The sequence below is a fragment of the Paraburkholderia sp. A3BS-1L genome, from assembly GCF_051125215.1.
Classification (GTDB): Bacteria; Pseudomonadota; Gammaproteobacteria; order Burkholderiales; family Burkholderiaceae; genus Paraburkholderia.
The window spans coordinates 286,808-514,208 of sequence record NZ_CP120442.1 but is presented as its reverse complement, the minus strand read 5'-3'; the positions used below and the strand labels follow the sequence as shown (position 1 = coordinate 514,208).

The window sequence follows — 227,401 nt, the reverse complement described above, 5'->3', positions numbered from 1 at the left end:
CCGCCGACGAGCACAACATCGCCATGGTGATGACGGGCATCCGCCACTTCCGTCACTAATCGCCCCGGCGCGCGAGACGCGCCGATACTGCGAGAAGCCCGCCGGACCTCGCGTCCCGCGGGTTTTTCTTTACGCCGCGCCCGGCGTTCCCGCGTGCCGCCAAGGCTCGCGGCCGCTGTGCCGTTCGTTGTACCATCGCAGGCACATCCTCGACACACAGCGCTTTCCCCCGCATTTCATGAGAATTCTCGGCATCGACCCCGGCTTGCGCGTGACCGGCTTCGGCGTGATCGAGCGTCACGGTCACCAGCTCACGTATGTCGCAAGCGGCGTCATCCGCACCGCCGATGCCGATCTGCCCACGCGCCTCGGCACCATCTTCGAAGGCGTCTGCACGCTGATCCGCCAGCACGCGCCCGACCAGGCCGCCATCGAAAAGGTCTTCGTCAACGTCAATCCGCAGTCGACGCTGCTGCTCGGCCAAGCGCGCGGCGCGGCCATCTGCGGGCTCGTCTCGGGTGGCGTGCCGGTGGCCGAATACACCGCGCTGCAACTGAAGCAGGCCGTCGTGGGCTATGGCCGTGCGACCAAGGAGCAGATGCAGCAGATGGTCGTGCGCCTGCTCGCGCTCACGGGCACGCCCGGCACCGATGCCGCCGACGCGCTCGGTATGGCGATCTGCCACGCACATAGCGGCGACACGCTCGCGGCGCTCGGCGGCATCGCGCCCACGCTCGCGAAGAAGGGCGTGCGCGTGCGGCGCGGACGGTTGATCGGCTAAACAACGCCCCTGGCCATCAGGCCAACGTTCAGAGGAAGCGCGCCGCGCAGCAGCGCGCTCCGCTACACTCTGCCCTTTCCCACATCACTGAACTTGCCATGATCGGTCGCATTGCCGGCGTATTGCTGGAAAAGAACCCGCCGCACCTGCTCATCGACTGCAACGGCATCGGCTACGAAGTCGACGTGCCGATGAGCACGTTCTACAACCTGCCCGGCACCGGCGAAAAAGTCGTACTGCTCACGCAGATGATCGTGCGCGAGGACGCGCACCTGCTTTACGGCTTCGGCACCGCGCAGGAGCGCGCGACGTTTCGCGAACTGCTCAAGATCACCGGCATCGGCGCGCGCATGGCGCTGGCCGTACTCTCGGGCATGAGCGTGCACGATCTCTCGCAGGCCGTGACGCTGCAGGACTCGGCGCGCCTCACGCGCGTGCCCGGCATCGGCAAGAAAACCGCCGAGCGCCTGCTGCTCGAACTCAAGGGCAAGCTCGGCGCGGATCTGGGCGCGATGGCCGCGGCGGCGTCGCCCTCGGACCACGCGAACGACATCCTCAACGCGCTGCTCGCGCTCGGCTATTCGGAGAAAGAAGCGCTCGCCGCCATCAAGAGCGTGCCGGCCGGCACGGGCGTCTCCGAAGGCATCAAGCTCGCGCTGAAGGTGCTCTCGAAGGCGTGAGGGCCGCGTGATGCCGCGTGATGCCGCGTGATGCCGCGTGATGCCGCGTGATGCCGCGTGATGGCTGCGTGATGATGCTGCCTTGTGGCGGCGCGCGGTGCGTGCGATACGCGTGGTACAGCGCGGTACAATCGCTGCATGATCGAAACCGACAAACTCGCCGCTAGCGGTGGCGCCAGCCCCAGCCGCGTGATCGCCGCCACGCCGGCCTCGTCCAACGAGGAGGCGTTCGAGCGCGCGCTGCGCCCGCGCCAGCTCGACGAATACGTTGGCCAGGAAAAGGTGCGCGGCCAGCTCGAAATCTTCATCGAGGCCGCCAAACGCCGCTCGGAACCGCTCGACCACGTGCTGCTGTTCGGGCCGCCGGGCCTCGGCAAGACCACGCTCGCGCACATCATCGCGCGCGAAATGGGTGTCAATCTGCGGCAGACCTCGGGCCCCGTGCTCGAACGCGCGGGCGACCTCGCGGCGCTGCTCACCAACCTCGAAGCCCACGACGTGCTGTTCATCGACGAAATCCACCGGCTCTCGCCGGTCGTCGAGGAAATTCTGTATCCGGCGCTCGAGGACTATCAGATCGACATCATGATCGGCGAAGGGCCGGCCGCGCGCAGCGTGAAGCTCGACCTTCAGCCCTTCACGCTGGTGGGCGCAACCACGCGCGCGGGCATGCTCACGAACCCGCTGCGCGACCGCTTCGGCATCGTCTCGCGACTCGAGTTCTACAACGCAAGCGAGCTTTCGCGCATCGTGCAGCGCTCGTCGGCGCTGCTCGGCGCGCATATTCATCCTGACGGCGCGCTTGAAATCGCGCGCCGCTCGCGCGGCACGCCGCGTATCGCCAACCGCCTGCTGCGCCGCGTGCGCGATTACGCCGAAGTGAAGGCCGACGGCACGATCACCGCGCAGGTGGCCGACGCCGCGCTCAAGATGCTCGACGTCGATCCCGTGGGCTTCGACCTGATGGACCGCAAGCTGCTCGAAGCGATCCTGCACAAGTTCGACGGCGGCCCGGTGGGCGTGGACAATCTGGCGGCCGCCATTGGCGAAGAGCGCGACACGATCGAGGACGTGCTGGAACCGTACCTGATCCAGCAAGGCTTCCTGCAGCGCACGCCGCGCGGACGTGTGGCCACCCAGCTCACCTACCGGCACTTCGGCCTCGTCGTGCCCGACGACGCATCGACGGGCGGCGACTGGAGCCCGGACGCGTCGTAAGGCGCGGCAAGGCGCACAGCGCGAACGAGAGCACGATGTCCGATCACGCCGGCCGTCCCCCCAACGCTCCCGAACCGACTGGCCTCGTCGGCCAGATCGCGCGGCGCCTGCGCATGACGCTCGCCGAAAACGTCACGCATCTCACCACGGGCAGCGGCCCGAAGCTCGACTACTCGTCGCCGCCCGGCGACCCGGGTCTGTTCGGCCCGAACGCCATCTGCTGGAAAGTGCATGCCGACTTCGCCGCGATGATGGCGGGCGGCATCAGCGCCCTGCTGCTGCAAGCGCTGCACCCGCTCGCTCTCGCGGGCGTGTGGGACCACTCGACGTTTCGCAGCGACATTCTCGGCCGGCTGCGCCGCACCGCGACCTTTATCGCCGGCACCACCTACGGCAGCCGCGCCGATGCGCTCGCGCTCATCGAGCGCGTGAAGACCATTCACCTCGCGGTGACGGGCACCGCACCCGATGGCCGCGCGTATCGCGCAAGCGACCCCGCGCTGCTCACGTGGGTGCATGTGGCCGAGGTATCGAGCTTTCTGGCCGCCTATTTGCGCTACGTGAATCCCGCGCTGCCTGGCGAGGCGCAGGATCAGTACTACTCGGAAGTCGCGCTCATCGCACAGTTGCTGGGCGCAACCGAAGTGCCGCGCTCGCGCGCCGAAGTCGCGGCCTATCTGCAAGCGATGCAGCCCGAGCTCGTCGCCAGCGAGCGCACGCGCGAAGTCGTGCGCGTGCTGATGGAAGTGCCGGTGCCGCGCCCGGCGATGCGCCCCGCAGGCGCGTTGCTACGTAATGCGGGCATCGACCTCCTGCCGCCGTTCGCCCAGCAGATGCTCGGCTTCGACCGCTTCGCGCTCGCCCGCCGCGCGATGGTGCAGCCGCGCATGCGCGCGGTCGCGCCCGTGCTGCGCTGGGCGCTCGTCAATGGCGTCTCGAAACGCGCGCGCCGGCGCGCAGCCGCGCCACCAGCGCCCTGAATCCCTCCTCGTTCTGCTCGCCATGAAAAAACGGCCAGGCTGCTTGCGCAGGCTGGCCGCTTCATCGGAAACCTCATCCGGTCGAGGACCGGACGTTGCTTACATCTTCACCACGTCGAGCAGCGACTTCTTGCCCGCCTTGTAGTTGTAGAGCGAAATCACGCCGTGCTTGAGGTCGCCCTTCGAATCGAACACTGTCTCGCCGATCACACCCTTGTAGTCGGTGCCCGGGATCTGCGCGAGGACCTTCGCCGGATCGGTCGAGTTCGCGCGCTTCATTGCGTCGACGACGATGTACACCGCGTCGTAGGTGAACGGCGCATCGTATTCGACCGCGTGGCCAAAGCGCTTCTGGTATTTCGCCGAGAACGCCGCGCCGCCTTCCATGCGCTCGAGCGCCATGCCCGCTTGCGAACAGACGATGTTGTCGGAAGCCGAGCCCGCGAGTTGCGCGAGGCTTTCCGTGCACACGCCGTCGCCGGCCAGCACCTTCGCGCGCAGGCCAAGCTGGCGCGCCTGCTTGGCGAACGGGCCGCCGGTGGCGTCCATGCCGCCGTACATGATCGCGTCGGGATTCTCACCCTTGATCTTGGTGAGAATCGCGCGGAAATCGACGGCCTTGTCGTTGGTCGCATCGTGCGAGACGACCTTCATGCCGAGCGACTTCGCGGTCTTCTCGAACTCGTTCGCGAGGCCCTGGCCGTAGGCGGTCGAATCGTCGACCACGGCCACCGTCTTCACGTTCAGGCTTTTCGCGGCGTAGTTGGCCAGCGCGGGACCTTGCTGCGCGTCGGTCGCAACCACGCGATAGGTGGTCTTGAAGCCCTGCTGCGTGTAGGTCGGGTTCGTCGACGAGGGCGAGATCTGCACGATGCCCGCGTCGCTATAGATCTTCGCGGCGGGAATCGACGCGCCCGAATTCAGGTGGCCGATCACAGCCACGACCTTGTCGTCGACGAGCTTCTGCGCGACCTGGGTCGCCTGGCGCGGGTCGGCGCCGTCGTCCTGGCCGTCGAGCGCGAGCGTGACCTTCTGGCCGCCGATCGTGAGGCCCTTGGCGTTGATCTCTTCGATGGCGAGACGCGCGCCGTTTTCGTTGTCCTTGCCGAGGTGCGCCGAGCCGCCCGTGAGTGGGCCGACATGACCGATCTTGACGACCTGGTCAGCGGAAGCGTTGGCCGACGCAGTGGCCAAACTCGCCGCGAACGCCACGACAGCGGCGCTCACCGGCAACAGCTTGTGAAGCTTGAACGTCATTAAGAATCTCCTGCGGTTGTTCTTGAAACTGCGCTTCGTTTTTTCGTCTGCAACCCTGGCCTTGCCAACACCGCATGCACGGGGTGCGCGCATCCCTCTTCAACGCACGGCAAAGCGCAATGGTCTGGCAAATGGTATCAGGCGCTCCCGCTTTGCGGTTGGCCTTTGGAAAGTAATTGAAAGCAACAGGTAAGAGACTTGACGTCCGCAGCGGGCGCTGCACGCGCGAAATGCGCCGGTCGAGCGACGACCGGCGCGGCGAACCTCTTGGGGCTCAGCGGTTCGCTCAGGAGGAACGCTTGAAGCTGTCGTCGTCGCTTGGGCTCGGCAGATGCGTGACGTCGCCCCACGCGAGCACGCGCGCTTGCGTCGCCGCGCCGTCGCGCTCGAAATCGACGACGTTCACGCTCGTGTTCAAGAGCGGCCACGCGCGCGGCGCGTCGAGCGCGAGACCGTTCGCGAAACGATAGATGCAATCGAGCACGCCGCCATGCGCGACGCAGGCGATGCGCCCCCCGGGGTGCTTCGCGAGGATCGGCTCGAGCGCGTGCAGCACGCGGTGGTAGAACACGCGTTGCGACTCGCCCTCGGGCGGCGAGAAACCGGGGTCGCGGGTTTGCCAGTGTGCGTATTCGTCGGGAAAGCGCTCGGCGATCTGGTCGCCGTCGTGGCCCTGGAACGCGCCGTAGTTGCGCTCGCGCAGGCCTTCGGTGAGCTGGAGCGTCAGTCCGAGCGCATCGGCGACCGGCTGGGCCGTTTGTTGCGCGCGCATCAGGTCGCTCGACCAGATCGCGGCGAGGCGCACGCCCGCGCGCGCCTCGTTCGCACAACGCGCGGCGAGCAATTGGGCCTGCTCGATGCCGCTCTCGGCGAGCGGGATATCGATGTGCCCCTGAATGCGCTTGATGCGGTTCCAGGCCGTTTCGCCGTGGCGGATAAAGAGGATCTGCGTGGTCATGATGAATTGCGCACTTTCAATTGCGCGCGTTAATTGCGCACTTGCAGCCAGAACGTAACGGGCCCGTCATTGACGAGCGAAACCTGCATGTCGGCGCCGAACTCGCCGGTCTCGACCGTGGGGTGCTTTGTGCGCGCGGCGGCAACGAAGTAGTCGAATAGACGCCGCCCCTCGTCGGGCGGCGCGGCGGGCGTGAAGCTCGGGCGCAGGCCGCTGTTGGTATCGGCGGCAAGGGTGAACTGCGAGACCAGCAGGAGGCCGCCCGCCGCACCGTTGCCGTCGATGTTCTGCACCGGCAGATTCATCTTGCCCGCGGCGTCGCTGAACACGCGGTAGCCCAGCAGTTTCGCGAGCAGCTTGTCGGCGTTTGCTTCAGTGTCGCCGCGCTCCGCGCAAACCAGCGCGAGCAGGCCCTGGCCGATCGCGCCGGTCACGCGCTCCGCAGGGCCATCGGCGACGCGGACTTCGGCGCGGCGCACGCGTTGAATCAGCGCAATCATCGCGTGCGCTCCACGTCCAGAACGCGAATCGTCATCACGCGGTCAGCGTCACGCGCGCGAAGCGGCGCTTGCCCACCTGCACGACGAACTCGCCCGCGTCGACCTTCAGGCCCTTGTCGGACACGGTGGCGCCATCGATCTTCACGCCGCCCTGCTCGATGTTGCGCAGCGCCTCGCTCGTGGACGGCGCGAGCCCCGCCTGCTTGAGCAGCTGGCCAATGGCGAGCGGCGCGCCCGCGAGCGTGACCGACGGGATATCGTCGGGAACGCCGCCCTTCGCGCGGTGGTTGAAGTCTTCGAGCGCGCGCTCAGCGTCGGCCTGCGAGTGAAAGCGCGCAACGATTTCCTGCGCGAGCAGCACCTTGAAGTCGCGCGGGTTGCGGCCCGCTTCGATCTCGCGCTTGAAGCCTTCGATTTCGTCCATCGGACGGAACGAGAGCAGCGTGAAGTAACGCCACATCAGCGTGTCCGAGATGCTCATGAGCTTGCCGAACATGTCGTTGGGCTTCTCGCTGATGCCGACGTAGTTGTTCTTCGACTTCGACATCTTCTCGACGCCGTCGAGGCCTTCGAGCAGCGGCATCGTCAAGATGCACTGCTGCTCCTGACCGTACTGCTTCTGCAATTCGCGGCCGACGAGCAGGTTGAACTTCTGGTCCGTGCCGCCGAGCTCCAGATCCGCATTGAGCGCGACCGAGTCGTAGCCCTGCATCAGCGGATAGAGGAATTCGTGGATCGAGATGGGCACGCCGCTCTGGAAGCGCTTGGTGAAGTCCTCGCGCTCGAGAATGCGTGCGACCGTGTAGCGCGACGCGAGCTTGATCATGCCGTCGGCGCCGAGCGGCATCGACCATTCGCTGTTGTAGCGGATCTCGGTTTTTTCGCGGTCGAGCACGAGCGCGGCCTGCTCGAAGTACGTTTTCGCGTTCGACTGGATCTGCTCGCGCGTGAGCGGCGGACGCGTGGCGTTGCGCCCCGACGGGTCGCCGATCAGCGAGGTGAAGTCGCCGATCAGGAAGATCACGGTGTGGCCGAGATCCTGAAGCTGGCGCATCTTGTTGAGCACGACCGTGTGACCGATGTGGATGTCGGGCGCAGTCGGATCGAGACCGAGCTTGATGCGCAGCGGCTTGCCCGTGGCGGCACTGCGGGCGAGCTTCTGCTGGAATTCTTCTTCGATCAGCAGTTCGTCGACGCCGCGTTTGGTGACGGCGAGCGCGTGACGGACTTCGTCAGTGACCGGAAAGGCGTCTTTGGCGCCGCTGTTAGGAGTGGACTCGGTGCTCATGCTTCGATCGTTTCGTTGGGTTTAGACCGGGATTTTACGTGATTCGCGCGACAAGGCGACTTACGCTCAATAGCCATTGCCGCGATAATCACCGTCAGAATCCCTTCCCGCACTCACGAAAGGAGCATCAACGTGGCGCCCGCACGCAAAGACAGCGCATACCCGGCCGACGGCGTGTATTTCGGCCTGATGTCCGGTACCAGCATGGACGGCGTGGACGGCATCGCCGTGCGATTCGAACACGGCAAGCGGCCCGTGGTGCTCGCGGAGGCCTTCGTGGGCTTCGCGCAGGGCCTGCGCGACGCGCTCTTTTCGCTGCAGCAGCCCGGTGAGAACGAGATCGTGCGTGCCTCGCTCGCGGGCAATGCGCTCGCGGCCCGCTATGCGGTCTGCTGCCACGAGCTGCTGCGCTCGGGCAATCTCTCCTCGGACGAGGTGCGCGCCATCGGCGCCCACGGCCAGACCGTCCGCCATCGGCCCGAGAAGGGCTTTACGGTGCAGATCCAGAATCCCGCGCTGCTCGCGGAGCTCGCGCACATCGACGTGATCGCCGACTTCCGCAGCCGCGACGTCGCCTCGGGCGGTCAGGGCGCGCCGCTCGTGCCGGCGTTTCACGCGACGCTGTTCGGCTCGCTCGACGAAACGCGCGTCGTCTGCAATCTCGGCGGCATCAGCAACATCACGGTGCTCTCGTCGACGGGCGCGGTGCGCGGCTTTGACTGCGGGCCGGCCAACGCCCTGCTCGACCTGTGGGCCGAGCGGCATCTGGGCAAGCCCTACGACGACAACGGCCGGTTCGCGGCGAGCGGCGCGCTGCATCAGCCGCTGCTGAACGTGCTGCTCGACGAGCCGTTCTTCGAGCAGCCACCGCCCAAGAGCACGGGGCGCGATCTTTTCAACGCGCAATGGCTCGATCAAAAACTGAAGGGCTTCGAATCGCTCGCGCCGGCCGACGTGCAGGCTTCCCTCGTCGCGCTCACGGCGGTGAGCGTCGCGCGCGAAATCGAGCGTCATGCGGGGGATTGCCGGGCCGTTTACGTGTGCGGCGGCGGCGCGCGCAACAAGGCGTTGATGAGCGCACTGCAAAAGGCGCTGGAAACCAGCGGCGTGGCCGGCGTGCCGGTCGCAACAACCGGGGCGCTAGGCGTGCCGCCGCAGCAGGTCGAGCCGCTCGCCTTTGCGTGGCTCGCGATGCGCTGCGTCGCACGCGAGCCGGGCAACCTGCCGGCCGTGACGGGCGCGGCGGGCGAACGCGTGCTGGGTGCGATTTATCCGAAATAGAAAGCCCGCGCGATGAATTCGCGAGCGCAGAAACGAAAAACGGGGCTTGATGCCCCGTTTTTTACTGCCGGACGTGTGCGCTCAAACCGAGAACGACGAGCCGCAACCGCAGGTGGTCGTGGCGTTCGGGTTCTTGATGACGAACTGAGCGCCGTTCAGATCGTCCTTATAGTCGATCTCGGCGCCGATGAGGTACTGATAGCTCATCGAATCGATCAGCAACTGGACGCCGTTCTTGTTCATCACGGTATCGTCTTCGTTGACGGCCTCGTCGAACGTGAATCCGTACTGGAAGCCCGAACAGCCGCCGCCCTGCACGAACACACGCAGCTTCAGCTCCGGATTGCCTTCCTCGTCGATCAGTTGCTTGACCTTGTCAGCCGCTGCGTCGGTAAAGACGAAGGGACCGGGCATTTCAGTCACGGGGGTCTCGGTGACAGCGTTCATTCGAACTCTCCAAAAAAGCTTCTAGTCGCTATTGTAGGGCTCTTCCGCAGTTCGTGCTGAAACCCACGAAATCAAGGGGTTTTCGCCACTTGTTTGCGGCCGGGCATAAATGGATGCCCATCAAACGAAAAAGCCGTCCGGCGCATGAGCGCGGACGGCTTTTGCAGCAGCGCTGCGCCCGGTGAAGAGCGCCGCGCCGAAGCGCAAATTAACGCTTCGAGAACTGCTTGCGGCGACGTGCCTTGTGGAAACCGACCTTCTTACGTTCCACTTCACGTGCATCGCGGGTCACGAAGCCAGCTTGCGACAGTGCCGGCTTGAGCGTTGCGTCGTAGTCCATCAGCGCGCGCGTGATGCCGTGGCGAACTGCGCCGGCCTGGCCGGTTTCGCCGCCGCCGTTCACGTTCACCTTGATGTCGAACGTCGTGGCGTGGTTCGTGAGTTCCAGCGGCTGACGCACGATCATGAGCGACGTTTCGCGCGAGAAGTAGTCGGCGATGGGCTTGCCATTGACGATGATGTCGCCCTTGCCCGACTTGATGAAGACACGAGCGACGGCGCTCTTGCGGCGGCCCGTACCGTAATTCCAGTTACCGATCATGTGGGCTCCCCTTAGATCTCGAGCGCCTTCGGCTGTTGTGCCGAGTGCGGGTGCGTTGCGTCTGCGTAGACCTTCAGCTTCTTGATCATCGCGTAGCCGAGCGGGCCCTTGGGCAGCATGCCCTTCACGGCCTTCTCGAGCGCACGGCCCGGGAAGCGCTCTTGCATTTTGCCGAACGTCGTTTCGTAGATACCGCCCGGGTAGCCCGAGTGACGGTAGTACTTCTTGTCGGTGGTCTTGTTGCCCGTGACCTTCAGCTTGCCGGCGTTGATGATGATGATGAAATCACCCGTGTCGACGTGCGGGGTGAACTCAGGCTTGTGCTTGCCGCGAAGACGGCGTGCCACTTCGCTGGCGACACGGCCGAGAACCTTATCCGTCGCGTCAATCACGTACCATTCGCGCTGCACTTCATGTGCCTTGGCGGAAAAAGTCTTCATGATCGATCCAAAAAATATGCTGTGCCCTGTTTTTTGGTCCTGCTTGTATGGTGACGCTCGTTGACGTCGGCGCAGGCTCTCCCTGGTTCGGGTTTCCCCGTCTCCGCTCGGACATGGATGCGGAGAACCTACGATTATAAAGGGAAAATTGGCGCGTCGTCAAAGTTTACGCGCGCCGGCGCAGGGGCGGCGCCAAAAACAGCGGACGAAAAAAAGCCCAAGCGCGTTTGCCTGGGCTTAATCCACCTTTTGGAGGAGGGTGGAGGAGACATGCTGAGGTGTCGTGAAACACGACAACCAATGAGACGAATTATACGGATCGACCTTGTGCGACGCAAGGAAATTTGCATCGTGAAAATAAAACCCATAATATGAAATTCAAATGCGGTGCACAGAACCATATTTTTTGCATACAAATCAATGCCTTGCAAATATCCATAGGCTAAACAGCATGCATCGGCTAGAGCAAACCCCCTAATTGCACGAGGGAAATCCGATTGCCCCTGAGATTTTGCGCCGCAACATTCAAGCAAGGTGAATGGCTCGCATGCGTCACGTGCCCCCCCCCCGGACATACCAGTAGGACCGGGCTACAATGCCGGCTGAATCGAGAAAATTGCGCAGGGGCAAACGCATGGAATGCAAAGTAAGCTGGATGGGTCAGGATGGGATGGCGTTCGCAGCCGAAACGGGTAGCGGCCACCTCGTCAACATGGACGGCGCGCCGGAAGGCGGCGGCCACAATCTCGCGCCGCGCCCGATGGAAATGGTGCTGCTCGGCACGGGCGGCTGCACGGCCTACGACGTGGTCCTGATTCTGAAGAAGAGCCGCCAGGAAGTTACCGGCTGCAACGTGACGCTGAAGGCCGAACGCGCGAGCGAAGATCCCAAGGTCTTCACGAAGATCCATTTCCACTTCACCGTGACCGGCAAGAATCTGAACCCGGCCACCGTCGAGCGCGCGATCAATCTCTCGCACGACAAGTACTGCTCGGCCTCGATCATGATCGGCAAGACGGCCGACATCACGCACTCGTTCGAGATCGTCGCAGTCTAGGATCTGCGGCGAAAATCGGCGGCAAAAGAAAAAGCCGGCGCGGTTCTTCAATGAACCGCGCCGGCTTTTTGCATGAATGAGGCGGCAAAGCAGGCCGATAAGCCGGATTCTGTGCACGCGCCGCGCCCGAAGGCACGCCGCGCGTGGCAGCCATTCCTCTAGGCGCGCCATTGCTGACGCGCTCAAGCTTCCTACCCGCAGACGAGACGGGGGCCCCGTCCTGCATCTCGAAGATGCGCGCCTGCCTACTTGGAATTGCTCCGGGTGGAGGTTACCGTGCCGTCTACGTCGCCGCAGACGCGGTGCGCTCTTACCGCACCGTTTCACCCTTACCTGATCCCGACCGAAATCGGGCCATCGGCGGTCTGTTCTCTGTTGCCCTGTTCCGCGTGTCGCCACGGATGGCCGTTAGCCATCACCCTGCCCTGTGGAGTCCGGACTTTCCTCGCCCCCTCGGCGTGAACCTCGGGGCCGCGACTGCCTGGCCTGCTTTGCGAGGCGCGATATTAGCACGGGTGAGTCCGTCGCGCGCAGTGCCTGCCGAATGCGCCGGGCACCTCACGCGACGCACTTAGCGTGCGCGCCGGCCCGGGCGAAATACGGCGGTGTCGTTGTAGAACGACGGGTCTTCGTTCGGCGCCCACCAGCCCGGAATGCCCAGCACTGGCAGCGGCGAGAAGCTGCGCCCGTTCAGATGCCCGTCGGCGGCGAGCGTCGCGCTCACCGTTTCGTCCAGATACGTGTTTCGCTGCGCGCGCGGCCACGCAAAGTACGCCGGCGGAACGTCGATTACCCACGCGTGCGCCGTGCACGCAGCATAGGGCACGATCAGCTTCTCCAGCAACGCATGGCCGAATACGTGGACCTCGCAGCGCGCCAGCGGGTGTGCCACGGTGGCCGTTGCCCCCGTCGTCATCGGCGCGGTATCCCATGCAGAGAGTCCCTCGACGAACAACGCGCGCCAGTCGAAGCCGCGCAACGCCTGTGTGAGCGCAGGATCGGCGCTCGCGAACAGCACTGCGTTCTCGTCGAATAACGTCAGCGCGTCGCGCACGCCGCCGCGCGTGGGCCCCACGCCGAGCACGTCGATCGCCGCCGCCTGGCGCGCGTTGAGCGCCGCCTTGATGCGCGGGAACGCAAACCAGGCCAGCGCGTTAAAGAAGTCGTGGAGATTGTGGCGCGTGGGCACGCACCCCGTCGCGGCAATGTGGGCCTCGTAGGCGGCGCCTTCGGGCAGATCGTCCTGCGCGATGAATGCGAGCCGCTGGCCGCGGCCCGTGAGCTGTTGCGCGGCGCACGCATCGGCGTTCAGCTCGTCGAGATAGTGCGCATAGCCCGCCAGCGCGGCTTGCTGCCAGCGCCGGCCGCGCGCCTCGTGCTGGGCGAACCAGGGGCGCGCCCAGTCGATGTCGGCGAAACTGCCTTCTGGCAAAGTCCGGCGCGCCGCGCCGGACTTTGGCGCTCCGGGCGTCGCTGCGCCGGGCATCGCTACGTTCAAATCAGCTTCCAGCCGATCGTCTCGCCGCCACGCAGCGGCACGACGGGCGCGTCGCCAACGCTGATTTCCGCCGGCAGCGTCCATGGCTCGCGGCGCAGCGTGACGGTTTCCGCACTGCGCGGCAGCCCGTAAAAATCGGCGCCGAAAAAGCTCGCAAAGCCCTCGAGCTTGTCGAGCGCGCCGGCGTTGTCGAACGCCTCGGCATAGAGTTCGAGCGCGTGCAGCGCCGTATAGCAGCCCGCGCAGCCGCATGCGTGCTCCTTCAGGCCCTTCGGGTGCGGCGCACTATCGGTGCCGAGGAAAAAGCGCGCGTCGCCCGAGGTAGCCGCCTCGACGAGCGCCACGCGATGCGTCTCGCGCTTGAGCACCGGCAGGCAGAAGTAATGCGGACGAATGCCGCCCTGGAACAGCGCGTTGCGGTTGTACAGCAGGTGGTGCGCCGTGATCGTCGCGCCCAGCAGACCGGGCGCCGCGTGGTCCGCGCGAATGTAATCGACGGCGTCCTTGGTCGTGATGTGTTCGAAGACCACCTTCAGGGCCGGAAAATCGCGGCGCAGCGGCGTCATCACGCGGTCGATGAAAATCTTCTCGCGGTCGAACAGGTCGATGTCGGCGCTCGTCACTTCGCCGTGCACCAGCAGCGGCATGCCTGCTTCCTGCATCGCCTCGAGGGTCCGTGCGCATTTGCGGATATCGGTCACGCCCGCGTCCGAATTGGTCGTCGCGCCCGCCGGGTAAAGCTTCACGCCATGCACGAAGCCGCTCGCCTTTGCGAGGCGGATTTCCTCGGGCGGCGTGTTGTCGGTGAGATAGAGCGTCATTAGCGGCTCGAACTTCGCGCCCGCGGGCAACGCTGCGAGAATGCGCTCGCGGTAGGCCGCGGCCTGCGCGGTCGTCGTGACCGGAGGCTTCAGGTTCGGCATGATGATCGCGCGGCCGAACTGGCGCGCCGTATGCGGCAGCACCGCTGCAAGCATCGCGCCGTCGCGCACGTGCAGGTGCCAGTCGTCAGGGCGGGCGAGCGTGAGAGTCGTGGGTGTGGAAGCGTTCATGGCTAGTGTGAGGCGCGGTGCGCCACGGATGATCGGACTGCGAAATCAGGGTGCAAAGCACGGGGCTGCAAGGCGTTGGACGCCAGGCGCGGCGTCGCGCGCGCACGACAGTCCGCGCGGCAACCCGCACGCGGCCATCATGCGCCAATACCGCGCCGGTGCGCTTACGCGAGCGCCGGGAATGCGTCCGACAAATTTCGTACTGGCGCGCCGCGGCCCGGTGATATGCTTGGAAAATCGTCATTGTACCGGGTCGCCTTTCACGGGGAGCACGCCAGAGCTCCCGCACCCCGTACCTGCGTTACGTACGCACCATAAGCATCATGTGCCAACTTCTCGGAATGAACTGCGCCGCGCCAACGGACGTCACGTTCTCCTTCACAGGATTCGCGGCGCGCGGCGGCGCCACCGACCACCATGCCGACGGCTGGGGCATCGCATTCTTCGAGGACAAGGCCTGCCGCCTGTTCATCGACCACGAGGCGTCGGCGCGCTCGCCCATCGCCGAAATGGTCAAGCGCTACCCGATCAAGTCGCGCAACACCATCGCCCACATCCGCAAGGCCACCCAGGGGCATACGTCGCTCGAGAACAGCCATCCGTTCCAGCGCGAGCTCTGGGGCCGCCACTGGATCTTCGCGCACAACGGCGACCTGCAGGACTTCAATCCGGTCATGACGGACGTCTATCAGCCGGTCGGCACCACCGATAGCGAACTGGCTTTCTGCACGCTGTTGCAAGGCCTGCGCAAGGCTCATCCGGGGACCCAGCCGCCGCTCGACGAACTGTTCGCGACGCTGGAATCGCTCACGCGCGAAATTACCCAGTTCGGCGTGTTCAACTTCCTGCTGTCGAACGGCCAGGCGCTGTTCGCCCATTGCTCCACGCATCTGTACTACCTCGTGCGCAGTTGGCCGTTTTCCACTGCGCATCTGGTCGATGCCGATGTCTCGATCGACTTCGCAAAATACACCACGCCCGAAGACCGCGTGTCGGTGATCGCCACCGCGCCGCTCACCGACAACGAGGTCTGGACGCGCTTCGCCCCCGGCGATCTGCTGATGTTCCAGCATGGCGACGTCGTCGCGCGCAGGAGCGTGCCGGTGCCGCAAAAGGTGCTCGACAAGCTCAAGAATCCGTCGACGGACGCCTCGGCGAGCGCATCGCGCGTGGCCGCCCAGCCGGGTGCGGTGGACCCGCAAGTCGCCGCCGCCTTGCAGACCTGGGGCGAATGACGCGGCGCTCATGCCCGAACGAAAAAACCGCGCGGTGAAGGCCTGCGCGGTTTTTTTATGCCTCGCGGCGCGAAACGCTCAGTGCAGGATCTTCGCGAGAAAGTCCTTCGCGCGGTCCGACTTCGGATTCGCGAAGAAGTCTTCCTTGCGGTCGTCCTCCACGATGAGCCCCTTGTCCATGAAGATCACGCGGTGCGCGACCTTCTTGGCGAAGCCCATTTCGTGCGTCACGCACATCATGGTCATGCCTTCCTGCGCGAGCTCCACCATCACGTCGAGCACCTCGTTGATCATCTCGGGGTCGAGCGCCGAGGTAGGCTCATCGAACAGCATCGCGATGGGATCCATCGACAGCGCGCGCGCAATCGCCACGCGCTGCTGCTGACCGCCCGAGAGCTGGCCCGGGAATTTGTCCGCATGCGCGCGCAGGCCCACGCGGTCGAGCAGCTTCAGGCCCTTCGTGGTGGCCTCGTCCTTGCCGCGACCAAGCACCTTGATCTGCGCGAGTGTGAGGTTCTCGGTGATCGACAGGTGCGGGAACAGCTCGAAGTGCTGGAACACCATGCCCACTTTCGCGCGCAGCTTCGAGAGATTGGTGCGCTTGTCGCCCACCGACTGGCCGTTCACGAGGATCTCGCCCTGCTGGAACGGCTCGAGTCCGTTGACGGTCTTGATGAGCGTGGATTTGCCCGAGCCCGACGGCCCGCACACCACCACCACCTCGCCCTTCTTCACTTCCGTCGTGCAGTCGGTCAGCACCTGGAACGGGCCGTACCACTTCGAAACGTTCTTAATTGAAATCATCTTGCGACCTTTTTCTGAAGACTTTTCACAAGGGTCGACGCGATCACGCAGATCACGAAATAGCATGCGCCCGCGAACAGTACCATCTCGACCATCGTTCCGTCACGGTCGCCGATATTGGTGGCGGTGCGGAAGAAGTCAGCGAGGCTGATCACGTAGACGAGCGAGGTATCCTGAAACAGCACGATGGCCTGCGTGAGCAACAGCGGCACCATCGCCCGGAACGCCTGCGGCAGCACCACGTAGCGCATTGCCTGGCCGTAGCGCATGCCGAGCGCGAACGAGGCATTCACCTGCCCGCGCGGCACCGCCTGAATGCCGGCGCGGATGATCTCCGAATAATACGCGGCCTCGAACAGCGAGAACGCGACCATTGCGGAAGCCAGCCGAATGTCGATATCGGGCGAGAGGCCGAGCACATTCTGCAGGAACTGCGGCACGATCAGGAAGAACCACAGCAGGACCATCACGAGCGGAATCGAGCGGAACACCGTGACATAGCCCTGAGCGAACCAGGCGAGCAGCTTCACGCCCGAGAGGCGCATGAGCGCGATCAGCGTGCCCCACAGAATCCCCACGACGATCGCGCAGACCGTGATCTTGAAGGTGACGATGGCGCCGGTCCACAACGTCGGCAGCGCGCCCGGAATACCGCTCCAGTCGAAATGATGCATCACTTGCCTCCGATATAGCCGGGCAGCCTGGACTTCGCCTCGACCCAGCGCATCAACGCCATGACGATCAGGTTGATCAGCACGTAGGCGAGCGTGACCGAGATGAACGACTCATAGCTTTGCGCGGTGTAGTCGACGAGCTGGCGCGCCTGCGCGGAAAGATCGAGCAGGCCGATTGTCGACGCCACCGCCGAGTTCTTGAAGATGTTGAGAAACTCGGAGGTGAGCGGCGGCACGATGATGCGGTAAGCCACCGGCAGCAGGACGTAACGATACGTCTGCCACTGCGTGAAGCCCATCGCGAGACCGGCGGCGCGCTGGCCGCGCGGCAACGCGTTGATGCCCGAGCGCACCTGCTCGCACACGCGCGCCGCCGTGAAGAGCCCGAGACAGATCACCGACGACGTAAAGAACTGCACGCCGGGCGGCAGTTGCTTGAACGCGTTGCCAAGCGACGGCGGCACGATTTCCGGCAGCACGAAGTACCAGATGAAGAACTGCGCGATAAGCGGGATGTTGCGGAAGATCGCGACATAGACGGTGCCCGCGGCGGCCGCGTAGTTGTTCGGCACCGTGCGCAGCACGCCGAACAACGAGCCGACGATGAGCGCGATCACCCACGCGCAGAGCGACACCGACACCGTCACCCAGAGGCCCGAGATGATCCAGCCGAGATAGGTGGTAGGTTCGCCCGTCGAGACCGGGCTGAGCAATATGCCCCAGTTCCAGTGGTAGGACATGAAGAGCCTCCAACAAAAAGAACGGAAGAAGCGCGGCTTCTTCCGTTCTGTTTTACACGCCGATCAGGCTTCTCGCCCAGATCAGTCGATTGCCTTGTCGTTCGGGCTCTTGAAGAGCGCCTTCATGTCGTCGCTTTCCGGGAAGTTCAGGTTGAGGCCCTTCGGCGGAATCGGCGATTCGAACCACTTCTTGTAGATCGCATCGGCTTGTCCCGAGGTCTCGACCTTCGCGATGGCGTCGTCGGCGACCTTCTTGAACTCGGGGTCGTTCTTGCGCATCATGCAGCCGTAGGCCTCATGCGATTGCGGCGTGCCGACGATCACGAAATCGCCAGGATTGTTCGACTTCGCGCGCTCGCCCGCGAGCAGTGCGTCGTCCATCATGAATGCGGCTGCGCGGCCCGTGGAGAGCGTCATGAACGACTCGCCATGGTCCTTCGCGCTGATGATGTTCATGCCCAGGCTCTTGTCCTGGTTCATCTTGCGCAGGAGGCGCTCGGACGTCGTGCCTGCCGTCGTCACGACGGTCTTGCCCTTGAGGTCGGCGAAGTCCTTGATGCCCGAATCCTTCTTCGTCATGAGACGCGTGCCGATCACGAAGATCGTGTTCGTGAAGGCGGCTTGCTGCTGGCGTTCGGCGTTATTGGTCGTGGAGCCGCACTCGATGTCGATCGTGCCGTTCTGCACGAGCGGAATGCGGTTCTGCGAGGTGATCGGCACCATCTTGACCTTGAGGTTCGGCATATTCAGCTTCTGCTTCACCGCCTCGACGATCTTCATCGCGAAGTCTTGCGAGTAGCCGACCACGTTCTGCTTGTCGTCATAGTACGAAAACGGAATCGACGATTCACGGTGACCCAGCGAGATGACGCCCGTGTCCTTGATTTTCTTGAGCGTGCCCGAGTCCTGCGCATGTGCGCTCACGGCAACGAAACCGAGGGTGGCGAGAACGAGCGCAGCCTTTTTGATTTTCATCCTTGATCTCCTTGGCAAGAATCGCCGCCAGTGTAGCAAAGTAATTTTATTGAAAGAATTAAGGTGGACCCTGGCGCTGGCATGAATGTTTTATACACCGCCAATGCAAAAGCAGGCGGCCCTTTTTGAGGGCCGCCTGCCTTCTTTCAGCAACGATTCAAAACGTAATTTTTACCGCCGCCGGATGCTTTGCGCTTCGGGGGTGCGCTCCGAAGTTGCGCTTCGATCAGGGGTACAGGCCGCGCATTTCGCGCGCCATCAAGATGCGCTTACATGCAACGATGAACGCCGCCGTACGCATCGACACGCCCTGCTCGCTCGCCACCTGCCAGACCGCCGTGAATGCTTCGCGCATCACGCGCTCGAGACGCTCGTTGATCTCGGACTCGGTCCAGAAGAAGCTCGAGAAGTCCTGCACCCATTCGAAGTACGAAACGGTCACGCCACCCGCGTTCGCCACGACGTCCGGAATGATGAGGACGCCCTTGTCGTGCAGGATGTCGTCGGCGGCCGTCGTGGTCGGGCCGTTCGCGCCTTCCACGATGATCTTCGTGCGGATCTTGCCCGCGTTGTGCTCGGTGATCTGGTTTTCCAGCGCGGCCGGAATCAGGATATCGGTTTCGATGGTCCAGAATTCTTCGTTGCTGAGCATGTCCGCGCCCGGGAAACCTGCCACGCCACCGTTCTTGCCCACGTGCTCGAGCAGCGCCGCTGCGTCCATGCCGGTCGACTTGTAGAGCGAGCCGGTGTGATCCTGCACGGCCACGATCTTCGCACCCGCTTCCTGGAACAGACGTGCGGCGATGCCGCCCACGTTGCCGAAGCCCTGCACGGCGATGCGTGCGCCTTCGATCGACAGACCCTTGCGGCGCGCCGCTTCGCAGCCCACGACGAACACGCCGCGGCCGGTTGCCTCGCGCCGGCCCAACGAGCCGCCGAGCGAGATGGGCTTGCCCGTCACGACGCCCGTGGCCGTCTGGCCCTGGTTCATCGAGTAGGTGTCCATCATCCACGCCATGATCTGCTCGTTCGTGTTCACGTCCGGCGCAGGAATGTCAGTGTTCGGTCCGATGATGATGCCGATCTCGCTGGTGTAGCGGCGCGTCACGCGCTCGAGCTCGCCACGCGAGAGCGTGCGCGGATCGACGCGGATACCGCCCTTCGCGCCGCCGTATGGCACGTTCACTGCAGCGTTCTTCACCGACATCCACGCGGACAGCGCCATCACTTCGGAGAGCGTAACGTCCTGGTGGTAACGCACGCCGCCCTTGCCGGGACCGCGTGAAACGTTGTGCTGCACGCGATAGCCTTCGAAATGCGCAACGGTGCCGTTATCGAGTTCGATCGGGCAGTCCACGATCAGGATGCGCTTCGGACGCTTGAGCGTTTCGAGCCAGCGCGACAGCGAGCCGAGATACGGCGCCACGCGGTCGACCTGACGAAGATAGTTGCCCCACGGACCAAGATCGTCCGCGTGAAGGTAAGAAGGAACCGACGACACTGCAGACTGCGATTGGGAAGACATGAACGCTCCGGCGATCGATGAAGTGGAGCCATTGTCAGAAAACGCCCACACGAAATCCAATGCCGTTTGATCATCCCGTTATGCATTTCGTGCATAACGTTTTCAAAATCGAAAAAACGTGTCGCGCCCGGTTGGTGCTCAGTTGCGCGCAACCTCGTCGCTCACGACGTTCCACAATGCGCGCACGAGCGCCTCGCGCGCGTCCTCGCCCTGAGAGGCGAGCTTGTCGCGGTAGAGCCGAATCTCCATGTCGATCGTGAACTGGCCCTCAGGCACGCCGCGCGTGCCGCGATCGAGCCGGATCAGCTTGCCCTGCGCGACGGCGTCCTCCACCGCGCTATGCGGCAGGAACGCGATGCCGTGGCCCGCGAGCGCCATGGCCTTGAGGCCTTCGGCCATGTCGGTTTCATAGACGCGGTCCAGATACAGCCGCGCCGGCGCATTGGAGACGATCACCTCGGTCATGCGGCCCAGATAGGCGTTCGGCGTGTAGGAGAGATACGGCGTGGGCGCATCGGCCGTGCCGGGCAGCGTATAGCGCGCGCGGCCCGCGCGCTGCGGCGCCGAGTACGGGCTGATGGGTTCGATGCCGAGCGTGAGCGTGTCGTAGCGCGCGGGGTCGAGCGTCACCGGGTGGCTCGGATGGTGATAGCCCATCACGAGATCGCAGCCGCCCTCCACGAGCGAGAGCACCGCGTCGTGCACGTTCAGCGCGCGCAGGCGCGTGTGGATCCGGCCGAGCTTCGCTTCGATACGTTGGAGCCAGCGCGGGAAATACGTGAGCGAGAGCGTATGCGGCACCGCGAATTCGATCGTCGCGGCGGGCGTGGCGGTATGGCCGCGCAGCACGGTGCGCGCTTCGTGAAACTGCGAAAGCATCGCGAGCGCCTGCTCGTAGAACACCTGGCCCGCGGAAGTCAGCCGTGTGGGATAGACCGAACGATCGATAAGTTCGGTGCCCAGCCACGCTTCGAGCGCCTGGATGCGGCGCGAGAATGCCGGCTGCGTGACGTGTCGCAGCTCGGCCGAGCGGCTGAAACTATGCGTCTCCGCCAGTGAAACGAAGTCTTCGAGCCATTTGAGTTCCATGCGAAGCCAGAGTGCGGATGAGAAGTCCGCATTCTAGGCCCGCTCGCGCCTGCATGGGATGCTTTCAGCCCGGTACGGCTCGGCTCGAGCGGTCGTGAGCGCCGCCTTCAGTTCGGTCACCACGCTGTCCCAATCGCCGAGCGTGGTTTGCCGGAACAGCCGCGCCGATGGATACCAGACCGAATCGGTGCGCTCCATGCCCCAACGCCAGTCGGGCTGTGCGGCAAGCAGCACCCACACCGGCTTGCCGAGCGCGCCCGCGAGATGCGCAACCGAGGTATCGACGGTAATCACGAGATCGAGGCTTTCGATGAGCGCGGCGGTGCTCGCAAAATCGTGGAGATCGTCGCCGAGCGCGTGCAGCGGCCAGCGCCCCGCGACCTCGGCGAGCTGCGCGGCACCGGGCCCCTTCTGGATCGCCAACCACGCGTTGCCCTCGAGCGCGGCGAGCGGCAGCAAGGACGTGAGCGGCACCGAGCGGAACGTGTCGAACAGGTGAAGCGGATTGCCGGCCCAAACCAGCCCGATGCAGCGCGGCGCGCCGCCCGCGAGGGCCTCTACGCGCGCGCGCCAGGCGGTGGCCTGCGCGGCATCGGCGTGCATGTAGGGCACCGGCGCATGGATCGGCCGGCCAGGAAACTTCAGCGGCAAGCTCATCACATCGCACCAGTAGTCGTAGCGCATACGGATCGCTTCGTCGGCCGGCGCGGCGTCGAGCACATTCGCCACGCCCGGCACGGTCGCGGCGAGCGCGGCCAGTTCCGGCGCGACCCACGCGTCGACCTGCGCGCCCATCTCCGCGAGCAGACCCGCGTAGCGCACGAACTGGATCTGGTCGCCCACGCCCTGTTCGCGCGCGATCAGGAAACGCTTGCCCGCGAGCGGCTCGCCCTGCCATTTGGCGCACGGCAGCTTGCGGTAATTGGCCTTGCCGGTCGTCGTGGTCTTGCGGTGCTCGAAAAGCGGCCAGCCCCCGGCATATTCGCCGCGGCGCAGCATCAGCATGCCGAGCTGGAACTGCGGCTCCGGCAAGCCCGGGCACATTTCGAGCGCGCGGCGATAGTTCACCTCGGCCTCGTCGTAACGTGCGAGCGCCGTGAGCGCGAACGCGAGATTGTTCACGGCGCCCGCTGCGTCGGGCTTGAGCGCCATGGCGCGCCGATAGTGAGGAATCGCTTCCGCATAACGATGCATTGCGTCGTAGACGTAACCCAACTCGAAATGCGCATTGGCGTTCTCCGGCTCGAGCACGGCCATCCGCTCGAAGCAGGCGGCGGCCTGTGCGTGTTCCCTGGCCAGGCGCAGGAGCTTGCCGAGATGCGTAAGCGTTTTCGTGTCGTCTGGATCGAGTGCGCGCGCATCCTGATATTGCGCGACCGCCTCCGGCGCGCGGCCGGCCTTTTCGAGCGCGCGGCCCAGATTTAACGCGAAATGCACCGAGTGCGGGTCGAGCAAGCGAGCCCGCCGATAGTGCTGCTCCGCGCAGGCGAGATCGCCAAGTTCCATCAGCGCATTGCCAAGATTGTTGTGCGCATTCGCAAACTCGGGCGCGATCTCGATGGCCTTGCGTTGCAGCACGGCAGCGGCCGCGTGATCGCCCAGCCGCGCCGCGACCACGCCACGATTGCCCAGCAATTCGGCGTCGCCGGGCGCCTGCGCAAGCGCGCGATCCATCAGTTGCGCGGCGCGTTCGGGGTCGCCGTGATTGAGTGCCACCACGCCGAAGTAATGCAGCGCGGCGGGATGATCAGGCTGCAGGTCGAGAATGCGCGCGTAGAACGCCTGCGCGTCGCCCAGCCGGCCGGCGCGGTGATGCGCAAGGCCGGCTTCGAGCAGCGCGGCAATCTCATGGCGGGGCGCGGGAGAGATATCGTGATTCATGCGAGGTGCAAAAACAAAGAGCGACTGAAGCCGCAAACCGCGCCACTCTATATCCGTCTCGTATATCACCATCGTCCCGTACGGCATCCGATGGCACCCCGGTGCGTCACGCTTGGGGGGAATCGCTCCGGCCCCTGTCAGCGTGGTGATAAAATATGCGGCTCCCCCCGGTTCCTTTCTGACCGTAACGCCATACGTTACGTCCCCATCATGTCCGATACTCGTCCCGATACCCTCTTCGCGCTCAACGCGCTCTCCCCGCTCGACGGCCGCTACGCCTCGAAAACCGAAGCCCTGCGCGACTGGTTGTCGGAAGCCGCGTTCATGCGCAACCGCGTGACCGTCGAAATCCACTGGCTCATCGCGCTCTCGCAGGCCGGTTTCGCGGAAGTGCCGCGCTTTTCGGCAGCCTCCGAGCAATTCCTGCTCAAGCTCGCCGAAAACTTCACGGCGCACGACGCCGCGCGCATCAAGGACATTGAGCGCGTGACGAACCACGACGTGAAGGCCGTCGAGTACTGGCTCAAGGAATCGGTGAAGGGCCAGCCGGAACTAGAGCGCGCGAGCGAGTTCATCCACTTCGCCTGCACCTCGGAAGACATCAACAACACCTCGCACGGCCTGATGCTCGCGGGCGCTCGCGAGCACGTGATCCTGCCGGCGCTGCGCTCGGTGCATCAGCGCCTCATCGCGCTCGCGCACGCGCAGGCCGACCAGCCGATGCTCTCGCGCACGCACGGCCAGCCCGCCAGCCCGACCACGCTCGGCAAGGAAGTCGCCAACGTCGCGGCGCGTCTTGCGCGTGCGATCCAGCGCATCGAGAAGGTCGAACTGCTCGGCAAGATGAACGGCGCGGTGGGCAACTTCAACGCGCATCTCTCGGCGTATCCGGAATTCGACTGGGAAGCGTTCTCGAAGGACGTCGTCGAAAAGCGCCTGAAGCTCACCTTCAACCCGTACACGATCCAGATCGAGCCCCACGATTACATGGCCGAACTGTTCGACGCCATCGCGCGCGCCAACACGATCCTGCTCGACCTCGACCGCGACGTGTGGGGCTACATCTCGGTCGGCTACTTCAAGCAGAAGACCAAGGCCGGCGAAATCGGCTCGTCGACGATGCCGCACAAGGTCAACCCGATCGACTTCGAGAACTCGGAAGGCAACCTCGGCCTCGCCAACGCCACGCTGCGCCACCTCGCGGACAAACTCCCGGTCTCGCGCTGGCAGCGCGACCTCACCGACTCGACGGTGCTGCGCAACATCGGCGTCGCGTTCGGCTACTCGCTGCTCGCGTACGACTCGCTGATCCGCGGTCTGGACAAGCTCGAAGTGAACCCGCTGCGCCTGAACGAAGATCTCGACGCCACGTGGGAAGTGCTGGCCGAGCCGGTGCAGACGGTCATGCGCCGCTACGGCATCGAAAACCCGTATGAGCAGTTGAAGGAGCTCACGCGCGGCAAGGGCATCACGCGCGAAGCGCTGCAGACCTTCGTGAGCGGTCTTGCGATTCCGGAAGACGCGAAGCAGCGTCTGATGGCGATGACGCCAGCTTCGTACGTCGGCAAGGCGGCGGAACTGGCCAAGCGTATTTCGTAAGCCAACTACCCGCCGTCTCAACAAAAAGGCGCTTCGTTCATTGCGAACGAAGCGCCTTTTTTACATCCACCCAAAGCGCAGCGATCAACTCGCGCGGCGCGTCTCCAGCTGCCTGGTCACCTCATCGACGATCTGTTCGGGCGTGTGCTCGATGCTCACCTCGATCGCCTCGTCCGGTCCCGGCGCTTCGAGCGTGTCGAGCTGGCTTTGCAGCAAGGACGGATCGAAGAAGTGGCCCGTGCGCGACGCGAGGCGCTCGTGCAGCACCTCGAAGCTGCCCTTCAGATAAACGAAGAATACATCGCGGTCGCTGCCGCGCAGGATGTCGCGATACGACCGCTTGAGCGACGAGCATGTGAACACTGCCGTCTCCTGCGCGCGCTGCTTTTCCTCGATGGCTGCGCGGATCGTGCGCAGCCACGGCCAGCGGTCGTCGTCGGTGAGCGGGATGCCGTCGTGCATCTTCTTCTTGTTGGCTTCGCTATGGAAAGCGTCGCCGTCGGTGAAGCTGCAGTGCAGGCGCTCGGCCAGCAACTCGCCGATGCGGGTCTTGCCCGCGCCCGACACGCCCATCGCGATCAGAATCATTGCTGCGCCCTCTTTTTTTTACACCACGCTCGCCAGCACAAAGGTCAGCCCGAGACCCATCAGCGAAATAATAGTCTCGCACAGCGACCAGGTCTTGAACGTCTGGCCGACCGTCATGCCGAAGTATTCCTTGATCAGCCAGAAGCCGCCGTCGTTGACGTGCGAAAAGATCAGCGAGCCCGAGCCCGTCGCGAGCACCAGCAGTTCGGGGCTCACAGCCGCGCCGCTCGCGGCCGCAACCGGCGCGACGATGCCGCAGGCCGTCGTCATGGCAACGGTAGCCGAGCCGGTCGCGAGACGGATCAGCGCCGCGACGAACCAGCCGAACAACAGCGGCGAAAGATGCGCCGACTGCGCCACCGCGACGATCTCCTTCGAGATGCCGCCGTCCATCAGCACGCGGCCGAAGCCGCCGCCCGCGCCCACGATGAGCGTGATGCCCGCGATCGGTGCGAGGCAGTCGCCGCAGAACTTCTGGATCTGCGCGCGGTTGAAGCCGCGTTGCGCGCCGAAGGTCCAGAAGCTGACCAGCACCGCAATCAGCAGCGCGACGTCCGAAGTACCGACAAAGTGCAGCAGACTGTTCGGCAGGGTCTTGGGCGTGAACACGAGGTCGGCCCAGCTGCCGATCAGCATCAGGATCACCGGCAGCAGAATCGTGAAGAGCGTGATGCCGAAGCTGGGCAGCTCGTGATCGGCCTTGATCTTCATTTCACCGATGAACTGGTCCGCGAGCGGATTGTTCTCGGGCAGCTTGACCGTGCGGTGAATGAGCAGCGCGAACAGCGGACCGGCGACGAGCGCGGTCGGAATCCCGACGATCAGGCCGTACGCGATGGTCTTGCCGATGTCGGCATGATACGCCTGCACCGCGAGCAGCGCGGCCGGGTGCGGCGGAATCAGGCCGTGCACGACCGACAGGCCCGCGACCATCGGCAAGCCGACGAGCAGCAGCGATTTGCCCGTGCGTTTGGCGACGTTGAACGCGATCGGAATCAGCAGCACGAAGCCGACTTCGAAGAACACCGGCAAGCCCACGATGATGGCGACGAACATCATCGCCCAGTGGATGTTCTTCTCGCCGAACCAGCGGATCAGCGTCGTGGCGACGCGCTCGGCGCCGCCCGATTCGGCCATCATCTTGCCGAGCATGGTGCCGAGGCCCACCACGATGGCAATGTGGCCGAGCGTATTGCCGTTGCCGGTTTCGAACGATTTGACGATCGTATCCATCGGCATGCCGGCAGCAAGGCCAAGCAGCAACGAAACGATGATCAGGACAAGGAACGGATAAACCTTCCAGCGCGTGATCATGAAGATCAGCGCAGCGATCGCGACGACCGCGTAAATCAGCAGCGTACTGCCGTGGGCCACTCCCATGAGGCTCTTCTCCTGTTAGTTGTCTTTGTTCTTCCGCAGCGGCGCGAGCACGTCACCAGGCTGCACGGAAGGGCTCGGCTGTCGAGGGGCCGAGGTTGTAGAGGTTATAGCGGCTTTCTGAGCCGCGTGCGTGAAAAACGGGCGCAAGACAGTCGAGCCGCGCAGGCCATGCGCCCCGAAGGGCGCTGCCTGCGCGGCTCGCGGATGCAACAGAACCGGGGCGCGAACGTCCGGAATACCGCCCGCCACATGCAACGTCAGCGCACCGGGCGCGACAGCTCGCTCGCGGCGCGCGCAAGGCGCGTCACTTCAGCCCAGTCCTGGGCGGCGAGCGCCGCCTTCGGCGTGAGCCACGAGCCCCCCACGCAGACCACATTGGGCAGCGCGAGGAAGTTGATCGCCGATTCGGCGGTGATGCCGCCCGTGGGGCAGATCTTGAGCGTCGGGAACGGGCCATGGAAGGCCTGCAGCATGTTGAGGCCGCCCGCAGGCACCGCCGGGAAAAACTTGACGATCTCGTAGCCGAGCTCCATCGCCACGATGATGTCCGTCGGCGTCATGACGCCGGGCAGCAGCGGCAGCCCCGCATCGAGCGATGCCTGATGAATCTCGCGCGTGAGGCCCGGCGAGACGCCGAACTGCGCGCCGGCCTTTTTTGCTAGCGCGCAATGCTCGGGCTTCGTGATCGTGCCCACGCCTACGACGATGTCCGGCGCGATCTGCGCAGCACGCTCGATTGCCTGGAGACCGGCCGCCGTGCGCAGCGTGATCTCCAGCACCTTCACGCCGCCCACATGCAGCGCGCGCGAAACGTGCTCGCCCTGCTCGGGCGTGTCGAATGCCAGCACCGGGATCACCGGGCCGAGGCGGACAATGTCGGCCACCGTGCTTGTTGCCATGATCAGGCTCCTTGATGATGAATTCAGTTTGTCGTGCTGTTCGCGCCGCTCAGTGCGTCGCCTAGTGCGTCGCGCGTGCTGCAGCGGTGGCAGCAGCCGGCGTGGCCGGCGCTTCACCGACGAGCGATCCGAACACCGACGCGCCCAGCTCCGCGGGCGCGGCAGCAGCGCGGAACACGCCGAACAGTTCGCGGCCAAAGCCCACTTCGTTGCTTTCCTGGTGCGCGGGCTGCGCGACGGGACGCGCGTTCCACTCGGCCTCGTCCACCTCCACGTCCAGCACGCCCGCGACCGCGTCGATCACGACGATGTCCCCATTGCGCACCTTGCCGATCGGCCCATGCAGCAGCGTTTCGGGCGAAATGTGGATCACGGCCGGCACCTTGCCTGACGCGCCCGACATGCGCCCATCGGTCACGAGCGCGACGTGGAAGCCCTTGTCCTGCAGCACGCCGAGCAGCGGCGTGAGGCGGTGCAACTCCGGCATGCCGTTGGCGCGCGCGCCCTGGAAGCGCACGACGGCCACGAAATCGCGCTCGAGTTCGCCGCGATCGAACGCTTCCTGCACGGCCTCCTGCGATTCGAACACGATGGCCGGCGCACGCACGAGGCGATGGTCGGGCGCCACCGCCGAAATCTTGATGACGCCGCGGCCGATGCGGCCTTGCATCAGGCGTAGGCCGCCGTCTGGCTGGAACGGCTCGGGAAGCGGACGCAGCACGGCCGTATCGGCGCTCTTCTCGACCGCCGGCACCCACGTGAGCTTGCCGTCGAGCAGCTTCGGCTCTTCGGTGTAGTGGCGCAGGCCCTCGCCCGCCACCGTCTTCACGTCTTCATGCAGCAGGCCGCCGTCGAGCAGCTCGCGCACGAGAAAGGCGATGCCGCCCGCCGCATGGAAATGATTCACATCGGCCTTGCCGTTCGGATAGACGCGCGCGAGCAGCGGCACCGCAGCCGAAAGCTCGTCGAAGTCGTTCCAGTCGATGATGATGCCCGCCGCGCGCGCCATCGCCACGAGGTGCAGCGTATGGTTGGTCGAGCCGCCCGTCGCCATCAGCGCGACGATGCCGTTGATCACCGCCTTCTCATCGATCACGTGGCCGATCGGCGTGTAATTACCGCGCTCGACGGTGAGCTCGAGCACGCGGCGCGCAGCCGCTGCCGTAAGTTCGTCACGCAGCGGCGTGTGCGGATGGATGAACGCCGAACCCGGCAGATGCAGGCCCATGACCTCCATCAGCATCTGATTGCTGTTGGCCGTGCCGTAGAACGTGCAGGTGCCGTGGCCGTGGTATGCCGCGGCCTCGGATTCGAGCAGCGCCTCGCGGTCGCACTGGCCCGTCGCGAACTTCTGGCGCACCTTCGCTTTGTCGTCGTTCGAGATGCCGCTCGTCATCGGGCCGGCAGGCACGAAAATCGTGGGCAGATGACCGAATTGCAGCGCGCCGATCAAGAGGCCCGGCACGATCTTGTCGCACACGCCAAGGCACAGCGCCGCGTCGAACATGTTGTGCGTGAGCGCCACGGCCGTGCTCATCGCAATCACTTCGCGCGAGAATAGCGACAGCTCCATGCCGGCATTGCCTTGCGTGACGCCGTCGCACATCGCGGGCACGCCGCCCGCGAACTGCGCGACGCCGCCCACTTCGCGAGCGGCCATCTTGATGATGTCGGGGAAATCTTTGTAGGGGGCGTGCGCCGAAAGCATCTCGTTATAAGACGAGACGATGCCGATGTTAGGCTCGCGGATCGCCTTGATGGCGATCTTGTCGCGCCCTTCGAGACCGGCGAAACCGTGCGCGAGATTCGCGCACGACAGCGCGCCGCGCGCCGGGAAATGACCCTGCGCCGCTGCAATGCGCGCGAGATAGGCCTCGCGTGTCGGCTTGCTGCGCTCGATCACGCGCCGCGTGACCTTCATCAACTGCGAATGCGGGGAAACCATCGAATCTCCTTCCATTTTTATCTCGCGGGACGCTCGGGGACACATCGCGCGATCCGGTCAGCGATGCGGCGATGTTAGTAGAAAAACTACAAGCCCGCAATCCCAGTTTTGCCTGGGAAACTGAATCATGCAAACCCTGAACATCCGATATTTGCGGGAATATGCCTTACTCCGGTTAAACCCCGCTTGCATCTTCCCAACGATTCTTGTAGTTTTTGTACAAACCAATCGCCCCGCTATTGTCAGCGGATCTTTCAGCATAGTGCGAGTTTCCCGATGCTGCTGTCCCAAGTGAAGGCCATCCACGAACAGTTGCGCCCGTCCGAGCGCAAGCTCGCCGATTACATCGTCGAAGCACCGCGAGAACTGCTTGACCTTTCCATGACCGAGGTCGCGCAACGTGCGGGCGTGAGCCAGCCGACCATCGCGCGCTTTTGCCACGCACTCGGGTTCTCGGGATTCCGGGAGTTCAAGATTCGCCTCGCGCAAGCCGTGGCCGCCGATCTGCCCACGGAAATGCCTGCGGTTTACCGCGACGTGAGCCCGGACGAGCCCGTGTCCGGTGTCGCGGCCAAAGTGCTCGACCGGACGATCGGCGCACTCGTGCAAGTGCGCAACAACCTCTCCACGGACGCGCTCGGCGCCGCTATCGACCTGCTCGCCAAGGCATCGCGCATCGAGTTCTATGGCGCGGGGGGGTCCGGCATCGCGGCGCAGGACATGCAGCACAAGTTCTTTCGACTCGGCATGCCGAGCGTCGCCTATTCCGATCCGCACACATTCCTGATGTCGGCGGCGCTGCTCGGGCCGGGCGACGTGGTCGTCGCCATCTCGAACACCGGACGCACGCGCGACGTGGTGGATGCGGCGCAAACAGCGCTCGACCGCGGCGCGAAGGTGATCGCGATTACGCACGGCACCTCGCCGCTTGCGCGCCTCGCGAGCGTGGGCCTGCACGCGAATGTCGACGAAGACACCGACGTCTTCTCGCCGATGACCTCGCGCACCTCGCACCTCGCGATAGGCGACATTCTTGCGGTGGGTGTGGCGCTGCAGCGAGGCCCGGCACTAGCCGAAAAGCTCGCCAACGCGAAGGACATCATCGCGCGGCGCCGGCTGGACGCGAACAGCTAAACACATCGCGCGAGCGGATGCGCCGAAAATCGTGCCCCCAATAGAAAAAGCGGGCTCACGAAGGAGTCCGCTTTTTTTTTCGGCCGAAACTACGGGCCTGGCAATAGCGGTGTCCTTGCTCACCAGAAGCGGATGTCCCGCTCCCGGATTGCCATCAGACACTTACCACTGGTACGACATACCCGTGCCGTAGGTAGCCCCGCCACTTGCTGCGTAGCCACCGCCCAGCTTCACCTTGATGTTCTAGGTGATGCGGGCCGTTGCCCCGATTGCAGCCGCCTGGTAGCCCTGGAAGTTGGCCGTACCGACACCGAGCGCAATGGTCTTGCCCTGGTCGACGTCCGGGATCATAGTCAGCGCGGTTGCTGCTGCGACGCCACCGTAGGCATTACGCGCCACGGAACTCAAGCCGCTCTGGAGCGAATTCATGCTGCTCTGGAACTGCCCCATGTTGACCGCGTCGGTCGGGTTGACGCCCGCTGCGACATTGGTGATCCGGCGCTCGTTACCCGCCGAACCAACGGACACCATGTTCGCCTCGTCCGCCACCGAGTTCGCACCCAGCGCGACCGAGTTGTCCGCCTTAGCCGCGGCCTTCTCGCCCATTGCAGTCGAGTTCGCGCCCGTTGCCGTTGCGCCGCCGCCCGCCGCGATCGAGTTGGAGCCCGTGGCCGAATCCGGGTCGCTCGTCGAGTTGGTCGACATGTATTCAGGACCGGTGATGTTGATGTTCTGAATGGCCTGGTTCAGGTTCGAGACTTCCACGTTCGTCGCGTACAACTGCGCACCCGTGACAGCGCCCGCAGCGACGTTGTGCGGCTTGACCGGTCGGTGCAGTCGCGCCAATGCCGCCGAACGTTACCGAACCCTTCGTCGCGTCGTCGTAAGCAACCAACGAATTCGTCACGTTTCCCGAGCTGTCCACGATCGCGCCCATCGCTTGAAGCTGCGCGACGTTCACTGGGTCGTTGGCCGTTACGCCGTTCGCCACGTTATGGATGGCAACCGGTGTGTTCGAACCGGCGCCGCCCAGCGTGATCGAGGACTTCGACGTGTCGTCGTAGGCCACGAGCGCATTCGTCACGTTGCCGGAGGTGTCGACAGTCATGCCCATCGCTTCGAGCTGAGCAAGGTTCACGGCGTCACTGGCTTCCGAGGCGTTTGCGACGTTCGTTAGCTTCACAGGACCGCTCGTGGCGTGTTGATGTCCGCGCAGAACTGCCCCACTAGTCGATTGCGTCATTGAATTAGCACCCCGTGTGTGTTCAGATACAGGTCATGGGAAAAATGAATCTGACAGATATCGAACGGGAGCAACTGCAGTCGGCCGCGCGTAGCCGAACCGTGCGGGCGGCGGACGTGCGACGTGCGAAGTTGATCTTGATGCTCGAGGACGGCGAGTCGCGCGACAGCATCATGCGCACACTCGGTTGTGACTCTCGCTTCATCGCGCGCTGGTCGGCGCGATTCCTCAGTGAGCGGCTGGCCGGCATGTATGCCCGGCACCCCGGGCGAGCGCCCAGGGTGCCACCCGCGAGACTGGAAGCGCGGGTGCTCAATCGCACCCTCAGGCACAAACCCCCGGACGGCTCGACAAACTGGAGCAGCTACAAGCTCGCGGCAGAACTCGGCGACGTGTCGGTCTCGAGCGTGCAGCGCATCTGGCGCAAGCACGGTATCAAGCCGCAGCAGCTCGAGCGGCACATGGTCTCCAACGACCCGGACTTAGAGGCCAAGGCGGCCGACGTGATTGGGCTGTACCTGAACCCGCCGGCACACGCAGCGGTGTTCTGCGTGGACGAGAAGACGGCGATCCAGGCGCTCGACCGCAAGGACCGAATGCTGCCGCTGTCGCCGGGGCGCGCTGAGAGCCACGGCTTCGAGTACAAGCGCAACGGCACGCTCAGTCTGTTCGCGGCATTCAACACTGCCACCGGCGAGGTGTTGGGCAAAACGGCGGCACGCCACACCAGCGAACAGTTCGTGGCCTTCCTGACCGACGTCGTTGCCAGCCAGCCCAAACGCCGCGAAATCCATGTCATCTGCGACAACGTCAGCAGCCATAAGACGCAGCGGGTCGCCGAGTTCCTCGATGCCCATCGCAACGTGCGCCTGCACTTCACGCCGACCTACTCGTCGTGGCTCAACCAGGTGGAGAACTGGTTCTCGCGCATCCAGCGCGATGTGATCGCGCGCGGCATCTTCAGTTCAGTGAAGGATCTGGATCGCAAACTGATGCATTACATTCGCGAGCACAACAAGAACCCGAAGCCAATCAAGTGGAAATATGCCGAACCTTCGCGTCGGATCCGAGCGGTGCCAATTCAATGACGCAGCGGACTAGAGCCGCAAATTTTCATCGAATTTTGACCCACGTGATTGAATGCCCTGCTCAATCTTTGAGCAGGGCATTCAAAGGTGATCACGGTGTGCATATTAACCAAGATCAGGCGGATATATTTCCGCGAGAAGGTCCCGCTGCGCGAGATTGCGAGGCGTACGGGCCTGTCCCGAAACACGGTGCGCAGCTGGTTGCGGCAGACCGATGCCATCGAGCCGAAGTATCCAAAGCGCGTCAGTCCGAGCGTAGTCGACGAATGGGCCGCACAGCTGACAGGCTGGCGCGTCGTCGGCGCGCGCATGCGCCGCAAGGAGTCGGGCACCATCTGATAGCGCCCGTCAGGGGTGGGGAAGATGGAAGGAGAGAAGCGCGAATCAGAACGGCTTGATGACGACCAGCGCCACCGCCGCCAACATGCCGAGCACCGGTAGCTCGTTGAACATGCGATACCACTTGTCGGAGCGTCGGTTCTCGCCGCGCTCGAAGGTCTTGAGCAAGCGCCCGCAATACGCGTGATAAACGATGAGCAGCACCACCACGCCCACTTTCGCGTGGATCCACCACTGACCGCGGCCGATCCCCACTACGAGCCACAGCCATAGCCCGCACAACAGCGCGGGCACGGCGATCATCGTCATGAAGCGGTAGAGTTTGCGCGCCATGATCAGCAGGCGCCGGACGGCTGCGGGTTCGGTTTCCATCGCGAGATTCACGAAGATGCGCGGCAGGTAGAACAGGCCAGCGAACCACGAGGCAATCAGAACGATGTGAAACGTCTTGACCCAGAGCATCGGCGATCCTTGTTGTTATTGGCGTATCGAATTAAGGGCGGCGCGCCTCGCATTGCACGCGCCGTGTCGACTTATTGCCGCCCCTCGCCGTGGCCCAGCACGACGTACTTGAGCGAGGTCAGCCCTTCGAGGCCGACCGGGCCGCGCGCATGCAGCTTGTCGTTGGAGATGCCGATCTCCGCGCCAAGGCCGAACTCGAAGCCATCGGCGAAACGCGTCGAGGCGTTCACCATCACGCTCGCCGAATCCACTTCGCGCAGGAAGCGCATCGCGCGGTCGTGATCTTCGGTGACGATAGCGTCGGTGTGATGCGAGCCGTAGTGGTTGATGTGCTCGACGGCCTGATCGAGGTTGTCGACGATCTTGACCGCCAGCACCGGCGCGAGATACTCGGTGCGCCAGTCTTCCTCGGTGGCGTCCACGAGCGGGCCGATGTCCGCGTCCGCGAAAATCGCGCGCGCGGCGGCATCCACGCGCAGTTCCACGTCCTTGTCGCGATAGAGACGGCCAAGCGGCGGCAGCACCTCGTGCGCGATGCCGCGCGCGACCAGCAGCGTCTCCATCGTGTTGCAGGTGCCGTAGCGGTGCGTCTTGGCGTTGTCGCAGACGGTGAGCGCCTTCGCGAGATCGGCGCGATCGTCCACATAGACGTGGCAGATGCCGTCGAGGTGCTTGATCATCGGCACGCGCGCTTCGGCCATCAAACGCTCGATCAGGCTCTTGCCGCCGCGCGGCACGATCACGTCAACGAACTCCGTCATAGTGATGAGCTTGCCGACCGCCGCGCGATCGGCGGTTTCCACCACCTGCACCGCGTCCTGCGGCAGGCCGGCCGCCGCCAACCCTTCGCCGATCAGCTTCGCGAGCGCCGTATTGCACTCGAGCGCCTCGGAGCCGCCGCGCAGAATGGTCGCGTTGCCCGACTTCAGGCACAGTGCTGCGGCGTCGATGGTCACGTTCGGGCGCGATTCGTAGATGATGCCGATCACGCCCAGCGGCACGCGCATCTGGCCGACCTGAATGCCGCTCGGACGGAACTTGAGGTTGCTGATCTCGCCGATCGGGTCGGGCAGCGCCACCACCTGGCGCAGGCCTTCCACCATAGTCTTGAGCGCCTTGTCGGAGAGCGTGAGGCGATCGATGAACGCCGCATCGTGGCCCTTTTCCTTCGCGCGCGCGAGGTCGCGGGCGTTGGCGTCCTTTAGTTGCTGCGCCTCGCGCTCGATCGCCTGCGCAACGGCTTCCAGCGCAGCGTTCTTTGCGGCCGTCGAGGCCCGGGCCATCGCGCGCGAAGCATTGCGGGCGCGGCGGCCGAGGTCGGTCATGTACTGTTCGATATCCATGGTTTCTGTCGTGATGCGGCGCAACCGGTCGATGCTGTATGAGGCTGCGTGGTTCAGGTTAGGTCGATTTTAAGGCCAGCCGGCCGGCTTTGCTGAGCATGCGCCGGCATGGGGTAAGGCTGGCGCGGCGCACCAGCGGGCTGGAACAGGCGGCGCGACGCGCCCGCTTGCGATGCCGATAGCAGGTGCCGGAACGGACGTCCGGCCAGCACAACTAGCCTGGCCTGCGCCCCGGCCCTGCGGTGCGCGGTCGGGAGGCGGCTGCGGCGGCCGCTGCCGCTGCGGCTGGGCTCGCCGCCGGGCCGCCTAGTTGCGCGCGCCCCGAAGCCCCGGCGCCGCGCGCGGACGGCCCCGAACGCGCCGGCGCGCCGGTGCCGCGTGGCGCGGCGACTGTCATCGCCAGTTCGAACAGGCCGTCCCAGGCATCGGGCGGCAACGCGTCGCGCCAGTCGGCGCGCGAATGCCCGGAAAGCCCCTTGACCTGCCGGTCGAGCCGCGCCGCGAGCGCGAGGCCGCGTTCGAGCGTCGCCTCGGTCAGCCTCGAGAGCGCGGGTCCGATGAGCCGCTCGCGCGGCCCCCAGACACGGTTCTCGCGCAACAGCATCGCGAGCGGCTTGCCCGCTGCCACACCGCGCTTGATGCGCAAGAGCGTGCGGACTTCTTCGACGACGGCCCACAGCACCAGCACCGAAGCCTCGCCTTCGCCCTGCAGGCCATCGAGCATGCGCGCGAGGCGCCCGACGTCGCCGGTGAGCATCGCTTCGTTGAGCTTGAAAACGTCGTAGCGCGCCACGTTGAGCACGGCGTCGTGAATCTGCTCAAAGCTCAGTACGCCCTCGGGGTACAGCAGCCCGAGCTTCTGGATTTCCTGATGCGCCGCAAGCAGGTTACCTTCCACGCGCTCAGCAACGAATTGCAGCGCACGCCGTCCGTCCTCGCCAGGCGCCACGCGTTGTCCCTGAAGCGCGAGACGCTGACCGATCCAGTTCGGCAGCGCCGCGCGCTCGACCGGATCGATCTTGATTGCCACGCCGCTGTCCGCCAACGCCGTAAACCACGCGGACTTTTGCGTGGCGGCGTCGAGGCGCGGCAGGGTGATGAGCGTCAGCACGTCGGGGTTCGCCGCCGCTTTTGCCGATGCGGCGAGTGTCTTGAGCGCATCCGCGCCTTCCTTGCCAGGCTTGCCCGAAGGGATGCGCAACTCCACCAGTTGGCGGTCGCCGAAAAGCGACATCGACTGGCTTGCGCCAAGCAGCGCACTCCAGTCGAATCCACGCTCGACCGTGAACACCGAACGGTCGGTAAAGCCCGCGGCGCGTGCATTCGCACGGATGCGGTCGCACGCTTCCTGGGCGAGCAGATGCTCGTCGCCAAAGACGATGTACAGACCCGCCATCCCTTTGGCGAGGTGCGGCTCGAGTGCGTCCAGTCGCAGTTGCATGAGGTGCGCTTCAGGAGAAGGACGAGACGCGCATCACAGCGGCGGCGGCGGCAGCGGCGCGCGGGGCGCGACGCCCGGCACGACCTGGGCCGGCGTGGGGTGCAGGGTCTTCAGAACCGCAAGACGGCGCGTGAGCTGGTCGACGGCGTCATTCTGCATGTCGGCGTAGAGCAACTCAGATTCGGAGGACTTCGCAGTCGAGTACTGGTCGCTATAGGTCATCGCGCGATTGAGCGCGATCGTGCTCGGCTGAATCAGCGGGGAGCCGTCCGGCGCCGTGAGCGTGTAGTTCAACGAATAGTTGACCTGATATTCCTCGACCACGCCGAGCGAATTCAGCGTAAGCGTGCTGAAGCTGCGCGATTCGGTCACGCGCAGCACGGCGTCGGCATTGGCCGTCGAGTCGACCACCACCGAATCGCTGCCGCCTTCGACCATGCGCGTGAGGCGCGCCGTCACGGGCGCCGACGCGCCAACGACGGCGAGGCGCTTGAACGCGTAATTCTGCTCGCCACGCAGCTGGAACCCGCACGCCGAAAGCATCAGCGCGCTGCCCGCCAGTAACAGGAACGATCTGCGAATCACCTGGACTCCCTGGTTCAGAACGGCGGTGGCGCTGTTGATCGCGCGCCGCCGCCAGCACGTCATGTCAGACCACGACGTTCACGAGACGGCCCGGCACGACGATGATCTTCTTCGGCGCGCGCCCTTCGGCGAACTTCGCGAACATCTCGTGTGCAAGCGCGGCCGCTTCGATTGCGTCCTTCGGCGCATCCTTGGCCACGGTGACGGCGCCGCGCACCTTGCCGTTCACCTGCAGCACGAGCTCGATCTCGGCCTGCTCCAGCGCCTTTTCGTCGACCTTCGGCCACGGCGCATCGAGCAGCGTGCCGTATTCGTCGGCATAGCCGAGCGCCTTCCAGAGCTCGAACGTGAGGTGCGGCACGACCGGATACAGCACGCGCAGCAGCACGCCGAAGGTCTCGCGCTGCACGCCCGCGCCCGCCCCCTTCGCGCTTTCGATCGCGTTGAGCATCTTCATCGCCGCCGACACGACCGTGTTGTACTGCAGACGCTGATAGTCGAAGTCGGCCTGCTTGAGCACGCCATACACTTCGCGGCGCACCGTCTTCTCGACATCGCTGAGCGCCGCTGCGTCGAACAGCGCGCGCGACTTGATCGCCGCGGCGTTCGCATAGCCGAACGTCCAGACGCGGCGCAGGAAGCGGCTCGCACCCTCCACGCCCGCGCCCGACCATTCGAGCTGCTGCTCGGGCGGAGCGGCGAACATCGTGAACAGACGCGCCGTGTCCGCGCCGTACTGGTCGATCAGCACTTGCGGGTCGACGCCGTTGTTCTTCGACTTCGACATCTTCTCGACGCCGCCCAGCACTACGCTCTGGCCATCACTGTTGAGCGTCGCGCCAACCGGGCGGCCCTTGTCGTCGTGCGTGACGGTGACGTCGGCCGGGTTGTACCAGGTCTTCTTGCCCGACGCATCTTCGCGGTAGAACGTCTCGTTGAGCACCATGCCCTGGGTGAGCAGGTTCTTCGCGGGTTCGCCGAACTTCACGAGGCCGAGGTCGCGCGAGACCTTTGCCCAGAAGCGCGAATACAAGAGGTGCAGGATCGCGTGCTCGATGCCGCCGATGTATTGGTCCATCGGCATCCAGTAGTCGGTACGCTCGTCGACCATGGCCTTCGCGTCGGGTGCCGCATAGCGGTAGAAGTACCACGACGAATCGACGAACGTGTCCATGGTGTCGGTTTCGCGCTTCGCATCGGCGCCGCACGTCGGACACTTGCAGTTCAGGAATGCTTCGGACTTCGCGAGCGGGTTGCCCGTGCCGTCCGGCACGAGGTCTTCGGGCAGCACGACTGGCAGATCCTGCTCGGGCACCGGCACGTCGCCGCAGCTCGGGCAATGGATGATGGGGATCGGCGTGCCCCAGTAGCGCTGGCGCGAAATTCCCCAGTCGCGCAGACGCCACGTGACCTGCTTGTCGCCGTAGCCGTGCGCCTTGAGGTCGGCTGCGACGGCGTCCACGGCCTGCTGATAGTTCAGGCCATCGAACTTGCCGCTGTTGATGCAGACCGCGCGCTCCTTGTCGCCGTACCACTCCTGCCAGCCGTCGAGCGAGTAGGTCTCGCCTTCCGCCGCGATCACCTGCTTGATCGGCAAGTCGTACTTCTTCGCAAACGCAAAATCGCGCTCGTCGTGGCCCGGCACGCCCATCACCGCGCCTTCGCCATAGCTCATCAGCACATAGTTGCCGATCCACACCGGCACTTGCTCGTTCGTGATCGGGTGGGTGACCGTGAAGCCCGTGTCGACGCCCTTCTTCTCCATCGTCGCCATATCGGCTTCGGCCACGCCGCCGCGCTTGCATTCGTCGATGAACGGCAGCAGCTCCGGCTTTTCCTGCGCGAGGCGCGTGGCAAGCGGGTGCTCGGCCGCGATCGCGCAGAAGGTCACGCCCATGATGGTGTCGGCGCGCGTGGTGAATACGCGCAGCAGCTTCTTCTCGCCGTCGAGCTCGTACGGGAAGCCGAAGTTCACGCCGAAGCTCTTGCCGATCCAGTTCTGCTGCATGATCTTGACGCGCTCGGGCCAGCCGAGGCCGTCGAGATCGCCCAGCAGCTCATCGGCGTATTGCGTGATGCGCAGGTAGTACATCGGGATTTCGCGCTTTTCCACGAGCGCGCCCGAGCGCCAGCCGCGCCCGTCGATCACCTGCTCGTTGGCGAGCACGGTCTGATCGACCGGGTCCCAGTTCACCGTGCCGGTCTTCTTGTAGGCGATGCCCTTCTCCAGCATCTTCAGGAAGAACCACTGGTTCCACTTGTAGTAGTCGGGCTTGCAGGTAGCGATTTCGCGCGACCAGTCGATCGCGAGGCCCATCGACTGCATCTGGCCCTTCATGTACTCGATATTGTCGTAGGTCCACTTCGCCGGCGGCACGCCGTTGGCCATCGCGGCGTTTTCGGCGGGCATGCCGAACGCGTCCCAGCCCATCGGCATCAGAGTGTTGTAGCCGTTCATGCGCAGATAGCGGTACATCACGTCGTTGATCGTGTAGTTCCGCACGTGACCCATGTGCAGCTTGCCCGACGGATACGGCAGCATCGAGACGCAATAGAACTTGGGCTTGTCGGTCGTTTCGGCCGTCCGGTAAGCGTCGCTGACGCGCCATTCGCCTTGCGCGGCGGATTCGACGTCGGAGGGAACGTATTTTTCGAGCATGGTGTGGATGGGGAACGCGGATTCGGGCGGATTCAGCCGGGCCGGTCGTGCGCAGCCAGGACACAAGCCCGGGCGGGGCGCTCGCTGGCTGCGGCAGGTTCAGCAGCCCCGCTTTTTTCAGGGAAACGATGATTATACCGTCGAGTTGGCCGCGCTTTCCGCTGCCGCTTCGCATGGCGGGATTCCGGGCCGGCCGGCCCGGCTGGCGAGGACTCGGTGCTGGCCGCTCAGTGCTGACCGGACGGCGGCTCGGTCACGAAGCCGATGCGCGCGAGCCCGGCCTGCTGCGCGGCGCCCATGACCTGGGCGATCACTTCATAACGCGTTTCGCGCGCGGCGCGCAAATGCAGTTCGGGCTGCTGCGCCTCGGGCGCCTTGCCCGCGGCGGTGAAGCGCGTGCGCAGCTCGTCGAGCGAAATGCGCTGCGCATTCCAGTAGAGCTTGCCCGTTGCGTCGATGGAGAGCGTGACGGTCTGCGGCGTCTGCTGCACGGGCGCAGCCGCGACTTGCGGCAGATCGAGCCGGATGGCGTGGGTGAAGAGCGGCGCCGTAATGATGAAGATGACGAGCAGCACGAGCATGACGTCGATGAGCGGTGTCATGTTGATATCGGCCATCGGCGCCGAGTCGCGCTTATTCTCGAGTCCGCCAAATGCCATGTGCGTCGTTCCTCGCGGGTTGCCGGCCGGGCAGTCCAGCCGATGAGCGGATCAGAACGATCCGGCGCGCACGTCTTCGCGCGGCACGCCTTGCGCGCCTTCGCGGCGCGGCGCGGCACCCTCGGGCGCGCAGGCCCAGGCATGCAGATCGTGCGCGAACCCGTCGAGATCGTCGCCGAGCTGGCGCGCGAGGCGGCCCAGCACGTTATAGGCGAGCACCGCGGGAATCGCCACCACAAGGCCGAACGCCGTCATGATGAGCGCCTCGCCCACGGGCCCGGCCACGTTTTCGATCATCGCCTGGCCGCTCGTCGCAATGCTGCCGAGCGCGTGATAGATGCCCCAGACCGTGCCGAGCAAGCCGACGAAAGGCGCCGTGCTGCCCACCGAGGCCAGCAGCACTTGCCCGAACTCGAGCCGCCGCTGCGACGCCTGGAGCGCGCCGCGCAGCACCCGCAGCACGCGTTCGCCGCGATCCACGCGCGCGAGCAGCGCACCGGTCGTGTCGGCCTCGGCGCAGGCGAGCGCCGCCTCGGCAAGCGGCAGGAACACGCGCTCGCGGTCGAGCGCGCGCATTGCGCTCACACCGTCAGCAAGCGAATGCGCCTGCCAGAACCGCGCGACCGCGCGAGGCCCCTGACGCTTCGCGCGCACCAGCACCCAGCTCTTCACCAGCAGAAAGCACCAGCTCGCAATCGACATGGCCAGCAGCACCCACGCCACGGCGTGCGTAACCGCGTCGCTCGTCTGCAGATAGTGGATGACCCCAGTACTCGCTGCCATTGAATCTCGCCTGCCTCCGTGTCACTTGCCTGCTGTTGCCGGCCCCGCGCGGCGCGCACGCGGCGCCACACGCGCCAATGTCGCTCAGCGCAAGCCGAGCACGTCCTGCATATCGTACAGGCCCGTGGGCTTGTCCTGCAGAAAGCGCGCGGCGCGCAAGCTGCCTTGCGCGTAAGACTGGCGGTTCGACGACTTGTGCGTGATCTCGATGCGCTCGCCGATGCCCGCAAACAGCACGGTATGGTCGCCCACGATGTCACCGCCGCGAATCGCCGAAAAGCCGATCGTCGAAGGATCGCGCTCGCCGGTCACGCCATGACGGCCGTACACTGCGCAGTCGTCGAGATCGCGCCCGAGCGCACGCGCCACGGCTTCGCCCATCGCAAGCGCGGTGCCCGAGGGCGCATCGACCTTATGGCGATGGTGCGCCTCGATGATCTCGATGTCGTAACCGGTCTCGAAAAAGCGCGCCGCGTATTCGAGCAGCTTGAGCGTGACGTTCACGCCCACGCTCATGTTGGCCGCGAACACGATGCCGATCTTCTGCGCGGCGGCGCCGAGCTGGGCCTTTTGCTGCGCGTCAAAACCCGTCGTGCCGATCACCATTTTCACGCCGTGGCGCTGCGCGGCCTCCAGATGGACGAGCGTGCCTTCGGGGCGTGTGAAGTCGATCAGGCAGTCGCTTTGCGCAAAGACCTGCTCGATGTCGTCGGTGATGTGCACGCCGGTTTCCTTGCCGAGGAACGCGCCCGCGTCCTTGCCGATGGCGGCCGAGCCCTTGTGTTCGAGCGCGCCCGAAAGCGTGATTTCGGGGGTATTCAGGACCGTTTCGATGAGCATGTGGCCCATGCGGCCCGATGCTCCGGCGATTGCGATTTTCATGGCTCTTCCTGCGAACGTGAAACCGGCAGCCCCGCCAGCGCAAACCCGTCGATGACCGTGCAGCGATCAAGCAGACGCACCGCCGAGGCGGAGGCATTGCCAAAAAGCACGGCGGCCCGAAGCCGCCGATGGAATGCCTGGCGCGTGGCCAGGCCCTTGTATTACCCGAGTCACCCGAGCCGAATCGCTGCGGATCGACCCGAGTCGGCCCGCAGCGACATCAGCCGCCCGATCCCGACGTCGAATTCGCGGGCGGCGCGGTGAGCGGGGCGTTCTGCGACGGCGGCAGCGGATTCGACTCGGTATCGCCGGTGCCCTGTGCGCCCGGGACCGGGCCCACGGGATTCGTCGGCGGCACGCCCTGGATCTGCGGCATCGGCTTGCGCTGCAACTGAATCTGCGACGGCATCGTGCCCACGCCCTGCGGCAGCGCGGACGAAGTCGGCGTGCCCGCACGCACCGACGGCGTCAGGCTCGAAGGCATCTGCACCGCTTCCGTAGCGCGATTCGCGGCTGCGGCGGCCTGTGCGTTCGCGTCGAGCGGCAATTGCGAGGTCGCGGTGCCGAGTTCCGAGGACGGCGTGCGCGCCGTGTCGCCGACAGTCGGGCCCGTGGCGCTAGAGGCCGAGGCCTGCGCGGCCGCAGGCGCCGATGCACCCGAAGCCGGCGCAGCCGCGACGGCCTTGACCTTCTTGCCCGATTTGTCGCCGTCGATTTCGGCCAGCAATTCGAGATTCGACGGCAGATCTTCGCCGCCCGACCAGCTCGCCACGCGGTCGCCCTCGAACATCACGACGAAGTCGCGCTGCTGGACCACGGCGGTCGAGCCCCGCTTGAAGTAGAAGACGTAGTCCCAGCGATTCGAATGGAACATGTCGGTCAGGAGCGGCGTACCGAGCAATTGCTTGACTTCAGCGCGCGACATGCCCGCATGCATCTGCGCGGCGGCTTCCTTCGAGACGAAGTTGCCCTGCACGATGGTGATGCGATACGGCGTGATGCTTTGGGCAAAACGCTGGGTCACGCTGTCATAAGTACTGCAACCGGCGAGCGTTGCGAACGCGGCCGCAGCCAGCAGGGTGCACGCCACGCGGCGGCCGCTCAGGCGGCGGCCCATCGTTGTGAATTCTGGAATCATTTCCCTCACCGTGCGGGCTTGTCGCGAAGCCGCGCGTATCCTGTAGACGTTCGTTTGAGTTCCGCCAAAAATGCCCGGGACGGCAAAAACCCGTTAACATAAGAACCCAGCATTGTACTCCAGGGACTTATCGTCATGACCAATCCAACCGATCTCAAGAACATCGGCCTCAAGGCGACACTGCCTCGCCTGAAGATCCTGGAGATTTTTCAGCATAGCGCCGTGCGTCACCTCACCGCCGAAGACGTGTACCGCAACCTGCTGAACGAAGAGCTCGACATCGGCCTTGCCACGGTTTACCGGGTGCTCACGCAATTCGAGCAGGCGGGCCTGCTGACCCGCAGCAACTTCGAATCGGGCAAGGCCGTCTTCGAACTCAACGAAGGCAGCCACCACGACCATCTCGTATGCCTCGATTGTGGCCTCGTCGAGGAATTCTTCGACCCCGAAATCGAAAAGCGCCAGCAATCAATTGCTAACGAACGTGGCTTCAAGCTGCAGGAGCATGCACTCGCGCTGTACGGCGCGTGCACGAAGGAAAATTGCCCGCACCGCAAGCACTGAGCGGGCCGCGCGCGGTCGCGGGGCGGGGAACCCGACCCGCACGCATCAACAAAAACACCACAGCAAGACCTGCTGTGGTGTTTTTGTTTGGCGCGGAGATTTTGAGAAGCGTTGAGGCTGGTGCGATTTAGCGCGTGCGCCGCGGGACCCAGCCTTGTCCCGAGGGCGCATTGCCGCTGCGCCGGAACTCAGGCAAGCGCGGCAGCCTCGGTCGCATGCTCGAGCCGCCAGACCCCATCCAGCGCCACCTCATCGCAATTCGGCTGCTGGCCGCCACGGTCGACTACGAGAAAATCGCTCACGCGGTCGAACGCGAGCAGCGGGTGGTGCCAGACGCCTTTCGCATAATTGACGCCCTGCCCGCCCTCGACCCAGAACGCGCGCAGTTGCGTCGGATCGAGTTCGCCCGCCGGCGCGACGACCACGGCGTAGCGCACCTCGCCGAGCGGCACGAACGCCTGGCTGCCCAGCGGATGCCGCTCCATCATCGAGATCTCGACCGGCCAGGCGCGCGGCTGGGCGCGAAATACGCTGACGATGGGCCGGCCGCCGGCCTCGCATGTATCGATCGACGCCAGATCGTGAAAGCGTTCGGTGGTGCCGCCGTTGATCGGGAAATGACGCGCGCCGTCGAGTGCGATCACGTCGCCGAATGGCGCGAAAGCCTCGCGCGTCAAAGGTTCCAGCAGCAGGGTTTTCATGCGTGCTCCTTATTCAAAAGCCAGTGCGCGGCTTCAAAGCGCGTGGGCAGGCTTGCCGCCGAGCGCCGAAGCGTCCTCGGCAGCATCGTCCTCGCCCGCCGGCACGTACAGGTAGCCCGGCTCGAGGTCGAGCACGCGCTTCGCACGCGCCTTGTCGATGTCACGCTCCCACACCGCGACCACCACCGTGGCAACGCAGTTGCCGATCAGGTTCGTGAGCGCGCGGGCGATGCCGACAAACCAGTCCACCGGCAGAATCAGCACGAGGCCGAGCACGGGAATCGCGGGAATCGCGGACAGCGTGGCGGCGAGAATCACGATTGCCGAGCCCGGAATGCCGTGCGCGCCCTTGGACGTGATGAGCGACACGAGCACCACCACGATCAGGTCGTGCACCGAAAGCGGCGTATTGGTGGCCTGCGCGATGAAGATCACCGCGAGCGTGAGATAGATCGAGAAGCCGTCGAGATTGAACGAATAGCCGGTCGGAATCACGAGGCCGACGGTGGAATCCTTCACGCCCATCCATTCGAGCTTGCGCATGATCTGCGGCAGCACGGCGTCAGACGATGCAGTGCCGAGCACGATCGACAGTTCTTCACGCAGATAGCGGATCAGCTTGAATACGTTGAAGCCCGCGAGGCGCATCACAATGCCGAGCACGACTGCGACGAACACGATGCAGCTCGCGTAGAACACGACCACGAGAAAGCCGAGTTGCTTGAGTGAAGCCACGCCGTAAGTGCCGGTCGTGAACGCGATCGCGCCGAGCACGCCGAGCGGTGCGAGCTTGATGATGAAGCCCATCACGCGGAAGAACACCTGCGAGAGCTCGTCGATGAGCACGTTCACGCGCTGGGCCTTCGGGCCGAGCAGCGAGAGCGCACTGCCGAACAGCACCGAAAACACGAGGATCTGCAGGATATCGCCCTTCGCGAATGCATCGAACGCCGTGTCGGGAATGATCTTCAGCAGAAAGCCCGCCGTGTCCTTCAGGCTCTTGGCATGCTCGGTGTAGGTCGCGAGCGAGGCCGCGTCGAGCGAATGCAGGTCCACGTTCATGCCGGCGCCCGGACGCGTGGCGTACGCGAGCACAGCGCCGATCAGGAGCGCGATGGTCGTCATGATCTCGAAGTAGACCACCGACTTCAGACCGACCCGCCCCACTTTCTTCAGATCGCCCGCGTGCGCCATGCCGCTCACCACCACGCAGAACACGATGGGGCCGATCACCATCTTGATGAGCTTGAGAAAGCCGTCGCCGAGCGGCCGCAGGGATTGGGCGAAATGGGGAAATACCGCGCCGACGACGATGCCCAGCACAAGGGCAATCACTACGCGGCCAAACAGCGAATTGAGGAACTTCGTCACGACTTTCTCCTTCGAGCAGGGGGGAGCGGGCAACTGTTCTTACTGGTCTGACCAGTACTGTTATGGCAAATAGTAGAAAGCCGATATACTGGAGTCAAGAATGCGCTGCGCGGTGTTTACCCTTGTGTCGCCTGCCCAGCCCGCTGCTCAAGACTACAATACCGGTCAGACCACGCGAGGGTTCCGAGCCGTCCGATGAAGAACGTTCCGCACACCGTCACCGATGCCGCCATTGCCACGATCCGCACCCGGATCGAAGCTGGCCTGTACCCGGTCGGCAGCCTGCTGCCCGCCCAGCGGCAACTCTCCGAGGAGCTGGCGATCAGCCGCGCGTCGCTGCGCGAGGCGCTCTCCACGCTCGAAGCGCTCGGCATGCTGTCGATCCGCGCGGGCAAGGGCGTCTACGTCACGAGCGCGCAGGCCACGAGTGCTCACCCGTGGCGTTTTTCCGACCAGTCGTCGCTGCCCGACACCTACCAGATGCGCTACGCGCTCGAAGGCTTCGCCGCGCGCATGGCGGCGCTCGCGATCAGCGACATCGATATCGCCTGGCTGGAGCACAACACCGACACCCTCCACGAAGCACTCGCCTGCGACGAACTCGACGAAGCCGCGCAACTGGACTTCGAATTCCATATGCGCATCGTGAATCTCGCGGGCAATGCGGCAATCGAATCGATCCTGCGCAACAGCGCCGACATCATGAAAGAGAGCCAGCGCATGCCGTTCTACCGGCGCGAGCTCGTGCTCTCCACGCATCGGGAACACAGCCTGATCGTGGCGGCGCTCAAGGCGCGTGACGGTGCCGCGGCGGGTGCGGCCATCGAGGCTCACATCGCCAATGCCGCCCAGCGTGCGGGCGTCTATTTCCCGAGGCCGCCCGCACCCGCTGCTGTTCCCGCTCCTTTTCCCACTCCTGCGCCCGCCATCGACGCTGAAAAATAAGGGCGAAAAAAAACCGCCCAGTCGATGGGCGGTTTTTTCGTCGCGCGCACCGGACCGCGAGGCCCGGTGGCACGGCAATACAAGCAGACTTACTTCGCGTTCGCGAGCGCAACCGCCGTGTCCAGCATGCGGTTCGAGAAGCCCCACTCGTTGTCGTACCAGCTCGACACCTTCACGAGACGGCCCGAGACCTTCGTCAGCGTGGCGTCGAACGTCGACGATGCCGGGTTGTGGTTGAAGTCGATCGAAACCAGCGGTGCGTCGTTGTAGCCGAGGATGCCCTTGAGCGCGCCTTCCGAAGCTTCCTTCATGATCGCGTTGACTTCTTCAACCGTCGTGTCGCGCTTGGCGATGAACGACAGATCGACGACCGACACGTTGATGGTCGGGACGCGGATCGCGTAGCCGTCCAGCTTGCCGTTCAGTTCCGGCAGCACGAGGCCGACTGCCGCAGCCGCGCCCGTCTTCGTCGGGATCTGGCTTTGCGTGGCCGAACGCGCGCGGCGCAGGTCTTCGTGGTACACGTCGGTCAGGACCTGGTCGTTCGTGTACGCGTGGATCGTCGTCATCAGGCCGGTTTCGAGGCCGATCTTGTCGTTCAGCGGCTTGACGAGCGGCGCCAGGCAGTTGGTCGTGCAAGATGCGTTCGAGATGACCGTGTGCTCGGCCTTCAGCACGTTGTGGTTCACGCCGTAGACGATCGTTGCGTCGACGTCCTTGCCGCCCGGCGCCGAGATGATCACCTTCTTCGCGCCGCCCTTCAGGTGGGCGCTGGCCTTTTCCTTGGTCGTGAAAAAGCCCGTGCATTCCATCACGACGTCGACACCCAGCTCGCCCCACGGCAGCTCGGCCGGGTTGCGGTTGGCCAGCACGCGGATCTTGTCGCCGTTCACGACGAGGTAGTCGCCGTCCACCGAAACTTCACCCGGGAACTTGCCGTGCGCGGTGTCGTATTGCGTCAGATGCGCGTTGGTCTTCGCATCACCGAGGTCGTTGATCGCAACGATCTGGATGTCGTGCTTCTTGCCGTTCTCGTAGAACGCGCGAAGCGTGTTACGGCCAATGCGGCCGTAGCCGTTGATAGCGACGCGGATCGTCATGGTTCATCTCCTGATGAGTAAAAATTCTGGTGCTGCTGCTGCAGGCGCTATGGCGCGTACAGCAAAAGGCCCGCGCAAGGCGGGCCGTATAGCAATACTTAGTTGTCCAGCGCAGCCTTGGCCGTCGCGACAACGTGTTCGACCGTGAAGCCGAAGTGCTTGAACAGCACGCCTGCCGGAGCCGATTCGCCGAACGTGTCGATGCCGACCACGCCGCCTTCGAGGCCCACGTACTTGCGCCAGAAGTCGGTCACGCCGGCTTCGATCGCGACGCGGCGCACGCCCTTGGGCAGCACGCGCTCCTTGTATTCGGCGTCTTGCTTGTCGAACACGTTGGTGGACGGCATGGACACCACGCGTGCGCCAATGCCTTCGCGCTGCAGCGCTTCGACGGCCTTCATCGCCAGTTCGACTTCCGAGCCCGTCGCGATCAGGATGATCTTGCGGCTCGGAATATCGTCGTTCCAGTCCTTGAGCACGTAGCCGCCCTTCGCGATGTTGGCGATCTGCGCATCGGTGCGCTCGTTGAACGCGAGGTTCTGGCGGCTGAACACGAGGCTCGACGGGCCATGGTGGGCAATCGACTCGGTCCAGGCCACCGCGGTTTCGACGGTGTCGGCCGGACGCCAGAGCGTCATGTTCGGGATCAGGCGCAGGCTCGCGACCTGCTCGATCGACTGGTGCGTCGGGCCGTCTTCGCCAAGGCCGATCGAGTCGTGCGTGAACACGAAGATCGACGGGCACTTCATCAGCGCGGCCACGCGCAGCGCGTTGCGGCTGTAATCCGAGAACGTCAGGAAGGTGCCGCCGAACGGCTTGTAGCCGCCGTGCAGCGTGAGGCCGTTGAGCGCCGCGCTCATGCCGAACTCGCGCACGCCGTAGTTGATGTGGTTGCCCCACTGAATGCCAGTCTCGCCCGCCTTCGGCGCGCGCACGGGCTTCGAGGCCTTCCAGTTGGTGAGGTTCGAGCCGGTCAGGTCAGCCGAGCCGCCGAGCAGTTCCGGCAGCACCGCGGCAAGCCCTTCGATGGCTTGCTGCGAGGCCTTGCGCGTAGCGACGGTTTCCTTGCGCGAATCCGCGCCGGCGATGATCTGGGCAGCCTTCTGCGCCCAGTCGGCGGGCAGCTTGCCGGCCATGCGGCGCGTGAACTCCGCGGCTTCGGCCGGGTACTTCGACTGGTACGCGGCGAACGAATCGTTCCACGCGGCTTCGAACTTCGCGCCGGCAGCCTTGGCGTCCCAGTCTGCGTAGACTTCCTGCGGCAGCGTGAACGGCTCCCACTTCCAGCCCGCGGCTTCGCGCCACTTTGCGATTTCTTCGCCGCCGAGCGCCGCGCCGTGCACGTCGTGGCCGCCCTGCTTGGTGGGCGCGCCCTTGCCGATGATGGTCTTGCAGCAGATCAGCGTGGGCTTGTCCGAGGCCTTCGCCTTCTGGATGGCTGCGTCGACGGCGTCCACGTCGTGGCCGTCCACGTGCGGGATCACGTTCCAGCCGTAGGCTTCGAAGCGCTCGGGCGTGTTGTCGTGGAACCAGTTGACCACGTCGCCGTCGATCGAGATGCCGTTGTCGTCGTAGAGCGCGATCAGCTTGTTCAGCTTGAGCGTGCCGGCGAGCGAGCAGGCTTCGTGCGAGATGCCTTCCATCAGGCAACCGTCGCCGAGGAACACGTAGGTGTGGTGATCGACGATCTTCGCGTCCGCCTTGTTGAATTCGGCAGCGAGCAGCGCTTCAGCCAGCGCCATGCCGACCGCGTTCGCAATACCCTGGCCAAGCGGGCCCGTAGTGGTCTCGACGCCCGGCGTGATGCCGAATTCCGGGTGGCCCGGCGTCTTCGAGTGCAGTTGACGGAAGTTCTTCAGTTCCGCCATCGGCAGGTCGTAGCCGGTCAGGTGCAGCAGCGAGTACAGCAGCATCGAGCCGTGGCCGTTCGACAGCACGAAACGGTCGCGGTCGCTCCAGTGCGGGTTGGCCGGGTTGTGGCGCAGATGACGCGACCACAGCGCGACAGCGATCTCCGCCATGCCCATGGGCATGCCGGGGTGACCGGAGTTCGCTTGCTGAACGGCGTCCATGGACAACGCGCGAATCGCATTGGCCATCAATTGAGTGGTAGCGGGGGAGGACGAGGTCGTCATGTCGAGTCCGGGGAACGAGGGCAAAAACGGCTTGGGCGGCTGCATTCAGCAGCGTTCGCGCGGCAGCGCACGGTTCCGGAAGCTCGGCAGAAATGTTCGCTGCGGCGCGCGATGCGGCGCCAGTAAGACGCAAACGGCCAGAGCAAATGGACAGGGCTGCAAAGGGCGATATTCTAACAGATCGTGCGGATTTTCCCTGGCTGCAGGACCCGGCGATGTACGCCACTGCCCCGAAATCGGCGGCAGACCCGCCCCGGTTACCTTTCATCGCACCTGATGCGCGCCGCGAGACCGCGGTCGCCCTGCCGGCTGCCCGTATAATGTGGCTACTGCCCTGATTTACGCCCCAATCAGGCCCGATTTATATTCATTTGTAACGTGACGCCGACATTGCGCTCGCCGGTTTTGTGCGCACGCTGCATGGGCTGGGCCGAATGCACTACCAGCCCCCGTTTCACCGACGCTCCCGTCGCTCGATACCACCTTGACCTTGCCGCGCCTCCTTCGCCCCTCCCCGATACGCCGTAAGGTTTTCCCGACACGCACACACGCGCCCGCCAACGTCCGGGGCGTGGTTGTAAGCCGCACGCCCGCGCGCAGCGCGCCTGACGGCGCTCCGGTTCTCCCGCGACAAACTAGGCCAATTCCTGCAGATTTAGGATGCGCAACGTTGGAGAATCGCAGCGTTCATCACATTTTCGCGTGCCATCCGACCCAGACAGCCTCCAACAACCCGCTCGTCCCTCAACCCGAATCTGGAGATATCCGATGACCCCACCCCGCCCCGCAGGCGTGCCGTGGCTGACGCCGTATCTGACGGTGCGCGACGCGCGCGACGCAATCGAATTTTTTCGGGCGGCGTTCGGTTTTGCGGTGCGCGATTGCGTGGAAGACGACGGTGCGGTCATGCATGTGGAAATGACGTATCACGATCAGCTGATCGTGATGTTCGCGCCGGAGGGTGCCTTCGGTTCGACGGCGCGCACGCCGAAGAGCGCGAACGCGGTCGCCCCCCAATCCTTTTACCTTTACGTCGACAATGTCGACGCGGTGTATGCGCGAGCGCTGGACGCTGGCGCGAAATCGTTGAGCGAGCCGCAGGACCAATTCTGGGGTGACCGTTTTGCTCAGGTCGAAGACCTCGACGGCTACCGCTGGGCGCTTGCTCGCCATCTGTCATGAAGCAATGAGAACTTGTCTTATGCCCCGTTTTTTCGTCGGAAACTCCCTGCAGTCCGGCGACGTCTTCACTCTCCCGGATGAAGTGACGCGACACGTTCAGGTGCTGCGGCTGCAGCCCGGCGACACGATCGTGCTGTTCAACGGCGTGGGAGGTGAATACAGTGCCGAAATCATCTCCATGGAGCGCCGCGACACACAAGTGCGCGTAGGCCCGTTCCGCGACGTCGAGACCGAGCCGCCGTACCGGCTCACGCTCGCGCAAGGCATTGCCGGCAGCGACAAGATGGACTGGCTGATCGAAAAGGCTGTCGAGCTGGGCGCGACGAACTTCGTGCCGCTCACCACCTCGCGCAGCGTCGTGCGCCTCGTGGGCGAACGCGCAGTGCGCCGCCAGGTTCACTGGCAGCGCATCGTCCAGGCGTCGTGCGAGCAATGCGGACGCAACCGCATGCCCGAAGTCGCCGCCACCCGCGAAATCGGCACCTGGCTCGGCTCATTGCCCAAAACGCCCGCCGAAGGCGAGTTGCGCGTGCTGCTTTCGCCGCGCGCGAACGTCTCGTTCGCCACCCTGCCCAACACCCCGCCGCAAGGCGAGATCACGGTGCTGGTCGGCCCCGAAGGCGGGTTCTCATCGCCCGAAGAAGCGGCGGCGCTCGATCACGGCTTTATCGCCGTGGGGCTCGGGCCCCGCATCCTGCGCACCGAGACGGCAGGCATCGCCGTGCTCGCGGCGCTGGCCGCGCGCTGGGGTGGCTGGTAAAAATGACAAGGCCCGCTGCATGGGATCATGCGGCGGGCCTGCGTATTTTTGTCGCGAGAATGCGACGATATTCAGATAGCAGACGAATTGGCCAGCAGCGCCGTCAAAACGCCACGCATCGCTCAGGCGAACGAATAAAAGACGCGGAACGGCACCTTGCGCTCGCCCCAGTACTCCGAAGCTTCGCGGAACACGTCGAGCAGCGTCTCGCGCCCGTCTTTGTCGAACTTCTGCGCGATCGGCAGGCCATCGAGCACGATCACAAAACCGGGTTGCTCACCAGCTTTTTGCACCAGATCGGTCAGGCAGTCGTACAAGCCATCGTAGTTCTTCCCGAAATGCTTCGGAAACAGAAACGATGTAGCAATGGTTTCGAGCACTTCCTGCTTGGTCTGCGCACTGGCGCAATACGCATAGAGGAAATGCTGTTGCAGCCGCTGCGCCTCGTCGGCGAGATCCTGCACGCGGAACGCACGGATCGACTGGACGATATTTGGCCGCACGGTCGCAAACAGGTCCATGGCCTCCTCGTTCGATGAATTTGCCTCACCCCTGCGCGCGGCTTCGCGCTGCTGGTCGTCGTGATGCATCTGCATAACGCGCTGGAACAGGTTGCCCTCGCCGGACGCGAACAGATCGCTCGCGACCCGCGGGTCGTGCGCGTAAGTGTTATCGCTCATGCCGCTTTTCCCGGTGTCATTCAACAATTCGCTTAAAACTGGCGTAGTGGTCGTCGGTGTAGTAGCAGTTGTCCGTGCGCCTGAGCGGACCGCCGCAGACAATGCGCCGCGCGCCGCGGTTGTGTGCTCGGGGCGTCGGGACAGTGTATTCGTGGTAATAACCGCGCCGATGCTTCGGCAACTGCTGCTCGTAATTGCCGAACACGATGCCATCCTTCTCAAACGGATAAGGCCCGCCTTCGGCAACCAGACCGAGTGTATTGACCGCTTCGCGCGGCAATTCGCCCACGCTCACGGTGCCTGACGACACCCCCGATGCTCCGGCATCGTCCGGCGCCTGAGCGCGCGCCACGGCGCCTTGCGAGCACACCAGCGCCGCCGCCAGAAACGCTGCCGACGCAACGGATGCCAACCGCTGAATACCGCGCGAACGACGCCCGAAACTCCCGTCAAAACAATGACTTACATGTACCGACTCGGCCAATGCAGCAGTGTTTTCGAGCGTTGAAACAGCAGGCAGTCCTATACGTACCATCTTTGGATTCCTGCCTCTCGGATCACGCGTTCGACGACCATTAAAGATGTAAGGGTATCGCTAATGGACCCTGGAAGCAATCTCGCACCGGCGACGACAAACAGGGCTTGACCGCGCACAAGCGGCCAGCTGGTAAATTTTACAATTACGGAGAGGGTCCCGGCACGCGGCCGGACATCGGCCTAAAGGGCGCCGGAATACCGGCGGCGAGCAGCGCCGCCGGTGTAAAACCCAAAGCCGCGGAGATACGGCTTGACGAAAACCCGACGCGGAAAACTTAACGCGTGGCGTTCACATCGGCGACCAGCAGCGCGGTCATGTTGACGATCCGGCGCACGGTGGCCGAAGCAGTCAGGACGTGCACCGGCTTGGCCGCGCCGAGCAGCATCGGGCCAATGGCGATGTTGTTGCCCGCCGCCGTCTTCAGCAGGTTGTACGAAATGTTCGCCGCATCGATGTTCGGCATGATGAGCAGGTTCGCGTCGCCCTCGAGCGTCGAATCCGGCAGGATCTCGCGGCGCAAGTTCGCGTCGAGCGCGACGTCGCCATGCATCTCGCCGTCCACCTGGAGGTCCGGCGCGCGCTCCTTGAGAATCTCCAGCAGATCGCGCATCTTCTGCGCCGACGGCGCGAGGCTCGAGCCGAAGTTCGAATGCGAGCACAGCGCGACCTTCGGCTCGATGCCGAAGCGGCGCACTTCCTCCGCCGCCATGATGGTGATTTCGGCAAGCTGCTCGGGCGTCGGGTCGACGTTCACGTGCGTGTCGACGATGAAAATCTGCCGGTTCGGCAGCACCAGCGCGTTCATCGCCGCGTAGACGTTGCAGCCCTCCTTCTTCCCGATCACTTGATCGATGAAGTGCAAATGGCGGTGCGTCGTGCTGACCGTGCCGCAGAGCATGCCGTCAGCCTCGCCCTTTTCCACCAGCATCGAGCCGATCAGCGTGGTGCGGCGGCGCATTTCGAGCTTCGCCATTTGCTGCGTGATGCCCTTGCGCGCCATGAGCTTCGCGTAGCTCTGCCAGAAGTCGCGATAGCGCGCGTCGTGGTCGGTGTTGACGACCGTGTAGTCGTGCCCCGCGACCAGACGCAGCCCGTAGCGCGCGATGCGCTCCTCGATCACTGCCGGACGGCCGATCAGGATGGGCGTCGCGAGTTTCTCGTCGACCACGATCTGCACCGCGCGCAGGATGCGCTCCTCTTCGCCTTCGGCGAACACGATGCGCTTCTTCCCCGGCTCGGCGGCGCGCGCGAGCTGGAAGATCGGCTTCATGGTCGTGCCGCTGTGATAGACGAACTGCTGCAGGTGCTGCATGTAGGCATCCATGTCCTCGATCGGACGGGTCGCCACGCCCGAATCCATCGCGGCCTTGGCGACGGCCGGCGCGATCTTCACGATCAGGCGCGGATCGAACGGCTTCGGAATCAGATATTCGGGTCCGAATTGCAGGTCCTGGATGCCGTAAGCCGTGGCCACGACATCGCTCTGCTCCTGGCGCGCCAGTTCCGCGATCGCATTCACGGCGGCGATTTCCATCTCGCGCGTGATGGTGGTCGCGCCCACGTCGAGCGCGCCGCGGAAAATGAACGGGAAGCACAGGACGTTGTTCACCTGGTTCGGGTAATCCGTGCGGCCCGTGGCCAGCACCGCGTCCGGGCGCACCTCGAGCGCGAGCTCCGGCAGGATTTCCGGCGTGGGGTTGGCGAGCGCGAGAATGAGCGGCTTCTCGGCCATCTGCTTGACCATGTCCTGCTTGAGCACGCCGCCCGCGGACAGGCCGAGGAAAATGTCGGCCCCTTCGATTACTTCGGCGAGCGTGCGCGCGCTGGTTTCGCGTGCGAAGCGCTCCTTGTCCGGATCCATCAGCTCGGTGCGGCCCTTGTAGACCACGCCCGCGAGATCGGTCACGTAGATGTTTTCGAGCGGCAAGCCGAGGTCGACGAGCAGGTCGAGACACGCCAGCGCCGCCGCGCCCGCGCCCGAGGCCACGAGCTTCACCTGCTTGATGTCCTTGCCCACGACCTTCAGGCCGTTGGTGAACGCAGCCGCCACCACGATGGCCGTGCCGTGCTGGTCGTCGTGGAAGACCGGAATCTTCATGCGCTTGCGCGCTTCACGTTCGACGATGAAGCACTCCGGCGCCTTGATGTCTTCCAGATTGATGCCGCCGAAGGTGGGCTCGAGCGCGGCGATCACGTCCACGAGCTTGTGCGGGTCCGTCTCGTTCAGCTCGATGTCGAACACGTCGATGCCGGCGAACTTCTTGAACAGCACCGCCTTGCCTTCCATGACCGGCTTCGAGGCGAGCGGCCCGATATTGCCGAGGCCGAGCACGGCCGTGCCGTTCGACACGACGCCCACGAGGTTGCTGCGCGCCGTGAAGCGCGCGGCGTTCAGCGGATTCTCGACGATCGCCTCGCACGCGAACGCAACACCCGGCGAGTACGCGAGCGAGAGGTCGCGCTGGTTGATCATTTGCTTGGTCGGCGCAATCGCGATCTTTCCCGGCGCAGGAAATTCGTGATAGTCGAGGGCGGCTTCGCGAAGCTTGTTCGTGGCGGAATTCGACATGGCGGGCAGGCCTTGAGTGCGGACTAGAATGGCAAAATCTGGATCGATCGCATTGTAGCGCCAATCCCTGAAGGCATTCCTTACAGTTCGGGCGCGCCTGCTGCGACTGCAATGAGGGGAACGCCCCTGCCGGCGCGGCTCGCGCCGGACCACCCAAGTCATTCGTCATAGACCATTCGTCATGCTTTCCGAGTTTTCCCTGATCGACCGTTATTTCGCGCGACGCGCACGCACGAACACGCGCCGCGCCGCGCTCGGCATCGGCGACGACTGCGCGCTGATCGCGCCCGCCGCCGGCGAGATGCTGGCCGTCTCCACGGACATGCTCGTGGAAGGCCGTCACTTTCTTCCCGATGTCGACCCTCGCGCGCTCGGCCACAAGGCGCTCGCCGTGAATCTCTCCGATCTCGCCGCGATGGGCGCCGCGCCGCTCGGCTTCACGCTCGCGTTCGCGCTGCCCAAGCCGCGCGAGGACTGGCTCGAAGCGTTCAGCCACGGGCTTTTCGAGCTGGCCGACCGCTACGGCTGCGAATTGATCGGCGGCGACACCACTGCGGGGCCGCTCAATCTATGCATCACGGTGTTCGGCTCGGTGCGTCCGAACGATGCCCTGCGGCGCGACGCGGCCCGGCCCGGCGACGACATCTGGGTGTCGGGCACGCCGGGCGACGCCCGCGCGGGTCTCGGCATGCTGCGTGAAGAGTGGCCGCAAACGCCGATCGATCGCGCCGATGCCGCGCATTTTCGCCATGCGCTCGAATATCCCGAGCCGCGCGTCGCGCTCGGCCTCGCGCTCGCGGGCGTTGCGCGCGCGGCGCTCGACATCTCCGACGGCCTCGCGGGCGACCTGCGGCACATCCTCGAGCGCTCGCGCGTGAATGCCGAGATCGACGTGGACGCGCTGCCGCTCTCGGCCGCGCTCGCGCGCCTGCCGCGCGCGCTGCAACTGCAATGCGCGCTGGCCGGCGGCGACGACTACGAACTCTGCTTCACGGCAGCGCAAGCCCAGCGCGAGGCCGTCGAGGCAGCGGCGCAACAGGCCGGCGAACGCGTGACGCGCATCGGTACAATCACTTCATCCGAGACGGCTGGATCGCCCCTCGCGCCCGCGATCACGTGGCGCGACGCCTCGGGTGCGCCGCTCAACCTGACGTTGCAAGGCTTCGACCACTTTCATGCAGACTGACCCTACGCCCTCGCCCGTCGATAAACTCGCGACGGCCGGCCCGCCCGCCCCTGCCGGCGCGAGCGCCGCGGCCGCGAGCGCGGAATCCCGCCGCGCCGACGCGCGCTTCATGCTCACGCATCCGCTGCATCTGATCTCGCTCGGCTTCGGCGCCGGACTCTCGCGGCTCGCGCCAGGCGCGGCCGGCACCCTCTTCGCGTGGGCCGCCTTCGAAGTGCTCAACCGCTACTTCACGGTGCTCGACTGGGGCCTGTTGATCGTCGTGGGCTTCCTCGGCGGCATCGGCATCACCGGGTTCACCGCGAAAATGCTGCGCAGCGAAGATCCGCCCGCCATCGTCTGGGGTGAAATCGTCGCGTTCTGGCTCGTGCTGCTGATGATCACGCCCATCGACTTCATGGGCAAATTCTGGGCGTTCGTCGTGTTTCGTTTCTTCGACATGGTGAAGCCGCCGCCCATCCGCTATTTCGAGCGGCGCTTCACGGGCGGCTTCGGCATCATGCTCGACGACCTCATTGCCGCATTCTTCACGCTGCTCGTGACCGCGCTCTGGCGCATGTCGGTCTGAGGCCGCGCACGCCGCCGCCCCCCCGAAGCCACACTCGAAAAAACACAAACCGGCACACCGCTACGGACATTTCCCCATGCCTACCGACTCCGTCGTTCACCAACTCGCCATTCGCGCCGGCAACAAGCTGCGCGACGCACGGCTCATGCTCGCCACGGCCGAATCCTGCACCGGCGGCATGGTCGCCACGGCCATCACCGATATTTCCGGCAGCAGCGGCTGGTTCGAGCGCGGCTTCGTCACGTACTCGAATCAGGCAAAGACGGAGATGATCGGCGTGCCCGCCGAGCTCATCGAAAAACACGGCGCCGTGAGCGAACCGGTCGCGCGCGCGATGGCCGAAGGCGCGCTGCGCAACAGCCGGGCACAAGTTTCGCTCGCCATCACGGGCATTGCCGGGCCGGGCGGCGGCACGCCGGAAAAGCCGGTCGGCATGGTGTCGTTCGGCTGGAGCAACCGGCTGCACACGAGCGTCGCAACGCTGGTCTTCAAGGGCGACCGCGAGCAGATCCGCGTGCAGGCCGCCACCCACGCACTGCGCGGGCTGCTTGCGCTGATCGACGAGAAGGAGCGCTAGAAGCGTCTGGCCGGGTCGAACGCTGGACGCCCGCGGATAACCGCCCCGACGGGAACCCAACCGCTTCATGCAATCGACAAGGAGCCCAGCACCCATGACTACCGTCAAGTCAACCGAACTGGCCAGCGCCGGCAATCCCGTCGACGAACTGACCCGCCGCTTCGGGCTCGAACCCCATCCTGAAGGCGGCTACTACAGCGAAACCTACCGTTCGGACAAGTTGATCCGCCGCGAAGGCGCACCGGCCAGCGAAGGCCCGCGCACGGCCTCGACCGCGATCTACTTCCTCCTCGCGAACGGCGCTTACTCGACCTGGCACCGGATCCGCTCCGACGAGCTCTGGCATTTCTACGCGGGCTCGCCCATCGAGATTCACTCGATCGACCAGCGCGGCGTGCTATCCACACGCAAGCTCGGCCACGCGCTCGACCATCCGGGCACGGTTTTTCAGGCCGTGGTGCCGGCGGGACACTGGTTCGCGGCGCGTTGCTGCGACCCGTCCACGTATGCGCTCGTGGGCTGCACGGTGGCGCCGGGGTTCGAGTTCAGCGAGTTCGAGATTGCGGATGTGAATGCGCTCGTCGACAAATATCCGCTGCATCGCACGATCATCGAGCTATTCAGAAAGCCGGCGGCGGTGACAGCAGCTTCAAAGGATTGAGCCGCGCACAAAAAAAGAAGCGGCGCTCCCATGGATGCGCCGCAAAAGCCCTGCCAAATGTGCAGACGGTGACCTAAACCATCCGCGACACGCTCCCTACAGCGTGTTCCGTTGCACCGCCGCCTGACTGGCGACGATCGCCATTCGTCGACCGGGAACGAGATGTTTGCCCGACGGAGGAAATCTCTCTTCCTACATCTCGCCCCGTGTTGACTCAGATATTACTGAGGGAATGCTGGGCTTTTAATAAGAATGCTCTTAAAAATTTTAAAGAGACAAGGACACTTCTTGATATCCGGAAGCCCGAATACAGACTTCAGCGTACAGCACCGATGCGGACCGGCTCCATGCGCCGGTCCGCGTCCGCATCAGCGATACGCATTGATCTTGTCGCGCGTATCCTGCGCGGCCTTTGCAGCCGCAAGCGCATAATCCTCGCCCTTGCTCGCGTAGATGATCGCGCGCGACGAGTTGATGAGCATGCCCGTGCCATTGGCACTGCGGCCCGCCTTCACCGTGGCTTCGACGTCGCCGCCTTGCGCGCCGATGCCGGGAATCAGCAGCGGCATGTCACCGACGAGCGCGCGCACCGTCTCGATTTCCTTCGGGAACGTCGCGCCCACCACGAGGCCGAGCTCGCCGCTCGCGTTCCACTTTTGCGCCGCGAGCGAGGCCACGATCTGGTAGAGCGGCTTGCCATCGACGGTGAGGAATTGCAGATCGGAGCCGCCGGGGTTCGAGGTGCGGCACAGCACGATCACGCCCTTGCCCTCATGCGCCAGCCACGGCTCGATCGAGTCGAAGCCCATATAGGGATTGACCGTCACCGCATCGGCCTTGAAGCGCTCGAACGCCTCGCGCGCGTACTGCTCGGCGGTGCTGCCGATGTCGCCGCGCTTGGCGTCGAGGATCACGGGCAGGCCCGGATGCTTCTCGTGGATATGGGCGATCAGCGCCTCGAGCTGGTCTTCGGCGCGATGCGCGGCAAAGTACGCGATTTGCGGCTTGAACGAGCACGCATAGGGCGCCGTGGCATCGACGATGTCACGGCAGAATTCGAAGATCGCGTCGCTGCGGCCCGCCAGCGCGGCCGGGAATTTCGTGGGCTCGGGGTCGAGGCCGACGCACAGCAGCGAGCCGGTGCGCTGCCAGGCGGCACCGAGGGTCTGAGTAAAGGAAGTCATGGTGAAGACTCGCGGTGAGCCGGTGTAGGGAAAACGGCGCGTATTTTACCCGGCTTGGCGGCCGGCATCGCGCCGCGCCACAAACACCGCGGCCCCGGCGGCATCGGTCAACAACCGTCAGCCCGCCGCGCGCCGCCCGCGCGAACCCTTCGCGCCTCGTGCCCCGGACCGCCCGCGCGCGCCCTCGCGGTGCGGATTCGCTGCCGCGCGCATATCCAGGCGCTCGACCGTGAAGCTGAACGTCCGCACGAGCCGCTCGCCGTGACCCAGCACGGTCATGCCATGCGCCCCGCCGCCGCCTTCGAGATTGACCGCGTTGATCGGATGATCGACGGGCTCGAAGCAGAAGAAGCGCTCGCCAGGCGGCGTGTAGAGCACGTAATAGTCGGTGTTCGCGCAGATCGAGAGCGACAGCCGGCGGCGTTCCCAGACCACGGCGGCGCGCCCGCTCCAGCCGCTGAAGGCGTGGTTCACCAGTTGCGCCGGCAACGGATACGCCACGCCGAACTGCCACGCGGGCGGGGCGGGTACGTGGCGCACCGGCAGCCAGTCGGCACCCGATAGCCACAGACCGCTCGCGGGCGCGGAAAGCTCGGTGCTCGCGTCGCGTGCAAGGAACGGATGCACGCCCAAGCCGAACGGCAACGCTTCGCGGCCCGTGTTCTCCACTTCCAGCGTCATCGCAAGCGTCGCGCCGTCGAGCGCATAGGTGAGCACGGCGCGATAGGCGTAGGGCTCGCCGTCACTGCGATCGAGCACGAGGCGCACGCGCTCGCGATCGGCCTCCTCGATACTCCAGTGCGCGAGCCATCCATCGCCGTGGATCGGCAACGGCTCGCTCGCGCGATTGCGCGGCACGTCGATCTTCCGTCCGCCAAACTGAAAGCGCCCCGCGCCGATACGATTCGAATACGGCAGCAGCGGGTAGCACGCAAGTTCGTTCGGATCCATGCGTGCGTTCACGCGCTCGCAGCGCCGGAATACCGGCTCGAGCGCGCCTTCGCTGCGCCAGTCGAAGCGCGTGATGCCGCCGCCCAGTTGCGGCGCGACGTCGAGTCTCAGATACGCGTTCGCCAGCGTCACACAGGCCACGTCGCCCGTGCCTGCCGCACCAATCGCCACCGCCGAGGTGCTCGGCCCCGCGAGGACTGGATGGGTGGCGGCTTCGAGCCGCGCACGCCGTGCAGCGGCAGGTGACACGGCGGAAGCCGTTGAGGCGGACGAGGCGCCAGGCCGACGCACAGCGGAATTCGCAACGCTCATGAGATGCTCCTCGAGAGGCATGATCGATCGCCGCCGCAACAGGCGGCTCACCGGTGGCCTGCCGGCACCGTGCTCGCGCGTCTTGCCTGCTCGTGCACGGGTCCTGCGGCCGCTTCTTGTGTTCGCCCTGCTCTTTCTTTATCGGGTGCTTTCTGTTGCCGAACTACAACGCGTCTACACGCGCTGGCCACCTTGCAAGACGGTTCCAGCGCGATTCCGGCGCAACGCTCGATACCTTCAATCAAGCGCGCCGAGCGCCTTGAAACAGCGGCTCAACAAGACCCGCATGGCTGATTCGGACTGCGAAGACACCGCCCGAATACGGGTCACGCGCCAGCGTCGCCGGTTCCATTTCCGCACGCGCGCTCGTGACATAAAGCGTGTCCAGCAACACTCCGCCGAGGGTAACGCAGCTAGGCTGCGCTGTGGGAATCTTTACGCGCGTAGTTTCCACGCCATCCGCACCGTAGCGCACCACGCGCCCGCCGCCCCATTGCGCGTTCCACAACCCGCCTTCTGCATCGACGGTCGAGCCGTCCGGCACGCCGGTCTCGTCCGTCAGCGTGGTAAAGACACGCAGGTTTGCAATCGTCCCGTCCACACCGCCCGCGTTGTAATCGCACGCACAGATCTTGCGCGTGAGCGAATCGCAGTAATACATCGTCGATCCGTCGGGGCTGAACGCGATGCTGTTCGAAATCGCCGGCGCGGGCAACGGCAGGCGTTCGAGCGTAAGGTCGCGATTCAAACGATAGAACCCGCCGATTGCCTGCATCGGCGTTGCCTCGTACTTCGTGCCGAACACGAAACGCCCCTCGCGGTCGCAGCGCCCGTCATTGAGGCGCGTGGGCACGCCGGGCTCGACCTCGACGATGGTGTCGACCACGCCCGTTTCCAGGTCGAAGAACGCCAGCCGCGACTCGAGGCCCAGCAGCAGCGTGCGCGCGTCCTCGCAAAGCGCGAAGCAGGCGAGGCGCTCCGGCATCGCCCACGTCACGTGCTGGTCCTCGCGCACGTCGTAGCGCCACAAACGCTTGCCTTCGATGTCGGTCCAATACAGCCGGCCGCTGCGCGCGCACCATGTCGCGCCTTCGCCCAGCTCGCATTTCGCATCCACCAGCAGCGCGGCCGACGCGTTGTCCGGTGCCTTTGCGTGATCGCTTCGGTGATCGCTTCGGTTCGCGCTCAAGCCCAGCCTCCGTCCACCACCATCTCCTGCGCGGTGATCATGCGGCTGTCGTCGGCCGCCAGAAAAAGCGCCATGCGCGCGAGGTCCTCGGGCAGCAGTTCGGCGTCGATGCATTGCCCGCGCTTGATGTTCTCGCGCCCTTCGTCGGTGAGCCACAGGCGCCGCTGCTTCTCGGTCATCACCCAGCCCGGCAAGAGCGAATTCACGCGGATGCCGTATTGCCCGAGGTCTTTCGCGAGCCCGCGCGTGAGCCCCTGCACCGCCGATTTGCTCATCGTGTAGACCGGCAGATCGGCCTGCTTGAGCATCCAGCTGATCGAGCCGAGGTTGATGATCGAGCCCGCGCGTGCGGCCTTCATGTCCTCCGCTACTGCCTGCACCGCGAAAAGTTGATGCCGCAAGTTCACGGCGACCCCGGCGTCGAACGACTCGGGCGTGACTTCGGCGAGCGTATGCCGGCGGTCATTCGCGGCATTGTTCACGAGCACCTCGATGGGCCCGAGTGCCGCTTTCACATCGGCGATGGCCGCGCGCAGCGCGGCGATATCGGTGAGGTCGCAGGCGAGAAAGAGCGGCTTGTGGCGCGAATCGCCGAGCGTATCGGCCAGCGCCTGGCCCGCGCTCACATCGATATCGAAGAACGCCACGCGCGCGCCCTGGGCGGCGAAGTGCTCGACGAACGAGGCGCCGATGCCAGTCGCACCGCCCGTTATCAACACCACGCGGCCCGCGAGGCTCGGGTAGCGTGCATAGCCTTCATGCGCGTTGCTGGAAGACATTGTCATATCGATTCCTGATTAATCGCTCAGTTAATCGCCCGATCGCAGGCTTCAATCACGCGCACCGCGATTCTTCAACTGGTCGAGCAGCACCGCCGCGAGCAGGATCGCGCCACGCACCAGGTACTGGTAGAACGCGTCGATGTTGAGCAAGTTCATCACGTTCTCGACCGTGCCCATGATGAGCACGCCGATCACCACGCCCGAGATCGTCGCGCGGCCACCGAGCAGCGACACGCCGCCCAGCACGCACGCGGAAATCACGTTCAGCTCGAAGCCTTCTGCCGCGTTCGGCTGACCAGAGGTGATGCGCGAGGCCAGAATCACGCCCGCAAGCGCCGTCACCGCGCCCTGGATCAGGAAGATCCACACGCGCGTGCGCTCGACCTTGATGCCCGCGAGCCGCGAAGCTTCCGGATTGCCGCCGATGGCGAGCGTATTGCGCCCGTACACGGTCTGGTTGAGCATCACGCCGAACACGATGAAGCACACGAGCGTGACCCAGATCGGCAGTTGCACGCCGAAGAACGATGCCGTGCCCATGGCGATGAAGGTGTCGGAGGACACGCCCACGGCCTGGCCATGCGAGACGATGAAGCCGAGCCCGCGCACGATCTCCATGGTCGCGAGCGTGGTGATCAGCGCATTGATGCGCAGATACGCGATCACCGCGCCGTTCACGAAGCCGATCGCGGCCCCCGCGGCCACGGCGGCAACGATCGCGATGAAGGTGTTGTTGGTGGCGTTGAGCACCATCGCGCAGAGCACGCCAGCGAACGCGACAGTCGAGCCCACGGAAAGATCGAAGTCGCGCGAGGCGAGACAGAACATCATCGTGCAGGCCACCATGCCGATCTGCGAGATCGACAGCGCGAGGCCAAGCATGTTCTCGATCGAGAAGAAATGATCGACGGTCAGCGACATCGTGATGAACATGATCGCGAAGATCACGATGAGGCTGTACTCGGTGATCTGCTGCCACCACTTCTGCTTGTCGCTGGCCTTCGGAATCAGCGCTTCGGCGGCGCTGTGCGCGACGCTCTTCGCTGCATCGGCGGCTTCGGCCGCCAGGTTTTCTCTCGCTTGCATTTCAGTCACTCCTCCCCGTCCACTCATGCGGCTTTTGCCTGCGCGCCCTGCGGCAGCGCGAGGTCCAGCACCGCATGTTCGCTCGCCGCGCTGCGCGGCAACTCGCCGGAAATGCGGCCTTCGCGCATGACCACGATGCGGTCCGACACGCCAAGCACCTCCGGCAATTCCGATGACACCATCACGATCGCGCAGCCGCGCGCAGCCAGCTGGTAGATCACGTTGTAGATTTCGTGCTTCGCACCGACGTCGATGCCGCGCGTGGGCTCGTCGAGAATCACCACTTTGAGGTCGGGCTCGGCGAGCCAGCGCGACAGAATCGCCTTCTGCTGGTTGCCGCCCGAAAGAAAGCGGATCTTCTGGCGGCGGCTCGGCGTCTTGATCTTCAGCAGCTTGATGAAGCGGTCAGCCGTTTCGGCTTCCTTCTTGCGATCGAGAAACATGCCCGCGCGCAGGAAATGACGGCGGCAGCTGATGTTGATGTTCTCCGATACCGTTGCCATCGCAACGATTCCCTGTTCCTTGCGGTCTTCCGGGCACAGCACGATGCCATGGCGAATCGCGTCGCTCGCGCACTTCACGCGGATCGGCTTGCCGTCGAGCTCGATCTCGCCCGCACGCCGCTTGTGCGTGCCGTAGATCAGCTGCATGAGCTCGCTGCGACCCGCTCCCACGAGCCCGAAAAAGCCGACGATCTCGCCCGCCTTGACTTCGAAGCTGGCCGCCTCGTTGAGCGGATGCCCTTCGATGCCGCGCACCGCGAAGCGCACCTTGCCATGCTCGCGCGGCGAGTAGTTGTAAATGTCGCTGATCTCGCGACCCACCATTTCGGCCACGAGCGTCGTGCGCTTGACCTCTTCGAGCTTCTCATGCGAGGCGATCTTGCGGCCGTCGCGGAAAATCGTGCAGGCATTGCAGAGCTCGTAAATCTCGTCCATGCGATGCGAGATGTAGATGAGCGCGCGGCTATCGGCACGCAGCTCGCGCACGAGCTTGAAAAGCACCTCGGTCTCGCGGTGCGAGAGCGAACTCGTGGGCTCGTCGAGCGCGATCACGCGCGCATTGCGCAGCAGCGCCTTGCAGATTTCCACCATCTGGCGCTGCGCGATGGAGAGCTTGCGCAGCTTCGCGGCGGGATCGAGATCCACGCCCATCGCGGCAAGCCGCTCGCGCACGAACCGGCGCGCCTCGCCGCGCTTCACCCAGCCGAGCGCATTGGGCAGCGCGCCCAGCAACAGATTCTCCGCGACCGTGAGGTCGGGCACATATTGCAGCTCCTGGTGAATCACGGCAATGCCCGCGCCGATCGACGCGGCCGCATCGGCGAAGCGCACCTCGTTGCCATCCATCAGGATGCGGCCCGAATCGGGCTGATACTCGCCGCCGAGAATCTTCAGCAGCGTGGACTTGCCCGCGCCGTTCTCGCCCATCAAGCCATGCACTTCGCCCGCATGCACGTCGAACGACACGCCATCGAGCGCGCGCACGCCGGGAAACACCTTGCCGATATTGTCAAAACGCAGTGTCGCTGACACTTCGGTTTCCTCTCATTCGATTCACTGCCGATTCGCCGCATACGGCCGGCGCGCGCTTCGCCTGCTTCGCTCGCACGCCGGCCGCCTTGCAGCGGGAAATACCTCAAACCCCTTCCTTCGCGTGAAAGCTTTTCTTTCCTACTTCGAGGCAAGTCCCATCTGCTCGCGCACCTGACCCACGTTGTCGCGCGTCGCCAGCATGCCGGTCGTGAGCGTGAGCATCGGCGGCGTCTTGCCTTGCGTGATCCACGCGTACATGAGCTCCGACGTCTCCTCGCCGTGGCGCTTCGGGCTGATGATGACCGTGCCGAAGAAGCCGGTCGGCTCGGGCTTCTTGAACTCGTTGAGCGCGGAGTCCGAGCCGCCGATGCCGATGCCGATCATGTTGTCGGCCTTGAAGCCGCGGCCTTCCGCAGCGCGCACGGCGCCCAGCACGGCTTCGTCGTTCAGGCCGTAGGCCACCCAGTGCTTGAACTGCGGGTTCTTGGTGAGCGCGATATTGGCGGCGTTGAAGGCGTTCTCCGTATCGGTCTTGGCCTGCGGCTCGGCGATGATGTTGGCCTTCGGGAAGCCCGCGGCCACCAGCGCGTCGGTCGCGCCCGTCGTGCGGTCATGCGCGGTCGGCAACTGCTCGTAGGTCACGTCGATGGCGCCCACGTCCTTCATGTCCCAGCCGCGCTTCTTGATCTCGGCAGCAATGCCGTCGCCCACCTGCTTGCCGATGTTGTAGGCGGAGATGCCCATGTGCGGCACGGCTTCGATCGGTTTGCCCGCGCCGTCGACGAGGCGGTCGTCCACGGTCATCATCTTGAGCTTGTCGGCCTTGGCCTTGGCGACGATGCCCGGCCCGAGCTTCACGTCGGGCGTGCAGATGATGAAGCCCTGGGCCTTTTGCGCCGCGAGATTGTCGATCGCGCTCATGACCTTCTCGCCCGAAGGCGCGCCGATCTTCACGAGCGTGAAGCCATCCTTCCTGGCAGCCATCTCGGCAAACTTCCACTCGTCCTGGAACCACGGCTCTTCGGGCTGCTTCACCAGAAAGCCGATCTTGACCGGGTCGGCGGCCTGCGCAACAGGGGCCTGTGCGAGCATCGCGGTCGTTGCGGCGGCCAACAGCGTGAGGAAAATCCTGCGTTGCATGGTGTCTGTCTCCTGTCTTCTTCAGTCACGGGAAGGTAGCGGCCGCTTTTTCTTCATCCGCCCGCGCGCGGCCAGCGCTGCGGCAAAGGTCCTGCGTGTTCTTTTCTTCTCTACTCGTGATGCAGCGCCGTGCGCCCGCCATCGATCGTGATGCAGCTCGCGTTGATGAACGGCGCTTCGTCCGAGGCGAGGAACACGGCTGTCATCGCGACCTCCTCCGGCCGGCCGATGCGCTTCATCGGCGGCAATTCGAGCGTCGCGCGGCGTGCCGCCTCGGGGTCGGGCTGCGCGTTCCACCAGTCGTGCGTGAGTTGCGTTTCAATGTAGCCCGGCGCGATCGCGTTCACGCGCACGTTCTTCGGCGCGTATTCGATGCCGAGGGCCCGCGTGAGGCCGATCACGCCGTGCTTCGCAACCGGGTACGGGAAGCAGCCCGGAATGATCTGGAACGCGTGCGTCGAGGCGATGTTCACGATGCTGCCTGCGCGGCGCTCGATCATGCCGGGCAGCACGGCGCGGCAGCCGTTCCAGACGCCGTCCAGATCGACGGCGAAGCAGCGGCGCCAATCGTCGTCGGTCATCGTGAGCGGGTCCGCGAACACGTTGATGCCCGCGTTGTTCACGAGCACGTCGACGGGGCCGAACGCGCGCCCGGCGGCGGCCACTGCTGCTTGCACCGACGTTGCTTGCGTGACGTCGGTAGGCACCGCGAGCGTGCGCGCGCCGGGCTGCGCCTGCGCGATCTCGCGCGCCGTGGCCTCGGCGCTCGCGCCGTCGAGCTCGGCAAGCACGACCGCCGCGCCCTCGGCCGCAAACGCGCGCGCGATCGCGGCACCGATGCCGCGTCCCGCGCCGGTCACGATCGCGACCTTGCCGTCCAGGCGGTTCACGCTTTCGCTCCTTGCACGCCGGCTTGTGCGTTTTGGGTGGCGCGCCAGCCCGCGATGAACGCGAGCGCATTCGCACGCGTCGCCGCCACGTCCTGCCCCGGCTTGTAGAGCGCGGACCCCAGGCCGAAGCCGCTCGCGCCCGCCGCCAGCTGCGGCCCCATGTTGTCCGGCTTCACGCCGCCCACGGGCAGAAGCGGCACGACGCCGGGAATGACCGCGCGCCATGCCTTCGTCACCTCGGGGCCCAGTTGCTCGGCGGGGAACATCTTGAGCGCATCGGCGCCGCATTTGAGCGCCGCGAACGCTTCGGTCGGCGTCGCCACGCCCGGCACGCAGGCGAGGCCTTGCAGTTTGGCCGCGAGAATCACGTCGGTGTCCGCGTGCGGCATCACGATCAGTTCGCCGCCGGCAGCCTTGACGTCGCGCACGTGCGCCGTCGTGAGCACCGTGCCCGCACCGATCATGGCGTCGGAGGGCAGCGCCGCGCGCAGCGCCGCGATGCTCTCGAGCGGCGACGGCGAATTGAGCGGCACCTCGATGAGCCGGAAGCCTGCCTCGTAGAGCGCGCGGCCATGGTCGGCAGCTTCGGCGGGCTGGATGCCGCGCATGATCGCGACCATCCGGCAGGCGCCAAATGCGGCCATGAAGCCTGCGTGAGGCGTGTACGGGGCCGGCAAGTTCAAGTCGGGTTCCATCGTGCGTAGTCCTGTGAGTTGCTTTCTGCCCGGCTCACGCCGTCTGGTTCGTCTGGTTCGTTGGCGCCACGAGGCCGGCGCGCACCGCGATGCGCCACAGCCCGCGCTCGGTCGCCCGATGCACGATCTGCGCGCCGCCGCAGCCGAACTGCGCGAGCGCGAGCCGATAGCGCTCACACAGCGCATCGGCGCCAATCAGGCGCGGCGCGCATGCCGCCAGCTCCACGTCGCGGCGCGCGAGCACTGCGTCGAGCCCCGCCAGTTCGTGACCGATCAGGAGGCCCGAGAGATAGTCGGGCTGCTCATCGGCGGCAAGCTGATCGGTGAGGCCCAGCGTGCGCGTGCTGAACGCAGTCGCCAGCACGCCCGCACAACCGTGTTCGCGCGCCACCGTCACGCCGCGCAGGAACGCCGCCGTATCGGGCGTGGCGGGCCGCTTCATGGTGCGGCCGAGGATCGTGTGCGCCGTGAGCGCCGCGTAGACTTCGCCCGTCATGAAGGTGTAGAAGCGCGCAATGCGCGCGCCCTCCACCACCACCCATTTCGCGTGCGTGCCGGGCAAGCCGATCAGCGCCGGCTGCGCCGAAGGGTGTTTCGTCGATGGGCTCGACGGATCCGCATCGATCTGCGCACCCAAAGCGCCAAAGATCTGCGTTTCCTCGCCGCGCATGACATTGGGCAACGCACCCGGCTCCAGCACGCCCGGCACCACGGCCACCTCCACACCGCTGGCCGTGCGCACCCTGACGATGCCGGCCACCAGCGCGTCTTCGCCTGCGGGCGTTTCCACATACGGCGCCGACACCCAGCCCTGGGCGCTGCCGACCATGCCCGCCGCGAGCACCGGCAGCGCGCTCGACTGCGCGAGCCACACGCCGCAAGCCTCGTCGAACGCGGCGTCGAAACCGCCTTCTTCTGCCGGCACCGGCAGATTCATGATCCCAGCCGTCGACATGCGCGTGTCGAGCACTTCGCCCGACGCATCGAACAAATACGCGCGCAGCGAAGTCGTGCCCCAATCGAGCGCGATGAGCGCCGCTGGTTTGGCCCTGGCGGCATCCGGTTTGCCCTGCGCCCTGCGCGCCGCCGCGGTGTGCGCGCTCATCGTCGGATCCGGCGCGTCGCGGGCTGCGGCACGCGCCAACCGAGCTCCTGCGAGATCGCGCGCGCCTCGCGCTGCACGACCGCAATCAGTTCGTCCATGCGTTCGAGCGGCATGTAGGGAATCGTGCTCGCCACGGATAGCGCCGCCACGATCGCCCCCGACGCATCGCGCACCGGCGCGGCCACGCAGCGAATCGAAATTTCGTTTTCCTCGAGATCGAACGTGTAGCCGCCGGCCGAGTACGTGGCCATGCGCTTGAGGAAGGTATCGGGATCGAGATTGTGATCGGGGCGAAAGCTCACGCCCGCCAGCGCGCGCCGCGACGCCTCGAACAAGTCGCGCCACGACTGCGGCGAGAGATCCAGCATCATGGCCTTGCCGATACCCGTGGACGCGAGCGGCATGCGGTGCCCCACGCGCGAGCGCATTTCGAGGCCGCGCTGGCCGGGGATCTTGTCGATGTAGAGCACGTCGTCGCCATCGCGCACGCCGAGGTGAATCGTGTCGAGCGTCGCCTCGGCGAGCGCTTCGAGATGCGTGCGCGCGACGGCCGTGAGCGGCATTTGCTCGAGCGCGATCGTGCCGAGTTCGATGAGCTTGGGTCCGAGCAGATAGCCGCCCTGCACCTGGCGCAGATAGCGCGCCTGCACGAGGCTGGAAACGAGCCGGTGCGTGGTGCTGCGCGTCGTGCCGAGCACGGCGCCGAACGAGCGCAGATCGCGCACGCCGGCAGCGGCGGCTTCGAGAATGGCGAGGCCGCGCAGGAGCGTCTGCGTGCCGGCTTGCGCCGAGCCGTCGAGCAGCGCGCCCGGCAGGCCGACGATTTCGTCGGCGCCGGCGCGGGATTTGGCTTGTGATTGCGCGCGGCCAGCGGCGCCTGGAGCGTCCGCGGCGGATTCAGCGGCCGACTCTGCCTCGGCGTTCGTAAAGCGTTCGGCGAAATTCGGGGACATCGCTTTGTTCATGGCGAGGCCGTTCAGAAAGACGGGGATAAACGCACGGCGTCAAGCGACAGCCTGCGGACCATGGTGCGAATCGCTGGGGCGCGCTTTTGCGCGCGACGGTGGACGGCACAAGGCCACGCGATTCGCGGACTGGAACATGGCTGACGTCTCCGATGCTTGCCCGCTGAACCGCACGCATTGCGCGGCCGCGAGCTTTTGTCTGGGCTATGCCGACTTGCCAACTGCCACCCGCTGTCTGGGGCGTGTGGCGCGTCATGTCGGATGGATCGGATTGTAGGTCGGTTTTTCTGCGATCTCCAATATGTGATTGGGGCGCTCACATATTGGGAATTTCATCCCCTGGCCGGATGGCTAACGGCATGTCGCTGGAAGTCCAAAGATGCCGGCAATGAGAATAAAAAAACGGCCGCCAGATCGCCTGGCGGCCGCTTGTACGGTTTTTGCGTGCTTGTCGCACAGTGATCAACGACATTCACGAAGCGCTCTCACGCCCCACCCGCATTACTTCCCTGCCGGCGCCTTGTAAGCGACGCAATCGACTTCGACCTTGCAGTCCACCACCATGCTCGACTGCACGCAGGCGCGCGCCGGCGGATGTTCGCCGAAGTACTCGCGGAACACCTTGTTGAACGACTGGAAGTCGCGCGCATCGTCGAGCCACACGCCGCAGCGCACCACGTGCTCCGCGCCATAGCCCGCTTCCTTCAGGATAGCGAAAAGGTTCTGGATGGCTTTATGCGATTGCTCGACGATGCCGCCGTTGATCACCTCGCCGCCTTCCATCGGCGTCTGGCCCGAGACATACAGCCAGCCGTCGGCCTCTACCGCGCGCGCGAACGGCAGATGTTGTCCGCCCTGGCCCTTGCCGCCTTCTGCTCCAATTCGTTTCATCGTTTGCTCCTTTGAGTTCGCCTGGCGCGCAACCATGTGCGCGAAAAAATAACTTAGAAAACCTGAGCGTCGCGCGTGCCCCGCGCGACGAAGTGGCCCGCGCGTTCGCCGGTTGGCTGGCCGTCGCGGTACGACAGCACGCCGTTCACCCACACTGCGTCGATGCCTTCTGCCACCTGCTGCGGCTGCTCGAAAGTCGCGGCGTCGCGCACCTTCGCGGGATCGAACAGCACGAGGTCGGCATGCCAGCCCACGTGCACCTCGCCGCGCTGCGTGAGACCGAAGCGCCGCGCCGACAAACCCGTCATCTTGCGCACCGCCTCTTCGAGCGGCAGCAGTGCAGCGTCGCGCGCGTAATGGCCCAGCACGCGCGGGAATGCGCCCCACAGGCGCGGATGCGGCAGCGGGTCGTTGGGCAGGCCGTCCGAGCCCACCATCGTCGCGGGATGCGAGAGGATGCGGCGCACATCGTCCTCGGACATGTTGTGATAGACCGCGCCCGCTGGCTGCAAGCGCTTGCCGGCCTCCTGCTGCGAGACGCCCCACTCGGCCGCGATGTCCTTGATGAGCTTGCCCGCCTGCTCGGGATGCGGCGTCGACCACGTGATCGTGATGTCGATGTCGCCCGTCACCTGCTTGAGATCGAGCGTCGATGAACTGCGGCTGTACGGATAGCAATCGCAGCCCACCGGCTGATACTTGCGCGCGCCTTCGAGCGACGCGAGCACTTCCGCGCTGCGCCCCCAGTTCGACGGGCCCGCGCATTTGAGGTGTGAAATGACGACCGGCACGCGCGCGTGCTTGCCGATGTGATACGCCTCCTCCATGGCTTCGAGGATGGCGTCGAATTCGGTGCGCATGTGCGTCGTGTAGAGGGCGCCGGCGGCGGCGAGCGGCTCCGCAAGCGAGAGGACTTCTTCGGTCGACGCCGCGAAGGCGTTGCCATACGCGAGGCCCGTGGAGAGTCCGAGCGCGCCATGCGTGAGCGCCTCTTCGAGCTGCGCGCGCATGGCCGCGATCTCGTCGCCAGTGGCGGCGCGCTTGAGATCGTCCATGTGGTTGCTGCGCAGCGCCGTATGACCGATCAGCGCGCCCACGTTCACCGCGGGCTTCGCGGCGTTCACGGCGTCGACGTACGCCGCGAAGGTCGGGTACTGGAACGCGTCGCGCTCGCCGAGCAGATTCATCGGATCGGGGGGGCCGCCATCGGCAGGATCGCCCTTGAGCGACACCGGCGCAGCGCTGATCCCGCAGTTGCCGACGACCACCGTGGTCACGCCCTGGCTGATCTTGGGCAACATCTGCGGCGAGCGGATCACGTGCGTGTCGTCGTGCGTATGGACGTCGATGAAGCCTGGCGCAAGCGCGCGCCCCTCGGCCTCGATCACTTCCTCCGCCAGCCAGTTCGACAGATTGCCGATGGCGGCGATGCGCCCGTCGCGCAGCGCGACATCGCGCTCGACGCCCGGCGCGCCCGTGCCGTCGTACAACATGGCGCCGAAGATCAGGGTGTCGGCGGCTTCCGGATGCGAATGCATGGCACAGTCTCCTGTCGATAGCGCGTCTGGCGTTGGCGCCTCGCGCGTATTGGGTTCAGTCGCCCAGTGGTTGACGCTCGCCGCCGCGCCCGGCAATGCCGCGATGCGTGTCGAGCGTAAGCTTCATGCGGCGCAGCAATTCGCGGCTCGCTTCAGGCTGCGCCAGCGCGAGCTCCGTCACGAGCACGTCGATCGCCATCATCATCGCGTATCGCGACGACGAGGGCTTGTAAATGAAATCGGTCTCGCTCGCGACGAGCGGCACGAGCCAGTCGGCGAGCGCGGCCAGCGGCGATGCCGGCGCGGTAAGCGCGACCAGCTTCGCCCCGTAGTCGCGCGCGATGCGGCACGCATCGAGCAGCTCGGGCACGCGTCCTGTTACGGAAAGCGCGATCACGACACAATCGGACGATAGCGTGCTTGCGACCATCCGCTGCAGCAAACTGTCCTGATACGACGCGACCGGCCGGCCGAGGCGCACGAGGCGAAAGCGCATTTCGTCGGCGAGCGCGCTGGAGCCGCCGCCCATGCCGAACACATAGATCATGCGCGCCTTGGCCAGCGCAGCGGCGACCTCGGCAAACGGCGCGTGGCGCAGCAGCTCATGATTGCGCGCGAGCGCTGCGTGGATTTCGTCGTAGACGCGCGTGGCGAGCCCCTCTTCGGGCTGCGCCGCCGGCGACGCCGCCCCGCGGCGTGGTTTGCCAGATCCGCCTTTGCCCGCGCCCCGGCGGCTGCCTTCGTCCTGAGCCGCGCGCAAGAATCGCTCGCCCACGGCGGCGGCCTGGGCGAGCCGCAGCTTGAGCTCGCGCACATCGTGACAGCCCACCGCCTTCGCAAAGCGTGTGACGGAGGCCACGCTCACGCCCGCGCGCCGCGCCAGCTCGCCGATGCTCGCCCGCGCGGCGGCAGCGAGGTCGTCGAGAATCAGGGCCGCGACATCGCGCTCGGCCGGACGCAAATCCGGCACGCATTGCGCGATTCGGGCGACGATGTCGAAACGTCCCGGTTCGGCGGCTGAATTCATGTTTTGTTAATAAATAACATTTCCCGAACAGATGGTACTTTGTGTACTATCTCCAAGTCAACGCCGGACCTGCAAGGCATGCACGGTTTCCTTGCGGACCGGCGCAACGGACCGTAGATGGAGCGAACGGAAATGAAAGTTACAAACTATCAGAGTGCAGCGATCGACCCGAACAGCAAGGGCCTTGGCAACCTGCCGGGCGCAAGCGTGCCGCTGGGCGACGCTGCGCGCCTCGAATGGAATCTGCTCGCCGAGGACGTGAGCTTGCCGGCCGCGGTCCTGTATGCGGACCGCGTCGAGCACAACCTCAAGTGGATGCAGGACTTCGTCACGCGCTACGGCGTGAAGCTCGCGCCGCACGGCAAGACCACGATGGCGCCGCAACTGTTTCGCCGCCAGATGGAAACGGGCGCGTGGGGTATCACGCTCGCCACGGCGCATCAGACGCGCGCCGCGTATCGCGGCGGCATCTCGCGCGTGCTGATGGCGAATCAGCTCGTGGGCCGTCACAACATGGCGATCATCGCCGAATTGCTGAGCGATCCCGATTTCGAGTTTTTCTGCCTCGTGGACACGGTGGAAGGCGTCGAGCAACTGGGCGAATTCTTCCGCGCCTCGCATCGCACGCTGCAAGTGCTGCTCGAACTGGGCGTGCCGCGCGGACGCACCGGCGTGCGCGACGCGGACTCGCGCCGCGCCGTGATCGACACGATCGCGCGCTATCCGGATTCGCTCAAGCTCGCGGGCGTGGAGATCTACGAGGGCATCCTCAAAGAAGAGAGCGAGGTGCGCACCTTCCTGCGCGACGCGCTCAACGTAACCGAGGAACTCGCCGCCGCCGGCCGCTTTTCGCGTTCGCCGGCACTGCTTTCGGGCGCGGGATCCGCATGGTACGACGTGGTGGCCGAGGAATTCGCGAAAGCCTCGCAGGCCGGCACGATCGACGTCGTGCTGCGCCCCGGCTGCTATCTCACGCACGACGTGGGCGTCTACAAGCAGGCGCAGTCGCAGATCCTCACGCGCAATCCGGTCGCGCGCGAGATGGGCGTGGCGCTGCTGCCGGCGCTGCAGCTGTGGGCCTATGTCCAGTCGATTCCGGAGCCGGGGCGCGCGATCATCGGCTTCGGCAAACGCGACGCCGCCTTCGACGCAGGCTTTCCAGAGCCGACGCGCCACTATCGTCCTTCACGCGATGGCGCAAGCATGCCGCGCGAAATCGCCGCGAACGAGGGCTGGGAAATCTTCCAGATGATGGATCAGCACGCCTATCTGCAGATTCCGGGCGGCGCGGACATCAAGGTCGGCGACATGATCGGCTTCGACATTTCGCACCCCTGCCTCACGTTCGACCGGTGGCGCCAGGTGCTGATGGTCGACGGGCAATATCGCGTGACGGAAGTGATCGAAACGTTCTTCTGATCGTTCTGCGGTTCGATTCACCCCGGCCCACGGCGGCCAGGCGCTTGCAGCCTGGCCGGCTGATGGCCGATGACTTGAGCGCTCGACTCAAGCGCCTTCCTTCGCTTCGGCGGCCTCGGCTTGCGCCACTGCCACGCTAATCCGTTCTTCCATCATCCGCAGTGCGCTCGACAGCGCCGTGAGCGCATCGTCAGGCAACGACATCGTCTGGTTCAGGAACGCGTTGCGCCGCGGCAGACTCGCCTCGACAGCATCGTGCCCCGCCTGGGTGAGCTGCACATTGGTAATGCGGTTGTCGCGCGCGTCGGCGCTGCGCGCGATCCAGCCCAGCGCCTCAAGCGGCTTCAATTGCCGCGTGAGCGCGCCCGGGTCCACGCGCAGACGCTCGACGAGCCGCTTCTGCGACGACTCGCCATTCTGCTCATGCAGCGCCATCAAAATGCGCCAGCGCGGCAGCGGATGCCCCACCTGCGCCTCGAACGCGGACATGAACGTGCGGTAGGTCCGTCCGAACTGCTGGACGATGGCGACGCGATCCTGTGTTTCCATGCTGTGTGTTCCTGCCTGTCTTCCTGTCTCTGGCGGCGAGCCGTGCGTGCCTCACTGCCTTGTTCTGCGTCCCGACGCATCGCCAGCCCTCAATCGGCGTGGATCACGGGCTCGATCTTGCGCTGAAGCCTGATGGGCGGCACGCGCCGCGTCTGCCAGATCGACACCAGCGCGATCACTGCAGCCACCGCAATCCCCAGATGAATCGCGCCCACCAGCGCCTCGCGCGCGGCCTCCAGCAACGGCGCGCCATTGTGCCCGGCCTTGGCGAGTTCGCCAATCAGCACGTGCTGTGCGTCGCGGTTGATGAGGATCTGCGGGTCGGCGAGCTGGGCGAACCAGTGCGTCGCGTGATCGGCGTCCAGTGCCTTGTGCACGCCGCCCTTGTAAAGCTGGGTGACCATCGTGCCGGTCAGCGCGGTGCCGAACATCCCGCCGATCATGCGCAACGACTGCAGCAGCGCCGTGGCAATGCCCAGATGCTCGCGGCCCGCGGTCTGCTGCGCGAACACGGTGAGATTCGGCATCACGAAGCCGAGCCCGATGCCGCCCACGATCATCAGCGCCATCAAGAGCACGCGCGGCGTGTTGTGCGACGCCAGGGCGACCGCAAAGCAGGCGAACGCGAGCATCCCAAAGCCGATGTAGAGCATCCGGTTCGGATTGCGGATGCGCGACACGACGCGTCCGTTCGCGATGCTGCCGATCGTGATGAACACCACGAGCGGCGTGATGACCATGCCCGCCTCGTTCGGCGTCATGCCGAAGCCGCCCTGGAACAGCAGCGGCGCATAGAACAGCAGCGAGAACATGGTGAAGCCGCCCAGCACCGCCAGCTTGAAGAGCGCGTTGAGGCTCGCGTTGCGGAACATGTCGACGGGCAGGATCGCCTGCGGGCAGCGCCGCTCCCACTGCCACAGCGCCCAGCCCGAGGCCGCGGCCAGCACGAGCAGGCCCAGCGCGGAAAACGTCACGCCGTGCGCGGGCAGCCGCTCGACGAACAGTTGCAGGCTGCCGAGCGTCACGGCGATCAGCAGCGCGCCTGGCCAATCGAGCCGCATGCGCTCCTTGTGCACGACATGGCGCAAATGCGGCAGATAGCGCCAGACGAAGAACAGCGAAAGCAGCCCGACCGGCAGGTTCACGTAGAACACCGAACGCCAGCCGTAATACTGCGTGAGAAAGCCGCCGAGCGAAGGCCCCACCGCGTTGGCGATGCCGAACGCCGAACTCATCAGCACCTGCCATTTCAGGCGCACGACCGAATCAGGAAAGAGATCGGGAATGCACGCGAACGCCGTGCCCACCAGCATGCCGCCGCCGATGCCCTGCAGGCCGCGCGCGAGCACGAGGAACATCATGCTGTTGGCCGCGCCGCACAGAACCGAGGCGCCGGTGAAGACGACGATCGACGCGATCACGAATGGCTTGCGCCCGTAATAGTCGCCGAGCCGACCAAAAATAGGGACGGTGATGACAGAGGTGAGCAGATAGGACGTGGCGACCCACGCGTAAAGCTCGAAGCCGCGCAGTTCGGCGACGATGGTGGGCAGCGCCGTGCCAACGACGGTCTGGTCCAGTGCAACCAGCATGCTCACAAAGGAGACGCCGAGCATCGCCAGCAGCGACTCCCGGAACGGCAGCACCTGCCCGCTCGAATGATGGGCGGCAGTACGGACGGCCATTTTTGATCCCGCAATGATTGATACGTCAAGAATTGAAATCATAGCACGATGCGATCCTCTACACTGGGCGTCGAGGAGCGCTTGCCGAACCGTTTTCCGGGAGATTTATGGGGCCGTATTCTGATTTTTCCGAAGCCGATCTTGCCGCGCTCAAGCGCGCGAAGCACGAACTGGAAACGCCGCCGCTCGGCATGAAGCTCGCCGCGATCGTCGGTGCGCCGGTCGAGAAACTGATCGCCAAGCTGCCCGCCGTGGCCAACGACAAGGTCAACGACGCCACCCAGGCAGCGCTGCGCAAATGCCTGCAGCTGGCGCTCAAGACACTTGGCAAACCGGGCGAGCGGGCGCCCGGGATCGCCGATGCAAGCTCAGCCGCTGAATCGACATCAATCGCCACAACAATCGCACAGCACGCAGGCCCACCGGGCGCGAAGCCGAGCAACCTGCTGCACAAGTTCGCGGTCGCCACGACGGGCGCGGCGGGCGGCGCGTTCGGCCTGTTCGCGTTGCCGGTGGAGCTACCCGTCACGACGACGTTAATGTTCCGCTCGATTTGCGACGTCGCGCGCAGCGAAGGCGAAGACCTCGCGAACGCCGACACTCAACTCCAGTGCCTGACCGTGTTCGGCATGGGCGGACGCTCGGCCGCCGACGACGAAGCCGATTTCGGCTACTTCATCGTGCGCGGCGCGCTGGCGCAGGCGGTATCGAAAGCGTCGTCGGAAATGGCGACCAAGGGCTTCGCCGCGCACGGCTCGACTGCGCTGCTCAAGCTCATGCAGACCGTGGCCGCGCGCTTTTCCGTGCAGGTCAGCGAACAGGTGGCCGCGAAATCGATTCCGGCCATCGGCGCGGTGCTCGGCGCCATGGTGAACACCGTGTTCATCGATCACTTCCAGAACGTCGCACACGGCCATTTCACCGTGCGCAGGCTCGAGCGGCGCTACGGCGAAGCCACCGTCCGCGCGGCCTACGAAGAGATCGACGTCACGCTCGATTGAGCCGCTCGATGCGCGCCCGGTGGTGTGCTCAATTGCGCCCCCGCCCCAGGCTCCGTTTGCATGTGTGCGCTCTTCTGCGCACGGGCGGTGTCGTCGGCCGTCGTCACGCGCTTCACGAAGCGCGCGGTCTCGTCGAGCGCACGCCGCGCCTCGGGCATGAACGGCGCGTAAATCGGCCAGACATGCGGTAGACCGCGCCCGATCTTGCACTCGACACTCACGCCGGCAGCCTGTGCGCGTTCCGCCACCCGGCGCGTGTCGTCGAGCAGCGTCTCGGTGCTGCCCGCCAGCATGAAGAGCGGCGGCAAGCCGTGGAGATCGGCGTAAAGCGGCGAAGCATGGGGATCGGTCGCGCTCGTCTCGCCGAGGTAAAGTGGCGCAACGCGCGCGAACACGTCGCCGCAGAACATGGGATCGCGCCCGTCGTTTTCGCGTATCGACGCGCCTGTGACGGCGAGATCGGTCCACGGCGAGTAGAGCACCGCGCCGGCCGGCAGCGGATTGCCGGCGTCGCGCAATGCGACGAGCGTGGCGAGCGCGAGCCCGCCGCCCGCCGAATCGCCCGCGATCACAAGCGACTGGGCACGCGCGCCGTCAGCCAGCAAGCGCCGATAAGCAGCCACTGCGTCAACCAGTGCCGCCGGAAACGGATGCTCGGGCGCAAGACGATAGTCGAGCGAAAAAAGGTCGGCTTCGGCGCGTGTGGCGAGGCCGAAGGTGATGGCACGGTGCGTCTTCGGCGAGCAGAAGTAATAACCGCCACCGTGCAAATAGAGGATCGTGCGCGGCGCCCCACCCTCGCGCACGAGCCATTCGCCACTCGATGGCGCGTCGGCTGCGTTGCGCTCGCTGGCGGCCCGATACTCCTCGCGTAATTGCCAACCCTTGGGGACCTGAGGCAGCCACACGCGTTTCGCGGTTTGTGCGCGCACGCGTGCGACATCGATCGGGCCGCGCGTCGCCGGAAGAAAGCTGCGGCGCAAGAACCAGCAGATCAACCTGCTTTGCAAACTCATGGGGCACGGCTCCTTGCAATGCGCTCACTACGCGCGCAACCCAGCGGATGCTCAGTTCGCCGGCAGCACCTGCCCGCGAATTTCGCCGGACGGGTTCTGTTGCGTATGCACGTTGAAATACCACTGGCCGGCCATCAGATCGGTGACCTGCTTTTCGTTGAGCGTTGCGGAACCCTTGATCGGAGTGGCAAGTTCACCCTTCGGAATCGGCACCTGTACGTTCGCGTTCTGGCCGACGGGCGCGGGACCATGGAAATGCGCACCGGTCACCGGCCCCGACAGGCCTTCGTAAGTGATGGTCCAGTTCAGCGATTTTGTCGAGGTGTCGAACGTGGCATTGAGCATGCCGTGGCCGTGACTCACACGCGGTGGCACTTCGCTGGAAGGTTCGAGATCGGCCTTCAGCGCAACGGTATCGGCAAACGCGGCACTGGAAGCAAGGACACACAGGGCGAGAGCAAACTGCAGCGGACGAAGCGCTTTCATGGGAATTCTCCGTTTGTTGTGGCGCGCTGCACCATCAGGCGGCAGCCACCTCGTCACATGCTAGAGCAAATCCGGAAAAGGCGTCCGATCCGGCATGATCGACAGCCATGAAAACGCTGGAATGAAAAGTGCGGGACAAAAAAAAGAGCGCCGCGAGCGGCGCTCTTAACCCAAGTACTACCTTCTACTGCTTTTCTTCGTAATGGGTTCTGCAGCCCGGCCGGAAGCCGGGCCGCCCGCATCATTAGAAGCGGTGACGGATACCGGTCGTGACGATACCCTGATTCTTCGACGACGAGTAGTTGTCCGCCCCCTGGTAGCCCACCTGCGTGATGCCCACCGCAGCCTGACCGGCACCCCAAACGCCCACGCCCTCGAGGTACACGTCCGTGCGCTTCGAGAGCGCGTAGTCGGCTTGCAAGCCGAACTGGTTCCAGTGCGCGGTTTGACCACCGCCCGCGTTGGAGAGGATCGAACCGTTCGCGTTGGTATAGGTGTACATCGCGCCGATGCCAAGTGCCGGCGTCAGGTTGTAATGCACGTTGGCTTCGATGTTGTTGTAGCGGATCGACAGGTTGTCGTTCAAGCCGTTCAGGCGCGATTGCGTGAACACCACGCCACCGACAGCAGGACCATAGGTATAGCTCACGCCACCGCCCCAAACGCGCGCGCGCTGGGCGCTGCCGAACAGGCCGAACTGGTCGTTCGTGACCGCACCATTGGGGTTGTTCAAGGTGCCCGTGTTGTTGGCCTGCAGGTAAGCCGCAGCGACGCGCAGGCCGCTGTTGGCGTAGCTCATGCCGGCGCTATACGCGCGGTTGTTCGCGAAGCCTGCCTGGTTAGAGAACGCGTACGCGCCACCGAACTGGAAACCCGAGAGATTTGGGCTGGTGTACTTGATCGCGTTGTTCAGCGAGAACGTGGCATTGCCGTTGTCGTTGTCGCCCACGTGTGCCGTGTACGTGCCGCCCCACGTGCCGACAGCCATGAGCGGGCCAAGGTAGTCGACCACGGAGTCGTACTGGCGGCCGAACGTCAGCGTGCCGTACTGATCCTGCGTGAGACCGACGAAAGCCTGACGGTTGAACAGGCTGCTGTTATTTGCCTGACGGCCGTTCGCTACGTTAATGCCGCTTTCGAGGGTGAAGATCGTCTTCAGGCCGCCACCGAGATCTTCCGTGCCACGCAGGCCCCAACGGCTCTGCTGAATGTTGCCGCTGCCCAGAGCGTATTTGGTGTTGCCATCCACGTTGGTCGTGTAGACGAAGCCGGCATCGACGATGCCGTAGAGCGTCACGCTGCTTTGCGCGTACGACGCCGATGCGAAAGTCGCGGCAACTGCGGCCGCGATAGCCAGACTCTTTTTCATATGCTTCCTTAGATGCAAAGCCTTTCGGCAAAAATAGACGCCGTCGCCGGCAACACGCCGGCTCGCTTGATCCCGCAGCACCGCAAACGTTAGTGCCGCATTGATACGCAGCCCAAAGTTTATTGGCGTCACTTTCAAGCCAGCCATCCCGATCCAAGGCAAAAGTTTTTTTGAAGAAGTCGAATACTGCCGTGACGCTCGGCGCAATCGCTTGCCACTCAATGCACGCGCTTAATCTTGAATTCACGCGCGCGAGAATCGATCACACACTATCCCGATATAACGTTGCCGCCCAGCAACATAATTAATTCAAGACAATTAACGGTTTAGGAACAGTCTCATTCCTTAGGGCATAGCCCTGTCGGTACTATCCGGCAACGCTCGCGTCGCAGTCCTGCGCCGAGCCTCATGTGTACGCAGGCAAACATCGCTTCAACGCAGCCAATCCCGTCAGCCCCATGTCAATGCGACCCAAAACCATGAATCAGCTTCAGGCGATGCGCGTATTCGTGAGCGTCGCCGAACACGGCTCGTTCGGTCGCGCTGCGGCAAGCCTCGATCTTTCGAACGCCGTTGTCACGCGCTATGTCGCACTGCTGGAGGCGCATCTTCACACCCGCCTCATCAACCGCAATACGCGCAGCATTTCGCTGACCGAGGCAGGAAACGCGTATGCCCAGGCGTGCCGTCATATGCTCGAGGACCTGGAGCGCGTCGAAACGCAGATCGCGCATGGCGTGTCTGTGCCCTCGGGCACACTGCGCGTGGTCGCGCACGCCTCGTTCTCGCTGCATGACCTCACGCCGCTGCTCAAGCAGTATCTCGCCGAATTCACACAGGTTCGGCTCACGCTCACGCTGTTGCACCGCCCCGTCGATCTCATCGAAGAAGGCTTCGACGTGGGCATTGTCGCGCCGCGCCAGGTCAGCGGCGGCACACTGATCCGGCGTCCGCTCGTTTCGGTCACGCCGGTTGCGGTCGCCTCGCCCGCCTATCTCGACGGCCGCCGCGCACCGCGGCATCCCGCAGAACTCACGCACCATACGCTGCTTGCGCCGTCCATCGACATTCACGGCAACGAATGGCAGTTCGCGAGCGCCGCTGGCGTGCGTGAGGCGGTGCGGATCGAGCCGGCCTATGCCGTCAACAATTCGGTGATGCTGCGTCAGGCGGCTCTCGCGGGGATGGGCATCACGATCCTGCCGGCAAACCAGGTGGACACCGATCTCGCGCTAGGCACGCTCGTGCGCGTGCTCGACGACTACCAGATCCGCGACGCCGATAAGGAACTCTCGCTCGTCTATCCCGGGCGACGTCACATCCCCGCGAAAACGCGAACGTTCGTGGACTTCACCGTCGAGTGGTTTCGCAGCCAGGACGCTTCTCGCCAGACGATTACCAAGATATCCGGCAATAAATAATTGATCGCTTTTATCTCGATTTCTGGCGGCGCGCGAACTATGCTCTCTTTTGCGAGAAGTGACTCTTCATCGAAGGGTCTCCAACCTTGAACGCGGCTTCGGCCGCGTTTTTTTTCGCCGGCTTTCCGCCCGTGGCCCGGTCCGTGCGCAGGCGGAGCGCTCAGGCGAGCAACGCAGCCTGCTGCTCGATGCCGTCGAGCATCGCGTGGCAGGTGCGGATGAGCGCGAACCCTTCCTCGCGCAATTGCTCCGACGTATGCGTGTTCATGTGAGCGCGCCAGGTTTCGAGCACCGCGAGCAGTGCAGGATAGTGCAGCACGCCCACCGCACCCGCGAGCCGGTGATGCCATTCGCGCAGGCGCGCGATGTCGATGTCCTTCAGCAACTCCGGCAGCAAATCCAGATCGTCGCGCATCGCGCTGACGAACGAGCCCAGCAACGTCTTCACCGTCGCCTCGCTGCCCCACACCTCGATCATATGCGCGAGATCGAGCGGCTCGGCCACGCCCGCTTCGCCGGCTTCGTCCGACATGGCGGCATCGTCGCGCGTTCCGGAGCCGGCGCGCGGACACGGCGCGGCTTGCTCCAGCGCGACACGCAGCGCGTTCTCCGCGCCGAACCAGCGCGCGAGCTGGTCGCGCAGCGTCGCGACACGCGTGGGCTTGATGAGGCACTCGTCCATGCCGGCCTCGCGGCACAGCCGCAAGTTTTCGGGCGCGGTGTTCGCCGTGATGGCGAGAATCGGCAGACGCGGCGTCGCGCCCGCAGCCTTGCCTTTCTTGCGCGCCTCGGCCGCTTCGATCTCGCGTATCCGCCGCGCAAGGTCATAGCCCGATACATTCGGCATATGGCAATCGGTTATCAAACAACCGTAGCACTCCTTCTCCAGCGCCTCGAGCGCCTGCGCACCGTCGTCGACCACGTCGCATGCAAAGCCCAGCAGCGCGAGCTGATGGCGGATCAGCTCCTGATTCACCGGATGGTCCTCGGCGACGAGAATCAGACGCCCCGCCGCGCGCTCCTTCTCGCGATCGGGCGCCGCGAGCACCGTTTCCGCCGCCAGCGCGGGCCGCACAGCGACCGCGGGCAGACCGGTGAGCGCCATCGCACAAGCGGCGCCTAAACCGCGCCACGAAAGCGGATTGACGCTCACCCGCACACCGCTCTCCACCACCCGGTAGCCGCTCGGCTTGGGATTCTCCGTCAGACGGACGACCGGCACGCCCAGCCCGTCGAACACGCCCGCGAGCGCCTCCGAGACGAACACGAGATCGACGCCGCCATGGGCCGTCAGCTTGCGCATGGCGGCGTGGCCGCGCGGGCCTGATTCGATGCGCGTCATCTTCATGCCGAGCGACACGCCGAAATGCATGAGCGCGCCGGCCACGCGGGCATCGTCACACACCACGAGCGCGCGCTTGCCGCGCAAGCCGTTCGCGTGGCCGGCCTGCGCTTCGAGCGGCAATTCGATATGCAGTTCGAGACTGGTGCCCTTGCCGACCTCGCTGCGCAACTCGAGCGTGCCGCCCATCAGGGCCGCGAGCTTGCGACTGATCGTCAAGCCCAGTCCGGTGCCGCCAAAGCGCCGCGTGGTGGAGGTTTCCGCCTGCACGAACGGCTCGAAAAGCTGGGCCTGCGCCTCAGGTGCAATGCCGATACCCGTGTCGGTCACCGTGATCGAGATGCGCTGGCGCCGCGCCTTGCCGCGCGTGCTCGCCACGTCGCGCGCCGTCACGCTCACGCTCACCTCCCCATGAGGCGTGAACTTGATCGCATTGCTGAGCAGGTTGAACAAAATCTGCCGCAGACGCACGCTATCGCCGCGCAGCAGCGCCCCCACGCTGGCCGTGACGTCCACGCGCATCTTGAGTCCCTTCTCGTGCGCCCGCCCCGCCAGCAAGCCCACGGCGTTGTCGACGAGCTCGCGCATGTCGAACGGCTCCGAGGCAATCGCGAGGCGCCCGGCCTGGATCTTCGAGTAGTCGAGCAGGTCGTCGAGGATCTGCAAAAGCGCGCCCGCCGACTCGTGCACCATGCGGACCATCTGCGTCTGATCGGGATTGAGCGGCGTGCGCTCGAGCACCTCCACGAGACCGAGCACGCCGTTCATGGGCGTGCGGATCTCGTGGCTCATCATCGCGAGAAAGTCATCCTTGGCGCGCGACGCGGCCTCGGCAAGGTCGCGCGCGCGCGCGAGTTCGTCGGCACGGGCGTGCTCGACATTCGCGTCCACCGCGTAGCCGCTCCAGACCACCGTGCCGTCTTCGCCGCGCCGCGGCACGAATTCCGCGCGCACCCAGAGCAATCCCGCCGCACCGTGGAAGCGGAATTCGGTGTTCACCGGCGTGAGCAAACGCGCCGATCGTTCGAGCGCCGCCGCAAGCCGCGCGCGATCACGCCGATTCACCCGCGCGAGATCGAGCGCGCTCGCACGCATGAGTTGCGCGGCGGCGTCGCCGAGCAAACGCTGCGTGTCGCCGCCGAGGTATGGGAATGCGTAGCGGCCATCGGTGCCGCGCCGCAGTTGAAATACGATCGCGGGCAGCGAGCGCGTGACGTCCGAGAGCAGCCGCTCGGACGCGCGCGCGCGCATCTCGGCGCGGCGAATCTCGGTGATGTCGATCATCGTGCCGAGCACGCACAGCGGCGCATTGCGTGCGTCGCGGCACAGGCGTGTCCAGAAGATGCCGTGACGTTTGCCGGCTTCGGGTGCGCCGGAACAGCCTGGGCCGTCGAATACGAACTCGATGCGCTGGCCCTTGCCTTCTTCGAGCGTCTTTTTGTAGAGATCGTCCACGCGCAGACTGTTTTCCGCGCCCCACGCCGCCACCGCGGTCCCGGTGCGGCCAAGCACCTCGCCGCGCCGCACGCCGGTCATCTCTTCGTATGCGCGATTCACCGACAGGTAACGGTTTTCGAGGTCGCGCACACCTAGCGGGTACGGAATCATCTCCATCATGGTGTCCTGCAACTCGACCTGCTTCGCGAGCACGTGCTCGGCGCGGCGGCGGCGGCGCATTTCGCGCTGCAAGAGCACGTAGGCCCGCAGCGTCACGAGCAGCACCACGCCGAATGCGATCAGGAGCGGCAAGAGCCTGAGCGCATTGACGCTCCACCCGCCGCTGCGCTCGGCGGCCACCGCCGTCCAGCGGTTGCGAATCTCCTGCTGCTCGACGGGCGACATCGCGTCGAGCGCGCGGTCGATGAGGGCCTTGAGCGGCGCGAGGTCGGTGCGCACCGCGAAGGCCGTCGCGCCATCCGTGCCGATAGCGCCCACCACCTTGAGCGATTCAAGGTACTGGCGGCTGAGCGGTCCGTCGAGTGCCGCGGCGTCGCCAACCAGCAAGTCCGCGTCGTTGCGCTGGACCAGCGCGAGCCCTTGTGCGAGCGTGTCGGCGCGCACCGCGCTCATGAGCGGCACCTCGCCAAACAGCACCTGCGCCGCCGGCGCGTGCGGCGCCAGCACCACCCGGCGACCGGCGTAATCGTTCAGGCTGCGCGCCATCGGCTCGTCTCGGCGGCCAACGATCACGAGCGGATAGCGTTCGAAGGCCTGGGTATAGAGCGTGTCAGCGGGCAATCCGCCATCGCCCACCGTGGTCGCCAGCATGGCAAATTCGCCACGCTGGAACGCGCTGTCCGCATCCGGCCAGCTGGTCGCCGGCACGCGCTCAAAACTCACGCCCAGCTTGCGGCTCAGATAATTGAGGTAGTCGTTCGTCATGCCCGTGACTTCCCCGCGCCGGCTCGCATGGCTAAACGGCAGCCAGTCCGTGTCGATTCCCACCCTCAACGGCGGCAGCGAACGCAGCCATGCGCGCTCGCCGGCGTCGAGGACGAACGGCGGCGAATGCCGCTCCGCGCCGAATCCAGCGCCTTCGGCACTGTCGAGCCAGCGCGCCCGCAGCGCAGCCGCCACGGCTGGCCGCACACCGCCTGCGGCCAAGTTCAACCGATCGCGCAACGCCATCTTCGAGACCGGCACCGCGAAGCGCAACTCGCGCACCTTGATGCGCTCCTCGTAGGCGACCCGCAAACCGCGGTAGTCGTTGTGGCGGGTGAGCTGATAGCGCACGGCAGGCGCGAAACCCGCGTAGACGTCGGCGCGGCCCTCGGCGACGGCATGCATGGACAGGCTCGTGTCGGCAAACGCAAGAATTTGCGCTTGCGGAAAGCGCTCGCGCAACAGTGGTTCGAGGACATAGCCGCTCTCGACGGCGATGCGCGCGCGCGCAAAGCGGTTGGGCGTGGTGGCGATCGCCTCGTTGCCCACGCGCGTGACGAGTGCAACATTACCGCTCAGATAAGGCACGCTGAACGCGAGGCAGCGCTCGCGCTGGACGTTGCGCGCGAGGCTCAAGACGACATCGAATTCAGCGGCGCACGCGCCCGCGAGCAACGCGGTCATATTGGGGTAGACGCGCGGCACGAGCTTCACCCGCGAGCCAACGACGAGCCGCAGATAGTCGGCGCTGAAGCCGCTCAAAGTGTTGCCTTCGAGCCGCTCGAACGGCGCCCAGCCTCCCGCGACGACGCCGACGACGAGCACCTTGGGAAAAACACCCGGCTCGCTCGCCGGGGTTGAGAAATCGACCGTCAGGCCCGACTGGAGCGGTGTGTGGGCCGATGATCCGGCGGACTGCGCCGCGCCGGCTTGCCCGGCGCGCGCAGGACCGCACATCGCGAGGCAAAACAGGAAGCACGCGAACAGCGTCAGGCGAAGCATCTGGGCAAGCGCAGCAATCGGCGCGCGGGTCACCGGCGGCAAAGACGGCAAAGGCAGCACACACCGGACAACCAGTCGAACGGGCGACATCGCTTTCATGGAGGCGTGGGCAGCTGCGCTCAAGCGTCGCCGAGCGCCCCGCCCGCGCTCGCGTCCGGATTTGTCCGACGTTGCATCAGCAACCTGTAACAAATACCCGCAATCACGCCGCCCAGCATCGGCGCCGCCCAGAAAAGCCAGAGTTGATCGAGCGCCCAGTCGCCGACGAAAAGCGCTGGCCCCGTCGAGCGGGCAGGATTGATGCCGCCGTTGCTCACCGGAATGGCAATCAGGTAGATGACCGCGAAACACGCGCCCAGCGCGGCGGGCGCCGACTTGCGGCGTTGCGGTGATGCCGACACGACAAGATGAACGAGCACGAATGCAAACGTCATGACCAGTTCGACGGCAAACACCGCGGCGAATGCGTACTCGGAAGGCGAATGCTCGTCGTAACCATTGCTGCCGAAGTCCGAGACCACGAAGGCGAAGCCCGGCCGGCCGCTCGCGACGGCGGCGAGCAGCGCCGCACCCGCGAGCGCGCCGACGGTTTGCGCAGCGACATACGGCGCGACGTCACGGGCGGGAAAGCGACCCGAAATGGTGTAGCCGATCGTGACAGCGGGATTGAAATGCGCGCTCGACGCGCGCCCCGATGCATAGCTCGCGACGGCAAGCGCAAGACCAAATGCCGCTGCCATGTCGAAGACGTTCCAGCCCTGTGCCGGCGCGCTGGCATTGAGCGCGGCGCTCGCACAGCCCACGAACACGAGCCATGCCGTGCCTGCGCCTTCCACTGCCAAACGCCTACCGAGCTTCATTGTCTTGCCTCCGTGCCTCGCCGCTCCTACCTGCAAACCGGCGCGCGACCCTCTTGCAGGCATGCACGGCGGCTCGCCAGCGATGTCAGAGGCGGAATCGAATGAGAGTCGCGTTGTACGACAGTTCGCGCGTTGAGTGGGAAATTATGATCAGACGACTCTCATTGCCGGATAGGACAACTCTTAAAAATCGGATGACATGACGGGCTTCAGCATGACAAATTCCGACAAACGACAACATGCGCGCCTGTCAGGTTCGCCTCAACCGTTTGAGAAACCGCGGCTATGAGGCGCGTGCGGCCGCGCCCTCATCAGGAGGTCTCGTCCTGGACGACACCGCACTCGATCGCGAATCGATACAGCTCGATGTCGCTGTTGAGCGCGAGTTTTTTCATTGCCGCGCACTTCTGGGCGCTGATGGTTTTGACGCTGCGCCCGAGCAGGCTGGCAATTTCGGTGACGCCGAGCCCACCGGCGTAGTGCGTGAACACTTCGAACTCCCGCCGCGACAGCACTTGATGCACGTGAGCCCGCCGCTGCTCACGCGACGCCTTTTCCAGCAGATCGCGCACCACGGGACCGACGTATTGCTCGTGCGCCATGGCCGAAGCGATGGCAACAGGAATCAGGTCGATGCGGTCGCGCTTGCTGAGCACTGCCTCGACATCGAGTTCGATCGCGCTGCGCAGCGCCGTGGCATCGTTTTCCATGGTGAGCACGACCACGGGCTTGCCCGCATGCTCGCCCTGGAAGCTGCGGATTGCATCGTGTCCCTCCTCGCGCCCTTCGCCTGGCATGTAGAGATCCATCAGCACGAGGTCGAACTCATGCCGTGCGGCCTCCTGAAAGAGTTGCGCCACCGATTGCGCGCGAGCGACGATCCGCACGTTCGGCAGCGTGGCGATCAGGTTGTCGAGCGCGAACAGCACGAGCGGATGATCGTCGGCGACGATGACGCGCACAGGCAACGCCCGATCGCCTACGTCCGGCAACGCCAGCTCCTGCAGGCTGCGCACGCCGCCCTCGCGGCCGAATCCAGACGTCAGGTGGGCAGGCCAGACACGGGCCTGGGTAGTTGGCGGCGAGCTCATAGGAGTCCGTGGGCCCGCACGAAGGCGAACAGGCCTGCATCGTTGTTCACGCCAAGCTTCGCCATGGCATCGCGCTTCTGGCGGCTCACGGTGCGCACGTCCCGATCCAGCGCCCGTGCGATCTCGGTGATCGTACGGCCGTGGACGAACTGACGGACCACCTCAGACTCGCGTGGCGAGAGGCGCGGCGCGCGCGTGCTTTCCGCACGTTCCGCTCCTGCAGCGGCGAGCGCTTCGAGGATCGGCGGACTCACGTAGCGCAGGCCGCTACCCGCGCCGCGCACCGCGCCGGTGAGTTCGTCGATGGGCTCGCTCTTGCGGATCAGCGCCGTGACACCCATGTTCATCACGGCGCGCAGGATGGCGACGTTCGTGATGCTGGTCAACACGACGATGCGGCACTGTGGCCAGTCACGGCACAGGCGCCGCACAAGATGCAAACCATCTTCGGCCTCGCCGGCATCGCCCGGCATGGTGAGATCGGTCAGCACGATGTCGCACGGTACGCATTCGAGTGTGCGAAAAAGCGCGCCCGGGCCTGACGCTTCGCCGACGACCTGTATGTCTCCCGTTGCTTCGAGCGCGGAGCGTACGCCCAGCAGAACGAAAGGGTGATCGTCGGCAAGGACGACTCGTAGTTTCAAGGTGGCTCTCTCTCGATGTAGTAGGGGTATCGGATCGGCCCAAGTGTGCCCGATCTTGTAGCCGGGACTCACGATGCCTGTGTTGCGCGAGGCACAATCTTTCTGGAGCCGTCATCTGAACATCGATTAAAGATTCCCTGAATCAGAGATTTCCGAAACGTCAAAGCTTCTTTAACCGCAAAAAAGATTCAGTTATACGAATCAAATTTAAAGCCTTATTCTCGATTGCATCGAACGTCTTTCGTTATGTCGGAGTATGCCGCACGCTGCGACGGTCAACATGCCGCTTCCACCTTCGCCTTTCCCTTCGACTTGTGCGAATGCGTGACGGCTGTGCTGACGGTATCTGACGGACGCGACGCGCGTGCAAATGCGGGCCACGCCAGTGCCGCACATGCGGATGCCCAAAGCCAGACAGCGGGTGGCCAGCCCAATGCCGATTGCAGTACCGGAATAGCCGAAGGCGCGATCCTCGCCCGTGCCGTCATGTGACGGTATCGCCGAGCGCCGTGATCGAAAGCAGTGCTGATGAAAATACTTTCGACATCGACCTTTCGCTGCGCATGGTGGACACGCGCGGCAAGCGCGCCGGGGCTAGCGCGCAGCCACGTGGCGCCCGATCACGACGCTGCGCCCGTCAGTGCCGCGAAGCGCAGCAAATCGACATTGCCGCCCGAGATCACGATACCCACGCGCTTGCCGCGCACGTCCGCCTTGCGGTGCAGGACCGCAGCCGCCGCGAGGCAACCCGTGGGCTCGACCACGAGCTTCATGCGGCTCGCGAAAAACTTCATCGTCTCGACGAGTTCCGTGTCGCTCACGGTCACGATCTCGCTCACGCGCTCGCGGATCACCGCGAACGTATAGCCGCCCAGATGCTGCGTCTGGGCGCCGTCGGCAATGGTCCTGGGCGTGTCGATGTGGACGATCGAGCCCGCCTGCAGGCTGCGCTGGCCGTCGTTGCCCGCCTCGGGCTCGACGCCGATCACCGTGCAGCGCGGCGCGAGCGCATGCGCCGACGTTGCGCAGCCCGAGAGCAGCCCGCCGCCGCCAAGCGGCGTGAGCAGCACGTCGAGCTCGCCCGCGTCCTCGAATAGCTCCTTCGCCGCGGTGCCCTGCCCCGCCATCACGTGCGGGTGGTCGTAAGGCGGAATGAGCGTGAGGCCGCGCTCGGCGGCAAGACGCTGGCCGAGTGCTTCGCGGTCCTCGGTATAGCGGTCGTAGAAAACGACTTCGCCGCCGTAGCCGCGCGTTGCCTCCACCTTCACCGCAGGCGCGTCCTGCGGCATCACGATCACGGCCTTCACGCCCAGCAGCTGCGCCGAGAGCGCGATCGCCTGTGCATGATTGCCCGACGAAAATGTGATCACCCCGCCCGCCTTCTGCTCCGGCGTGAACTGCGCAATGGCGTTATAGGCGCCGCGGAACTTGAACGCGCCCATGCGCTGGAGGTTCTCGCACTTGAAGAACAGCTCCGCCTCCGCGAGCGCGTTCGCCGTGCGCGAGGTCAGCACAGGCGTGCGGTGCGCGACGCCGCGGATACGCTCGTGCGCGGCGGCCACGTCATCAAAGGAAATCGGAAGTGTGCTCATGGTCGGTGCTCATTGGGTAGGTGGAAGCAGGCGGCGGAATGCGCCTCGCGGGGCAGCGAATTTGACATGATAAAAAAAACCTCGCCCACGGGCGAGGTTCAAGGCAAGACACGAGGCCGAGCGTCAGACCGCAAAGCGTTCGCTGGCAAATTGCGCGGCAGGCACGCCTGCCGCTGCCGCCACTGCCTGTGCGGCACTCACCATGCCGGGCGGGCCACAGACATAAAGATCGGGCGGCTCGTCAGCCGATGCGAGCGCCACTTGCAGCGCCTCGACCGGCGTGCCGTGAAAGCCTCGCCACGCCGAGCCGCCCTCGCGCACGCATAGTTCGACGTGCAATTGCGCAAGCTCCGCCTGCAGCCGCCCGAGTTCTTCGGCCATGAAGAGCTCACTCTCACGGTTCACGCCGAAGAACAGCCGCGCGTCGTTCATTTCCTGAAACTCGGCCATGCGGCGCAGCATCGAGAGCACCGGCGCGAGCCCCGTGCCGCCCGCCACGAACCAGCGCGGGCGCAGGCTTTCCGCAAAGAGGCCGAAGCCGCCCTGCGGCCCATGCACGGTGAGCGCGTCGCCCACCTGGGCACGCTCGCGCAGGTATGACGAAAACACGCCTTCAGGACGCAGGCGGATCAGCAGCTCGAGCCGCCCATCCCAGTTGCTCGTGTTGGCGAGCGAGAACGGCCGGCGCACGCCGCTTTCAGGCAGCTCCAGTTCGACGAATTGCCCCGCTTCGAACTCGGCGGCGCTGCCGTGGGCGTCGTCGGGTTCGAGACGCAGTTCGAGGCGGAGCGTATCGTCCGCGAGCGTCTCCAGTGCCGCGATGCGCGCACCACGCACGGCGACAGGCTGCAACAGTACCTTCGTGCCGTCATAGGGCGCGGCAATGCTCAAGTCGCTGCGCGGCGTCGTGCAGCACAGCAAGACCGCGCGCGGATCGGCTGGCGGCAGCGCATCGACACTGTGCGCGCCGAGCGTGTAGTCGCCTTCGGCCACGCTCGCATGGCACGCGCCGCAACTGCCGCGCCGGCACTGCGACGGCAGCGTGATCTGCGCAGCCGCGGCCGCAGCCAGCACGTCCTGCTCCGGCTCGCAGGCAAAAGCGAACGCCTGGCCGTCGCGCGTGGTGATTTCGATTCGATAGCTCATGAATGCCTCAGCGCCGATGCGTTTTTACGCTGCCTTGCGTTCAAGCGCGGCGGCAAGATCGGCGTGCGCGTCGCCGATCGGCTGAATCCCGAACTGCTCGACGAGGATCTGCAGCACGCCCGGCGTGAGGAAAGCCGGCAAGGTCGGTCCCAGGCGGATGTTGCGAATACCGAGCGAGAGCAGCGTCAGCAGCACCGCGGCGGCCTTCTGCTCGAACCACGAGATCACGAGCGAGAGCGGCAGGTCGTTCACGCCGCACTCGAAAGCGTCTGCAAGCGCGACGGCAATGCGGATGGCCGAATAGCTATCGTTGCACTGACCGAGGTCGAGCAGACGCGGAATGCCGTCGATGTCGCCGAACGCGTGCCGGTTGAAGCGGTACTTGTTGCAGCCCAGCGTCATGACGACGGTGTCGTCGGGCGCGGCCTCGGCGAAGTCGGTGTAATAGTTGCGGCCGGGCGCTGCGCCGTCGCAACCGCCGATCAAAAAGAAGTGGCGGATCTGGCCGGCCTTCACGGCGTCGATTACCTTGTCAGCCACGCCGAGCACGGTATGGCGAGCAAAGCCGATCGTGATGGTTTCCTCGGGCGCCGTCTCGTGAAAGCCGGGCAAGGCGAGCGCCGCCTGCACGAGCGGCGCATACGCGCCATGTTCGAGATGGCGCACGCCGGGCCAGCCCACCGGACCGGTCGTGAAGACGCGTTGACGGTATTGCGGCAGCGGCTCGATCAGGCAGTTCGAGGTCATCAGCACGGGGCCGGGAAAGTTTGCGAAATCCGCCTGCTGGTCCTGCCACGCGCCGCCGTAGTTGCCGGCGAGGTGCGAGTAGGCCTTGAGCTTCGGATAGGCGTGCGCGGGCAGCATCTCGCCGTGCGTGTAGATCTGCACGCCGCTATCCCTGGTGGCTTCGAGCAAGGCTTCGAGGTCGCCCAAATCGTGGCCGGAAACGAGGATCGCCTTGCCCGCCACCGGCGTCATGCGCACGACCGTGGGCTGCTGGTTGCCGAAGCGGCCCGTATTGGCGGCGTCGAGCAATTCCATCACCTTGAGGTTCAGGCTGCCGAGCGCGAGCGAATGCTCGAGCAGTTCGCTGGCCTCCTCGGGCTCGCGCGCGAGGAATTCGAGCGCGGCTTCCACCCCTGCATACACTTCTTCGCTTTCGTAGCCGAGCACGCGGGCGTGATGCGCATAGGCGCAAACGCCCTTCAAGCCGTAGAGCACCAGTGCGCGCAGGCCGACGATGTCGGCGCCCAGCGTGTCGAGCCCCGCATTCACGCCCACGAGCCTTGCTTGCGCCTGCAACTCCGCGATGTTCGCGCCAGGTTGCCAGCGCGCCGGGCCGGCCGGCTCCTGCACCGCCACGCCTTGCGCAGAGGCCTGCGTCTCGTAGGCCTGCTTCACGCGGTCGCGATGCTGTGCGGCTTCGCGCAGCATTCCCACGAAGCGCGCCGCATTGAAGTTCACATTGGTCAGCGTCGTGAACATGGCGTAGAGGATGAAGCGGTCGGCTTCGCGGTCGGCGCTGCCGACGCCGCGCGCGAGCGCGTTGTACTGGGCGATGCCCTTGGCCGCGTGGATCAGCAGGTCTTGCAGGTCCGCCGTGGTGGCGTCCTTGCCGCAGTTGCCCTTTGCCGACGCGCAACCTGGCGTTGCGTTGCTGCGGTCGGTCTGTTCACATTGATAGCAAAACACGGCTTTCTCCTTTTCTTGTGGGTGACGGCGCTGGTGCGATGTCGATGGGATGTATCGACTGTCAGATCGCGATGAAGGGCCTTGTAAGATGCAAATTTGAAGCATCTTTTAAATGGTCACTCCGGCGAGAAAGTTCTGCCGTGATGTAGATCAAAAAAACAGGTCTGTCATAGAACCATCTGGGTGTGCAAAAACGCCGCAGTTGCTGTGCGCAGCTGGGCACGATCTCCCCCACCTGGCCCGCAAGCCCCATGATCCCGGCGTTGACGGCGGTGGCGCTCCTGAGAATCTGCGCTGGTGACATGACGCGTTCGCGCAAGGTCAGCTCTTCGAGTTGATCGACCATCATGTCGCCCAGCAGGTCGGTCCCAAGACCGATTTTGACGCCGGCGTCCTGGGCGATTTTCAGCGCATGGAGGCCCTGATCCGTCACGATGGCCGTCTTGTGCAGCATGGCGTCGGACCAGCCCAGCGCCTTGCCGCGACGCGTGATGGCCGCATACGTGGAAAGCGTGAGCACGCGACAAGCGTCATGATCCACCATCATGCGCGCCGTGTTCTCGTCGATCAGATTGCCGTGCTCGATCGAGCGCACCCCGCACTGCACCGCGCGCTGAATCGCCTCGGGCGAATAGGCATGCGCCATGACATAAGTCTTCGCGGCCCGCGCCTCCTCGACGATCGCCCGCATCTCCTCGATGGAGAACTGCGTGCCATCGAGCGGATCATTCGGCGCGGAAGCGCCCCCCGCCAGCCATGACCTTGATATGGTGCGCGCCATTGCGAATTTCCTCGCGCACGGCGCGCCGCACGGCGGGAACGCCATCGGCGACATGGCCCAGCAGGCCGAGCGCGCCGCAGCACACGCAACGCATTCCCTGGAAAAACTCCGGACGCGGGTCGCCATGGCCGCCGGTCTGCGAAATGGCGCGGCCCGCAATGTACAGGCGCGGCCCGGCGAAATGACCGTTTTCGACGGCGCGCACGAGGCCGCTGTCGGCGCCGCCCGCATCGCGCACGGTCGTGAAGCCACGCGAAAGCATCGCATCGAGCACGTCCTTCGTTTGGGCCGTGATCAATGATTGTGGAATCAACGTGAGCTGAAAGAAGTCGGACACGGTCGCAGTAACGTGGACATGCGCGTCGACGACCGTCGCATGGGGCTTGAGCGTGGCCTCTGCACTGTCGAACAACCGTGCATTGCGGAAAACGATGCGTGACATGGCGTGATGGACTCCAAAGCTCGACACAGGACTTTCAGGCTAATTCCCGGCCGGGCGCGCCTCAATAACATCGTCCGCGCGGTCTCGTTGCGTTGAAGACAACAGCCTCGGAGGTATGCAATGAAATCCTGCTCTGGCCAGCCGAATATGGATGGCATCACGATTGGCCGACTTCGCTACCTTCACGAGGTCGTGAATCGCGCGGGTGTGCGCAAAGCCGCCGACCATCTCGGTGTCGCGCCGTCGTCAGTCAGCCGGCAACTGGCGCAACTCGAACACTCGGCACGCATGCCCCTGCTGGAGCCTGACCGGCGCGTCATCAAACCCACCGAAGCCGGCAAGCTTCTGCTCGACTACTACACCGGCTACATCGCACGGAGAGAAACCCTGGCCGCCCGCCTGGCCGGCTTGCAAGCCGGCGACGACGGCCATGTCGAGATCGGCCTGGTACAGGGGCTCGCTGGCGGCCTCATGCGCGACGCGCTCTATCGTCTGCATGAGCGGCACCCCGCGCTTACCGTATCGCTGCGGCTGGGCGGCATGGACGACATCGTGCAATGGCTCGAACAGGACGCCATTCATCTGGGCATTACCTACGGGCCGCCGCTCGATACGCGTCTGGCGCAAGTGAAAAAGGCCATCAGCGTGACCCGGCCGATGTGCGCCGTCGTTCCACCGGGCCATACGCTGGCCAGCCTGCGGGAAGTCTGCGTCGACGCGCTGCTGCCGTATGCTTTTGCGTTGGCTGGGTCCGCTTATGGCACGCGAAAAATCATGCAGCAAATCGAGCGGGAAGAAGCCTGCACGTTCCAGTTGCTGCTCGAGACCAATCATCTGATCGGGTTACAGAACTTTGTTGTCGCCAGTCTCGGCGTAACCGTGCTACCCGCTTTTGCGGTGCAAAACGAACTGGATCAGGGCAAGCTCGCGGCTCTGCCTGTCGCACACGCGCTAGCGCGACGCGCGCAGATGCAGTTGCTCGTGCGGCCCGGGCGGGCGTTGCCCGAGAGCGCGCAAGCGTTGCAGCGGCTGTTGACACGGCAGTTGCGGGGGCGGCAGGCATAGGCAGCAACGCCGGCCCCCGCCTGCACGCACACCGCAAATAAAAACCCCCGCACGAAGGCGGGGGTTGATCTTTACAGCGTCGGGCTATCGGACCTTAGAACGGAATATCGTCGTCCATCTCGTCGAAGCCGCCGCCAGCGGGCGCGCTCGAACGGCCGCCGCCGCCAGCGCCACCGCCGCTCGCGCGCGGCGCGCCACCACCCGCTGCGCGGCCACCGCCGCGCGGAGCCGACTGCTCGCGGCTATAGCCGCCGTCGTCGCCCATGTCGCCGCCCGACGAGCCGCCGCCGCTGCTGCGGCCGCCCAGCATCTGCATCTGGTCAGCGACGATTTCCGTCGAATAGCGGTCGGTGCCGTCCTGCGCTTGCCACTTGCGCGTGCGAATACGGCCTTCGATATACACCGACGAACCCTTCTTCAGGTATTCGGAAACGATCTCGGCCAGACGGCCGAAGAACGCCACGCGGTGCCATTCGGTCATTTCCTTGAACTCGCCGGACGCTTTGTCCTTGTAGCGGTCGGTGGTCGCGAGGCGGATGTTCGCCACAGCGTCGCCGCTGGGCAGATAGCGCACTTCCGGTTCGGCGCCGAGGTTGCCGACGAGGATCACCTTGTTCACGGATGCCATGAGTTTCTCCTGTTGATTCCGTTGCGAGGAGCGGCCACGCGTTTTCGCGCATCGGCTTGAGATTGCGATGCACCGCGCGCGGACCGCCTTTCGCGAAAATTGTTGCTGCCAACGCCGGGTTCGCTTCAAAGCATAGGCGGGCACGACCGTGGCCCCGGCCCATCAGGCGCGCTTGGTCGGCGCCTTCAGCGGCACTTTCATATAGGCCGCGATTATAAGCCAGCAGAACACGAGCCCCGAGCACGTGTAGAACACCGCGCTCGCGCTGCCGTGCTTGAGCAGCCAGCCGCCCACCACGCCGCCGAGCGCGAGCCCGATCGACTGGGTGGTGTTATAGACGCCCGTGGCCGCGCCCTTGCGGTTGCCCGGTGCGAGCTTGGACACCAGCGAGGGCTGCGAGGCTTCGAGAATATTGAACCCGAGAAAGTACACGAACAGCACGGTCGCCACGATTGCTATGGTATGCGCAAGCGAGCCGAGCAGAAGCTGGCCGATCAGGATAAGCCCAATGGCCGAGCACAGCACAGCCTTCATCTTGCCCCGCTTTTCCGCGGCGATGATGGCGGGCACCATCAGGACGAACGAGACGCCCATCACCGGCAGATAAATCTTCCAGTGTGACGCCACAGGCAGGCCCGCGTCCACGAGCAGGCGCGGCACGACGAGAAAAAGCGCGGTCTGCGTGGCATGCAGCACGAGCACGCCGAAGTTCAGGCGCAGCAGTTCCACGTTGTGCAGGACTTCGGCGAACGGCGCGCGCACATGCACGGGTTTGGGCGCATCGGGCACGATCCACAGCACGACGCCCACGGCGAGAATCGAGAACACGCCCACGAGGGCGAACAGGCCGCTCATGCCGACCCAGTGGAACACGATGGGCGCGCCCACGATCGCCACCGCGAAGGACATGCCGATCGAGCCGCCCACCATCGCCATGGCCTTGGTGCGGTGCTCCTCGGAAGTGAGGTCGGCGATGAACGCGAGCACCGCCGAGGAAATCGCCCCCATGCCCTGAATCACCCGCCCGACGATGATCCACGTGATGTCGTGCGCGAAAGCCGCCACGAAGCTGCCGAGGGCAAAAATCACGAGGCCGATGACGATCACCGGCTTACGGCCCATCTTGTCCGAAAGCCAGCCATAAAAGATATACAGGAGCGATTGCGTGACACCGTAGGCCCCGAGCGCAATGCCGACGAGCAGCACGTTGTCGCCGCCGGGAATGGTTTTCGCGTAGACCGAAAACACCGGCATGATCATGAAGAGGCCGAGCATGCGCAACGCGAAGATCGCGGCGAGCGACACGGTCGCGCGCATTTCCGGCGCGCTCATGCGTGAAGAAGTAGCGGGTGAATTGGAGGACATCGGAGCGTTTTCTGATTGGGCCGCCGCTGCGCGCGCGTTTTCTGGCCTTGGGGCAGGCGAAGCGGGCATCGGGCGAGCTTCGCGGCGTTGTCATTGCGGCGGTGGCGGCCTTGCAGGGACGACAGCGATGCGGGCAGCCCCCATGTCGGCCAGAATTCGCGCTTCTGCGCTTACGCTGGCCCCACGCCTGAAACGATCCCCGGCTGCTTCCTGTCGATCTTCTTTCGCGCCCCATGCGCAGCCTTGCTATGGCCATCCGGGACCTTTCAAAGACCTTCAGCAAGCCGTAACGGCGGTCTGGAAAAGTCGTTATAGTAGCAGGTTTAGCCTCCCTTTCTCCCGCAGGTTCATGGAACACATCCGTATCCGTGGGGCCCGAACCCACAACCTGAAGAACGTCAATCTGGACCTGCCGCGCCACAAGCTCGTGGTGATCACCGGGCTTTCGGGCTCGGGCAAGTCGTCGCTGGCGTTCGACACGCTTTACGCGGAAGGCCAGCGGCGCTACGTAGAAAGCCTTTCGGCCTACGCGCGCCAGTTCCTGCAACTGATGGAGAAGCCCGACGTCGACCTGATCGAGGGCCTGTCGCCGGCGATTTCCATCGAGCAGAAGGCCACCTCGCACAACCCGCGCTCGACGGTGGGCACGGTCACCGAGATTCACGACTACCTGCGCCTGCTCTACGCGCGCGTGGGCACGCCCTACTGCCCCGACCACGAGATTCCGCTTGAGGCGCAAAGCGTCTCGCAGATGGTGGACGCCGCGCTCGCGCTGCCCGAAGAGACCAAGCTGATGATCCTCGCGCCCGTGGTCGCCGACCGCAAGGGCGAGCACGCCGAGCTCTTCGACGACATGCAGGCGCAGGGCTTCGTGCGCTTTCGCGTGCGCTCGGGCGGCGGCACCGCCAATGAGGGCGAGGCGAAGATCTATGAAGTCGAGTCGCTGCCCAAGCTCAAGAAGAGCGAGCGCCACACCATCGACGTGGTGGTCGACCGCCTGAAGGTGCGCCCCGACATGAAGCAGCGTCTGGCGGAGTCGTTCGAAACGGCGCTGCGCCTCGCCGACGGCCGCGCCATCGCGCTCGAAATGGACACTCACCGCGAGCACCTGTTCAGCTCGAAGTTCGCCTGTCCGATCTGCTCGTATTCGCTGCCGGAACTGGAGCCGCGCCTCTTCTCGTTCAACAACCCGATGGGCGCTTGCCCCGAATGCGACGGCCTCGGCCAGATCACGTTCTTCGATCCGAAGCGCGTGGTCGCGCATCCGTCGCTCTCGCTCGCCGCGGGCGCGGTGAAGGGCTGGGACCGGCGCAACCAGTTCTACTTCCAGATGCTGCAAAGCCTCGCGGTGTTCTACGATTTCGACATCGACGCCGCGTTCGAGGACCTGCCCGAAAAGGTGCGCAAGGTCCTGCTCTACGGCTCGGGCAAGCAGGAAATCCCGTTCTCATACATCAACGAGCGCGGCCGCACCTCGGTGCGCGAGCATGTATTCGAAGGGATCATCCCGAACCTGGAGCGCCGCTACCGCGAGACCGATTCGTCCGCGGTGCGCGAGGAACTGGCGAAATACCAGAACAACCAGGCCTGCCCGCACTGCGAAGGCACGCGCCTGCGCCGCGAGGCGCGTTTCGTGCGGATCGGTTCGAATGAGGACGCGCGCGCGATCTACGAGGTGAGCGGCTGGCCGCTGCGCGACACGCTCGGCTACTTCCAGACGCTGCGCCTCGAAGGCGCCAAGCGCGAGATCGCGGACAAAGTCGTCAAGGAGATCGTCGCGCGCCTGATGTTCCTGAATAACGTGGGCCTCGACTATCTCTCGCTCGAGCGCAGCGCGGAAACGCTCTCGGGCGGCGAGGCGCAGCGCATCCGCCTCGCCTCGCAGATCGGCTCGGGCCTCACCGGCGTGATGTACGTGCTCGACGAGCCGTCCATCGGACTGCATCAGCGCGACAACGACCGTCTCATCTCCACGCTCAAGCATCTGCGCGACCTGGGCAATTCGGTGATCGTCGTCGAGCACGACGAGGACATGATCCGCATGGCCGACTATGTCGTGGACATGGGCCCGGGCGCCGGCGAGCACGGCGGCATGGTGATCGCCGAAGGCACGCCGAAGGAGGTGGAGAACGACCCGGCCTCGATGACCGGCCAGTACCTCTCGGGCGCGCGCCGCATCGATTATCCGGACGAACGCATCGAACCCGGCGAGCGGCGCCTGCGCATCGTCGAAGCCTACGGCAACAACCTCAAGCGCGTGACGCTCGACCTGCCGGTGGGCCTGCTCACCTGCGTGACGGGCGTCTCGGGCTCGGGCAAGTCCACGCTGATCAACGACACGCTCTATCACGCGGTGTCGCAGCATTTGTACGGGTCGTCGGCGCAGCCCGCGCCGTTCGAGGCCATCGAGGGGCTCGAGCATTTCGACAAGGTCATCAACGTCGACCAGTCGCCGATCGGCCGCACGCCGCGCTCGAATCCGGCCACCTACACGGGACTTTTCACGCCCATCCGCGAGTTGTTCGCGGGCGTGCCGGCGGCCAAGGAACGCGGCTACGAATCAGGCCGCTTCTCGTTCAACGTGAAGGGCGGCCGCTGCGAAAGCTGCCAGGGCGACGGCGTGCTGAAGGTGGAAATGCACTTCCTGCCCGATGTCTACGTGCCCTGCGACGTCTGCCACGGCAAGCGCTACAACCGCGAGACGCTGGAGATCCAGTACAAGGGCCGGAACATCAGCGAAGTGCTCGACATGACGGTCGAGGCGGCCTATGAGTTCTTCAAGGCCGTGCCGGTCGTGGCGCGCAAGCTCAAGACGCTGCTCGACGTGGGCCTTGGCTATATCCGTCTCGGCCAGTCGGCCACCACGCTGTCGGGCGGCGAGGCGCAGCGCGTGAAGCTGTCGCTGGAGCTCTCGAAGCGCGATACGGGCCGCACGCTGTATATACTCGACGAGCCGACCACGGGCCTGCATTTCCACGACATCGCACTACTGCTGGAAGTGATCCACCGGCTTCGCGACCAGGGCAATACAGTGGTGATCATCGAGCATAATCTCGATGTCATCAAAACCGCCGACTGGATCGTGGACATGGGCCCCGAAGGCGGTGCGGGCGGCGGCCAGATCGTGGCCCAGGGCACGCCCGAGCAGGTCGCGAAGGCCAAGGCGAGCTTCACGGGCCGCTATCTCGCGCCGCTGCTCAAGCGCCAGGTGGCCGCGCTTGACGCGGCTTCGGGGAAATAGGCCATCGAAATGGTTGCGGCGGCCATGGCCGCGGCAACCCCGGCTGTAGCAACAACAGAGCGGGGGCGCTGGCGTCCCCGCGGTCTGAAGACGGAATACACCCAACATGGTCAAGCGCAACGAAGCGACCGACGATAAACAGGTGCGCGACCTGCGGCCAAGACCGGTCAGGCTCACGAGCGACATGAGCCTGCCGAAACTCTCGGCGGTGGAAATTGGCAGCTATGTGGCCGCGCTCGCCGGATTGTGGGCGGTGCTGCACCTGAACCTGCTTGGCGCGCTGCTCGCGGGGATGCTCGTCTTTCAGCTCGTGCACACCATCGCGCCGCTGATCGAGCGGCGCATGTCGAGCCAGCGCGCGCGCTGGCTCTCGGTCGTGCTGGTTTCCATTGTGATCGTGGGCGTGCTCACGGGCCTCACCGTGGGCGTCATCGAACAGTTTGAAAACGACGTGCCGAGCGTCCAGAAAGTGATGGCGCAGATGATGACGTTCGTCGACCAGGCGCGCGCGCGGATTCCCGACGCCATCGCGGCCTATCTGCCCGTGGACGTCGCCCAGATGAAGCTCAAGGCCATCGCGCTCATGCACGAGCACGCCACCCAGCTCGGCCAGGGCGGCAAGAACGCCGCGCGCATCTTCGGGCATATCGTGATCGGCATGATCATCGGCGCGATTGTCGCCATCGGCACGCAGAAGAACGCCACGCGGCTGCCGCTCTCGACCGCCTTCGTCACGCGCGTGTCGCGCTTTGCCGATGCGTTCCGCCGCATCGTGTTCGCCCAGGTGAAGATCTCGGCCATCAACACGGTGTTCACCGGGCTCTTCCTGCTGCTCGTGCTGCCGCTCTTTCACGCGCCGCTGCCGCTCGCGAAGATGCTCGTCGTGGTGACCTTCGTGGTCGGCTTGCTGCCTGTGATCGGCAACCTGATCTCGAATACGCTGATCGTCGCGATCGCGCTGACCGTGAGCCTGCCTGCGGCGGTCACGGCGCTCGCGTTCCTGATCGTGATTCACAAGCTCGAGTATTTCCTGAACGCGCGCATCGTGGGCGGCCAGATCGAGGCGCGCACGTGGGAGCTGCTGGTCGCGATGCTCGTGATGGAAGCCGCGTTCGGCATCCAGGGCGTGATTGCCGCGCCTATCTTCTACGCCTACATCAAGCGCGAGCTGATCTATTTGCGGCTCGTTTGAGCCTCTGGCGTCTGGCAAGGCGGCATGCGCCGCCTCATCCCTCGCGCGGCTCGCCCGCGCCGTCCGCCATGCCTTCGTGCCCCACCGCGTAGACGGCCACCTGCACACGGCTCGAGAGGTTCAGCTTGCGCAAGATGTTGCGCACGTGAATCTTCACCGTGCTTTCGGCCAGATCGAGCGTGCGCGCGATCTCCTTGTTGCTCGCCCCGCGCGCGAGCTCGCGCACGATGTCGCGCTCGCGCGCGGTGAGCGTCTCGCCGCTCGTGCGCGGCGCGCTGGGCGCGCTCGGCGCCGCCGCCGGCTTGCGCATCTGCTCGACCAGCTTCGCCGTCATGTGCTCGGTGATCACCGGCTGGCCGGCGGCCGCCTTGCGAATGGCCGCGACGAGCGCCTCCGCGTCGATGCTCTTGAGCAGGAAGCCGCTCGCGCCCGCGCGCATCGCCGCGGTGAGCTCGTCGGCTTCCTCGGAGACGGTCAGCATGACAACGGCGGCATCGGGCAGGTCCTGCACCAGCAATTGCAGCGTTTCGAGCCCCGAGAGGCCGGGCATGTTCAAATCGAGCAGGATCACGTCGGGCTCGTGCTGCTGTGCGCGCTTGAGGCCTTCGACGCCGTCCGAGGCTTCCCCCACCACTTCGAGGTCTGGCTGGCGTTGCAAGAGCGCGCTCACGCCCGAGCGAAAAAGCGTGTGGTCGTCGATGAGCAGAATGCGGATGGTCATGGCCTGAAATTCAGATTGTGGCGATTCGGTCTGTGGTGGCGCGAAGCCCGGCGCGTAGGGTAGATCACAAGCGAATAAAGCCGATCAAGCCGCCTTGCGGCTCGCGGCCGGCAGCACGAGCTCCACGCGCGAGCCGCGCCCCGGCGTGCTGTCGAGCGCAAGCGTTCCCGCAAGACGCTTGGCGCGCTCGCGCATGATATGGAAACCGACATGGGCCTCGCCGCGCGCGGCAATGTCGGCAGGATCGTAGCCTACGCCATCGTCTTCGATGGTGAGGCGGAAGTCGCGCCGGTTGACAACGCTCACATGCACGTGCTGCGCCTCGGCATGTTTGCGGATGTTAGAAAGCGCCTCCTGCAGCACGAACAGGACCTGGAGTTGCTGATCGGCCGGCAGCGGCGGGCCGCCCTCGTCGCGATAATCGAGTGTGAGCTCGGCATCCGACTGGCGCCGAAAGCGCGCCACCGTATCGTCCACCGCGGGCCGCAGCGCGCCCGACTCGAGCTTCGAGCGGAAGTTCAGCAGCAGCTCGCGCACGTCGTCGTAGCTCTCCTTCACGCCGCCCGCGAGCAGCGGCACGATCTCGCGCGCTTCGTCGAGATTGCCGTCGGCCACGGCGCCATCGAGCAGGTGCACCTGCATCTTCAGAAAGCTCAGCCCTTGCGCAATGCTATCGTGCAGCCCCTGGGCGACGAGGTTGCGCTCCTCCGAAACCGCGAGCTGGCGCGCGAGCGCCGCGAGGCGCCGGTTCTTCAGCGCGACGCCGAGATGTCGGCCGAGCGTTTGCAGCAACTGGACTTCCGAGGGCGGCATATCGCGCTCGCGCCGAAAGTGCAGCGAGAACGTGCCGAGCGGCTCGCTCTGCGAAACGATGCCGAACACCGCGACGCTCGCAAAACCCGCGCGCAGGCAATGCTGCGCGTGCTCGCGCTCGGCGTCGCTCATGGCGGGCATGCGCCCCTTGGCGCCCGCGCCCGCAACCAGGTTACGCAGATCGACCACCACCACCGGCTCTTCCGCCGATGCGGCACCGCATGCGCACTCTTGCGCGGGCATGCATTGTTCGGCGCGCACGAGTTCCTCGGGCAGGCCTTCGGCGACCAGTAGATGCAGATTGTCGTCCTCGGCCGAGGCGATACGCACCGTTCCGCCGTCGGCCTCGAACTCGCGCATGAGGCGCGTGAGGAAGTCGCGGCACAGCGGCTCGACCGGCCCCGGCGTATTGAGAAAAGCCGCCATTTCGTACAGGATGCGCAGCTCGCGGTTCTGCGCCTCCAGTTGCGCGGTCTTCACATCGACGCGCGCAGCGAGGTCCTGATACAGCGCTTGCAGCTCGGCGACCATCTGGTTGAAGCCCTGCGCGAGATGGCCGAATTCGTCGCGCGTATCGACGGGCAGGCGCGTATCGAACTCCTGCGCCTCGATGCGCGCGAGCCCGTCCTGCAGGCGCTGCACGGGCACCACGAACCACAGGTAAAGCAGATAGACGATCGCCACGGTGCCCACGCACGAGAGCGCGGCGAGCGCGATCTGCGAAGTGCGCAGCCACGCTGTCTTGCGCGCGTTCTCGCGCTCGATCAGCACGACGAGTTGATTGGCGTCATCGACGAAGCCGGGCAGCAGCGCGAGGTACGCCGACGGCGCACCCACGCCCGCAACACGGTCGCGCTGCGCGGCCGGCTCGAGCCGTTCGTGCCACGACGTGGCAACCCGGTCGAATTGCCGGCGAATCAGCACGTCGTCGGGCAGGAATAGCGGGCGAGCCGCATTGCCTTCGTGCAACTGGTGCAGGGTCTCGTTGAGCTGGCCAATCTGCCCGTCGAGCCGCGAAGGGCTGCCCTGACGGCTCTCCCACAATTCGATAGCCACCGCATTCGCGCGCATGCGCAGGCTGCCCGCGTCGTTGATCGCGGCGCCCGCGCCTTCGAGCTGCCACGAGAGCCAGAGCGTGCCGCCGATCATCGTGAGCACGATGGCGAGCACGACCGTGGAGAGCACGACGATGCGCGTGGACAGGCGCCGGCGGAAGGGCGCCAGCGAGCCGGCTGAAGTGGCGGCTCCGGCAGCCGCCAGGTGCGGCCCGGAGCAGGCGGCGGAATCGGGAGAACGGGTCATCGCCATAAAAGACACGGAGAACGAAGTGCGACGCGCGGGCGCTGGTATTCCTCATTATCGGTTGACGTATCGCAAACAGCACGACCAGCGGCCAGATTGGCCTTGAACTGCGACACTATGCGCCAGTTCGCCGCGGCGTGCCAGCCGGATGCCCGGCGAAGAAGCACAAAAAAAGGGAGCTCGCGTATCGCTCGCTCCCCGCAAAAGAACGGCCGATCCCCACGGCCGCCCAGAGGCAACTACAGCAACCTCAGCAACTTCAGCAACCTCGCAATGAAGACACGGAAGACGGGCCGGCGGCCCGCCTCAGGCGCGTGCCTAGCGGCTGCGCACGAGTTGCCATGCCCGCGACAGATAGGTGACCGAGGCCAGCCCGCTCCATACGTGCACGAGACGCGTGAACGGGAAGATCACGAACAGCGTCATGCCCATGAACAGATGCAGGCGGAACACGAGCGGCGCATCGAGCACGTAGCTTGCGGCGTCGCCGCGGAACGTCACGATGTGCTGCGCCCAGGTCATGAGACGCACCATCATGGCGCCATCCATATGGCTGGCCGACGCACCGATCGTCGTGAGCCCGAGCAGCAGCGTGACGAGGATCCACAACAGCAGCACCTTGTCGCCGAAACGTGTGACCGCCGAGATGCGAGCGTTCGTGAAGCGGCGGTGCAGCAAGATTGCGAGACCCGCGAGACACATGGTGCCCATCACGCCGCCAGCGATCATCGCCAGCAACTGCTTGGCCTGATGCGGCACGCCGAGCCAGTCCCAGACCGCCACAGGCGTGAGCAGGCCCACGAAGTGCCCGGCGAAGAGCCCGAGGATACCGATGTGGAAAAGGATATTGCCCAGACGCAGTTGCCCGCGATAGAGCAATTGCGAGCTGTCGGCCTTCCACGTGTACTGCTCGCGCTCGAAGCGCGCGAGCGAGCCGAACAGGAAGATCGATGCGGCGATATACGGATAGATGCCGAACAGAAACTGGTTGAACATGTTCATTGCATTTCCTTTGTGCGACCGGGCATGGCGGACGAAGCTGCATACGCCGCGCGCGGGTGGAACTGGACGATCTGCGGCGCGTTCGCGGCGCCCGCGCCGAACGGCTGCAGGAGGGGCTCGACGCCGTCGGCGCCCGTGCCGAAGCGCTCGAGCGCTTCGTCCATGTCGCGTATCGGCGCGCCGGTGATCGGCAGCGGCTCGACCACGCTCATCTCGCACAGCACGGTGAAGATGGCGGCGTAGGGGCTCTCGTCTCGCTCGAGCTGCTTGCCGAGCGCGGCGAGCACGTGAATCGCTTCGCCGAGCAGCGCGCTGGCTTCTTCGTCGCCGATCAGGCCGAGCACTTCGAGAAAGAGCGGCACGTAATCGGGCAACTCGCTCGCCGTGACATCGAGGCCGAAGCTGCGATATTCGTCGAGCAGATCGACCATCGCCTGGCCACGCGCGCGGCTTTCGCCGTGCACGTGCTCGAACAGATGAAGCGAGTGGCGCGGATTGCGGTCGAACGTCGCCACGTAGATTTCCTGCGACTCCGTGAGCGAGCGCTCGCGCAGCGCCGCGATGAGCGGCGCGAGTTCGCGCACGGCGAACGGCCCGTGCGGCAACGTGGCGAGCGCGCCCTCGATTTCGTCGAGCGCATCGAGCAGGGGCTGCTCGGGATAGTCGAGCAGCGCGGAGAGAACGGAATAGATCGACATGATGGTGCCCTCCTCAGCTTTCCGACGTCGCCTTGCGGCGTGACTTCGGCATATCGGCGAACACCACGCTGCCCTCGTGCTTCGCGCCGAAGAGCGAGCCATCCGAAATGCCGCCCGAGCACCCGTTGCCGAACGAGAAGCCGCAACTGCCCTTCTCATTGAACGAGTCTTCGACCATTTCCTTGTGCGACGACGGCACGACGAAGCGGTCCTCGTAGTTCGCGATCGCCATGGTGCGATACATGTCCTCGACCTGTTCGGCGGTGAGGCCCGCGCGCTTGAGCAGCGCGTTGTCGTTCACCCCGTCCACCGACTGCGTGCGCTTGTACGCGCGCATCGTCAGCATGCGGTTGAGCGCCGAAATCACGGGCTTCTCGTCGCCGGCGGTGAGCAGATTCGCGAGATAGCGCATGGGAATGCGCAGGCTCGCCACATCGGGAATCACGCCGTCCATGCCGATATGGCCCGCGTCCGCGGCCGACTGGATCGGCGAGAGCGGCGGCACGTACCAGACCATCGGCAGGGTGCGGTACTCGGGATGCAGCGGGAACGCGATCTTCCACTCGACTGCCATGCGGTACACGGGCGACTTCACAGCCGCATCGAGCCAGCTCTGTGGCACGCCCTGGCGCAGCGCCTCAGCGCGGATGGCCGGATCGTGCGGATCGAGGAACACATCGAGTTGCGACTGATACAGGTCCTGCGTCGATTCCACCGATGCCGCTTCGCCAATGCGATCCGCGTCGTAAAGCATCACGCCCAGATAGCGGATGCGGCCCACGCAGGTTTCCGAACACACCGTCGGCTGGCCCGCTTCGATGCGCGGATAGCAGAAGATGCACTTCTCGGCCTTGCCGCTCTTCCAGTTAAAGTACATCTTCTTGTACGGGCAGCCCGAAATGCACATGCGCCAGCCGCGGCACTTGTCCTGGTCGACGAGCACGATGCCGTCGTCCTCGCGCTTGTAGACCGAGCCCGAAGGGCACGACGCCACGCACGCCGGGTTCAGGCAGTGCTCGCACAGACGCGGCAGATACATCATGAAGGTGTTCTCGAAACTCGAGTACATCTCCTTCTGCACGTTCTCGAAGAGCTGGTCGCGGCTGCGCGATTCGAATTCGCCGCCGAGGTCGTCTTCCCAGTTAGGACCCCAATGGATCTTGTCCATCTTCTTGCCGGTGATCACCGAGACGGGGCGCGCGGTGGGCGGCGTCTCCGAGAGACCGGCCTTTTGCAGATGCTCGTAGTCGTAGGTGAACGGCTCGTAATAATCGTCGATGGCCGGCAGATTCGGGTTGGCGAAGAGATTGGCGAGCACCTTGAGCTTCGGCCCCTGGCGCGGCTCGAGCTTGCCGGAGGCATTGCGCATCCAGCCGCCCTTCCACTTCTCCTGGTTTTCCCATTCCTTCGGATAGCCGATGCCGGGCTTCGTCTCGACATTGTTGAACCACGCGTACTCGACGCCGTCGCGTGAAGTCCACACGTTCTTGCACGTGACGGAGCACGTATGGCAGCCGATGCACTTGTCCAGATTCAGGACCATCGCCACCTGAGCGCGGATTTTCATGATGCTGCTCCTTCCTTCATCGGGCCCTCGAGCCACTCGACCTTCTTCATCTTGCGAACGATCACGTACTCGTCGCGATTGCTGCCGACCGTGCCGTAGTAGTTGAAGCCGTAGGCCAACTGTGCGTAACCGCCGATCATGTGCGTGGGCTTGAGCACCGTGCGCGTGACCGAGTTGTGAATGCCGCCGCGCTTGCCGCTCGTTTCCGCGCCTGGCACGTTGATGATCTTTTCCTGGGCGTGATACATGAGGCACATGCCGCGCGGCACGCGCTGGCTCACCACGACGCGCGCGGTGAGTGTGCCGTTCACGTTGAACACTTCGACCCAGTCGTTATCGACGAGACCCGCTTCCTTCGCCTCGGCTTCCGAGACCCACACGTGCGGGCCGCCGCGCGAGAGCGTGAGCATGCGCAGGTTGTCGGTGTAGGTAGAGTGAATGCCCCATTTCTGGTGCGGCGTAATCCAGTTCAGCACCAGTTCGCTCTCGCCGTTGGGCTTCGCACCCAGCATCGGCGCAATCGTCTTGGTGTCGATGGCGGGCTTGTAGTTGCAGAAGCCCTCGCCGAAGTCGAGCATCCAGCGGTGATCCTGATAGAACTGCTGGCGACCCGTGAGCGTGCGCCATGGAATCAGCTCGTGCACATTCGTGTAGCCGGCGTTGTAGCTCACCTCCTCGGATTCGAGACCCGACCACGTGGGCGCGGAAATGATCTTGCGCGGCTGCGCCTGCACGTCGCGGAAGCGGATCTTGTCGTGCTCGCGGCCTTCGGCGAGGTGCGTGTGGTCGCGGCCCGTGATCTTCGAGAGCGCGTCCCACGCCTTCACCGCGACGTGGCCGTTGGTTTCGGGCGCGAAGGTAAGAATCATCTCCGCGGCGTCGATGGCCGTCTCGAGGCGCGGGCGCCCTGCCGTCACGCCTGAGCGCGCATCGCCATGGGTGCCCGTGAGGTGAGCGAGTTCGCCCACTTCATGCTGGGTGTTCCAGTTGATGCCCTTGCCGCCGTTGCCGAGCTTGTCGAGCAGCGGCCCGACCGAGGTGAACTTGTTGTAGATCTCGCGGTAGTCGCGCTCCACCACCGTCATCGACGGCGCGGTCTTGCCCGGAATCAGATCGCATTCGCCATGGCGCCAGTCCTTCGGCTCGAACGCCTGGCCGAGCTCGCCCGGCGTGTCGTGCATCAGCGGCGTGCAAACGAGGTCGGTACGCGTGCCGAGGTGCTCGCCGCCGATCTCCGAGAACTTCTTCGCGATCGCCTTATAGATCTCCCAGTCGGTCTTGCTTTCCCACAGCGGCTGCACGGCCTCGGAAAGCGGGTGGATGAACGGATGCATGTCGGACGTGTTGAGGTCGTCCTTCTCGTAGAACGTGGCCGTCGGCAGCACGATGTCGCCGTACAGGCACGTGGTGCTCATGCGGAAGTCGAGCACCGTGAGCAGATCGAGCTTGCCCTCGGCCGCCGCGCGCACCTTCACTTCGGACGGCTTGATCGCGTCGGCTTCGTCGCCGAACAGCGCGTTCTGCGTGCCGAGCAGGTACTTCAAAAAGTACTCGTGGCCCTTGCCCGAGCTGCCGAGAATATTCGAGCGCCACACGAACATGTTGCGCGGGAAATTCGCCGGATTGTCGGGATCGTCGCAGGCGAAGTTCAATTCGCCGGACTTCAGCTTATCGACCGTGTACTGCACCGGCGGCACGCCCGCGCGCTTCGCGGCGTCCATCACGTCGAGCGGGTTTGCGCCCAACTGCGGCGCGGAAGGCAGCCAGCCCATGCGCTCGGACTTCGCGTTGAGGTCGAGCATCGACAGGTTCTTGTAGCGCTTGCGATCGGCGCCCGGCCCGAGGATCTCGTCGAGCTCGACTTTCTCGTGGCGCCACTGGCTCGTGTGGTTGTAGAAGAACGACGTGCCGTTCATCTGGCGCGGCGGGCGCTGCCAGTCGAGCGCGAACGCGAGCGGCGCCCAGCCGAATTGAGGACGCAGCTTTTCCTGGCCCACGTAGTGCGCCCAGCCGCCGCCGCTCTGGCCGATACAGCCGCACATCATCAGCAGATTGATGATGCCGCGGTAAATCATGTCGTTGTGGTACCAGTGATTGAGGGCCGCGCCCACGATCACCATGCTCTTGCCATGCGTGCGATCGGCGTTGTCGGCGAATTCTCGCGCCACCTGGATCACGAGCTTGCGCGGCACCGTGGTGTGCTTCTCCTGCCATGCGGGCGTGCAAGGCACGTCGTCATCGTAAGAGGACGCCACGTTCGGGCCGCCGAGGCCCTGGTCGACGCCGTAGTTGGCCATCTGCAGGTCGTACACGGTCGCGACCAGTGCGCTCGTGCCGTCCGCGAGCGCCACGCGCTTCGCGGGCACGCGGCGCGCGAGCAGCGCACCGTGTTCGCCGCCGAAATACGGGAAGCTCACTTCAACCACTTCGTCATGCTGATCGATCAGCGAGAGGCGCGGATCGATCTCGCGGCCGCTGCCGCCATCCTTCATTTCGAGGTTCCAGCGGCCCACCTTCTTGCCGCCATCGTGATCGCCTTCGCCCCAGCGGAAGCCGATCGAGCCGTTCGGCGCGACGATATCGCCAGTGGCCGCGTCGATCGCGAGCGTCTTCCATTGCGGGTTGTTCGCTTCGTCGAGATTGCCGGCGAGCTGCGAGGCGCGCAGGAACTGGTCCGGTACGACCACGCCATCGCGCTCGGCGAGCGTGACGAGCAAGGGCATGTCGGTGTACTGCTTCACGTAATCGCGGAAGTAGGTGGACTTGGCCGAAGCGTGGAATTCCTTGAGCACCACGTGACCCATCGCGAGCGCGAGCGCCGCGTCGGTGCCCTGCTTCGGCGCGAGCCAGATGTCGCCGAACTTCACCATCTCGCCAAAGTCCGACGAGACCGCTACCGTCTTGGTGCCCTTGTAACGGACCTCGGTGTAGAAGTGGGCGTCGGGCGTGCGCGTCTGCGGAACGTTCGAGCCCCACACCATCAGATACGTGGAGTTGTACCAATCGGCCGATTCCGGCACGTCGGTCTGTTCGCCCCAAACCTGCGGCGAGGACGGCGGCAAATCGCAATACCAGTCGTAGAACGAAAGACATGCGCCGCCGATCAGGCTCAGGTAGCGCGCACCCGCCGCATACGAGACCATCGACATCGCGGGAATCGGCGAGAAGCCGATCACGCGGTCCGGGCCATATTCACCGACGGTATAGGCGTTGGCCGCCGCAATCATTTCGGTGGCCGTATTCCAGTCGGCGCGCACGAAGCCGCCCTGGCCGCGCGCACGCTTGTAGCGCGCCGCCTTCTCGGGATTTTCGACGATCGAGGCCCACGCCTTGACCGGGTCGAGCGTGCGGCGCGCATCGCGCCACATGTCCATCAAGCGGCCGCGGATCATCGGATACTTCACGCGCTGTGCCGAGTAGACGTACCAGCTATACGAGGCGCCACGCGGACACCCGCGCGGCTCATGATTGGGCAGGTCGGCGCGCGTGCGCGGGTAGTCGGTCTGCTGCGTTTCCCACGTGATCAGGCCGTTCTTCACGTAGACCTTCCACGAGCACGAGCCCGTGCAGTTCACGCCGTGGGTCGAACGCACGATCTTGTCGTGCTGCCAGCGGCTGCGATAGCCGTCTTCCCACTTGCGGTCTTCGTTCACCACCGCGCCATGACCATTGGAAAAGGTCGACTTCACACGCGACATGAACTTCAACCGGTCCAGAAAGTAACTCATACGATGCTCCGGGACTGCTGATGTTTTGTCTTCGACTGCGCCTGCCGTTTCGCGCCGCTTGCACGTCTTGCGCGTGCCGTTCGCGTGCAACCCGCGGGCCGTCGGTTTTCGAAAATCACTTTTTGAGTATGCCGGGCAGGCGTCGGCCTGCCCACTCATCAGGGGGAGAGTGCGCGTGGCGCATCGGGAGTAGGCCCCTCGCGCCCCACTACTCCTGAAGGACTAGTTCGGCCGGCGGCCTCAGCACGGCATCGAGGCGTTGCGGCGTGCGTAGAAGAACCACGTCACGAGCGCGCACACCACGTAGAAGCCGATGAAGCACACGAGCGCCATCACGGGAGAGCCGGTCATGTCGAGCGAGGTGCCGAAGCTCTTCGGGATGAAGAAGCCGCCGTATGCACCCATCGCGCCCGCAAAGCCCAGCACCGCCGCCGATTCCTTGCTCGCCTCGGCGAGCGCGCTGTGCTTTGCAGGAGCGCCCTTGCCCTCGGCCGCGCGCTGATGCTGCGTGAGGAAGATCACGGGAATCATGCGGAAGGTCGAGCCGTTGCCGATGCCGGTCAGCGCGAACAACACGACGAACATCGCGAGGAATCCGCCAAAGCTGCCTTGCGCGCCACCCAGCGCACCACCCGGAAGGAAGGCGATCACGCCCACCACTGCCGCGATCATCGTCACGAAGGTCCACAGCGTCACGCGCGCGCCGCCCATCTTGTCCGAGATCCAGCCGCCGACCGGACGCGTGAGGGCGCCTGCGAGCGGCCCGAGGAACGCCCATGCAGTCGGGTTGATCGCGGGGAATTCAGCCTTGGTCAAGAGCGCGAGACCCGCCGAGAAGCCAATGAACGAACCGAACGTGCCGACATAGAGGAAGCACATGATCCAGTTGTGCGCGCGGCGGAAGATCACGGCCTGCTCGCTGAACGAAGCCTTCGCATCGGCGATGTCGTTCATGCCGAACCATGCGGCGAGCGACGACACGATGATGAGCGGCACCCAGACGAAGCCCGCGTTCTGCAGCCAGATGCTGTGTTCGACGCCGTCCTTCACATACGTCTGGCCGTCGCCGAGCAGGCCCGCGAACACGGCCGTCGAGATCACGATGGGCGTGACGAACTGCACGACCGAGACCCCCAGATTGCCGATGCCCGCATTCAGGCCGGTGGCGAAACCCTTGCGCGCCTTCGGGAAGAAGAAGCTGATGTTCGCCATCGACGAGCTGAAGTTCGCGCCGCCGAAGCCGCACAGGAGCGCGAGCACGAGCAGCGTCGTATAGGACGTGGACGGGTCGCGCAGCGCGAAGCCCATGCCGATGGCCGGGATCAGCAGGCTCGCCGTGGAGATAGCGGTAAAGCGGCGGCCACCGAAGATCGGCACGAGGAACGAATAGAAGATGCGCAGCGTGGCGCCCGAGAGCGCCGGCAGCGCCGTGAGCCAGAACAGCTCGTTCTTGGTGAAGTGGAAACCGCCCTTGTCGAGATTGACGACCGTAACGCTCCACAGCGACCACACGACGAACGCCAGCATCAGCGCGGGAATCGAGATCCAGAGGTTACGGGTGGCGATCTGCTCGCCGGACGCTTCCCAGAACTTGGTGTTCTCGGGCTCCCACTTGGTCAGAAGATATTTGGACATGGTTGTGCTCGTACAGTGAGCGCCGCCCACGCGGCGCGTTAAATCATTCGTGCTGCCCATTCCGGGCTGGCCCATTAGTGATGCGAAGCTTCCTTCAGCGTGGCAACCTCGCTCTCCTCCTTGCGCTCCAGCACCGCACGGCCATGCGCGAGCGCCTCGGGGCGGAACGAGAAGTGCATGAAGAGCAGGCTGACCACGGTGGCGCCGAACATCAGCATGAAACAGGTGGTGCGCACGCCAGTGAGGTCCACCAGCAGGCCGAACAGGATCGGCAGGATGAAGCCCGCGAGACCGCCGGCGAGGCCTACCACACCGGATACCGCGCCGATGTTGTCGGTGTACTCGTCGCCGATGAATTTGAAGACCGAGGCCTTGCCCACCGCCATGGCAATGCCCACGATGAACATGAGCACCGTGTAGAACACCGGGCCGGTGCTGATGTGCAGGCCAAGCGGGCCATGCGCGCTGTGAATCACGAAGTCGGTCGGCGGATAGCTCAGCAGGAAGAAGCAGCCGAGCGAGACCCACATCACGGCCCACGTGGTGCGATACGCGCCGTAGCGGTCGGAGAGCCAGCCGCCGATCGCGCGCAGCACGCCGCCGGGCAGCGAGAAGCACGCCGCGAGGAAAGCCGCCTGCTCGATACCGAAGCCATACTGGTTCACGTAGTACTGCGGCATCCACAGCGAAAGGCCCACATAGCCGCCGAACACCACCGAGTAGTACTGGGAATAGCGCAGCACGCGCGGATCGGTAAGCACGCGCATCTGGCTCGCCACGCTGGTCGAACTCGCGACGCGATGCGCGGGATTGCTAGCCGAGAACACCCAGAACAGCAGCGCGGTGACGAGCATCGCAACCGAATAAACCTTCGGCACGATGGTCCATGACCCCGCGGCGACGATCAGCACCGGCGCGACGAACTTATTGAGCGCCGCGCCCGAGTTGCCCGCACCGAAGATGCCCATGGCGAAGCCTTGGCGCGACCTCGGGAACCAGCGCGCGACATAGGGCGTGCCAACGGAGAACGAAGCGCCCGCGAAGCCCACGAACAGCCCGAGCACCAGGAATTGCCACAGTTGCGTCGCGTACGACACGAGCCAGATCGGCACGACCGTGGCAATCATGGTGAGGAAGAAAACGATGCGGCCGCCGAAGCGGTCCGTCCAGATGCCGAGCGGCACGCGGGCAAGCGATCCGGTGAGCACCGGCATCGCGGCGATCAGGCCGAATTCGGTGTCGGTGAGATGGAGTTGCTGCTTGAGAGGAATGCCCAGGATCGCGAACATCATCCAGACAGCAAAGCAGATCGTGAACGCGAAGGTACTCGAACCGAGCACGCGCCAGGCGCGGCTGTCCGGTACGGCATCCGCCTGCGGGGAAGGGGCGGCTTTCATGGTGTTTCCTTTTCTTGTCGGACTGATGTAACAAGATTAGGAAGCACCGCACCTGACGACTATTACTCGCAGGTAGGACGAGACGATCCGCCGCTAGGTCTTAGGGAGTAGTCCGAGGGAGTGGAGCGGTGTTGAGGAAGGGACCGCGAGATGCGGTTACACCGGCTAGCAATAAGAGTAATTCGAAAATCCGCAGCGTGCGCATTGCACGCTACGGCAAGTTGTCGCAACAGCGAGATTTCGAAATTACCGGAACACCACGGTCTTATGCCCGTTCAGCACGATGCGATGTTCGACATGCCACTTCACCGCGCGCGCGAGCGTCACGCACTCCACGTCGCGGCCGATCGCCGTGAGCTGTTCTGGCGTCATGTTGTGATCCACGCGTTCGACTTCCTGCTCGATGATCGGGCCTTCGTCGAGATCGGACGTCACGTAGTGCGCCGTCGCGCCAATCAGCTTCACGCCGCGGTCGAACGCCTGATAGTAAGGCTTCGCGCCCTTGAAGCTCGGCAGGAACGAATGGTGAATGTTGATCGCGCGGCCTTCGAGCGCATCGCACAACTGCGGCGAGAGAATCTGCATGTAGCGCGCGAGCACCACGAGGTCGGCGCCCTCGCCGTTCACCACATCGAGCACGCGCGCTTCCTGCGCGGCCTTGTCCGCATCGCTGCCGCCGAGCAGCGGGAAATGATGGAACGGAATGTTGTAGCTCGCCGCGAGTTGATAGAAGTCCTTGTGATTCGAGATGATCGCGGGAATCTCGATGGACAACTGACCGGTGCGGTAGCGGAACAGCAGATCGTTGAGGCAGTGGCCGATCTTCGAAACCATGATGACCACGCGCGGCTTCACGTTCGCATCGTGCAGTTCCCAGCGCATGCCGAATTCGTCGGCAAGCGGCGCGAAAGCGGCGCGCAGGCCGTCGAGACCGGGGTCGCCGCCCACTTGCTGAAAGTGCACACGCATGAAGAACTCGCCCGTGTGGCTATCGCCGAACTGGGCCGAGTCGAGAATGTTGCTGCCGCGCTCGAACAGGAAGCCCGACACGGCATGCACGATGCCCGGCCGGTCGGCGCACGACAGTTTGAGAATGAAGCTGTGATCGGTCGACATGACCCTGGTTACTCCCGTCAATTACCTGGTGATTCAAAAGGGCTTTGGGCTTTTACAGAAAAACCGGCGCCCCTTCACAGCGTCGGCGGTTCGAAGATCGCGGCGATGCCCTCGCATGCGTCTTCGTCTATCCATTGGCGGCGCAGCAGCAGATCGAGCGTCGCGAGGCTCGCGTCCACCGTCATCTTGCCCTCCTCGATCCAGCGCGCGGCTTCGTCGATGCGCGCGAGGCGGTGCTCGCCGACTTCGCCGTCCTGATTGTGCGGCACGAAGTCAGCGGGCAGCGCGAGGTCGTAGACGAAGATTTGCTCGGCCTGGGTGCCCTCGGGCAACGATTGCAGCACGTGCACGGTGCGTCCCGGCCGCGCCTGCGAGGCCAGCTCGGCGGCAATGCCCGCCTCTTCCCAGCACTCCTTCACGAGCGTGGCCTCGATGCCGAAGCCCCAGCCGATGCCGCCCGCCACGACGTTGTCCAGCATGCCGGGGTCGGTGGCCTTGGTGTCGCTGCGGCGCGCGATCCACAACTGCGGCGCGCGAGTCGACGCGAAGCCCGCGTATTCTACGATGCCGTTCAAATGCACCGCGTACGTCATCGTGCCGAAAAAGCGCGAGGCGGCGCGCTCGATAAAAGCGAGCGGCGCTGCGTCGAAGGCGTTGCGGATCGCGTAAGTTTCGTTGCGCCAGCCGGGAATGCGGCCCTCGGCGGCCAGCGCGCCGATCACGGCGGCGAGCGCCGCGCTCTTCGCCGTCACGCTGTCGAACTCCGCGGCGAGTGTAACGTGCGCCTCGTCGATCTCGAAGATGTCGGGCCAGCGTGCGAGCAACGCGACGTCGCCGCGGCGAATCCAGCCCACGCGTTCGTCGCCGAAGAAAAACGGCAGATGTGCGCTCGCATCGAAACGGCGCGCGTCGGTAATGCAAGGCAAGGTCATGTCGTAGAGCTCCAGACGTCGTGCGGATGCATCAGTCGCGCAGCGCGATGCGCATGCCGATGGCGATGAAGGTCAGCCCCGCGAGCCGGTCGAGCCACACGCCGGCGCGCGGCCGGCGCTTGAGCCAGCCGCCGATGGTGCCCGCGCACAGGCCGAACAGCGAGAACACCACGACGGTCTGCGCCATGAACACGAGACCGAGTTCGAGCATTTGCAGCGTGACGCTTTGCGCGCCGTGCGTATCGACGAATTGCGGCAGGAACACGACGAAGAACAGCGTCACCTTCGGGTTCATCACATTGCCGAGCACGCTCTGGCGAAAAATAGCGGAAAGCGGCTGGCGCGGCCGGTCGCCCGCCGCGGCGAGCCCCCGGCTCCTGAGCGCCTTCACGCCAATCCAGACGAGGTACGCGGCGCCCGCGAGCTTGAGGATCTGGAACGCGAGCGGCGACGAGCGCAGCACGGCGGCAATGCCAAGCGCGGCGAGCGTGGTGTGGAACGTCACGCCCGCGGCAAAGCCGAGCGCGGCCACGAGGCCTGCGGCGCGACCCTGCGAAATGCCGCGCGCGAGCACCTGCAGGTTGTCGGGGCCGGGCGCGAAGGTGATCGCAAGCGAGGTGGCGAGAAAGAGCGCGAAATTGGGCATGGGCTCAGTCCATTGGGAGAATCAGGATCAGCCAGATGTCAGCTTGACGTCAGTCAGATGGCCGCTCAATGACCACCAAACGCGGTCACGGTGAAAAGCGGCAAGCCTGCTTCGGCGAGCAGCTTCGAGCCGCCCAGATCCGGCAGGTCGATGATCGCTGCGCCCTCCACCACCGTCGCGCCGAGGCGCTCGAGCAGCAGCTTGCCCGCGAGCATGGTGCCGCCCGTGGCGATCAGGTCGTCGACGATCACCACGCGATCGCCCTTGTGGCAAGCGTCCTCGTGAATCTCGACGGTGGATTCGCCGTATTCAAGCTTGTAGGTTTCCGAGACCGTCTTGTACGGCAGCTTGCCGATCTTGCGGATTGGAATGAAGCCCACGTTCAGTTCGTACGCGACGATCGGCCCGATGATGAAGCCACGCGCGTCGAGCCCGGCCACGTAGTCGAGCTTCGCATCGACGTAACGCTCCACGAACAGGTCGATCAACACGCGCAAGCCCTTCGGGTGGCCGATGAGCGGCGTGATGTCACGAAACTGCACCCCCGGCTGAGGCCAGTCCGGCACCGTGCGGATCAGGCTGTTGACGAACCGTGAGGCTTCGGCGCTCGCGTTCGCAGGTGCGTTGGACATGATGGCTCCGGGTAATGACAAGAATGGAGAAGCGGGTTCGGATCGTCGGAACGGAACCCACGGCACGAAACGGCACCAAATGGCACCAAATGGCAGGGCCTGCGCTCAGGCCGCCGCACTCGCGCCGGCAGCGCCCGCCTTGCGGTGGCGCGAGAGGCGCTCTTCGGCTTGCGCCAGTTGCTCGGGCAGGCCGCGCAGCACGACGATGTCCGCTTCGCGCAGTTTCGTCGACGGATCGGGCTCCACGCCGCGGATGCCGTGCCGGCGGATCGCCGTCACCTCCACGCCGAGGTCGAACAGTCCCAGATCGGCGAGCGTGCGGCCCACCGCCTCGGCGCGCGCGTCGACCGGTACGGATTGTAGCCGCACCTGCTCGTGACCGTCCTCGCCTGCATCGTCGGTGCCGTGGAAGTAGCCGCGCAGCAGGCTATAGCGCTCGTCGCGCATTTCTTCCACGCGGCGCACCACGCGGCGCATCGGCACGCCCATCACCACGAGCATGTGGGAGGCAAGCATCAGGCTGCCTTCCACGATCTCGGGAATCACCTCGGTCGCGCCAGCGGCGAGCAGGCGCTCGAGATCCGCATCGTCCACCGTGCGCACGATCACGGGCAAGGTAGGTTCCAGTTCGTGGATGTGGTGCAGCACCCGCAGCGCGGACTGCGTGTTCGCATACGTAATCGCCACCGCCGCCGCGCGGTGAATGCCCGCCGCCACCAGCGACTCGCGCCGCGCCGCATCGCCGAACACCACCGACTCGCCGGCCGCCGCCGCCGCCGCCACACGATCGGGGTCGAGGTCGAGTGCCACGTACGAAAGCCCTTCGTATTCGAGCATGCGCGCGAGGTTCTGCCCCGCACGGCCGTAGCCGCACACGATTACGTGGCCGCTCTGCTTGATGCTCTGCGTGGCGATGCGCGTCATCATCAGCGACTGCTGCATCCATTCCGTCGACGACAGGCGCAATACGATGCGGTCGGCGTTCTGGATCAGGAACGGCGCAGCGAGCATCGAGAGCAGCATCGCCGCGAGAATCGCCTGAAGCAGGACGGGATCGACGAGATGCTTGTCCAGAATGAGGTTCAGCAGCACGAAGCCGAATTCGCCGGCCTGCGCGAGACCGAGACCGGTGCGCATCGCCACGCCCGGCGAAGCGCCGAAGAGACGCGTGAGCGCCGTGATGGTCACGGCCTTGAGCACGACCGGTCCGATCACGAACGCAGCCACCATGAACGGGTGCTGCCAGATCACGTGCGGGTTGAGCAGCATGCCCGTGGTCACGAAGAAGAGCCCGAGCAGCACGTCGCGAAACGGCTTGATGTCCTCTTCCACCTGATGCTTGTACGGCGTCTCGGCGATCAGCATGCCCGCGATGAACGCCCCAAGCGCGAGCGAAAGGCCGAATTTGTCGGTGATGAACGCCGCACCCAGCGTGACGAGCAGCACGTTGAGCACGAACAGTTCCTGCGAGCGGCGCCGCGCGACCACGTTGAACCAGCGCGTCATGAACTTCTGCCCGACGATGAGCAGAATGCCGAGCGCGAGCACGATCTTGATGGCGGCCATGCCGAGCGACTCGACGAGCGATGCCGACGAACCGCCGAACGCCGCGATCACGATGAGCAGCGGCACCACGGCGAGATCCTGGAACAGCAGCACGCCGAGAATGTTGCGGCCATGCTCGGACTCGATCTCCAGACGCTCCGCCAGCATCTTGCTCACGATGGCCGTGGACGACATGGCCAGCGCGCCGCCCAGCGCGATACAGGCCTGCCAGGTAATGTGCACCCACGGCGCGAGCGCGAGCCCGACCAGCAGCGCGACCGCGATCGTGCCCATGACCTGCGAGAGCCCGAGGCCGAACACGGCCCGCCGCATGGTGCGCAGCTTCGAGAGGGAGAACTCGAGGCCGATCGAGAACATCAGGAACACGACGCCGAACTCGGCCAGATTCTGCGCGCCCGCCGTGTTCGGCACGATGCCGAGCGCCTGCGGACCGACCAGAATGCCGACCGTGAGATAGCCGAGCATCGGCGGCAAGTTCAGATAACGGAACAGCACGACGCCAACCACCGAGGCGAGCAGCAGAAACAACGTCATTTCCAGCGGGGAAATCATCGTGTGAAGCGTCCTCGGTCGTGAATGTGGCGGCGATGCAAACGAAATGAATATTGCCCGCGCCGGTCGGGTCCATGATCGGCGCAAATCGGGATTAAAGGGAAGTACCGCGGAAGAGGGGCGCAAAGGCGGCAAAAGCCGGCGCTTTGGCACTGAGAGCGCCGGCGCGGCGCTCATACGCCTTTGCTATACTCCGCGAATGATAGCGAAAATCAATGGCGATCGGGCGCTGAAGCTCGCTCGCGACGTGCTCGACATCGAAGCCGACGCCGTGCGCGGACTTCGCGACCGGCTCGACGACAACTTCGTCGGCGCGGTCGACCTCATCCTCAGTTGCCGCGGACGCGTAGTCGTCTCCGGTATCGGCAAATCGGGCCACATTGCCCGCAAACTCGCGGCCACACTCGCCTCCACCGGCACGCCGGCGTTCTTCGTGCATCCCGCCGAAGCGAGCCACGGCGACCTCGGCATGGTGACCGCCGACGACGTGTTCGTCGGCCTGTCCAACTCCGGCGAATCGGAAGAGCTCGTCGCCATCCTGCCGCTCGTCAAGCGCATCGGCGCGAAGCTCATCGGCATGACGGGCAACCGCCCGCAGTCCACGCTCGGCAGACTCTGCGACGTGCATCTGGACGCCGGCGTCGAGAAGGAAGCCTGCCCGCTGAATCTCGCGCCCACGGCCAGCACGACGGCGGCGCTCGCGCTTTCCGACGCGCTCGCGGTCGCGGTGCTCGATGCGCGCGGCTTCGGCGCCGACGACTTCGCGCGCTCCCATCCCGGCGGCGCGCTCGGCCGGCGCCTGCTCACCTACGTGCGCGACGTGATGCGCACGGGCGACGCCATCCCGAAGGTGCGCGGCGACGCCACGGTGCGCGACGCGCTCTTTCAGCTCACCGCCAAACGCATGGGCATGACCGCCATCGTCGATGAAGAAGACCGCGTGGCCGGCATCTTCACCGACGGCGACCTGCGCCGCGTGCTCGAACGCGTGGGCGATTTCCGCGATCTGCCGATCGCCCAGGTGATGACGAAGGGCCCGCGCACGATCGGCCCCGACCAGCTCGCGGTGCAAGCCGTGGAACTGATGGAGCGCCATCGCATCAATCAGATGCTGGTGGTGGACGCCGAGGGCATGCTCATCGGCGCGCTCAACATGCACGACCTGTTCTCCAAGAAGGTGATCTGATGAATGCGGCCCCCGGGCTTGACGCGAACGCGCGTGCCGCGCGCGTGCGCTTGATGATTTTCGACGTCGACGGCGTGCTGACCGACGGCGGCCTGCTGTTCACGAGCGCGGGCGACACCATGAAAGGCTTCAACTCGCTCGACGGACACGGCGCAAAGCTCTTGCGCGAAGCCGGCATCGACACGGCCATCATCACCGGGCGCCGCTCGGAGATCGTCGCGTTGCGCGCGAAGGAGCTGCGCATCACGCATCTGTATCAAGGCGTCGAGGACAAGCGCGTCGCATTCGAGGCGCTACTCGCCGAAACCGGCATCACGCGCGAGCAGTGCGGCTACATGGGCGACGACTGGCCCGATCTCGGCGTGATGCTCCAGTGCGGCTTTGGCGCGGCGCCCGCGAACGCGCATCCGGACGTGCTCGCGCGCGCGCACTGGGTCACCGACAAAACCGGCGGCCACGGCGCCGTGCGCGAAGTCGCCGACCTGATCCTGCGCGCCCAGGGCCATTACAACGCCATGCTCGCGGCGGCGTGCGCCCCGCACGCGCCGCACACAGCGGAGTCGCGCGCGGAGTCCCGATGAACCAGCAGAAGTTTCGCCTCACCTCGCTCGTGCCGGTGATCTGCGTGGCGGTGCTCGCCGGCTTCACTTGGTGGCTGATTCAGGCCGTCAAGCCGCGCGAGAACGAAGCCGCGCCGCGCCCGCTCACGCACACGCCCGACTATTTCGCCGACAACTTCTCGGTCTCCGAGCTCGACCAGTCGGGCTCCACGCAATACCGCCTCACCGCCGAGCACATGGTGCATTACGAGGACGACTCGAACAGCGACCTCACGATGCCCGCGGTGCGCGCGTTCCAGCCGGGCAAGCCGGTGGTCACGGCCACGGGCAAGCGCGGCAGGGTCAACGGCGACGCCTCGATCGTCGACCTGTACGACAACGCACGCATTCTGCGCGCAGCCGGCCCGGGCGACCCCGATATGCAGGCTGATTCCGAGCATTTCCGCGTGCTCGTGAACGACGATGTGATCCTGACCGAAAAGCCGGTTAAACTTCGTCGCGGCCAGTCGGTCATGACGGCCACCAGCGGCATGAACTACAACAACGTCACCCGGGTCATCCAGCTCTTCGGCAATGTCCGCGGCGCGATCGCCCCGGCTGATTCCGGCGGCTCGTCCTGATCCCCCGGGCCGTCCACCCAAGGCACGACTGCATGAACGATTCGCTTCCCCGACCTTTGTCCGGCCGCCCGCACGCGCAGGGCTGGCGCCGCGCTGCGTTCGCGACGCTGGCCGCGCTCGCGACCGCGCTGCCGCTCGCATGCATCGCGCCCGCCGCGCACGCCGAGAAAGCCGACAAGGACAAGCCGCTCAACATCGAAGCGGACAACATGACGTACGACGATCTGAAGCAACAGACCGTCTTCACCGGTCACGTGATCGCCACGAAGGGCACGATCATGATCAAGGCCGACAAGCTCGTCGTCACGCAAGACCCGCAGGGCTATCAGTACGCCACCGGCACGGTGGCGCCAGGCACGCCCGAAGCCAACCTCGCGTATTTCCGCCAGAAGCGCGAGGGCATCGACGAATACGTCGACGGCACCGCCGAGCGCATCGACTACGACGGCAAGCAGGATCTCACCACGCTCACCACGCGCGCGACAGTGCGTCGCCTGCAGGGCCTCTCGACGGTGATGGACACGGTCCACGGCAGCGTCATCACCTATGACGGCCAGAACGACTTCTACACCGCGAAGTCGGGCTCGGACGTCGCCGGCCCCGGCAATCCGAAGGGCCGCGTGCGCGCGATGCTCTCGCCGCGCAACGGCGGCGCACAGCCGCTCTCCGGCGGCCCGGCCACGCTCGCGCCCTCCACGACACTCAAGGGAGCGCCGCAACAGTGAACACCGCCACCGTCTCCCCCGTCCATCAGCGCACCGCCGCGGGCAAGACGAGCTCGCTCGTCGTGCGCAACCTCAAGAAGCGCTATGGCTCGCGAACCGTCGTCAAGGACGTTTCGCTCGACGTGAAAAGCGGCGAGGTGGTCGGACTGCTCGGACCCAACGGCGCGGGCAAGACCACGTCGTTCTATATGATCGTCGGCCTCGTGCCGCTCGACGCGGGCGAGATCGACCTCGACGGCGAGTCCATCAGCCTTTTGCCGATCCACAAGCGCGCGGCGCTCGGCCTTTCGTATTTGCCGCAGGAAGCGTCCGTGTTCCGCAAGCTCACCGTGGAAGAAAACATCCGCGCGGTGCTGGAACTGCAGACCGACGGGCACGGCAAGCGTCTCTCGAAGGACACCATCGCCACGCGCTCGGACGCGCTCCTCGACGAACTCCAGATCGGCCATTTGCGCGACAATCCGGCGCTCTCGCTTTCGGGCGGCGAGCGCCGCCGCGTGGAAATCGCGCGCGCGCTCGCAACCGATCCGAGCTTCATCCTGCTCGACGAGCCGTTTGCAGGCGTCGACCCGATCGCCGTGCTGGAAATCCAGAAGATCGTGAAGTTCCTGAAGCAGCGCAACATCGGCGTGCTGATCACGGACCACAACGTGCGCGAGACGCTCGGCATCTGCGACCACGCGTACATCATCAGCGACGGCAGCGTGCTCGCCGCAGGCGCCCCCGGCGAGATCATCGAGAACGAGAACGTTCGCCGCGTCTATCTCGGCGAGCATTTCCGCATGTGACACGCCGATCCGGGGCGCGCCAGACACCCTGCGCGCCCCGGCCTTGCTCGCCACACCGAGCCGAGCAAGGCCGCCCGGCGCCGCCGGCCGCGCCCCCTCATTTCCGAGAGTTTTCCGTTGTTCCTGCCTGCTGGCGTCGGCTCCGTCCGCCCAGTGAAGTTCATGCGCCGCGCATCGTGCAGGCGTGCGCGCGAGTATTCCGCGCGCTTGTTTGCGCACCAAATTCGCGCTTGCAGCCGCCCTGCGCACTCCCCTCGGGCACGCGCGTTTTCGCGTATGTCGCGTGGTATCGCGAGCGTGGCAAACTCTTTACAATGAATCGCACACTGCCATGAAAGCCAGCCTCCAACTCCGCCTCTCGCAGCACCTCGCGCTCACTCCGCAGCTACAACAGTCGATCCGGCTGCTGCAGCTGTCGACGCTCGAACTGCAACAGGAGGTCGCCACGGCGATCGCGCAGAACCCCTTGCTCGAGAACGAGGACGACTGGATCGCCAGCCCGCTGCGCGTGGCGGCGGACGGCTCGGTCATCGCCCAGCCGCCAGCGCCCTCGGGCGCCGAGCCGATGCAGGGCGCGGGCAACGGCGCAACTTCGTCTGCCAGCGGCGGCGAAAGCGGCGAAGGCGACCCCCAGGGCGTGGACGAATACGACGGCCTCGGCGGCGATGCGAATGGCGAGGCAAGCCAGTGGAACCTGGACGACTACGGCCGCTCCGGCAGCGCCTCCGACGACGACGACCTGCCGCCGCTGCAGATACACGAATCGACCACCACGCTGCGCGACCATCTGATGGCGCAGTTGCGCGAAACCAATGCGAGCCAGCGCGACCGCGCGCTCATTACGTTCCTGATCGAATCGCTCGACGACGACGGCTACCTCTCGTCAACCTGTGAAGAGATTCTTGCCGATATCCCGGAAGAGCTGGAAGTCGACGCCGACGAACTGAACGCGGCGCTCGCGCTGCTGCACAGCTTCGACCCGGCCGGCGTGGGTGCGCGCTCGGCTTCGGAGTGCCTGAAGCTGCAGTTGTTGCGCGTCAATCCGTCTCCCACGCGTACGCTCGCCCTCGAAATCGTGTCGAATCATCTGGAACTACTCGCTGCGCGTGACTTCACGCGTTTGCGCAAGCAACTGAAGGCCGGCGACGATGAATTGCGCGACGCGCATACGCTGATCCGCTCGCTCGAACCGTTTCCGGGCGCGGCGTACGGCAAGGCCGAAGCCGACTATGTGGTACCGGACATCATCGTGAAGAAGTCCGGCCAGAACTGGCACGCCGAACTCAATCCGGAAGTGGTGCCCAAGCTGCGCATCAACCACCTGTACGCCAACATCCTGCGCAACAACCGGGGCGATCCGGGCAGCGGGTCGCTGCGGCAGCAGTTGCAGGAAGCGCGCTGGCTCATCAAGAACATCCAGCAGCGCTTCGATACGATCCTGCGCGTCGCGCAGGCGATCGTCGAGCGTCAGAAGAATTTTTTCGTGCATGGCGAGATTGCCATGCGCCCCTTGGTTTTGAGGGAGATTGCTGATACGCTGGGCCTACACGAATCTACTGTCTCGCGTGTGACAACCGGTAAATACATGCTGACTCCATTCGGGACACTTGAATTTAAGTACTTCTTCGGATCGCATGTTTCAACGGACACGGGAGGCGCCGCATCATCTACCGCCATTCGTGCCCTCATCAAGCAACTCATAGGAGCCGAGAACACCAAATCCCCTCTTTCGGACAGCCGCATAGCCGAACTGCTGGCGGAACAGGGTTTCGTGGTTGCGCGACGCACTGTCGCGAAGTACCGCGAGGCGCTGAAGATCCCGGCGGTTAATCTGCGCAAGTCTCTTTAAGCCTGTTCCGGCCTTTGCGGAATGGGCATTTTCCGGCCGCGGCGCCAGTTGGCGGAGATGGCCAGTCGGGCTAGCCCCCTCGTGACGGCCTTTCGGGGAGCCGAACGACCTGGGCGAGTCAGTCGACCGGCACAGCCGCGCTTCACGCGTCACGCGGCCAATAGCCTGGAGAAGCACTATGAATCTGAAGATCAGTGGACACCATCTCGAAGTAACGCCAGCGTTGCGAGAATACGTGATCACCAAACTGGACAGGGTGCTAAGACATTTCGATCAGGTCATCGATGGCAATGTGGTCCTCTCGGTCGACAACCACAAGGAAAAGGACAAGAGACAGAAGGTTGAAGTGAACCTTCATCTGAAAGGCAAGGATATTTTTGTGGAAAGCGCGAACGGCGACATGTACGCCGCCATCGATCTCGTGGTCGATAAACTCGATCGTCAGGTCGTGCGCCACAAGGATCGCCTGCAAGGGCATCAGCACGAATCGCTCAAGTATCAGCCGGCTGCTCCGATCGAAGTTCCGCCGCAATAACGCAGTGAACATCCGGAGTTGATTCAACCCCGATTGCTGGCTTGAGCAAATGCGCGAAATCTGGCCTCAGCCAGATCTCAAGCAGGCCGCCAACGAAGCCGCCCTCGCCGGGCGGCTTTTTCGTGGACCGTTTCGTGGACCCTTCCCGAGCACAGGATCCGTATGTCCGGCATCGAACGGTGCTCGAGAGTGCAACCGTGCAACAATGGTTGCGCCGATGCATGGCGCATCGCACCATCGGCCAGTACGCTTGTTCTATAATGGTCCAGTCACTTTCGGGGTAATACGTCCCCATGGTCCCGGCATCGCGCTGGTCGTGCCAGGCGAGGTGCCGGCTGCGCAGGGTTTGTCCTGCGCGCAACGGCGTGTCGCCTCGCGCATCAGCTGCGCCGATTGTCGGGGTGAGGAGCATTCAGGCCACGTTTTCGCCTGCCAACATGAATCGTTTAGCCAAAATACTTCCCATCGAGAACGTCGTCGTCGGTCTGTCCGTTACCAGCAAGAAGCGCGTCTTCGAACAAGCTGGCCTGATCTTCGAAAACCAGAACGGCATCGCCCGCAGCACGGTTACCGACAATCTGTTCGCGCGCGAGCGTCTCGGCTCCACGGGCCTCGGTGAAGGCGTGGCCATTCCGCACGGCCGCATCAAGGGCCTGAAGCAGCCGCTCGCCGCCTTCGTGCGGCTTGCCGAGCCGATTCCCTTCGAAGCGCCCGATGGCCAGCCCGTCTCGCTCCTCATTTTTCTGCTCGTGCCGGAACAGGCCACGCAGCAGCACCTTGAAATTTTGTCCGAGATCGCCCAACTGCTGTCGGATCGCGAAACACGCGAACGGCTGCATACTGAGGAAAATCGGGAGACGTTGCATCGACTGCTCACCCAGTGGCAACCTTGATGTAACGCGCGGCCCCTGATGTAACTCGTGGCTTTTTGCGCATTTGGCGCCAGGACTCATGGACACTTCCAGCATCAACGCCCAAAGCATCTTCGACGACAACGCTACCACGCTGAAGCTTAGCTGGCTGACGGGGCACGAAGGCTGGGAACGCGGCTTTTCGGCCGAGACGGTGGCAACGGCGACGGCCAGCGCGGACCTCGTCGGCCACCTGAACCTGATCCACCCGAACCGCATCCAGGTGCTCGGCGACGCCGAAATCCATTACTACCAGCGCCAGACCGACGAAGACCGCTCGCGCCACATGGCCGAGCTCATCGCGCTCGAGCCGCCGTTCCTCGTAGTCGCCGACGGCATGACCGCGCCGCCCGAACTGGTGCTGCGCTGCACGCGCTCCTCCACGCCGCTCTTCACCACGCCCATGTCGGCGGCCACGGTGATCGACAGCCTGCGCCTCTACATGTCGCGCATCCTCGCGCCGCGCGCGACGCTGCATGGCGTATTCCTCGACATTCTCGGCATGGGCGTGCTGCTGACCGGCGACTCGGGCCTCGGCAAGAGTGAACTCGGCCTCGAACTCATCAGCCGCGGCCACGGCCTCGTGGCTGACGACGCCGTGGACTTCGTGCGCCTCGGCCCCGATTTCGTCGAAGGCCGCTGCCCTCCGCTCCTGCAGAACCTGCTCGAGGTGCGCGGCCTGGGTCTGCTCGACATCAAGACGATCTTCGGCGAGACCGCCGTGCGCCGGAAGATGAAGCTCAAGCTCATCGTGCAACTGGTGAGGCGGCCCGACGGTGAATTCCAGCGCTTGCCGCTCGAAAGCCAGACCGTGGACGTGCTCGGCCTGCCCATCAGCAAGGTCACGATCCAGGTGGCGGCTGGGCGCAACCTCGCGGTGCTCGTCGAGGCCGCCGTGCGCAACACCATCCTGCAATTGCGCGGCATCGACACCCTGCGCGACTTCATGGACCGCCAGCGTCTCGCCATGCAGGATCCGGACAGCCAGTTCCCCGGCAAGCTGATCTGATTCGGCAAACGCGCCCATGACGCGCGATCTGTGCGCCGCAGCGTCATCACCGACGCATAGATCGAATGCTATGATGACCCAATCGGGTTCCCCCTCTTTCTCATGCGTATCATCCTGCTCACCGGCATTTCGGGCTCCGGCAAGTCAGTGGCGCTGAATGCGCTCGAAGACGTCGGCTATTTCTGCGTCGACAATCTGCCTCCGCGCTTTCTGCCGCAGCTTGCCCAATATCTCTCCGAAGACGGCTACGAGCGTCTCGCGGTTGCGATCGACGCGCGCTCGAGTTCCTCGTTCGAGGACATGCCGGAGATGATCCGCGACCTCGCGCGCGAGCACGATGTGCGCGTGCTGTTCCTCAATGCGAGCACGCAGTCGCTCATTCAGCGCTTTTCCGAGACGCGCCGCCGCCATCCGCTTTCCGGGTCCGTCGCGCACGACGCCAACGTCGGCATGCTCAAGTCGCTTGAAGAGGCCATCGAGCACGAGCGCGAATTGGTCGCCAATCTCGCCGAATTCGGCCATCAGGTCGACACGAGCAACCTGAGCGCCAACGCCCTGCGTCAGTGGATCAAGGTATTCGTCGAAGGCGGGCGCGGCTCGCTGATGCTCACCTTCGAATCGTTCGGCTTCAAGCGCGGCGTGCCGCTGGACGCCGACCTCGTGTTCGACGTGCGCACGCTGCCGAACCCGCATTACGATGCCCGCCTGCGACCGCTCACCGGGCTCGATGCGCCCGTGATCGAGTTTTTGGACGCGCAGCCGGCCGTCCACGAAATGATCGACGATATCTACGCGTTCGTCGCGAAATGGCTGCCGCATTTCCGCGACGACAATCGCAGCTACCTGACCGTCGCGATCGGCTGCACCGGCGGCCAGCATCGCTCCGTCTACATTGCCCAGACGCTCGCCACACGCTTCGCCGGCGAGTCAAACGTCATCGTGCGTCATCGCGACGCGCCACTCGACGTCGGAGAATCGTCCCGGCTGATCGCCTAACGCGGCCGCGTCGCGCGGCCCTTAACCGAAAGCGTTGCGCCATGTCCTCTTCTCCTGCCGTGCTCGCCGATTTGCCGCTCTTTCCGCTGCATACGGTGCTCTTCCCCGGCGGCTTGTTGCCGCTGAAGATCTTCGAAGCGCGTTATCTGGATATGGCGCGCGAATGTCTGCGCGAGAAAACACCGTTCGGCGTATGCCTGATCAAGAGCGGCGCCGAGGTCGCGCAACCCGACGAAGTCGCCGCGGTTCCCGAAAGCGTGGGCTGTCTCGCCGAAATCGAGCAGTGCGATGTCGAAACTTTCGGCATGCTGCACATTCGCGCGCACGGCACGCGGCGCTTCAGACTGCTCTCGCATCGCGCGGAAGCAGACGGCTTGCTGGTAGGCATGGCCGAGCCGCTCCCCGAGGACATTCCGCTCGAAGGCGCGGAGCATCTCGCACGCTTCGGCGCGTGCGCCGAGGTGCTGGAGCGCATCATCGCGACGATCCGCGAGCGCGATGCGGCGAGTCTGCCGTTCGCGGAGCCATTCCGGCTCGACGATCCGTCGTGGGTCTCCAACCGCCTCGCGGAGGTCCTGCCAATTGCATTGCGCGCACGGCAGAAGCTGATGGAACTCAACGACGCCGGTGCGCGCATCGACGTCGTGCATCACTACATGCAGCAGCATCAGTTGCTGTAACGCTCACTGCCTACGTTTTTGCATCAGATCAACGAACCGCGCAGGCCGTCGAGCAGCTTGCGCACCGGCGCGGGCACGCCGTAAGCGTCGATCTCGCGCAGCGGGACCCACGCCGTTTCCGCCTCATTCGCCGCGAGCCCGGCGCCCCTGCGCTCGAGTTCGAGTTCGATCATGCGCGGCTCGATGTCGAGCTTGAAGTGCGTGAACGTATGCGTGAGCGATGCGAGCGGCGAAGCTTTCGCGCTCGCGCCGAACCGCTGCGCGCGGTCGGCCAGCGCCGCTTCGCCCGCGGCTTCGGGCAGGCTCCACAGACCGCCCCAGATGCCCGTGGGCGGGCGCTTCTCCAGCATCACCGCGTCGCCGTCGAGCAGCACGAGCATCCACGTGCGGCGTGTGGGCACGGCCTTCTTCGGACGCGCAGCGGGCAACTGGCGCTGGCGGCCTGTCGTCTTCGCCACGCAATCGCTCGCAAAAGGGCAGCGCTCGCAATCGGGCTTGCCGCGCGTGCACAGCGTCGCGCCAAGATCCATCAGCCCCTGGGTGTAGGCGCTCACCTCGGCGTCGCTGGCATCGGCGCCCGGCACGAGCGATTCGGCGAGCGTCCACATCGCGTTCTCCACGCGCTTCTCGCCGGGAAAGCCTTCCACGCCGAACACCCGCGCCAGCACGCGCTTCACGTTGCCATCGAGAATCGTCGCGCGCGCGCCGAACGCGAACGACGCGATCGCCGCCGCCGTCGAGCGGCCGATGCCGGGCAAATCGGCGAGCCCTTCGACCGTCGATGGGAACCGGCCGCCGTGCTCCTGCGCGACCACCTGCGCGCATCGATACAGATTGCGCGCACGAGAGTAGTAGCCGAGCCCGGCCCATAGCGCCATCACGTCGTCGATGGGTGCGGCCGCGAGCGTCTCGACCGTGGGAAAGCGTTCGAGAAAGCGCGCGTAGTACGGAATCACCGTGGAAACCTGCGTCTGCTGCAGCATGATTTCCGAGAGCCAGATGCGATAGGGGTCGCGCGTGTTCTGCCATGGCAGATCGTGGCGGCCGTGTTCGCGCTGCCACGCAATCAGGCGTGGCGCGAAACTCGCGAGCAGATCGTCCGGATACGTGCCGGCAGCGGGCTTTTCGGTAGATGCGGATGAAAGATACATGGAAGAGCTTGCAGGAGAAACCTGCCCTCAGCGCTGACAGCGCGGACAGAAATAGGTCGACCGCTGGCCCTGCACGATCTGTGTGATCGGCGTGCCGCACACGCGGCAAGGCTGGCTCGCGCGGTCATAAACGAAATATTCGAGCTGGAAGTAGCCGCTTTCACCGTTGCTGCCGACAAAATCGCGCAGCGTGCTGCCGCCCTTCTCGATGGCCGAGGCCAGCACGGCGCGCACGGCGTCCGCGAGCAGTTCGTAGCGCGCGAGCGAGATGCGGCCTGCTGCCGTGGTCGGCCGGATGCCCGCGCGAAACAGGCTTTCCGATGCGTAGATATTGCCGACGCCCACCACGATGTCGCCGGCGAGCAGCGCCTGCTTGACGGACACCTTACGGCCGCGCGTCTCGCGAAACAGCAGTGCGCCCGAGAATGCTGGCGTAAACGGCTCGATGCCGAGATTCGCAAGGAGCGGATGGCCAAGCACGTCGCCCGCCTCGCGCGGATGCCAGAGCACGGCGCCGAAGCGGCGCGGATCGCGAAAACGCAGCGTGAAGTCGTCGAAGAACCAGTCGACGTGATCGTGCTTCTCCGCGGCCGGCGGCTTTGGAAGATTGCGTAATACGCGCAGCGTGCCGGTCATGCCAAGATGAACGATGAACCAGCCCTCGTCGACCTCGAACAGCAGGTACTTGCCACGCCGGCCCACGGAACGAATCGTGCGCCCGCGCAGCGTGCGCGCGAGCGTGGCCGGCACAGGCCAGCGCAGGGCCGGATTGCGCACCTCGACGCGCTCGACGCGGCGGCCCGCTACCCACGGCTCGATGCCCCTGCGGGTGACTTCAACTTCTGGCAGTTCTGGCATGTCTAAAAAGGGGTGAGAGGTTGTGCCGGAACAATCCGGCGAGCGTAGCCGCGCTGGTCTGCAACTTGCGTCGCCGTTGTGCGCGTATTGTATCCAGCGCGTTACAATCGACCGAAACATTCGACGGAATTCCATGGAACTGTCTTTCGTAAAGCTGTTTGCGAAGCGCTCGCTGCGGGGCTTCAAAGCGGGCTCCAGGGCGGCAGCGCCGCGTCTGCGCGAAGCGCGTCAACTACGCGTGCCGGGTCCCCGGCGCCTGATCGGCGCTGCGGTGCTCGCGGCCTGGGCGTTGACGACATCGAGCGCGTACGCACAGGATCAGGCCCCCACCTCGGACGACACTTCCGTCACCATGCCGGATGTGTTCGGGCCCGCTTCGCCCGACGAAAAGAAGGACCTGCCGGGCGTCGCGCTCTCGAGCCAGATCGTCTTCCAGGTGCTTGCCGCTGAAATCGCGTTGCAGCGCAATCAGCCGGCGCCGGCCTACCAGACCTATCTCGCACTCGCCCGCGACACGCACGACCCGCGCATGGCGCAGCGCGCGACGGAAATTGCGCTCGCGGCGCAAAGCCCCACCGACGCGCTCACCGCCGTGCAGCTCTGGCAGCAGTACGCGCCGGATTCGGAGCGTGCCGCGCAGCTGGACTCCTCGCTGCTCGTGCTTGCGGGCAAGCCCGCCGAGGCGCAGCCGCTGCTCGCGCGCGAGTTGGCCCGCGTGCCGGCGGAAAGCCGCGGCCAGGCGCTGCTCTCGTTGCAACTGCTGCTCTCGCGCGGCCCGAATCGCGCAGGCGGCCTCGATGTGCTCAAAGCGCTGCTCAAGGACGACATGAACCGTCCCGAGGCGCAACTCGCCCTCGGACGCCAGCAACTGCTCGTCGACGACGTGCCAGCCGCGCGTAAATCGTTCGAGCAGGCGCTAGCCATCAAGCCCGACTATCTGCCCGCCGCGCTGATGCTCGCGCAGATGGGCCCGGAAGAGCGCCAGGAAGGCATCGCGTCGATCGAAAAATTTGTTCAGCAGAATCCGAAGTCGCGTGAAGGACGTCTTGCGCTCGCGCAAACCTACCTCGCCGCAGACCGCCTCGACGACGCGAAAAAACAGTTCGAGTTTCTGCACAAGGCCAATTCGACGGACCTGATGCCACTGATGGCGCTCTCGCTCATCGACGTGCAGCAGAAGAAGTACGACGAGGCCAAGCAATATTTGGTGCAGTACACGCAGGTGGCGGAAAAAACGCCTGGCGCGGATCCGGGCCAGGGCTACATTTATCTCGCGCAGCTCGCCGCCGAGCAAAAGGACGACGCGGGGGCGCAGCAGTGGCTCAACAAGATTCAGCCCAGCAGCCAGCAGTATGTGCCTGCGCAGATTACGCGTGCGCAGATGCTCGACAAGCAGGGCAAGGTCGACGAGGCACGCCGTCAGCTCGCGAGCATCCAGTCCGACGACCCACGCGACCAGGCGCTGATCGCGCGCACGGACGCCGCCATCCTGTTCGACGCGAAGCGCTATGCGGAAGCGGAATCGCGCCTCGCCAAGGCCACCGCCGACTTCCCGGACGACCCCGATCTCACCTATGACTACGCCATGGCCGCCGAAAAGACCGGCCACTACGAAGTCATGGAAGCGCAGTTGCGCAAGTTGATCAAGACGCAGCCCGACAACCCGCAGGCCTACAATGCGCTCGGCTACTCGCTCGCGGACCGCAACCAGCGCCTGCCGGAAGCGGACAAGCTGGTCGAAAAAGCTTCGTCGCTCGCCCCTGACGACGCGTTCATCATGGACAGCGTGGGCTGGGTGAAGTACCGCATGGGCGACAACGCCGACGCCATCAAGCTATTGCGCAAGGCCTACAGCCTGCAGCCGAACGCCGAGATCGGCGCGCACCTCGGCGAGGTGCTGTGGAGGAATGGCGACCAGGACGGTGCGCGCCAGGCCTGGCGCGAGGCGCGCAAGCTCGAACCCGACAACGACACACTCCTGAAGACGCTCAAGCGCTTCCAGGTCAACGATCTCTGATGGCTGAATTTCAACCGCATCTCCACCCCACCGCCTCTGCCGCTGCGAGACGCGCCTCGCGACTGATCCCGCGGCCGGCGCTGGGCGTGGCGGCGGCCGGGCTGCTCGCCGGATTGCTCACGCTCGCGGGCTGCGCGACGCAAGTGCCGCGTGAACCGTCCACGGCTCGCGCCACGACGTCGCTCACCACGCAAACGAGCCGCGCCTACCATGGCCGCTTCGCCGTTCAATACGATGACCAGAACGGCCAGCAGCGCAACGCCTACGGCAATTTCGACTGGCACGAAGCCGATTCGACCGTGACACTGCAACTGCTCAATCCGCTTGGGCAGACGCTTGCCGTCGTCACATCGTCGCCGGGCCAGGCCACGCTCGAATTGCCGAACAAGCAGCCGCTCACCGCCGACAACGTCAGCACGCTGATGCAGCAGGCGCTCGGTTTCGCGCTGCCGGTGGAAGGTTTGCGCTACTGGCTGCAGCCGTCGGTCGCCCCCACGTCGCGCGCGCATACGACGCCCGACGCGAAAGATCCGCTGCGCCTCGCGCAGATTCAGCAGGATGGCTGGACCATCGACTATCTCGCCTACGCAGACGCCCCCGCCACCGGCGTCAAGCGCGTGAACCTCATGCGCGACGACCCGCCGCTTCAGATCAAACTCGTGCTCGACCAGTAAAGGAATTGCGCCCTGCGGCGGCAAGCGCGATGCGCGCGCCGCCGCAAGGCGCCTACCCGCATCATGACCGAAACCCAGGACTCGCTGCGCGACTGCCTCGCGCCCGCGAAACTCAATCTCTTCCTGCACATCACGGGTCGCCGGCCCAACGGCTATCACGACCTGCAAACCGTCTTCCAGTTGCTCGATTGGGGCGACACGCTGCATTTCACGCGCCGCCTCGACGGCCGCATCACGCGCACCACGGAGGTTGATGGCGTCCCCGCCGAGCAGGACCTTACCGTGCGCGCCGCGACGTTGCTCAAGCAACATACCGGCACGTACGAAGGCGTCGAAATCGACATCGAAAAGCGTCTGCCGATGGGCGCAGGCCTTGGCGGCGGCAGCTCGGATGCGGCCACCACGCTGCTCGCACTCAATCGCCTATGGAAGCTCAACCTGCCGCGCGAGGAATTGCAGGCGCTCGCGCTCAAACTCGGCGCCGACGTGCCCTTCTTCGTCTTCGGGAAAAATGCGTTCGCCGAGGGTGTTGGCGAGGCGCTGGAGGCTGTACAATTGCCCCCGCGCCACTTTTTGGTGGTGACACCGCGAGTTCATGTTCCTACCGCTGAAATTTTTTCAGAAAAGTCATTGACAAGGGACACAAGAGCCTGCACAATAGCAGTCTTTCTTGCACAGCAAGCAACGCAGAAGGGATGGCCAGACAGCTTCGGCCAAAACGACATGCAAGCGGTTGTCGCAGGAAAATACGCGGAAGTAGCGCAGGTGCTCAGATGTTTTGAAAACATCGCTCCAGCGCGGATGACCGGGTCGGGCGCAAGTGTTTTTGCAGCGTTCGCCAGTCGGGCTGAAGCAGAAGTTGCGCAAGCGCAGCTTCCGGCAGACTGGAGAAGTGCAGTGACGTCGAGCCTGGACACGCATCCACTCTTCGCTTTCGCGGCATAGTTTTGCGTGGCTGATCGTCCTACCGGTCAGTCAAGCTCGAAGTTGAGTGTAGGGGAGTCGCCAAGTTGGTTAAGGCACCGGATTTTGATTCCGGCATGCGAGGGTTCGAGTCCTTCCTCCCCTGCCAAAAATTCTAAAGCAGTTCACCCAAGTAGTTCCTCTCGCCCCCCCAAGTCCGCAGCAGGTGCATGATGAGCAGCCATGACGGCCTGATGGTTTTTACTGGCAACGCGAATCCCGCGCTTGCACAGGAAGTCGTCAAGATCCTCGGTATTCCCCTCGGTAAGGCTATGGTTAGCCGCTTCTCCGACGGTGAAATCCAAGTCGAAATCCAGGAAAACGTGCGTGGCAAGGACGTCTTCGTCCTTCAGTCGACCAGCGCGCCGACCAACGACAACCTGATGGAACTGATGATCATGGTCGATGCGCTCAAGCGCGCATCCGCAGGCCGGATCACCGCAGCCATTCCCTATTTCGGCTATGCCCGTCAAGACCGCCGCCCCCGTTCGGCGCGCGTCGCCATCTCGGCGAAGGTCGTAGCGAACATGCTGGAAATCGCGGGCGTCGAGCGGATCATCACGATGGATCTGCACGCTGACCAGATCCAGGGTTTCTTCGATATTCCCGTCGACAACATCTACGCAACGCCTGTGCTGCTCGGCGATCTGCGCAAGCAGAACTACGAGAACCTGCTGGTCGTTTCGCCGGACGTCGGCGGCGTGGTGCGCGCTCGTGCGCTCGCCAAGCAACTGAACTGCGATCTCGCGATCATCGACAAGCGTCGCCCGAAGGCGAACGTCTCCGAAGTGATGAACATCATCGGTGAAGTCGAAGGCCGCACCTGCGTGATCATGGACGACATGGTCGACACCGCCGGCACGCTCTGCAAGGCAGCGCAAGTGCTCAAGGAACGCGGCGCGAAGAAGGTGTTCGCTTACGCCACGCACCCGGTGCTCTCGGGTGGCGCGGGCGAGCGCATCGCCGCTTCGGCGCTCGACGAACTGGTCGTGACCGACACCATCGCGCTGGGCGAAGAAGCCCGGTCGTGCGCGAAGATCCGTTCGCTCACGAGCGCGGGTCTGCTGGCGGAAACGTTCTCGCGTATCCGCCGCGGCGACTCGGTGATGTCGCTGTTCGCGGAAAGCTAAAGAGATTCGCGCCGAAGCGCGGCATTCGCAAGGGTGCCGCGCTTTGGTGTAATCGGCGCAAGCGGACGAAGGTTTGCGCCGCATCGCAGGGGCCTTCTGGTGGATATCCAGCCGAAAGGACCCCGTTTTATTTACTGCCTGGTCGCGGGCAGTGCATCAACTGAGAACATCATGAAAGTCATCGCTTTCGAACGCAATCTGCAAGGTACGGGTGCGAGCCGCCGCCTGCGCAATGCTGGCAAGACCCCTGGCATCGTTTACGGTGTCGGCGCCGAGCCGCAACTGATCGAACTCGATCACAACGCGCTGTGGCACGCCCTGAAGAAGGAAGCTTTCCACTCGTCGATCCTCGACCTCGAAGTGGCCGGCAAGTCGCAGCAAGTCCTGCTGCGCGACGTGCAATACCACCCGTTCCGTCAGCTCGTGCTGCACGTGGACTTCCAGCGCGTGGATCCGAACAAGAAGATCCACACGAAGGTGCCCCTGCACTTCATGAACCAGGAAACCAACCCGGCCGTGAAGCTGGGCGGCGCGATCATCTCGCACGTTCTGGCTGAAATCGAAGTCCAGTGCCTGCCGAGCCAACTGCCGGAATTCCTCGAAGTCGACCTCGCGAAGATCGAAGCCGGCCAATCGCTGCACGCCAAGGACATCACGCTGCCCGCAGGCGTCACGCTGGTTCCGCACGTCGAAGCCGAAAACCCGGTGGTCGCGTCGGCACCCGTGCCGGCTGGCGCTCAAGCGGCTGCTGAAGGCGAAGAAGCAGCGGCTGAGTAAGTGCCCAGCAAGAATTAAGCTGATCCTCTCGATCCGTTTCAAAGAAACGGACGACGTGACCCGCCGCGGTTCGCCCCGGCGGGTTTTTTTTCGCAGTTTTTTCGTACACTTGCGGATTGTTTCAATGAATTCTGCAGGCGGAATACCACAATGATCAGGTTGATCGTCGGGCTCGGCAATCCGGGCGCCGAATACACGGCAACGCGACACAACGCGGGCTTCTGGCTCGTGGACCAGCTCGCGCGTGAAGCCGGCACGACGCTGCGCGACGAGCGGCGTTTCCATGGCCACTATGCGAAGGCGCGCCTGTACGGCGAGGAAGTGCATCTGCTCGAGCCGCAGACCTATATGAACCGTTCGGGCCAGTCGGTCGTCGCGCTCGCGAACTTCTTCAAGATCCTGCCCGATGAGATCCTCGTCGCGCACGACGAGCTCGACCTTCCGCCCGGCACCGTCAAGCTCAAGCTCGGCGGCGGCAGCGGCGGCCACAACGGCCTGAAGGACATTTCCGCACATCTGTCGACGCAGCAATACTGGCGCTTGCGCATCGGCATCGGCCATCCGCGCGACCTGATTCCCGAAGGCGCGCGCGCCGGCGCCAAGCCCGACGTGGCGAACTATGTGCTCAAGCCGCCGCGCCGCGAAGAGCAGGACGTGATCGACGCGTCGATCGAGCGGGCGCTCGCAGTCATGCCCACGTTCGTGAAGGGCGAGGCCGAGCGCGCGGTCATGCAGTTGCACCGCAACGGCTGATTTCGGCGCGCGTTGCTTTCATCGCGTCCATCCTCTGCAAGCCACCTCGAAGTATCGAAGGAGAGCAACTTGAGTCGTTACTGGAGTGACATCGTCCACCGCCTCGTGCCCTACGTGCCGGGCGAACAGCCCGCGCTCGCGAAGCCGGTGAAGCTCAATACCAACGAGAATCCGTACCCGCCCTCGCCGCGCGTGCTCGAAGCGATTCGCGCCGAACTCGGCGAAACGGCCGAGTCGCTGCGCCGCTATCCGGACCCGGTCGCCAAGCGCCTGCGCGCCGCTGTGGCCGCGCATCACGGCATTCGCGCGGATCAGGTGTTCGTGGGCAACGGCTCCGACGAGGTGCTCGCACATGCGTTCCAGGCGCTGCTCAAGCACGACAAGCCGATTCTCTTTCCCGACATCACGTACAGCTTCTACCCGACCTATGCGCGCCTTTACGGGGTCGAGTACCGCACGGTGCCGCTCGATGCGCAGTTCGCGATTCGCGTGGACGACTATCTGCCCGCGAATGGCGCAACGAATGGCGGCGTGATTTTCCCGAATCCGAACGCGCCCACGGGCCACGCGCTGCCACTCGCGGAAATCGAGCGGCTCGTAGCAGGCAACGCCGATTCCGTCGTGGTGCTGGACGAGGCCTATGTCGATTTCGGCACGCAATCGGCCATCGCGCTGATCGACCGCTACCCGAACCTGCTGGTCGTGCATACGACCTCGAAGTCGCGCTCGCTCGCGGGCATGCGCGTGGGTTTCGCGTTCGGCCATGCCGATCTGATCGACGCGCTCAATCGCGTGAAAGACAGCTTCAACTCCTATCCGCTCGATCGCCTCGCGCAAGCCGCGGCGACCGCGGCCTACGAGGACGCAGAATGGCTGGAAACCACCAGCAAGCGGGTCATGGAAAGCCGCGAGCGGCTGACCGCTGCGCTCGCAGCGCTCGGCTTCGAGGTCGTGCCCTCGGCGGCCAATTTCGTGTTCGCAAGGCATCCCGCGCACGATGCGGCGCAAATTTCCGCGAAGCTGCGCGAGAAGGGAATCTTCGTGCGCCACTTCAACGCGCCGCGGGTGAACCAGCACCTGCGTATCTCGATCGGAACCGGCGACGAGTGCAATGCATTGATCGACGCCCTAAAAATGATCGTCGGATAAAAAGTCCGCATGAAATAAAAAACGCGCCTCGATTGAGGCGCGTTTGTCATTTCTGCCTGGCTTTTATTCCAAAGCCGCCAGCATTTCAAGCATTCTTCGCCGCAGTGAGCGCACGGTACTTCTCCATCAATTGCTCGTGCGACTCCGCATGCTCCGGATTTTTCGGAATGCACTCGACGGGACAGACCTGGATGCACTGCGGCTCATCGAAATGGCCAACACATTCGGTGCACTTGTTCGGATCGATCACGTAGATTTCCGGGCCCATCGAAATTGCATCGTTCGGGCACTCGGGCTCGCAGACGTCGCAATTGATGCACTCGTCGGTAATCATCAGGGCCATACTACTCTCGCGTTTCCCTTCAAAAACAATTAATTATAGCGCTGCGGCCGCAACGATGCCGGGGCGTCGAAGCACGCAGCCGCGCGCCTGCGGCCACTTGAGAGAAGGAAGAAAGGCGGCGCCGCACAAATAATGGCTACGGCGGGCGCCGCTCGAACTCAGGCGTTGATCACGCCGGGCCGCCGAGCGCGGCCACCTTGTCCTGGAGTCGCTTTTCCACTGAGGGGAACACGAACTTGCTGACATCACCGCCCAATTGGGCGATTTCGCGCACGATCGTGCCCGAAATGAACTGATATTGATCCGATGGCGTCATGAACATCGTTTCAACATCGGGCAGCAGGTAGCGGTTCATGCCCGCCATCTGGAACTCGTATTCAAAGTCCGACACGGCGCGCAGGCCGCGCACGATCACGCGTGCGTTGTTGTTGCGCACGAAATCCTTGAGCAGGCCCTTGAAGCTCATGACCTGAACGTTCGGATAGTGGCCGAGCACCTCATGCGCAATGTCGAGCCGCTCTTCGAGCGAGAAGAACGGCTTCTTGTTGCGGCTGTCGGCGACACCGACCACCAGCGTGTCGAAAATGCTCGACGCGCGCCGCACGAGATCTTCGTGACCGCGCGTGAGCGGATCGAACGTACCGGGGTACACGGCGACTACCATGAGGCTTCTCCTCTCAACTGAAATGGGGCGCAATGCGCGGTTGATACGCCGCATGCGCAAGTGCCTGCGTGGCGCCAGAATCCGCCCGCCCGCTTCCTTATCGAACGCGCATTATTCCTCATTTTCGCGTTGCAGCAAATGATAGCGAACCACCCCTGCCTTGCCCTCGCGCACCACGCTCCAGCCCGCCAACGCGGGCTGCGCCGCGGGATCCACGGGCTCGCCAGACTCCACGTAGAGCCAGCCACCGAGCGCGACGAGGGGCGCCGCCAGTTCAAGCGAGCGCACGAGCAGCGCGGCATCGCCAAACGGCGGATCGAGGAACACTACGTCGAACGATCCCGGCGCGAGACTGGCGGCGAGCCGCAGCGCGTCGGCTTCGGCCACTTCGATCATGCGCGCCGCCAGATGCGCCTGGTTCGCGCGCAGTTGCGCGGCCGCGCGCGCATTGCGCTCGACCATCACCACACGCGCCGCGCCGCGCGACGCCGCTTCGAAGCCGAGCGCGCCGCTGCCCGCGAACAGGTCTAGGCAGCGCTGGCCATCGAGGCGCTGGCCGAGCCAGTTGAAGAGCGTTTCGCGCACGCGGTCGGGCGTGGGCCGCAGGCCCTCGAGATCGAGCACTGGGAGCGGCGTGCGTTTCCAGTCGCCGCCGATGATGCGGATCGTGTGCGTGCCGCCGGCGCGGCCGGCTTGCGCGCCGGGTTTTGCGCCACGAGCGGCGCGCGCACCTTGCGGGCGCGGGGAAGATGAACGGGCCATGCGTTTTTTTCTGAGTGAATCGGTGCCGATCTGCGCCGGCAGACGCCGCGCCGGCCAATGCGCGAACGTTACCACAGGGCCGGGCGCGCGCTGGATATCTACCGCACGTCTGCAGCAACGACGCGCCGGGAAGCGCCTGATAAAATGACGTGTTTTCCACGCGTTGCCCGCCACGTTGCCCACTTGTGCCACGTCGATGAGCGACGTCGATGACCGTTCCTCGGTCAGACCCGCAGCGCGTTTTCCTCACACCAGACCATGTTCAGTTTCTTCAAACGACTCCGGGGCTCAAAGGGCGCCGGAAACGAGGCGGCCGAAACCGACGCGGCGCCCGAAGCGCCAGCGACGCCCGACGCATCGGCGCCCGCCCTGCCCGATGACCACTCTTCAGCTGCACCGGTCTCCATGGCGCCCCCGGCCGAGGCGGTCGAAGCCCAGGGCACCTACGAAAACGAAGCCGTCGAAATCGTCCCGCCGCCCGCGCCCGACGCCAGCGCGAAAAAGTCATGGCTCTCGCGCCTGAAGTCCGGGCTTTCGAAGACCAGCTCGAACATTCAGAGCATCTTCGTCAACGCCAAGATCGACGATGACCTTTACGAAGAGCTCGAGACCGCACTGCTGATGTCCGACGCGGGCGTCGACGCGACCGAGTACCTGCTGGAAACGCTGCGCCAGAAAGTGCGCGCCGAGCGCCTGACCGACGCCCAGCAAGTGAAAAATGCGTTGCGCCAGTTGCTCGTTGACCTGCTCAAGCCACTCGAAAGATCGCTGATGCTGGGCCGCGCGCAGCCGCTCGTGATGATGATCGCGGGCGTGAACGGTGCGGGCAAGACCACGAGCATCGGCAAGCTCGCCAAACATATGCAGAGCTTCAACCAGAGCGTGCTGCTGGCTGCTGGCGACACGTTCCGCGCCGCCGCGCGCGAACAGCTCGCGATCTGGGGCGAGCGCAACAACGTGACGGTCGTGCAGCAGGAAAGCGGCGACCCCGCCGCCGTGATCTTCGACGCAGTGAGCGCGGCGCGCGCGCGCGGCATCAATGTGGTAATGGCTGATACGGCCGGCCGTCTGCCCACGCAGCTGCATCTCATGGACGAGCTCAAGAAGGTTAAGCGCGTGATCGGCAAGGCGCTCGACGGCGCGCCGCACGAAGTGCTGCTCGTGATCGACGCGAACACGGGCCAGAACGCGCTCACGCAGGTAAAAGTATTCGACGATGCGCTCGGCCTGACCGGCCTCATCGTCACCAAGCTCGACGGCACCGCGAAGGGCGGCATTCTTGCTGCCATCGCGCGTCAGCGTCCGATCCCGGTGTACTTCATCGGCGTGGGCGAGAAGGTCGAGGACCTTCAGCCGTTCGTGGCCGAAGAATTCGCGGATGCGCTGCTCGGGAACTGATCCCATCCCGCTGCAAGGAAGCATTGATGCACATGCAAAAGGCGTCGTTCTCGCGAACGACGCCTTTTTTCATGCGCTCATGCACAAGCGGGACAAGCGCGCCCGCGCCCGCGTCACTCGGCGTCCGGTTGCACGCCCGGCGCGGCGCGCACGAACGCATCGAGCTGCACCGCATGGTCGTGGATGCGCTGGATGGTCGGATAGCGCGCCGTGTCGATCTTGAAGCGATGCGCGTTGTAAATCTGCGGCACGAGGCACAGGTCGGCGAGAGTCGGCGTATCGCCGTAGCAGAGCTTGCCCGTGCGCGGATCGTTCGCAAGGCGCTGCTCCAGCGTGGCGAAGCCAGCTTCGATCCAGTGCCGATACCAGGCATCCTTGGCTGCATCATCCACGCCCAGCGTGTGCTTCAGGTATCTCAGCACGCGCAGATTGTCGAGCGGATGAATTTCGCACGCGATCTGCAGCGCAATCGAGCGCACGTGTGCGCGGTCGGCGGGCGATTTTGGCAACAACGGCGGCTCGGGATGCGTTTCCTCGAGATACTCGATGATCGCCAGCGATTGCTGAATCGTATGATTCTCGTCGTCGATGAGCGTCGGCACGATCGCATCGGGATTGACCTTGCGGTACGCGGGCTTCAGTTGCTCGCCGCCCTCGCGCACCAGATGCACCGGCACGTACTCGTACGGCAGGTTCTTCAGGTTCAGCGCGATGCGTACGCGATACGATGCCGAACTACGAAAATAGCTGTAAAGCTTCATGCTCCCCTCATGTCTTTTGTCGATCGGAGTGAGTGGTTTGGCACTTACTCTGCTCACATGCAAAGCTCGTGCTCCGGTCCCATGCAGAACTCGCCGGTCCTCTGTTTCGCTTCACACCACGCGCACGGAGAACTCGCCGAGGCCGTCCACGCCGCCCTTCATCACATCGCCCGGCTTCACCGCGCCAACGCCTTCCGGCGTGCCTGTATAGATCAGATCGCCCGCCTTCAGCTCGAAGAGCGTGGAGAGAAACGCGATGGTGTCGGCAACGGGCCAAATCATCTGCGAAATGTCGGAGCGCTGCTTCTCCTCGCCGTTCACCGACAGCCAGATCGCGCCATTAGCCATCCGGCCGACGTCCGCCACGCGATGAATCGGGCCGATGGGCGCGGAATGGTCGAAACCCTTCGCGATATCCCACGGGCGGCCGAGCTTCTTCGCTTCGGCCTGCAAGTCGCGGCGCGTCATGTCGAGGCCGAGCGCATAGCCGAATACGTGGTCGAGCGCGTGCTCGACCGGAATATTCTTGCCGCCCTTACCGAGCGCGGCGACCAGTTCCATCTCGAAGTGGACATTCTGCGACTGCGTGGGATACGGGAATTCGGCGGTCGTGCCGGGCGCGACGTAGAGCAGCGCATCGGCGGGCTTGGCGAAAAAGAACGGTGGCTCGCGGCTCGGATCGTGGCCCATCTCACGCGCGTGCGCCTCGTAATTGCGACCGACGCAGTAGATGCGGCGCACCGGAAAGTGCACATCGCTGCCTGCCACGGGCACGGCGGCTTGCGGTAGCGGGTCGAATACGTATGTCATCGGGTTCTCCATCTTGGGATGCGCCGCGCGCCGCTCAAAGCGCACGGCAAGCGAGCGAGCCGCACAGGCACATCGATAACGCCCGCGCGACGTAGAACGCGAGTGTAACGCGCTGCGGAGACGATGCGCCGCGGCGCTCGTGCGATACTTGCCGCATCTTCTTTTGCTCTGGACTACCTGGACCGATTCAGACCGAGCCGGTCCAACTTACAAATGCAAGCAGTCCGGACCTGCCCCAATCGCCCCAATCGCTCCATTCACCACGCCGCCATGAACGCCCCCGATTCCACCGACACCTTCTCCTGCGCCCGCTTCATCAAGGAGATCGGCCGCGGGCCGCACGGTGCGCGTTCGCTGTCGCCGGAAGACACGCAGGCGCTCTACACGGCGATGCTCGACGGCCGCGTGCCCGAGCTCGAACTGGGTGCGGTGCTGCTCGCCTACCGGCTCAAGGGCGAGACCGCCGACGAACTCGCCTCGATGCTCGCCGCCGCACACGCGTCGTTCACGCCCATCGCGGTAGCCGAGGGCGCGTATCGCCCGGTGTCGATTCCGAGCTACAACGGCGCGCGCAAGCAGCCGAACCTCGTGCCGCTGCTCGCGCTGCTGCTAGCGCGCGAAGGCGTGCCGACGCTTGTGCACGGCGTCGCCGAAGATCCGGGCCGCGTGACGAGCGCGGAAATCTTCGCCGCACTGAACCTGCCGGCCGCGCACGATCACGCCGAAATCGAGGCTCAGCTTGGCGAGCACCGCGTGGCATTCGCGTCGATCGAAACGCTCGCGCCGAGGCTCGCGCGTCTCCTGTCGCTGCGCCGGCGCATGGGCGTGCGCAATTCCACGCATACGCTCGTCAAGCTGCTGCAGCCGTTCGCGCGCCCCGGCCTGCGGCTCGTGAACTACACGCATCCCGCCTATCGCGAAAGCCTGAGCGCCCTGTTCGCGGCGCACGCCGATGCAGCCGTGGGCGGCGCGCTCCTCGCGCGCGGCACCGAAGGCGAAGCGGTCGCCGACACGCGCCGCCAGGTGCAGGTGGACTGGCTACACGACGGTGTCTGCGAGACCTTGATCGAGCCTGTGCGCTCGTCGCCGGATACGCCCGAGGTCGACTTGCCCGAAGGCCGTGACGCCCCCACGACGGCAACCTGGATCGAAGCGGTGCTGCGCGGCCATGCGCCGGTGCCCGACGCCATTGCCCGCCAGGTCGAAACCATCAAGCGCATCGCGAAGCGCGCTTAGGTGCGACGCTTAGGTACGACGCTTAGGTACGACGCTTAGGTACGACGTTTAGGTACGACGTTTAGGCCCACGCGGGTCAACGTAGCGCAGCGAATTCGCTGTTGACACATTCGCCGGTCCTGACTTACATTGGACGAATGCGTTCCTTTCCGAACACCCTCCGAATTACCTCCGGCCGCCTAGCGGCCCTATCGCTACGTCTAGCGTAAGCCAGGCGTAGCGCTGCACGACCACCTCTCCGGTCGGCAGTCCTCCCAAGCAGTTCTCGCAGTACCCCAAACCGCAGTTTCTCTACAACCTAGTCGTCTGCATTCGTCCGTTTACCGTTCGGACGAGTCGCGAGGGTCAAAATGCACGTTGCATGGGCTTCGTTCACGTCCTTTTTTGCCGCGCCGGTTACCGCCGTCACCGTGGCCTGCTTCTTCGCGTCCGTGGTTGCCGCCCGTTCGCCGGAAGTTGTGCGCTCCGTTGCGTACATCGTGCCTCGTCGTCAGCAAGCCAGCCGCTCGCTGCCGACCACCATCGCAAACGACACCATGAAGAACGAGGCATGTCATGTTGCGTAATCCCGCCGAGAAATACCGCCCTTTCCCCGCCATCCGTTTGAACGGCCGCCGATGGCCAACCCGCACCGTCGAGCACGCGCCCATCTGGATGAGCACCGACCTGCGCGATGGCAACCAGTCGCTGATCGAGCCGATGAGCATCGAGCAGAAGCTCGAGTTCTTCGAAATGCTGGTCGAGATCGGCTTCAAGGAGATCGAAGTCGGCTTTCCGTCGGCGTCGCAAACCGACTTCGATTTCGTGCGCAAGCTGATCGACGAAAAGCGCATTCCCGATGACGTGACGATCGAAGTGCTCGTGCAATCGCGCGAAGAACTCATCGCCCGCACGTTCGAGGCGCTCGAAGGCGCACCGCGCGCGATCGTGCACCTCTACAACGCGATCTGCCCGTCGTTCCGCAAGATCGTGTTCGGGCAATCGAAGGACGAGGTGAAAGCGCTTGCCGTGGAAGGCACGCGCCTGATCCGCGAATACGCCGACGCGCGCCCCGACACGCACTGGATCTACCAGTACTCGCCCGAGACCTTCAGCATGAGCGAGCTTTCGTTCGCGCGCGAAGTCTGCGACGCAGTCGCCCAGACCTGGCGCCCGACGCACGATCACAAGATGATCGTGAATCTGCCCGCGACGGTCGAAGCCGCGATGCCCAACGTCTACGCGGACCAGATCGAGTGGATGGACCGCAACCTCGCATACCGCGACAGCATCGTGCTCTCGGTGCATCCGCACAACGACCGCGGCACGGCCGTGGCCGCCGCCGAAATGGCGCTGCTCGCGGGCGCGGACCGCATCGAGGGGTGCCTGTTCGGCAACGGCGAGCGCACCGGCAATGTCGATCTCGTCACGCTCGCAATGAATCTCTATACGCAAGGCATCGACCCGGGCCTCGACTTCTCCGATATCGACGCCGTGCGCCGCGTGGTCGAGCGCTGCAACCAGTTGCCGGTGCATCCACGCCACCCGTATGCGGGCGACCTCGTGTTCACGGCGTTTTCGGGCTCGCATCAGGACGCGATCCGCAAGGGCTTTGCGCAGCAACAGCCCGACGCCGTCTGGGAAGTGCCCTATCTGCCGATCGATCCCGCCGATCTCGGCCGCAGCTACGACGCCGTGATCCGCGTGAACAGCCAGTCGGGCAAGGGCGGCGCCACCTGGCTGCTCGAGCGCGGCATGGGCTTCACGCCGCCGCGCCGCGTGCAGATCGAATTCAGCCACGCCGTGCAGACGGTCACCGACGGCTCGGGCGAGGAAATTTCGGGCGACGCAATTTGCGCGCTCTTCACGCGCGAATACCTCGAGACGCACGGTCCGGCCACGCACGCCGGCGCGGGGCGGGTGCGCTGGGAAGGCCGCGACGTCGCCATGCCGGCAGCGGCGCAGATCGATCAGGCCTACGCCCAGGCAATGGCCGGGGCGATTGCGGCAGCCTCGGGGGAAAGCGTCGAAATCACTTCATTCGAAACCATGCGCACGGCGCAGGGCGCCACGGCGGTATTCGTCGGTTGCCGCGTGGGCGGCCAGCCGCTGCGTCACGGCGTCGGCGTGGCCGACGACGCCGCCCATGCGGCTGTCGCCGCCGTGGTGAGCGCGGTCAACCGCGCCGCCTGGCCTCGGGTTGACCAGCGCGCGGCGGCCTGATTACACCGGCATGCATGCCGCTCCTCGCGCAGACGCGGCGGCATGGTGAAATCAGCGGTTCGGCAGAAAGCAGTACCCGGGCTTAGCGTTGAGCGCCGGCGGCAAAACGGGCCGTCGGCGTGCGCCCGATACGCTCAGCAAGCGATATCGGCGAGTGGACCTACCGGTCGTCACTCGACAGCGCAACGCGTCGCCTGCCACGCGAGCAGACGCCAGTGGCCATCCTCCTGGGTCTGAATCGCCGTGTAGGCAATGGGATAGAGCAACGCGCCGTTGTTCGCTTCCATTTCGATCAGCGCGCGGCCCGAGATCACGCAGGCCTCGCGCCCCACCGGCAGTACATCCTGCGACTGGATCTCGATCTGGCGATAGCGGCGGCGCCCCGCCGTGATCGCATCGATGAACTGCTGCTTGGTCTCGCGTTTGCCGTTCGTGTGGATGAAGGTGGCGTTGTCGGAGAGGAGTTGTTCCAGCGACGAGCCGTCGCCGTCCACCATTGCGCGAAACCGCTCGCGCTCCAACCCGCGAATCGCATCGATTATTTTTGCAGCCATTGCTCGAGCCCCTTGCGCAAGAGTCCGCATCGTCGCGTCGATCCGCGCCGAAGATTTCTCGCACGCGCCTCGATGAAATTTATACCAGGTTTTGACGCATGGAAACTTGCGATCAAAAGCATCGCCTCCATCCAGGATAAATCATCGCCAATGCGCAGCGCGACGTGCCTGACCGGCCATGAATGTCGCATCGCAGCACTTTTGGGCCGCCCCGTTGTCTATTGAACAGATCTTGGTGGCTAAATTAGGGTCATAGCAAAGGCATGACCCTAGGGTGTGAGCCGCCTGTGGAGCGCATCGCGATTCCCGGCTTTTTCCTCGACTTCATCCGCGACGGATGGCAACGCGTTCTAGAGTATTTCTTCGACCTTCAGTGTCTTCCAGGACTGCACGGCGCGGCAAACCCCGTCCAGCTTGCCTCTCGCGGATTCGACGAAATCTATCGAAACAAATATTTCGATAGGGTGAACGGAACCTTGAAGTCCCTACAGACTCGAAGTATTAGCACTCGTTAATTGAGAGTGCTAACATCCACCGTGGAGTCGATGTCTGACTTTCGCAAGATCCCTTAGGAGTTCGCTACGTGAGCAACGCAATGACCATGACCCTTCCGAGTGTGCTTAGCCCGTCGTCGGCCAAGGCCGGGGGTTCGGGTGTACTGGCGCTCGCGAACGCTTCCATGCTGCCCGGCCAGCTCGGCAACATCGACGCCTACATTCAGGCCGTGAACCGGATCCCGATGTTGACGCCGCAAGAGGAGCGCCAATTCGCGACCGAGTTTCGCGAGCAAAACAATCTCGAAGGCGCGCGCCGTCTTGTGCTGTCGCACCTGCGCCTCGTGGTGTCCATCGCGCGCAATTACCTGGGCTACGGCCTGCCGCATGCCGACTTGATCCAGGAAGGCAATATCGGCCTGATGAAGGCTGTGAAGCGCTTTGACCCCGAGCAGAACGTACGTCTCGTGTCCTACGCCATGCACTGGATCAAGGCGGAGATTCACGAGTACATCCTGCGCAACTGGCGCATGGTGAAGGTCGCCACGACCAAGGCGCAGCGCAAGCTGTTCTTCAACCTGCGCAGTCACAAGCAGGGCCTGCAGTCGTTCACGCCCGAGGAAATCGACGGCCTCGCGCAGGAACTGAACGTGAAGCGCGAAGAAGTCGTGGAGATGGAAACGCGCCTTTCAGGTTCGGACATCGCGCTCGAAAGCCAGACCGAAGACGGCGAAGAGTCGTTCGCCCCGATCGCCTGGCTCGCCGACTCGCATAGCGAGCCCACCGCCGTGATCGCCTCGCGCCAACGCGACCGCCTGCAATCGGACGGCATTGCAAGCGCTTTGGAAGCTCTCGATGCGCGCAGCCGCCGCATCATCGAGGCGCGCTGGCTGAACGTCGACGACGACGGCTCGGGCGGCTCGACGCTGCACGAACTGGCCGACGAATTCGGCGTCTCGGCCGAGCGCATCCGCCAGATCGAAGCCAGCGCCATGAAGAAGATGCGCACTGCGCTGGCCGAGTACGCCTAAGCTTCAGCTGAGACACTGAGTCGCACGAAGCCGCGAGAAGGCCGCGCCACGAGGCTCGGCACGCAAAGCCCCACTCTTACCGAGAGTGGGGCTTTTTCTTTTGGCCTACAGTAATTCGTACATCTTCATGCCGTAATTTCCCATTTCTTCGTAAGATGATTTCATGTGTGATTCGGCCCTAATCTGACATCGTCATGATTCCAACCTCCGGTTCGCCTGCGCGTGCGCGACCGTTGCTGCGCGTGCGCTTGCTTCAGTGGGCTCGCGGCCCGACCTTCAGCCGCGACATCGTTCTCGTCCTCGCCTTCAAGCTTGTGCTGCTGATGGCGCTCAAATACGCATTTTTTAGCCATCCGCAGGCCGAGAACATGAGCATGCCGCCGGCAGCGGTCGCCCAAGCCCTCCTCTCCGTGCCCATGCAGCCCGGTGCCAGTCCGCCCGGGGCACCTCCATCTCAAAGGGATCTGCGCCATGCCAATTAGCGAAACCGTTGATCTATCGCGGCTGCAGTTCGCGGTCACCGCGCTCTACCACTTCCTGTTCGTGCCGCTCACGCTGGGCCTGTCATGGCTCCTCGTCATCATGGAATCGGTCTATGTGATGACCGGCAAAGCCATCTACAAGGACATGACGCAGTTCTGGGGCAAGCTCTTCGCGATCAATTTCGTGATGGGTGTCACCACGGGACTCACGATGGAATTCCAGTTCGGCACCAACTGGTCGTACTACTCGCACTACGTGGGCGATATCTTCGGCGTGCCGCTCGCCGTGGAAGGATTGGCCGCGTTCTTCCTCGAGTCGACCTTCGTGGGCCTGTTCTTCTTCGGCTGGAACCGCATGTCGAAGGGCGGGCATTTGCTCACCACCTTCTTCGTCGCGCTCGGCTCGAACCTTTCCGCACTGTGGATTCTCATCGCCAATGGCTGGATGCAGAACCCCGTGGGGGCTGCGTTCAACTATGAAACCATGCGCATGGAGCTCACGAGCCTCTTCCAGGTGATCTTCAACCCGGTCGCCCAGGTGAAGTTCGTGCATACGGTGTCTGCCGGCTATGTGACGGCGTCGATGTTCGTGCTCGGCATTTCGTCGTGGTATCTGCTGCGCCGCCGCGACGTGGATTTCGCGCTGCGCTCGTTCGCGATTGCCGCGGGCTTCGGCCTTGCGTCGACGCTTTGCGTAATCGTGCTCGGCGACGAATCGGGCTATCGCACAGGCGAGGTCCAGCAGGTCAAGCTGGCCGCCATCGAAGCCGAATGGGACACCGCGCCCGCTCCGGCGCCGTTCACGCTGTTCGGCATCCCTAACCAGAACGAAGAGCGCACCGACTACGCCATCCGCATCCCGTACCTGATGGGCATCATCGCCACGCGCTCGATCGACGAGCCGGTGATCGGCCTGAAGGATCTGATGGGGCGCGCGGAAGTGCGTATCCAGAACGGCATGCTCGCCTACGCCGCGCTGCAAAAGATGAAGGAAGGCAGCGCCGACACGGCCACGCGAGACGTATTCGAAGCGCACAAGGCCGACCTCGGCTACGGCCTGCTCCTGAAGCAATTCGCACCGAATGTGGTCGACGCCACGCCCGCGCAGATCAAAGCCGCCGCAAAGCGTTCGATTCCGCCCGTCGCTCCGGTGTTCTGGTCGTTCCGCGTGATGGTGGCGCTCGGCATGCTGTTCCTCGCGACCTTCGTGCTCGCGTTCTGGTTCTGCGCGCAGCGCACGCTGCTCAAGGAAAATCGCCGCTGGTTCCTGCGCTGGGTGGTGTGGGCGATTCCCCTGCCGTGGCTCGCGGCGGAGTTCGGCTGGGTCGTAGCCGAGCTTGGCCGCCAGCCGTGGACCATCGCCGAAGTGCTGCCCACCCACCTTTCGGTGTCGAGCCTCGCTCCCGGCGACGTATGGCTGAGCCTCGCAGGCTTCGTGGTGTTCTACACGGCGCTCTTCATCATCGAAATCACGCTGATGTTCAAGTACGCGCGCCTCGGCCCGTCGGCGCTTAATACCGGACGCTACTTCCACGAGCAAGGCGCGGCGGCCAGCAACCGCGTCTCGTGATGGCAGTGTCGTCAGGAACACCAGCGAAACACACAGGAACCACACCATGGACTACGCAACGCTCAAAGTGATCTGGTGGGTGCTGATCGGCGTGCTCTTGATCGGCTTCTCGCTCACCGACGGCTTCGACATGGGCGCCGCCGTGCTGCTGCCCTTCATCGGCAAAACCGATGCGGAGCGCCGCATCGTCATCAACACGGTGGGGGCGACCTGGGAGGGCAATCAGGTCTGGCTCATCACTGCAGGCGGCGCGATGTTCGCCGCCTGGCCGCTCGTCTACGCGGCATCGTTCTCGGGCTTCTACTTCGCGATGCTGCTCGTGCTCTTCGCGCTGTTCTTCCGACCCGTGGGATTCGACTATCGCGGCAAGCGCGAGAATCCGAAATGGCGCAACGCGTGGGACTGGGCGCTGTTCGTCGGCGGCTTCGTGCCGGCGCTCGTGTTCGGCGTGGCGTTCGGCAATCTGCTCGAAGGCGTGCCGTTCAGCTATGACTCCGACCTGCGCGTGACCTATCACGGCAGCTTCTTCGCCCTGCTCAATCCGTTCGCGCTGTTGTGCGGGCTCGTGAGCCTCACCATGCTCACGGCGCACGGCGCTGCGTTCGTGAAATTGAAAAGCGAGGGCGTGGTGGCCGCGCGCGCTTCAAAGGCGCTGCGCATTGCCTCGGCGCTCGCGGTCGTGTTTTTCGTGGTGGCGGGCGCGCTCGTGGCGACGGTGATCGGCGGCTACGCGATCACGACGCCCGCACCGTACGACAGCGTCGCCAATCCGCTCCTGAAAAGCGTCGAACCCGGCACGGGCCTGTGGCTCAGCAACTACGGACTCTATCCGTGGATGGCGATCGCGCCGGCGCTTGGCATTCTCGGCGGCGTGATCGCATGCGTGCTGGCAGGCTCGCGGCTCGAAAAGACGGCCTTCGCCGGCACCTCGCTGTTGATCGTCGGCGTGATTCTCACGGCGGGCTTCTCGATGTTTCCGTTCATCATGCCTTCGTCGCTGGACCCGCGTTCGAGCCTCACGGTGTGGGATTCCACCTCCAGCAAGACCACGCTCGAAATCATGCTGGTGGCCGTGATCATCTTCCTGCCGATCGTGCTCGCCTACACCACCTGGGCGTACCGCATCATGCGCGGCAAGGTGACCGTCGAGGCCGTCGAGGACAAGCGCAATTCGTTGTATTGAACAAGCCGCCGCGCGGCCCGGCGGCGGGCCGCAACGCAATCTACGCAGGAGTGGCAACGATGTGGTACTTCACCTGGATATTGGGGATCGGCGTGGCGCTCGGCTTCGGGATCATCAACGTGATGTGGCTCGATCAGCAGCACGTGGTGGACGGTGCCGACGATAGTGCGGAGTGAGGCTCGGACCCGTGTTCGAGAAATGAATAGACCGGCGCGAGCGCCGGTTTATTCATTGCAACAAGAAGCAGTTCAGGCTGCCTGCAAGGCGAGTTCACGCGCATAACGCTGCGCCGCGCTGCCCACGACGATGTGCAGCGTATCCGCCGACACCCAGGCCACATCGAGCGCGCCAAGCTGGGCACGATCGACCGCAGCCGGATCGCGCACGATCACGCGCAAGCGCGTGACCGCGACCGCATCGAGCGACACGATGTTCGCCACGCCGCCCAGCACGGCCAGCCAACGCGACGGATTCGGGTCGAGCGGACCGGTTTCATCGTTCGTGACACCAGAGGACTGTGCCGCAGCCTGCGGAACCGCCTGCGCCACCGGCGCCGCCTTCACCGCAGCCGCAGCCGGGCGGCCGCTCGCGATCTCGCGACGGATCTCGTCGGCAATCATGTCGGCCTCCGGCCCGATGATGACCTGCACGCTTTCACCGCCGCGCTTGAGCACGCCGCGCGCGCCGATTGCCTTGAGCGCCGGCTCGGACACGTGTGCCGGATCGGCCACGGTGAGACGCAGGCGCGTCGTGCACGCATCGACTACCTTCAGATTGGCCGCACCGCCGAGCGCATCGATATAGCGCGCCGCGCGCGAGAGCGATGTGGCCGCTGCCACGCCGGCAGCCGGCGCTTCCACGCCCGACATCGACGATGCGATGGCCGTGTCGCCGGCCGAGGCTTCGCGGCCCGGCGTCGGCAGATTGAAGCGGCGGATGAAGAAGCGGAACAGCACGTAATACACCACCGCATAGGCGATGCCGAGCGGAATCGCTTCCCAGCCGTGCGTCGAAAGACCGTAGTTCAGCACGTAGTCGATCGCACCCGCCGAGAACGTGAAGCCGAGTTTGATGTTCAGCAGCGAGCAGATCGCCAGCGACAGCCCCGTGAGCACCGCGTGGATGCCGTAGAGCACCGGCGCGAGGAACATGAAGGTGAACTCGATCGGCTCGGTCACGCCGGTGAGGAACGAGGTGAGCGCCATCGAGAGCAGCAGGCCGCCCACCATCGCGCGGCGCTCCTTGGGCGCCTCGTGCAGCATTGCGAGACACGCGGCCGGCAGGCCGAACATCATCACCGGGAAGAAGCCGGCCATGAAGCCGCCCGCGGTGGGGTCGCCCGCGAAGAAGCGGTGCAGGTCACCGGTCACGGCCGCGCCGCCGGCGGCGGGCGTGAACGAGCCGAACACGAACCACACGAGCGAGTTCAGGATGTGATGCAGGCCGGTCACGAGCAGCAGGCGGTTCAGCAAGCCATAGACGAAGGTGCCGATCGCGCCCGCCGTGGTGAGCCAGTGGCCCGCCGTGTCGATCGCGCTCTGCACCGGCCCCCACGCATAGCCGAACACGATGCCGAGCACGAGACACACGAGCCCCGTCACGATCGGCACGAAGCGCTTGCCGCCGAAGAAGGCAAGGAACTCGGGCAGCTTGATGTCCTTGAAGCGGTTGTACAACATGCCCGCCACGACGCCGGCCACCACGCCCGAGAGCACGCCCATGTTGAGCTTGTCGTTGATGTCCTTCATCACGGCGGTCTCGACCAGGTAGCCGAGCGCGCCCGCCAGCGCCGCCACGCCGTTATTGTCCTTCGCGAAGCCCACCGCGATGCCGATGGCGAACAGCAGCGGCAGATTGTCGAAGATCGCGCCGCCTGCGTCGGCGATGATCTTGATGTTGAGCATGTCGGCCTGCCCGAAGCGCAGCAGAATGCCGGCCACCGGCAGCACTGCGATCGGGAGCATCAGCGCGCGGCCGAGGCTCTGAATCTTGAGAAACGGATTGCCATCCATTGAACTGCCTCCAGTCCCTGTCTCTTGCGTGAAGAAAACGAGGTGAGATAAACCGGCGCGCGATCGCTGCTCCCGCCGGCGGGTTTTTATTCAGGAAATCGAACGGTTTAAAGTGTCCGATACCGGGTAGATACCGGGTAAATGGAGTGGCTGATTGCTGAGCCACTCGGGAAATCAGTCGAGCGGCCAGCTTTCGCGGCTTGCCCCGCGCACTGCCTGCGCCGACTCCAGCGCGAGCACTTCGAACGCCCGTTCGCGGCACTGGCTGTAGTCGAGCTTGCGCACGCGAGCCTTGATCGACGGCACGGACACCGGATCGACCGACAGCTCGGTCACGCCAAGACCGACGAGCAGCGGCACCGCAAGCGGGTCGCCCGCCAGCGCGCCGCATACGCCGACCCATTTGCCATGCTTGCTCGCGCCCTCCACCGCCACGGAGACGAGGCGCAGCACGGCCGGATGCAGGCCGTCGGCCTGCGCCGCCAGATCGGGCTGGCAGCGGTCCATGGCGAGCGTGTACTGCGTGAGGTCGTTGGTGCCGATCGAGAGGAAATCGGCGTGACGCGCGAGCTGGTCGGCCAGCAGCGCGGCCGAGGGCACCTCGATCATCACGCCCACTTCGATGCGGCCAGTGCGGCCCGCTTCGCGAGCGAACGTGTCGATGCGCTCGCGCAGGCGCACGAGCTCGCCCATGTCGGTGACCATCGGCAGCAGGATGCGCACGGCGCCCAAGGGTTCGACCGCGAGCAGGCCGCGCAACTGGTCGTCGAGCAGGTCGGGGCGCACCTGCGCGAGGCGGATGCCGCGCAGGCCCAGCGCGGGGTTCGGCTCCGGCGGCAGGGTCAGATAGTCGACTTCCTTGTCCGCGCCCACGTCGAGCGTGCGGATGATGGCCGTGCGTCCATCCAGCGCGTCGGCGATCGCCTGGTAGCCCTCGCGATGCTCGTCCACCGTGGGCGCGGCCTGGCGATGGATGAACATGAGTTCGGTGCGCAGCAGACCCACGGAGTCCGCGCCGTTGTCCACGGCGGTGCGTGCGTCATCGAGCGTCGCGATGTTCGCGGCGACTTCGACCGCATGGCCGTCGCGCGTGGCCGCGGCCTCATGCGAGGTGCGCCGGTTCGCTTCACGCACGCCCGCGAGGCGCTGCTTCTCGGCACGGGCGCGTTCGACGTCCTGCGTGCTCGGTGCGAAGGCCAGGCTGCCGGCGCCCGCGTCCACCACGACCGTCGTGCCTTCTTCGATCTTGTGCAGCGCGTCGCCGAGCGCGACGAGCGCCGGGATGCCGGCCTGGCGCGCGATGATCGCTGCATGCGAGGTCGCACCGCCGCGCGCCATCACGAGCGCGGTGACGCGCTTGCGGTCGAGCGAGGCGAGATCGGAAGGCGTGAACTCGTCGGCCGCGAGCACGGCTTCTTCAGGCAGCTCGCGTTGTGCCCCACCCTGCGCGTTGCCTGCGCCACTCGCGTTTGCGAGCGCCCGCAGCACGCGCTTTTCGAGATCGCGTAGATCGGCGGCACGTTCCGCGAGCAGCGGGTCGTCCACCTTGCCGAGCACCGCGATCTGCGCGCGGATCGCTTCGCGCCACGCGAAGCCAGCGCTCTTGCCGAGGCTGATGAGGTCGCGCGCGGCGTCGATGAGCGTCGGATCTTCGAGCAGCACGCGGTGCATCTGGAAGATGCCCGCTTCGCTGATCGCGCCGCGCTGCGAGGCTCCGCGCACGGAAGTGTCCAGCTCGGCGTCGACGGACGCAACGGCCTTGTCGAGCAGTCGGCTTTCAGCGGCCGACGGGCCGCTTGCGAGCTCGGCGGGAACGAGTTCGGCGTCGTCCCAGCGCACCAGCTTGCCGACGGCCACGCCCGGCGCCGCGCACACGCCAGCCAGCGTGCCCGGGGCGCCGCGCGCGGCCTGCCGTGCGGCGCCGGCCGCACCCGCGGCACTGGCGGCGCTCGCCACGGCGGCGGCCGGCGCCGGCGACAATTGCCGCGCGGGCGCTTCGCCGCCTTCGCCCGGCGCTTCGCGCAGGAGTTCGCTGGCGACGGCATCAACGGCCTTCTGCGCCTCGCGGCCCATGCCGACCAGTTCGATGGTCGAGCCCTCGCCCGCGCCCAGCCCGAGCAGGCCCACCACGCTTTCGATGGCCGCCTTGCGCTCGCCGTAGCGCACTTCCACGCGCGCCTCGATCCCGCGCACCGCTTCACGCGCACGCGCCGCGGGCCGCGCATGGAGGCCGCCTGCATGCGTAAGCGTCACGCTGCGGCGCACTTCATTCGTCACGACCTCCGCAACACTGGCCGCGGCCACCGCGCCGTCGCGCGCGCGCAGCACGAGCAGCGGCGTCTTGCCGGCCTCGACATGCCCGGCAACGCCCGCGCGCTCGATCACTTCGAACGCATCGGAGTTCGCCACGGCTATGACGGAGACGAGGCTAGGCGCGTTGCACGCCACGACGTCGAGATCGAATTCGATCAGCAGATCGCCGCGACGCACCAGGGCGCCCTGCTCGACCTTCGGCGTAAAGCCCTTGCCGTTCAGCTCGACCGTGTCGATGCCGATATGCACGAGCACCTGCGCACCCTCGGCGGTCTGCAGCGTGACGGCATGGCCGGTGCGCGCAAGGTGCATGATCGTGCCGTCGCACGGCGAGACGAGCCGGCCGGCAAGCGGATCGATGCCGATGCCGTCGCCGAACAGGCCTTCCGAGAAAACCGGATCGGGCACCGAGGCGAGCGGCACGACTGGGCCGCTCAACGGCGCGATCAGTTCGATACGGCCCGCGGCGGAATTTTCCGGCTTCATCAGGCGAGACTCCTGGGTGCGTTCCATCAGCATTCCAATCTAGTGGGTTTCGGTGACTTTGTTCAGGTAGCGCGGTTCGTCCGGGTTGCGGCCGCGCGCGGCGGCGAGGCTCGCCGCCATTACGTAGAACGAAAGAATGGCGGCGATCGGATCGAGCGCCGGGTCAGCCGTCGTGACGAGCGGCAGCGTGGCGTCCTGCACTTCGGCGGGCGCCGCGAGCAGCACGCGCGCGCCGCGCTGTTGCATGTCGCGCGCGAACTGCACGAGCCCCGCCTGCTCCGGTCCACACGGTGCGAACACCAGCAGCGGATAGTCGTGGTCGATGAGCTCCATGGGGCCGTGGCGCACCTCGGCGCTCGAGAACGCTTCGGCCTGGATGCTCGAGGTCTCCTTGAGCTTGAGCGCCGCTTCCTGTGCAATAGCAAGTCCCGGGCCGCGGCCGATCACAATCATCTGCGAGACGTCCCGCAGTTCGTCCACGGCCTTCGACCAGTCGAGCGCGCCCGCGCGATCGAGCGCCTCGGGCAGCGCGCGCACGGCGTCGAGCAGCGCGGCGTCGCGCTGCCAGAACGCCACGAGTTGCGCCGACATCGCGAGCATCGCGATATAGCTCTTGGTCGCGGCGACGCTCAGCTCCGGGCCCGCGAGCAAGGGCAGTTCCGCGCCCGCGGCATCCGCGAGCGGCGAGCCGGCCACGTTGACCATCGCCGCCGTGAGCGCGCCCGCGTCGTGGAGCGCGCGCATCGTCGCGACCAGATCAGGACTCCTTCCTGATTGGGAGAAAGCTAAGGCAAACTGGCCCTTTACGCGTAATGGCGCTTGTTGCAGTGTGGCGATCGACATGGGAATCGAGGCCACCGGCACACCGATGCGGCTCATGGTAAGCGCAGCGAAATAGCTCGCTGCGTGGTCCGAGCTGCCGCGCGCAACCGTGAGCGCAACCTGGCGCGGCTCGGCATCGAGCGCGCGGGCGAGCGCCTCGACGCGCGAGGTGTCCGCGAGCTGCGCGGCGACTACGCCAGCCGAGGCCAGCGCTTCTTTAAGCATATTCGACAATCGATTCTCCTTCGACGTAGGTCGCGGTAAGCGTCAGTTCACGGTCGAATACATTGACATCGGCCCATGCGCCGCGCGCGAGGCGGCCACGGTCTTCGATGCCGAGATAGTCGGCCGCATAGCGCGACAGGCGCGCGGAAACATCTGCAATCGGCAGGCCAATCGATACGAGATTGCGCAAGGCCTGGTCCATGGTGAGGGTGCTGCCGGCTAGCGTGCCATCGGCAAGACGCACGCCGCCGAGGCACTTGGTCACGTGCTGGCTGCCAAGGCGGTATTCGCCATCGGGCATGCCGGTTGCCGAGGTGCTGTCGGTCACCACGTAAAGGCGCGGAATTGCGCGCAGCGCCGCGCGGATCGCGCCCGGGTGCACGTGCAGCAGGTCGGGGATGATCTCCGCGTACTCCGCGTGCGCGAGCGCCGCGCCGACGAGACCCGGATTGCGGTGATGCAGCGGCGACATCGCATTGAAGAGATGCGTGAAGCCGCGCGCGCCGTGCTTGAGCGCGGCCACGGCGTCGTCGTAGGTCGCGAGCGAGTGGCCGAGCTGCACGCGCACGCCGCGCGCGGCCATCTCGCCGATGATCTCGATATGGCCCGCGATTTCCGGCGCCACGGTCACCACGCGGATCGGCGCGATCGACAGATACTTGAGCACTTCGTCGAGCACGGCGGACACTGCCGCGTCGGGCTGTGCGCCCAGCTTGCCCGGATTGATGTAGGGCCCTTCCAGATGCACGCCCAGCACGCGCGCGCCGCCCGGCGTGCGCTGCCGCGCCACGTCGCCAAGGCTCGACACCACGCTCATCAACTCGTCGCGCGGCGCGGTCATGGTGGTGGCGAGCAGGCTCGTCGTGCCGTAGCGCGCGTGCGTGCGCGCGATGGTTTCGATGGCGTCGCCCGCTTCCATGACGTCGGCGCCGCCGCCGCCATGCACGTGCAGGTCGATGAAGCCTGGCAGGAGGTAAGGCGCGTCGTTCTTCGCCGGATCGGCGGCCTCGCCCTCGATCGACGTGATGCGTCCGTTTTCGAACGTGAGCGTGCCGTTGATCCAACCTTCAGGGGTAAGAATGTTTCCGCTCAGCATGAGATTTTTCCGATTTTGCGCACGACAAATTGGGGTGCGCGATGAGCCGTGACGATGACGTGCATGAGAGATTCGTGGCGCGGCGTTGCGTTCCCGTGAGTTGCCGTCGCTACTGCATTCATTGCCTTAGCTCCGCGACGAAGTCGTAAAAACCGTCCCGGCAATAAGTGTCGGTGAGCTCGATGGCATGCTGATCGCGCGAAAAGCCCACGCGCGTGATCACGAGCAGCGCCGCACGCGGCTCTACATCCATCAGCCTGGCGATTTCGCCCGTCGCGTTGACCGCGCGAAAGTGCTGGAGCGCGCGCACGACTGGCACGCCGCGCCCTTCGAGATACGCATAGAGCGAGCCGTCGATTGCGCCTGCGTCCGGCACGATGGACGCTGGCAGCGCCGAATGCTCGACGGCCATCACGATGCCATCCGCGCGGCGCAAGCGGCGCAGGCTTGCAACGGAGGCGCCGGGCGAAAGCCCGAGCTGCACGATCTCCTCGCGGTGAGCAGCACGCACCTCGCGCTCCAGCCAGACCGAATCAGGCGTGAAGCCGCGCTGCTCCATCTTCTTCGTGAAACCAGTCAGGCGCGAAAGCGGATCTTCCACGCGCGGCGTAATGAAGCTGCCCGCGCCGCGTGCGCGCCGGATCAGCCCCTGCTCGACCAGCAGCTCGATGGCCTTGCGCGCCGTGATGCGCGAAACGCCAATGGCATCCGAGAGCGTGCGCTCCGACGGCAGCGCCTCGCCCGCCGACCACACGCCGCAATGAATGGCCGTCGCAAGATTGCGCGCCAGTTGCAGATAAAGCGGCGTGATGTTGCGCGCATCAGGCATCAGGGCAGACCAACGGGTTTCCATGGAGCTCCGGCCAGCGGTTGGACAGATCGTGGGGCATCCGGGCAGGCCATCTGGCACTTTCGCCATTGTCTTCATGGCATCGACCCGGTGCAAATTTGAGCCCATTATATAACCACAATAATACCAGTCAACAGGTGCGGCGGCCGTACGTATGTTGAATAAAATTACATAATAATCAAATAGTTATCGTTGATTTATGATGAGAAAGGCGTCGGCGCGGGGATCGGGATTTTCCCTGGAAAGATATCTGTGGGCTCTCTTTAAGAGGCCGGAGGGCTATTTCGCTACCAGACGGTTAGCGGGTGCCAAGACTGTTGGGGTAAGCGCCCCGCCGAAAATGCGGACGCAAAAAAAGCCGCTTCCAGGAAGCGGCTTTTTCGTTTGCTAGATCACCAGCGCGGCGGCTTAAACGCAGCGTGAGGGTTCCGCGTCGCTCAGAACGACGGGATCATCGAACCCTTGAACTCGCTCTTGATGAACTGGCGCACGTCTTCCGACTGATACGCTGCGACCAGCTTCTTCACCCACGGCTTGTCCTTGTCCTGGGCGCGCACGGCGATCAGGTTCGCGTACGGGCTGTGTGTGTCTTCCAGCGCGATGGCGTCCTTGGTCGGCTGGAGGCCGGCGGCCAGCGCGTAGTTCGTGTTGATGACGGCGGCGTCCACGTCGCCGAGCGCGCGCGGCAGCTGCGCGGCGTCCAGCTCGACGAGCTTCACCTTCTTCGGGTTCTCGGCAACGTCGAGCGGCGTCGCGTTGTTGCCGTTCGTGCCCGCGCCAGCGCGCAGCTTGATCACGCCCTTGTTCTGCAGGAGCAGCAGCGCGCGGTTCTCGTTCGACGGATCGTTCGGCACCGCGACCTTCGCACCTTGCGGCAGTTCGTTCAGAGACTTGAGCTTCCTCGAGTACACGCCGATCGGCGAAATGTACGTGAGGCCCACGTTCACGAGCTTATAACCGCGCTGCTTGACCTGGCCGTCGAGGTACGGTCCGGTCTGGAAGCTGTTGGCGTCGAGGTCGCCCGAGTCGAGCGCCGCGTTCGGCTGCACGTAGTCGTTGAATTCGATGACCTTCACGTTCAGGCCTTCGCGCCTGGCGACCTTCTGGACCACGGCCCAGACCTGCGCGTCCGGACCGGAGACGGTCCCGACCTTGATAACCTTGTCGTCGGCGTGGGCGCCGAAGCTGGCCGTGAGCGTGGTGGCGGCGGCGAAGCCGGCGAGGAGAGCTTTAATCAGATTTCTGCGCTGCATGGCGATGATGTTCCCGCTGGTTGCGTGTTTGTTTCTTCCTGTCCCAGCTGCGGAGGCATTGTGTGCCATCGGCCGGGTGGACGTGAATGGTCTCATATGGCCCCGGCCGCGCGAAATAAAGAATTCGCATACGAATATTCCACGGCGCCGGACGACGCCGGCGCATTGGGCGAACCGAGGGTATCGGAGGCCGGACGGCCTCAGTCGTTGGCGTCTAGCAGGATCTTCAGATCGTGCAGCCAGGGCGTGACGCCCTGGCCATCGCGCGCGAACAGCCGCAGCTTGCCGGTGGTGTCGAACACGTAGCTCGCGGCGGTGTGATCCATCGTGTAGCCGTCGGGCGTATTGCCGGGCACCTTCGCGTAGTAGACGCGGAAGTCCTTGGTGATCTGCTTGAGCTGCTCTTCGTTGGCCGGGCGCAGCGCGATGAAGGTGGGATTGAACGCGCTTACGTACTGGCCCAGGATCGCGGCGCGGTCACGTTCGGGATCGACGCTCACGAACAGCACCTGCACGCGCTTCGCGGCATCGGGCCCGAGTTGCTGGAGGGCCTGGGACAGCTCGGCCATGGTGGTCGGGCATACGTCCGGGCAATGCGTGTAGCCGAAGAACAGCACGACCACCTTGCCCTTGAAGTCCGCGAGCGAGCGCATCTTGCCGCTCGAGTCTGGCAGCGAGAAGTCCTTGCCGAACTGCGTGTTGCCGGTGATGTCGAGGTTCGAGAACGATGGCGGCTGCTGGCCGCAGCCTTCGAGCAGCAACGTGCCGCCGAGCGCGCCTGCCGCAGCGAGTGCAACAAGCGTGACACGCGCGGCACGCGCGAACGTTGAATGGATCATGTCGTTACATCCCGATGAAGGCGCGCACGTAGTGGTCGACGAGCAGCGCGGCGAACAGCACCGAGAGGTAAACGATCGAATAGCGGAAAGTCTTGCGGGCGAGTGCGTCCGAATACTCGACGTAGATTTTCCACGCGTAGGCGAGGAACACTGCACCGAGCAAAACCGCCGCAGCCAGGTACAGCACGCCGCTCATGCCCGAGATATAGGGCATCAACGTGACCGCGAACAGGATCAAGGTGTAGAGCAGGATATGCAGGCGCGTGTACTTCTCGCCGTGCGTGTTGGGCAGCATCGGCAGGCCGGCGTTTTCGTAGTCCTTGCGGCGGTAGAGCGCGAGTGCCCAGAAGTGCGGCGGCGTCCACACGAAGATGATGAGCACGAGAATCCAGGCGTCGGCGGGCACGTGGCCCGTGACAGCTGCCCAGCCGAGCGCCGGAGGCATCGCGCCCGAGGCGCCGCCGATCACGATGTTCTGCGGCGTGGCGGGCTTGAGCAGCAGCGTGTAGATGATCGCGTAGCCGATGAAGGTCGCGACCGTGAGCCACATGGTGAGCGGATTGGCGAACGTGTACAGCACCCACATGCCAAGGCCGCCGATCGCCGCTGAGAACATCAGGATCTGCGCACTGGTGATCTCGCCTCGCGCCGAAGGACGCCAGGAGGTGCGCCGCATGCGGGCGTCGACCTTCTGCTCGACCAGACAGTTGATCGCGAAGGCCGCGCCCGCCGTCAGCCAGATCCCGACGGTGCCCCCGACCAGCTGTTTCCAGGGCACCATGCCCGGAACGGCGAGGAACATGCCAATGATCGCGCAGAACACGGCCAATTGAGTGACGCGGGGCTTCGTGAGCGCAAGATACTGCGAAATCCGGCTACCGGGCGTCTGAGAGAAGGTTGTACTTTCCATAGGGCGGGGTCACACCGCAGCGGTGTCGCGCGCAGGGAGAACGGCGCGGCCGGGGCGGCTACAAGCAATTCGAAAGTTTAGCACGACGACCAGAAGCAGCAGGATCGCCGCGCCACCGTTGTGCGCCACTGCCACGGGCAGCGGCCACTGCAGCACGATGTTGGATAGCCCGGTCAGAAACTGGATCGCGATCACGATCACGATCCAGTTAGTGGGGCGTCGCAGCGAAGCGTAACGCCGCAACTTGAGGGCGAACCATACCAGATAAGCGACCACGATGAACGCGAAGGTGCGATGCGTCCAATGGATCGCCACGAGCGCGTCCTGAGTGATCACGTCGCCGTTGCCGTCCATGCCGAGCGCACGCCAGAGATGGAAGCCATGATGGAAGTCCATCGGCGGGATCCATGCGCCGTTACAGGTCGGAAAGTCCGTGCACGCGAGCACCGCGTAGTTCGTGCTCACCCAGCCGCCCAGCGCGATTTGCACGACGAGCAGTACGAGCGCCACCAGCGCGGCCACGCGCCAGCGCGCAGCGTCGGGCTCGTACGCGGGCAGCGGCGTCATGCGCGCGGCGAGCCACGCGAGCGCGCCGAGCAGCATGAGACCGAGCAAGAGGTGCGTAGTGACGATGATGGGTTGCAGTTTCATCGTCACGGTCCAGGCGCCGAACGCACCTTGCACGACGATCAGGCCGAGCAGCGCCGTGGGCCACCACGGCGACACATGCAGCGGCAGGCGTTTGATGCGCGCGCGCCAGGCGATCGCCGTCTGGGCGATGATGAGGACGCCGATGGCCATCGCGAAGTAGCGGTGGATCATCTCGATCCACGCCTTGGTCATGCTCACGGGGCCACTGGGCATGGCGAGGTGCGCGGCGGCGATCTGCGCATGCGCGATGAACGGCGACGAGGTGCCATAGCAGCCGGGCCAGTCAGGACAGCCGAGACCCGAATCGGTGAGGCGCGTGAAGCCACCGAACATCACGAGGTCGAGCGTCATGAAGGTCGTGAGCCACACGAGCTTGCGGAACTTGTCGTCGTCGGCCTTCACCCAGACCCACGACAGCGGCAGCAACGCGATGCACAGACCAATCAGGCCCAGCTCAAGGATAAACATCTTTCGTACTCTTCTCTGTCAGACTCGCGCTGCGCACCTTAACCGATACGCGACCACTTCAGTAGTTTGGTCACGTCCTGTTTGATCCTGGACGGATCCGGCTGCTCCGGGAAACGCATCATCAGGTTGCCGTTCGGGTCGACCAGATAGATGTGATCGGTGTCTTTCGTCTTGTCGGTCGCCGGCAGCCAAGCAGCCACCGAGACCGAGTCGGCGCGCAACATGCGCGTGTCCGGATAGGCGGTCTTCACCACGGCCGGCACCGGCGCGTCATCGGTGCGCAGCCAGACCGTGACGACGCGCTCGCGCTCCGCGCCTTGCGTCGCCCGCACCTGGCGCATGAAGTAGAGCTTCTGCGCGCAGGCCTGCCCGCACGCGCCGCCGTCCACCGAAATCATCAGCCAATGGCCCTTCAGCGAGTCGAGCGGCACTTCGCGGCCATCGTCGCCTGTCACCATCAGCGCGGACGGAATCGTGCGTTGCGGCTCGATCAGCGTGCCATAGCTCGTCGAGCCGCCCTTCGGCTTGATCACGTAGTAGGTGAAATACGAGATCGCGATGGGCGCGCCGCAGATCAGCGCGATCAGCAGCAGCATCCAGCGGCCGCGCTGCCACGAGCCTTTCTTTTGAGCCCCATTCGGCAATGCGCCCTTTGGCGGAGCGCCCTTTGGCGGTGCGCCCTTTGGCGGCGATGCGTTGCGCGAAACCTGGGATGAATCGGGAGAATGCGTCGACACTGCTTGAACCTCGTTTCTGTCGCTTCCAGTTATTCATGCGCTGCGATGCTGCAGCAGCCATTCGTCGCCCGGCGAATCGTCGCCCGGCGAATCATCAGGCGTCCTTCGTGCCGTGAGCCGACTCCGTGCCATGCCCCTTAATGCGCTCTTTTGTCGCAGCCCGGCGAGCCGCGTAAAGGCCGAATCCGAGCGCTGCGGCCGCCATGCCCCACCACTGGAGCATGTAACCGTAGTTGCGTTCGACATCGGTGGCCGGCACAGGCCAGTCGCGCACGAGGCCGTCCTTCAAGGCCGGCACAGCGTCCGTCTGCTGGATCACGAAGGGCTGCAACGGCAGTCCGGTTTCCGCCGCATAGGAGGCGACGCCGAGATTCTGCCGTATCTTCTTTTGCGCTGCAGAGCCGCCCGCCCCTAGTTCGAAGGCACGCGAGGCATCGGCGCGCGCAATGCCCACCACTTCGACCGGCTCCCTTGGGGTCAGATAAGGCGCGATCTGCTCGCGATTCTGGATGTTGCGCGGGAGCCAACCGCGATTCACGAGCACGTAGCCACCGCCCTCCAGTTTAAGCGGCATCACCACGTAAAAGCCTGGCTGGTCGTTATACGGACGATTGTCGAGATACACCACGCGCTCGGGCATGAACGTGCCCTTTGCGCGCACCCGATGAAACTCGATGTCCGTCAGCGGAATCGGCTCGGCGCCCACGCTCTGAGGGGTCGCATTCTCATAACGCGTGATCTGCGCCTGCAGTGCTTCCTTCTGATGGGCGCGGTCGCGTTGCCAGAAGCCGAGCCGGATGGTCACGGCCATCACGATCAGGATGAGCAGCGCGGGAATGAGACGGATCTTCATCGGGCACATCCAATGCACTGCATTCGAATGGCCGAACCCTGCCCCCGGGGACACGGTGCGATAATGAGACAGGCGTTTTCAGGTATGCCAACTTCAGTGAACTTCATGCACATACTTGTCCCCATTGCATTCGTGCTGATCATCGCGAGCATGATCTCGGCGCTTTACTTCATGATGCACGACCGCGGCCGCAGCAAGCGAATGGTGTGGTCGCTCGCGACGCGCGTCGGTCTGTCCATCTCGCTTTTCCTCTTCATTCTCTTCGCGCACTGGATGGGCTGGATCCAGTCCACCGGAATTCCGTACGGCCGCTGAGTTCAGCCATCGGCTCACCGCCTCGCCCCGCCATCGCGCGACCTTCCGCATCATCCGGTTCTGCAAAAGCCAAGGCGCCGCGCCGACAGTGTCGGGGCGGCGCCTTGTCTTATTACGCCCGCAGCGTGTGCGTTACAGCCAGTACACGACGACGTAGAGGCCGAGCCAGACTACGTCCACGAAGTGCCAGTACCATGCGGCGCCTTCGAATGCGAAGTGGTGTTCAGCCGTGAAGTGGCCGCGAATCAAGCGGACCAGCACCACCGCAAGCATCGTGCCGCCGAGGAACACGTGAAAGCCGTGAAAGCCCGTGAGCAGGAAGAACGTCGAACCGTAGATGCCCGAGGCAAGCGTGAGATTCAGTTCGTTGTACGCGTGGACATACTCGAAGACCTGCAGGCACAGGAAGCACAGGCCCAGGACGATCGTTGCCCCGAGCCACGCAATGGTCTTGTTGCGGTGGTCGTCGCGCAGTGCGTGGTGAGCCACCGTGAGCGTCGCGCCCGAGGAGAGCAGCAGCGCCGTGTTGATGGTCGGCACCGGCCACGGCGTCATCGAACGGAAGTGCGAGACGAGCGCCGCCGGGCCATTGTTCGGCCACACCGCCGTGAAGTCCGGCCAGATCAGCTTGTAGTCGAGGCTGCCGAGCTGATGCAGGGCAATCTGGCGCGCGTAGAAGAGCGCACCGAAGAACGCGCCGAAGAACATCACTTCGGAGAAGATAAACCAGCTCATGCTCCAGCGATACGACTTGTCGACACGCTTGCCATACATGCCGCCTTCCGACTCGGCGATAGCGTCGCCGAACCAGTGCCACAGCGTGAAGAGCACCCACAGCAGACCGGCGGCCACGCCGATCGGCCCCCACGACTCGCCGTTGATCCACGACGCCAGCGACGCAAGCATGATCAGAAGACCAATGGACGCGCTGATCGGATGCCGTGACGGGTGCGGTACGAAGTAGTACGGGCTATCGTTTTGGCCGCTCATGCCTGATTCTCCAATTTCCAGTTGCTCCGGACAGTGCCGGCTTTTGCCGACTGTTGTTGCCGGCGGTCTGTCTTCGTTATTCGTTTTCGCCTTCAGGCGCGAGCGCATGCGTTCCGCATGCCGCCCCGCGCTACGCCTGGCCCACCACCGCGTGCACGATCAACAGCAACACGACGATAAAGATTGCCGCGCCGATGATCCCCGCTGCAATCAGCGCCAGCGGGTGCAGTTGCGCCGCGTCCGATTCGAGGTCGGCGCGCCTGCGTATGCCGAAGAACGACCACCCCACGGCTTTCGCCAGTTGCAGCAAGCCGCTCTTCTTCTGCTTTGCCGCGCCGGCCTCCTGGCTGGCGCCGCCGCGTTCTTCCTTTCTATCGTTGCCGTTCATGCGCGTCGTCCCGGTACGCTCACGCCTCGCTCATCTCATGCGCCAGCCGACTGCTTCGGCGGCTGCGGCACTGCGGGCTTGTTCAGTTCGAAGAACGTGTACGACAGCGTGATCGTCTTCACGTCCTTCGGCAGTTTCGGATCGATCACGAACACCACCGGCATGCGCTTCGTCTCGTTCGCCTTCAGGGTCTGCTGCGTGAAGCAGAAGCACTCGATCTTGCGAAAGTATTCCGTCGCCTGCTTCGGCGCGTAGCTCGGAATCGCCTGCGCGTCGATCGTGCGCCCTTCGTTGTTCGAAATGTCGTACATCACCGTCATGACTTCGCCCGGGTGCACCTCGAGGCTCGTCTGTTCCGGCTTGAAACCCAGCAGCCCGCGCGCGTTCGCATCGAACTCCACCGAGATCGTGCGCGTCATGTCGACCTGCGTGTTGCGCGCCTCGCGCGCGGTGACGTCACGCTGCACGAGATTGTTGATGCCGGTGATCTGGCAAATCGCGCGGTACATCGGGATGAGCGCAAAACCGAAACCAAACATCAGGAACGCGATCACCACGAGCTTGATGAGCATCGAGCGGTTGAACCCGCGATCACTGCCAGTGCGATCTGAAAACTTCGGCGTGGACATCGAACTTCCTCGTACGTACACCGGCGCTCAACGCGATGCGAAGCGCCTCTTGCTGCTGGCCTCAATGAGCGCCGAAATACACCTGGTTCAGAACGGCACCCAGAAAAAAGACGCCGACGACAGCCAGCAAAATCAGGCCGAGCCGCAGGTTGCCCGAGCGGATCTGTTCGGGTGTACGTCTTTTTTGTGGATTCCGGGTCATGCTTGTGTTGCGCAGTTGCTGCGGGATGTCTCGCGTCCGGCCGCGCACGGCGGCCGGACGCCCAGGACCGATGGCTTACTCGACCGTCGGCGGATTTTCGAAGGTGTGGAACGGAGCCGGGCTCGGCACGGTCCACTCGAGGCCGGTCGCGCCATCCCAGGGCTTGTCCGAGGCCTTTTCCAGCTCGCCGCCACCACGGTATGCCGGCAGCGCCACGAAGAACAGGAAGTACACCTGCGAGAGGCCGAAGCCGAACGCACCAATCGTGATGACCTGGTTCCAGTCGGTGAACTGGGCCGGATAGTCGGCGTAGCGACGCGGCATCCCGGCGAGGCCGACGAAGTGCATCGGCAGGAACGCGAGGTTAAAGAAAATCAGCGAGCACCAGAAGTGGATCTTGCCGCGCATCTCGTTGTACATCCAGCCGGTCCACTTCGGCGCCCAGTAGTACCACCCCGAGAACAGCGCGAACAGCGACCCCGCCACCAGCACGTAATGGAAGTGCGCAACGACGAAATAGGTTCCGTGATACTGGATGTCGAGCGGCGCCATGGCGAGCATCAGACCCGAGAGGCCGCCGAACGTGAACACGATCAGGAAGCCCACGGCGAACAGCATCGGCGTTTCGAACGACAGCGCGCCGCGCCACATCGTCGCCACCCAGTTGAACACCTTCACGCCCGTCGGGACCGCGATCAGCATGGTCGCGTACATGAAGAACAGCTGGCCCGTGACCGGCATGCCGGTCGCGAACATGTGGTGCGCCCAGACCATGAACGAGAGAATCGCGATCGACGCCGTGGCGTACACCATCGAGCTATAGCCGAACAGCGGCTTGCGCGAGAACGCCGGAATCACCTGCGACACGATCCCGAACGCCGGCAAGATCATGATGTAGACCTCGGGGTGGCCGAAGAACCAGAAGATGTGCTGGTACATGACCGGGTCGCCGCCGCCTGCCGCATTGAAGAAGCTCGTGCCGAAGTGACGGTCGAACAGCAGCATCGTGATCGCGCCTGCGAGCACCGGCATCACGGCGATCAGCAGGTACGCGGTGATCAGCCAGGTCCACGCGAACATCGGCATCTTCATGAGCGTCATGCCCGGTGCGCGCATGTTCAGGATCGTCACGACGATGTTGATGCCGCCCATGATCGACGACGCGCCCATGATGTGCACCGCGAAGATCGCGAAGTCCATGCCCGGGCCCATCTGCGTGGAAAGCGGCGCATAGAGCGTCCAGCCCGCGGCGGTCGCGCCGCCCGGCGTGAAGAACGAACCCACGAGCAGCACGGCGGCGGCCGGCAGCAGCCAGAAGCTGAAGTTGTTCATGCGCGCGAACGCCATGTCCGATGCGCCGATCTGCAGCGGCACCATCCAGTTCGCGAAGCCCACGAATGCCGGCATGATCGCGCCGAACACCATGATGAGGCCGTGCATGGTGGTGAGCTGATTGAAGAACTCGGGGCGCATGATCTGCAGGCCCGGCTCGAACAGCTCGGCACGGATGGCCAGAGCCATCACACCGCCCGACAGGAACATCACGAACGAAAAAAGCAGATACAGCGTTCCGATGTCCTTGTGGTTCGTGGCGAACAGCCAGCGTCGCCACCCGTGGGGCGTCTCGTGGGCGTGGTCCCCGTGCACATGACCGTGGCCCGCTACATCGTGTCCGATGCTAGACATGACTCTCTCCTGAAGCGAATTGCTTTGCGTCTCTTACTACTGTGTTGGCCTATGCGACTGACTGTTCTTTTCACGGCCCGGTGCGCGCCTCTATCCTTCTTTTCGCACGCCGGCGCCGATCAGCCCCCGCTCAGGCTGCCGGGCTGATTTCCACGCGCCGTGCTTCTTTCGCGTCGGCGCCGCCGGTAACCGTCTCCGGCTTCTTGAGGATGATGTGATCCTCGGCGATGCCCGCCGCTTTCAGCGCATCGCGCACAGCCTGCGCGCGATGCTTGGCGAGTTCCGCGTTGGTGTCTGCCTTGCCGCTCGCGTCGGTGAAACCCGAGAGCGTGAACTTCGCATCCGGATGCGCCTTCGCATAGTCGGCCGCAGCCTGGATTGCGTCTTTCGCGTCGGCCGGCAGCGTGCTCTTGCCGACTTCGAAATAGATGCTGGCCGGGAGCGCCGCTGCGTTGGTCTGCGCTGCGCCCGAAGCCTGCTCGGCGCCGCTTGCCGCGCCCGCCTGTTCCGCGCCGCTGGCTTGCGCTGCCGGCGCAGCTTCCGCCGCCGCTTGCGCGCCGCCTTCGGGCATCTTTCCGTTGCGTGCATCGGCGACCTGGCGCGGTTGCAGCATGTCGCCCATGTGGTTGCCCCATGCGTTGCGCTCGAACGTGATCACCGAGGCGATCTCGACATCGTTCAGCGTGGGCGCCCACGACGGCATCGCAGCCTTGCCGTGCAGGACGATGTTCACGTGGCCGGCGATCGGGCCGTTGGCGATCTTGCTGCCGTCGAGCGCCGGGAACGCGCCCGCACCCTTGCCGTTAGCCTGGTGGCAGGCCGCGCAGTTCGCTGCGTAGACCTTCTCGCCCCGCGCCTTGAGCTCGGCCATCGTGTAGGTCTTGTTTGGATCGTCGCTGGCGGCAGCCATCTTCGCCTTTTGCGTATCCACCCACTTTGCATAGTCCTCGTCGGACAACACCTCGACCACGACCGGCATGAACGCGTGTTCCTTGCCGCACAGTTCGGTACAGAAGCCGCGATAGGTGCCCACCTTCTCCGCCTTGAACCAGGTGTCGCGCACGAAGCCCGGAATGGCATCCTGCTTCACGCCGAACGCGGGCACGTACCACGAGTGCACAACGTCGTTGGCGGTCGTGATGACGCGGATCTTCTTGTTGACCGGCACGACGAGCGGGTTATCGACTTCCTGCAGATACGTGTCGCTGATCGGCGCCAGGCCGTTCACTTGCGAGCGCGGCGTCGTGAGCGTCGAAATGAAGCTGATGCCCTCGCCCGGACCCTTCACGTAGTCGTAGCCCCACTTCCACTGGTAGCCGGTGACTTTGACGGTGACGTCGGCGTTGGTCGTGTCCTTCATGGCGACGACAGCCTTGGTGGCCGGCAGTGCCATCAGCACGACGATCACGAACGGCACGATCGTCCAGATGATTTCAACGGTCGTGCTTTCGTGAAAATGCGAAGCTTTATGGCCCTTCGATTTACGATGTGCGTACATCGAATAGAACATGACGCCGAATACACCGATAAAAATCACGGCGCACAACAGCAGCATCATCATGTGCAGGTTATAAAGCTCTTCTGCGATGCGCGTGACGGGCGGCTGGAAATTGATCTCATTGACGGCGGGGCCGCCCGGACTGTCTCCGACAGCGAGTGCCGAGCCGGCGACGAGGAGTCCGCTGCACGCCAGCACGCCCTGTAGGGCTCGCTTGATTGTTTTCATAGCTTCCTTACCCATAAATTCCATTCAAACCCTCGACCCCGCAGGAAGGTTCTGCAACCAGGTCACGCCCTGGGTGCGCGTCATTTAAAGACTCGCACGCTGAATGAACCCCACCCTGCCACGCGTTTGCGCATTCAAGCGGCGCGCGCGAGCCACATGCGCAGTTCCCGCGCGAACTGCGCACGCCGATACTGCGGCAAATGCAAACCGACTGCGACCGCCTGGCCGCGGGACACGAGACGTACCGGATCGCGTGGGGTCGCGCCCGGTTCGACCCGGACCCAGCGGGGATTGAATTCGAACTGCGTGAGCGCTTCGGCGCTCATCTGCTCGATCACCAGCCGGTTCGGATAAAGCCTGATACGTTCGTAATCGACAGCATGGCGCGCATACACCAAAAACGCGCCACCCGCTACCAACAGATCGATGCCTGTAAACGGCAATACCAGCCAGGCGCCACGGATCAACAACAGAACGGCGATCGCGATGGAAACTAGCGCCAGCGATACATAGAACAACACGAATTGCCTGGGCGAAACCGAGCAGTTGCGCTTCATGATCCAGTCCTTCAGGACCGGCTCCGGACTCGCCAGCAGATCAGACGTCTGCATTGCTCGCCTCCCCCACTGCAACACTCGCAGACTATCGCCGCTTGCTGCCTTACACAACTGCGGGAGATCTGGACTTGCTGCGTAAGATTTAGGGCGGCAATCGATGCAGCAACCGACGCATTATAGGCGCGATCCCGAGCACCCACAAGCAAGCCACAATCTGCCGCAAACCCAATACCGACGGGGCTTTCAGCGGTTTTTCGATAATTTTTCGAGGGCTTTTCGGGCGCTAATTTCAGGCATAACGAAAGCCCCCCTTATCACGTTAGCGATTCCTGGTCGGACCACGTCCAATATCTTCTATGCGTACGATACCGTGACCTTCCGCTGTCGTGCGAGGCACAGCCTTCCACGCGTGCCCATAGATTATTTCGAAGGTGAGCGCAATCGTACCTGCGTTAGGTCCATCCTTCAAACGGCGTGCCTCCAGCGCGTCCGCGAGCGAGCGATTGAGACGCCGCGAGGCGAGCCCTTCGGCGTGGTCGCTTTCATGACGCTCATGGCCTTCGCGCGAGAATACGCGGTTAAACGGATAAGCGCCCCAGCGGCGCACATCGGCGAGCAGCTTCTCCGGCGTCTTGTACGTGACAGTAAGCGTCTCCTGGTCCATCACCGGAATCTCGAAGCCGTTCTCGACGAGCATGTCGCCGAGATCGTGCATGTCGACGAAATCGATCACGTGAGGCCGCGTGGGCACGCCATGCGCGGCTTCGACTTCGGCCCAGGCGCCGCGCAATTCCTTGAGCGTGTCGGGGCCGAGCGTGCTGAACATGAGCAGGCCGTTCACCTTGAGCACGCGCTGCCATTCGCCGAACACGAGATCGGGACGTGGGTGCCAATGCAAGGCGAGATTCGACCAGAGCAGCTCGAACGCTTCACGCGCAAACGGCAACTCGGCGAAGTCGGCCTGCGCGAAACGCGGACCGCGCGCGCCGAGCGCACGGCCAATCGAAGCGGGAAGAAAACGCCGCCAGCTCGTGTCGCCGGCGTCATGCGCACGGGCGCGCTCGAGCATCGCGAAAGAGAGGTCGGTGCCGAATACGGGCGCTTCGGGAAAGCGCTCGCGCAGATGGGGAAGGTCGTCGCCGGGTCCGCAGCCCATGTCGAGCACGCTCGCGGGATTCACCTTGATGTATTCGAGGCGCTCGCGCATGCGTCCGGCGATTTCGCGCGGCAGGAACGCAACCTCGTCGAACGTCGCCGCACGGCGGTCGAATATCCGTCGAAGATAGCGCGATTCGTAGGCCGGACGGCCGGGTCTGGGGTGAGACGGAGACATGTCGGTCGTATTGGCGAAGTCTGCGAAGTATACTCGCTCACTCTCATTCCTTCAGTCGCGAGTCTCGAACCTGGTCCGGGCCGTCCATCCATGCCGCAGCAGCACGCACCGTCACCCGCTTCGGCGTCAAGCCAATCGCCCGCATTACGGCGTGCTTGTGCTGCGGAAAAAACCGGAGCGAAAGCTCAGGCTTTGCGACGCGCCTTGGCGCGCGTGCGGCTCAGCGCGCGAACGCACTGGCCGCGGCTTACCGGGTTCGTGCTGCCCAATCTGTGTCCATTATGCGGCAATTTGTCGCGCTACACGTCCAGGGCATCCAACGGCATGCACAACAGCACGCGCGCCGTGCTGTGCGCGGCTTGCGATGCGGCGTACTGGAATGAGGCGCGTCTGCGCTGCACCGTTTGCGCGCTGCCGCTTTCGGGCATGCGTCGCGCAACGCGGCACGCGCGGGCCGGCGAGCGCTACCGGTGTGACGCTTGCGTGAAATCACCGCCCGCGTTCGACGCCACGCTGGCGCTCGCGGACTATCGCGCCCCGCTCGATGCGCTCGCGCTCGGCCTGAAGTTTCGCGCGCGGCTCGCGCTCGGAGAAGAATTCGCGCGGCGTCTCGCACACGCGGCCGTCGACGTGCTCGATACCGGCGACGCACCTGGTCTCATCATGCCGGTGCCGCTCTCGCGCGAACGTCTGATCGAGCGCGGCTACAACCAGGCATGGGAGATCGCGCGACCGCTCGCCCGCGCGCTCGGCACGCGCGCCGACGTTACCCTGGTGCGCCGCACGCTGCACACGGCGGCGCAATCGAAGCTCGACCGCGAAACCCGCCGCCGCAACGTGGGCCGTGCGTTCGCGCTCACGCGCGCGGACCATGGCTTGAGCGGCCTGCATGTGGGCGTGGTCGACGACGTGATGACCTCGGGCGCAACACTCGATGCGCTCGCGCATACGCTCAAGGCAGCGGGCGCGCGCCGCGTGACGAATTTCGTCGCGCTGCGCACGCCGAAGGACTGAACCTCGCCTTTCGCCGTTTTTCGTTTTTATCGTTTTTTTCAGACTCTCATCGCCATGTTCAATGTCGTTCTCGTCGAACCGGAAATTCCACCGAACACCGGCAACGTGATCCGCCTATGCGCGAACACCGGCGCGCGGCTGCATCTGATCGAGCCGCTCGGCTTCCCGCTCGACGACGCGAAAATGCGCCGCGCCGGCCTCGACTATCACGAATACGCGCAAATGCACGTGCACCGCAACTGGGATACCTTCATTGCCGCCGAAACGCCCGACCCATCGCGCATGTTCGCGTTCACGACGCGCGGCTCGGGGCGCTTTCACGATCACGCATTCTTGCCGGGCGACTGGTTCGTGTTCGGCGCGGAAACGCGCGGGTTGCCCGACGCGCTGCTCGAACTTTTCGCGCCCGAGCAGCGCGTGCGCCTGCCGATGCGGCCTGGCAACCGCAGCCTGAATCTGTCGAACACCGTGGCCGTGGTCGCGTTCGAAGCATGGCGTCAGTCAGGCTTCGAAGGTGGGGAATGAAGGATGAGCGAAGCGCGCACGCTCAGTGCGCATTCAGCGCAAACTCAACTCGCGCACGTAACGTGCGTGCATCGCTTCGTCGAAGCACGCGAATACGGCTCGCTCGAACGAGCGCTCGGCACTGAGCACGTCGACCACGGTCTGCACCGCGATCTTCACGGCCTCGTCGGGCGGAAAGCGATAAATGCCGCAACTGATCGCCGGAAACGCAATGCTCTTCACACCGGCTGCACGCGCGCATTCGAGTGAGCGCCGATAGCACGACGCGAGCAACGACGCCTCGTCGCGCGCGCCGCCGTTCCAGACGGGCCCGACCGTGTGAATCACATGTTTCGCGGGGAGCCGGTAGCCGGCGGTGATCTTCGCGTCGCCGGTCGAGCAGCCGTTCAGCGTCTCGCATTCGCGCAGCAACTGCGGCCCGGCTGCGCGATGGATCGCGCCATCCACGCCGCCGCCGCCCAGCAGCGACGTGTTCGCGGCGTTCACGATGGCGTCGACATGCAGCGTAGTGATGTCGACGACTTGCGCTTCGATACGGCAATTTCCAATGGTGAGCATGACGGTCCTCCGGTTCCACGCACAGCGATTCGCGTTGAGGCCGGCGGCTAAAGCCTGAGCGCGACGCCGGGAGCCGGAAGAAATCGCGCCCTACTCCGCCTTCGCGTCGCGCCTGAGCAGTGCACTCACGGCATCGCGCGCAGCCACGCCATCGAACAGCACGGCGCATACCGCCTGGGTAATCGGCATTTCGATATTGTGCGCGCGCGCGAGGGCAAGCACGGCGCGCGCGCAGCGCACGCCTTCGGCCACATGGCCGAGCGTGCCGAGGATGTCGTCGAGCGTGCGGCCGCTCGCAAGCTGCTTGCCCACAGTGCGGTTGCGCGAGAGGTCGCCCGTCGCGGTGAGGATGAGGTCGCCGAGGCCCGTGAGGCCGTTGAAGGTCTCGGCGCGCCCGCCGAGCGTCACGCCAAGGCGCGTCATCTCCGCGAGACCGCGCGTGATGAGCGCGGCGCGCGCATTCAGGCCAAGGCCGAGGCCGTCGGAGATGCCGGTCGCAATTGCGAGCACGTTCTTGACCGCGCCGCCCACTTCCACGCCCACGACGTCGTCGCCGGTATAGATGCGCATCGCGCGATGATGGAAGGCAGCGAGCGTACGCTCGCGGCAGGCGGCCGACGCGCTCGCGACCGTTAGCGCGACCGGCAGGCCCTCGCCCACCTCGCGCGCGAAGCTCGGCCCCGAAAGCACGCCGTTGCTCGGGTGCCCGGGCAGTTCGGTCGCCACGACCTGATGCGGCATGAGCTGCGAATCGGCCTCGAAGCCCTTGCACAGCCACACGAAGTGCGCGGGCACGCGGTTCATGCCGCGCATGGCGCGCAGCATGTCGCGCAGACCCGCCACGGGCGTGCCGAGCACGACCAGATCCGCCTCGCCCGACGCATGGTCGAGCGCGGCGGCCAGATCCGTTTCGTAGTGGAGTTTCTTTGGCAGCGAGATGCCCGCGAGATAGCGGGCGTTCTCGTGCGTCTGGCGCATTGCATTGACGAGCGCGGCATCGCGCGCCCACAACACCGTGTCATGCGCCTGGGCCAGGTGCCCTGCCAGCGCGGTGCCCCACGCTCCGGCGCCGAGAACGGCCACTTTCATTCCGATACTCCGCACCGGTGATTTCGTTTCAGCGCTCAATGCGTGGCGTTGCTCGCGCCTTCCTGCTGCTGCGCGATCTGCTGAAGGCGTTGCTCGTAGAGCGCCTGGAAGTTGATCTCGGCCAGGTGGATCGGCGGGAAGCCCGCACGCGTGATCGCGTCGGCAATGTTCGAGCGCAGGTACGGGAACAGGATGGTCGGGCAAGCGATGCCGACGAGCGGATCGATCTGTTCCGCCGGGATGTTGCGGATGTCGAAAATGCCCGCTTGCTTGGCTTCGATCAGGAACGCCACCTTGTCTTTGATCTTCGCGGTCACCGTGCCGGTCACGAGAATCTCGAACACCGATTCCGCGAGACGCTCGGCCTTCACGTCGACTTCCACTTCCACCGAAGGCATATCCTGCTCGAGGAAGATGGCCGGCGAATTCGGCTGCTCGAGCGACAGGTCCTTGAGGTAGATGCGCTGGATGTTGAAGAACGGCTGGTTGTTCTCGTCAGACATGGTGTATGGCTTCCTGATTAAATTGAGTTGCAACCGCACAGTATCGCTTCGTCTCGCTAAACCGAGGCAATGCCGTGCAGCCGCAATGAGCAGCAACAGACGACAACGCGCCCGCGCAAGCCTTGCCGGCTTGCGCGGGCGAAAAACCGTGGCGCACTGACGCGCCGTTTAAAACTGCGTCAGGCTGCTGCTTCGAGCAGCGGCATCAAGCCGCCGGCGCGGTCGAGCGCGGAGAGGTCATCGTAACCGCCCACATGCGTCTCGCCGATGAAAACCTGCGGTACCGTCCGGCGGCCGGTGCGCGTCATCATCTCTTCGCGGCGCGCCGGGTCCCGGTCGATCAGCACCTTCTCGATATGGTCGACGCCGCGCGACTTTAAAAGACGCTCGGCCATCTGGCAATACGGGCACACCTGGGTGCTGTACATGACCACCTTGTTCACTTCGAAGCTCCTTGTTTCACGACCGGCATGCCGGCCTGCTGCCAGGCGTTCACGCCGCCGTCCAGCACGTGGACTTCGGCAAAACCGGCATCCTTCACGAGGCGCTGCGCCTTGTGCGACTGCTGGCCCGTCTGGCAGACCAGCAACACCGGGTTGCTCTTGTTCTTCACGAACTGGGCAACCTTGGTCTGCAGCTCGCCGAATTCCAGATGGCGGGCAGCGGGCAGGTGGCCCTTCGCGAAGTCGTCCGCGGAACGCAGATCGATCACCACCGCGTTGCGGCGGTTGATGAGCTGCGTCGCCTCGGCGGCGGAAACGCCGCTGCGCCCGCCGCGCTTGAGCGTCGGCCACAGGAGCAACGCTCCTGAGATGAGGACGATCGCGATGAGTACAAGGTTGATGTAATTGGTAAAGAACGTCACGGATGATCCGCCGGGAAAAAGAGAAATCGGTGAGAAACTGATTCGGGCAATCCGCTCATTATAAAATAACCGTTTGTCGCAAGGTTGCCGCCCACCAGCCCGGGTGCGCAATCGCGTATGCGACCCGCAGGACCGGACCGCCGCAGCGAGGCAGCCGCACGACCGGCGCCCCAGGCGCACCCCGGCCCCGATTACCGCTTCCTTCACTACCGACCGTCATTTTCATGTTCAAACTTGTACTCATCCGCCACGGCGAATCGACGTGGAACAAGGAAAACCGCTTCACCGGCTGGGTCGACGTCGACCTGACCGAAAAGGGTAATCTCGAAGCGCAGCAGGCCGGCCAGCTGCTCAAGGCGTCGGGCTATTCGTTCGACATCGCGTACACGTCCGTGCTCAAGCGCGCGATCCGCACGCTCTGGCACGTGCAGGACCAGATGGACGAAATGTACCTGCCCGTGGTCCACTCGTGGCGCCTGAACGAACGTCACTACGGTGCGCTTTCGGGCCTGAACAAGGCGGAAACCGCCGCCAAATACGGCGACGATCAGGTACTGGTCTGGCGCCGCAGCTACGACACGCCGCCGCCCGCGCTCGAGCCCGCCGACCCGCGCACGGCCTACGACGATCCGCGCTACGCGAAGGTGCCGCGCGAAGAGCTGCCGCTCACCGAGTGCCTGAAGGACACGGTGGCACGCGTGCTGCCGCTGTGGAACGAATCGATCGCGCCGGCCATCAAGGCGGGCAAGAAGGTCGTGATTGCCGCGCACGGCAACTCGATCCGCGCACTCGTGAAGTATCTCGACAATATTTCGGACTCGGACATCGTCGGCCTGAACATTCCGAACGGTGTGCCGCTCGTGTATGAGCTCGACGAGAACCTCAAGCCCATCAAGCACTACTATCTTGGCGACGCCGACGCCATCGCGAAGGCCGCAGCCGCCGTCGCGAACCAGGGCAAGAAGGCCGGCTAAGTCCCACAAGCCCTCCAAGCCTTTTCTCGCCCGTATTGCATCGAAACCGCCGCCCCGCCAGTCGCGCTGGGTCGGCGGTTCAGCAGCAGTTCTGCGGCAACTCACTCCCGTGTCTCAAGCGTTTCAAGCGGGTAAATCCTTCCGCGTTTCCGGCTTCGCTGACAAACTTGCCACCTCGCGGCCAGCCCACCGCCACCGCACTGCCAGTTTCCCGCCAGCCCCGCGCCTGGCAAGACCTGGCGGCACGCAATGTGCGAACCCCGCTGCGTCTTGACTGTCGAACCCGCAACGTTCGCCGCGCCCTGCCGCTCGAATCGCGCTCGCGGACATCACCTCCGTCAGCCCCAATCGCGCCTTATACACAGAGCGGTCAAGTGTGCAGTTATACTTGTCCGTCGCTTTTCCATTAGACGCTGCCCCGCGCCTTTCGACCGCACGCAACAATCTCTATGCGAAAGAACCTCAAAAACATCGGCCTGATCGCTGCTGGCCTCGCGACCGGCGTATTTGCCACTTTGCAGATCTCCGCTTCGGCGCAGCAAACCCAGCAGACCGTGATCGAGCCGCTGCCGCTCGACCAGCTCCGGCTCTTCGCCGAAGTGTTCGGCCAGATCAAGCATGAGTACGTCACGCCGGTCGACGACAAGAAGCTCCTCACCGCCGCCATCAAGGGCATGGTGTCGAGTCTCGACCCGCATTCGTCGTATCTCGACAAGACCGACTATCAAGAGCTCCAGGAGCAGACCAAGGGTCGCTTCGCCGGCCTCGGCATCGAGATTTCGTCGGAAGACGGTTTGATCAAGGTCATCTCACCGATTGAAGACACGCCCGCGTTCCGCGCCGGCATCCGTCCGGGAGACCTAATCACGCGCATCAACGACAAGCCCGTGCGCGGCATGACGCTCGACCAGGCCGTCAAGCAGATGCGCGGCGACCCGGGCACGAAGGTCACGCTCACGATCTTCCGCAAGACCGACGACCGCACCTTCCCGCTCACCATCACGCGCGCCATCATCAAGGTGCAGAGCGTGAAGTCGAAGATCCTGCAGCCGGGCTACGCCTATGTGCGCATCACGAGCTTCCAGGAACGCACGGTCCCCGACCTCGCCGCGAAGCTCCAGGACATCGCGCGCCAGGAACCGAATCTCAAGGGCTTCATTCTTGATCTGCGCAACAACGGCGGCGGCCTGCTGCAAAGCGCCGTGGGCGTGGCGGGCGCGTTCCTGCCGCCGGATTCGGTCGTGGTGTCCACGAACGGCCAAATCCCGGACTCCAAGCAGGTCTACCGCGACACCTACGAGAACTACCGCCTGCCTTCGTTCGACGGCGACCCGCTCAAGAACGAGCCGGCTGAGTTCAAGACCGTGCCGATGATCGTGCTGACCAACGCCTATTCGGCTTCGGCTTCGGAAATCGTGGCGGGCGCGCTGCAGGACCAGAAGCGTGCGCTCATCATCGGCAAGACGACGTTCGGCAAGGGCTCGGTGCAGACCGTGCGTCCGATGACCGCCGACACGGCGCTGCGCCTGACCACGGCGTACTACTACACGCCGAGCGGGCGCTCGATCCAGAACAAGGGCATCCGTCCTGACATTCCGGTCGATCAATACGCCGAGGGCGATCCGGACGACGCACTCGTGACGCGCGAGGTCGATTACCAGAACCACCTTGCGAACACGCAGGATCCGAACGAGAAGAAGGAACAGGAAGCGCGCGAGCAGGAGCGCATGGACATGCTGCGCCAGCTCGAGGAGCAGAACGACAAGAAGACGCCGGAGCAGCGTCAGAAGGACCGCGAGCGCAAGCCCGTCGAGTTCGGCACGGCCGACGACTTCATGCTCCAGCAGGCGGTGAACAAGCTCCAGGGCAAGCCGGTGACGGAATCGAAGTCGCTGATGGAACGCCGGCTCGCGCAGCAGAAGCCGCCGAAGTCGGCTTCTGCGCCGATCGCCGTGCAGCCGTCCGCCTCCGCGCCAGCGGCGGGCTCCCCAGCCGCACCGGCCTCCGCGCCGGCGAAGTAATACCGGCGTCCGGCCAGTGGCTTCGCCGCTGGCTCGCCGTGTGTTCGCCTTTGTGCATCACCGTCCTCGCGGCCCGCGCAACGTGGGCCGCGAGGACGAAGCGCCCCGCGCCAGTACAATGAGGTTTCCGTACTCCCGGCGCGCGTCACGGCTCCCCGCCCATCGCAGCGCCCCAGCTCCGTGCGCATCGCGATGAACGACGACCAACTCCTCCGCTATTCCCGCCATATCCTCGTCGACGAGATCGGCATCGAGGCGCAGCAGCGCTTTCTCGACGCGCATGCGCTCGTGATCGGCGCGGGCGGCCTCGGCTCGCCGGCGGCCATGTATCTCGCGGCCTCGGGCGTGGGCACACTCACGCTCGTCGATAACGACACTGTCGACCTCACCAATCTGCAGCGGCAGATCATGCACGAGACGGCTTCGGTGGGCCACGCCAAGGTCGAGTCGGGCCGCGACGCCATCGCGCGCCTGAATCCCGAGGTGAAGGTCCATGCCGTGCAGGCGCGCATCGACGATGCGTGGCTAGATGCCCACGTGCCGGGCGCGAGCGTCGTACTCGACTGCACCGACAACTTCGCCACGCGTCACGCCATCAACCGCGCGTGCGTGAAGCATAGCGTGCCACTCGTCTCGGGCGCGGCGTTGCGCTTCGACGGGCAGATCAGCACTTTCGATTTCCGCGACGCGGCCTCGCCCTGCTATGCGTGCGTGTTCCCCGAGGACCAGCCCTTCGAGGAAGTCGCGTGCTCGACGATGGGCGTGTTTGCGCCCACGGTGGGGATCATCGGTGCGATGCAGGCCGCCGAGGCGCTGCGTGTGATCGGCGAGATCGGCACGCCGCTCGTCGGCCGGCTGATGATGCTGGACTCGCTGCGCATGGAATGGAACACGATGCGTGTCGCGCGTCAGCCCGATTGTCCGGTGTGCGGCGAGCGCCACGGCTGAGCGCGCTTTTCGCCAAGGCGGCTCGCGAGCGCCACAAACCGGCTACGCGAGCGCGAGCCGCTCCAGCGCCGCCTGCAGTTCCTCGGGCTCGTAGGCCGCCAGCACGTCGGCCACCGGCTTCTCGAGCGCCTTGATCTGCGAGCGCAGGATCTCCTGCTTCACCACGAGCAACTGGCTCGGATGCATCGAGAATTCGGTGAGCCCCATGCCGAGCAGCAGGCGCGTGAGCTGCGGATCGCCGGCCATCTCCCCGCACACCGAGACCGGCACGCCCACGCGCTTGGCCTCGCGCAGCGTATGCGCGATCAACTGAAGCACGGCCGGATGCAGCGGGTCGTAGAGATCGGCCACGGCGTTGTCGGCGCGGTCGATCGCCAGCGTGTACTGGATCAGGTCGTTAGTGCCGATCGAAAGGAAATCCAGACGCCGCAGGAACATCGGCAGCGCCAGCGCCGCCGCCGGAATCTCGATCATCGCGCCCACTTGCACGTTCGGGTCGTAGGCGAGCCCCGCATCGTCGAGCTGGCGCTTGGCCTCGCGAATGAGGTCGAGTGTCTGGTCGATCTGCTGCGCGTGCGCGAGCATCGGCACCAGGATCTTGACCGTGCCGAACGCCGACGCGCGCAAGATCGCGCGCAATTGCGTAAGGAACATCTGCGGCTCGGACAGGCTCCAGCGGATCGCGCGCAGGCCGAGCGCCGGGTTCGCGGCGGTCTCGTAGCCATCGCCTCCGCCTATCGAGTCGAGCGGCTTGTCCGCGCCCACGTCGATCGTGCGAATCGTCACGGGCAGCCCGTTCATCAACTCGGCCGCCCGGCGGTAGGCGACGAACTGCTCCTCCTCCTCAGGCAACCGGTCCTTGTGGTTCATGAACAGGAACTCGGTGCGGAACAGGCCCACGCCCGTCGCGCCGGCGTCGAGCGCCGCCTGCGCGTCCTCGGGCAGCTCGATGTTCGCGTAGAGCTCGATCTTCGCGCCGCACAATGTTTGCGTGGGCGAGAACTTCAGGCGCTGCAGCTTGCGCCGCTCGAGCGCCATCTCACTTTGCCGGTAGGTGTACTCCTCCAGCACGATGGGCGCGGGATCGACGATCACGACGCCGTGGTCGCCATCGACGATGATGAGGTCGTCCTGGCGAATCAGTGCGCTGGCCTGCTGCACGCCCACGGCGGCCGGAATGCCGAGACTGCGCGCGACGATCGCCGTATGCGAGGTGCGGCCGCCCAGATCGGTGACGAAGCCCTGAAACGTCTGCCCCTTGAACTGCAGCATGTCGGCAGGCGCGATGTCGTGCGCAACCACGATCATCTCATCGCAGCCGCCGTGCAGCGCCGCGGGCGAGGCGCCCGCGAGCGCCTTCAGCACGCGCTCGGCCACCTGCTCGATGTCGGCCTTGCGCTCGCGCAGGTATTCGTCCTCGACATCGTCGAAATGGCGCGTGAGGCGTTCGAGCTGCTCGGTGAGCGCCCACTCCACATTGAAGCGGCGCGTGCGGATGAGGTCGATGGTCTCCTGAACGAGCATGACGTCTTTCAGGATCATGAGATGCACGTCGATGAAGGCGCCCATTTCGGTGGGCGCGTCGGCGGCGAGGTCGGCGCGCAGTATATCGAGCTCCCGCTCGACGAGCGCGAGCGCGGCGCGAAAGCGCTCGATTTCGCCTTCGATCTGCGGCGGCTCGATCAGATAGTGGTCGACGTCGAGCGCAGCCGGGGCGATCAGATACGCTCGCCCGATGGCAATACCGCGTGATACGGGAATCCCATGCAGCGTGAACGGCACGCGCACCTCCTCTGGTTATGTGATGCCGCGGCAAACCGCTGCAATGCGCTCTCTCTGACCCCGACTTTCATTATAAATTCCGCAGCGCGCCGATGTGGCCTCGCGCGGCCCGACAATAAAAACGCCGCGAACAAGCGCGGCGTCGTGGAGGTGGCGTGGCGGCAGTCCGTGGCGCCGGCAATGATCAGAGCGGCGGCAAGTACCGGGAAGACATAGCACGCCGATACGTGGAATTCACTGGCCTTCGCCGAATTTGTCGGCGATGAGCTTGAGCATCGCGCCCATGGCGTCGGCTTCGTCGGGGCCTTCGGTTTCGATCAGCACCGTGCTGCCGATGCCGGCCGCCAGCATCATCACGCCCATGATGCTCTTGGCGTTGATCCGGCGGCCATTGCGGCTCATCCAGATTTCCGACTGATAGTTGCCGGCCAGTTGCGTCAGCTTCGCCGACGCGCGTGCATGCAGGCCGAGTTTGTTCACGATGGTCGTTTCTTGTTGCAGCATAGTTCGTCGATCCAGGCGCAGTGTGTTGATGTAATGCTCGGTGATTGTGCGTCGCTCGCGCGGGACGTGGGCGCTGTGCGGCCGCTGCGTTTGGCGGTTTTGCCCGTGCGGGTTGCTCCCGCAGTTGGCAACCCGGCCGACCGGTCACCTGCCGGCGGCCAGGCCGATTGCCAGCTCAGGCCGCGCCGGCAGGCTTCAGGACTCCGGCAGCAAAGCCGCTCGGCGCCTTGGCGCTTTCCGTTCCGCCCGCGAGGCTTGCTGCGCCCGCTGCGGCCTGCTCCGCCGCATCGGCGGCAGCCTCGGCGCACGGCGTGGGTGCGCAGCCGCATTCGGGCGCGGGCGTGCCCGGCCCGATCGTCTGAATGCCCTTGCTCGCACCTGCAAGCGCTTTTTCCACCAGCATATCGAGCGACGTCGTGCGGTAGCACACGGCGCGCACGAGCATCGGCAGATTGACGCCCGCCAGCACGCGCACCTGTGGCACGGTGGCAAGCCGGGCAGCGATATTCGAAGGCGTGGCGCCGAACATGTCGGTGAGCACGAGCGCGCCGTTCTCCTCGCGCAGACGCTCGATTTCGGACGTCGCCTGCGCGACCACCTCGGCGGGGTCGCTGTCGGGCAACACATCGAGCGCGCCGATGCGCGCCGGACAGCCACCATAGATATGAGCGATGCACTCGCGCAGCGCGGTGGCGAGCGGTGCGTGGGCGATGATCAGAATTCCTGCCATATCAGTACTCGCCGGGCCGCCCCAAGGGTACTGACACCCCCTCGGGGGGCAGCGAACGCAGGGCGCGTTGGGGGTAGTTCATATTTCAGCGTGACTGCAAATGACGGCTTCAGTTGATGCCGGGCCTGTCCCGGCAGCGACGAACCTGTGGCCAGCCGTGAGCCAGCAGGGTCGGAACATACGCCGCGCGGCTACCCGGGCGCGCCTTGAAGCACATCTCGAGGCACACCGGACAACCGCCGCGAAACGCAGGCTCGCGGCATTGTAACAGGGTCATTTTCGCGCACACCAAGCGGTTTTGCTTGTAGTTTTGCGTTGCGAAATACTCATGCGCCGGACACCCCCGGCTACACAGGCCGCAGCCCTCATCAACTACATGGCGCCGCCGCGCGGGGAATCAAGCCGCCGCGCGCTCCAGCGCGTCGATGAACATCGCTGCCACGTCGAAGCCGGTCTGCTCCATGATTTCGCGAAAGCAGGTCGGGCTCGTCACGTTGACTTCGGTGAGCCAGTCACCAATAGCATCGAGCCCCACGAGCAGCAGGCCGCGTGCCGCGAGCACCGGTCCGAGCGCCTTCGCGATCTCCATGTCGCGCGCGGTGAGCGGCTGCGCGACGCCCAGGCCGCCCGCCGCGAGGTTGCCGCGCACCTCGTTGCCCTGCGGAATGCGTGCGAGCGAATACGGCACCGGCTCGCCGCCGATCAGCAGGATGCGCTTGTCGCCTGCCTTGATTTCAGGGATGAACTTCTGCGCCATCACGCTGCGCGCGCCGTCGTGGCTCAGCATCTCGATGATCGAGCCGAGGTTCATGCCGTCCGCCTTCACGCGGAACACGCCCATGCCGCCCATGCCGTCGAGCGGCTTGAGGATCACGTCCTGATGCTCTTCGTGGAACTTGCGCAGCCGCGCCGCGCTGCGCGTGACGAGCGTGGGCGCAACGAACTGCGGAAATTCGCCGATGGCGAGCTTTTCCGAGTGATCGCGAATCGATTGCGGCTTGTTGAAGATCTTCGCGCCCGCGCGCTCGGCGATTTCGAGCAGCCACGTGGAGGTCACATACTCCATGTCGAACGGGGGGTCCTTGCGCATGATGACCGCATCGAAACCGGTAAGCGCGCGCTCGTCCTGCGTGGCCTTGAACCAGGTTTCACGATGCAGGTCCGCCGTGTCGCCGACAATGTCGAAGCGCCGCACATCGGCTTCGACCTGGCCGTTCACCCATGCCAGATGCTGGGGCTCGCACGCAAACAGCGTATGGCCGCGCTTCGCGGCCTCGGCCATCATCGCGTAAGTCGAGTCCTTGTAGATCTTGAACCGCTCGAGCGGATCGGCGATGAAGAGAATGTCCATATCGTCTCTGCCTTGTCCCTGCCTGGTGCCCGCTTCGTGCGGGGCGTTATGACGGCAACGCCCGCTCAGGGCGGGCGCTGCGTTGAATTTTCCGAAAAACGACGGTCGCTGAGGCTTACACCTGAATCGCCTCGGGGTCGGTCTTCTCCAGCTCGACCGACGCCGCGAGCAAGCCCAGACGCGCCACCACGCCGTACATGTAGAAGCGGTTGGGCGGCGCCGCGCCCGGCTTGGCGCGCGTGTCGGGCAGCGCCGTGTGCTCGAAGCCGAGCGGCACGTAGTGCATGCCCGGCGCATTCAGATTCTGGTCGCGCTCGCGGCTGCCATGCGCGCGGTAGAAACCGCCCACCACATAGCGGTCGATCATGTAGACGACCGGCTCGGCCACTTCGTCGCCAATATGCTCGAACGTGTAGACGCCCTCCTGCACGATCACGTCGCGCACTTCGAGTCCGTCCTTCGTGGCCGACATCTTCGCACGTTCGCGCTTGGTGAGCGCGGCGACCTCGGAGGCGTCGTGCACCGTCATCACGCCGCGGCCGTCGGTGCCGGCGTCGGACTTGATCACCACGTAGGGTTTTTCGGTGATGCCATACTCGCGATACTTCTTCGCGATCTTCTTGAGCACCGCGTCGATAGACGCCGCCAGCTTCTCCTCGCCCGTGCGCGCCTCGAAATCGACGCCTTCCACGTGCGCGAAGTACGGATTGATCATCCACGGATCGACGCCCACCATCTTCGCGAACTTCTTCGCCACGTCGTCGTAGCAGGAAAAGTGCGTGGACTTGCGGCGCACCGCCCAGCCCGCGTGCAGCGGCGGCAGCACGTATTGCTCGTGCAGGTTCTCCAGCACCGGCGGAATGCCGCCCGAGAGATCGTTGTTCAGCAGGATCGAGCACGGATCGAAGTTCTTCAGACCCAAACGCCGCTGCGAGCGCTCGAGTGGCTCGAGCACGATCTTCTGGCCATCCGCGAGCGAGATCGTGACCGGCCCGGCGATGGTTTCGTCGAGCGTGCCGAAGCGCACGTTCAGGCCCGCCTGGCGCATGATCGTGGCCAGGCGCGCGACGTTCTCCAGATAGAACGCATTGCGCGTGTGCATCTCGGGGATCACGAGCAGGTTCTTGGCGTCCGGGCAGATCTTTTCGATGGCCGCCATGGCGGCCTGCACGGCGAGCGGCAGCACTTCCTGCGGCAGGCAGTTGAAGGCGCCCGGAAACAGATTGGTGTCGACCGGCGCGAGCTTGAAGCCGGCGTTGCGCAAGTCCACCGAACAGTAGAACGGCGGCGTGTGCTCCATCCATTCAAGGCGGAACCAGCGCTCGATGGACGGCGTCGCGTCGAGGATGCGCTGCTCGAGTTCGAGAAGCGGACCGTTCAACGCCGTAACCAGATGCGGGACCATAAGGTAATACTCGCGGACAAAAGCTGATTGAGGGTAAGCAAACCGGGAGCGTATCTGGGGACGATTGCAGTGGTTGCAAGACGGCCTTTCCCTTACTGTTCATAGGGTTATAGCCGCCACGCCCTGCTCCCGGCCATGCGCCCCACCATCTAGAACGAATATCCATTCTGGACCGCGCGCAGGGTCCGGCGCAATGGAGACACACGAAAAGAAGGGGCACTAACGCCAACGTGAAGGAAATCAGGCTTATTCCCTTCTCGCATTGCGTGCGCCCTGAAAAAGAAAAAGGGCCCGCCGTGTGAGGCGGGCCCAGGTCGCTGCGCTCCGTAATGCCTGCTTGCTATTTTTTGCTGCTTATCGATTCAAACCTGCGCGGCACGTTCATTCCACGCGTTCGCCGTGCAGAACCACGTCGAGGCCTTCGCGCTCTTCTTCTTCGCTCACGCGCAGGCCCATCACCATGTCGATCACCTTGAGCAGGACGAAGCTCACCACGCCGCTGTAGACGAGGGTCGTGAGCACGCCCTTGGCCTGGAGGATGACGCTTCCATCCGCGCCGCCGATGTCCTTCACTGCGAACACGCCGGTCAGCAGCGCACCGATGATGCCGCCCACGCCGTGCACGCCGAACGCGTCGAGCGAATCGTCATAGTTGAACTTGTGCTTGAGCCAGGTGGCCGACCAGAAGCAGACCACGCCCGCCACCACGCCGATCACGATCGCGCCCATCACGCCGACGAAGCCCGACGCCGGCGTCACGGCCACAAGCCCCGCCACCGCGCCCGAAGCGATGCCGAGCACCGAGGGCTTGCCCTTGGCGATCCACTCGGCGAACATCCAGCCGAGCGCCGCGCAGGCGGTCGCCACTTGCGTCGTGAGCATCGCGAAGCCGGCACGGCCGTCGGCGGCGACTGCCGAGCCCGCGTTGAAGCCGAACCAGCCCACCCACAGCATGGCCGCGCCGATCAGCGTGAGCACGAGGTTGTGCGGCGCCATGGCTTCGCGGCCATAGCCCACGCGCTTGCCGAGCACGATGCAGCACACGAGACCCGCGATGCCGGCGTTGATGTGCACCACCGTGCCGCCTGCGAAGTCGAGAATGCCTGCGCTCGCGAGCCAGCCCGTCGGCTCCCACACGATGTGCGCGATCGGCGCGTAGACGATGATCGACCACAGCGACATGAACACGAGCATCGCCGAGAACTTCATGCGGTCGGCGAACGCGCCGGTGATGAGCGCCGGCGTGATGATCGCGAACGTCATTTGATAGACGAAGTACACGGTCTCGGGGATGGTCGGCGCGAGGTGGCTCACGGTGAGCGTCGTCGCCTTGTCGCCCTTGATGTAGTTCATGCCCTCGAGGAACACGCGCGAGAAGCCGCCGATGAACGCGTTGCCCGGCGTGAACGCGAGGGTGTAACCCACCACCGTCCAGATCACCGTCACGAGGCAGGTGATCGCGAAGCTCTGCATGAGCGTCGCGAGCACGTTCTTCTTGCGGACCATGCCGCCGTAGAAGAGCGCGAGGCCCGGAATCGTCATGAACAAGACGAGCGCGGTGGAGGTGAGCATCCACGCGGTGTCGCCCGAGTTGATCTTCGACGAATCCACCGAGAACGGCGCGGTCGGAGCCGCGGGCGCGGCTGCTGCAGCGGCCGAGGCGTCGGCGGGCGCGCTTGCAGCGGGAGCGGGGGCGGCTACGGCCGCCGGGGCCGATGCTGCGGGCGCGGAGGCCGCGGGAGCCGATGCTGCCGGCGCGGAGGCTGCGGTGGGTGCGGACGCATCGTCGGCCAGTGCGGCGCCGATGCCGCCGGCCAGCAGCGAGCCGGCCATCAGCAGGGACATCAAAAGTTTGCGCATCTCGGTTTCCTCTAGTCTCTCTCGTCTGTCACAAGGACTTTATTGGGTACTCACAGCGCGTCGGCGCCGGTCTCGCCGGTGCGGATGCGAATGACTTGTTCGATGGGGGCGACGAAGATCTTGCCGTCGCCGATCTTGCCGGTGCGGGCGGCGCGCTCGATCGCCTCGATGGCCTGATCGACGATGTCGTCGGAGACGGCGGCTTCGATCTTGACCTTGGGCAGGAAATCGACGACGTATTCCGCGCCCCGGTATAGCTCGGTGTGCCCCTTCTGACGGCCGAAGCCCTTCACCTCGGTGACCGTGATCCCCGAGACGCCAATAGCCGAGAGGGCCTCGCGCGCCTCATCGAGCTTGAACGGCTTGATGATTGCTGTGATTAGTTTCATGTAGTCCTCGTTGCGGTTGCTGTGCCGTTGTTCCGTAGTGATGCCGTATGCGTGATTCAGTGCGAAGCAGTATTAGCAACACCCGTGCCAATTAGCGCGGACCGCTTTTCTGATGGATTTCGATGCACGAATCCCGCAAGCCGTGGACAATGCCGATCCACGCATGCCAATCCCCGCCACGCGGGCGGGCGCGGCCTGCGCCGGGGTCCTGGCCGAACGGCCAGCGCGCGGGCCGCGCGGTGGCGGCGCCTGTCGATCGTTGCTAGAGTGTTTTCAGTCAGGCCGGCGCGGCGCCCGGGCATCGCAGGCATGTCAGCGCCCCATATGAGGCGCCGCAGGCACATGGCGGGCGCGCCGTGCACCAGTTGCGTTCACGGGCTGCACGCCTCGCACCAGGATTGGTCACGATCCAAAGCGAGGCACAGTCGAAACGAAATCTGCACACTTTTTGTGCAGCGAATTGATTAAGTAGTAAGGGGAACCGAATGAAACAGCCAAACGACGTATTCAACGATCTGCAATCGAAAATGGGCGAGCTCTTGAAGAACTCGCCGGCGCGCGACGTCGAGCGCAATTTGCGCGCCATGCTCTCACAAGGCTTTTCGAAGCTCGATCTCGTTACCCGCGAAGAGTTCGACGCGCAGACGCAAGTGCTGGTGCGCACGCGCCAGCGCCTCGAAGAGCTCGAGCGCCGCGTGGCTGAACTCGAACAGAAGCAGCCGGTGACTGGCCAGTCATCCTGATTAATTCGGTGCACCACCGCTAAGGCAAGCGAGCCGTAACCGTTCCGCAATGGAACCGTAAAGGGGCACGCGCGTCACCAGCCTGGCGCATGAAGGGTGGCTTCATCGGCTCACCGTCGTGTGCCCCTTCCGGAGATTTCCATGTCGCTTGCCGTGGTGCGTAGCCGCGCGCCGGCTGCTGGCCGCGCGCCCGATGTGACCGTAGAAGTCCATCTAGCCAATGGGTTGCCGTCGTTTTCGATCGTCGGCCTGCCCGACCTCGAAGTGCGCGAAAGCCGTGAACGCGTGCGCGCGGCACTCTCTAACTGCGGCTTCGACTTTCCTGTGCGCCGCATCACCGTGAATCTCGCGCCCGCCGACTTGCCGAAAGAGTCGGGCCGCTTCGACTTGCCCATCGCGCTCGGCATTCTCGCCGCGAGCGGTCAGATTCCCGCTGCGTCGCTCACGCCCGCGCGCGAATTCGCGGGCGAACTCTCGCTCTCGGGCGCGGTGCGCCCCATGCGCGGCGCGTTCGCGATGGCGTGCGGCACAGCGCGCGCGCAACCCGGCGCGCCGCAGCCGCCCGAAACGCATGACGCGGCGCCCGCGCACGCCCGTTTCGAAGCATTAGCCTCGTGCGCGCGCGCACCCGAGCTCTACCTGCCCGCCGACAATGCTGCCGAGGCCGCGCTCGTACCCGGCGTGGATGTCTATGCCGTTCCCGACCTGCGCACGCTCTGCGCGCACCTTTCGGGCGAAGAGGGCGCGTGCCTCGCGCCCGTGCGAGCCGCCGCACTCGACGCGGCACCGGCCACGCCGCCCCCCGATATGGCCGACGTGATCGGCCAGCGCGGCGCGCGCCGCGCGCTCGAAGTCGCGGCAGCGGGCGGCCACCATCTGTTAATGATCGGGCCGCCGGGCGCGGGCAAGTCGATGCTCGCCGCGCGCCTGCCCGGCCTCCTGCCGCCGATGACCGACGCCGAGGCGCTCGCCAGCGCCGCCCTGCTTTCGGCGAGCTCGTTCGGTTTCTCGCCGCAGCAATGGCGGCGGCGGCCGTTTCGCGCGCCGCACCACTCGTCCAGCGCGGCGGCGCTGATCGGCGGACGCAATCCGCCTCAGCCCGGCGAGATCACGCTCGCCCATTCAGGTGTCCTGTTTCTCGATGAATTGCCCGAGTTCGACCGCCACGTGCTGGAGACCTTGCGCGAACCCCTCGAAGCAGGCTCGATCACCATCTCGCGCGCGGCGTGGCAGACCGACTTTCCCGCCGCCTGCCAGCTGGTCGCCGCCATGAATCCCTGTCCGTGCGGCTGGCGCGGCGACCCTTCGTGGCGCTGCCGCTGCACGCCCGAGGCGGCGGCGCGCTATCGCCGCAAACTCTCGGGGCCGCTACTCGACCGCATCGACATCCAGATCGAGATTCCCGCGCTCCCGCCTGCCGAACTCGCCTCGCGCGCCAACGCGCCCGGCGAACCGAGCGCGGCCGTGGCCGCCCGCGTGGCAGCAGCGCGCGGGCGCCAGATCGCCCGCCAGGGCAAGACCAATCGCGAATTGAGCGGACGCGAGACCGACTCGGTCTGTCGCCCCGATGCAGCGGGCGAAGCACTGCTGCGCGAGGCTGGCGAGCGCTTCGGCTGGTCGGCGCGCGCATACTATCGCGCGCTCAAGGTAGCGCGCACAATCGCCGACCTCGCGGATGCGCCCATGCCCGATGCAGCACACGTCGCGGAAGCGGTGCAGTACCGGCGCGTATTTAGCGATCAGTAGTACGCATTAACGGGGACGCATCGGCGCGGACTGAGCAATGCGCGCAGCTGGGCGCCGAAACGCGACTTCAACCTTCAGATGGATCAAAAAAAGGAAGTCAAGACTTGACTTATGCACATTTTGTCGTGTGAGCAGCAATTTCTTGCACGATTCGCATTCAGCGTCGACACAAAACGCAAGCCATTGATTTTTATACAATTAAAGTTCTGCCGAGAAGCACGCCAAACTAACAAAAAGCCCACAGCGTGGCCTTTTGCGAGCGATGATCCGTCTTTTTCCACAAAGTTACCCACAGGACCTGTGGGTAACTCGTAAACCTTCAATGAAATCCGGGAATTAGCCCGTAAACCCAGGATTGCACATTCACTTTCGGCTGCAATCGCTTGTCGCTCCGTAATCCTAAGATGCGCTCAATGGAGCTTGAACGATTGGAAGAACTGATCGACCTGCTCGGGCGCCGGCTGCTCGCGGCCCACGATCGCCAACTGGTAGGCATGCGCCCCTTTGGCGACGAGCCGCGCGTGGATCGTGCGCTGGTCCTCCGTCGCCCCGGCCTTGCCCGCGAGTTCCATGTCGACGCCCTCGACCGAGCCTCCCGCCTCGACCGGCACCGCTACCGCGCGCGTCTGGGGCATCGCGCCCACGTTGTGCGCAAGCCCCGCGCTCAGGTACGCCAGCGCTTTTTGCTGCGTGGCCGGCTGCGCGTCAGGCAGGTCGAGCGTGCCGACCACGAACACCGCGCCGTTCACCTCGGCGGTCTGGACCCGCATGCGCATCGGTGTGCCGGCCACGTCGAGGCTGCGCTGATCCGAGCCGGGCTTGGCGGGCAAATCGACGCTATAGCCGCTTGCATCGTTCGAAATCGTGCGCCAGTCGTAGGTGGGCGAACAGGCGATGAGCGGCGCGAGCACACCCGCCAACGCAAGCCCGGCCGCCGCGCGAACGACAGCAGTGCGCAGGAACATGAGCAAGGGCGACGGCACAAACCACGAAAGACGGGCGCGGGAGAAAACGTTGGAGACCATAAGACGCGAACGGAGGCGGCCAAAAAGTGTGAGGGAACGAGGAAACGGCTGAGCGGGACATTATCCCTGGCTTATGCCCGCCCGTGCCGATGCAACCGCTATGCCGGGAAATTCGGCGCTACAATAGTCCGGCTCATTTCCGCGCCCAGAGGCGCCCGAGGCTTCATTCATGTCCGCATCCCCGACACCTCCGAAGGCGCGCTCCAGCGCGATCCGCAGCATCGGCGCCTTAGTGGTTGCAGCCGCGCTGGCCATCGCCGGCTATTTCGCGTTCTTCGGCAGCCAGCAACGCGTGCCCGACGCCACCTTCACGCTGCTCTCCGGTCAAAAGGTCTCGACCGCCGATCTCAAGGGCAAGGTCTATCTCGTCAACTTCTGGGCGACGAGCTGCACCACCTGCATGAAGGAAATGCCCCAGATGATCCAGACCTATAACCGGTTCAAGGGCGAAGGCCTCGAATTCGTCGCCGTGGCGATGAACTATGACGCGCCCATGTACGTCGTCAATTACGCGCAGACGCGCCAGTTGCCGTTCAAGGTGGCCATGGACGACGGCTCGGCGGCCAAACAGTTCGGCAACGTCCAGCTCACGCCCACCACCTTCGTGATCGACCGCGACGGCAAGATTCTCAAGCGCTACGTGGGCGAGCCGAAATTCGCGGAACTCGACGCATTGCTGCAAAAGGCGCTGGCGACCTGACGCGCCTCGCACACGAGGCAGCGCCGGACACAAACGGCAGCGGAAAATCCGCTGCCGTTTTCGTTTGCGCCACCCTCGCTCACTTCACCCGCGCGCGTCGCTCTCCCCCCGCGCCACCAGCCCATAACGGCGCATCTTCTCGTAGAGCGTGGCCTTCGCCATCTGCAACCGCTCGGCGGCGTGCGCGACCGCGCCGTGCGTCTGCTGGAGCGCGTCGGCAATCAGCGCGCGCTCGTACTGCTCGACGCGCTCCTTGAGCGGCAGCGCGTCGGCGGCGCCGCTCGCGGCCTGTGTCGCAACATCGTCGGGAATGCCAAGCACATAGCGGTCCGCCGCGTTGCGCAGCTCGCGCACGTTACCCGGCCAGTCGCGCTGCGCGAGGCGCATGCGGTCGCGCTCGGTCAACAGCGGCGCGGGGCGCTGGTAACGCACCGCCGCATCCAGCAAGAAGTGCTCGAAGAGCGGCACGATGTCTTCGCGGCGCTCGGCGAGCGGCGGCAACGCGATCGTCACCACGTTCAGGCGATATAGCAAATCGCGCCGAAAGGTGCCCGCCGCGACGTGCTCCAGCATGTCGCCCTTGGCCGCCGCGACCACGCGCAAGTCCACGCGCACCGGCTGGTTCGAGCCGAGGCGCTCCAGCACGCCGTCCTGCAGCACGCGCAAGAGCTTCACCTGGAGCGCGAGCGGCATGCTTTCGATCTCGTCGAGAAAGAGCGTGCCGCCCGTGGCGTGCTCGAGCTTGCCGATGCGCCGCTTGGCTGCGCCCGTGAACGCGCCGGGTTCATAGCCGAACATCTCCGATTCGAACATCGGCTCGGGCAGCGCGCCGCAGTTCACGGCCACGAATGGCTTGTCGCGACGCGGCGAGAGCTCGTGCAGGCTGCGCGCGATCAGCTCCTTGCCGGCACCGGTGTCGCCGTTGATGAGCACCGAAGCATCCGTGGGCGCGATGTTGGCGATCAGCCGCCGCACCTGCTCGATCGCCGGACTCTTGCCGATGATGCGCGGCGCAAGCGTGTCCTGCCCTGCCAGTTCGCGGCGCAGCGCGAGGTTTTCGAGCATCAGCGTGCGGCGCTCCAACGCGCGCCGCACTGTTTCGATCAGGCGCTCGGAAGCGAACGGCTTCTCGATGAAATCGTAGGCGCCGTCGCGCATCGCCTGCACGGCCATCGAGATGTCGCCGTGCCCCGTGACGAGGATCACCGGCACGTCGGGCGCACGCTCGTGGCACTGCGCGAGCAGATCGAGCCCGCTCATGCCGGGCAAGCGGATGTCGCTCACCACGACGCCGGCGAACTCGGCGTCCACGAGCGGCAGCGCGGCCTCGGCATTGGCGAAGCCGGCCGCGTCGAAGCCCGCGAGCTGCAGGCTCTGCACGCCGGCGCGCCGCACCAGTTCCTCGTCCTCCACATAGAGCACCCGGCCGGGCATCGAGCTGATCATGTTCGTTCGCCTTCCTTAATTCAGCGTTGCATGCCGTTCGCGGGCGGCGGCGTGGGTTCGTTGGCTGCCGCGAGGGCCGCATTCACTCGCGTGCGGCGCAGCGTCAGCACGAAGCAGGCACCACCCGGCGCCGCACAATTCGTCTCACCATCGGCCGCCCCCCCGGGGGCGTTGTACGCCGCGAGCGTGCCGCCGCAATCGCGCGCAATCGACGAAGAGATCGCCAGCCCCAAGCCCAAGCCCTGCCCCATCTCCTTCGTGGTGAAGAACGGCTCGAACAGGCGCGGCATGACCTCGGCGGGAATGCCCGGCCCGTTGTCGCACACGACGATCTCGATGGTCGCCGGCCGCGCGCGCACGTCGATGGCGATGCGGGGCGCGCTCGTCCCGGCGACCGCGTCGAGCGCGTTGCCGATCAGGTTGATGAGCACCTGCTCGAGCCGCAGGTCATCGCACTGCGCGACCAGTTCGGGATAGTCGTTGTGCGTATCGAGCGGCGCGCTGGCGGCGTCGCCGTCGGTGACGGTGAGCACGACGCTCACGCCGTCGAGACGCTTGGCGAGCAGCCCGAGCGCATTGCGCAGCGCGCGCGCCACCGGCGAGCGCTGGCTCTTCGGCTTCGCGCGCCCCACGAACAGCTTGAGCTGATTCACGATCTTGCCCATGCGCTCGGTGAGCGAGCCGATCGCTTCCAGATTCTCGTGCGCCACGTCGTACTGGCCGCGCTCCAGAAACACGCGGGTGTTGTCCGAGAAGCTGCGCAGCGCCGCGAGCGGCTGATTGAGCTCGTGCGTGATGCCGGCCGCCATCTGTCCGAGCGCGGCGAGCTTGCTCGCCTGGATCAGCTCGTCTTGAGTCGCGCGCAGCTCCGCCTCGGTGCGCGTGCGCTCGGCCACTTCGCGCTGCAGGCGCTCGTTGGCCTGCGAGAGATCGGCGGTGCGCTCGGCCACGCGGTCATTGAGCATGGCGTAGGCCTTTTGCAGCATCGCGCGGCTGCGCAGCACTTCCTGCACACGCGCGCGGCGCATGCGCCAGTAGAACGCCAGCAGGCACAGCGAGACGTAGCCGAAGCCCGTCATGATCGTCGCGTTGCGCGCCGCGTCCTGCACCGGGTCGACCGGCGACATCGTCACGAGATGCCAGTCGGGCTCGCCAAGCGCGCGGCGCGTCTCCAGATAGCGCGGCGCGCGCAGGCCGCTGCCGATGCGCACGATATCGGCGCCGCCCTCCAGCACGCGCTCCACGCTCACCGGAAGCGGCGCAATGTCCTGACGCGCGTACTGGCGCGTCTCGTCGATGGAGGCCACCACGTCGGCGGGCAGCGGGCGCACCGTGCGGTACTTCCACGCGTTCACCGAGGAGAGAAAGATCACGCCGTGATCGTCGGTGACGAGCAGCGGCTCGGAGACGTCCGTGCCCGGAAACCATTCGAGGTTGAGCTTGACCACCGCCACGCCGACGATCTTGCCGTTGCGCCGCACCGGCTGCGAAATGTAGTAGCCCGGATCGTGCGAAATCGTGCCGATGCCGAAAAAGCGCCCCACGCCGCCCTTGGCGGCCTCGATGAAGTACGGCCGGAACTGGTAGCCCACGCCCACGAAGCTGTCCGGCCCGCGCCAGTTGCTCGCGGCGATGCACAGGCCATCGGCGCGGATGATGTAGGTCGTGGTGGCGCGCGCGTGGCGGTTCACGTCCTCGAGATAGCGGTTGGCCTGCGCGACCCAGTCGGGTTTCGGGTCGGCGAGCACATCCTGCACGAGCGGATGCGCGCCCACCAGGTACGGCAGCGATTCGTAGCGCTCAAGCGTGCTCTTGAGCGCCGCGGTCGTGCGGCCGTTGCGCACGGCGGCGTTGCGGCGCAGCGCGTCGATGCCGGTCTGCCAGGCAAGCGACCACGCGAGCGTGCACACCGCCACGAGCCCGACGGCGAGCATGAACAACAGGATGAGACGGCGCGTCACGAAGGAGGCTTCCGGAGAATCGTGCGGGGATGAGGGCAATTGTGGCACACGCTTACCGCGCGAGGCGGCCCACGGTGAGGGACGGAAGCCGAAAAGGAAGGCGCCGGGGAATACGGAAGCGAACAGGCGCGCGGATAGCCGCGCAATCCGGAAAACCAGGGAAAACGGCGCGCGCCGGCTGGCGGCACGCGCTACCAAACAGGTACAGCGTCAGGTCATACGGAAGGCAGCGGCACGGCGGCCCACACCGCCGCACCGCACGGGCTTACACGCGCGCGCTCTCCTTCACATTCTCCGCCTGACCCGACAGCGCCGCGCGCAGCTTGCTGCGATCGAGCTCCTTCTCCCATGCCGAGACCACGACCGTCGCCACGCCGTTGCCGACGATGTTGGTGAGCGCGCGGCACTCGCTCATGAAGCGGTCGATGCCGAGGATCAGCACCATGCCCGAAAGCGGAATGGTCGGTACCACGGCGAGCGTTGCCGCGAGCGTGATGAAGCCCGCGCCGGTCACGCCGCTCGCGCCCTTCGAGGTGAGCATCGTCACTGCGAGCAGCGTGAGCTGCTGGGTCCACGTGAGATCGGTGTTGGTCGCCTGGGCGATGAAGAGCACCGCCATCGTCATGTAGATGTTGGTGCCGTCGAGGTTGAACGAATAGCCGGTCGGCACCACGAGGCCCACGACCGAGCGCGAGCAGCCGAGGCGTTCGAGCTTCTCCATCAGTTGCGGTAGCGCCGACTCCGACGAGCTCGTGCCCAGCACGATCAGCAGTTCTTCCTTGATGTAGGAAACGAAGCGGATGATCGAGAAGCCCGTGAAGCGCGCGATCGCGCCGAGCACCACCAGCACGAACACCACCGAGGTGAGATAGAACGTACCGATCAGCTTGAGCATCGGCAGGAGCGAGCCCACGCCGTACTTGCCGATAGTGAACGCCATCGCGCCGAATGCGCCGATGGGGGCGAGCTTCGTGACGATCTTGACGATGCCGAACAGCACGCCCGAGACGCTCTCGATGAAGTCGGTCACCACGCGGCCGCGATCGCCCAGGTGCGCGAGCACCGAGCCGAACAACAGCGCGATGAGCAGGATCTGCAGGATTTCGCCTTGCGCGAACGCCGAGAACATCGTGTCCGGAATGATGTGCATCAGGAAGTCGACAGTGCTCTGGCCATGCGCCTTCGCCGCGTAGCTCGCCACGGCCTTGCCGTCGAGCGTGTTGACATCGACGTTGAAGCCCGCGCCCGGCTTGAGCAAGTGCGTGGCCGCAAGACCGAGCACCAACGCGAAGGTCGAGACGATCTCGAAGTAGAGCAGCGCCTTGCCGCCCACGCGGCCCACCTTCTTCATGTCCTCCATGCCGGCGATGCCGGTCACGACGGTACAGAAGATGATCGGCCCGATCACCATCTTGATGAGCTTGATGAAGGCGTCGCCGAGCGGCTTCATGTCGATGGCGATGGCCGGCGAGTAGTGGCCGAGAACGATGCCGATGATGATCGCCACGATCACCTGGACGTAAAGGACTTTGTGCAGAGGTTTCTTCACGATTGGATCCTGCAAATGAGTTAAGCCGATGGCCGCGCTTTTACGAGCGCCTTGCCGCGACAGGTCTAAACGGGGGGATCAGCGAAACCAGAGGTAGGGATCGGACATCGGCTGTCTCCTTGTGTTTTTTGTCACGGCCTGAGTAGCCGCGCGATCTATAGAGCAAGGTTGATGCCAGCGACGCGCAGCGCCTTCAGCCTTGATGGGTAAGGCCTCTGCGTCTTGAAAGTGTAGGAAGAATCTGGATTTCCAGAAACGGAACTGGACAGCGTCCGGGTTTCCGGAACACGGGAGAAAATGGGGACGGGCGGCGAGCGGTTCTAATTTATCTGCGAATAGCTAAAGACGCACCAATGACGCCGCTGGAGCATTGCCTTTCGTGCGGGAGCGGAAGCAAAGGGCAAAAAAAAGCCCGCTTCAGCGGGCTTTTTCGCGTGCGAGACAACGCGGGCTTATCAAACCACCCCAGCGCCATGCGCCTGCACATCGGCGTGATAGCTCGAACGCACCATCGCGCCGACGGCCGCGTGCGTGAAGCCCATCTTGTACGCCTCTTCCTCATACATCTTGAAGGTGTCGGGATGCACGTACTCGCGCACCGGCAGGTGATGCTCCGACGGCTGGAGATACTGGCCGATCGTCAGCATGTCGACGTCGTGCTCGCGCAGGTCGCGCATGACCTGGAGGATCTCTTCCGGCGTCTCGCCAAGGCCAACCATCAGGCCCGACTTGGTCGCGACCTCGGGATGCAGCGCCTTGAAGTCCTTCAGCAGCTTGAGCGAGTGCGCGTAATCCGAACCAGGACGCGCTTCCTTGTAAAGACGCGGCACCGTTTCGAGATTGTGGTTCATGACATCGGGCGGCGCGGCGTTGAGAATGCCGATGGCGCGGTCCAGACGGCCCCGGAAGTCGGGCGTGAGAATCTCGATGCGCGTTTCCGGCGACTGCTCGCGCACCTGGCGGATGCATTCGACGAAGTGGCCGGCGCCGCCGTCACGCAGGTCGTCGCGGTCGACGCTCGTGATCACGACGTACTTGAGCTTGAGCGCGCCGATGGTGCGCGCGAGGTTGGCCGGCTCGTCCGGATCGAGCGGATCAGGGCGGCCATGGCCGACGTCGCAGAACGGGCAGCGGCGCGTGCACTTGTCGCCCATGATCATGAACGTGGCGGTGCCCTTGCCGAAGCATTCGCCGATGTTCGGGCAGCTCGCTTCCTCGCACACCGTGTGCAGGTTGTGCTCGCGCAGGATGTTCTTGATCTCGTAGAAACGCGAATTGCCGGTGGCCGCCTTCACGCGGATCCACTCGGGCTTCTTGAGCTTCTCGATCGGGATCACCTTGATCGGAATGCGCGATGTCTTGGCCTGCGCCTTCTGTTTCGCGGTGGCGTCGTAGGGTACGGCGTCGGCGGGTGTCGCTGCAGTGTTTTCAGCAGAATTCGCGGTTACGTCAGTCATTCGTTTCGATCCAGTCAGGCCGCCGGTGCAACGCCGGCCTGCGGTTGCGGCGGTTGTCCGCCCATGGTGGCCGATGTGGCCGGGTTCACCCCGGCCGCGGGTGCGGCTGAAGGGTCTGAGGCAGCGGCTTCGGCCACCGAAAGCGCTGCTGAAAGGGTCGAATCCCAATGTACGGCAAGATTCGCCTCGAGCCGGGCCGCCAGGGTGGCGGCCACGTCTTGCCAAGACGCTTGCGCGCCCAGCGTGGCCATGTCGACGGTTTCGAGGCCTGCATACCCGCACGGGTTGATCGCGAGGAACGGGCTCAAGTCCATCGAGACGTTCAGGCTCACGCCGTGATAGCTGCAGCCGTGGCTAATCTTCAGGCCGAGTGCTCCGACCTTGGCGCCCACATGGGCCGCGCTGGGTCCGGGTGCGCCTTCTGGCACATAGATCCCGGGCGCGCCGGCCTTGCGTTCGCCCGCGAGATTATACGCCGCCAGAGTTTCGATCACGGCCTGCTCGATGAGCGTGACGAGCTCGCGCACCATCAGCTTGCGCCGCCGCAGGTCGAGCAGCAGATACGCCACGACCTGGCCCGGCCCGTGGTAGGTGATCTGGCCGCCGCGGTCGATCTGCACGAGCGGAATGCCGCTATTGGCAATCAGCAGGTGCTCGGGCTTGCCGGCCTGGCCGAGCGTGAAGACGGGTGGATGTTCGACGAGCCAGATTTCATCGGGCGTTTCTGCGTCGCGCTGCGCGGTGAATTCGCGCATGGCGTCGAAGCTCGCCTGGTAGGCCTCGTTGCCGCGCCAGCGCAAGATGGGCGGCGTGAAGCGCTCGTCCGTCGAGGCAGACTCGGATGAGGGTGAAGTTGGGGAGACTGAAACCGGGGTGGCGCACATGATCCCCGAAGTTTACCTAATTCGGGACAAGCGCGCCGCACTCCCTCGGCCGGGCACCTCAAACCGTGCGCCATCCGTCGCCGGCGTGGATGCCCCAACGCGCCGCGAGACGTGCGGCCCAGTCGAGCACGCGCTCGCTCACACGCGCCGGCGTCGCGAACGCGACCCAAGCCGCCCCGCCCTGCTCCGCGCCGATCCACAGCCGCTCGCCGCGCCGCAGCCGCAGCGTGTGGCCGGGTTCGAGCCAGTAGTCGGCGGTGTCGTCGCTGCGCGTGACCCAGACCGCGCCGCAGCGCACGGTCAGCCGCGTGCTGTGCGCCACCCGCACCGAAGCCACTTGATCCGCCGCCACTTCAAACGTGATATCCGAAGAAATTTCTCTCATTTTCGCCTCCGAAGGTGCCGCATCCATGGCTACAATCGTAGGCGCAGCAAGGGATCGGGCAAAACGATCAATTTTCACGGCTATGTGAGAAAAATTGCGATGGACCTGCGCCAGCTTCCAGCGCTCAACGCCCTCAAGGCGTTTGAGGCCGCCGCCCGCCACGAAAGCTTTTCGCGCGCCGCCGACGAGTTATTCGTCACGCACGGCGCGGTCAGCCACCAGATTCGCGCGCTCGAGGGCGAGCTCGGCATCGCGCTGTTCGCCCGCGACGGCAAGCGCGTGCGCCTCACCGACACGGGCCGCCGCTACGCGGGCCAGGTGCGCGACGCGCTCGCCCAACTGGCGCTCGCCACCCAGGAGATCCGGGCGGGCGACCGCGACCGGCGCCTCGTGGTGTCGATGCTCTCGTCGTTCGCCGCCCGCTGGGTCACGCCGCGCATTGGCCGCTTTATCGAGGCCCATCCGCAATGGGACGTCGAGCTGCAATCGACGAACTCGCTCGTCGATTTCGCGCGCGACGATGTCGACGTGGCCGTGCGCTTCGGCTACGGCCACTATCCCGGGCTGCACGCCGAACTCCTGCTCGACGAGATCTTCTTTCCCGCGTGCTCGCCGGACTTCAACGGCGGCAAGCTGCCCGAGGACCCGCGCGAGCTGGCGAAGCTGCCCCTTCTGCGCTCCGACGACGAACTCTGGCGCCCCTGGTTCGACGCGGCCGGCATGCACGACATGCCCGAGCCCAAGCGCGGCGTGCTCTACCAGGACTCGTCGAACCTGCTGCAGGCCGCCATGGACGGCCAGGGCATCGCGCTCGTGCGGCGCTCGCTCGCGATGCACGAGATCACGCGCGGGCGGCTCGTGCGGCTTTTCAAGGACATCGACGGACCAAGCCCGTGGCGCTACTACTTCATCTGCACGCAGCAGCGCATGCAGACCGAGCGCGTGCAGGCGTTTCGCGACTGGGTGTTCGACGAAGTCGCGCGCTTCCGGCGGCTCTATGAGAACGCCTGCGAAGCGGGCCCGCTGATGACGGCCGCCGCCGCGGCCCTGCGCGCACGCGAGGACGATGCGCTTTGAATCCGCGCTTTGAATCCGTAAACGCAACAAGGGCCGCCCGAAAGCAGCCCTTGCAACACACCCTCGCCAGCGCAACGCCGCGAGGTTTTACAGCACGATCTTCACCATCGGATGCCCGGTGAGCGCGCGATAGATATCGTCGAGATGCGCCTGGCTCGTCGTGCGCACGGTCACCGTGAGGCCCGTGTAGTTGCCGCCGCTCGACGGCCGCGATTCGATGGTCGCGGCGTCGAAGCTGCTGTCGAATTCGCGCAGCACGGCGACGATCGTGTCCTGAAACTCCGGATGCGTCTTGCCCATCACCTTGATGGGGAAATCGCAGGGGAATTCGATCAGGGATTCTTTGGCCGGCGCCTGAGCGCCGCCGTTCAGTACAGATGCAGTCATATTTCCACTTCCCTTAGCGTCTCATCGTGCGGCGCGGGCTTACTTGCCAGCTGCCGCATGAGCTTCGCGCGCCGCGAGCATCGCGTGCGCCTCGCGCGCTTTCGCGCGCTGATAACCCTCGTAAAGCGCCGCGAAGACCGGCCCCGGCTTGCCATTGCCCACCGCCTGACCATCGAGCGCGACCACCGGCAGGATTTCCTTGGTCGCCGAAGTCACGAGCATTTCGTCTGCGGCCCGCAGCGCCGCTTCGTCGATCTCGCGCGCCTCGAAGCGAATCCCGCACTCCTGCGCCAGTTCCTCGACGAGCCCGTAGCGGATGCCTTCGAGAATCTTGTTGCTGCGCGGCGGCGCGTAAAGCGCGCCGTCCTTCACGATCCATACGTTCGACGAAGACCCTTCGGTCAGCCAGCCGTCGCGCAGCTGGATCGTCTCGAACACCCCGTGCTCCACCGCGTTCTGCGCCATCAGCACATTGCCGAGCAGCGAGGTCGACTTGATGTCGCAATTGAGCCAGCGGCGGTCCTCGGCCGTGACGCAGGCCACGCCGCTCGCGCGCTGCGCGGCGCTGGGCAGCACGAGCGGGCTGACCATCACGAACACGGTGGGCTTCGCGCCCGCCGGGAACGCGTGGCCGCGCTTCGCCACGCCGCGCGTCACCTGCAGGTAGACGTTCGCGTGCGCATCGCGCGCGAGTGCGCCCGCGGCCTCGTTCGCCTCGATCACGCGCGCGATGAGCGCACGCCAGCCGGCCTGGTCGTTCGGATTCGCAATGCCCACCTTGTCCAGCGAGCGCGCAAGCCGCGCGAGATGCTGCGCGATGCGAAACGGCACGCGCAGCTTGGCCGCGCCGCCCCCGGCTTCGTGCGTATCCAGCGCGTAGGCCGGCACCACTTCGTAGATGCCGTCGCCGAAGATGAAGCCGCGGTCGAGCACCGGCACGCGCGCTTCGGAAAGCGGCATGAGCACGCCGCCGCGCCCACAGTCGAGCCAGACGAGCGGCTCGGCTTCATGCGCGGCCGTTGTCGATGCGTCCATTTACTTCTTCTTGTTGAACATGAGCATGAGCGAATCCCACACGCGGCCCGCAATGCCGGCTTGCGGCACCGCCTGGAGAGCGACCAGCGGGAATTGCGCGAGGACCTTGCCGTCGGCGCCGACGAACTTCGCCGTGCCCACCTGCTGCCCGTCCGCGAGCGGCGCAATCAGCGGGGTCGTGATCTCGACCTGCGGCTTGGCCTTGTCGGCCGCGCCCTTGGGCAGCGTCACGAACTGATCCTTCTTCACGCCCACCTTCACGGAATCCGTCGCACCCTTGTAGACGCGCGGCGTGGCCACGGCCTGGTTCGCCGCATAGATGCGCGTGCTGTCGTAGGCGCTATAGCCGTAGTTCAGCATCTTCATGCTGTCCTGAACCCGGTCGTGCTCCTTTTGCTCGCCCATCATCACCGAGACGAGACGGCGGTCGCCGCCGCCCGCGAGCGGACGCTTGGCCGACGCGATCAGGCAGTAGCCCGCCGCCTTGGTGTGGCCGGTCTTCAGGCCGTCGACGGTCGGGTCGATCCACAGCAGGCGGTTGCGGTTCGGCTGCTTGATCTTGTTGTACGTGAACTCCTTCACCGAGAAGATGCTGTAGTACTCGGGATAGTCGCGGATCATGCGCGCGGAGAGCGTGGCAAGGTCGCCGGCCGTCGTGTAGTGATTTGGGTCGGGCATGCCGTTCACGTCGGCGAAATGCGTGTGCGCCATGCCGAGCTTCTGCGCCTCGGCGTTCATCATGTTGACGAAGTTCGCCTCGCTGCCGCCCACGAGCTCCGCGAGTGCGATCGCCGCATCGTTGCCCGACTGCACGATCATGCCGTACACGAGGTCATGCACCGACACCGGCTTGTTCGCCTCGATGAACATGCGCGATTCGTCGGTGCGCACGCGGCGCACGGCTTCGCTCGGCGTGACGATCTGCTCCATCGTGATCTTCTTGGCCTGCAGCGCCTCGAACACGAGGTAGGCGGTCATCAGCTTCGTGAGCGAGGCCGGCTCGACGCGCTCGTCGGCGTTGCCCGAGGCGAGCACCTGGTTCGCGGTAGCGTCCATGAGCACCCACGAGCGCGCGTTCACCGCGGGCGGCGGCACCTGCGCGAACGCGCTCGCGCTCGCGAGGAGCGCGGCGGGCAGCATGGCGCCGAGCGTGACGTTGCGGACAGTGGAGGAAGAGACGAAGAAGGATTGCTGGCCGGAGGAGAGAAAACGCATAAGGTTCAGGTCGAGCGGATTGGGGTCGGGATGAACGTTGCGCGCCACGAGGCGCGCAGATGGGAGGCCGAAGTCAGGAGCCAAAGTGGGGAGCTAACTGCGGCGCCTCGCTCACACGCCGGAATACAGGAAAACGGGCGCGGCGGTGCGCAAAAAAAGACGGCCCATTATACGCGCCACGTGATGGCGTTTTTCCAACTGGGCACACGTTTGCGCGTACCTGTCGCGCATTTCGTACTTCATCTATCACATCAACGCCAGGCGTCGACAATGATGCGCTTGAGGATGTGCAGCTTGCGATGCAGAAAGTGTTCTGCCCCTGGAATCACGACAATCGGCAACTCCTGCGGGCGCGCCCATTCGTACACGGAGAGAATCGGCACGGTTTCGTCGAGCTCGCCGTGAATCAGCAGCGTGTCCTCGCGCACCGGCGCGACTTCCCAGCGGCTGGCCGCGGTGCCCACGAACACCATGCGCTCGATCTGGCCGCCGGCTTCCTGATAGCGCTTCGCCACGTGCGAAAGCACGAAGGTGCCGAACGAGAAGCCCGCGAGCACGAGCGGCATGTCGGCCTGGCCCGGCTGTGCGCGCATGTAGCCGATGAGTTCGAGCAGGTCGTCCTGTTCGCCGATGCCGTTGTCATGCGTGCCGGCCGTGGTGCCGACGCCGCGAAAGTTCGACCGGTAAGTCACGTAGCCGAGCTGCACGAGCGTGCGCGCGAGGGTCTGCGCGACCTTGTTGTCCATGGTTCCGCCAAACAGCGGATGCGGATGCGCGACAAGCGCGATGCCGCGCACGGGCGTGTTCGCGTCGGGCCTGTCGAGCGCGCATTCGATCTGGCCGACGGGGCCGTCGATATGGAATTTTTCGGTTTGTGCGTTCATCGTTGCGGATCTTGCGTGATGTTCTTAGCGGTCGATCTTCAGGCGCTCGACCACCTGGCCGTTCTGCAGATGCGAGACGACGATTTCCTCGATGTCGCTCTCGTCGACATAGGTGTACCAGGTGCCTTCGGGATACACGACGACAGTGGGGCCCTCCTCGCAGCGGTCGAGGCAGCCGGCCTTGTTGATGCGCACCTTGCCCGGACCTGCGAGGCCCAGTTCCTTCACGCGCTTTTTCGCGTATTCCTGCATCGCCTGCGCGTTGCAGTTCGCGCAGCTCGGACGATCGGCGCCCGGGTCGCGCTGGTTCAGGCAGAAAAAGACGTGGTGTTGATAAAACGAATCGGTCATGGCGAGGGATACCGGTGATGTGTCGGGCGCGGCGCGCGTGGCGTTCGGCTCACGGTTGAATCACGTTCGCGCGCGGCTGGTGCAGTGCGGTTGGCGGAATGCGATCGATTATAGCGAGCGCGGCGCGAACGCTTCTCGCGCCATCCGCGTGCGTGCGGGACGCGAGGCCGCGCCTCGATGGCCACACTCAGCGGCTGGAGCGCACCCGATTCCGTGCGCGCCGCGCAAGCCACGCGCGTTCCAGCGAGAACGCCGTCCAGCCGAGCGCCGCCCAGGGCCACATCCACGCGAGCCAGCGCGCCAGCCCGTTGAAGTGCAGATAGCGGCCCTGACGCCAGTCGGCGAGCAGCACGTCGAAATAGGGACTCACCGGCAGCAGGTTCACGAGCACGAGCGAGACGGCCAGCGCCGCCGTCGCGGCGGCGGCGCGCGCCGTGCGCGGCAGGTACAGCGCGAGAAAGGCCGCGAGCGTGCCCCAGCCGAGACCCGCGAGCGCGCCGGGCGTGGCCCAGTCGAACAGCAGGCCGCTTTGCGACTGCAGGAAAGTCGCGCCCGCTTTCACGACGAGTGTGGTCGCGATCAGCAGCACGATGAGCCGCGCGCGCGGTGCACGAGCGCGCATCGGCAGCGAGGCGAACGCCGCCGCGCCGAACAGGTTGAGCGCGGTGACAAGCGTCTCCCAGTCCGATTCCGGCAGGCGCGCGACCAGCGCATCGGGCCACGCGCTCAGGTGCCACGCGGCGGGGACCCAGGCGAGCACCGCGCCTTGCATCGAAGCGTCGAAGCGCTCCCAGAGCGCGCGCGGCCAGTCGCCCATGCCGAACAGACGCGGCGCCGGAAACATCGTCGCGAACGGCCACAGCGCGGCCAGCACCATCAGCGCGCCGGCGTCGCGCTCGAACCAGCGAAAGCGCAGCCGTCGCAGGAAGCCGCGTTCGAGCAGCGCGCCCGTGGCCGGCGCGGCGATCGCCGCGCCGAGCAACGCGCCGAGCACGTTGGTGGCGAGGTCGAGATTCGAGGCGACGCGCGTGGGCAGATACGTCTGCACCGCCTCCATGACGCCCGACAGCAGCACGCCGCCGAGCGTGGCGAGCGCGACCGCCAGCAAGCCGCGGCAGCGCGGCCAGGCGGCGAGCACGGCCAGCGCGCCGAACGGCATGTAGCCGAGCACGTTGGTGACGACGTCGAAGACGGTCCAGTATTTCGGAAAGGGATCGCCGAGATAGTCGAAGGGACCGAGCCCGAGCGAGCGCCAGCCCGAGAACGGATACCACGAGGCGTAGACGATCAGTGCGGTGTAGAGCGCAAACGCCTGACGCGAGAGCGTAGAAGCCTGGCGCGGCAGCGCTTCGGGTTTGGGTGACGACATACCGCCAGTACCACCTCTTCTGATGCGTCCGGCCAGCCAGCGCGCCCGGACCTCGCGTTTCTCAAGGCGTGCCGGCGAACGCCTGGGCGCTCACCCACGCGCCGACCTGGCCCGCAAAATCGTCGCTCGCCGCGCGCAGCGCCGCCACGCCGCCTGCGGCGTCGGGCGTGCTCGCGGGTGCGCGCGCGACGAACGAGCGCTGCGCAATGACCTTGCCGCCGCGCATGAGCGTCGCGCGCGCGGCCAGCACGCCGGCGCTTTGCGTCGATGAGTCGAACACCTGCTCGAACTCGGTGAGTTCGACCTTCAGCAGGGGCGCCGGCACGGCATCGGCGCCCGAGAGCACGGTGGCGCGCGAGCCGAGCGCGCTGCGCAGGCGCAGCGTGAGCAGGCGCGCGGGCGACATCGTCCAGCGGCTGTCCGCGTAGCGGCCCGTGCGCTGCGAGTCGCCGTTCAGGCGGTAGAGGATGCCGTCGTGGTCGAGCGTCGGCGGCGCGTTCACTTCGAGCACCTTCAGCGGCGGCAGTGAGGCCGGCGACGGCGCAGTCGGAGCGGACGGAGCAGACAATGACGCCGCCGATGGGCTCGCCGCCTCCTGTTGCGGCCCCAGGTCGTAGTGGACCTCGGAAAGCGTGACGGAGCGGCCGGCGCACGCCGCCAGCATGCCGATGGCGAGCGCCGCGAGCGCGGCGCGATAAAGCCTCGGAAACGAGCGTGACGAAGTGGCGTGGCGTGACATTGCGGTTCCTTCCTGAAATGGCTTGCTGCGGTTCTTGCCGGTTTTTGCCCGAAGCGGCTTCGCGCCGGCTATTTCCCGTCCATTACTTCGCGCCCGCGCCGGCGGGCCAGGCAAAGCCCGGCTCGCCCGGCCCCGGCGCGGGCTGCGGCGCGCCGCCGAACAGCAAGCTGTTCGGGCTCGTGCTGAAGGTGCCTGCGGCCCGGTCCACCGAGCGCATCGCCGAGCGCACGTCCTCGGTCAGCGAGTCGACGCGCGGCAGCGTGTCATAGCCCACCCGCGCCGAGAGCTCCTGGATCGACGCATCGATCGAGCTCAGCGCCTGCCCCGCCTGGGCCGCCGCCGTGCCGGCCTTGTTCAGGTTGGTCTGGAACGGGCCGTCCGGGCGGTTCAGGCCGATAACGAGCTGATTGGTCGATTGCAGCGTCTTGCGCAGGTCCGTGACCGTGCCCGGCAGGAGCTTGGTGGCCGGCTCCAGTTGCTGCGCAATGATGTTCATACTGTCCGCGGCCTGCTGCACGCTGTTGACCGCCGCCATGATCTGCTTGCGGTTCTCCTCGCTCAGCATCTGGTCGGCGTCGGAGGCGATGCTGTCGAGCTTGCGCAGCAGCGCGTCGCCGCGCCGCTGCAACTGGTCGAGCAAGCCCGGGCGCAGCGGGATCTCGGCCACGTGCTTCTCTGACGAAACCAGCGGCGACAGATCGAGGCCGTTGTCGTCGAGCTGCACGAAGGCGATGCCCGTCACGCCCTGCAGCGCGAGCGAGCCGAAGGTGGAGCGCGTCATCGGCGCCTTCTGGTCGACCAGCACGCGGATGCGGATCTGCCCAGGATGGCTTGGATCGAATTTGATCGACTGGACCTTGCCGACGTCGAGCCCGCGGTAGCGCACGGCCGCATCGGGATAGAGCCCCGTCACGTTGCTGCGCGAGATCAGGTCGTAGGGCACGCGCACCGTACGGTCGGCGCTGAAGAACACGACCGCGAACGCAATCACCACCAGCAGACCGATTGTGAAGGCGCCCGCCCAGAACGCATGCGCTTTGTTTTCCATCGTCAGATTCCCTTGTTGGCGACGACTGCCGCCCTCAACCGCGCCACCGCCGGTGCGCCGATCCGTGCCGCCAGGAACGCAGCACGGCGCCGCTCGCGCGCACCCGTGCAGCCTCGCGTGATGCGCCTCAGCATGGCTTGGCGCCCACCGAAGCCGACGCGAGCGCCGCCGGCGGCAGCTTCGCGCGCCGCTCGGGCGGCAGCGCTTGCAGCGCGCGCCGGCCGCGCATGCCCAAAAAATATTCGCGGATGAACGGGTCGTCCACGCACGCAGCCTCCTCCACGGGCGCGGCCACCAGCACCTTGCGCTCGGCGATCACGGCCACGCGCGTGGACAGCGCGACCATGGCGTCGAGGTCGTGCGTGATCAGCACGACCGTGAGACCGAGCGCGCGATGCAGCGTGCTGATGAGCTCCACCACTTCGTCCGACGAACGCGGGTCGAGCCCCGCCGTCGGCTCGTCGAGAAACAGCAGTTCCGGCTCCAGCACGATCGCGCGCGCGAGGCCCACGCGCTTGACCATGCCGCCCGAGAGCGCGGCCGGCGGCTTCGAAGCGTGCTTGCACGGCAAGCCGACCATTTCGAGCTTGAGCATCACGATGTCGCGCAACAGGTCCGCCGGCACCTTGCCGAGCTCGCGCACCGGCTGCGCCACGTTGTCGAACACCGACAGCGACGAGAACAGCGCGCCGTGCTGGAACAGCATGCCGGTGCGCGTGCGCATGAGGCGCGCGCGCTCGGGCTCGATCGTCGAGATGTCTTCGCCGAACATCTTGATGGTGCCCGAGGTGGGCCGCTCGAGGCCGAGGATCTGGCGCACGAGCGTGGTCTTGCCCGAGCCCGAGCCGCCCACGATCGTGACAATCTCGCCGCGGCGGATGTCGAGGTTCAGATGCTGATGGACGATGTTGCGCCCATAGCGCTTGGTGAGATCGCGCACCTCGATGATGGGCTCGCCGATGACCGGCAACGGCAAGTCCTCGACCGCGCCCTTGAGCGGCGTGGTCATCGTGCCGGTCGTGGTCAGCGTGCCGGGCGCGCCCATCGTACGGGAGGCGCCCGGTGTTGCGGGTGTGCCGATCGCGCTCATGACAGCCCCACGTTCTGGAACAGAATCGCGAACACGGCGTCGGCAAGGATCACGATGGTGATGGAAGTCACGACCGAAGTGGTCGTGCCTTCGCCGAGGCTCTGCGAGTTCGCCTTGATGCGAAAGCCGAAGTGGCAGCCGACGATCGCCACCAGCATGCCGAACGCCACGCCCTTGCCCAGCCCGATCCACAGGTTCGCGATCGGCACCACGCCCGGCAGCGAGCGCACGAAGTACGAGATGTCGATGGCGAGCACCGCCTTGGCTGCGAGCGCGCCGCCGAGCAGCGCGATGATGTCGGTCCACATCACCAGCAGCGGCATGGCCACGCCGAGCGCGATCACGCGCGGCAGGATCAGGCGCAGGCCGTGCGAGATGCCCATCACGCGCATGGCGTCGAGCTCCTCGGTCACGCGCATCACGCCGATCTGCGCCGTGATGGCCGAGCCCGAGCGCCCCGCGACCAGAATGGCCGAGAGGACCGGCCCGAGCTCGCGGATCACCGCGAGGCCCAGAATATTCACGATGTACTGGTTTGCCCCGAAGAGCCGCAACTGCTGCGCCGACAGATACGAGAGCACGATGCCGATCAGAAACGCGACGAGCGCCGTGATCGGTAACGCACGCGTACCGGCGTTATAGATGTTCGCGGAAATCTCGATCCAGGGCGTGACCTTCGGCTTGCGCAGGATGAGGAGCAGATCGAGCACCACGCGGCCGAGCATGGCCAGGCCGCCGTACAGATGATCGCCGAACGAAAACATCGCAAGGCCGAGTTGTGTGATGGGGCCCGTGCGCACCACGCGCTCGGCGGGCTCGCGCACCGAATCGAGCAGCGCAATGCGCTCGAAGATGTCGCGCTGCGTGTCGGACAGCGCGACGAGATCGGCCGGCAGCTTGTGGCCCCAGACGCGCCAGAGTGCCTGGCCGCCCACGTGATCCATGCGCTCGATACGGGAGAGATCCCATTGCCCGATGCGCTCGTCAACGAGCGCGCCCAGACGCCGCGCCGCGCCGCCATTGTCGCGGTCGCGCGCGAGCGCCAGCGCGGTCCATTGACCGGACAGGCGCACGATTTTTCCGTGGGTGCCGGCCGCGATTTCGAGGCCGGGCGGCATCTCTTGAGTCAAGGCGGGACGCTCGGGCAAAAGAAGAAGTGATCAACCATTGTAGCGAACGAGCCCCGTTTCGTCGGTCGGGACGCGCACCGATCCGAGCGCCCGCGCGAAGCGCATACTGCGCTCATGGCTCGCTGTGGACAACGCTGTGGATGACCTGTTGGCAGCCTGTTAGCAGCCTGTGGGCACGTTGTGGAATGCCCGAATATCGAGCGTGGCCGAGCGCATGTCGATCGACGCACGCCATCCCGGCGCCTGTGGATGATTCCGTGGATAACCTGTGGGCCAGCTGTGGGCAGCCTGTGAATTGCCTGCATAACAGGCAAAGCCCGGGATGAAATCCGCGTACGCGGCACGGTTGGCCGCCACTACAATACGAGACCATGATGACCCCTACCCCCAATACTCCGAGCGCCGACGACTGGCGCATCGACCGGGACCGCGCGGTGACGCTGTTCGGCCCGGCCGCGAACGACTGGCCCATCGAGATCGTAGAGGAAACCGGCTCGACCAACGCCGACCTGATGACGCGCCTGAAGGCGCTGCCGCATCGCGCCGACGCGCTCGCGCGCCCGATCGTGCGAGTGGCCTATCTGCAAACGGCGGGACGCGGCCGGCGTGGCCGCAGCTGGGTCGCCCAGCCCGGCGACGCGCTGCTGTTCTCGATCGGCTGCGTGCTGCCGCGCCCGATCGAAGGCCTCGCGGGGTTGAGCCTCGCGATCGGCTCGGCGCTCGTGGACGGCTTGCGCACGCTGCCCGTGGCCGCGCCCGGCCAGATCGCGCTCAAGTGGCCCAACGACGTGCTGCTCGAAGGCGACAAGCTGGTCGGCATCCTCGTCGAGACCGCGTGGAGCACGGCCGATGCGACGGCGGTGGTGATTGGCATCGGCACGAACGTGCGCCATCCGGAGGCGCTGGCGGCGAAGGTCGACGCGCTCAACGCCGACCCGGCCTCGCAGCAGGCCGCGCCGGTGCCGGGCGCCGCGCCCACCGCGCTCTCGCGCGTGTGGCCCGCCGCCAATCTCACCGATGTGCTCGCCGCCGAGCTCAACGCGCTCGAAAGCGCGCTGCAACGCTTCGGCACGGCGGGCTTCGCGCCGTTCCAGGCGCGCTGGAACGCGTGCCACGCCTATGCGGGCCGCGAGGTCGCGCTCTACGAGCAAGGCGCCGAGATCTTGCGCGGCGTGGCCGTGGGCGTGGATGAGAGCGGCCAGTTGCTCGTCGATACTGCACGCGGCCGCGAGGCCGTCACGACCGGCGATATTTCCCTGCGGCTCGCGGGCAACGGCGCATGAGCGGTACGCGCAGCGCCCCGCATGCCGGCCCGTCCCCGTATCTGCTGATCGACGCAGGCAATAGCCGGATCAAATGGGCGCTGGTGGCCGCCGACGGCTCGCGCCTGCATGCGGGCGCGTCGAGCCACGACGCGGCCCCGGACATTTCATCGCCCGCCGCGGCGGCTGCCTCAACTGTTGCCCCAGCCGTTACCCCGGTCGTGCGCGACTTCGCCGACTGGTCGGCGCTGCCCGCGCCTGGCGGCGCGTGGATCTCGAACGTCGCGGGCGCGGCGGTGGCGCAGCGCATCGACGCCGCACTCGACGCCCACTGGCCAGGCCTCGCCCGCACGGTGATCCGCTCGGCCCGGCAGCAATGCGGCGTGACGAACAGCTACACGACGCCCGACGCACTCGGCAGCGATCGCTGGGCCGGCATGATCGGCGCGCACGCGGCGTTTCCGGACGAACCGCTGCTCATCGCCACCTTCGGCACCGCAACCACACTTGAGGCATTGCGCGCCGACGGCACCTTCGAGGGCGGCCTGATCGCGCCGGGCTGGTCGCTCATGATGCGCTCGCTGGGCGAGCACACGGCGCAATTGCCGGTGCTCGACGCGCATAACGCGCGCGGTCTGATCGGCGCGGCGCAGGGCGAGCCACGCTCCGGCGCGGGCATGAACGCGGAGCCAGCTGCGGCTTCATCGACACTTGGCCCGCTCTTCGCGACCGACACGAAACGCTCGATCTCGGCCGGTTGCGCGCTCGCCCAGGCGAGCCTGATCGAGCGCGCCTGGGCCGATTTGCAAGATGCGTGGAAAATGCCGGTCCGGCTGGTCGTGAGCGGCGGCGCGGCCGCCGAAGTGACAGCAGCGCTGAAGGTGCCGCATACTCGCCACGATGCATTGGTGCTCGCGGGCCTCGCAGTGATCGCGATGCAATCCTGAGCGCGCCCGGGCGCGCATGCTGCCGCACGGCGCGGCGGCGAACTTCAAGAACGAAATCGACGGAGTCTCACACGATGCTGCGCTGGCTGATCGCCATTCTGATTCTCGCCAACCTGCTCGCCTTCGGGGCGGTCCGCGGCCTGTTCGGCCCGGCCCCGCTGACGACCACGAGCGGCAACAAGCAACTGAACCGGCAGATCCACCCGGAAGGCCTGCTGGTTCGGCCGATCAAGGCCTCGGAGTCGTTGGACGTGCCCGTGGTGGGCGGCCCGATGGCCGATCCCGCCGTCAAGGCCTCCGAACTCTCGACGCAGTAATCCGGCCAGGCTGGCCTCGTCGGGCGCGCGAGCATGCAGCCGTGCGCCCGCCGACCAAACCGCTCAGCCCTGCTGCGCGCGCACTTTCTGCAGCAGCTTGGTGGTCGAGCGGTCGTGCTCGAAGGCGATGGCGAGCGCGCGGCCGCCCCAGCCGCGCACGAGCGCCGACTCGGGCAGCGCATCCATGTCGTAGTCGCCGCCCTTGACGAGAATGTCGGGATGTACGGCCTCGATCAGCTCGATCGGCGTTTGCTCGCCGAATTGCACCACCCAGTCCACGCTCTCCAGCGCCGCTAGTAGCGCCATGCGGTCATGCTCATTGTTGATCGGGCGGTCGTCGCCCTTGCCGAGCATGCGCACCGAGGCATCGCTGTTCACGCCGACGATCAGCGTCGCGCCCAGCGCCTTCGCATCGGCGAGATAGGTGACATGCCCGCGATGCAGGATGTCGAAAACGCCGTTGGTGAACACCACCGGGCCGGTCAGCGAGGCGCGCCGCTGCGCGAGCGCTTCGCGGGTCGTGATCTTGCGTTCGAAGGAAGCGGGCATGGGATTCGAATGGATCGCGGTTGAGAACGGAAGAAAAAGCACGCCGATGAAAAAACAGCCCGTCACGCGCGAGCGCTCCGGGCTGTCGGGTTCGCCGCGCCGCGGCGGGCGCGAGACGAACGGTGTTCAGCGGTGCACGGACGGTCAGGCTGTCAGGCCGGCTGCTGCGCACCCTGTTCGCCCTGCAGGCGCTGCACCACTTCCTTGCGGTAGCGGTTGAGTTCCTGCGCCGTGCTGAACGTGCGCTCGAACAGGATCGACAGGTTGTGCAGGATGCGCTCGACCACCTTCTTTTCCCAGCCGTCGTCGAAGCGGATTTGCTCGTCGAGCCAGCGCTCGAGCCATTCCGGATCGGGCAGGCGCGACTGCACGGTGTCGCGCGGGAACAGCGCCTGGTTCACGTGCAGGTTGGTGGGGTGCAGCGGCTTTTCGGTGCGGCGCGCCGAGGCCATCAGCACGCCGATCTTCGCGAACGCCGCGCGCGCGCCGTCGCCGAAGTTGTTGAGCGCCTTCTTCATGTAGCGCAGGTAGGCGCCGCCGTGGCGGGCCTCGTCGCGCGAGATGGTTTCGTAGATCGCCTTGATGACCGGCTCGGTGTGCCATTCGGCTGCACGGCGGTACCAGTGATTCAGGCGGATCTCGCCGCAGAAGTGCAGCATAAGCGTCTCGAGCGGCGGCGCCGGATCGAACGTGAAGCGCACGGCGTGCAGCTCCTCCTCGGTGGGCACGAGCTCCGGCTTGAAGCGGCGCAGGTACTCCATCAGCACCAGCGAGTGCTTCTGCTCCTCGAAGAACCACACGCTCATGAACGCGGAGAAGTCACTGTCATGATGGTTGTCGCGCAGGAACATCTCCGTGGCCGGCAACGCGGACCATTCGGTGATCGCGTTCATCTTGATGGTCTGAGCCTGCTCGTCGGTGAGGAGCGACGCGTCGAACTTATCCCATGGAATGTCCTTTTCCATGTCCCAACGGACCGATTCGAGCGATTTGTAAAGTTCCGGATAAAGCATCGTGTTCATAGTCCCGCCCCTGTTCTGCGCATGACGACTTCTATCGTGCCGCCCGCGGCGCGTCGCGTTGGCTTCCTCGCGCGTGCCCACAGGCGAAAACATTTAATTTTACGCGGTTACCGGCCGCCCGGACGCAATTACACCCCGCTAAACAGATTACTTCCTGTCGAGTGGCAATCTGTAATGCCGGATTGAATGGCGCCGTGATGGATTCTGGGTAATTCACCCTGCCTTGAACCCGGCTGCCGGAATTGTCGCGGGATACCTCCCGGTGGGCGGCCCGGCAATATGCGGCAAATTGCCGCAATCGCTACGCCAAACGCATGCCCCACGACGGTCGGAAAAACCTTACACGATGATAGCACGCCGATCTTTCAGTTCCGGCGCGCCTCGGGGTGCCCATGCACTACGCCTGCGGGCAAGTCCGACGGCTGCTTGAGCCATGCCAAAAGGATCTCGCGCTGGGCGAGCGTGTCGCGATAACCGAGTTCGATCAGCTCCTGAGTAAAAGCGCTTTCGAACAGCAGATAGCTCGCAAATGCTGCGCCCGACGCACGATTGCCGCCCACTGCGCCCAGCAGCATGCGCACCGAGAGCGGCAACTCGTGCAAATGGCGTGCGGCAACCAGTTCGATGCGCTCGCTCGGCCGGATTGCGAGCACGTCGATGTGCCGCCAGCCGCTTTCCGGATCGACCGTGTGCGGCAAGTGCAACACCATGCGGTTCACGTGCTCGATGCGCTCGATATCGGCGCTCAGCGCGTCGAGAAACACGCTCGCGAGCACCTGCTGGCCAACCTGCGCGAGCGTCGGATAGGCGTCGATGTCGGGGCGCGCGGCCGGCACCTCGGGCGCGCTCGCAGTCGCGCCGATCACGACGATGCGTTGCGCGCCGAAATGGATGGCCGGCGAAAGCGGCGCGATCTGGCGAATCGAGCCGTCGCCGAAATACTCGTGATGGCCGTCGAGTTCGAGGCGCACCGCGGGGAACACATAGGGAATCGCCGCCGAAGCCAGCAGATGCGCGGGCGTGAGCGCGACCATGCGCGCCGTGCGCTGCGCGCGCCGCCACGCGCTGATCGGCTCGCTCGCCTGATAGAAGGTCAGATGCCGGCCCGACGAGTAGCTGAGCGCCGTCACGGAAAGCGCGTGCAGGAGCCGCTCGTCAAGCATCTGCTCGATGCGGTGGAAGTTGAGCGTGTCCGCCAGAAAATGCGCGAGCGGTGTGTTGTCGAACAGCGTGCGCGGCGTGCGCCGCGCGGCGAGGCCGAAGGTGGCCCAGCCGAACATGAGCGCCGCAAGCCAGCGCGCCCCCGCCGCGGCGACGCCGGGCACGTCGGCGCGATACACCTGGGCGGCGTTCAGCGAGGACCAGATCTCGACAAGGCGCTGGGCGCCATGCAGGAAATGATCGGCGTGGCTGGCGATGGAAGTGGCGTTGATCGCGCCCGCCGAGGTGCCGCAGATCACCGTGAACGGCATCGCGCGCCGCGACGGCTCGGCCTGCGCGGCAAGTTCCGCGAGCGCGCGCAGCGCGCCGGCTTGGTAGGCCGCGCGTGCGCCGCCGCCCATCATCACGAGCGCAAGCCGCATGACGCCGACGCTCCCCGTGTGCTTCGTCCCGCAGGACGAAATGGCTGTTGACTGCCCTTACCGTGTCGCGACCCGGTTTTACTCGGGTTGCGCCGGCGGGCGCTTCGCGCTTCGCGCAGCCGTCTTGCCCGCGCTGCCGCCACCATTGCTGCTGCCACTGCCTGTGCGTTTGGTCGCCGGCTTCGCGCGCGGCGCGGCCGCTTCGGCGGCAGCCTGCGCCGCCTCGGCCGCCGCCGCGGGCTGGGCCATCGCGAACTGCGCAAGCTGATTGAACTGCGACTGCAACAGGTTCCACCACGACGAGGCGTCGAAGCCCGGCGGCGGCGACGCACCGGCGCCCGCCCCATCGGCGCCCGCCGCCTGCCCGGCCTCTGCGGATTCGGCGCCCGGCTGCGGGCGCGCAGCGCGCGGCTCGGGTTCCGGTGCACTCTGGGTGCTCGACGAACTCATCTGCGACTGCGCAAACGCACCGAACGCACGCAGCGTGGACAGCGTCGCGCGCTGCACCTCGAGCGCCTGGATCGCGGACTGCAGCATGCTCAGGTTCAGGTTGAGCCACTGCTCGACGGCGCGCAGGTCGGTGATGCGCTTGTCGAGCTCCTCGATGTTGGTGAGCGGCGTCATCATGTCGGACATCATCGACAGCGACGGCCCGAGCCCCTGCGCCGCGCCCGGCTCGCTGCCGGGAAAGGCGCTGCCGAACGGCGTGAGGCGCATCATCCCCCACATGCGGTCGAGCATTTCAGCGGGCGGAAAGCCGGGAAAGCCCGGGAACGGCGGCACGGTGCCTGTGGATTCGGTCATGCGGAGTCTCCCTCGCGATGTTGGCGGCCCTGCGGGCCGGCCAGTGTGGGCAGCGGCTTGCGGTGCGCGGCGCGTCTAGCCACACACGGCGCAAAGCGCGGATAGTCTGCTTCGATCATACCGCGCGGCCGCGGTCCCGTTAGAACGGATCGCCGCCCGGAAATTCCGGTGCGCGCCGCTCGCGCAGCGATTTCACGCCCTCGTGCACGTCGGGTCCGGCAAAGCCCATGAATTCGAGCGCCAGCGACGTGTCGAAATTCGGCCCCGCCTGGCGCAGCCAGTTGTTGAGCGCGTACTTGGTCCAGCGCAGCGCGGTCTGCGAGCCGTTCGCAAGGCGCTTCGCGACCTCGAACGCCTTGGGCAGCAGATCGTTCTCGTCCACCGCGAGCGAGACGAGGCCGATCCGCTCGGCCTCCTCGCCGCTCACCGGTTCGCACAACAGCAGGTAGTACTTCGCCTTCGCCATGCCGCACAGGAGCGGCCAGACGATCGCCGCGTGGTCGCCCGCCGCCACGCCAAGGCGCGTGTGCCCGTCGATGATGCGCGCCGATTTCGCCGCGACGGAGATGTCGGCGAGCAGGCCCGCGACGAGCCCCGCGCCCACCGCCGGACCATGCATCGCCGAAACGATGGGCTTGCTGCAATTGATCACGTTGTAGACGAGGTCGCGCGCCTCGCGCCAGACGCGCGCGCGCACGTCGAAATGCGTGGCCATGTCCTCGACGAGCGCAAGGTCGCCGCCCGCCGAAAAGCCCTTGCCCTCGCCGCGGATCACGGCGACACGCGCGTCGGGGTCGCGGTCGACGTCGCGCCAGATTTCGGCCAGCTCGCGATGCATGCTGGCGTCGGCGGTGGCGAGGCCGCTCTTGTTCGCGCCTTCGCCGCTCATCACGATCTCGACAATGCCGTGCTCGTGCCGACGCACGCGCAGCGCGTGATAGTGGGCGTAAAAAGGATCGTTCATGGGCGGTTCCTCGATTGTTTCGGATTGCAGAATCATTGGATACGATATCGACGCGACATCAACGCGGCTGGTAGACCCATTTGCCGTCCTGGATCTCGACCATCACGCGCGCCCGCGCGTCGAGCCCCAGATGGTCCGTGGCGCTCATATTGACGACGCCGTTGGTGGTATGCAGGTCGCGCGTCGACTCGATAGCGTCGCGCAGCGCCTGACGAAACGCCTTCGTGCCCGGCTCAGCCGACTTGAGCGCAACCGGAATCGCGCTGCCGAGCACCAGGCCCGCATCCCACGCATAGGCGCCGAACGCCGACACCGACCCGGCGCCGTGTTGTGATTCGTAGCGCGAAATATAGTCGAGCGCGAGACGCCGCGCGGGCTCGCCCGCGGGCAGTTGCGCAGCCACCAGCACCGGGCTCGCGGGCAGGAACGTGCCGTTGCAGTCGGCGCCGCACACGCGCAGGAAGTCGCGATTGCCCACCCCGTGATTGTGATAGATGAGCCCCTTGTAGCCGCGTTCCTTGAGCGCCTTGGGCGGCAGCGCGGCGGGCGTGCCGGCCGCGCCCACCACGACGGCGTCGGGCTTCGCCGCGACGATCTTCAGCGCCTGGCCCGTCACGCTCGGGTCGGTGCGATTGAAGCGCTCGCTCGCGACGATCTTGATGCCGCGCGCCTGCGTGGCTTTCGCGACTTCCGCATAAAAGGCCTCGCCGAGCGCATCGGCCTGGCCGATGTAGGCGACGGTCTTCACGTTGTGCGCAGCCGCGTGCTCGGCGATCGCGGCGGCCATCATCGCGTCGGTCTGCGGCGTCTTGAACATCCAGTGGCGCTTGTCGTCGACGGGCTCGATGATCTTCGCCGACGACGCCAGCGAAATCGCAGGCCTCTCGCTTTGCGCGACTACGTCGAGCATCGCGAGCGTGTTCGGCGTGATTGAGGAACCGATGATGACGTCCACGTGCTGTTCGTCGATCAGCTTTCTCGTGTCCTGCACGGCCTGGGTGGTGTCGGAAGCGTCGTCGAGCACGATGTACTGGATCTGCTGGCCCGCGATCTGGGTGGGCAGCATGGCCACCGTGTCGCGCTCGGGAATGCCGAGCGAAGCGGCCGGGCCGGTGAGCGAGAGCACGAGTCCGACCTTGACCTGCGCGAGCACGAGCGTGGGGGCGAGAAGGCTGGCGAGCGCCGCGCATGGCGCAGCCAGCCTGAACGCCAGCGAGCCAGCAAAACGACGGGGGCGAAGAAGCTTCACGGTGTCTCCTTGTGTTTGTCGAGCGTATTCTGCGTACGGCTTCGAGTGGGCAGTGTAGCCGCACGCGAAGCGTGCGGAATCGGGCTAAACCCCCGCTTAATCCCTCCCGGACAACTCAGGCGGACTCAGCCCCCGGCGCCACCGCCTGATCGATCGCACCGAAAATCGAGTGGCCCGCTTCGTCGAGCATTTCGATCTTCACGGTGTCGCCGAACTTCATGAATTCGGTGCGCGCCTCGCCATGCTCGATCGTCTCGAGACAGCGCTTCTCGGCAATGCAGCAGTAGCCGCGCTTCGCATCCTTGTTCGAGACCGTGCCCGACCCGACGATCGCCCCGGCGCGCAGATTGCGCGTCTTCGCCGCGTGCGCGATCAACTGGCCGAAGTGGAACACCATGTCGGTGCCCGCGTCGGGCTGGCCGACCTTCTTGCCGTTCCAGTACACCAGCATCGGCAGATGCACGCGGCCCTCGCGCCAGTGCTCGCCGAGTTCGTCGGGCGTCACGACAACGGGCGCGAACGACGAGGCCGGCTTGCTCTGGAAAAAGCCGAAGCCCTTCGCGAGTTCGGCGGGAATCAGGTTGCGCAGCGAGACATCGTTCACGAGCCCGACGAGCCGCACCGCCCTGAGCGCTTCCTCCGGGCTCGCGCCCATCGGCACGTCGCCGGTGATGACGGCGACTTCAGCCTCGAAGTCGATGCCCCACGCTTCCGATGCGCACACGATGTCGTCGGTCGGGCCGATGAAATCGTCACTGCCGCCCTGGTACATGAGCGGATCGGTCCAGAACTCGGGTGGCATCTGCGCGCCGCGCGCGCGGCGCACGAGCTCGACGTGGTTCACATAGGACGAGCCGTCCGCCCACTGGTAGGCGCGCGGCAGCGGCGCCATGCACTGGCGGGCGTCGAAGCTGAAGGCGTTGCGCGCGCGGCCGTGGTTGAGCGTGTCGTAGAGATCGAGCAGTTGCGGCGCGTAGAAGCGCCAGTCGTCGAGCACGCGCTGCAGCGTGGGCGCGATCGCGTCGGCAATGGCGGCGCTGCGCAAGTCGCGGGAAACGACGATCAGCTGACCGTCGCGGGTGCCGTCCTTCAGCGTGGCGAGTTTCATGGAATGGGGCGTGGATGACGATAGAGGAAATGTATTCTACGATGGTGAATCGATGCGGCCCAAGCGGGACCGCGCACTGGATTTCGAACACCACGACCCGAACGACTTCATGCCGCCGTCTTCCCGATCCGCACGTTCCGCCGGCGCACCGGCCGCGCCCGCCACGCCCGCCGACGACGCCATCGACCTCGACGATGCAACCGACGCACAAGACGGCGCCGACACCGGCGAAGAGAAACTGCGCTCGGGGATTCAGTCGATCGAAGTGGGCTTTCGCCTCCTCGAGGTGCTGACCAACGAGCCGCGCGCGATGATGCTGCGCGACCTCGCGCAGCGCGCGGGCATGAGCCCGGCGAAGGCGCATCGCTATCTCGTGAGCTTCATGCGGCTCGGCGTGGTCGCGCAGGATCCGCTCTCGGGCCGCTACGAACTGGGCGGCTTCGCGCTGCAACTCGGGCTCGCACGGCTTGCACGCGTGGACGGCGTGAAGCTCGCGCGCATCGCGCTCGCCGAACTGCGCGACGCGCTCGACATCACCGTGGGCATTGCGGTATGGGGCAATCAGGGGCCGACGGTCGTGCACTGGATGGAATCGAGCCATCCGGCCAAGGCCTCGCTCAAGCTCGGCGATGTCATGCCCATGCTCAGCTCCGCCACGGGGCTGCTGTTTGCCGCCTACCTGCCGCGCAGCAAAACCGGGCCGATGATCGAACGCGAACTCGGCAGCGCGCAGCATTACGTGTCGGGCTCGACGCCGCGCTCTCATGAAGAACTGGAGCGCGCGCTGGCCGAAGTGCGCGAACACGGCGCCGCGCGCGTCGAAGGCATGCTGCTGCCGACCATCCATGCGTTCTGCACGCCAGTCTTCGACGCCACGGGCGACCTCGCGCTCGGGCTCATCGCGCTCGGCCACGAAGGCGCGTTCGACATCGCCTGGAATGGCGTCGTCGATACCGCGTTGCGCGCGTGCGCGCAGAAGCTCTCGTACGAATTGGGGTACAGCCCTGTTGAACGCTGAGGGGCCGAAGCGGTCGAGGCTTTCTGCAGCCAACACGCGTGCCGTGTCACAGTAACGGGCTCGCAGTCATCGCCCTCTCTACACGCTCGCGCCTTCAGTCCTATTTGAGCCCGATGTCCACGTCCACCGCAAACCGCCAGGTCGATCGCCCCGCGCCGCCGCGCCGCTCGCGCGCATGGCGCTGGGCGGCCGTGTTCGTCGCGGTGAGCGTGCTGCACTGGGTCGCCGCGCAATGGTTCGAGCGTCATCACGGCGCGCCGCCACCGCTCGCGCCGGCGCGCGTGCCCGTGCAGGTGACGCTGCTCAAAGCCGAGCGTATCGAGCAGCAGGCGCGGGCCGCCGCGCCTGCTGCGGCACAACCGAAGCCCGCGGCGCCCGCGCATCCGAAGCGCGCGGCGAGCCCGCCGCACACGCTGCATGCCATCACGCCGCCCGCGCCGCATCCCAAGACGACCGCCGCGCCCGAAGCGCCGCAAGCCGCATCGAGTCCTGCCACGCAGAGCGCAGCGGAAAGCGCCGCGAATGGCACAAGCGGCGCAAGCGGCACGGTGGCCGCGAACGGCAACGGCAGCACCCCCGCCGCCCAGGCAGATCAGGCCTCGCATGGCGTGAAATTCTCGGTGCCGCCTTCGGGCGAGCTTCAATACGACACGTTCTTTAACGGCGCACGCAATCAGCCCGGCACGATCCACTGGAAAAGCGACGGCAAGCGCTACGAGATGGTGGTGGCGGTGCCCCTGCCCTTCGTCGGCACGTTCAGCTGGACGAGCCGCGGCCATGTGGATGCGTTCGGCCTCGCGCCCGAGCAGTACATCGAAAAGCGCGGCAGCCGCCCCGAAAACTTCACGATCTTCAATCGCGAGGAGAAGCAGATCGTTTTTACGCGCACGCCGAATTCGCTCGCGCTGCCCGACGGCGCGCAGGACCGCTTCAGCATGGTGATGCAGCTCGCGAGCCTCGTGCGCGGAGACCCCGACGCCTACAAGCCCGGCGTCACGCGCGAGTTCTACGTGGCCGACAACGACAGCGGCGAAACCTGGCCCATCGCCACCATCGGCGACGAAACGGTGAACACGGATCACGGCTTCGTCACGGCGCGCCACTTCATGCGGCTGCCGCGCCACGACGGCGACAAGCGCCGCATCGACGTGTGGCTCGCACCCGCGCTCGGCTGGCTGCCGGTGCGGCTCGTGCAGACCGAACCGAACGGCACGCAGATCGAACTGCTGTGGCGCGGCGCGCTCAACGTGCCGCCCGCGAATGGAACGATAAACAGCACGATAAGCGGCACGGCCAGCGGCGCGACGAACACCACCCCGGGCGATGCGAAGCCGGACATGCCAGCCAGCGCCGCGACCGCGCCGACGGTGACGGATGAAGCGGCGCCGCCCACCACGAACGGCGGCACGCCGGGCGCCGCGCCGCCGTCGGCTGCGCCTGCGCTCGTGCCGCCGTCGCCGGAGGCACAATCCATGCAGCCGGCAGCGCCATCGACGCCAACTCCCGCCGCGCCACCGGCCACGCGGGACACGACGCCGCTGCCCGCCGCCGACGCGCCCATGCACCCCTGAGCGCCCTGCCACACACAAGCACACAACAAAGTCGCCCATATGCGACGATGCCGGCCCATCTGCCTACACGTTTGCGCGAAATGGCGCATACTGAAAATCATCGAAGCGTTCGTGGCTGCATGCCGCGAGCGACAAAGAACGACTAGACGAATCCACTGAGGAAAAGCTTCGAACCCATCCGCTGACGCGCCCGCCGCGAGACACAACGAGACAGCGCGCGCAGCCGGACAGCAGCACATGACGATGCAACACGGTTAGCGCCATGAACGCCGCCCGCCCGCGCACACCTTTCGTACGCAGCGTTCGCGACACGGAAACGACGTTCGCGCAGGGACTCGCAATCGGCTGGACTCCCGACCCCATGGTCAAGGAGGAACGCATGCAAGCGACTGTCAACGGCATCGATACGCGCTACGTCTTCGAAGACCGCAGC

212 protein-coding genes, 1 tRNA gene, 1 other RNA gene and 2 pseudogenes (2 of these 216 cut by a window edge) are annotated in these 227,401 nt (G+C 65.2%); 70 read left to right on the top strand and 146 right to left on the bottom strand.

The genetic code is table 11. From position 1 onward, the window contains the following. The 5 genes from purH to P5W99_RS02325 all read left to right on the top strand — a co-directional run. Positions 1-59: the 3' portion of a bifunctional phosphoribosylaminoimidazolecarboxamide formyltransferase/IMP cyclohydrolase gene (gene purH, locus P5W99_RS02345; RefSeq protein WP_421023037.1), read on the top strand. The gene continues 1,507 nt to the left of window position 1, outside the view; 59 of the gene's 1,566 nt are visible here — the last part of the coding sequence; its start codon lies off the left edge, out of view; it ends in the stop codon at positions 57-59. A gap of 179 nt (positions 60-238) precedes the next feature. After that, entirely contained in the window at positions 239-781 is a 543-nt protein-coding gene (gene ruvC / locus P5W99_RS02340) for a crossover junction endodeoxyribonuclease RuvC (protein ID WP_421042542.1), read from the top strand. Between the two features lie 98 nt (positions 782-879). Next, a complete protein-coding gene (ruvA, locus tag P5W99_RS02335; protein WP_421042543.1) occupies positions 880-1,461 on the top strand; it encodes a Holliday junction branch migration protein RuvA in 582 nt (193 codons plus the stop codon). Positions 1,462-1,599: 138 nt separating this feature from the next. After that, complete coding sequence (gene ruvB, locus P5W99_RS02330; RefSeq protein ID WP_421023034.1) at positions 1,600-2,679, top strand: Holliday junction branch migration DNA helicase RuvB; 1,080 nt, start codon at positions 1,600-1,602, stop codon at positions 2,677-2,679. Positions 2,680-2,714: 35 nt separating this feature from the next. Beyond that, on the top strand, positions 2,715-3,659 hold the full coding sequence (locus tag P5W99_RS02325) for an oxygenase MpaB family protein (RefSeq protein ID WP_434661638.1): 945 nt from the start codon (positions 2,715-2,717) through the stop codon (positions 3,657-3,659). A gap of 99 nt (positions 3,660-3,758) precedes the next feature. Here the strand turns inward: P5W99_RS02325 and P5W99_RS02320 are convergent, their stop codons facing one another. The 4 genes from P5W99_RS02320 to tyrS form a co-directional block, all read right to left on the bottom strand. Then, positions 3,759-4,916 carry a branched-chain amino acid ABC transporter substrate-binding protein gene (locus P5W99_RS02320; protein ID WP_421042545.1) on the bottom strand — a complete coding sequence of 386 codons (1,158 nt, stop codon included), beginning with the start codon at positions 4,914-4,916 and terminating at the stop codon, positions 3,759-3,761. A 286-nt stretch (positions 4,917-5,202) separates the two neighbouring features. Then, the gene (locus P5W99_RS02315) at positions 5,203-5,874 is read right to left on the bottom strand and encodes a histidine phosphatase family protein (RefSeq protein WP_421042546.1); all 672 of its coding nucleotides are present in this window, start codon (positions 5,872-5,874) and stop codon (positions 5,203-5,205) included. 29 nt (positions 5,875-5,903) lie between these two features. Beyond that, entirely contained in the window at positions 5,904-6,374 is a 471-nt protein-coding gene (gene dtd, locus P5W99_RS02310) for a D-aminoacyl-tRNA deacylase (RefSeq protein ID WP_421023030.1), read from the bottom strand. 34 nt (positions 6,375-6,408) lie between these two features. Beyond that, positions 6,409-7,662: a tyrosine--tRNA ligase gene (gene tyrS, locus P5W99_RS02305; protein ID WP_421042547.1), complete on the bottom strand. Its 1,254-nt coding sequence runs from the start codon at positions 7,660-7,662 to the stop codon at positions 6,409-6,411. A gap of 189 nt (positions 7,663-7,851) precedes the next feature. Here tyrS and P5W99_RS02300 point away from each other — a divergent pair, with 189 nt between their 5' ends. After that, a complete protein-coding gene (locus P5W99_RS02300) occupies positions 7,852-8,943 on the top strand; it encodes an anhydro-N-acetylmuramic acid kinase (RefSeq protein WP_434662393.1) in 1,092 nt (363 codons plus the stop codon). 81 nt (positions 8,944-9,024) lie between these two features. Here P5W99_RS02300 and erpA read toward each other — a convergent pair whose 3' ends face one another. The 3 genes from erpA to rplM form a co-directional block, all read right to left on the bottom strand. Further along, entirely contained in the window at positions 9,025-9,390 is a 366-nt protein-coding gene (gene erpA / locus P5W99_RS02295; protein ID WP_421023027.1) for an iron-sulfur cluster insertion protein ErpA, read from the bottom strand. A 208-nt stretch (positions 9,391-9,598) separates the two neighbouring features. Next, complete coding sequence (gene rpsI, locus P5W99_RS02290; protein ID WP_028216172.1) at positions 9,599-9,991, bottom strand: 30S ribosomal protein S9; 393 nt, start codon at positions 9,989-9,991, stop codon at positions 9,599-9,601. 11 nt (positions 9,992-10,002) lie between these two features. Continuing rightward, positions 10,003-10,431, bottom strand: coding sequence for a 50S ribosomal protein L13 (gene rplM, locus P5W99_RS02285; RefSeq protein WP_027795838.1), 429 nt, complete (start codon positions 10,429-10,431; stop codon positions 10,003-10,005). 634 nt (positions 10,432-11,065) lie between these two features. On the opposite strand from rplM, the gene P5W99_RS02280 reads away from it, so the two are divergent. Next, positions 11,066-11,488, top strand: a complete 423-nt coding sequence (locus P5W99_RS02280) for an OsmC family protein (protein ID WP_421023026.1) — start codon at positions 11,066-11,068, stop codon at positions 11,486-11,488. A gap of 82 nt (positions 11,489-11,570) precedes the next feature. Here the strand turns inward: P5W99_RS02280 and rnpB are convergent. The 3 genes from rnpB to pyrC form a co-directional block, all read right to left on the bottom strand. After that, an RNA gene (gene rnpB / locus P5W99_RS02275) (RNase P RNA component class A) lies at positions 11,571-11,981 on the bottom strand. A gap of 78 nt (positions 11,982-12,059) precedes the next feature. Beyond that, entirely contained in the window at positions 12,060-12,974 is a 915-nt protein-coding gene (locus P5W99_RS02270) for a DUF3025 domain-containing protein (RefSeq protein WP_421042674.1), read from the bottom strand. Between the two features lie 8 nt (positions 12,975-12,982). After that, entirely contained in the window at positions 12,983-14,038 is a 1,056-nt protein-coding gene (gene pyrC, locus P5W99_RS02265; protein ID WP_421042549.1) for a dihydroorotase, read from the bottom strand. 323 nt (positions 14,039-14,361) lie between these two features. Between pyrC and P5W99_RS02260 the strand changes: the two genes are divergently transcribed. Continuing rightward, positions 14,362-15,273, top strand: coding sequence for a class II glutamine amidotransferase (locus tag P5W99_RS02260; protein WP_421042550.1), 912 nt, complete (start codon positions 14,362-14,364; stop codon positions 15,271-15,273). Positions 15,274-15,351: 78 nt separating this feature from the next. On the opposite strand, the gene P5W99_RS02255 is transcribed toward P5W99_RS02260, so the two are convergent. From P5W99_RS02255 to P5W99_RS02225, 7 genes are all read right to left on the bottom strand, one after another. Further along, positions 15,352-16,077, bottom strand: a complete 726-nt coding sequence (locus tag P5W99_RS02255; RefSeq protein WP_421023023.1) for an amino acid ABC transporter ATP-binding protein — start codon at positions 16,075-16,077, stop codon at positions 15,352-15,354. Next, positions 16,074-16,751: a glutamate/aspartate ABC transporter permease GltK gene (gene gltK, locus P5W99_RS02250; RefSeq protein WP_421042551.1), complete on the bottom strand. Its 678-nt coding sequence runs from the start codon at positions 16,749-16,751 to the stop codon at positions 16,074-16,076. The genes P5W99_RS02255 and gltK overlap by 4 nt, the downstream gene beginning before the upstream one ends. Further along, a complete protein-coding gene (locus P5W99_RS02245) occupies positions 16,751-17,491 on the bottom strand; it encodes an amino acid ABC transporter permease (protein ID WP_421023021.1) in 741 nt (246 codons plus the stop codon). Before P5W99_RS02245 ends, gltK begins: the two co-directional genes overlap by 1 nt. An 81-nt stretch (positions 17,492-17,572) precedes the next feature. Further along, a complete protein-coding gene (locus P5W99_RS02240; protein WP_421023020.1) occupies positions 17,573-18,466 on the bottom strand; it encodes a glutamate/aspartate ABC transporter substrate-binding protein in 894 nt (297 codons plus the stop codon). Positions 18,467-18,692: 226 nt separating this feature from the next. After that, positions 18,693-19,991, bottom strand: a complete 1,299-nt coding sequence (locus tag P5W99_RS02235) for a Glu/Leu/Phe/Val family dehydrogenase (protein WP_421023019.1) — start codon at positions 19,989-19,991, stop codon at positions 18,693-18,695. A 138-nt stretch (positions 19,992-20,129) separates the two neighbouring features. Next, positions 20,130-21,080, bottom strand: coding sequence for a LysR substrate-binding domain-containing protein (locus P5W99_RS02230; RefSeq protein ID WP_421023018.1), 951 nt, complete (start codon positions 21,078-21,080; stop codon positions 20,130-20,132). Between the two features lie 33 nt (positions 21,081-21,113). Then, positions 21,114-22,961 carry a tetratricopeptide repeat protein gene (locus P5W99_RS02225; protein WP_421073485.1) on the bottom strand — a complete coding sequence of 616 codons (1,848 nt, stop codon included), beginning with the start codon at positions 22,959-22,961 and terminating at the stop codon, positions 21,114-21,116. Between the two features lie 210 nt (positions 22,962-23,171). On the opposite strand from P5W99_RS02225, the gene purB reads away from it, so the two are divergent. Beyond that, positions 23,172-24,560, top strand: coding sequence for an adenylosuccinate lyase (purB, locus tag P5W99_RS02220; protein WP_421042675.1), 1,389 nt, complete (start codon positions 23,172-23,174; stop codon positions 24,558-24,560). 84 nt (positions 24,561-24,644) lie between these two features. Here the strand turns inward: purB and P5W99_RS02215 are convergent, their stop codons facing one another. The 4 genes from P5W99_RS02215 to edd form a co-directional block, all read right to left on the bottom strand. Continuing rightward, on the bottom strand, positions 24,645-25,148 hold the full coding sequence (locus P5W99_RS02215; protein WP_421023015.1) for a gluconokinase: 504 nt from the start codon (positions 25,146-25,148) through the stop codon (positions 24,645-24,647). Between the two features lie 18 nt (positions 25,149-25,166). Further along, on the bottom strand, positions 25,167-26,528 hold the full coding sequence (locus P5W99_RS02210) for a gluconate:H+ symporter (protein ID WP_421042553.1): 1,362 nt from the start codon (positions 26,526-26,528) through the stop codon (positions 25,167-25,169). A 257-nt stretch (positions 26,529-26,785) separates the two neighbouring features. Continuing rightward, complete coding sequence (gene eda / locus P5W99_RS02205; RefSeq protein ID WP_421073484.1) at positions 26,786-27,427, bottom strand: bifunctional 4-hydroxy-2-oxoglutarate aldolase/2-dehydro-3-deoxy-phosphogluconate aldolase; 642 nt, start codon at positions 27,425-27,427, stop codon at positions 26,786-26,788. Between the two features lie 61 nt (positions 27,428-27,488). Beyond that, positions 27,489-29,372 (bottom strand): phosphogluconate dehydratase, encoded by a 1,884-nt coding sequence (gene edd, locus P5W99_RS02200; protein WP_421042555.1) that lies wholly within the window; start codon positions 29,370-29,372, stop codon positions 27,489-27,491. A gap of 276 nt (positions 29,373-29,648) precedes the next feature. Here edd and P5W99_RS02195 point away from each other — a divergent pair, with 276 nt between their 5' ends. Next, on the top strand, positions 29,649-30,506 hold the full coding sequence (locus P5W99_RS02195) for a MurR/RpiR family transcriptional regulator (RefSeq protein WP_421023011.1): 858 nt from the start codon (positions 29,649-29,651) through the stop codon (positions 30,504-30,506). A gap of 162 nt (positions 30,507-30,668) precedes the next feature. Here P5W99_RS02195 and P5W99_RS02190 read toward each other — a convergent pair. Both P5W99_RS02190 and P5W99_RS02185 read right to left on the bottom strand, forming a co-directional pair. Next, positions 30,669-31,178 (bottom strand): annotated as a pseudogene (locus P5W99_RS02190) (YadA family autotransporter adhesin); the annotation flags it as partial. A 37-nt stretch (positions 31,179-31,215) separates the two neighbouring features. Next, complete coding sequence (locus P5W99_RS02185) at positions 31,216-31,689, bottom strand: hypothetical protein (RefSeq protein WP_434661630.1); 474 nt, start codon at positions 31,687-31,689, stop codon at positions 31,216-31,218. Between the two features lie 95 nt (positions 31,690-31,784). On the opposite strand from P5W99_RS02185, the gene P5W99_RS02180 reads away from it, so the two are divergent. Beyond that, entirely contained in the window at positions 31,785-32,837 is a 1,053-nt protein-coding gene (locus tag P5W99_RS02180; protein ID WP_434661628.1) for an IS630 family transposase, read from the top strand. Positions 32,838-32,933: 96 nt separating this feature from the next. Continuing rightward, positions 32,934-33,128: pseudogene (locus P5W99_RS02175) on the top strand (helix-turn-helix domain-containing protein); the annotation flags it as partial. A gap of 93 nt (positions 33,129-33,221) precedes the next feature. Here P5W99_RS02175 and P5W99_RS02170 read toward each other — a convergent pair. From P5W99_RS02170 to P5W99_RS02130, 9 genes are all read right to left on the bottom strand, one after another. Further along, positions 33,222-33,638, bottom strand: coding sequence for a CopD family protein (locus P5W99_RS02170; protein WP_421042558.1), 417 nt, complete (start codon positions 33,636-33,638; stop codon positions 33,222-33,224). A 71-nt stretch (positions 33,639-33,709) separates the two neighbouring features. Then, positions 33,710-34,981 (bottom strand): glutamate-5-semialdehyde dehydrogenase, encoded by a 1,272-nt coding sequence (locus tag P5W99_RS02165; RefSeq protein WP_421042560.1) that lies wholly within the window; start codon positions 34,979-34,981, stop codon positions 33,710-33,712. Between the two features lie 214 nt (positions 34,982-35,195). Continuing rightward, entirely contained in the window at positions 35,196-36,422 is a 1,227-nt protein-coding gene (gene holA, locus P5W99_RS02160; protein WP_421042561.1) for a DNA polymerase III subunit delta, read from the bottom strand. 33 nt (positions 36,423-36,455) lie between these two features. Beyond that, entirely contained in the window at positions 36,456-37,007 is a 552-nt protein-coding gene (gene lptE, locus P5W99_RS02155) for an LPS assembly lipoprotein LptE (RefSeq protein ID WP_421042562.1), read from the bottom strand. 64 nt (positions 37,008-37,071) lie between these two features. Further along, positions 37,072-39,666 (bottom strand): leucine--tRNA ligase, encoded by a 2,595-nt coding sequence (gene leuS, locus P5W99_RS02150; RefSeq protein WP_421042563.1) that lies wholly within the window; start codon positions 39,664-39,666, stop codon positions 37,072-37,074. A 227-nt stretch (positions 39,667-39,893) separates the two neighbouring features. After that, positions 39,894-40,325 carry an ExbD/TolR family protein gene (locus P5W99_RS02145; RefSeq protein WP_421023002.1) on the bottom strand — a complete coding sequence of 144 codons (432 nt, stop codon included), beginning with the start codon at positions 40,323-40,325 and terminating at the stop codon, positions 39,894-39,896. Positions 40,326-40,376: 51 nt separating this feature from the next. Continuing rightward, positions 40,377-41,108 carry a MotA/TolQ/ExbB proton channel family protein gene (locus P5W99_RS02140; RefSeq protein ID WP_421023001.1) on the bottom strand — a complete coding sequence of 244 codons (732 nt, stop codon included), beginning with the start codon at positions 41,106-41,108 and terminating at the stop codon, positions 40,377-40,379. 84 nt (positions 41,109-41,192) lie between these two features. Further along, positions 41,193-41,990, bottom strand: a complete 798-nt coding sequence (dapB, locus tag P5W99_RS02135; RefSeq protein WP_421042566.1) for a 4-hydroxy-tetrahydrodipicolinate reductase — start codon at positions 41,988-41,990, stop codon at positions 41,193-41,195. A 220-nt stretch (positions 41,991-42,210) separates the two neighbouring features. Continuing rightward, entirely contained in the window at positions 42,211-43,128 is a 918-nt protein-coding gene (locus tag P5W99_RS02130) for an outer membrane protein assembly factor BamE (protein ID WP_421042567.1), read from the bottom strand. Between the two features lie 135 nt (positions 43,129-43,263). Between P5W99_RS02130 and fur the strand changes: the two genes are divergently transcribed. Further along, complete coding sequence (gene fur, locus P5W99_RS02125; RefSeq protein ID WP_035534104.1) at positions 43,264-43,692, top strand: ferric iron uptake transcriptional regulator; 429 nt, start codon at positions 43,264-43,266, stop codon at positions 43,690-43,692. A gap of 188 nt (positions 43,693-43,880) precedes the next feature. On the opposite strand, the gene P5W99_RS02120 is transcribed toward fur, so the two are convergent. Both P5W99_RS02120 and P5W99_RS02115 read right to left on the bottom strand, forming a co-directional pair. Beyond that, a complete protein-coding gene (locus P5W99_RS02120) occupies positions 43,881-44,393 on the bottom strand; it encodes an ureidoglycolate lyase (protein WP_421042568.1) in 513 nt (170 codons plus the stop codon). 33 nt (positions 44,394-44,426) lie between these two features. Continuing rightward, the gene (locus tag P5W99_RS02115; RefSeq protein ID WP_421073481.1) at positions 44,427-45,764 is read right to left on the bottom strand and encodes a C4-dicarboxylate transporter DctA; all 1,338 of its coding nucleotides are present in this window, start codon (positions 45,762-45,764) and stop codon (positions 44,427-44,429) included. Positions 45,765-45,959: 195 nt separating this feature from the next. On the opposite strand from P5W99_RS02115, the gene P5W99_RS02110 reads away from it, so the two are divergent. Then, a complete protein-coding gene (locus P5W99_RS02110; protein WP_421042570.1) occupies positions 45,960-46,709 on the top strand; it encodes a FadR/GntR family transcriptional regulator in 750 nt (249 codons plus the stop codon). A gap of 89 nt (positions 46,710-46,798) precedes the next feature. Here P5W99_RS02110 and gap read toward each other — a convergent pair whose 3' ends face one another. Together gap and tkt are read right to left on the bottom strand one after the other, a co-directional pair. Beyond that, on the bottom strand, positions 46,799-47,809 hold the full coding sequence (gene gap, locus P5W99_RS02105; RefSeq protein ID WP_421042571.1) for a type I glyceraldehyde-3-phosphate dehydrogenase: 1,011 nt from the start codon (positions 47,807-47,809) through the stop codon (positions 46,799-46,801). Between the two features lie 98 nt (positions 47,810-47,907). After that, positions 47,908-49,989, bottom strand: coding sequence for a transketolase (gene tkt, locus P5W99_RS02100; RefSeq protein WP_421042572.1), 2,082 nt, complete (start codon positions 49,987-49,989; stop codon positions 47,908-47,910). A 723-nt stretch (positions 49,990-50,712) separates the two neighbouring features. Between tkt and P5W99_RS02095 the strand changes: the two genes are divergently transcribed. Then, the gene (locus P5W99_RS02095; protein WP_421042573.1) at positions 50,713-51,126 is read left to right on the top strand and encodes a VOC family protein; all 414 of its coding nucleotides are present in this window, start codon (positions 50,713-50,715) and stop codon (positions 51,124-51,126) included. A gap of 19 nt (positions 51,127-51,145) precedes the next feature. After that, positions 51,146-51,886: a 16S rRNA (uracil(1498)-N(3))-methyltransferase gene (locus P5W99_RS02090; protein WP_421022992.1), complete on the top strand. Its 741-nt coding sequence runs from the start codon at positions 51,146-51,148 to the stop codon at positions 51,884-51,886. Positions 51,887-52,008: 122 nt separating this feature from the next. On the opposite strand, the gene P5W99_RS02085 is transcribed toward P5W99_RS02090, so the two are convergent. The 3 genes from P5W99_RS02085 to P5W99_RS02075 all read right to left on the bottom strand — a co-directional run bounded on the left by P5W99_RS02085 (position 52,009) and on the right by P5W99_RS02075 (position 55,673). After that, positions 52,009-52,566 carry a barstar family protein gene (locus tag P5W99_RS02085; RefSeq protein WP_421022991.1) on the bottom strand — a complete coding sequence of 186 codons (558 nt, stop codon included), beginning with the start codon at positions 52,564-52,566 and terminating at the stop codon, positions 52,009-52,011. A 16-nt stretch (positions 52,567-52,582) separates the two neighbouring features. Continuing rightward, on the bottom strand, positions 52,583-53,050 hold the full coding sequence (locus P5W99_RS02080) for a ribonuclease (RefSeq protein ID WP_421073480.1): 468 nt from the start codon (positions 53,048-53,050) through the stop codon (positions 52,583-52,585). 328 nt (positions 53,051-53,378) lie between these two features. Continuing rightward, the gene (locus P5W99_RS02075) at positions 53,379-55,673 is read right to left on the bottom strand and encodes an NADP-dependent malic enzyme (RefSeq protein WP_421042574.1); all 2,295 of its coding nucleotides are present in this window, start codon (positions 55,671-55,673) and stop codon (positions 53,379-53,381) included. A gap of 181 nt (positions 55,674-55,854) precedes the next feature. Here P5W99_RS02075 and thiL point away from each other — a divergent pair, with 181 nt between their 5' ends. The 4 genes from thiL to P5W99_RS02055 all read left to right on the top strand — a co-directional run bounded on the left by thiL (position 55,855) and on the right by P5W99_RS02055 (position 58,665). Then, positions 55,855-56,859 (top strand): thiamine-phosphate kinase, encoded by a 1,005-nt coding sequence (thiL, locus tag P5W99_RS02070; protein ID WP_421042575.1) that lies wholly within the window; start codon positions 55,855-55,857, stop codon positions 56,857-56,859. Continuing rightward, positions 56,849-57,427, top strand: coding sequence for a phosphatidylglycerophosphatase A family protein (locus tag P5W99_RS02065; protein WP_421042576.1), 579 nt, complete (start codon positions 56,849-56,851; stop codon positions 57,425-57,427). The genes thiL and P5W99_RS02065 overlap by 11 nt, the downstream gene beginning before the upstream one ends. A 76-nt stretch (positions 57,428-57,503) precedes the next feature. Continuing rightward, positions 57,504-58,004 carry a CinA family protein gene (locus P5W99_RS02060; protein ID WP_421042577.1) on the top strand — a complete coding sequence of 167 codons (501 nt, stop codon included), beginning with the start codon at positions 57,504-57,506 and terminating at the stop codon, positions 58,002-58,004. A 94-nt stretch (positions 58,005-58,098) separates the two neighbouring features. Next, on the top strand, positions 58,099-58,665 hold the full coding sequence (locus P5W99_RS02055; RefSeq protein ID WP_421042578.1) for a cupin domain-containing protein: 567 nt from the start codon (positions 58,099-58,101) through the stop codon (positions 58,663-58,665). Between the two features lie 368 nt (positions 58,666-59,033). On the opposite strand, the gene pyrF is transcribed toward P5W99_RS02055, so the two are convergent. The 14 genes from pyrF to P5W99_RS01985 form a co-directional block, all read right to left on the bottom strand. Continuing rightward, positions 59,034-59,849 (bottom strand): orotidine-5'-phosphate decarboxylase, encoded by an 816-nt coding sequence (gene pyrF, locus P5W99_RS02050; RefSeq protein ID WP_421042580.1) that lies wholly within the window; start codon positions 59,847-59,849, stop codon positions 59,034-59,036. A 117-nt stretch (positions 59,850-59,966) separates the two neighbouring features. Further along, a complete protein-coding gene (locus P5W99_RS02045; protein WP_421042581.1) occupies positions 59,967-61,112 on the bottom strand; it encodes an aldose 1-epimerase in 1,146 nt (381 codons plus the stop codon). A 241-nt stretch (positions 61,113-61,353) separates the two neighbouring features. Further along, entirely contained in the window at positions 61,354-62,301 is a 948-nt protein-coding gene (locus P5W99_RS02040; protein ID WP_421042582.1) for an SMP-30/gluconolactonase/LRE family protein, read from the bottom strand. After that, complete coding sequence (locus P5W99_RS02035; RefSeq protein ID WP_421042583.1) at positions 62,298-63,086, bottom strand: SDR family NAD(P)-dependent oxidoreductase; 789 nt, start codon at positions 63,084-63,086, stop codon at positions 62,298-62,300. The genes P5W99_RS02040 and P5W99_RS02035 overlap by 4 nt, the downstream gene beginning before the upstream one ends. 45 nt (positions 63,087-63,131) lie before the next feature. After that, on the bottom strand, positions 63,132-64,169 hold the full coding sequence (araH, locus tag P5W99_RS02030; protein WP_421022975.1) for an L-arabinose ABC transporter permease AraH: 1,038 nt from the start codon (positions 64,167-64,169) through the stop codon (positions 63,132-63,134). A 23-nt stretch (positions 64,170-64,192) separates the two neighbouring features. Next, a complete protein-coding gene (gene araG, locus P5W99_RS02025) occupies positions 64,193-65,704 on the bottom strand; it encodes an L-arabinose ABC transporter ATP-binding protein AraG (protein ID WP_421042584.1) in 1,512 nt (503 codons plus the stop codon). 138 nt (positions 65,705-65,842) lie between these two features. Continuing rightward, positions 65,843-66,844 carry an arabinose ABC transporter substrate-binding protein gene (locus tag P5W99_RS02020; protein ID WP_434661615.1) on the bottom strand — a complete coding sequence of 334 codons (1,002 nt, stop codon included), beginning with the start codon at positions 66,842-66,844 and terminating at the stop codon, positions 65,843-65,845. A 110-nt stretch (positions 66,845-66,954) separates the two neighbouring features. Further along, positions 66,955-67,734, bottom strand: coding sequence for an SDR family oxidoreductase (locus tag P5W99_RS02015; protein ID WP_421042586.1), 780 nt, complete (start codon positions 67,732-67,734; stop codon positions 66,955-66,957). Beyond that, positions 67,731-68,429: a 2-dehydro-3-deoxy-6-phosphogalactonate aldolase gene (locus tag P5W99_RS02010; protein WP_421042587.1), complete on the bottom strand. Its 699-nt coding sequence runs from the start codon at positions 68,427-68,429 to the stop codon at positions 67,731-67,733. Before P5W99_RS02010 ends, P5W99_RS02015 begins: the two co-directional genes overlap by 4 nt. A gap of 34 nt (positions 68,430-68,463) precedes the next feature. Further along, on the bottom strand, positions 68,464-69,534 hold the full coding sequence (locus tag P5W99_RS02005; RefSeq protein ID WP_421073479.1) for a 2-dehydro-3-deoxygalactonokinase: 1,071 nt from the start codon (positions 69,532-69,534) through the stop codon (positions 68,464-68,466). Beyond that, positions 69,531-70,499: an IclR family transcriptional regulator gene (locus P5W99_RS02000; RefSeq protein ID WP_421022969.1), complete on the bottom strand. Its 969-nt coding sequence runs from the start codon at positions 70,497-70,499 to the stop codon at positions 69,531-69,533. The genes P5W99_RS02005 and P5W99_RS02000 overlap by 4 nt, the downstream gene beginning before the upstream one ends. A 501-nt stretch (positions 70,500-71,000) precedes the next feature. Then, a complete protein-coding gene (locus P5W99_RS01995; protein ID WP_028216230.1) occupies positions 71,001-71,390 on the bottom strand; it encodes a RidA family protein in 390 nt (129 codons plus the stop codon). A 53-nt stretch (positions 71,391-71,443) separates the two neighbouring features. Beyond that, positions 71,444-72,928 (bottom strand): N-acyl-D-amino-acid deacylase family protein, encoded by a 1,485-nt coding sequence (locus tag P5W99_RS01990; RefSeq protein WP_421042589.1) that lies wholly within the window; start codon positions 72,926-72,928, stop codon positions 71,444-71,446. Between the two features lie 55 nt (positions 72,929-72,983). Beyond that, positions 72,984-73,955 carry a MurR/RpiR family transcriptional regulator gene (locus P5W99_RS01985; RefSeq protein WP_421042590.1) on the bottom strand — a complete coding sequence of 324 codons (972 nt, stop codon included), beginning with the start codon at positions 73,953-73,955 and terminating at the stop codon, positions 72,984-72,986. Positions 73,956-74,087: 132 nt separating this feature from the next. On the opposite strand from P5W99_RS01985, the gene P5W99_RS01980 reads away from it, so the two are divergent. Then, positions 74,088-75,374: an amino acid deaminase gene (locus tag P5W99_RS01980; RefSeq protein ID WP_421042591.1), complete on the top strand. Its 1,287-nt coding sequence runs from the start codon at positions 74,088-74,090 to the stop codon at positions 75,372-75,374. A gap of 87 nt (positions 75,375-75,461) precedes the next feature. On the opposite strand, the gene P5W99_RS01975 is transcribed toward P5W99_RS01980, so the two are convergent. Both P5W99_RS01975 and P5W99_RS01970 read right to left on the bottom strand, forming a co-directional pair. Further along, entirely contained in the window at positions 75,462-75,923 is a 462-nt protein-coding gene (locus P5W99_RS01975; protein WP_421022965.1) for a MarR family winged helix-turn-helix transcriptional regulator, read from the bottom strand. Between the two features lie 89 nt (positions 75,924-76,012). Beyond that, a complete protein-coding gene (locus P5W99_RS01970) occupies positions 76,013-77,608 on the bottom strand; it encodes an MDR family MFS transporter (RefSeq protein WP_421022964.1) in 1,596 nt (531 codons plus the stop codon). A 107-nt stretch (positions 77,609-77,715) separates the two neighbouring features. Here P5W99_RS01970 and P5W99_RS01965 point away from each other — a divergent pair, with 107 nt between their 5' ends. Then, positions 77,716-78,609 (top strand): EcsC family protein, encoded by an 894-nt coding sequence (locus P5W99_RS01965; RefSeq protein WP_421022963.1) that lies wholly within the window; start codon positions 77,716-77,718, stop codon positions 78,607-78,609. Here the strand turns inward: P5W99_RS01965 and P5W99_RS01960 are convergent. The 3 genes from P5W99_RS01960 to P5W99_RS01950 form a co-directional block, all read right to left on the bottom strand. Further along, positions 78,579-79,625, bottom strand: a complete 1,047-nt coding sequence (locus P5W99_RS01960) for an alpha/beta hydrolase (protein WP_421022962.1) — start codon at positions 79,623-79,625, stop codon at positions 78,579-78,581. The genes P5W99_RS01965 and P5W99_RS01960 overlap by 31 nt on opposite strands. 51 nt (positions 79,626-79,676) lie before the next feature. Next, on the bottom strand, positions 79,677-80,111 hold the full coding sequence (locus P5W99_RS01955; protein ID WP_421022961.1) for a CHRD domain-containing protein: 435 nt from the start codon (positions 80,109-80,111) through the stop codon (positions 79,677-79,679). Between the two features lie 244 nt (positions 80,112-80,355). After that, the gene (locus tag P5W99_RS01950) at positions 80,356-81,480 is read right to left on the bottom strand and encodes a porin (RefSeq protein ID WP_421022959.1); all 1,125 of its coding nucleotides are present in this window, start codon (positions 81,478-81,480) and stop codon (positions 80,356-80,358) included. Between the two features lie 479 nt (positions 81,481-81,959). On the opposite strand from P5W99_RS01950, the gene P5W99_RS01945 reads away from it, so the two are divergent. Then, positions 81,960-82,901, top strand: a complete 942-nt coding sequence (locus P5W99_RS01945) for a LysR family transcriptional regulator (protein WP_421073475.1) — start codon at positions 81,960-81,962, stop codon at positions 82,899-82,901. Positions 82,902-83,061: 160 nt separating this feature from the next. Here the strand turns inward: P5W99_RS01945 and P5W99_RS01940 are convergent, their stop codons facing one another. The 9 genes from P5W99_RS01940 to P5W99_RS01900 form a co-directional block, all read right to left on the bottom strand. After that, complete coding sequence (locus tag P5W99_RS01940; RefSeq protein ID WP_434661612.1) at positions 83,062-87,627, bottom strand: ATP-binding protein; 4,566 nt, start codon at positions 87,625-87,627, stop codon at positions 83,062-83,064. Between the two features lie 119 nt (positions 87,628-87,746). Then, positions 87,747-88,487, bottom strand: a complete 741-nt coding sequence (locus P5W99_RS01935; protein ID WP_421073474.1) for an aquaporin — start codon at positions 88,485-88,487, stop codon at positions 87,747-87,749. Between the two features lie 311 nt (positions 88,488-88,798). Beyond that, complete coding sequence (locus tag P5W99_RS01930) at positions 88,799-89,416, bottom strand: response regulator (protein WP_421025156.1); 618 nt, start codon at positions 89,414-89,416, stop codon at positions 88,799-88,801. 158 nt (positions 89,417-89,574) lie between these two features. Then, complete coding sequence (locus tag P5W99_RS01925) at positions 89,575-90,222, bottom strand: response regulator (RefSeq protein WP_421022955.1); 648 nt, start codon at positions 90,220-90,222, stop codon at positions 89,575-89,577. A gap of 620 nt (positions 90,223-90,842) precedes the next feature. After that, positions 90,843-91,814 carry a threo-3-hydroxy-L-aspartate ammonia-lyase gene (locus P5W99_RS01920; RefSeq protein WP_421022954.1) on the bottom strand — a complete coding sequence of 324 codons (972 nt, stop codon included), beginning with the start codon at positions 91,812-91,814 and terminating at the stop codon, positions 90,843-90,845. A 123-nt stretch (positions 91,815-91,937) separates the two neighbouring features. Next, positions 91,938-92,960, bottom strand: a complete 1,023-nt coding sequence (locus P5W99_RS01915) for a 2Fe-2S iron-sulfur cluster binding domain-containing protein (RefSeq protein WP_421073473.1) — start codon at positions 92,958-92,960, stop codon at positions 91,938-91,940. Between the two features lie 24 nt (positions 92,961-92,984). Continuing rightward, the gene (gene hcp / locus P5W99_RS01910; protein ID WP_421022952.1) at positions 92,985-94,652 is read right to left on the bottom strand and encodes a hydroxylamine reductase; all 1,668 of its coding nucleotides are present in this window, start codon (positions 94,650-94,652) and stop codon (positions 92,985-92,987) included. A gap of 61 nt (positions 94,653-94,713) precedes the next feature. After that, the gene (locus P5W99_RS01905; protein ID WP_434661610.1) at positions 94,714-95,433 is read right to left on the bottom strand and encodes an amidohydrolase family protein; all 720 of its coding nucleotides are present in this window, start codon (positions 95,431-95,433) and stop codon (positions 94,714-94,716) included. Further along, the gene (locus P5W99_RS01900) at positions 95,378-95,875 is read right to left on the bottom strand and encodes an amidohydrolase family protein (protein WP_421022950.1); all 498 of its coding nucleotides are present in this window, start codon (positions 95,873-95,875) and stop codon (positions 95,378-95,380) included. Before P5W99_RS01900 ends, P5W99_RS01905 begins: the two co-directional genes overlap by 56 nt. A 207-nt stretch (positions 95,876-96,082) precedes the next feature. On the opposite strand from P5W99_RS01900, the gene P5W99_RS01895 reads away from it, so the two are divergent. Further along, complete coding sequence (locus P5W99_RS01895) at positions 96,083-96,940, top strand: LysR family transcriptional regulator (protein WP_434661609.1); 858 nt, start codon at positions 96,083-96,085, stop codon at positions 96,938-96,940. A gap of 94 nt (positions 96,941-97,034) precedes the next feature. Here P5W99_RS01895 and P5W99_RS01890 read toward each other — a convergent pair whose 3' ends face one another. After that, positions 97,035-97,568, bottom strand: a complete 534-nt coding sequence (locus P5W99_RS01890) for a single-stranded DNA-binding protein (RefSeq protein ID WP_421022948.1) — start codon at positions 97,566-97,568, stop codon at positions 97,035-97,037. Between the two features lie 162 nt (positions 97,569-97,730). After that, entirely contained in the window at positions 97,731-98,933 is a 1,203-nt protein-coding gene (locus P5W99_RS01885; RefSeq protein ID WP_421022947.1) for an MFS transporter, read from the bottom strand. A 349-nt stretch (positions 98,934-99,282) separates the two neighbouring features. Between P5W99_RS01885 and uvrA the strand changes: the two genes are divergently transcribed. Beyond that, complete coding sequence (uvrA, locus tag P5W99_RS01880; protein ID WP_421022946.1) at positions 99,283-102,174, top strand: excinuclease ABC subunit UvrA; 2,892 nt, start codon at positions 99,283-99,285, stop codon at positions 102,172-102,174. Between the two features lie 106 nt (positions 102,175-102,280). Further along, positions 102,281-103,366 (top strand): AI-2E family transporter, encoded by a 1,086-nt coding sequence (locus tag P5W99_RS01875; RefSeq protein ID WP_421022945.1) that lies wholly within the window; start codon positions 102,281-102,283, stop codon positions 103,364-103,366. A gap of 34 nt (positions 103,367-103,400) precedes the next feature. On the opposite strand, the gene P5W99_RS01870 is transcribed toward P5W99_RS01875, so the two are convergent. The 13 genes from P5W99_RS01870 to P5W99_RS01810 form a co-directional block, all read right to left on the bottom strand. Beyond that, positions 103,401-104,087 (bottom strand): response regulator, encoded by a 687-nt coding sequence (locus P5W99_RS01870; RefSeq protein ID WP_421022944.1) that lies wholly within the window; start codon positions 104,085-104,087, stop codon positions 103,401-103,403. 84 nt (positions 104,088-104,171) lie between these two features. Then, on the bottom strand, positions 104,172-106,202 hold the full coding sequence (locus P5W99_RS01865) for a type IV pili methyl-accepting chemotaxis transducer N-terminal domain-containing protein (RefSeq protein ID WP_421073469.1): 2,031 nt from the start codon (positions 106,200-106,202) through the stop codon (positions 104,172-104,174). 318 nt (positions 106,203-106,520) lie between these two features. Beyond that, positions 106,521-107,204, bottom strand: a complete 684-nt coding sequence (gene narI, locus P5W99_RS01860) for a respiratory nitrate reductase subunit gamma (protein WP_421022942.1) — start codon at positions 107,202-107,204, stop codon at positions 106,521-106,523. Continuing rightward, entirely contained in the window at positions 107,201-107,902 is a 702-nt protein-coding gene (narJ, locus tag P5W99_RS01855) for a nitrate reductase molybdenum cofactor assembly chaperone (RefSeq protein ID WP_434661608.1), read from the bottom strand. The genes narI and narJ overlap by 4 nt, the downstream gene beginning before the upstream one ends. A 13-nt stretch (positions 107,903-107,915) precedes the next feature. Next, positions 107,916-109,469 carry a nitrate reductase subunit beta gene (gene narH / locus P5W99_RS01850; RefSeq protein WP_434661607.1) on the bottom strand — a complete coding sequence of 518 codons (1,554 nt, stop codon included), beginning with the start codon at positions 109,467-109,469 and terminating at the stop codon, positions 107,916-107,918. Next, complete coding sequence (locus tag P5W99_RS01845; RefSeq protein ID WP_421022939.1) at positions 109,466-113,197, bottom strand: nitrate reductase subunit alpha; 3,732 nt, start codon at positions 113,195-113,197, stop codon at positions 109,466-109,468. Before P5W99_RS01845 ends, narH begins: the two co-directional genes overlap by 4 nt. Positions 113,198-113,437: 240 nt before the next feature. Continuing rightward, positions 113,438-114,832: a NarK family nitrate/nitrite MFS transporter gene (locus P5W99_RS01840; protein ID WP_421022938.1), complete on the bottom strand. Its 1,395-nt coding sequence runs from the start codon at positions 114,830-114,832 to the stop codon at positions 113,438-113,440. Positions 114,833-114,906: 74 nt separating this feature from the next. Then, the gene (locus tag P5W99_RS01835; RefSeq protein ID WP_434661605.1) at positions 114,907-116,229 is read right to left on the bottom strand and encodes an MFS transporter; all 1,323 of its coding nucleotides are present in this window, start codon (positions 116,227-116,229) and stop codon (positions 114,907-114,909) included. 246 nt (positions 116,230-116,475) lie between these two features. Beyond that, the gene (gene purU, locus P5W99_RS01830) at positions 116,476-117,345 is read right to left on the bottom strand and encodes a formyltetrahydrofolate deformylase (protein WP_421022936.1); all 870 of its coding nucleotides are present in this window, start codon (positions 117,343-117,345) and stop codon (positions 116,476-116,478) included. Positions 117,346-117,419: 74 nt separating this feature from the next. Beyond that, the gene (locus tag P5W99_RS01825; protein WP_421022935.1) at positions 117,420-118,277 is read right to left on the bottom strand and encodes an NUDIX hydrolase; all 858 of its coding nucleotides are present in this window, start codon (positions 118,275-118,277) and stop codon (positions 117,420-117,422) included. A gap of 31 nt (positions 118,278-118,308) precedes the next feature. Continuing rightward, positions 118,309-118,923 carry a LysE family translocator gene (locus tag P5W99_RS01820; protein ID WP_421022934.1) on the bottom strand — a complete coding sequence of 205 codons (615 nt, stop codon included), beginning with the start codon at positions 118,921-118,923 and terminating at the stop codon, positions 118,309-118,311. 65 nt (positions 118,924-118,988) lie between these two features. Next, positions 118,989-119,555, bottom strand: coding sequence for an adenine phosphoribosyltransferase (locus tag P5W99_RS01815; protein ID WP_421022933.1), 567 nt, complete (start codon positions 119,553-119,555; stop codon positions 118,989-118,991). Positions 119,556-119,660: 105 nt separating this feature from the next. Next, on the bottom strand, positions 119,661-121,673 hold the full coding sequence (locus P5W99_RS01810) for a cation:proton antiporter domain-containing protein (protein WP_421022932.1): 2,013 nt from the start codon (positions 121,671-121,673) through the stop codon (positions 119,661-119,663). 199 nt (positions 121,674-121,872) lie between these two features. On the opposite strand from P5W99_RS01810, the gene kdsD reads away from it, so the two are divergent. The 11 genes from kdsD (at position 121,873) to P5W99_RS01755 (ending at position 131,532) form a co-directional block, all read left to right on the top strand. Next, positions 121,873-122,859, top strand: coding sequence for an arabinose 5-phosphate isomerase KdsD (kdsD, locus tag P5W99_RS01805; protein WP_421022931.1), 987 nt, complete (start codon positions 121,873-121,875; stop codon positions 122,857-122,859). Next, on the top strand, positions 122,859-123,440 hold the full coding sequence (locus P5W99_RS01800) for a KdsC family phosphatase (RefSeq protein WP_434661602.1): 582 nt from the start codon (positions 122,859-122,861) through the stop codon (positions 123,438-123,440). The genes kdsD and P5W99_RS01800 overlap by 1 nt, the downstream gene beginning before the upstream one ends. Continuing rightward, positions 123,437-124,039, top strand: a complete 603-nt coding sequence (gene lptC / locus P5W99_RS01795; RefSeq protein ID WP_421022929.1) for an LPS export ABC transporter periplasmic protein LptC — start codon at positions 123,437-123,439, stop codon at positions 124,037-124,039. Before P5W99_RS01800 ends, lptC begins: the two co-directional genes overlap by 4 nt. Positions 124,040-124,071: 32 nt before the next feature. Next, positions 124,072-124,764 (top strand): lipopolysaccharide transport periplasmic protein LptA, encoded by a 693-nt coding sequence (gene lptA / locus P5W99_RS01790; RefSeq protein ID WP_421022928.1) that lies wholly within the window; start codon positions 124,072-124,074, stop codon positions 124,762-124,764. Continuing rightward, a complete protein-coding gene (lptB, locus tag P5W99_RS01785; RefSeq protein ID WP_434661601.1) occupies positions 124,761-125,552 on the top strand; it encodes an LPS export ABC transporter ATP-binding protein in 792 nt (263 codons plus the stop codon). The genes lptA and lptB overlap by 4 nt, the downstream gene beginning before the upstream one ends. Before the next feature lie 331 nt (positions 125,553-125,883). Beyond that, positions 125,884-127,401 carry an RNA polymerase factor sigma-54 gene (locus P5W99_RS01780; protein ID WP_421022927.1) on the top strand — a complete coding sequence of 506 codons (1,518 nt, stop codon included), beginning with the start codon at positions 125,884-125,886 and terminating at the stop codon, positions 127,399-127,401. Between the two features lie 178 nt (positions 127,402-127,579). Continuing rightward, positions 127,580-127,936, top strand: a complete 357-nt coding sequence (hpf, locus tag P5W99_RS01775; RefSeq protein ID WP_028219970.1) for a ribosome hibernation-promoting factor, HPF/YfiA family — start codon at positions 127,580-127,582, stop codon at positions 127,934-127,936. A 437-nt stretch (positions 127,937-128,373) separates the two neighbouring features. Further along, the gene (gene ptsN / locus P5W99_RS01770; protein ID WP_421025154.1) at positions 128,374-128,829 is read left to right on the top strand and encodes a PTS IIA-like nitrogen regulatory protein PtsN; all 456 of its coding nucleotides are present in this window, start codon (positions 128,374-128,376) and stop codon (positions 128,827-128,829) included. 58 nt (positions 128,830-128,887) lie between these two features. Further along, entirely contained in the window at positions 128,888-129,856 is a 969-nt protein-coding gene (gene hprK, locus P5W99_RS01765; RefSeq protein WP_027795920.1) for an HPr(Ser) kinase/phosphatase, read from the top strand. A 102-nt stretch (positions 129,857-129,958) separates the two neighbouring features. Then, a complete protein-coding gene (gene rapZ, locus P5W99_RS01760; RefSeq protein WP_421022926.1) occupies positions 129,959-130,852 on the top strand; it encodes an RNase adapter RapZ in 894 nt (297 codons plus the stop codon). A gap of 41 nt (positions 130,853-130,893) precedes the next feature. Further along, the gene (locus P5W99_RS01755; protein WP_421022925.1) at positions 130,894-131,532 is read left to right on the top strand and encodes an LON peptidase substrate-binding domain-containing protein; all 639 of its coding nucleotides are present in this window, start codon (positions 130,894-130,896) and stop codon (positions 131,530-131,532) included. A 23-nt stretch (positions 131,533-131,555) separates the two neighbouring features. Here P5W99_RS01755 and mutY read toward each other — a convergent pair whose 3' ends face one another. Together mutY and mutM are read right to left on the bottom strand one after the other, a co-directional pair. Then, on the bottom strand, positions 131,556-132,683 hold the full coding sequence (mutY, locus tag P5W99_RS01750; protein WP_434661599.1) for an A/G-specific adenine glycosylase: 1,128 nt from the start codon (positions 132,681-132,683) through the stop codon (positions 131,556-131,558). Positions 132,684-132,710: 27 nt separating this feature from the next. Further along, positions 132,711-133,541, bottom strand: coding sequence for a bifunctional DNA-formamidopyrimidine glycosylase/DNA-(apurinic or apyrimidinic site) lyase (gene mutM, locus P5W99_RS01745; RefSeq protein WP_421042613.1), 831 nt, complete (start codon positions 133,539-133,541; stop codon positions 132,711-132,713). A gap of 133 nt (positions 133,542-133,674) precedes the next feature. Here mutM and P5W99_RS01740 point away from each other — a divergent pair, with 133 nt between their 5' ends. From P5W99_RS01740 to hisC, 8 genes are all read left to right on the top strand, one after another. Further along, positions 133,675-135,558, top strand: coding sequence for a tetratricopeptide repeat protein (locus tag P5W99_RS01740; RefSeq protein ID WP_421022922.1), 1,884 nt, complete (start codon positions 133,675-133,677; stop codon positions 135,556-135,558). Beyond that, entirely contained in the window at positions 135,558-136,232 is a 675-nt protein-coding gene (gene lolB / locus P5W99_RS01735) for a lipoprotein insertase outer membrane protein LolB (protein ID WP_421022921.1), read from the top strand. The genes P5W99_RS01740 and lolB overlap by 1 nt, the downstream gene beginning before the upstream one ends. A 63-nt stretch (positions 136,233-136,295) precedes the next feature. Then, positions 136,296-137,177 carry a 4-(cytidine 5'-diphospho)-2-C-methyl-D-erythritol kinase gene (gene ispE, locus P5W99_RS01730; protein ID WP_421042614.1) on the top strand — a complete coding sequence of 294 codons (882 nt, stop codon included), beginning with the start codon at positions 136,296-136,298 and terminating at the stop codon, positions 137,175-137,177. A gap of 50 nt (positions 137,178-137,227) precedes the next feature. Continuing rightward, positions 137,228-137,304: transfer RNA gene (locus tag P5W99_RS01725), tRNA-Gln, on the top strand. Positions 137,305-137,368: 64 nt separating this feature from the next. Further along, positions 137,369-138,325: a ribose-phosphate pyrophosphokinase gene (locus P5W99_RS01720; RefSeq protein ID WP_421025153.1), complete on the top strand. Its 957-nt coding sequence runs from the start codon at positions 137,369-137,371 to the stop codon at positions 138,323-138,325. A 171-nt stretch (positions 138,326-138,496) separates the two neighbouring features. Continuing rightward, complete coding sequence (locus P5W99_RS01715) at positions 138,497-139,102, top strand: 50S ribosomal protein L25/general stress protein Ctc (RefSeq protein WP_421022919.1); 606 nt, start codon at positions 138,497-138,499, stop codon at positions 139,100-139,102. A 150-nt stretch (positions 139,103-139,252) separates the two neighbouring features. Continuing rightward, a complete protein-coding gene (pth, locus tag P5W99_RS01710) occupies positions 139,253-139,855 on the top strand; it encodes an aminoacyl-tRNA hydrolase (protein ID WP_421022918.1) in 603 nt (200 codons plus the stop codon). 69 nt (positions 139,856-139,924) lie between these two features. After that, complete coding sequence (gene hisC, locus P5W99_RS01705) at positions 139,925-141,004, top strand: histidinol-phosphate transaminase (protein ID WP_421022917.1); 1,080 nt, start codon at positions 139,925-139,927, stop codon at positions 141,002-141,004. Positions 141,005-141,089: 85 nt separating this feature from the next. Here hisC and P5W99_RS01700 read toward each other — a convergent pair whose 3' ends face one another. The 4 genes from P5W99_RS01700 to P5W99_RS01685 form a co-directional block, all read right to left on the bottom strand. Further along, complete coding sequence (locus tag P5W99_RS01700) at positions 141,090-141,347, bottom strand: YfhL family 4Fe-4S dicluster ferredoxin (protein WP_421022916.1); 258 nt, start codon at positions 141,345-141,347, stop codon at positions 141,090-141,092. 169 nt (positions 141,348-141,516) lie between these two features. Further along, complete coding sequence (gene coaD, locus P5W99_RS01695; RefSeq protein ID WP_213297710.1) at positions 141,517-142,011, bottom strand: pantetheine-phosphate adenylyltransferase; 495 nt, start codon at positions 142,009-142,011, stop codon at positions 141,517-141,519. 111 nt (positions 142,012-142,122) lie between these two features. After that, positions 142,123-142,773, bottom strand: coding sequence for a 16S rRNA (guanine(966)-N(2))-methyltransferase RsmD (gene rsmD / locus P5W99_RS01690; RefSeq protein ID WP_421022915.1), 651 nt, complete (start codon positions 142,771-142,773; stop codon positions 142,123-142,125). Positions 142,774-142,997: 224 nt separating this feature from the next. Further along, entirely contained in the window at positions 142,998-143,180 is a 183-nt protein-coding gene (locus P5W99_RS01685; RefSeq protein WP_421042616.1) for a hypothetical protein, read from the bottom strand. Here P5W99_RS01685 and ftsY point away from each other — a divergent pair. After that, positions 143,179-144,171 (top strand): signal recognition particle-docking protein FtsY, encoded by a 993-nt coding sequence (gene ftsY, locus P5W99_RS01680; RefSeq protein WP_421042617.1) that lies wholly within the window; start codon positions 143,179-143,181, stop codon positions 144,169-144,171. The genes P5W99_RS01685 and ftsY overlap by 2 nt on opposite strands. A gap of 113 nt (positions 144,172-144,284) precedes the next feature. On the opposite strand, the gene maiA is transcribed toward ftsY, so the two are convergent. Continuing rightward, positions 144,285-144,932, bottom strand: a complete 648-nt coding sequence (gene maiA / locus P5W99_RS01675) for a maleylacetoacetate isomerase (protein ID WP_421022913.1) — start codon at positions 144,930-144,932, stop codon at positions 144,285-144,287. A gap of 111 nt (positions 144,933-145,043) precedes the next feature. After that, entirely contained in the window at positions 145,044-145,742 is a 699-nt protein-coding gene (locus tag P5W99_RS01670; RefSeq protein WP_421022912.1) for a fumarylacetoacetate hydrolase family protein, read from the bottom strand. Positions 145,743-146,012: 270 nt separating this feature from the next. Between P5W99_RS01670 and ybiB the strand changes: the two genes are divergently transcribed. The 3 genes from ybiB to leuA all read left to right on the top strand — a co-directional run bounded on the left by ybiB (position 146,013) and on the right by leuA (position 149,180). Continuing rightward, entirely contained in the window at positions 146,013-146,978 is a 966-nt protein-coding gene (gene ybiB / locus P5W99_RS01665; protein ID WP_421022911.1) for a DNA-binding protein YbiB, read from the top strand. Between the two features lie 350 nt (positions 146,979-147,328). Further along, entirely contained in the window at positions 147,329-147,544 is a 216-nt protein-coding gene (locus P5W99_RS01660; RefSeq protein ID WP_035523794.1) for a hypothetical protein, read from the top strand. After that, complete coding sequence (leuA, locus tag P5W99_RS01655) at positions 147,534-149,180, top strand: 2-isopropylmalate synthase (protein ID WP_434661593.1); 1,647 nt, start codon at positions 147,534-147,536, stop codon at positions 149,178-149,180. Before P5W99_RS01660 ends, leuA begins: the two co-directional genes overlap by 11 nt. A 170-nt stretch (positions 149,181-149,350) precedes the next feature. Here the strand turns inward: leuA and P5W99_RS01650 are convergent, their stop codons facing one another. Further along, positions 149,351-149,734, bottom strand: coding sequence for a nuclear transport factor 2 family protein (locus P5W99_RS01650; RefSeq protein WP_129561084.1), 384 nt, complete (start codon positions 149,732-149,734; stop codon positions 149,351-149,353). A 583-nt stretch (positions 149,735-150,317) separates the two neighbouring features. On the opposite strand from P5W99_RS01650, the gene rpoH reads away from it, so the two are divergent. From rpoH to cydX, 5 genes are all read left to right on the top strand, one after another. Further along, the gene (rpoH, locus tag P5W99_RS01645; RefSeq protein ID WP_421022909.1) at positions 150,318-151,259 is read left to right on the top strand and encodes an RNA polymerase sigma factor RpoH; all 942 of its coding nucleotides are present in this window, start codon (positions 150,318-150,320) and stop codon (positions 151,257-151,259) included. Positions 151,260-151,453: 194 nt separating this feature from the next. Then, complete coding sequence (gene cydP / locus P5W99_RS01640; RefSeq protein WP_421022908.1) at positions 151,454-151,741, top strand: cytochrome oxidase putative small subunit CydP; 288 nt, start codon at positions 151,454-151,456, stop codon at positions 151,739-151,741. Continuing rightward, complete coding sequence (locus P5W99_RS01635) at positions 151,731-153,311, top strand: cytochrome ubiquinol oxidase subunit I (protein ID WP_421042620.1); 1,581 nt, start codon at positions 151,731-151,733, stop codon at positions 153,309-153,311. The genes cydP and P5W99_RS01635 overlap by 11 nt, the downstream gene beginning before the upstream one ends. Before the next feature lie 46 nt (positions 153,312-153,357). Next, complete coding sequence (gene cydB, locus P5W99_RS01630; protein ID WP_421022906.1) at positions 153,358-154,494, top strand: cytochrome d ubiquinol oxidase subunit II; 1,137 nt, start codon at positions 153,358-153,360, stop codon at positions 154,492-154,494. Positions 154,495-154,553: 59 nt separating this feature from the next. Next, positions 154,554-154,670, top strand: coding sequence for a cytochrome bd-I oxidase subunit CydX (gene cydX / locus P5W99_RS01625; RefSeq protein WP_421022905.1), 117 nt, complete (start codon positions 154,554-154,556; stop codon positions 154,668-154,670). A 72-nt stretch (positions 154,671-154,742) separates the two neighbouring features. On the opposite strand, the gene nagE is transcribed toward cydX, so the two are convergent. The 11 genes from nagE to P5W99_RS01570 form a co-directional block, all read right to left on the bottom strand. Next, the gene (gene nagE / locus P5W99_RS01620; protein WP_421022904.1) at positions 154,743-156,506 is read right to left on the bottom strand and encodes an N-acetylglucosamine-specific PTS transporter subunit IIBC; all 1,764 of its coding nucleotides are present in this window, start codon (positions 156,504-156,506) and stop codon (positions 154,743-154,745) included. Positions 156,507-156,680: 174 nt separating this feature from the next. Continuing rightward, entirely contained in the window at positions 156,681-159,332 is a 2,652-nt protein-coding gene (gene ptsP / locus P5W99_RS01615) for a phosphoenolpyruvate--protein phosphotransferase (protein WP_421022903.1), read from the bottom strand. A gap of 12 nt (positions 159,333-159,344) precedes the next feature. Next, entirely contained in the window at positions 159,345-160,352 is a 1,008-nt protein-coding gene (locus tag P5W99_RS01610) for an SIS domain-containing protein (RefSeq protein WP_421079556.1), read from the bottom strand. Next, a complete protein-coding gene (gene nagA, locus P5W99_RS01605) occupies positions 160,345-161,448 on the bottom strand; it encodes an N-acetylglucosamine-6-phosphate deacetylase (RefSeq protein WP_421022902.1) in 1,104 nt (367 codons plus the stop codon). The genes P5W99_RS01610 and nagA overlap by 8 nt, the downstream gene beginning before the upstream one ends. A gap of 118 nt (positions 161,449-161,566) precedes the next feature. Beyond that, positions 161,567-162,301 (bottom strand): GntR family transcriptional regulator, encoded by a 735-nt coding sequence (locus P5W99_RS01600; protein WP_421022901.1) that lies wholly within the window; start codon positions 162,299-162,301, stop codon positions 161,567-161,569. Positions 162,302-162,735: 434 nt separating this feature from the next. Next, positions 162,736-163,551 carry a MetQ/NlpA family ABC transporter substrate-binding protein gene (locus P5W99_RS01595; RefSeq protein ID WP_421022900.1) on the bottom strand — a complete coding sequence of 272 codons (816 nt, stop codon included), beginning with the start codon at positions 163,549-163,551 and terminating at the stop codon, positions 162,736-162,738. Between the two features lie 200 nt (positions 163,552-163,751). Then, positions 163,752-164,390, bottom strand: a complete 639-nt coding sequence (locus tag P5W99_RS01590) for an SCO family protein (RefSeq protein ID WP_421022899.1) — start codon at positions 164,388-164,390, stop codon at positions 163,752-163,754. Between the two features lie 4 nt (positions 164,391-164,394). Continuing rightward, positions 164,395-165,300 (bottom strand): heme o synthase, encoded by a 906-nt coding sequence (cyoE, locus tag P5W99_RS01585; RefSeq protein WP_421022898.1) that lies wholly within the window; start codon positions 165,298-165,300, stop codon positions 164,395-164,397. A 9-nt stretch (positions 165,301-165,309) separates the two neighbouring features. Beyond that, positions 165,310-166,419, bottom strand: coding sequence for a COX15/CtaA family protein (locus P5W99_RS01580; protein WP_421022897.1), 1,110 nt, complete (start codon positions 166,417-166,419; stop codon positions 165,310-165,312). Positions 166,420-166,457: 38 nt separating this feature from the next. Then, on the bottom strand, positions 166,458-167,015 hold the full coding sequence (locus P5W99_RS01575; protein ID WP_434662388.1) for an SCO family protein: 558 nt from the start codon (positions 167,013-167,015) through the stop codon (positions 166,458-166,460). Between the two features lie 235 nt (positions 167,016-167,250). Continuing rightward, complete coding sequence (locus P5W99_RS01570) at positions 167,251-168,009, bottom strand: SURF1 family protein (protein ID WP_421022895.1); 759 nt, start codon at positions 168,007-168,009, stop codon at positions 167,251-167,253. 105 nt (positions 168,010-168,114) lie between these two features. Between P5W99_RS01570 and P5W99_RS01565 the strand changes: the two genes are divergently transcribed. Further along, entirely contained in the window at positions 168,115-168,324 is a 210-nt protein-coding gene (locus tag P5W99_RS01565; protein WP_035524088.1) for a twin transmembrane helix small protein, read from the top strand. A gap of 132 nt (positions 168,325-168,456) precedes the next feature. Here the strand turns inward: P5W99_RS01565 and P5W99_RS01560 are convergent, their stop codons facing one another. From P5W99_RS01560 to P5W99_RS01525, 8 genes are all read right to left on the bottom strand, one after another. After that, entirely contained in the window at positions 168,457-169,314 is an 858-nt protein-coding gene (locus tag P5W99_RS01560; RefSeq protein ID WP_421022894.1) for a cytochrome c oxidase subunit 3, read from the bottom strand. A 130-nt stretch (positions 169,315-169,444) separates the two neighbouring features. Beyond that, complete coding sequence (locus P5W99_RS01555; RefSeq protein ID WP_421022893.1) at positions 169,445-169,702, bottom strand: DUF2970 domain-containing protein; 258 nt, start codon at positions 169,700-169,702, stop codon at positions 169,445-169,447. Between the two features lie 35 nt (positions 169,703-169,737). Continuing rightward, positions 169,738-170,331, bottom strand: coding sequence for a cytochrome c oxidase assembly protein (locus P5W99_RS01550; protein WP_421022892.1), 594 nt, complete (start codon positions 170,329-170,331; stop codon positions 169,738-169,740). Between the two features lie 61 nt (positions 170,332-170,392). Next, positions 170,393-170,533, bottom strand: coding sequence for a cytochrome oxidase small assembly protein (locus P5W99_RS01545; protein WP_213297775.1), 141 nt, complete (start codon positions 170,531-170,533; stop codon positions 170,393-170,395). Positions 170,534-170,608: 75 nt separating this feature from the next. Further along, positions 170,609-172,219 carry a cytochrome c oxidase subunit I gene (gene ctaD / locus P5W99_RS01540; protein ID WP_421022891.1) on the bottom strand — a complete coding sequence of 537 codons (1,611 nt, stop codon included), beginning with the start codon at positions 172,217-172,219 and terminating at the stop codon, positions 170,609-170,611. A 130-nt stretch (positions 172,220-172,349) separates the two neighbouring features. Then, positions 172,350-173,969 (bottom strand): cytochrome c oxidase subunit II, encoded by a 1,620-nt coding sequence (gene coxB / locus P5W99_RS01535; RefSeq protein ID WP_421022890.1) that lies wholly within the window; start codon positions 173,967-173,969, stop codon positions 172,350-172,352. Positions 173,970-174,079: 110 nt separating this feature from the next. Continuing rightward, positions 174,080-174,556 (bottom strand): DUF2244 domain-containing protein, encoded by a 477-nt coding sequence (locus P5W99_RS01530; protein WP_421022889.1) that lies wholly within the window; start codon positions 174,554-174,556, stop codon positions 174,080-174,082. A 265-nt stretch (positions 174,557-174,821) separates the two neighbouring features. After that, positions 174,822-175,835, bottom strand: coding sequence for a methyltransferase domain-containing protein (locus P5W99_RS01525; protein ID WP_421022888.1), 1,014 nt, complete (start codon positions 175,833-175,835; stop codon positions 174,822-174,824). A gap of 204 nt (positions 175,836-176,039) precedes the next feature. Here P5W99_RS01525 and P5W99_RS01520 point away from each other — a divergent pair, with 204 nt between their 5' ends. Both P5W99_RS01520 and trmL read left to right on the top strand, forming a co-directional pair. Further along, positions 176,040-176,849 (top strand): ComF family protein, encoded by an 810-nt coding sequence (locus tag P5W99_RS01520; protein WP_421025151.1) that lies wholly within the window; start codon positions 176,040-176,042, stop codon positions 176,847-176,849. 54 nt (positions 176,850-176,903) lie between these two features. Next, positions 176,904-177,374 carry a tRNA (uridine(34)/cytosine(34)/5-carboxymethylaminomethyluridine(34)-2'-O)-methyltransferase TrmL gene (gene trmL, locus P5W99_RS01515; protein ID WP_421022887.1) on the top strand — a complete coding sequence of 157 codons (471 nt, stop codon included), beginning with the start codon at positions 176,904-176,906 and terminating at the stop codon, positions 177,372-177,374. Positions 177,375-177,407: 33 nt separating this feature from the next. Here the strand turns inward: trmL and P5W99_RS01510 are convergent, their stop codons facing one another. From P5W99_RS01510 to P5W99_RS01490, 5 genes are all read right to left on the bottom strand, one after another. After that, positions 177,408-177,932 carry an O-acetyl-ADP-ribose deacetylase gene (locus P5W99_RS01510; RefSeq protein ID WP_421022886.1) on the bottom strand — a complete coding sequence of 175 codons (525 nt, stop codon included), beginning with the start codon at positions 177,930-177,932 and terminating at the stop codon, positions 177,408-177,410. Positions 177,933-178,022: 90 nt separating this feature from the next. Continuing rightward, positions 178,023-179,021 carry an NAD(P)H-dependent glycerol-3-phosphate dehydrogenase gene (locus P5W99_RS01505; RefSeq protein WP_434661586.1) on the bottom strand — a complete coding sequence of 333 codons (999 nt, stop codon included), beginning with the start codon at positions 179,019-179,021 and terminating at the stop codon, positions 178,023-178,025. A gap of 35 nt (positions 179,022-179,056) precedes the next feature. Next, positions 179,057-179,524 carry a protein-export chaperone SecB gene (gene secB / locus P5W99_RS01500; protein WP_035523721.1) on the bottom strand — a complete coding sequence of 156 codons (468 nt, stop codon included), beginning with the start codon at positions 179,522-179,524 and terminating at the stop codon, positions 179,057-179,059. 179 nt (positions 179,525-179,703) lie between these two features. Further along, positions 179,704-179,967, bottom strand: coding sequence for a glutaredoxin 3 (gene grxC / locus P5W99_RS01495; protein ID WP_238467058.1), 264 nt, complete (start codon positions 179,965-179,967; stop codon positions 179,704-179,706). Further along, positions 179,964-180,389: a rhodanese-like domain-containing protein gene (locus tag P5W99_RS01490; protein WP_421022884.1), complete on the bottom strand. Its 426-nt coding sequence runs from the start codon at positions 180,387-180,389 to the stop codon at positions 179,964-179,966. The genes grxC and P5W99_RS01490 overlap by 4 nt, the downstream gene beginning before the upstream one ends. A 224-nt stretch (positions 180,390-180,613) precedes the next feature. On the opposite strand from P5W99_RS01490, the gene gpmA reads away from it, so the two are divergent. The 3 genes from gpmA (at position 180,614) to P5W99_RS01475 (ending at position 184,332) form a co-directional block, all read left to right on the top strand. Next, a complete protein-coding gene (gene gpmA / locus P5W99_RS01485) occupies positions 180,614-181,363 on the top strand; it encodes a 2,3-diphosphoglycerate-dependent phosphoglycerate mutase (RefSeq protein WP_421022883.1) in 750 nt (249 codons plus the stop codon). 449 nt (positions 181,364-181,812) lie between these two features. Next, entirely contained in the window at positions 181,813-183,384 is a 1,572-nt protein-coding gene (locus P5W99_RS01480) for a S41 family peptidase (RefSeq protein WP_421022882.1), read from the top strand. Positions 183,385-183,576: 192 nt separating this feature from the next. Next, the gene (locus tag P5W99_RS01475; protein WP_421022881.1) at positions 183,577-184,332 is read left to right on the top strand and encodes a HesA/MoeB/ThiF family protein; all 756 of its coding nucleotides are present in this window, start codon (positions 183,577-183,579) and stop codon (positions 184,330-184,332) included. A 42-nt stretch (positions 184,333-184,374) separates the two neighbouring features. Here P5W99_RS01475 and ptsP (P5W99_RS01470) read toward each other — a convergent pair whose 3' ends face one another. From ptsP (P5W99_RS01470) to P5W99_RS01440, 7 genes are all read right to left on the bottom strand, one after another. Next, positions 184,375-186,114: a phosphoenolpyruvate--protein phosphotransferase gene (gene ptsP / locus P5W99_RS01470; protein WP_421022880.1), complete on the bottom strand. Its 1,740-nt coding sequence runs from the start codon at positions 186,112-186,114 to the stop codon at positions 184,375-184,377. Between the two features lie 234 nt (positions 186,115-186,348). After that, entirely contained in the window at positions 186,349-186,618 is a 270-nt protein-coding gene (locus P5W99_RS01465) for an HPr family phosphocarrier protein (RefSeq protein WP_129561055.1), read from the bottom strand. Between the two features lie 175 nt (positions 186,619-186,793). Further along, complete coding sequence (locus P5W99_RS01460; protein WP_421022879.1) at positions 186,794-187,348, bottom strand: PTS sugar transporter subunit IIA; 555 nt, start codon at positions 187,346-187,348, stop codon at positions 186,794-186,796. Positions 187,349-187,745: 397 nt separating this feature from the next. Next, complete coding sequence (gshB, locus tag P5W99_RS01455; RefSeq protein WP_421022878.1) at positions 187,746-188,699, bottom strand: glutathione synthase; 954 nt, start codon at positions 188,697-188,699, stop codon at positions 187,746-187,748. Between the two features lie 115 nt (positions 188,700-188,814). Then, positions 188,815-190,104, bottom strand: a complete 1,290-nt coding sequence (gene gshA / locus P5W99_RS01450; RefSeq protein ID WP_421022877.1) for a glutamate--cysteine ligase — start codon at positions 190,102-190,104, stop codon at positions 188,815-188,817. A gap of 381 nt (positions 190,105-190,485) precedes the next feature. After that, complete coding sequence (locus tag P5W99_RS01445; RefSeq protein ID WP_421022876.1) at positions 190,486-191,964, bottom strand: ammonium transporter; 1,479 nt, start codon at positions 191,962-191,964, stop codon at positions 190,486-190,488. A 50-nt stretch (positions 191,965-192,014) separates the two neighbouring features. After that, positions 192,015-192,353, bottom strand: a complete 339-nt coding sequence (locus P5W99_RS01440) for a P-II family nitrogen regulator (RefSeq protein WP_238467048.1) — start codon at positions 192,351-192,353, stop codon at positions 192,015-192,017. Positions 192,354-192,838: 485 nt separating this feature from the next. Between P5W99_RS01440 and P5W99_RS01435 the strand changes: the two genes are divergently transcribed. Together P5W99_RS01435 and P5W99_RS01430 are read left to right on the top strand one after the other, a co-directional pair. Continuing rightward, complete coding sequence (locus P5W99_RS01435) at positions 192,839-193,096, top strand: accessory factor UbiK family protein (RefSeq protein WP_421022875.1); 258 nt, start codon at positions 192,839-192,841, stop codon at positions 193,094-193,096. A gap of 141 nt (positions 193,097-193,237) precedes the next feature. Beyond that, positions 193,238-194,842 (top strand): YifB family Mg chelatase-like AAA ATPase, encoded by a 1,605-nt coding sequence (locus P5W99_RS01430; protein WP_434661582.1) that lies wholly within the window; start codon positions 193,238-193,240, stop codon positions 194,840-194,842. Positions 194,843-195,252: 410 nt separating this feature from the next. On the opposite strand, the gene P5W99_RS01425 is transcribed toward P5W99_RS01430, so the two are convergent. After that, on the bottom strand, positions 195,253-195,807 hold the full coding sequence (locus P5W99_RS01425) for a hypothetical protein (RefSeq protein WP_421022864.1): 555 nt from the start codon (positions 195,805-195,807) through the stop codon (positions 195,253-195,255). Positions 195,808-196,036: 229 nt separating this feature from the next. Between P5W99_RS01425 and P5W99_RS01420 the strand changes: the two genes are divergently transcribed. Beyond that, entirely contained in the window at positions 196,037-196,567 is a 531-nt protein-coding gene (locus tag P5W99_RS01420; RefSeq protein ID WP_421022863.1) for a TlpA disulfide reductase family protein, read from the top strand. An 84-nt stretch (positions 196,568-196,651) separates the two neighbouring features. Here P5W99_RS01420 and P5W99_RS01415 read toward each other — a convergent pair whose 3' ends face one another. The 6 genes from P5W99_RS01415 to P5W99_RS01390 all read right to left on the bottom strand — a co-directional run bounded on the left by P5W99_RS01415 (position 196,652) and on the right by P5W99_RS01390 (position 204,249). Then, on the bottom strand, positions 196,652-198,013 hold the full coding sequence (locus P5W99_RS01415) for a sigma-54-dependent transcriptional regulator (protein ID WP_421022862.1): 1,362 nt from the start codon (positions 198,011-198,013) through the stop codon (positions 196,652-196,654). A 20-nt stretch (positions 198,014-198,033) separates the two neighbouring features. Then, positions 198,034-200,022: a sensor histidine kinase gene (locus tag P5W99_RS01410; protein ID WP_434661579.1), complete on the bottom strand. Its 1,989-nt coding sequence runs from the start codon at positions 200,020-200,022 to the stop codon at positions 198,034-198,036. A 217-nt stretch (positions 200,023-200,239) separates the two neighbouring features. After that, positions 200,240-201,523: a dicarboxylate/amino acid:cation symporter gene (locus P5W99_RS01405; protein WP_421022860.1), complete on the bottom strand. Its 1,284-nt coding sequence runs from the start codon at positions 201,521-201,523 to the stop codon at positions 200,240-200,242. 455 nt (positions 201,524-201,978) lie between these two features. Then, positions 201,979-202,980 carry a lipoyl synthase gene (lipA, locus tag P5W99_RS01400; RefSeq protein ID WP_421044567.1) on the bottom strand — a complete coding sequence of 334 codons (1,002 nt, stop codon included), beginning with the start codon at positions 202,978-202,980 and terminating at the stop codon, positions 201,979-201,981. A 14-nt stretch (positions 202,981-202,994) separates the two neighbouring features. Then, the gene (gene lipB / locus P5W99_RS01395) at positions 202,995-203,864 is read right to left on the bottom strand and encodes a lipoyl(octanoyl) transferase LipB (RefSeq protein ID WP_421022858.1); all 870 of its coding nucleotides are present in this window, start codon (positions 203,862-203,864) and stop codon (positions 202,995-202,997) included. 58 nt (positions 203,865-203,922) lie between these two features. Then, on the bottom strand, positions 203,923-204,249 hold the full coding sequence (locus tag P5W99_RS01390) for a DUF2917 domain-containing protein (protein WP_421022857.1): 327 nt from the start codon (positions 204,247-204,249) through the stop codon (positions 203,923-203,925). A gap of 99 nt (positions 204,250-204,348) precedes the next feature. Between P5W99_RS01390 and P5W99_RS01385 the strand changes: the two genes are divergently transcribed. Next, the gene (locus P5W99_RS01385; protein ID WP_421022856.1) at positions 204,349-205,326 is read left to right on the top strand and encodes a transcriptional regulator GcvA; all 978 of its coding nucleotides are present in this window, start codon (positions 204,349-204,351) and stop codon (positions 205,324-205,326) included. An 87-nt stretch (positions 205,327-205,413) separates the two neighbouring features. Here P5W99_RS01385 and P5W99_RS01380 read toward each other — a convergent pair whose 3' ends face one another. The 10 genes from P5W99_RS01380 to P5W99_RS01335 form a co-directional block, all read right to left on the bottom strand. Further along, positions 205,414-205,713, bottom strand: a complete 300-nt coding sequence (locus P5W99_RS01380; RefSeq protein ID WP_421022855.1) for a DUF493 family protein — start codon at positions 205,711-205,713, stop codon at positions 205,414-205,416. Positions 205,714-205,752: 39 nt separating this feature from the next. After that, complete coding sequence (locus P5W99_RS01375) at positions 205,753-206,748, bottom strand: D-amino acid aminotransferase (protein WP_434661576.1); 996 nt, start codon at positions 206,746-206,748, stop codon at positions 205,753-205,755. Further along, positions 206,749-207,963: a D-alanyl-D-alanine carboxypeptidase family protein gene (locus tag P5W99_RS01370; RefSeq protein ID WP_421025149.1), complete on the bottom strand. Its 1,215-nt coding sequence runs from the start codon at positions 207,961-207,963 to the stop codon at positions 206,749-206,751. 251 nt (positions 207,964-208,214) lie between these two features. Then, entirely contained in the window at positions 208,215-208,847 is a 633-nt protein-coding gene (locus P5W99_RS01365; RefSeq protein ID WP_421022853.1) for an alpha/beta hydrolase, read from the bottom strand. Between the two features lie 24 nt (positions 208,848-208,871). After that, positions 208,872-209,198, bottom strand: a complete 327-nt coding sequence (locus P5W99_RS01360) for a (2Fe-2S) ferredoxin domain-containing protein (RefSeq protein WP_035524047.1) — start codon at positions 209,196-209,198, stop codon at positions 208,872-208,874. Positions 209,199-209,385: 187 nt separating this feature from the next. Further along, on the bottom strand, positions 209,386-210,567 hold the full coding sequence (locus P5W99_RS01355) for a VanZ family protein (RefSeq protein ID WP_421022852.1): 1,182 nt from the start codon (positions 210,565-210,567) through the stop codon (positions 209,386-209,388). Between the two features lie 61 nt (positions 210,568-210,628). Then, positions 210,629-211,306, bottom strand: a complete 678-nt coding sequence (locus P5W99_RS01350; protein WP_421022851.1) for an ABC-type transport auxiliary lipoprotein family protein — start codon at positions 211,304-211,306, stop codon at positions 210,629-210,631. Positions 211,307-211,388: 82 nt separating this feature from the next. Next, positions 211,389-212,354 (bottom strand): MlaD family protein, encoded by a 966-nt coding sequence (locus tag P5W99_RS01345; RefSeq protein ID WP_421022850.1) that lies wholly within the window; start codon positions 212,352-212,354, stop codon positions 211,389-211,391. A gap of 127 nt (positions 212,355-212,481) precedes the next feature. Beyond that, positions 212,482-213,363: an ABC transporter ATP-binding protein gene (locus P5W99_RS01340; RefSeq protein ID WP_421025148.1), complete on the bottom strand. Its 882-nt coding sequence runs from the start codon at positions 213,361-213,363 to the stop codon at positions 212,482-212,484. 77 nt (positions 213,364-213,440) lie between these two features. Then, positions 213,441-214,562, bottom strand: a complete 1,122-nt coding sequence (locus P5W99_RS01335) for an MlaE family ABC transporter permease (RefSeq protein WP_421025147.1) — start codon at positions 214,560-214,562, stop codon at positions 213,441-213,443. 383 nt (positions 214,563-214,945) lie between these two features. Between P5W99_RS01335 and P5W99_RS01330 the strand changes: the two genes are divergently transcribed. The 3 genes from P5W99_RS01330 to P5W99_RS01320 all read left to right on the top strand — a co-directional run bounded on the left by P5W99_RS01330 (position 214,946) and on the right by P5W99_RS01320 (position 217,100). Beyond that, entirely contained in the window at positions 214,946-215,857 is a 912-nt protein-coding gene (locus P5W99_RS01330) for a biotin--[acetyl-CoA-carboxylase] ligase (protein WP_421022849.1), read from the top strand. Next, entirely contained in the window at positions 215,854-216,783 is a 930-nt protein-coding gene (locus P5W99_RS01325) for a type III pantothenate kinase (protein ID WP_421022848.1), read from the top strand. The genes P5W99_RS01330 and P5W99_RS01325 overlap by 4 nt, the downstream gene beginning before the upstream one ends. Before the next feature lie 74 nt (positions 216,784-216,857). Next, the gene (locus P5W99_RS01320; RefSeq protein WP_421022847.1) at positions 216,858-217,100 is read left to right on the top strand and encodes a hypothetical protein; all 243 of its coding nucleotides are present in this window, start codon (positions 216,858-216,860) and stop codon (positions 217,098-217,100) included. Between the two features lie 63 nt (positions 217,101-217,163). Here P5W99_RS01320 and rfaE2 read toward each other — a convergent pair whose 3' ends face one another. From rfaE2 to P5W99_RS01285, 7 genes are all read right to left on the bottom strand, one after another. Continuing rightward, complete coding sequence (gene rfaE2 / locus P5W99_RS01315; protein WP_421022846.1) at positions 217,164-217,649, bottom strand: D-glycero-beta-D-manno-heptose 1-phosphate adenylyltransferase; 486 nt, start codon at positions 217,647-217,649, stop codon at positions 217,164-217,166. Positions 217,650-217,801: 152 nt separating this feature from the next. Beyond that, positions 217,802-218,662, bottom strand: a complete 861-nt coding sequence (locus P5W99_RS01310; protein WP_421025146.1) for a ferritin-like domain-containing protein — start codon at positions 218,660-218,662, stop codon at positions 217,802-217,804. Positions 218,663-219,036: 374 nt separating this feature from the next. Then, positions 219,037-220,254 carry a patatin-like phospholipase family protein gene (locus tag P5W99_RS01305; protein WP_421022845.1) on the bottom strand — a complete coding sequence of 406 codons (1,218 nt, stop codon included), beginning with the start codon at positions 220,252-220,254 and terminating at the stop codon, positions 219,037-219,039. A gap of 78 nt (positions 220,255-220,332) precedes the next feature. Next, positions 220,333-221,058 (bottom strand): PhaM family polyhydroxyalkanoate granule multifunctional regulatory protein, encoded by a 726-nt coding sequence (locus P5W99_RS01300; RefSeq protein WP_421073446.1) that lies wholly within the window; start codon positions 221,056-221,058, stop codon positions 220,333-220,335. A 139-nt stretch (positions 221,059-221,197) separates the two neighbouring features. Further along, complete coding sequence (locus tag P5W99_RS01295) at positions 221,198-222,022, bottom strand: enoyl-CoA hydratase/isomerase family protein (RefSeq protein ID WP_421022843.1); 825 nt, start codon at positions 222,020-222,022, stop codon at positions 221,198-221,200. A gap of 58 nt (positions 222,023-222,080) precedes the next feature. Continuing rightward, entirely contained in the window at positions 222,081-223,271 is a 1,191-nt protein-coding gene (locus P5W99_RS01290) for an ABC transporter substrate-binding protein (protein ID WP_434661571.1), read from the bottom strand. Between the two features lie 115 nt (positions 223,272-223,386). Beyond that, positions 223,387-224,379, bottom strand: a complete 993-nt coding sequence (locus P5W99_RS01285; RefSeq protein WP_421022841.1) for a fumarylacetoacetate hydrolase family protein — start codon at positions 224,377-224,379, stop codon at positions 223,387-223,389. A gap of 109 nt (positions 224,380-224,488) precedes the next feature. Here P5W99_RS01285 and P5W99_RS01280 point away from each other — a divergent pair, with 109 nt between their 5' ends. The 3 genes from P5W99_RS01280 to P5W99_RS01270 form a co-directional block, all read left to right on the top strand. Next, on the top strand, positions 224,489-225,397 hold the full coding sequence (locus tag P5W99_RS01280; protein ID WP_421025145.1) for an IclR family transcriptional regulator: 909 nt from the start codon (positions 224,489-224,491) through the stop codon (positions 225,395-225,397). Between the two features lie 113 nt (positions 225,398-225,510). After that, positions 225,511-226,968, top strand: a complete 1,458-nt coding sequence (locus P5W99_RS01275) for a DUF3108 domain-containing protein (RefSeq protein WP_421022840.1) — start codon at positions 225,511-225,513, stop codon at positions 226,966-226,968. Positions 226,969-227,347: 379 nt separating this feature from the next. After that, positions 227,348-227,401 carry the start of an alpha/beta fold hydrolase gene (locus P5W99_RS01270; protein ID WP_421073445.1) on the top strand. Its footprint extends 774 nt past the window's final position, so the window shows 54 of its 828 coding nt (coding positions 1-54); it begins with the start codon at positions 227,348-227,350; the stop codon falls past the right edge of the window.

Bases quoted from the DNA above. Each gene is read 5' to 3' on its own strand.
- ruvC (WP_421042542.1), top strand. From the start codon at position 239: ATGAGAATTCTCGGCATCGACCCCGGCTTGCGCGTGACCGGCTTCGGC.
- ruvA (WP_421042543.1), top strand. From the start codon at position 880: ATGATCGGTCGCATTGCCGGCGTATTGCTGGAAAAGAACCCGCCGCAC.
- ruvB (WP_421023034.1), top strand. From the start codon at position 1,600: ATGATCGAAACCGACAAACTCGCCGCTAGCGGTGGCGCCAGCCCCAGC.
- P5W99_RS02325 (WP_434661638.1), top strand. From the start codon at position 2,715: ATGTCCGATCACGCCGGCCGTCCCCCCAACGCTCCCGAACCGACTGGC.
- P5W99_RS02320 (WP_421042545.1), bottom strand. From the start codon at position 4,916: ATGACGTTCAAGCTTCACAAGCTGTTGCCGGTGAGCGCCGCTGTCGTG.
- P5W99_RS02315 (WP_421042546.1), bottom strand. From the start codon at position 5,874: ATGACCACGCAGATCCTCTTTATCCGCCACGGCGAAACGGCCTGGAAC.
- dtd (WP_421023030.1), bottom strand. From the start codon at position 6,374: ATGATTGCGCTGATTCAACGCGTGCGCCGCGCCGAAGTCCGCGTCGCC.
- tyrS (WP_421042547.1), bottom strand. From the start codon at position 7,662: ATGAGCACCGAGTCCACTCCTAACAGCGGCGCCAAAGACGCCTTTCCG.
- P5W99_RS02300 (WP_434662393.1), top strand. From the start codon at position 7,852: ATGTCCGGTACCAGCATGGACGGCGTGGACGGCATCGCCGTGCGATTC.
- erpA (WP_421023027.1), bottom strand. From the start codon at position 9,390: ATGAACGCTGTCACCGAGACCCCCGTGACTGAAATGCCCGGTCCCTTC.
- rpsI (WP_028216172.1), bottom strand. From the start codon at position 9,991: ATGATCGGTAACTGGAATTACGGTACGGGCCGCCGCAAGAGCGCCGTC.
- rplM (WP_027795838.1), bottom strand. From the start codon at position 10,431: ATGAAGACTTTTTCCGCCAAGGCACATGAAGTGCAGCGCGAATGGTAC.
- P5W99_RS02280 (WP_421023026.1), top strand. From the start codon at position 11,066: ATGGAATGCAAAGTAAGCTGGATGGGTCAGGATGGGATGGCGTTCGCA.
- P5W99_RS02270 (WP_421042674.1), bottom strand. From the start codon at position 12,974: ATGCCCGGCGCAGCGACGCCCGGAGCGCCAAAGTCCGGCGCGGCGCGC.
- pyrC (WP_421042549.1), bottom strand. From the start codon at position 14,038: ATGAACGCTTCCACACCCACGACTCTCACGCTCGCCCGCCCTGACGAC.
- P5W99_RS02260 (WP_421042550.1), top strand. From the start codon at position 14,362: ATGTGCCAACTTCTCGGAATGAACTGCGCCGCGCCAACGGACGTCACG.
- P5W99_RS02255 (WP_421023023.1), bottom strand. From the start codon at position 16,077: ATGATTTCAATTAAGAACGTTTCGAAGTGGTACGGCCCGTTCCAGGTG.
- gltK (WP_421042551.1), bottom strand. From the start codon at position 16,751: ATGCATCATTTCGACTGGAGCGGTATTCCGGGCGCGCTGCCGACGTTG.
- P5W99_RS02245 (WP_421023021.1), bottom strand. From the start codon at position 17,491: ATGTCCTACCACTGGAACTGGGGCATATTGCTCAGCCCGGTCTCGACG.
- P5W99_RS02240 (WP_421023020.1), bottom strand. From the start codon at position 18,466: ATGAAAATCAAAAAGGCTGCGCTCGTTCTCGCCACCCTCGGTTTCGTT.
- P5W99_RS02235 (WP_421023019.1), bottom strand. From the start codon at position 19,991: ATGTCTTCCCAATCGCAGTCTGCAGTGTCGTCGGTTCCTTCTTACCTT.
- P5W99_RS02230 (WP_421023018.1), bottom strand. From the start codon at position 21,080: ATGGAACTCAAATGGCTCGAAGACTTCGTTTCACTGGCGGAGACGCAT.
- P5W99_RS02225 (WP_421073485.1), bottom strand. From the start codon at position 22,961: ATGAATCACGATATCTCTCCCGCGCCCCGCCATGAGATTGCCGCGCTG.
- purB (WP_421042675.1), top strand. From the start codon at position 23,172: ATGTCCGATACTCGTCCCGATACCCTCTTCGCGCTCAACGCGCTCTCC.
- P5W99_RS02215 (WP_421023015.1), bottom strand. From the start codon at position 25,148: ATGATTCTGATCGCGATGGGCGTGTCGGGCGCGGGCAAGACCCGCATC.
- P5W99_RS02210 (WP_421042553.1), bottom strand. From the start codon at position 26,528: ATGGGAGTGGCCCACGGCAGTACGCTGCTGATTTACGCGGTCGTCGCG.
- eda (WP_421073484.1), bottom strand. From the start codon at position 27,427: ATGGCAACAAGCACGGTGGCCGACATTGTCCGCCTCGGCCCGGTGATC.
- edd (WP_421042555.1), bottom strand. From the start codon at position 29,372: ATGGTTTCCCCGCATTCGCAGTTGATGAAGGTCACGCGGCGCGTGATC.
- P5W99_RS02195 (WP_421023011.1), top strand. From the start codon at position 29,649: ATGCTGCTGTCCCAAGTGAAGGCCATCCACGAACAGTTGCGCCCGTCC.
- P5W99_RS02180 (WP_434661628.1), top strand. From the start codon at position 31,785: ATGGGAAAAATGAATCTGACAGATATCGAACGGGAGCAACTGCAGTCG.
- P5W99_RS02170 (WP_421042558.1), bottom strand. From the start codon at position 33,638: ATGCTCTGGGTCAAGACGTTTCACATCGTTCTGATTGCCTCGTGGTTC.
- P5W99_RS02165 (WP_421042560.1), bottom strand. From the start codon at position 34,981: ATGGATATCGAACAGTACATGACCGACCTCGGCCGCCGCGCCCGCAAT.
- holA (WP_421042561.1), bottom strand. From the start codon at position 36,422: ATGCAACTGCGACTGGACGCACTCGAGCCGCACCTCGCCAAAGGGATG.
- leuS (WP_421042563.1), bottom strand. From the start codon at position 39,666: ATGCTCGAAAAATACGTTCCCTCCGACGTCGAATCCGCCGCGCAAGGC.
- P5W99_RS02145 (WP_421023002.1), bottom strand. From the start codon at position 40,325: ATGGCATTTGGCGGACTCGAGAATAAGCGCGACTCGGCGCCGATGGCC.
- P5W99_RS02140 (WP_421023001.1), bottom strand. From the start codon at position 41,108: ATGGCAGCGAGTACTGGGGTCATCCACTATCTGCAGACGAGCGACGCG.
- dapB (WP_421042566.1), bottom strand. From the start codon at position 41,990: ATGAAAATCGCAATCGCCGGAGCATCGGGCCGCATGGGCCACATGCTC.
- P5W99_RS02130 (WP_421042567.1), bottom strand. From the start codon at position 43,128: ATGATTCCAGAATTCACAACGATGGGCCGCCGCCTGAGCGGCCGCCGC.
- fur (WP_035534104.1), top strand. From the start codon at position 43,264: ATGACCAATCCAACCGATCTCAAGAACATCGGCCTCAAGGCGACACTG.
- P5W99_RS02120 (WP_421042568.1), bottom strand. From the start codon at position 44,393: ATGAAAACCCTGCTGCTGGAACCTTTGACGCGCGAGGCTTTCGCGCCA.
- P5W99_RS02110 (WP_421042570.1), top strand. From the start codon at position 45,960: ATGAAGAACGTTCCGCACACCGTCACCGATGCCGCCATTGCCACGATC.
- gap (WP_421042571.1), bottom strand. From the start codon at position 47,809: ATGACGATCCGCGTCGCTATCAACGGCTACGGCCGCATTGGCCGTAAC.
- tkt (WP_421042572.1), bottom strand. From the start codon at position 49,989: ATGCAGCCGCCCAAGCCGTTTTTGCCCTCGTTCCCCGGACTCGACATG.
- P5W99_RS02095 (WP_421042573.1), top strand. From the start codon at position 50,713: ATGACCCCACCCCGCCCCGCAGGCGTGCCGTGGCTGACGCCGTATCTG.
- P5W99_RS02090 (WP_421022992.1), top strand. From the start codon at position 51,146: ATGCCCCGTTTTTTCGTCGGAAACTCCCTGCAGTCCGGCGACGTCTTC.
- P5W99_RS02085 (WP_421022991.1), bottom strand. From the start codon at position 52,566: ATGAGCGATAACACTTACGCGCACGACCCGCGGGTCGCGAGCGATCTG.
- P5W99_RS02075 (WP_421042574.1), bottom strand. From the start codon at position 55,673: ATGTCGAATTCCGCCACGAACAAGCTTCGCGAAGCCGCCCTCGACTAT.
- thiL (WP_421042575.1), top strand. From the start codon at position 55,855: ATGCTTTCCGAGTTTTCCCTGATCGACCGTTATTTCGCGCGACGCGCA.
- P5W99_RS02065 (WP_421042576.1), top strand. From the start codon at position 56,849: ATGCAGACTGACCCTACGCCCTCGCCCGTCGATAAACTCGCGACGGCC.
- P5W99_RS02060 (WP_421042577.1), top strand. From the start codon at position 57,504: ATGCCTACCGACTCCGTCGTTCACCAACTCGCCATTCGCGCCGGCAAC.
- P5W99_RS02055 (WP_421042578.1), top strand. From the start codon at position 58,099: ATGACTACCGTCAAGTCAACCGAACTGGCCAGCGCCGGCAATCCCGTC.
- pyrF (WP_421042580.1), bottom strand. From the start codon at position 59,849: ATGACTTCCTTTACTCAGACCCTCGGTGCCGCCTGGCAGCGCACCGGC.
- P5W99_RS02045 (WP_421042581.1), bottom strand. From the start codon at position 61,112: ATGAGCGTTGCGAATTCCGCTGTGCGTCGGCCTGGCGCCTCGTCCGCC.
- P5W99_RS02035 (WP_421042583.1), bottom strand. From the start codon at position 63,086: ATGACAATGTCTTCCAGCAACGCGCATGAAGGCTATGCACGCTACCCG.
- araH (WP_421022975.1), bottom strand. From the start codon at position 64,169: ATGCAAGCGAGAGAAAACCTGGCGGCCGAAGCCGCCGATGCAGCGAAG.
- P5W99_RS02020 (WP_434661615.1), bottom strand. From the start codon at position 66,844: ATGCAACGCAGGATTTTCCTCACGCTGTTGGCCGCCGCAACGACCGCG.
- P5W99_RS02010 (WP_421042587.1), bottom strand. From the start codon at position 68,429: ATGGAACCCGACTTGAACTTGCCGGCCCCGTACACGCCTCACGCAGGC.
- P5W99_RS02005 (WP_421073479.1), bottom strand. From the start codon at position 69,534: ATGAGCGCGCACACCGCGGCGGCGCGCAGGGCGCAGGGCAAACCGGAT.
- P5W99_RS02000 (WP_421022969.1), bottom strand. From the start codon at position 70,499: ATGAACAAAGCGATGTCCCCGAATTTCGCCGAACGCTTTACGAACGCC.
- P5W99_RS01995 (WP_028216230.1), bottom strand. From the start codon at position 71,390: ATGAAACGAATTGGAGCAGAAGGCGGCAAGGGCCAGGGCGGACAACAT.
- P5W99_RS01990 (WP_421042589.1), bottom strand. From the start codon at position 72,928: ATGCATTCGCATCCGGAAGCCGCCGACACCCTGATCTTCGGCGCCATG.
- P5W99_RS01985 (WP_421042590.1), bottom strand. From the start codon at position 73,955: ATGAATTCAGCCGCCGAACCGGGACGTTTCGACATCGTCGCCCGAATC.
- P5W99_RS01980 (WP_421042591.1), top strand. From the start codon at position 74,088: ATGAAAGTTACAAACTATCAGAGTGCAGCGATCGACCCGAACAGCAAG.
- P5W99_RS01975 (WP_421022965.1), bottom strand. From the start codon at position 75,923: ATGGAAACACAGGATCGCGTCGCCATCGTCCAGCAGTTCGGACGGACC.
- P5W99_RS01970 (WP_421022964.1), bottom strand. From the start codon at position 77,608: ATGGCCGTCCGTACTGCCGCCCATCATTCGAGCGGGCAGGTGCTGCCG.
- P5W99_RS01965 (WP_421022963.1), top strand. From the start codon at position 77,716: ATGGGGCCGTATTCTGATTTTTCCGAAGCCGATCTTGCCGCGCTCAAG.
- P5W99_RS01960 (WP_421022962.1), bottom strand. From the start codon at position 79,625: ATGAGTTTGCAAAGCAGGTTGATCTGCTGGTTCTTGCGCCGCAGCTTT.
- P5W99_RS01955 (WP_421022961.1), bottom strand. From the start codon at position 80,111: ATGAAAGCGCTTCGTCCGCTGCAGTTTGCTCTCGCCCTGTGTGTCCTT.
- P5W99_RS01950 (WP_421022959.1), bottom strand. From the start codon at position 81,480: ATGAAAAAGAGTCTGGCTATCGCGGCCGCAGTTGCCGCGACTTTCGCA.
- P5W99_RS01945 (WP_421073475.1), top strand. From the start codon at position 81,960: ATGAATCAGCTTCAGGCGATGCGCGTATTCGTGAGCGTCGCCGAACAC.
- P5W99_RS01940 (WP_434661612.1), bottom strand. From the start codon at position 87,627: ATGCTTCGCCTGACGCTGTTCGCGTGCTTCCTGTTTTGCCTCGCGATG.
- P5W99_RS01935 (WP_421073474.1), bottom strand. From the start codon at position 88,487: ATGAAGCTCGGTAGGCGTTTGGCAGTGGAAGGCGCAGGCACGGCATGG.
- P5W99_RS01920 (WP_421022954.1), bottom strand. From the start codon at position 91,814: ATGAGCACACTTCCGATTTCCTTTGATGACGTGGCCGCCGCGCACGAG.
- P5W99_RS01915 (WP_421073473.1), bottom strand. From the start codon at position 92,960: ATGAGCTATCGAATCGAAATCACCACGCGCGACGGCCAGGCGTTCGCT.
- P5W99_RS01905 (WP_434661610.1), bottom strand. From the start codon at position 95,433: ATGGCGCGCACCATATCAAGGTCATGGCTGGCGGGGGGCGCTTCCGCG.
- P5W99_RS01900 (WP_421022950.1), bottom strand. From the start codon at position 95,875: ATGTCACGCATCGTTTTCCGCAATGCACGGTTGTTCGACAGTGCAGAG.
- P5W99_RS01890 (WP_421022948.1), bottom strand. From the start codon at position 97,568: ATGGCATCCGTGAACAAGGTGATCCTCGTCGGCAACCTCGGCGCCGAA.
- P5W99_RS01885 (WP_421022947.1), bottom strand. From the start codon at position 98,933: ATGTCCTCCAATTCACCCGCTACTTCTTCACGCATGAGCGCGCCGGAA.
- uvrA (WP_421022946.1), top strand. From the start codon at position 99,283: ATGGAACACATCCGTATCCGTGGGGCCCGAACCCACAACCTGAAGAAC.
- P5W99_RS01875 (WP_421022945.1), top strand. From the start codon at position 102,281: ATGGTCAAGCGCAACGAAGCGACCGACGATAAACAGGTGCGCGACCTG.
- P5W99_RS01870 (WP_421022944.1), bottom strand. From the start codon at position 104,087: ATGACCATCCGCATTCTGCTCATCGACGACCACACGCTTTTTCGCTCG.
- P5W99_RS01865 (WP_421073469.1), bottom strand. From the start codon at position 106,202: ATGACCCGTTCTCCCGATTCCGCCGCCTGCTCCGGGCCGCACCTGGCG.
- narI (WP_421022942.1), bottom strand. From the start codon at position 107,204: ATGAACATGTTCAACCAGTTTCTGTTCGGCATCTATCCGTATATCGCC.
- narJ (WP_434661608.1), bottom strand. From the start codon at position 107,902: ATGTCGATCTATTCCGTTCTCTCCGCGCTGCTCGACTATCCCGAGCAG.
- narH (WP_434661607.1), bottom strand. From the start codon at position 109,469: ATGAAAATCCGCGCTCAGGTGGCGATGGTCCTGAATCTGGACAAGTGC.
- P5W99_RS01845 (WP_421022939.1), bottom strand. From the start codon at position 113,197: ATGAGTTACTTTCTGGACCGGTTGAAGTTCATGTCGCGTGTGAAGTCG.
- P5W99_RS01840 (WP_421022938.1), bottom strand. From the start codon at position 114,832: ATGTCCAAATATCTTCTGACCAAGTGGGAGCCCGAGAACACCAAGTTC.
- P5W99_RS01835 (WP_434661605.1), bottom strand. From the start codon at position 116,229: ATGAAAGCCGCCCCTTCCCCGCAGGCGGATGCCGTACCGGACAGCCGC.
- purU (WP_421022936.1), bottom strand. From the start codon at position 117,345: ATGTCGACCGATCACAGCTTCATTCTCAAACTGTCGTGCGCCGACCGG.
- P5W99_RS01825 (WP_421022935.1), bottom strand. From the start codon at position 118,277: ATGACCTTGCCTTGCATTACCGACGCGCGCCGTTTCGATGCGAGCGCA.
- P5W99_RS01820 (WP_421022934.1), bottom strand. From the start codon at position 118,923: ATGCCCAATTTCGCGCTCTTTCTCGCCACCTCGCTTGCGATCACCTTC.
- P5W99_RS01815 (WP_421022933.1), bottom strand. From the start codon at position 119,555: ATGTCCAACGCACCTGCGAACGCGAGCGCCGAAGCCTCACGGTTCGTC.
- P5W99_RS01810 (WP_421022932.1), bottom strand. From the start codon at position 121,673: ATGATTTCCCCGCTGGAAATGACGTTGTTTCTGCTGCTCGCCTCGGTG.
- kdsD (WP_421022931.1), top strand. From the start codon at position 121,873: ATGATAGCGAAAATCAATGGCGATCGGGCGCTGAAGCTCGCTCGCGAC.
- P5W99_RS01800 (WP_434661602.1), top strand. From the start codon at position 122,859: ATGAATGCGGCCCCCGGGCTTGACGCGAACGCGCGTGCCGCGCGCGTG.
- lptC (WP_421022929.1), top strand. From the start codon at position 123,437: ATGAACCAGCAGAAGTTTCGCCTCACCTCGCTCGTGCCGGTGATCTGC.
- lptA (WP_421022928.1), top strand. From the start codon at position 124,072: ATGAACGATTCGCTTCCCCGACCTTTGTCCGGCCGCCCGCACGCGCAG.
- P5W99_RS01780 (WP_421022927.1), top strand. From the start codon at position 125,884: ATGAAAGCCAGCCTCCAACTCCGCCTCTCGCAGCACCTCGCGCTCACT.
- hpf (WP_028219970.1), top strand. From the start codon at position 127,580: ATGAATCTGAAGATCAGTGGACACCATCTCGAAGTAACGCCAGCGTTG.
- ptsN (WP_421025154.1), top strand. From the start codon at position 128,374: ATGAATCGTTTAGCCAAAATACTTCCCATCGAGAACGTCGTCGTCGGT.
- hprK (WP_027795920.1), top strand. From the start codon at position 128,888: ATGGACACTTCCAGCATCAACGCCCAAAGCATCTTCGACGACAACGCT.
- rapZ (WP_421022926.1), top strand. From the start codon at position 129,959: ATGCGTATCATCCTGCTCACCGGCATTTCGGGCTCCGGCAAGTCAGTG.
- P5W99_RS01755 (WP_421022925.1), top strand. From the start codon at position 130,894: ATGTCCTCTTCTCCTGCCGTGCTCGCCGATTTGCCGCTCTTTCCGCTG.
- mutY (WP_434661599.1), bottom strand. From the start codon at position 132,683: ATGTATCTTTCATCCGCATCTACCGAAAAGCCCGCTGCCGGCACGTAT.
- mutM (WP_421042613.1), bottom strand. From the start codon at position 133,541: ATGCCAGAACTGCCAGAAGTTGAAGTCACCCGCAGGGGCATCGAGCCG.
- P5W99_RS01740 (WP_421022922.1), top strand. From the start codon at position 133,675: ATGGAACTGTCTTTCGTAAAGCTGTTTGCGAAGCGCTCGCTGCGGGGC.
- lolB (WP_421022921.1), top strand. From the start codon at position 135,558: ATGGCTGAATTTCAACCGCATCTCCACCCCACCGCCTCTGCCGCTGCG.
- ispE (WP_421042614.1), top strand. From the start codon at position 136,296: ATGACCGAAACCCAGGACTCGCTGCGCGACTGCCTCGCGCCCGCGAAA.
- P5W99_RS01720 (WP_421025153.1), top strand. From the start codon at position 137,369: ATGAGCAGCCATGACGGCCTGATGGTTTTTACTGGCAACGCGAATCCC.
- P5W99_RS01715 (WP_421022919.1), top strand. From the start codon at position 138,497: ATGAAAGTCATCGCTTTCGAACGCAATCTGCAAGGTACGGGTGCGAGC.
- pth (WP_421022918.1), top strand. From the start codon at position 139,253: ATGATCAGGTTGATCGTCGGGCTCGGCAATCCGGGCGCCGAATACACG.
- P5W99_RS01700 (WP_421022916.1), bottom strand. From the start codon at position 141,347: ATGGCCCTGATGATTACCGACGAGTGCATCAATTGCGACGTCTGCGAG.
- coaD (WP_213297710.1), bottom strand. From the start codon at position 142,011: ATGGTAGTCGCCGTGTACCCCGGTACGTTCGATCCGCTCACGCGCGGT.
- rsmD (WP_421022915.1), bottom strand. From the start codon at position 142,773: ATGGCCCGTTCATCTTCCCCGCGCCCGCAAGGTGCGCGCGCCGCTCGT.
- ftsY (WP_421042617.1), top strand. From the start codon at position 143,179: ATGGCGCCCCCGGCCGAGGCGGTCGAAGCCCAGGGCACCTACGAAAAC.
- P5W99_RS01685 (WP_421042616.1), bottom strand. From the start codon at position 143,180: ATGGAGACCGGTGCAGCTGAAGAGTGGTCATCGGGCAGGGCGGGCGCC.
- maiA (WP_421022913.1), bottom strand. From the start codon at position 144,932: ATGAAGCTTTACAGCTATTTTCGTAGTTCGGCATCGTATCGCGTACGC.
- P5W99_RS01670 (WP_421022912.1), bottom strand. From the start codon at position 145,742: ATGACATACGTATTCGACCCGCTACCGCAAGCCGCCGTGCCCGTGGCA.
- ybiB (WP_421022911.1), top strand. From the start codon at position 146,013: ATGAACGCCCCCGATTCCACCGACACCTTCTCCTGCGCCCGCTTCATC.
- P5W99_RS01660 (WP_035523794.1), top strand. From the start codon at position 147,329: ATGCACGTTGCATGGGCTTCGTTCACGTCCTTTTTTGCCGCGCCGGTT.
- leuA (WP_434661593.1), top strand. From the start codon at position 147,534: ATGTTGCGTAATCCCGCCGAGAAATACCGCCCTTTCCCCGCCATCCGT.
- P5W99_RS01650 (WP_129561084.1), bottom strand. From the start codon at position 149,734: ATGGCTGCAAAAATAATCGATGCGATTCGCGGGTTGGAGCGCGAGCGG.
- cydP (WP_421022908.1), top strand. From the start codon at position 151,454: ATGATTCCAACCTCCGGTTCGCCTGCGCGTGCGCGACCGTTGCTGCGC.
- P5W99_RS01635 (WP_421042620.1), top strand. From the start codon at position 151,731: ATGCCAATTAGCGAAACCGTTGATCTATCGCGGCTGCAGTTCGCGGTC.
- cydB (WP_421022906.1), top strand. From the start codon at position 153,358: ATGGACTACGCAACGCTCAAAGTGATCTGGTGGGTGCTGATCGGCGTG.
- cydX (WP_421022905.1), top strand. From the start codon at position 154,554: ATGTGGTACTTCACCTGGATATTGGGGATCGGCGTGGCGCTCGGCTTC.
- nagE (WP_421022904.1), bottom strand. From the start codon at position 156,506: ATGGATGGCAATCCGTTTCTCAAGATTCAGAGCCTCGGCCGCGCGCTG.
- ptsP (WP_421022903.1), bottom strand. From the start codon at position 159,332: ATGGAACGCACCCAGGAGTCTCGCCTGATGAAGCCGGAAAATTCCGCC.
- P5W99_RS01610 (WP_421079556.1), bottom strand. From the start codon at position 160,352: ATGCTTAAAGAAGCGCTGGCCTCGGCTGGCGTAGTCGCCGCGCAGCTC.
- nagA (WP_421022902.1), bottom strand. From the start codon at position 161,448: ATGCTGAGCGGAAACATTCTTACCCCTGAAGGTTGGATCAACGGCACG.
- P5W99_RS01600 (WP_421022901.1), bottom strand. From the start codon at position 162,301: ATGGAAACCCGTTGGTCTGCCCTGATGCCTGATGCGCGCAACATCACG.
- P5W99_RS01595 (WP_421022900.1), bottom strand. From the start codon at position 163,551: ATGCAGCGCAGAAATCTGATTAAAGCTCTCCTCGCCGGCTTCGCCGCC.
- P5W99_RS01590 (WP_421022899.1), bottom strand. From the start codon at position 164,390: ATGATCCATTCAACGTTCGCGCGTGCCGCGCGTGTCACGCTTGTTGCA.
- cyoE (WP_421022898.1), bottom strand. From the start codon at position 165,300: ATGGAAAGTACAACCTTCTCTCAGACGCCCGGTAGCCGGATTTCGCAG.
- P5W99_RS01580 (WP_421022897.1), bottom strand. From the start codon at position 166,419: ATGTTTATCCTTGAGCTGGGCCTGATTGGTCTGTGCATCGCGTTGCTG.
- P5W99_RS01575 (WP_434662388.1), bottom strand. From the start codon at position 167,015: ATGCTGCTGCTGATCGCGCTGATCTGCGGCGCGCCCATCGCGATCTCG.
- P5W99_RS01570 (WP_421022895.1), bottom strand. From the start codon at position 168,009: ATGAAGATCCGTCTCATTCCCGCGCTGCTCATCCTGATCGTGATGGCC.
- P5W99_RS01565 (WP_035524088.1), top strand. From the start codon at position 168,115: ATGCACATACTTGTCCCCATTGCATTCGTGCTGATCATCGCGAGCATG.
- P5W99_RS01560 (WP_421022894.1), bottom strand. From the start codon at position 169,314: ATGAGCGGCCAAAACGATAGCCCGTACTACTTCGTACCGCACCCGTCA.
- P5W99_RS01555 (WP_421022893.1), bottom strand. From the start codon at position 169,702: ATGAACGGCAACGATAGAAAGGAAGAACGCGGCGGCGCCAGCCAGGAG.
- P5W99_RS01550 (WP_421022892.1), bottom strand. From the start codon at position 170,331: ATGTCCACGCCGAAGTTTTCAGATCGCACTGGCAGTGATCGCGGGTTC.
- P5W99_RS01545 (WP_213297775.1), bottom strand. From the start codon at position 170,533: ATGACCCGGAATCCACAAAAAAGACGTACACCCGAACAGATCCGCTCG.
- ctaD (WP_421022891.1), bottom strand. From the start codon at position 172,219: ATGTCTAGCATCGGACACGATGTAGCGGGCCACGGTCATGTGCACGGG.
- coxB (WP_421022890.1), bottom strand. From the start codon at position 173,969: ATGGAATTTATGGGTAAGGAAGCTATGAAAACAATCAAGCGAGCCCTA.
- P5W99_RS01530 (WP_421022889.1), bottom strand. From the start codon at position 174,556: ATGCAGACGTCTGATCTGCTGGCGAGTCCGGAGCCGGTCCTGAAGGAC.
- P5W99_RS01525 (WP_421022888.1), bottom strand. From the start codon at position 175,835: ATGTCTCCGTCTCACCCCAGACCCGGCCGTCCGGCCTACGAATCGCGC.
- trmL (WP_421022887.1), top strand. From the start codon at position 176,904: ATGTTCAATGTCGTTCTCGTCGAACCGGAAATTCCACCGAACACCGGC.
- P5W99_RS01510 (WP_421022886.1), bottom strand. From the start codon at position 177,932: ATGCTCACCATTGGAAATTGCCGTATCGAAGCGCAAGTCGTCGACATC.
- P5W99_RS01505 (WP_434661586.1), bottom strand. From the start codon at position 179,021: ATGAAAGTGGCCGTTCTCGGCGCCGGAGCGTGGGGCACCGCGCTGGCA.
- secB (WP_035523721.1), bottom strand. From the start codon at position 179,524: ATGTCTGACGAGAACAACCAGCCGTTCTTCAACATCCAGCGCATCTAC.
- gpmA (WP_421022883.1), top strand. From the start codon at position 180,614: ATGTTCAAACTTGTACTCATCCGCCACGGCGAATCGACGTGGAACAAG.
- P5W99_RS01480 (WP_421022882.1), top strand. From the start codon at position 181,813: ATGCGAAAGAACCTCAAAAACATCGGCCTGATCGCTGCTGGCCTCGCG.
- P5W99_RS01475 (WP_421022881.1), top strand. From the start codon at position 183,577: ATGAACGACGACCAACTCCTCCGCTATTCCCGCCATATCCTCGTCGAC.
- P5W99_RS01465 (WP_129561055.1), bottom strand. From the start codon at position 186,618: ATGCTGCAACAAGAAACGACCATCGTGAACAAACTCGGCCTGCATGCA.
- P5W99_RS01460 (WP_421022879.1), bottom strand. From the start codon at position 187,348: ATGGCAGGAATTCTGATCATCGCCCACGCACCGCTCGCCACCGCGCTG.
- gshB (WP_421022878.1), bottom strand. From the start codon at position 188,699: ATGGACATTCTCTTCATCGCCGATCCGCTCGAGCGGTTCAAGATCTAC.
- gshA (WP_421022877.1), bottom strand. From the start codon at position 190,104: ATGGTCCCGCATCTGGTTACGGCGTTGAACGGTCCGCTTCTCGAACTC.
- P5W99_RS01445 (WP_421022876.1), bottom strand. From the start codon at position 191,964: ATGCGCAAACTTTTGATGTCCCTGCTGATGGCCGGCTCGCTGCTGGCC.
- P5W99_RS01440 (WP_238467048.1), bottom strand. From the start codon at position 192,353: ATGAAACTAATCACAGCAATCATCAAGCCGTTCAAGCTCGATGAGGCG.
- P5W99_RS01435 (WP_421022875.1), top strand. From the start codon at position 192,839: ATGAAACAGCCAAACGACGTATTCAACGATCTGCAATCGAAAATGGGC.
- P5W99_RS01430 (WP_434661582.1), top strand. From the start codon at position 193,238: ATGTCGCTTGCCGTGGTGCGTAGCCGCGCGCCGGCTGCTGGCCGCGCG.
- P5W99_RS01425 (WP_421022864.1), bottom strand. From the start codon at position 195,807: ATGTTCCTGCGCACTGCTGTCGTTCGCGCGGCGGCCGGGCTTGCGTTG.
- P5W99_RS01420 (WP_421022863.1), top strand. From the start codon at position 196,037: ATGTCCGCATCCCCGACACCTCCGAAGGCGCGCTCCAGCGCGATCCGC.
- P5W99_RS01415 (WP_421022862.1), bottom strand. From the start codon at position 198,013: ATGATCAGCTCGATGCCCGGCCGGGTGCTCTATGTGGAGGACGAGGAA.
- lipA (WP_421044567.1), bottom strand. From the start codon at position 202,980: ATGACTGACGTAACCGCGAATTCTGCTGAAAACACTGCAGCGACACCC.
- lipB (WP_421022858.1), bottom strand. From the start codon at position 203,864: ATGTGCGCCACCCCGGTTTCAGTCTCCCCAACTTCACCCTCATCCGAG.
- P5W99_RS01390 (WP_421022857.1), bottom strand. From the start codon at position 204,249: ATGAGAGAAATTTCTTCGGATATCACGTTTGAAGTGGCGGCGGATCAA.
- P5W99_RS01385 (WP_421022856.1), top strand. From the start codon at position 204,349: ATGGACCTGCGCCAGCTTCCAGCGCTCAACGCCCTCAAGGCGTTTGAG.
- P5W99_RS01380 (WP_421022855.1), bottom strand. From the start codon at position 205,713: ATGACTGCATCTGTACTGAACGGCGGCGCTCAGGCGCCGGCCAAAGAA.
- P5W99_RS01375 (WP_434661576.1), bottom strand. From the start codon at position 206,748: ATGGACGCATCGACAACGGCCGCGCATGAAGCCGAGCCGCTCGTCTGG.
- P5W99_RS01370 (WP_421025149.1), bottom strand. From the start codon at position 207,963: ATGCGTTTTCTCTCCTCCGGCCAGCAATCCTTCTTCGTCTCTTCCTCC.
- P5W99_RS01365 (WP_421022853.1), bottom strand. From the start codon at position 208,847: ATGAACGCACAAACCGAAAAATTCCATATCGACGGCCCCGTCGGCCAG.
- P5W99_RS01360 (WP_035524047.1), bottom strand. From the start codon at position 209,198: ATGACCGATTCGTTTTATCAACACCACGTCTTTTTCTGCCTGAACCAG.
- P5W99_RS01355 (WP_421022852.1), bottom strand. From the start codon at position 210,567: ATGTCGTCACCCAAACCCGAAGCGCTGCCGCGCCAGGCTTCTACGCTC.
- P5W99_RS01350 (WP_421022851.1), bottom strand. From the start codon at position 211,306: ATGTCACGCCACGCCACTTCGTCACGCTCGTTTCCGAGGCTTTATCGC.
- P5W99_RS01345 (WP_421022850.1), bottom strand. From the start codon at position 212,354: ATGGAAAACAAAGCGCATGCGTTCTGGGCGGGCGCCTTCACAATCGGT.
- P5W99_RS01340 (WP_421025148.1), bottom strand. From the start codon at position 213,363: ATGACCACGCCGCTCAAGGGCGCGGTCGAGGACTTGCCGTTGCCGGTC.
- P5W99_RS01335 (WP_421025147.1), bottom strand. From the start codon at position 214,562: ATGCCGCCCGGCCTCGAAATCGCGGCCGGCACCCACGGAAAAATCGTG.
- P5W99_RS01330 (WP_421022849.1), top strand. From the start codon at position 214,946: ATGATGACCCCTACCCCCAATACTCCGAGCGCCGACGACTGGCGCATC.
- P5W99_RS01325 (WP_421022848.1), top strand. From the start codon at position 215,854: ATGAGCGGTACGCGCAGCGCCCCGCATGCCGGCCCGTCCCCGTATCTG.
- P5W99_RS01320 (WP_421022847.1), top strand. From the start codon at position 216,858: ATGCTGCGCTGGCTGATCGCCATTCTGATTCTCGCCAACCTGCTCGCC.
- rfaE2 (WP_421022846.1), bottom strand. From the start codon at position 217,649: ATGCCCGCTTCCTTCGAACGCAAGATCACGACCCGCGAAGCGCTCGCG.
- P5W99_RS01310 (WP_421025146.1), bottom strand. From the start codon at position 218,662: ATGCTTTATCCGGAACTTTACAAATCGCTCGAATCGGTCCGTTGGGAC.
- P5W99_RS01305 (WP_421022845.1), bottom strand. From the start codon at position 220,254: ATGCGGCTTGCGCTCGTGATGATGGGCGGCGGCGCACGCGCGGCCTAC.
- P5W99_RS01300 (WP_421073446.1), bottom strand. From the start codon at position 221,058: ATGACCGAATCCACAGGCACCGTGCCGCCGTTCCCGGGCTTTCCCGGC.
- P5W99_RS01295 (WP_421022843.1), bottom strand. From the start codon at position 222,022: ATGAACGATCCTTTTTACGCCCACTATCACGCGCTGCGCGTGCGTCGG.
- P5W99_RS01285 (WP_421022841.1), bottom strand. From the start codon at position 224,379: ATGAAACTCGCCACGCTGAAGGACGGCACCCGCGACGGTCAGCTGATC.
- P5W99_RS01280 (WP_421025145.1), top strand. From the start codon at position 224,489: ATGCCGCCGTCTTCCCGATCCGCACGTTCCGCCGGCGCACCGGCCGCG.
- P5W99_RS01275 (WP_421022840.1), top strand. From the start codon at position 225,511: ATGTCCACGTCCACCGCAAACCGCCAGGTCGATCGCCCCGCGCCGCCG.